Below are 227,127 nucleotides of genomic sequence, written 5' to 3'. Positions count from 1 at the left end.
GCAAGGCAGAAACAACGCTTGGAAACCACAGCGACCGCCTGAACGCCATCAACATCTTTCCCGTGGCCGACGGCGACACCGGCACCAACCTGTACGTGACGGTGCGCGCGGCCGCCCGGGCCCTCCAGAGCCTCGATACCTCCGCGTTGCCGCAGATTACTGCCGACTCGACAGTGCACTCATTCGGCCCGCCGGATCCGGCCCTGAACGACGTCGGTGCTGTCCTGGCCCAGGCCGGTGAGGCCGCCATGGAGCAGGCCCGCGGCAACTCCGGCACCCTGTTCGCCGTATTCCTCGGTGCCGCGGCCGAGCCCCTCGCCGGCCACCACCGGTTGACGGCGTCGCTGCTGGCCGCTGCCCTGAACCGCGCCCAGATCCGGGCCTGGTCGGCACTGAGCGATCCGGTCCCCGGCACCATGCTTTCGGTGATGGAGGCCTGTGCCCGTGCCGCCGCCGCCGTGGATTCCGCGCACGACGGCGACGACAGCAACCACACGCTGGGCCTGGCACTCGATGCCACGGTGAACGCCGCCGTCGCCGCCGTGGTCCGCACCGAAGACCAGCTGGAGGCGCTGCACGCCGCGCACGTGGTGGACGCCGGCGGCGTCGGGATGCTGCTGATCCTCGACTGCCTGCGCTCCGCCGTCCTGGGCGAGGAACTCCAGGACCAGCTCCTGGACGGCCTGCACGGCTACGACGTCCAGGACCCGCACATCCACGCCGCCATGCCGCGGGACGAGGGCGTGGAAGTAATGTGCACCATCACGCTGTCACCGCTCGACGCCGCCATGATGCGCCAGCGGCTCGACGAAATGGGCGACTCGGTCATCATGAGCCAGGTGGGCGGGGCGCCCGACGCGTCCGGCGCGTACCGCTGGCGTGTCCACGTCCACGTGCCGGAGGCCGGGCCCGCAGTGACCCTTATCCGTTCCCTCGGCGAGCCCTCGGACATCAGCGTGAGTGAGCTTGCCGCGCCGCAGACCCCGGACGGACATGGACTCTGACCTGAACCTCGGCCTGGAACGCCGGATCGGCAAGCGTTCCGCGGCCGTCATTGAAAAGCACCTGGGCATCACCACGGTGGGCGGGCTGCTGAACTACTTCCCCCGCCGGTACCTGAACCGCGGCGAACTCACCCCCATCAGCGAGGTCCCGCTGGACGAGGAAGTCACCCTGATCGCCCGGGTGGTCTCCAGCAGCACCCGGGCCATGCGCGCCCGCCGCGGTTCGCTGACCGACGTCGTGATTTCCGACGACGCCGGGACCGGGCTTCCCGGCACCCTGAAGGTGAGCTTCTTCAACGGTTTCCGGGCCAAGGCCGAGCTGCAGCCGGGCCGCCGCGCCATGTTTTCCGGAAAGGTCACCCGCTACGGCGGCTCCCTGGGGCTGACCAACCCCGACTTCCTGCTGCTGGACGAGGACCCGGACACCCCGGGCATGGACCCGGAGAAGCTCGCCGCCATGCCCATCCCGGTGTATCCGGCCACCGCCAAGCTGACCAGCTGGTCCATCCAGAAGGTCATCGCCACGCTGCTGGACACCGTGGAGCTGGAGGTCCTGCCGGACCCGCTGCCGGCGGAGATCGCGGCCCGGGAGAAGTTCCTGCCGGTCGCGGACGCCTACCGGCTCATCCACGCCCCGCAGACCGCTCCGGACTGGCAGCGCGCCCGGGACCGGTTCCGCTACCAGGAAGCCCTGGTGCTCCAGTCGGCCCTCGCCCGGCGCCGCGCCCAGCTCGCCGCCGAGGAGGCCACAGCCCGCCGGCCCGCCGCGGACGGTCTGCTGACCGCGTTCGACCGGCAGTTGCCCTTCACCCTGACCGCCGGCCAGGCCGCCGTCGGCAAGACCCTCGCCGCGGAGCTCGCGCAGGACTCGCCGATGAACCGCCTGCTTCAAGGTGAAGTCGGCTCGGGCAAGACCATTGTGGCGCTGCGCGCCATGCTGCAGGTGGTGGACGCCGGGGGACAGGCCGCGCTACTGGCCCCCACCGAGGTCCTCGCCGCGCAGCACTTCGAGTCGATCCGCCGCACGCTGGGGCCGCTGTCCCGGGACGGACTCCTCGGTGGCTTCGGCCCCGACGCCGTCCAGGTCACGCTGCTCACCGGCTCCATGCCCACCGCGGCCCGGAAACAGGCCATGCTGGATGCCGCGTCGGGAACCGCCGGGATCGTGATCGGCACCCACGCCCTGCTCAGCGACAACGTCTCCTTCTACGACCTCGGCCTGATCGTGGTGGACGAACAGCACCGCTTCGGCGTCGAACAGCGCGATGTGCTCCGGTCCAAGGCCAGCAAACCACCGCACCTGCTGGTGATGACCGCCACCCCCATTCCCCGGACCGTGGCCATGACCGTGTTCGGCGACCTGGAGACCTCCATCCTGGACGAGCTCCCGGCCGGCCGCGCCCCCATCACCACCCACGTGGTGGGGCTGGCCGAGCACCCCGCCTGGCTCGGCCGGCTCTGGAGCCGATCCCGTGAGGAGATCGACGCCGGCCACCAGGTCTACATCGTCTGTCCCAAGATCGGCACCGACGACGACGGCGACTTCAGTCCCGGCGAAGCCGAACCCTCCGCCGCGGACCTCGAGGGGGAGAACGGGGCGCGCGAACTGGCGTCGGTGACCGCCGTCGTCGAACAGCTCCGGGACGAACCGGCGCTGGCCGGCGTGCCCGTGGCGCCGCTGCACGGGCGGCAGGACCCCGTCCTGAAGTCCGAGACCATGACCTCGTTCACGGCCAACCAGACCAAGGTCCTGGTCTCCACCACGGTGATCGAGGTGGGCGTGGACGTGCACAACGCCACCCTGATGGTGATCCTGGACGCGGACCGCTTCGGCATCTCGCAGCTCCACCAGCTCCGCGGCCGGGTGGGCCGCGGCGGCCTGCCCGGCACGTGTCTGCTGGTGACCACGCTGGAGCAGGGTCACCCGAGCCGCCGCCGGCTCGAGGCAGTGGCGGCCACCACCGACGGGTTCGAGCTCTCCCAGGAGGACCTCAAACTGCGCCGGGAAGGCGACATCCTGGGGGCCTCCCAGTCCGGCGGCCGGTCCACCCTGAAGCTGCTGCGGGTCCTGGAACACGAGGATGTGATCGCCCGGGCACGGCAGGACGCCTGGCAGATCGTCGGCGCGGACCCGTCCCTGGGCGCCCACCCTGTCCTCGCCGGGGCGATCGACGAATACCTCAATCCGGAAAAGGAGGCGTTCCTTGAACGCGGCTAACAGAATCCAGGCATCCGTGCATGTGTGCCAGGGGGCACGGCCATGAGCCGCATCATTGCCGGCGCCGCGGGCGGAACCACCCTGGTCAGCGTCCCCGGATCGCTGACCCGCCCCACCACGGACCGGGTCAAGGAAGCGCTGTTCTCCCGGCTGGACGCCTTCGAGGTCATCGCGGACGCCCGCGTGCTGGACCTCTACGCCGGCTCCGGGTCGCTGGGTGTGGAAAGTGCCAGTCGCGGCGCGCAGTCCGTAGACCTGGTGGAATCCGACGGAAAGGCCAGCGAGGTCTGCCAGCGCAACGCGGACCTGGTGAACACGGTCGCGGGGCGCAAGGTGGTCTCCGTGCACCGGTCCAAGGTGGAATCGTTCCTGGAGCGGACCCAAGACGCTGTCCGCTGGGACCTCGTCTTCCTCGATCCGCCCTACCCCCTCGACGAGCCCGCGCTGGCCGGGGTGCTGGCAAAGCTGCTTCCGCACCTGGCCGAGGGCGCCGTCGTTGTTGTGGAGCGCTCGTCCCGGGCCCCGGAACCGTCCTGGCCGGAGGGCATGGAGCGGTTCGCGGAACGGAAGTACGGGGAGACGAAACTCTGGTTCGCCGAACCCGGCGTGGAGGAAGGGCCGGAAGGTGACCTGGTGGCCGACGAGGGCCTCGACGCCGGAGCAGCGGGCAACACTGACTAGTCGACGGGCGTCCCCACCGGTCACCCTGGAGAACGCGCGCTACTTAACACGGCCAGTTAGACACGGCCGGGGCGAAGACCCTCGCCGCGGGGTTTAGGAGAACACCGCGATGCCGTAGACCGCGAAGACCACGAGGTGGGCTGCGCCATGCACGGCGGTGACCTTCTTGGAGGCAAGCGTTGTCACCGAGAGCATCACAGTGACGCCGAGGAACAACAGGTTGGCCGGGGACTCGCCCAATACGACGGCCTGGCCGGTGAAGGCGCCGATGATGAGTACGGCGGGAATCGTCAGGCCGACCGTGGAAACCAGGGCGCCATGGCATAGATTGCTGACCCGCTGAATCTCACCCTGCAGGGCTGCGCGTACTGAAGTGATGGACTCGGGCAGGAAGACAATCATGGCGATCAGGATGCCGGAGAGGGCCACCGGCGCGCCGACGCGGTCAAGCCCATCGTCCAGGAGCGTGGCCATGTCATGCGAGAGCAGCACGATGGGCAAGACGGTCACGATGAGCAGTGTGATCCGCAGCAATATCTCGGGGCGGTGCTCTGCGATGACCTGGGTGACACTTCGGCGGCTCTGAACGCCGGCGTCGCTGCCGCGCGTCACTGGATCGGCGGCGAAGCGTCGATCGACTTCGCGGAAGTCGTCGGCCTGCCGGCCCAGCTGCCGGTACAGGAAGAAGGCATACAGGGCGAGCGTCAGCACGATGATGGGGATCGCCTGCCGGGGTGTGTAGGAGCCCTCACGCCCGATGAGGGCCGGCAGGGCGAAGGCCAGCGAGACGAGCACGACTATCAGGGCGAGATACGAGGAAGTGCCGGTGCGGTTGTGGCCCAGGTTGCCGTGCTTGATCGCCCCGACGAGGACAGAGAGCCCGATCACCGCGTTGAGGATGATCATTGATACGGCCATCACGGAGTCCCGTGCGATGGTGGTGTGCTCGCCAGGTCCCAGCATGACGGCGGAAATGAGCACCACCTCGATCAGCACAATCGACAGTGTGAGGACCAGGGAGCCGTAGGGATCGCCAAGCCGGTGGGCGAGATGTTCAGCCTCAAGGACCACCCCGAAGGCGCAGACCAGAACGACTCCGACGATGAGCGCGAGTGCGGCAATCAGCAGTGGGGTGGGGACTGGTGGTTCAAGCAGGGGTGCGGCAAACACCAATCCCAGAACGGCGGCCCAGCCAACCATGCCGCGCACTATGGCGGCGGGCGTGATAACGGATCGTGCAGTAGAGGAAACCACGGGTTGACCCCCATCCCACGAGGCCGTCCCCGTGCCGATCGAAACGAGCGGGCTGATCCGTCCGCAGCGCTGGTGTCACACTCTGTCGCTCATGCTACTGCAGGGCAACCAAGGCACCTGGCTGGTGCTTCGGCCGAGGCAATCAACTGGTCGATCACACGTATTCGAGCAGGAGGTCGTCGGGGTAGGTGTCATCGAGGGTCGGTGGCCAGTCCGGTTCGCCCGTTTCTGAAGCGGGTAGTGGGTGCGCGGCCGTGAATTGGTACCACTCCGGGAAGGGGTCCTGTGGCAATGCCAGCTCTTGAGTCCGGCCCGTGCAAGAATCACTGCGTGGAAGCCCCTGAACCCGAGATCGTGGACTGGCCCTCGCTCCTGTCCGCGCTGTTTATCGATTCGCTCCTAGTCTGGGGGCCGGCGGTTGCGGTGTTCCTTTCGGCGCCAGAACGCACCATCCCGATTGCCCTTGCCATGGTGCTTGCGGCATTGGTAGTCAACTGTGCGCTCTACACCCGTGGAACCACGCTGGGCACCTATCTTGCCGGCTTCCGGCTGCGGACCTGGCACGGGCAGCCACCAGGCCCGGCCCATGGGTTACTCCTTACACTTCTGAGCTTCCTGCCCGTACTGGCGATTGGGTTTCTGCTGGCCGCCAGCTTCACTCCGGGCAACAACGCTTCAGCCCCCTTGGGAAGGCCGGAGGGCTATCCCCTCATCGGAGAGCGAATCCAACGTCGGCGATTCCTACAAGCTGCGGATAAAGTACTGGGAGCGCTGGTCTGACTAGTGTCCTCGGTGCATCCGACGGATAGACGATCAAAAGGCTGTCCTGCTTATCCCTTAGAACCTGCTGCCGGGTACTCTCTGGCCGCAGCTATCGTTCGATGCGCCTTAGAGGTCGCGGATATGGAAAACAGACTTGAGGTTCAGCTGACGCCGCGGCTGGTTCTCCTTGAGGTTGTCGATTAGGACCGAGGCTCCGATCCAGGTCGCACCCATTTCTCCGACGAGTCTTTGCAGTGCCAGGAGCTGGCCGCCGGTGTCAATCAGATCATCAACGGCGAGGACCCGGTCGCCGGAGCGGATGAGGCCTTTGGGCAGCCCCAGCTCAAGGTGGCGGTCTTTGTAATCGGGTGGGCTGGTGACTGTGATCCAAGGGTCGCTGTCAAAGGACGGGGCAGCGTCTTTAGGTATTGGGCAAAAACCGACGCCCAGGCTGGCGGCGGCAAGGACCCCGGTCAGGTATCCGCTGGCGGATGGGCCAATGACAACCGTGGGGGCGGCCGCGCGAAAAGGCTCGGCGAGAAGGTTCCCTATGCCAGCTATGACGTCCGGCTCCCGCCACCATGTGAACAGATTGAAGTATCTGCTGCCGGTTTCGGGACTGGTCTTCCATTCAAAAATCTCTGCCATACGGTGGCGGACGTCTCCAGGGGTGGCAAGCATGAGCTGAATCCTAGTTCAGCACTCCAGAGATACCGGTTCGGCGGGCCCGGTAGCTGGCTCCGGACATGGGAACGTCGGCTAGTCCGAGATTTCGTCGAGGCCGACGCCGGACAGCACCTTCGCGGGGTGCGGCCCGCGGGCGGTGAGCGCCGCGGTCCACATCTCCGGCCAGGGCCGCTGCGTCCCGATGAGGATGATGTTGCCGGGATAGCGGCCGCTGAACATCCCGGCCTCGGCAAAGGCGGCGACGTCGGGCATAGCACGGCGCAGCGCGTCCACCTGGCTCCGGACCAGCGTGAGGCCCGGCTCGTCGCCCACGTTAACGATCAGCACCCCGCGGGGGCTCAGCTTCGCCGCCGCCTCGAGGTAGAACTCCGTGCACGCGATGTGCTCCGGCGCTTCGGGACCGGAAAAGATGTCCAGGATCACGACGTCGAAGCGCAGCTCCGGGGGCAGCTCCGCCAGGGCGTCCCGCGCATCGCCGATGATCGTGTGCAGCTGCGTGCCGTCGGGCAGGGGGAGTTGCTGCAGCACGAAGTCCAGCAGTTCCCGCTCCAGCTCCACCGCGTATTGCACGGAGCCCGGCCGGGTGGCCTGGATGTACCGGGCAAGGGTCAGGGCGCCTGCCCCAAGATGGAGCGCCGTGACGGGTTCGCCCCAGGGGGCCGCCAGGTCCACCACGTGGCCGATCCTGCGCAGGTACTCGTAGAAGATGTCCGAGGGGTCCGCCAGGTTGACGTGCGACTGTTCCGCCCCGCCGATGCTCAGCACATAGCCGCCCTCGGTGAACTCGTCGGGTTCGATCGCGGCGTGCTGGCCCGTGGTGCGGAGGAAGCGCGAGGCGTGAGGGGCGTCCGCCATCAGAGGAGGTCGCGGAGGGTCGCAAGCCGTCCGGCGGCTTCCTGCAGGACGTCGATCCGCTTGCAGAACGCGAACCGCAGGAGGGTCCGGGTGCGTTCGGCGCCTTCGGGGTGGCAGAACACGGGCACCGGAATGGCGGCGACGCCCACCAGCGCGGGCAGCCGGCGGGCCAGGTCCAGGGCATCGGTGATGCCCAGCGGCGCGGTGTCAACGTTCACGAAGTACGTCCCCTGCGGGGTGAAGACGTCCAGCCCGGCGGCGCGCAGACCCTCGCTGAGGATGTCGCGTTTGAGCTGGAGGGTATCGGCGATTCCGGTGTAGAACTCGTCCGGCAGCCCCAGCCCGGCCGCGATGGCGCTCTGGAACGGGGTGCCGGAGCTGTAGCTCAGGAACTGCTTGACCGTGCGGGCCGCCGAAACGAGGTGTTCCGGGCCGCAGAGCCAGCCGATCTTCCAGCCGGTGAAGGAGAAGGTCTTGCCGGCGGAGGAGATGGTCAGGGTGCGTTCCGCGGCGCCCGGCAGGGTGGCCACCGGGATGTGGCGGACACCGAAGGTGAGGTGTTCGTAGACCTCGTCGGTGATGATGACGGCGTCGTACCGGGTGGCGAGCTCGACGACGCGTTCCAGCACCTCGCGGGGGAACACGGCGCCGGTGGGGTTGTGCGGGTTGTTGATCAGCACCACCTTGGTGCGGCTGCTGAACGCCGCCTCAAGCGCGTCCAGGTCCGGCATGAAGTCCGGGGCCAGCAGCGGGGCGGTAACGTGGCGGGCACCGGAGAGGCCGATGATCGCGCCGTAGGAATCGTAGAAAGGCTCAAAGGTGAGGACCTCATCGCCGGGGCCCACCAGCGCCAGCAGCGAGGCGGCAATGGCCTCGGTGGCGCCGGTGGTGACGATGATCTCGGTCTGCGGGTCCGGCGTCAGGCCGTAGAAGCGTTCCTGGTGCAGGGAGATTGCCTCGCGGAGCTCCAGGATGCCTTTGCCGGGGGCGTACTGGTTGGCTCCGGCGGCGATGGCGGCCTGCGCGGCGGCCTTGATCTCCACCGGGCCGTCCTCGTCCGGGAAACCCTGCCCGAGGTTGATGGCGCCGGTCTGCAGGGCGAGGGTGGTCATCTCCTCGAAGATCGTCACGCCGAGCGTGCCGTCGGGGGAGAGCAGGTTGGCGCCGGTCGCGGTCCGCTGCCAGGGAAGTGGCGCCGGGGAGTTCACCGGGTGCCCGCCTTCTGGCCCCGGCCGGTGAACTTGTCCATAGTGGTGTAGATCCCGAAGACCTTCCCGCCCACAAAGTCCCAGGCCCGCACCGGCAGCAGCCCGCGCAGGACCTTGCCCAGCTGCGCCGTCGCCGGGGCGATCAGTTGCGGCTGTCCGGCGAAGGTGGCCCGCCAGGCCCGGTCCACGGCGTCCTCCGGTGTCATCAGGGGTGTCAGCAACGGCCCGCGGGCGCCGTCGAACATTCCGGTGGAGATGTAGCTGGGACAGAACGTGGTCACCTTAAGGTGGCCGAAGCCCTGCTGCTCGAGTTCCAGCCGGAGCGAGTCGCTCCAGCCGATCACCGCCCACTTGGACGCCGCGTAGACGCTCATCCGCGGGTTGGACACGGTGCCGGCCGCGGAGGCGATGTTGAGGATCCGCCGCGGCCGGGCGGCGTCGGCCATCATGGCCGGGAGGAACGCGTGGGTGACGTACATCGGCGCCAGCGCGTTGATGTCCATGGTCAGGGCGATGTCCCGTTCCGGGCTGTGGTCCCAGAAGAGCGCCCCGCGGACGATGCCGGCGTTGTTGATGAGCAGCGTCAGCGGACCTTCCGCCGCGCACTCCGCGGCGGCCTCGGCGATGGCCGTGCGGCTGGCGAGGTCCACCTGGCGGACCACGGCACGCGCCCCGAGCGCGGTCACCTCGGCAGCGGTGTTGGCCAGGCCGTCGGCGTCGACGTCCCAGAGAATCACGACGCCGGCGCCCTCGCGGGCCGCTCGCAGGGCGTACAGGCGGCCCATGCCCATGGCGGCGCCCGTCACGAGGACCACGCCTCCGGACACGGTGAAGGGAAGCTTTGATGCTGACATTCAGTCATGTTATCCCGGGCTGCGCCGCCGGTACGGTAGGTTCGGAGCATGAGACGCGCCGTATGCCCTGGCTCCTTTGATCCCATCCACAACGGACACCTGGAAGTCATTGCCAGGGCCGCCGGCCTCTTCGATGAGGTCATTGTGGGCGTCTCCACGAACTACGCCAAGAAATACCGCTTCACGCTCGAGGAACGCATTGATATGGCGCGGGAAACCCTGGCCTCCCTGCGCGGCATTGTGGTGGAGCCGGTGGGGGAGGGACTCCTCGCCGAGTACTGCCGCCAGCGGGGTGTGGACGCCATCGTCAAGGGCCTCCGTTCCTCGTCTGACTTCGACTACGAACTGCCGATGGCGACGATGAACCGGCAGCTGACCGGCGTCGAAACGGTCTTCCTGCCCGCCGAAAGCCATTACCTCCACTTGTCCTCCACCTTGATCAAGGAAGTGTTCACCCTGGGCGGCGATGTGTCCGACTTTGTGCCCCGCTCGGTGCTGAAACGGCTGCACGCGGGCGAGCCGGTCCGGGACCAGCCGCGCAGAGGGTAAGCTTGATCGGTACTCGGCGGCCTGCTGCCGGTTGCGCGGCCCTTTCCGGGGCCGGACCGCGGTGCGAACCGCCGGCGTGTCCCCGGTTTGAGTCCGTCCGGAAGATCAGGCTAAGATGGTACGTCGGTCATATGTTCAACAGGAGTTCTCATTAAACGAGATGCTAGTTCGCCCTTGGCGTTCGACGTCAAGGACCTCGGACGCAGTCCGGGAAGCATGCGGACGCTGACGGAACATGTACCCGCACCAAGTGATCTTGGTGTGGCACTCATTGGCGTGCAGGAAGGCTCGGATGTCGAGCTGGACCTGCGGCTGGAGGCCGTACACGAAGGAATTTTGGTATCAGGTACCGCGAACGTCGAAGTAACCGGCGAATGCGGCCGATGCCTGGATCCCCTTGCGTATGACCTCGAGGTCAATGTGCAAGAACTTTTCTTCTACGAGGACGCTGAGTTCTCGGATGAAGAAGACGAAGAAGAGCAACGTCGAGTCGAGCACGATCTGATCGATCTTGAGCCGGTGTTGCGGGACGCAGTTGTAACCATGCTGCCGTTCCAGCCGGTGTGCCGGGAAGACTGCCAGGGCCTTTGCTCCGAATGTGGAGTTCGCCTGGAAGACGAGCCGGGGCATCACCACGAGGTGGTAGATCCTCGCTGGGCTGCCCTAGCTGACTTGGCTAAGCCTGACCGGCAAAACTGATTTGTAAGTGTTGGACTAGAGAGAAATGAGTTAGCCGTGGCTGTCCCGAAGCGGAAAATGTCTCGCTCGAATACCCGCGCCCGCCGCTCCCAGTGGAAGGCAACCGCCCCCCACCTGGTGAAGACTGTCGAGAACGGCCAGGTCACCTACAGCCTGCCGCACCAGGCAAAGGTCGTTACCGACTCGGCTGGCACCGCGCTGTTCCTTGAATACAAGGGCCGCAAGGTCGCAGACGTCTAATCCGCCAACTGGCTGACTAAGATGTCTTCAACTGAAGAGCTTCTGAAGCGTCTCGGTGTCACTATTGACGCCGGGACGCTTCGTCTTGCGCTCACACACCGTTCCTACGCCTACGAAAACGGCGGCATCCCCACCAACGAACGCCTCGAGTTCCTGGGCGACTCCATCCTGGGGTTCTCGGTCACCGACGCGTTGTACCGTGACAACCCCACGCTGCCCGAAGGGGACCTGGCCAAGCGCCGGTCCGCCGTGGTCAGCACCCGGGCACTTGCGGGCATCGGCCGCAGCATCGGCCTGGGGGAGTACATCTACCTCGGACAGGGCGAAAAGCTCACCGAAGGCAAGAACAAAGCCTCCATCCTCGCGGACACCATGGAGGCGCTGATCGGCGCCACCTACGTCTCCAACGACATCGAGACGGCACGCCAGCTGGTGATGCGCCTGATCGGGCCGCTGCTGAAGGACGCTGCCGCACTTGGCGCCGGCACCGACTGGAAGACGAGCATCCAGGAGCTGGCGGCCAGCCGCCAGCTGGGGACGATCAACTACGCCGTGGAGGGCTCCGGCCCGGACCACGCCCGGACCTTCGAAGCGGTTCTGCGCATCGGCGGCAACGACTACGGCTCCGGCACGGGCAACTCCAAAAAGGAAGCCGAGCAGGAAGCTGCCGCGGATGCCTGGCGCAGGCTGTCGGCGCCGTCGGCTGCGGCTACGGCTGCGGCCACGGAAGCAGTAGCTGCGGAAGCTGCCGGGGAGGGCGGCCCGCCGTCCGCCGGATCAGCGTCGGCGGCAGCAGGGGCGGACGGCTCGCCGTCCACGGGATCCGCTGTGCCCGGCGCGCAGCAGCTGCACTCCCAGCCCGGCGCCTAGGCACGCCCCATGCCTGAACTGCCCGAGGTCGAAGTGGTTCGCCGCGGCCTGGTGAGCTGGGTGCGGGGCCGGACCATCACCGCTGTTGAGGTGGTGGATCCGCGCTCCATCCGCCGGCACGTACTGGGCCCGGAGGACTTCGCCGGCAACCTCGAAGGCGCCCGCGTCCTGGACGTGGTCCGGCGCGGAAAATTCCTCTGGATGCCGTTGGCAGACACCCCCGCCGGCACTGCCGCAGGCACGCCCGGAGCCACCCCTGCCGGCACGCCCGCAGGCACCCCTGTGGATGATCGCCCGGCTGATGCCCTCGGCGGGGCAGTGGAAACCGTTCCGTCCGTGGCGCTCATGGCGCACCTGGGCATGTCCGGGCAGCTCCTGATGCAGGACACCGGGGCAGCGGACGAGAAGCACCTGAAAGTGCGCCTGCGTCTCAGCCCGGCGGACGGTATGCCGGAGCAGCTCCGGTTTGTGGACCAGCGGATCTTCGGCGGTCTGTTCCTCACCTCGCTGATCCCCACGTCCGACGGCGGTCCCGGCGGACTCGCCGAAACTCCGCTGCCGCTGATTGCCGAGGAAGCCGCGCACATCGCGCGCGACCCGCTGGACCCCTACTTCTCCTTCGACGACTTTTACCGCCGACTCCGGGCCCGCAAAACCGGGCTCAAACGCGCTCTGCTGGACCAGGGGCTCGTCTCGGGGATCGGCAACATCTACGCGGACGAGGCACTCTGGAAGGCCCGGCTGCACTTCGCCCGTCCCACGGACACCCTCCGGCGGGCGGACGCCGCGCGTGTCCTTGACGCCGCCCGGGAGGTCATGACCGACGCCCTGGCGGCTGGCGGCACCAGCTTTGACTCGCTGTACGTGAACGTCAACGGCGCATCCGGGTACTTTGACCGGTCCCTGAACGCCTACGGGCGGGAGGGCAAGGAATGCACGCGCTGCGCCGAAGCGGGCCGGGTCAGCTTCCTCCGGCGGGACCAGTTCATGAACCGTTCCTCCTACACGTGCCCGGTGTGCCAGCCCCGGCCCCGGAACGGCCGCTGGTAACGCCTGTCCGCCCGCCCGACCCATCGGTTGCTCCATAACTGCCGTTTTGAGGCCGCAAAAGGGCAGTTATGGAGCAACGGATGCAGATCGTGGCCCGTGTCGACGATTTTCTGCCGAACCGCCCAAATCCGCTGAATTTCCTGTGGTGGCGGTAGATTTAGGGCAGGAACAGCCGTTTCCGCCAGCCAGGAGAACCGAAACACCTTGCACCTCAAAAGCCTGACCGTCCGGGGATTCAAATCCTTCGCCTCGGCGACGACCTTCGAATTCGAACCAGGTGTCACCGCCGTGGTGGGTCCCAATGGCTCCGGCAAGTCCAATGTGGTGGACGCCCTGTCCTGGGTGATGGGCGAGCAGGGTGCCAAAACACTCCGCGGCGGCAAGATGGAGGACGTGATCTTCGCGGGCACGTCCGGCCGCCCGCCGCTGGGCCGTGCTCACGTCTCACTCACCATCGACAACAGCGACGGCGCCCTGCCGATCGACTACAGCGAAGTCACCATTGCCCGCACCCTGTTCCGCACTGGCGGCTCGGAATACGCGATCAACGGCGCCAGCTGCCGGCTGCTGGACATCCAGGAACTCCTGTCCGACTCGGGCCTGGGCCGGGAAATGCACGTGATCGTGGGGCAGGGGCAGCTGGACAAGGTGCTGCACGCCACCCCGGAGGACCGGCGCGGGTTCATCGAAGAGGCCGCGGGCATCCTCAAGCACCGCCGCCGCAAGGAAAAAACAGTCCGCAAACTCGAAGCCATGCAGGCCAACCTCGCACGGCTCAGCGACCTCACCGGCGAAATCCGCCGGCAGCTCACACCCTTGGGCAAGCAGGCGGCAGTCGCCCGGCGGGCCCAGACCGTACAGTTCGAGGTCCGCGACGCACGCTCCCGCCTCCTCGCCGACGACCTGGTCCAGCTGCAGTCGGCCCTGGCCCAGGACGTGGCGGACGAGACCGCGCTCAAAGCCCGCCGCGGCGTCGTCGAGCAGGAACTTGAACTCGGCAGGCAGCGGCAGGCCGGACTGGAGCAGCTCGCCGCCGAGGCCACCCCGAAGCTCAGCGCCGCCCGCGACACCTGGTACCAGCTCTCCGCCGGGCGGGAACGGCTGCGCTCCCTCGGCTCGCTCGCCGAGGAGCGGCGCCGGCTGCTGGGGGCCTCCGACGCCGTTCCCGATTCCGGCCGCGACCCCGACAAACTCGACCGGCAGGCCGCCGGCGTCCGTGCGGAACAGGCCGGGCTGGAGCGCCAGATCCTGGAGCGCCGCAGCACCCTGGACGCCGCAACGGCCGCGAAGCAGGATGCCGAAAACGCCGCCGCCGCCGAGGACAGACGCCTCGCGTCCCTGCTCCGCGCCGCCGCCGACCGCCGCGAAGGCCTCGCCAAACTGGCCGGCCAGGTGGGCGCCGCGCGCTCCCGTGTGGAGTCGGCGCAAGCGGAACTCGGCCGGCTCCGTGAATCCCTCAAGGCAGGGGAGGAGCGCCGCAGGCAGGCCCAGAGCGAATTCACCGCCCTGGAATCCCAGGTGGCCGGCGTGGAGGACGGCGAGGAAACCCTCGACGCCGACTACGAGGATGCCAGCGCCGCGCTGGATGCCATACTCACGGAGATTGACGCCCTGAAGGCGGCCGAGCGCGACGGCGAGAAGGAGCGCGGCGCCCTGGTTGCCCGCCGCGACGCGCTCCAGCTCGGCCTGAACCGCAAGGACGGCTCGGACCATGTCCTCGGCTCCGGGATCCCCGGGGTCCTCGGATCCCTGGCCTCCATGATCACGGTGGAACCCGGCTTCGAGGCCGCCATCGCGGCGGCCCTCGGCGCCGCCTCCGATGCCATTGTGGTCCAGGACGGCGGGACGGCCGCCGCCGCGATCCAGCGGTTGAAGGACGACGACGCCGGCCGGGCCACCCTGCTGCTCGCGGGGTCGAATACCGCGCCGGCAGCCCCCGGTGTGGATCCCAGCGGTGAGCTCAGCGGTGAGCTCCCCGGGAACGCCCGGTGGGCCGTGCAGCTGGTCACGGCATCCGGCACGGCAGCCGGCGCAGCGCCGGGGGCAGCACCGGGCCCGGAATCCGGAGCAGAGGATGCCTCCGGCGTGCCGCTGCCTGGTCTGCCGCTGCCTGGTCTGCCGCTGTCCGGTCTGCTGGCCGGGATCGCCGTCGTCGACGGGCTGGATGAGGCGGCGCAACTGATCGCGGCGCGCCCGGACCTCACCGCCGTGACCACATCCGGGGACGTCTTTACCGCGCTGACGGTCAGCGGAGGCTCCGCGAAGGCGCCCTCGCTGATCGAGGTGCAGGCCGCCGTCGATGACGCCTCCGCACGGCTTGCCGCCGTAACCGCCGAGCTGGAACGCCAGCGGTTCGCCCTCGCCGGCGCGCAGGCCAAGCGCGCCGCGGCGCAGGAGCGCGCCGATGCCGCCCTGGAACGGCTGCACGATTCGGACGCCCGGCTGGCCGCCGTCGCCGAGCGCCTGGGCCACCTGAACTCCGTGCTCCGCAGCGCCGTCGGCGAAAGCGAGCGGCTGGCCGCCTCCCTCGCCAGGGCCGAGGCCAACATCGTCAGCGAACAGGACGCACTCGCCGCGGTAGCTGCCAGGCTGGCCGCCGCGCAGGAAGCGCCGGCCGAGGAGGAACCCTCCCCGGATCACCGTGATGCCCTGGCGCTGGCGGCGTCGCTGGCCCGCAGCTCCGAAATGGAGGCACGTCTGGCCCTGCGCAGCGCCGAGGAACAGCTCACGGCCACCCGCAACCGGGCGTCATCGCTGGAACGCGCCGCCGCCACCGAGCGCCGTGCCCGCGAGGAAGCGGCCGAACGCGCCCGCCGCCGCCGGCTGCAGGCCAAACGCGCCGCGGCTGTCTCCGCCGCCGTCGGCAGGGTGATCGGCTTCATCGACGTGTCCGTGGAGCTCGCCCGGCAGGAACGCGACAGCGCCGAGGAACGCAAGGAGCAGATGGACGCGGAGCTGGCCGCAGTGCGGAACAGCAACGATGCGCTGGCCCGCGAGCTGGCCGAACTGACGGACTCGGTGCACCGCGACGAACTGGCCCGCGCCCAGCAGCGCCTTCGGATCGAAGCCCTGGAGCTCAGGAGTGTTGAGGACCTGGGCCTGACCGCTGACCAGCTCGTGGCGGATTTTGGACCGGACCAGCCCGTTCCGGTGCCGGCCGGGGAATCGGGGGACAAGTGGGCTGCCCTCCGCGCCCCGGTGGACGAGGACGGCCGCGAGATCGTGGCCGGCAAGCCGTTTGTCCGCGAGGAACAGGAGAAGCGCCTCAAACGCGCCGAGCGGGACCTCTCCGCCCTGGGCCGCGTGAACCCCCTGGCGCTGGAGGAATTCGCGGCTCTCGAGGAACGCCACCAGTTCCTCAGCACCCAGCTGGAGGATCTCAAGTCCAGCCGCAAGGACCTGCTGGACATCATCAAGGAAGTGGACGAGCGCGTCCAGAAAGTGTTCGCCGAGGCCTTTGAGGACACCGCGGCGCAGTTCGTCCGGATCTTCGCACGGCTGTTCCCCGGCGGTGAGGGCCGGCTGGTCCTGACCGACCCCTCGGACATGCTCACCACCGGCATCGAGGTGGAGGCGCGCCCGGCCGGCAAGAAAATCAAGCGGCTCTCACTGCTTTCGGGCGGGGAACGGTCCTTGACCGCGGTGGCCCTGCTCGTCGCGATCTTCAAGGCCCGGCCCTCGCCGTTCTACGTGATGGACGAGGTGGAAGCGGCCTTGGACGACACCAACCTGGGCCGGCTCATCACCATTTTCGAGGAACTGCGCGAATCCAGCCAGCTCATCATCATCACGCACCAGAAACGCACCATGGAAGTCGCCGATGCCCTCTACGGCGTCACCATGCGCGGCGACGGCGTCTCCACCGTCATCAGCCAGCGCCTCGGCGCCCAGGTCTGAGGCACGCTCCGGACCCGCCGTCGCGCGTTTTCCCGGCTCCGCGACGGCTTTCCGGTTTGTGAGAAGCTAGGGGAGTGAACGACATCCTCCCTATTCTTCTGCCCATTCTGGCCGCCCTGGTGGTTCTCGGCGCGCTGATTCCGGTCCTCATGAAGACCCGGAAGAACATCACCAACTACCCGGAAAAGCGTGACGCGAACGATCCGGTGCAGCCACGCGCCGGCGGTACCCTCCTCGAGGACCGGCCCGCGCCGGCACCGGCGCCGGACCGCAGGGCCCCGGACACTGCCGACGTCGAGGGCCTGGAAACAATCGAGGTCCCGGACAACGTGGCCGGCCTGGAAACCGTTCCGGTGGAAACGCCGCTGCCGGTGGCCGGCCGCCTGATCCGTCTGCGCGAACGCCTGGTCAAGTCCAACAACATCCTGGGCAAGGGCCTGCTGGCGCTGCTCTCCGCGGACAAGATCGATGAGGACGTCTGGGACGAGGTGGAGGAGACCCTGCTGCTCGCCGACCTCGGCACCGAGCCCACCCTGCAGCTGGTGGACGCCCTCCGCGAACGCGTCAAGGTGCTGGGCACCCGCTCCCCGGAGCAGGTCAAGGCCCTGCTGCGCGAGGAACTCATCAAGCTGGTGGACCCCACCATGGACCGCAGCCTGCAGGTTCAGCGCCACGCGGACAAGCCCGCCGTCGTGCTGGTGGTGGGCGTCAACGGCGTCGGCAAGACCACCACGGTGGGCAAGCTCGCCCGCGTGCTGGTGGCCGAGGACAAGGATGTCCTGCTGGGCGCCGCGGACACCTTCCGCGCCGCCGCCGCCGAACAGCTCGCCACCTGGGGCCAGCGCGTGGGCGTCCCCACGGTGAAGTCCGACGTCGACGGCGCGGACCCGGCGTCCGTCGCCTACGAGGCGGTCAAGGCCGGCATCGACCAGGAAGTCGACGTGGTGATGATCGACACCGCGGGCCGCCTGCAGAACAAGACCGGACTGATGGACGAGCTCGGCAAGGTCAAGCGCGTCATCGAGAAGCTGGCCGAGGTGGACGAGGTGCTCCTGGTCCTCGACGCCACCACGGGACAGAACGGCCTGAACCAGGCACGGGTCTTCGCCGAGGTGGTCAACATCACCGGCATCGTGCTGACCAAGCTGGACGGCACGGCCAAGGGTGGCATTGTGGTGGCTATCCAGAAGTCGCTGGGTGTCCCGGTCAAACTGATCGGCCTTGGCGAGGGCGCGGATGACCTCGCCCCGTTCGACGCCGAGAACTTCGTCGACGCCATCCTGAACTGACCTCGCCTCTGCCGTCTAAAGAGTCTCAGTACCGCCTTAAACCAGACTGGCTCCCAGTTGTTGCCGAAAGGCAGCGACTGGGAGCCAGCGGTTTATGGTGCCTAGTGCTTGAAGTTCAGCACCGTCACCGTTCCGGCCGTCAGCTTGAAGGTCTGCGTCTGTGAACCGTACTTGAAACCCTCAACGGTGGCGCGGCCGGCGAGCGGAGTCGGATCCGACTTGGCGCCGTCGATCACCGTACTGTCCTGGGCCTCGTAGCTGGGCCCGGACAGCTGGGTCATGGTTCCCGTCAGCGCCGGCCCGGGCAGTTCCAGGGTGACCTGGGTCTGGGCCGCCTTCTCCGGGTCGTTCTTGTTGACGATGACAACCGTGGTGCTGCCGTCCTTGTTCTGCAACGCGTAGCTGTTGGACAGTCCGCCGCCGGTGCTGTCGAGGCCGAGGAACTTGCCCGGCTCCAGGTCGGCCACCATCGCCATTCCGAAGTAGTTCGCACGGGGTGCCATCTCGCCGTTCGGCTTGAGGTAGGCGCCGCCGCTGCAGATCACGGACATGGGCGGGCCGCCTTTGCAGGTGAGCATGGAACTGTGGAAGCCAAGCCGGGTGATGCCAAGGCGGGCGGCGTTCAACGAGTAGTCCACGGCCCACAGAGCCGTCGAATGGGTTTTGGTGGTCTGGTTGGAGCCGGGGCACGCGGACATGCCAGTCTCCGCGAGCCAGGTCTCAAGCCCGGCCGATTTTGCGGCGTTGAGGGCGTGCTTCTGGTAGTCCTCGGCGCGCTGGTGGGTTGCCTGGCCCAGCAGGTTGGGGATGGTGGGGAAGGCGTTCGACTTCGAATCCTTGCAGCTGAAGAGCGGGTAGTTGTGGAACGACAGGACCTTCTTCTGCGGCAGCTCGGCGTCGATAAACGGCTTCCACCACTTCTGGTCGTACACGCCGGGGCCGGAGATCACAACGCCGGGGGCGGCCGCGTGGATGGCTTCGGCATACGCCTTGAGCTCCACAGCGTATTCCTCGATGCCGTAGCTGGCCGGACGCAGTTTTGTGTACGCGAACCCGTTCGGTTCGTTGCCGACGGTGAAGCTCAGCAGCCTCTTGCCGAAGATCCGGGACGCGTGCTTGATCATGTCCGCGGCCCGGGCCGGGTTGTAGTGTCCCAGGTCCACGGTGAGGCTGATCTTGGCGTTGGTCGCCTCCAGGAGGGTGGCGACGCGCTCCAGGTCCTTGGGGGTGACCACCCTGGCGGGGTGGGCCTTGTCTCCCTTGTAGTTTGCTGGCATCGCTTCACCCGAGGACGTCCAGAAGAACCGGCGGTCGACGGCGTTGCCGCCGAAGCGGAGCACAGTGTCGTCGGAGTCCTTCAGGAGCGTCACCATCGAGGCATTGGCGGAGCTGAGGGTGGGATCGGCCAGGTCGGTCGCTTCCAGCGAAATTCCCACGGTGCCCTTGTTCAGGGTGGTTCCCAGAGGCTCGTTCTTGACCGTCAGCTGCAGCGGGTCCACCTTCTCCAGCGGTGAACCGGCGGGGGGCGGAGCCTGCTTGTAGTAGGTGACTGCCGGTGCCTTGGCCAGCGCCTTGGCCGGCGCAGTGGTCTGCGACGGCGTGGCCGCGGGCGTGGCGCCGGCGCCAGCGTCGCCGGAGACCGGTGTCGGGTTTCCGGACACGGTGAACAGGACGGCGATCAGCGCAACCACCGCCAGGGCCGCGATGACCCCGATCAGGCGCAGCCTGGTGGTCTTGCGGGAGGTGCGGGGTCTGGTGGAGTCGGGCTCCGTGCTGTTGGGCGGATGGTCAGTATCGGGCATGACGGATTCTCCAGCAGTTGTGGTTGGTTTGCACCCAGCCTAGCCAATGCCGGATGGTCCGCCTGCCGCGACTCAGGAGGACGGACGCTTGAATGTCTCCCGGGCGAAGAGCCAGCCGGCGGCAGCAGCCACCAGGACGCCGCCTGTGACGCCGAAAGCCCAGCCGTAGCCCAGCTGGTCCGCGAGGAGCCCGGCCAGCACGGGGCCGATGATCGCGCCGCTGTCGGCCGTCATCTGGAAGATGGCGAGCACCCGGCCGCCGGAGCGCTCGTTGCCGATCACGTCGGCCATGGCCGCCTGCTGGGCCGGCCCCAGCAGCCCCGAACCGATGCCGGCCACGGCGGTGGCCACGAGGAACCACAGCAGGTCGTGCGTGAAGCCGATGGCCGCCGTCGCGATGCCCGTCACCAGCAGGCCGGAGATCATCAGGGGTTTCCGGCCCAGGCTGTCCGCGAGTTTGCCGGAGAACGTCAGCGCCACCGCGTTGGCCGCGGCGAACACAGCCAGGGCCCAGCCCGCCGATTCCGGCCCCGCGTTCAGGGCGGCGACGGCGAAGAGCGGCACCGTGGCCATCCGCACGCCAAAGGTGGCCCAGCCGTTGGCGAAGCTGGAGAACAGCCCCGCCCGGTACGCGCTGTCCCGCAAGGCCTCGCGCAGTTCCATGGCCGGCGCCGTGCTGCCGTCCGGGCGGGAGGCCGTGGGCACGTGGCTCAGCTGGGTCTGCACTACCAGCGCGGCCAGCACCAGGGCGGCCGCGTAGACGAGGAACGGCACCCGCAGGCCGAAGCCGGCCAGCAGGCCGCCCACCACCGGCCCGCACACATTGCCGATCAGGAAGGCCGAGGCGTACGCCCCGGAAACCCGCCCGCGGCTCTCCGGCGGCGCCAGCCGGACCACCAGGGCCATCGACGCGACCGTGAACATCACTGAGCCGGCGCCGCCGAGGCCGCGGAAGATCAGCAGTTGCCAGTAGTCCTGGGCGAAGGCGCACGCCGCCGTCGACGCCGCGACAATCAGCAGGCCCGCCACGTACACCGGCCGTTCCCCGAGCTTCACGATCAGGGCACCGCCGGCGGGGGCGAACACCAGCCGCATGAACGCGAAGATGCTGACTATCACGGCGGCCGCGGTGGCGCCGACGTCGAACGTGGTGGCGAACTGGGGGAGGACCGGGGCCACCAGCCCGAAGCCGAGCGCGATCAGGAAGGCCGCGACCAACATCACCTTAATGTCGCGGGGCATCGCCGGTTTGCCGGTGTTCCGGGCAGCGGCCTGCGGCGGGGAACCCGCGGGGCGGGAGGTCTTACTCATGGTGGTGGCTTCCTGGCGATGCGGGTGTACTGGTCTGCGGATAGAGAGAGCGTGTTGGAGTGCGTGAAACATAACCGTAACAAGAAGGATTTGCACCATTTACTTCCGGGAGGTTCTTGTAACAACCCGGCAATCTAATTCCTCCACCGGTGAAACACGCCGCGGACAAACTCTTTCTTAGAACGCAAACCGCGTTGAGGCACGCGGAGAACTCCGCAAACACTTTTCGATCGCATCCAAGCAAGGGAGGACGTGCACCATGGAACTTACCGCAGGTCACGTATGGCTGATGGTGGCAGCAGCACTCGTGCTGTTCATGACACCAGGACTCGCATTTTTCTACGGCGGCATGACGCGCGCCAAGGCTGCACTGAACATGATGATGATGAGCTTCATCTCCATCGGCATGGTCGGTGTGGTCTGGGTGCTCTGGGGCGCCTCGATGAGCTCCGGCGAGGGCTTCATGCAGATGGTGGGCAACCCGTTCGCCACCTTCGGGCTGGAGGGCATCGACACTCCTGACGGACTCATCAAGGTGGGCTACGCAGCCACCTTCGCGATCATCACGGTCGCCCTGATCAGCGGCGCGATCGCTGACCGCGCCAAGTTCGGCGCCTGGTCCGTCTTCGTCCCTGTCTGGGTCACGCTGGTGTACTGCCCGCTGGCCTACATGGTCTGGGGCGGCGGGCTGTTCGGCCCGGAAGGCGCGATCGGCCAGGCCCTCGGCCCGGCGATTGACTTCGCCGGCGGCACAGTGGTCCACATCAACGCCGGCGTCGCCGCGCTGATCCTCGTGCTGATCATCGGCAACCGCAAGGGCTTCGGCAAGGACCCCAACCACCGCCCGCACAACATCCCGTTCGTGATGCTCGGTGCCGCGATCCTGTGGTTCGGCTGGTTCGGCTTCAACGGCGGCGCAGCAACGACGGCGGAACAGGGCGGCCTGATCTGGGTCAACACCCTCGCAGCCCCCGCCGCGGCCATGCTGGGCTGGCTCATCACGGAACGTATCCGCGACGGCCACCCGACCTCGCTCGGTGCCGCCTCCGGTGTGGTTGCCGGCCTGGTTGCCATCACCCCGGCCTGCGCCAACGTCAGCCCGATCGGTGCACTCGGCCTCGGCCTCGTCGCCGGTGCGGCGTCCGCGCTCGCCGTCGGCCTCAAGTTCCGCTGGGGCTTTGACGATTCGCTCGACGTCGTCGGTGTCCACCTGGTCTCCGGCATCATCGGCACCGTGGCCCTGGGCTTCATCGCCCTCCCGGTCGAGGGTGTGGGCGGCGGCCTCTTCTACGGCGGCGGACTCACCCAGATGTGGGCCCAGCTCGCAGCAGCCGGTATCGCCATCGCCTACTCCGCAATCCTGACCGCCATTATCGCCTACGCCATCCACAAGACCATGGGCTTCCGGGTCTCCCAGGAGCAGGAAGTGGTGGGCGTTGACCTCAGCCTGCACGCCGAAACCGCTTACGAGTTCGGTGTTGGCGGCCACGGCGGAAGCTTCACCCCGCTGCACGAACTCATCACCGGCAAGGCCCAGGGCGAAGCCGCGGCCACCCCGGCCGCCGAAACAGTGGACGTCTCGTCCAACGGCAAGAAGACCGCAGCAGCAGGCAAGGAAAGTGTGGAGGCATGAAACTGATCACAGCAATCGTCCGGCCGGAAAAGCTCGACACCATCCGCGAAGGGCTCGAAGCCTACGGAGTGCAGGGCCTCACGGTCAGCGCAGCCAGCGGCTACGGCCGGCAGCGGGGCTACACGGAGGTGTACCGCGGCGCCGAGTACAACGTGGACCTGCTCCCCAAGATCCGGGTAGAGGTCCTGGCCACCGACGAACAGGCCGACGACATCCTCGATGTCATCATCGCCAGCTCGAACACCGGCCGGGCCGGGGACGGCAAGGTCTGGACGATGGATGTGTTCGAGGCAGTACGGGTCCGCACCGGTGAACGCGGATCGGCTGCCATCTAACCAGCAGCAACGCACCACGCAGCTTCAAACAAGACAGCTTCAAACAACGCAGCGGACCGGGAACCTGAAAAGGTACCCGGCCCGCTGTGTGCGTGTGTGGTGCTGCCGGCGCAGCGCCGTTTGTGAACGCCGCCGGCAGGGGCGACTTCGGACGACGCCGGACGCCGACGGCGGAGGGTCAGTCCGCCTGCCAGCCTTCCGGCCCGCCGCTCCCGGCGGCGTACTCCTCCAGCGGTGCGCTGTCCCTGGCCCAGGCCTTGAGGACGGGCTCCAGGATCCGCCAGCAGTCCTCCGCGGTGTCGGCGCGGACCGAGAGCAGGGGATCGCCGGTCAGGACGCCTTCCAGGACCTCCCCGTAGGGCAGCAGCTCGGAGCCGCTCAGTTCGGCCTGGAGGGTGGCGCGGTCCAGGCTGAGGACATCGCCGGGGCCGTTCACATCGACGTCGAACTGCAGCGTGTCCGGACCGAAGCCGATCCTGAGCTGGTTGGGGGAGTCCACCCCGGTGAAGCCCCGGGGCAGGTGCGGCACCGGCCGGAACGTCACCACGGCTTCCTTGCGTTTGACGCCCAGGGCCTTGCCGGAACGCAGGATGAACGGCACGCCCTGCCAGCGCCAGTTGTCGATCTCCACCACCACTTCGGCCAGTGTCTCGGTGCCGCGGGCGGCGGCGACGCCTTCTTCCTTGGCGTAATCCGGAACCGTCCGGCCGCCGATCGAGCCCGCGGTGTACCGGGCGCGGCGGGTGTTCTTCGCGTACGGGGCTTTGATGCTGCTGGCCCGCAGCACCGTGGCCACGGCGTCGCGGAGGTCCCGTTCATCCACCGAGGCGGGCGGTTCGATCGCCATCAGGGCCATGATCTGCAGAAGGTGGCTCTGGACCATGTCGCGCAGGGCGCCGGCGCCGTCGTAGTACCGGGCGCGACCCTCCAGCGCGAGGTCCTCGTCAAAGACAATCTCGACCTTTTCGATGTGCTCCCGGTTCCACACCGGCTCCAGGAAGGTGTTGGCGAAGCGCAGCCCTAGGATGTTCAGCACCGTCGCCTTGCCCAGGAAATGGTCCACCCGGTGGATGTGGTCCTCCGGGACCAGGGCCGACAACGTTTCATTGAGCTGGCGGGCGGACGCCTCGCTGGAACCGAACGGCTTCTCCATCACCAGCCGCGTCCCGGCGGGCACCTGGTCCGGTTTCAACGCCTCGCACGCCAGCTGGCTGACGCGCGGCGGCAGCGCGAAGTAGATGGCCACGGGCCCCTCCAGCTGCGCCAGGAGACCGGCGAGCTGCCCGTCTGCCGTGACGTCCAGCTGGTGGTAGCCGGTGGTTTCCCGGATCCGTTTCAGCTCCCGCCGGCCGGGCGCGCTGGCCTGGGATTCGGAGTCGGCGAAGGACTCGTCGAGGCGATCCAGCCACTGTTCCGGTGTCCAGGCATCCGATCCGGCCCCCACCAGGGTCAGGCCGTCGGCACGTCCCCGGGACACGAGCCGGGCGAGTCCGGGCAGCAGGAGCCTGCCGGTGAGGTCGCCCGAGGCGCCCAGGATGAGCAGGGTTTTTATTGTTGTTTGGCTGGTCACCCACGACAGCATGCCATCTTGAACGCCCGTCTTGGTACCCTAGATAGTCGAGTCCCGTTGTCGAGGCGGTTCGTTCAGGCGAACTTCAGTCGCGACGCTGGCGTGCCGCACCGGCCGCCATCCGTAGATCCACTGAAAGAAGTGCACGGCGCGTGTTCAATTCACTCTCTGACCGGTTGACAGCAACCTTCAAGAATCTTCGTGGCAAGGGCCGCCTGACCGAGGCGGACGTTGACGCCACAGTCCGCGAGATCCGGCGTGCCCTCCTGGACGCCGACGTTGCCGTACCCGTGGTCCGCGAATTCACCGGACGTGTGCGCGAGCGTGCCCTCGGCGCCGAGGTGTCCGCGGCGCTGAACCCCGGCCAGCAGATCGTGAAGATCGTCAACGAGGAGCTCGTCGAGATCCTGGGCGGCGAGACCCGCCGGATCCGCCTCGCGAAGACCGGCCCCACCATCATCATGCTCGCCGGCCTGCAGGGTGCCGGTAAGACCACCCTGGCCGGCAAGCTCTCCAAGCACCTCAAGGCGCAGGGCCACAGCCCCATGCTGGTGGCCTGCGACCTGCAGCGCCCCAACGCCGTCACCCAGCTCCAGGTGGTCGGCAAGCGCGCCGGCGTGCCGGTCTTCGCCCCGCACCCGGGCGCCACCTCCACCGAACTGGAGCACCCGGCCGGCGACCCCGTCTCCGTCGCCCGCGCCGGCGTCGAGGAAGCCCGCCGCACGCTGCACGACGTCGTGATCGTTGACACCGCCGGCCGGACCGGCGTCGACGCCGAAATGATGGAACAGGCGCGCCAGATCCGCCGCGCCATCGTTCCGAACGAAGTGCTGTTCGTGGTGGACGCCATGATCGGCCAGGACGCCGTCAACACGGCCATGGCCTTCGACGAAGGCGTCAACTTCACCGGCATTGTGCTCTCCAAGCTCGACGGCGACGCCCGCGGCGGTGCCGCGCTCTCGGTTTCCTCCGTCACCGGCAAGCCCGTGATGTTCGCGTCCACCGGCGAAGGTCTGGACGACTTCGAGCTCTTCCACCCGGACCGGATGGCCTCACGCATCCTGGACCTCGGTGACGTCCTCACCCTGATCGAGCAGGCCGAACAGAACTGGGACAAGGACGAAGCCGCCCGGATGGCGAAGAAATTCGCCGACCAGGAGGACTTCACCCTGGATGACTTCCTGGCCCAGATGCAGCAGATCCGCAACATGGGCTCCATGAAGAAGATGCTCATGATGATGCCCGGAGCGCAGAACATCCGGCAGCAGCTGGAGCAGTTCGACGAGCGTGAAATCGACCGCGTCGAGGCGATCGTCCGGTCCATGACCCCGCACGAACGCGTCGCGCCCAAGATCATCAACGGCTCCCGCCGGGCCCGTATTGCCCGCGGTTCCGGTGTGCACGTCTCCGAGGTCAACGGCCTGCTGGAGCGGTTTGCCCAAGCCCAGAAGATGATGAAGAAAATGGCTGCCGGCGGCGGGATGCCCGGAATGCCGGGGATGCCCGGTATGGGCGGAGGCGGCGGTGCCCGCAAGGGCGCCAAGAGCGCACCCAAGAAGAAGGCCCGTTCCGGCAACCCGGCCAAGGCCGCGCAGGAGCTCAAGGAGGCCGAGGCGCGGCGTGCCGCGGGCGCCAAGGCCCTTCCGACCGGTGCCTCGTTCGGCCAGCAGGGCGGCGACTTCGATCCCTCCCAGCTGAACCTGCCCAAGGGCTTCGACAAGTTCCTGGGCGGCGGCAAATAGGCCCTGCCGGCCGCAATGTCGGCGGCCCCGTTGCGGGGGCCAGTGCCATAGGGTTAGACCATGTTCAAGCAGCGCGTAGTTTTCGTCCACGGGGCGGGCAGCTTCGGCGCTGCGGCATGGCCGAAACAGCACGGTATGGCGCTGAGCTACGACGCCCTGTTCCTGCGCCGCCACGGGTTTGACCCGGTCGCCGAGCCGCTGGAAACCGACTTCGCCGCCGACGCCGCCATCGTCCTGCGTGCCCTCGCCGATGACGGCCGCGGCGAGGCCGGCGGTCACGTCGTCGCGCACTCGCAAGGCGCCATCGCGGCGATGATGGCCGCCGTCGAACGTCCCGACCTGGTGCAGTCGTTGACCCTGGTGGAACCGGCGTGCCTCTCGCTCACCGCGGAGCTGCCGGCCACCGCGGCGCACCGGGCGCTGATGCAGCCGCTTTTCGAGGTCCGCCACCACCTGGGCGACGAGGATTTCCACCGCGAATTCGTCCGCCGGGTGTACGCGGCCCACACCCCCGCGCAAGCGACCCTGGGCGACCCGCAGCCGGAGGACCAGCGCGAGGCGCGCCGCCTGCGCCTGCAGGCACCGCCGTGGGAAGCCCCGCTGCAGATCGTCCCCGGCGTTCCCACCCTGGTCCTGACCGGCGGATGGGAACCGCTCTACGAAGAGATCGCCGGTTACCTGCGCGAGACCGGCGCCCTGCACCGCACCGCGCCGGGCGGGCACCGGCCCCAGGATTTAGCCGAGGGCAACCGGGTCATCCGGCGGTTCATCGCCGACGTCGGACGCCAGCAGCACGCCCACGCCTCCTAGCCGGTTGCGGGCGCTTGAGGCTGGCGGCCGCCGTCGCGCTTAGGCTTTAAGCCATGACCCGCATCATCGAATTCAGCGGCACCGTCCTCACCGGACCCCATACGGAACATCGCGGCCTGTGGTCCGTCGATGGTCTTCTGACCTTCCGCCGGCCCGCCGCCGTCCCGGACTGCATCCTGGACGGCTGGGTCATCCCCGGGCTGGTCGACGCGCACTGCCACATCGGGCTGGGCCCGGGCGGGGACGTCCCGGAGGACGTTGCGGAGCGGCAGGCCGTCACCGACCGCGACGCCGGCACCCTGCTGGTCCGCGACGCCGGCGCCGTCCACGACACCCGCTGGATCCAGCAGCGCGCGGACCTGCCGCAACTCATCCGTTCGGGGCGGCATATCGCCAGGACCCGGCGCTACCTCCGGGGGTTCGCCATCGAGGTGGAGCCGGAGGACCTGGTGGAGGCCGTGCGCAAGCAGGCCCGCGCCGGGGACGGCTGGATCAAGCTCGTGGGGGACTGGATCGACCGCGACGCCGGCGACCTCGCCGCGAGCTTCCCGCCCAGAACGCTGAAGGACGCCGTTCAGGCCGCCCACGACGAAGGCGCCCGGATCACGGCCCACTGCTTCGCTGAAGACACGCTGGATGACATGCTCGACGCGGGGATCGACTGCATCGAGCACGCCACGGGCCTGCTCCCGCGGCACCTGCCGCGGTTCGTCGACCAGGGCGTGCCGATCGTCCCGACCCTGATCAACATCGCCACGTTCCCCGATATCGCCGCCCAAGCCGAGGCCAAGTTCCCCCGCTACGCGGCGCACATGCGCGCACTCTGGGAGCGGCGGGCCGAGCGCGTGCTGGAAGCCTTCGAAGCCGGCGTCACCATCTACGCCGGAACGGACGCCGGCAGCGTCATCAAACACGGGCGCATCGTGGACGAACTCCGGGCGCTGCATGCCGCCGGACTCCCGGCCGCGGCAGCGCTCGACGCCGGTGCCTGGGCCGCGCGGGACTGGTTGCGGGCGGACGGCATCTCCGAGGGTGCCAGCGCCGACGTCCTGGTCTGTGCCGAGGACCCGCGCGGAAATCTGGCCACCCTGCAGGACCTGAAGAACGTCGTGCTGCGCGGGCACCTGGTTCGGTAGGCACCTGCCCGCTCCGGTTGGAATAAATTGAAGCTTCAAGTAATTTATATCTATGAAGGGTCATCGACGGACGGTGGCCGCCGAAGCACCGGAGCGATGAAATGACCCCAGAAGCCAGCACCCAGGACCTCCTTCCCGCCGACCTCACCATGGGCACCGTGATGCTCAAGGTCGGTGACATGAAGCTCATGACCGACTACTACCAGCGCGCCCTCGGCCTTGACATCGTGGCCGAGCAGGACGGCGGGCTCTACCTCGGACGCAAGGGCAAGCCCCTGGTGCACCTGGCGCCGGCGCCCGGACTGAACTTGCCCTCCCGCGGCGAGGCCGGCCTCTTCCACACCGCCCTGCTGTTCGAGGACCAGCCGTCGCTCGCCGCGACCGTCGCGTCTGCCGCGCAGTTCGAGCCGCAGTCCTTCACCGGCAGCGCCGACCACCTCGTCAGCGAAGCCTTCTACTTCAATGACCCCGAAGGCAACGGCATCGAGCTCTACTGGGACAGACCCCGCGACGCCTGGTCCTGGGATGGAAACAACGTCGTGATGGACAGCCTCGCCCTGCCCCCGCAGCGCTACCTCGAGCAGCACCTCACCGAAGCCTCGCTGGCCGGCCAGCGGGAGGCGGAGGCCGGAGTCGGGCATGTCCACCTCCAGGTGGGCGACGTCCAGTCCGCGCAGGACTTCTACGTCGGCACCCTCGGGTTCGAAAAGACGGCGGGCTGGCACGGGCAGGCGCTCTTTGTCTCGGCCGGCGGCTACCACCACCACATGGCCATGAACGTCTGGAACAGCCGCGGCGCAGGTCCCCGCCGCGACACCCTGGGCCTCGGCGAGGTGCTGATCGAAGTCCCGTCCAGGGACGACGTCGGATCCCTCGCCGACCGCCTCAAGACCGCCGGGGTCCAGTCCCACCACACCGGAGCCGAACTGCGCTTCGAAGACCCGTGGCGTAACCGGATCCGCGTCGCCGTCCGCTGAGTGCGCGTCCGGCACTGGTTGCGGCGCCGGCCTGCTGTGCGGGCAGTGCCGGACTTTGCTGCCCTGGCTTCAGGGACATGTCCAGCGCAGGCGGCAGCGAGTGAACATAGTGGCACTATGTCCGTTGGCCGCGACCAAGGGAGGGTATGTCCAGCGGGCCGGGGTGAGCGGGGCTGAAGCAGGTCGGGTTGGCGGAGGGCATGTCCATTCTTCGCTGGCGGTACCGAGGAGCATGCCCATTGGGCGCGGCATGGAGCGGGCACAGTAACTGTATGTCCATTGGTTGCCCTCCCGGGAGGGCATGTCCAATGGCAGCGGACTCGAGTGGGCACAGTGGCCTTATGTCCGTTGGCCAGGGTCGGGGGAGAGCATGTCCCGTCCGGGCGCCGGTGCGAAGCGGCTAGGCTGAAGTGACGCCTCAAACAGCGGACCAGCGCCGCCGAACAGCTAAGGACGAGTTCTATGGGATTCACCGAAGTTTTTGTCTCCACCCATGATGAAGCCCTCAAGCGTGCCGCCGCCCTCGACGGCGGGGCCGCTGCGGCGCCCGGGGCCGTCCGGATCGCCGACATCACCGACTTCGAAATCGAGCGCCTAGGTGACCTGGCCGGCACCGCCGTCCACGCCTCCGGAGCCGACTACGAGCTCGCCATGGTGGACGTGGCCAGCGACTCCCTGCTCGGCGTCCCGCCGGCGATGGTCCGCGCCCTGGCCGAGCTGCTCACCTATGAGACCGAGGGCGAGGAGGTTGTGCTGGACGACGTCGCCGAATCCTGGGCCGCCGAGGAGGACATGCCCTTCGGTGCGGAGCAGGCCGCCCGTTACGTCCGGCAGCTCGCCGAACTGGCAACCGCCGTCGATCCCGCCAGCAAATCAGGCCTTTACGTCTGGACTTCGTGACGCACCCGGGGCGCTGACAGGCCAGGAAATGGACCGGTTGGGGGTGTCAAGTCGAAATCCCGCCGCTGATCTGGCACAATAAACAGGTACTCGATCTGCGTGGCCCCTCTCTCCGCGTCCGGATCTTGTCCTTTTAGAACCCCCTAGTATGGCCCGCCCCACGGGTGCAGAACGCCGGGCTCGACCCCGTTTCAGAAACAGGAGTGACCACAAAAGTGGCCGTAAAGATTCGCCTTAAGCGCTTTGGCAAGATGCGCGCACCGTACTACCGTATCGTCGTCATGGACGCACGCTCCAAGCGTGACGGCCGTGCCATCGAAGAGATCGGCAAGTACCACCCGACCGAAGAGCCCTCGTACATCGAGGTCGACACGGACCGTGCCCAGTACTGGCTCGGCGTCGGCGCACAGCCGTCCGAGCAGGTTGCCGCGATCCTGAAGATCACCGGTGACTGGCAGAAGTTCAAGGGTCTCCCGGGCCAGGAGGGCACCTTGAAGACCAAGGCTCCCAAGGAAGCCTTCGTCACCCCGGAAAAGGGTTCCGTGATCATCCCGGAAGCCATCACCAAGAAGGCCAAGAAGGACGACGCAGCCGAGGCTCCCGCCGACGCCGAAGCAGAGACCACCGAGGCTGAGTAAATTGCTGGCAGAAGCGCTCGAACACCTCGTCCGCGGGATCGTTGACAGTCCTGAGGATGTCAAGGTCAGTGCGAAGAACAACCGCCGCGGGGACACCCTCGAAGTGCGCGTTCATCAGGACGACCTCGGACGGGTGATCGGCCGCCAGGGCCGCACCGCACGCGCACTGCGCACTGTGGTGGCAGCACTGGCGGATGGCGAGCCGGTCAGGGTCGACGTCGTCGACACCGACCGCCGCCGGTAACGCTTTCAGCAACACTTGTCTTGAGTCCGGCCCCTTCACCAGATAATGGTGGAGGGGCCGGACTGTTTTCCCCGGATTCCACAGTTTTCCGGTTACCCGGTCCCCGGATTTCCGGTCTTTACCAGTAGACCCAGACTCACCAACCCCGAACAGAGGAACAGATGCAGCTTCAGGTGGCACGAATCGGCAAGCCCCACGGCATCCGCGGCGAAGTAACCGTCCAGGTGCTCACCGATGCGCCCGGCGACCGTTTCGTCCCGGGCACCCGGTTCGTGGTGGAGCCGGCCTCGGCCGGCCCGCTGACCGTGGAGAGCGCCCGCTGGAACAAGGACATCCTGCTGCTCGCCTTCGAGGAGATTGAGACCCGCAACGAAGCGGAGACGCTCCGCGGCGCCAAGCTGTTCATCGAAACTGAGGACCTCGACGACGAGGACGACGACGAAGGCTGGTACGAGCACGAGCTCGAAGGCCTGGAGGTCCGCGTGGGTGACCAGGTGGTGGGCAAGGTCTCCGGCCTCCACACCCTCCCGGTCCAGGACCTGCTGGTGGTGACCGCAACCGACGGCAAGGAAATCCTGATCCCCTTCGTGGAGCAGATCGTCCCCGAGGTCAACGTCGGGGAGGGCTACGTGCTGGTCACGCCTCCGCCGGGACTCTTTGAAGTCAACGCCGAGGACGAGGCCAGGTCCGAGGCCAAGTCCGGCGACGGGGAGACGTCCGCTACAGGCTCCACCGGAGACCGCACCGACGACGGAGACAACGCCTAAATGAGGATCGACGTCGTCAGTATCTTCCCCGAATATCTGGCACCGCTGGAACTTTCGCTGATCGGCAAGGCGCGCCAGGACGGCCTGCTGGAGCTCAACGTCCACGCCCTCCGGGACTTCACCACGGACCGCCACCGGACCGTGGATGACACTCCGTACGGCGGCGGCGCCGGCATGGTTATGAAGCCCGAGCCCTGGGCCCAGGCGCTGGCCACGGTAGCGGCCGCCGCTGGGGAGGCTACGGCGAAGCCGGTCCTCATTGTGCCGTCGCCGGCAGGGGAGCGGTTCACCCAGGCCACGGCCCACGAACTGGCCGGAGAAGACCGGCTGGTGTTCGCCTGCGGACGCTATGAAGGCATCGACGAGCGCGTGATGGAATGGGCCGCCGAGCACTTCACCGTACGGCCGATGAGCCTGGGCGACTACGTCCTGAATGGCGGTGAAGTGGCGGTGCTGGCCATGGTGGAAGCCATCGGGCGGCTGCTGCCCGGCGTCGTCGGAAACCCCGAGTCCCTCGTGGAGGAATCGCACTCGGACGGTCTGCTGGAGTACCCCGTCTACACCAAACCCTCCAGCTGGCGGGACCGCGACGTCCCCGCCGTGCTGCTCAGCGGCAACCACGGCAAGATCGCCCAGTGGCGCCGGCACGAGCAGTACCGCCGCACCGCCGAACGCCGGCCGGACCTGCTGGAGGAGTTCGACGCCGGCAAGCTGCCCCGCGCGGACCGGACCGCTTTCGCGGACCTGGGGTACGACGTCGTCGACGGTCACCTGAAGCGCCGCGCCGACGCCGGCGGGGATTCCGCCTGACCGGATTGGCTGGAAGGCCCCCGGTGTGGCAAAATTAGTCCTTGTGCCTGCTGGGTGCGAACCTGCCACAGGGGGAGCGTCACCAACAGCGCGGCACCCCGGCCGCCGCCAAGTCCTGGCGGGGCCGGATCGACAAAATTTCGGCGGGAATTTCCGGGCCGCATCCGCGCCCGGGCTTGGCCGCCGTGACCCAACGTGAAGGACCTGTGGCGTTCACCAGGAGTGAATCAATGCATATCCTCGATTCCGTAGACGCAGCCTCGCTGCGCACCGATGTTCCCGTCTTCCGCGCGGGTGACACCCTCAAGGTTCACGTGAACATCATCGAAGGCAAGAACTCCCGCGTCCAGGTCTTCCAGGGCTTCGTCCTGGGCCGCCACGGCGACGGCCTGCGCGAAACCTTCACCGTCCGCAAGGTCTCCTTCGGCGTCGGCGTGGAGCGTACCTTCCCGGTGCACTCCCCGATCATCGACAAGATCGAGGTCGTCTCCAAGGGTGACGTGCGCCGCGCCAAGCTGTACTACATGCGCAACCTGCGCGGCAAGGCAGCGAAGATCAAGGAAAAGCGCGACTTCCAGACCTCAAAGTAGGACTTTTCCGGCTTTCGCCGGAGTCTTCCACCGCAGGATTCCACCGCGGGTCCACGGACCGTGTCCGGCCAGCGCCGGAGCATCCGCGACAGCGCTGTTCACTTCAGAAAAGCGTTAGAAGGATACGGCTCATGGAACACACAAAACGCCAGCCCAGGAAACTCGGCTGGCGTTTTGTGTTGCTGGCTGTAGTCCTCGCCGTCCTTATCAGCGGACTGATCCGGTCACTCTGGCTCGATGTCTACTACATCCCCTCCGCCTCAATGGAGCCGCTCTTCCAGGAAGGCGACAGGATCGTTGTGTCGCGGACGGACTTCCGGGACGACCCCGTGGGCCGCGGCGACATTGTGGTCTTCGACGGGCGCGGCTCCTTCGCCCCGCTGAACAGCGGCAACGGGCCGGTGCTGGACTTTCTCGGCGGCGTCGGTCACTGGATCGGCCTTTCCGGCGGCGACACCACCTACATCAAGCGGGTCATCGGACTCCCCGGAGACCGGGTGATCTGCTGCGATGCCGGCGGCAAACTCACCATCAACGGGCAGCCGGTGGAGGAACCCTACCTCCATGAGGGCGACGCCCCGAGCGAACTGCAGTTCAGTGTGATCGTTCCCCCCGGCCGGCTGTGGCTGATGGGGGACCACCGCTCACAATCGGCCGATTCCCGCAGTCTGCTGGGCGCCCCCGGCGGAGGTATGGTGCCGCTGGACCGTGTGATCGGCAGACCCGTACAGATCATCTGGCCGCTTGATAGATTTACAACAGTAGAACGGCCCCCCGAAACCACCACGACCACAGCGAAGAACGGACAGTAAATGCCCGAGACCGGACCCCGGACTCCTGATCCGCGGGGGCAGGACCAGCCCCGGGTTACTTCCTCCCCGATCCCGGCCCCGGAGTCCCCGGCGGACGGCGGTTACGCTGTTGTCCCGGATGCCCGGCCGCACGTCACGTCCGGCCCCGGCGCTACCGGCCTCGGCGCTACTGACCTTGAGGCTTCCGACGTCGGTGCTGGCGCCGGGGCATCCGACGCCGACGGTACTGAGGCTGTCGCTTCCGAGTCCGGTGCTTCCGGCCGTGACGCCGATGTCAGGGACATCCCCGTCCTGGACGTCCCGGCCGCAGGGGGACCGGCTCATGCGGGCGCCGCGTCGAAGCGGGCCCGCCGGGCGAAGGCCCGGGAGAACCACAGCCCGATGTTCCTCTGGGCCAAGGAAGTGGCCACTGTGGTGCTCGTCGCGATCGTGCTGTCCTTCCTGATCAAGACCTTCCTTTTCCGGGCCTTTTTCATCCCGTCCGAATCCATGGTGAATACCCTGGACGTGAACGACAGGATCTTCGTCAACCTGCTGGTCCCGGAGCCTTTCGCCCTGGAACACGGCGACGTTGTGGTCTTCAGGGACACCCAAAGCTGGTTGGTTCCCGCGGCGGAGGAGGAAAAGGGCCCGTTCACGTGGGTGCAGGACGGGCTGATGTTCATCGGCCTGCTGCCGGACAACTCGGAACAGCACCTGGTCAAGCGCGTCATCGGGCTGCCGGGCGACCGCGTGGCCTGCTGCGATGCCGGCGGCCGGCTCACCATCAATGGCGTCCCGTTGGACGAGCCCTACGTCAACCCCGCCGAAGTGCCCCAGGTCCGCGAATTCGACGTCGTGGTTCCCGACGGCAAGGTCTGGGTCATGGGCGACAACCGGAACCATTCGGCCGATTCGCGCGCCCACACGGACAGCAACGGCGGCTTCGTGGACATCGCCGACATCGAAGGCAAGGCCGCCGTCATCGCCTGGCCGCTGAACCGCATCACCGCTGTCGATAACTACCCCGACGTCTTCAGCGACGTGCCCGCCCCGGCCGGAAAGTAGCGTCAGGAGCCATGTCCGAAGCCCCCACCCTCGACTACGAACGCCGCTTCCGCGGGTCCGGAGCACGGCTCCTCGCGGGCATTGACGAGGTGGGCCGCGGGGCCCTCGCCGGCCCCGTCAGTGTGGGAATCGCCGTCGTGGACCTGCACCAGCAGAAGCTGCTCGCCGACGTGCGGGACTCCAAGCTGCTCAAGGTGGCGGACCGGGAACGCCTGGTGCCGCTGGTCCGGAGCTGGAGTGTGGCCTCCGCCGTCGGACATGCTTCGGCGAAGGAGATCGACGACGTCGGCATCGTCGCCGCGCTGCGGCTCGCCGGCACCCGCGCCTGGCTCGCGGTGCTCGCCGCCGGCGTGACCCCGGACGTGGTGCTGCTCGACGGCAGCCACAACTGGCTTTCGCCCGAGACCCAGCCTTCCCTGTTCGACGACGGCCCCGCGGAGCCCGGCTGTGACGCCCCGGTGCACACGCTGGTCAAGGCGGACATGCAGTGCCTGAGCGTCGCCGCGGCCTCCATCCTGGCGAAGGTGGAGCGTGACGACATCATGCGCGGGCTGCACAGTGAATACCCGGCCTTCGGGTGGGACGAGAACAAGGGCTACGGCACGGCCACGCACAAGAATGCGCTACGGACCGCCGGGCCCACGCCCTACCATCGCGTGAGCTGGCAGCTGCTCGCGGACTGACGACGGCTCCGCGCCGGTCCTTCGGCGGTCCCGCGGGCGGTCCCCCCGGCAACGCGGGCGCTGCGGGGCGGCCCGTGGCGCGCGGGCGGCGCCCGATGGTGCAAGATGGAACCATGAGTGCCGAGGACCTTGAAAACTATGAAACCGACATGGAGCTGCAGCTCTACCGCGAATACCGCGACGTTGTCGGGCTGTTCAGCTATGTGGTCGAGACCGAACGGCGATTCTATCTGGCCAACCACGTTGACCTGCAGGCCCGCAGCGCCGACGGCGAGGTCTACTTCGACCTGACGCTGCAGGACGCCTGGGTCTGGGACGTCTACCGTTCCGCCCGCTTCGTCAAGAGCGTCCGGGTCATCACCTTCAAGGACGTCAACGTGGAAGAGCTCCCGCGGAGTGAGGAGCTCGCTTTGCCCAAGGTGGAGGGCCTCGGGAACTGACTTTCGCTTTACATTCCGGGGGAGTGCTGCCCGCGTGCCCTCCACGGCAGTCCCTCTGGGGACGTTTTCCACATAGTGGCGCGCGTCCACATAGCCGCCTGACCCTCTGGGCTGTCCGCGCGTGGCGGCGCAGGCTGGGTTCATGAGAGCTAAAGACGTGCTGGGCCGGCGCGGGGAGGAACTCGCGGCCGGATACCTTGAGGCCCTGGGCATGCGGATCGTGGACCGCAACTGGCGGTGCTCCGAGGGCGAAATCGACATTGTGGCGCTCGACGGCGACGCGCTGGTCATCGCCGAGGTGAAGACGCGCAAGTCCCTTGCCTACGGGCATCCCTTTGAGGCCGTGGGCGTGGACAAACTGGCCCGGCTGCACCGGCTGGCGTCGGCCTGGTGCCGCGACCATGAACTCCGCATGCCGCTGAGGCGGGTCGACGTAATCGCCGTGCTCGACGACGGTATCGGGACGCCCGCGGTGGAACACCTCAAGGGGGTGGGGTAGATGGCGCTCGGCCGGACGTACTCGGTGGCTCTCGTCGGGCTGAATGGCTACATCGTGGAGGTCGAGGCCGACATCGGCCAGACCCTGCCGGCGTTCATCATCCTGGGGCTGCCGGACGCGTCGCTGAACGAGGCCAAGGAACGGATCCGGTCGGCCGCCCAGAACTCCGGCATACCCCTGAGCCGCCGGAAGATCACGGCCAACCTCATCCCGGCGTCGCTGCCCAAGCGGGGCTCCGGCTTCGACCTCGCCATCGCCATGGCCGCCCTGCTGGCCTCGAACGATGTCCGGTCCACCGGCCGGACAGTGTTCATCGCCGAACTGGGCCTCGACGGCAGGCTGCGGCCGGTCCGTGGAGTCCTCCCCGCGGTTATGGCCGCGGTCCGGGCCGGATATGCCGACGTCGTCGTGGCGCAGGCGAACGCCGCCGAGGCGCAGCTGGTGCCTGGCGCGCGCGTCCAGGGCTACGCCACCCTGGCCCGTCTGGCGTTCGATTTCGGTGCGGACCCGCAGGACCTGGCCCTGGACTTCGAGCCCGCGCCCGAGCCCGGGGAACCTGAGTCCGGGGCCGGCGGGCCTTCGTGGGCGCCGCCGGACATGCGCGATGTCTCCGGGCAGGGGGACGCGCGGAGGGCGCTGGAGGTGGCCGCCGCCGGCGCGCACCACTTGCTGCTCACAGGCCCTCCGGGGGCGGGTAAAACGATGCTGGCGGAACGGCTCCCCGGGCTCCTCCCGGATCTGGGTGACGCCGAGGCCATGGAAGTGACCGCCATCCATTCGCTCTGCTCGCTGACCTCGGCCTCCCTGCAACTCGTACGCCGGCCGCCCTATGAGAACCCGCATCACACGGCCACTCCGGCGGCCATCATCGGAGGGGGCTCCGGGCTGCCGCGGCCCGGGGCCGCATCCCGGGCCCACCGCGGGGTGCTGTTCCTCGACGAGGCCCCCGAATACGAACGGCGCGTCCTCGACGCACTTCGGCAGCCGCTGGAGAGCGGGGAACTGGTCCTTCACCGGTCGGCCGGCACAGCGGCCTACCCCGCCCGCTTCCAGCTGGTTCTTGCTGCCAACCCGTGCCCCTGCGGCAAGGCCACCGGCAAGGGAGTCGACTGCATCTGCACTCCCACCATGCGCCGGCGGTATCTGGCGCGTATGTCCGGGCCGCTGCTGGACAGGGTGGACATCCAGCTGCAGGTGGAGCGGGTGTCGCTGGCGGACTTTGGCCAGCCGGCGGCGGAGGAGGACACGGCCACCATCGCGGCCCGTGTCCAGGCCGCACGGGAACGCCAGCTGCGGAGGCTGCTGCCGTTCGGCATGGAAACCAACGCCCAGGTGCCGGGGCGGGTGCTCCGGGGTGCCCTGCGGCTCGGCGCCCCCACCACCAGGATCCTGGACCACGCCCTGGAACGCGGGGTGCTGACGGCCCGCGGCTACGATCGCGTGTTGCGTCTCGCGTGGACTTTGGCGGATCTGGCCCTCCGCGAGGTTCCGGGGGCCGACGATATCGGACTGGCCCTCAACCTGCGGCAGGCCGCCGTCGCCGCCTAGCGAGGCTCTTCGCCCACGGCGGTGCCTCGAACGCTGCAGTGCCACTAGCCATCGCAGGCCCGTGAAAGGACAACACCCATGACAGAGAGCGAACGGACTGCGAGGGCGGCATTGTCCCGGCTGTTCGAACCGCAAGACGCCGCGGGTCTCGCGCTCGTGCGCATCGCCGGGGCCGAAGACGCGCTGAGGATCGCCACCGGCCAACTGACTGCCGGTGCGGAACTGGACCAGGAGCTGTTCCGGCTCCTGGACGAGAACGGCTTCGGCGGTGGCTGGACGGGCCTGGGGACCGCCCGGAAACGCTGGGCGCCGAGAATCCAGGACCTGGCACCGGCCCGGGACCTCACGACGATGCAGCGGCTCGGCGGACGCATGATCATTCCGTCGGACGGACTCTGGCCCCGGCAACTGGCCGATCTCGGATTGCAGGAACCGATCTGCCTCTGGTGGCGCGGCGTCGAGCAGGAACTGCCTCCGGCCTCAACGTCCGTTGCACTGGTCGGTTCCAGGGACAGCACTTCCTACGGCTCGTCCGTGACGGGCGACCTTGCGTATTCGCTGGTGCAGCGGGGGTTCACCATCATCTCGGGCGGCGCGTACGGGATCGATGCGCACGCCCACCGGGCTGCCCTCGCCGCCGGCACCTCCGGGAACCTGCCCACCATCGCGGTAATGGCAGGGGGAGTGGACCGCTTCTACCCCTCCGGCAACGAGGAGCTGCTGCGGGCCGTCGCCAACCAGGGCGCCGTTCTGGCCGAAGTTCCGCCGGGCTCGGCGCCCACTCGGTATCGGTTCCTGCAGCGCAACAGGTTGATCGCCGCGCTGGCTGCGGTCACGGTGGTTGTGGAAGCGCGGTGGCGGTCCGGCGCCCTGAACACGGCCCACCATGCGGAGACCCTGGGCCGGGCCGTCGGCGCGGTGCCGGGGTCGGTACACAGCGCCAACTCCGCGGGCTGCCACCGGCTGCTCCGCGAAGGAGGAGCGGTCTGCGTCACCGACGCCGGCGAAATCGCAGAACTCGCCGCGCCCAGCGGCGAATCGCTACCCGAGGCCAGGACCGGCCCGGCGGCCATCCACGACGGACTCACCCTTGAGGATCTCATCCTGCTCGATGCGCTGCCGCTGCGGACCACCAGTTCAGTCGAAAAGCTCACGGCCGTGGCGGGACTGAGCGCTGACTCGGTCCGTGCGGGACTTGGCAGGCTGGGGCTGCTGGGCCTCGCCGAGTCGCACGGCGGCGGCTGGAAACGGTCGGGCAAGGCAGGATGACCGGGGACTGGCCCGGGCGTGGCGCAGGCAGTGCAGGCAGCGGCGGCAGCGACCAGACCCGCGGCTCGCCGCCGGGCTCCTTGATCGCCCGGCGAATCCTGCGAGAGTAGGGGAGTGCCCACTCAGCAGATGCCGGCCGCACTGGCCACCGCCGCCCAGGCATTCGGCCGCTATCTGGAAGCGGAACGCGGCCGATCGGCCCACACCGTGCGCGCGTACCTCGCCGACGTCGGAAGTCTCCTGGGCTTCGCGGCCTCGGAGGGAGTGGAGGATCTTGCAGGACTGGAACTGGGAACCCTGCGCCGCTGGCTGGGCTCGCAAAGCGAGTCCGGGATGTCGCGCGCCACGCTGGCCCGCCGCTCCGCCACCGCCAGGGCGTTCACGGCCTGGGCCGTCCGCGAGGAACTGATCGACGCGGACCCTGCACTGCGGCTGAAGGCACCGAAGCGGGAGAAGTCCCTGCCTGGCGTGCTGCACCAGCAGCAGGTCCTCCGGCTCGTCGAAGGTACCGAAACAGCTGCCGCCGAGGGCGGTCCGCTGCCCCTGCGTAACCGGGCCATGGTTGAGCTGCTGTACGCCACGGGCATCCGGGTCGGCGAACTGGCGGGTCTCGACGTGGACGACCTCGATCCCGACCGCAGGACCCTCCGGGTGCTCGGCAAGGGCAACAAGGAACGCACGGTGCCTTACGGACTGCCGGCCGCGCTCGCCGTCGACGACTGGCTGCGCCGGGGCCGGCCCTCCCTCGTCGCGGAAACCTCCGGCCCGGCACTGTTCCTTGGTGCGCGCGGCAAGCGGGTGGACCAGCGGCAGGTCCGCAGCGTCGTCCACGACTTGCTGGAGGCCTTGGGGGACACCGCCGCCACGGGGCCGCACGCCCTGCGGCACTCCGCCGCCACACACCTGCTCGACGGCGGCGCCGACCTTCGCGCGGTGCAGGAAATCCTGGGCCACAGCAGCCTGGCAACAACCCAGATCTACACTCATGTTTCGGTCGAGAGGCTCCGGCAGAGCTACCAGCAGGCCCATCCGAGGGCCTGAAGCCGCCACCTCGGCCGGGCTTGCCACCCCGGACCACCCTCTCAGGGACGCCGCGCGGCGCGCCGGAAAAGACGCGCCGAATTGCACTGGCGTAATTAGGTAGGGTACGGCAGAATAAGACTCACGCCCGGCAACTTTCAAGTGTTGCTTGAAGCTCCCAAGCATCAAGTACCACCGAAAATCCGGGCAGTAACTTAATAGTCTGGCCAGGACCACCGCATCACTACGGACCCGCGCAACAGACAGACATCCAGGCAGAGGTCGTTGGGGAAGACGTACCTACAGCTATGGAGGATGGAATGTCTGTTGCACTGACCCGCGGTGTGTTGTTCGTTCACTCGGCCCCGACTGCCCTGTGCCCCCACGTTGAGTGGGCCATAGGGTCTGTTGTGGACAAGCGGACCGACCTTGAGTGGACTGCTCAGCCAGCAGCGCCCGGAATGTTCCGGGCCGAGCTGTCGTGGACCGGTAACCCGGGCACGGGAGCTCAATTGGCGTCCGCTCTTCGGGGCTGGGCGCACCTGCGCTACGAAGTCACGGAAGAACCCAGCCAGGGCGTTGATGGCGGCCGCTGGTCCCACACGCCCGAACTTGGCATCTTCCACGCCGTCACGGACGTGCACGGCAACATCATGGTCTCCGAGGACCGCATCCGCTACGCCTACGAATCCGGCGCTGGCGACCCCTCCGCGGTCTACCATGAGCTGTCCCTGGCCCTCGGCGAAGCATGGGACGAGGAACTCGAGCCTTTCCGGCACGCCGCCGAAGGCGCTCCCGTGCGCTGGCTCCACCAGGTGGGCTAAGCCTCCTCCGCAGGCCCCGACGGGCCAGACCGAAACACTCCATAGCTACGCCACACGACAGATGGCGGCAATGTTCACGAAGAACATCGCCGCCATCTGTCGTTTCGCAGAGGCCGCACTTCGTGGCCCTGTACCACTGCTCGCCGCACCATTTGTCGTAGTCTCTTCACACCGCTTCATAAGCCATGATTGGAGAGAAGATGCGAGAGCTCGTCTACTACGTCGCAGTGAGCCTGGACGGATACATCGCGGCACCGGACCATACCTTTGATGCGTTTCCCGTCACAGGCGACCACATGGAAACGATTCTGCGGGACTACACAGACGCTCTTCCCGCGCCGGCCCTGGCCGCGCTGGGACTGACGCCCACACTGTCCCGCTTCGATACCGTCCTGATGGGCTGGAACACCTACGCCGTGGGTCTGGAGCAGGGTCTCGACAACCCCTACCCGCATCTGCGGCAGCACGTGTTCTCCCGGACGCGCACGGGGGCTCCAGGGATCACCACCATCGCGGCGGAACCGGTCACGGTCGTCAGGTCACTCAAAGCCGAGACGGATGGCGCGGACATCTGGTTGTGCGGCGGAGGGCAACTGGCCTCGGCCCTGGCCGGGGAGATCGACCGGCTGGTCCTGAAGGTCAACCCGGTGATGTTCGGGGCCGGCATCCCGCTCTTCGCCGGGCGCGGCTACTTGCCCCGGGACGCGGAGCTGACCGCGAGCGAACGCTTCCAGTCCGGCGTCGTCATCAACGACTACCGCCTCAACTAAACGGTAATACTGGAACTGGTCTTGAGCCGGCGTGACTCAGCAAAAAACTGACGTGCCTGGCGGCACTGTCTTTCCGACGATTTGTCCGCCGGCTCAAGGTCCGTCAAAGGGGTGTTGAGCCAGGCGGACATGACTTCATAGGAGCCTGATTCGACCAGTCCCATTACCGTTTTGTCTGCCCACCTGGCCCGCGCCCGATCAATCAGCATTGGTCTCGACTGAGGGGCAATTTCCATCTTGGCAAACGAATCAATCCAAGTCATCGCGGGCATCGACACCCACGCCGACACACACCACGTCGCCATCATCAACGAACACGGCAGACCCCTCGCGGACAAGGAATTCCTGGCCGTGGGATCCGGATACCGGAAGATCGTAGACTTCATCACCAGCCACGGCACCGTCACCGCCATCGGTGTCGAGGGAACGGGATCCTACGGCGCCGAACTCACCAGGACCCTTCGCAGCGAAGGGCTGACCGTGCTGGAGGTGAACCGCCCGAACCGAGCAGCGCGGCGGCTCAAGGGAAAGTCCGATCCGCTGGACGCCTATCAGGCCGCTCAATCAGTACTCGACGGCCGGACCACCGCGATCCCGAAAGCCAAAGACGGCCCCGTTGAATGCCTGCGAGTCCTGCGGGCCGCCCGCACATCAGCGGTCAAGGCCCGCACCGCCGCAATCAACCAGATCAAAGGGCTCCTGGTTACGGCCCCGGACAAACTCCGCGCAAAATACCGGGCACTCGGGGCCACAGCGCTAATCACCGCCCTGCAGCGCACCAGGCCTTCGGGACATATGGGCGACCCAACCTATGTTTGCCTCCTGACACTGAAGGCCCTGGCCACGCGTTGCCAGTCCCTCTCAGCAGAGATCACCGCCACGGACGCCGCACTCAAGGAAATCATCGACACCTATGCCCCGATGCTCTGTGACCTACCCGGCGTCGGCACGGAAGTGGCCAGCCAACTGCTCGTCACCGTCGGCGACAACCCGGACCGCCTGGGAAACGAGGCACAATTCGCTTCGCTCGTCGGGGTCGCACCCATACCGGCCTCATCGGGAAAAACAACCCGCCACCGGCTCAGCAGAGGCGGAGACCGCAACGCCAACCACGCCCTCCATTCGGTCGTCCTGGTCCGCATGGCCTCGTGCCCGCGAACCAAGGACTACGTGAACAAACGCACCGCGGAGGGTAAAAGCAAACGAGAAATCATGCGATGCCTCAAACGCTACGTGGCGCGGGAAATTTACCGCCAGATCACTAACCCGCAACCAGCACCGAACAACACCGATTTGCGTCACATGCGCACCAAGCTGAGCGTCACCATCACGACCGCTGCCCGCGAACTTGGCCAGTGGCCGTCGATCCTCTCGCGCTTGGAACGCGGGCTCATCCGCAACGACGAGCTTGCAGCGATGTACCGTCAATGGTTGATGGCATGTCAGCCTGACGGGCAAGAGCGGCGTGGAAGGGCCAGCCATGGTGAGAGATCCGCAAAAGGTACGAACTGAGGGAGAAGTTAGGGCACCTGAAAATTTTCGACGGACGGACGCCCGGGGAAGGCTGCACCACTGCCCAGATCCAGCTAGCTAGCACATGTTGCAAGAGTCCGCCCTTCCCCGGAGTCACGACCGTAGCCCCGTTCACTTATTTTTGCGGTGTCAGTAGGCCTTATCTTCGCCCGGAACGTGCAGAAGTTGACGTTGCCCAAGCGGCCTCGAAAGCGTCACGATACCGAAAGGCGCGCGCAAGGAGCTATTGGACGTACACGACGTGTTGGGTACATCGTAAAGGGGTACCAAAGCCACCTTTTCATCAGTTTCCGCTACATATACTCCCTTAGAAACCGTGCAACCGCCGCCTTGGGAGTATTGGATCACGATCTCCTGACTGTCGTTCCGGAGCTCTATTAGCCTCCACGTTCCTATCGTGTTTCCCGAATCATAGGCTTCAGCTAACTGAACCGGCCCAGGCGCCGGGAAACCCTTCGGCATACCGACAGGCTTTAATGGGTCGACGGTTGCGCCCTCCCATGCGGAGGCGGGAATTCCGGATTGTGGCAACTGGCTGGAGCAAGCTGACATGCAAAGCACTGCTAAGGCCACACCGAGCCTAACTTTCACGACGCCGATTTTCATGGCACATCAACCTGGAGCTTTCCCTGCGCCGAACCGAGCCTGGATGCGAGCGTATTCCATGGCAGGTAGTAGCAAACTTGCGCTTGGGTTTCGATGGCGAACTGAGCAACAAATATGCCACGTGCCCTCAGTCCACCTGGCAGGTACCCGTCATAGACTGGAGAGCCGCTGTCGCCCAACTGGCACATGTATCCCGGGTCGTAGTGGATCGCTTCGACCAAGCCCGTCGTTCGATTACCGTTAGATAGGTCCAATGTTACGTTGGTGCGGTTTACCATGCCACGACATACTTGTCCCGTGAAGCCGCCGTCGAAGCAGACCTCATTGGTTGGCTCGCCGCTCGAATTATTCGATGAAGTAACTGGGAGGAAAGACGTTCCATTGGGCCCCCCGCTCCAGACATAGGGAGAGTAATTGCCGGTAACGAGAGCGTAGTCGGAGGGCTGACCGTAGGTATTCTCCCACTGTGAAACATAACCGAAGTAGGCTGAGCCAAAGGGCGGGGTGAAAGTGTAAGACGTGGACTGGCCGGTTCCGCTGAAACAATGACCTGCAGTCAGCATGTAACTACCGTAGCCGGGCTTGTAGACGGAAAAGCCGCTCGTGCACTCACCGCCGCTCGGAAGAGTAATGCGATCCCCTCCGTACCACGGAGAATAATCACTTTGACGCGATGCAGATGGCTGCGCCCTCGCCGCGACGTTTTGGACGTCCACCACTGGCCCATACCGGGCAACCATCTGCTGCCGGACATCTTCCACTGTCTCGGCGTTCAGAACGTCGGCTACAACGGTATCCCCATCAGTATTGATACCTGATCCGGTAACCGTAACGTTGCGTGCGGCCCAGTACTCTGTGTCACTGGTCAGGCGTTCTTGTGCAGCCTTGCTCTCGTCGAGGCTTCGCAGCACGTCCTTGGATGAAACAGTGAAGCCATCCGCCGTTGCGGACATCTCTGCGATATCAGCTTTGAACCCCTCCAAGTCACCTTCCGGCGAAGGGGGTACGAACGCAACGACGACCTTCCCTTGCGCTTCGTACCACAAGTTATTCGGGGTAACGCCACGAGCCTCCGCCTTTTCATAGACGCTGTCTATAACTTTATGGACCCCCTCCGGCGGCGCCATAGGAATGTCGGCCGGGTCCGCTGTCGGTTGGTTGTCCCCGGGCTCAGGAGGTTTAGCTGACTCGGCAGGAGCCGCAATAGCCAACGAAGCAACGAGGAGTCCTACTACTGCAATAGTTCCCCTGCCCCAAGGGCTCCTTCTCTGTTGTGTTTGGGCCTTCTTGGCCAAGGCGTCGACCCTCGACAAGGTGACGGTGGATTTAACAAGACTGGAAAAAACGGATCGACAAGCAGCCATGCTGCGCCCACAAATATGAATGCTCCCCAGCGAGCAACTTCGTGCTCCCCCTTGCGCACGAGAACATCATCGGTGGCAGCGCTCACATATAGCAATAGCCCGCAACCATCTATTTTCCAGAGTACGTATCTCGCAAACTCGCTGCAGGTAAGCTGGCCCATGCTCTCGGCCACTGACAATGCCCAGGGATGGCCAAGCTTGCCACGGACAGCACTAGATGCAACAGCCGGCAGCGAAGGTATGCCCGAAAATGGTTGAAGCGAAGAGGCACCAGCCTTTCCTGCTGAACGTCAGGTGATCAGCAATCTTTTGTCAGCGCGCTGACTTTTATGAGGAACACCCGGTAACTGCGGATTTGACGCCTATAGGAGCATCGTCGAAACGACAGATGGCGGCAATGTTCACGAAGAACATTGCCGCCATCTGTCATCTCGGTGAGCTGCGCGCCGCCCGGGCTAGATGCTCCGGACCGCGATCACGGCGTTGTGGCCGCCGAAGCCGAAGGAGTTGCTCAGCGCCGCGATGCTGCCCGACGGCAGTTCGCGGGCGCTCGTGACGACGTCGAGCGGGATCTCCGGATCCTGGTTCTCAAGGTTGATGGTCACCGGGGCCTTGCGGTCGTAGATGGCCATAACGGTCAGCACGGCTTCCACCGCACCGGAGGCGCCCAGCAGGTGCCCCATCTGCGACTTCGTGGCCGAGACGGCGACGCTGTCCAGCTGCTTACCGAGGGCGGCCTTGAGGGCCGCGTACTCGGGCTTGTCGCCAACCGGGGTGGAGGTGGCGTGCGCGTTGACGTGCACCACGTCCTCCGGCTGGATCCGGCCGTCGAACATGGCGGCCTTCAGTGCCCGGGTGGCGCCGAGGCCCTCGGGGTCCGGGGCGGTGATGTGGTACGCATCAGCTGTCACGGACGTGCCGGCCAGCTCGGCGTAAATCCGGGCGCCGCGGGCCAGCGCGTGTTCCTCGGCCTCGAGCACCAGGGCACCGGCGCCCTCGCCCATAACGAAGCCGTCGCGGCCAAGGTCGTAGGGGCGTGAGGCGTGCTCGGGATCGTCGTTGCGGCGCGAAAGCGCCTGCATGGAGGCGAACGCGGCGATCGGCATCGGGTGGATGGCGGCTTCGGCGCCGCCGCAGACGACGACGTCGGCCTTGCCGGAGCGGATCAGGTCCAGGCCCATGTGAACGGCTTCGGTGCCGGACGCGCAGGCGGAGACGGGGGTGTGGGCGCCGGCGCGGGCACCCAGGTCAAGGCTCACCGCGGCGGCCGGGCCGTTGGGCATCAGCATGGGCACGGTCATCGGCAGGACGCGGCGCGGGCCCTTTTCGCGCAGGGTGTCCCACGCGTCCAGGAGCGTCCAGACACCGCCGATGCCCGTGGCGAAGGCCACTGCCAGACGGTCGTGGTCGATTTCGGTGATGCCGGCGTCGGCCCACGCCTCGCGGGAGGCCACTACGGCGAACTGCGTGGAGGGGTCCATCCGCTTGGCCTCAACCCGGCTCAGGACCTCGGTGGCGGGGTTGGACGCGCGTGCGGCAAAGTGGACGGGGAGCTCGTACTTGGCCACCCAGTCGTCCTCAAGCGTGTGCGCGCCGGAGACGCCCTTCAGCGCGTTCTTCCACATCGTGGGGACATCGCCGCCAATGGGTGTGGTGGCACCCAGACCGGTAATGACTACTTTGCGTGCCATGGGATCACTCTCTGTCGGTGCGCCTGCTTTATCCGGAACCTGGGGCGGTGGCCGGGGCCTGCGTTTGAAAAACTCTGGGGTGGTGCAGTGGATGGTGCTGCAAATGGCGCGGTCCGGGGGTGCAGCTGCGCCCCCGGACCGGCCCGGGCCTGAATTAGGCCTGTGCGCTGGCGATGAAGCTGACGGCGTCGCCGACGGTCTTGAGGTTTTTGACCTCTTCGTCCGGGATGCGCACGCCGAACTTCTCTTCGGCGTTGACGACGATCGTCATCATCGAGATGGAGTCGATGTCCAGGTCCTCGGTGAAGGACTTGTCCATTTCGACAGCCTCGGTGGCCAGGCCGGTCTCTTCGTTGACGATTTCAGCCAGGCCGGCCAGGATCTCTTCGTTGCTAGCCATTGATGGCTCCTTTTCTGGTTGTTGCCGTGGTCTGCCGGTGTGCCGGCGGCTTCGGGCGGTAATGATTCAAACCGAGGCTTCGGCTTGCTGTGTGATTTGAAGACAGGAAGAACAGGAACGCCTAAGGAAGCACGATCACTTGGGCACCGAAGACCAGACCGGCGCCGAAGCCGATCTGCAGTGCAAGCCCGCCGCTGAGCTGCGGGTTTTCCAGCAGCAGGCGGTGGGTGGCCAGGGGGATGGATGCCGCGGAGGTGTTGCCGGCGTCGGCGATGTCCCGCGCGATGATGACGTTCTCCGGGAGTTTGAGCTTCTTGGCCATCTCGTCGATGATCCGCATGTTCGCCTGGTGCGGGATGAACGCGGCGAGGTCCTCGGCGGAGATACCGGCGGCGTCCAGCGCCTGCTGGGCCACCTTGGCCATTTCCCAGACGGCCCAGCGGAAGACCGTCTGGCCGTCCTGGCGCAGCGTCGGCCAGGAGGCCGCGTCCGTGACGGCGGCTTCCTCGGCGCTCAGCGCGCCGCCCTGCTTGCCCGCCGAGGCGAGCTCGCGGAGGTCCAGCATGGAGTGGGTCATGCCGATCGCGTCCCACTTGCTGCCGTCCGAGCCCCACACCGACGGGCCGATGCCCGGGGTGTCGGAAGGGCCGATCACCACGGCGCCCGCGCCGTCGCCGAGCAGGAAGGAGATGGTGCGTTCGGTGTTGTCGATGACGTCGGAAAGCTTTTCCGCACCGACCACGAGGACGTAGTCGGCGGTCCCGGACCGGACCAGCGCGTCGGCCTGGGCGATGCCGTAGCAGTACCCGGCGCAGGCGGCGGAGATGTCGAAGGCCGGGGCCGGCGTCGCGCCGAGGCGGTCGGCGAGGCTCGCGGCGGCGGACGGCGTCGCGTAGGGGTGGGTCACGGTGGAGACGATGACGGCGCCGAGCTGGGAGGCCTCGATCCCGGCCTTCTGCAGGGCCTCGCGGGCAGCGCCTTCGGCCATGTCGATCACGCTGACGTCGGCGGGGGCGCGGTGCCGGGTGATGATGCCGGTGCGCTGGCGGATCCACTCGTCGGAGGAGTCGATCCACTGGCAGACGTCATCGTTGGTGACGATCACGTCGGGCCGGTAGGCGCCGACTCCCATGATGCGGGTGTTCTCGTGCAGGGGCGCCTGCTTCAGGGTGGGAACGCTCATGCCTGTCCTTCCAGTTCTGCGAATAGGGCCAGGGCGGCGGACAGATCGTCCGGGGTCTTGACGGTGACGGTCTTCACGCCCGGCATGCCGCGCTTGGCGAGTCCGGCCAGCGTCCCGGCCGGGGCCAGTTCAATCACGCCGGTCACGCCGCGCTTCACGAGCGTTTCCATGCAGAGGTCCCAGCGGACCGGGCGGGAAACCTGGGCAATCAGGCTTTCGACGGCGGCGGCACCATCGGTGACCTGGGCGCCGTCGAAGTTGGAGAGCAGGGGAACCTGCGGGTTCCGCGGGTGCAGTGCGGGCCGGAGGGCCTGCAGCGCCGCGACGGCGGGCGACATGTGCGAGGTGTGGAACGCGCCGGCAACCTTCAGCGGAATGACCCGGGCCTTGGCCGGCGGGTTCTCCGCGAGGGTCTTGAGCTGGTCCAGCGTTCCGGCCGCAACGGTCTGGCCGGCGCCGTTGACGTTGGCTGCGGTGGCGCCGCAGGCCTCGATGGCGGCGAGGACCTCGGCGGGGTCGCCGCCCACGACGGCGCTCATGCCGGTGGGGGTGGCAGCGGCCGCAGCCGCCATGCCGTTGGCGCGTTCGCGGACGAAGGTCATGGCTTCGGTTTCCGTCAGCACGCCGGCCAGGGCGGAGGCCGTGATTTCACCGACGGAGTGGCCGGCGAGGATCACCGGCAGGGTGCCGAGCTCGACGTCGAACAGGGACTGCGCGGCCACCAGCCCGGCGGCGACAATCAGCGGCTGCGCGACGGCGGTGTCCTTGATGGTCTCTTCGTCCGAGGTGGTGCCGTGGGCGGTGAGATCGATGCCTGCGATTTCGCTGAGGGAGGCCAAGTGGCCTGCGACGGGGGGCAGTTCCAGCCAGGGGGCCAGAAAACCGGGGGTCTGGGAGCCCTGTCCAGGGCAGACGATTGCAAGCACGTATCCAGCTTTCCAAATTGCGGCGTGATTATCGGTGCATTCATGCACCAAGCTCACAGGGTCACTTTGTAGGAAGTCTACAACCGCTCAGGTGCTGTTGCGTGTCGGCTGACGTTCCGTGGCGGGCTTCGGCGGGGCCGAAAGCCGGCCGACCACGAGGGCCGTCTGCAGGACAAAGGCCTCCCGCGGCAGCAGCGGATCCCAGCCCGTGACGTCACAGACCCGCTTGAGCCGGTACCGCACGGTGTTGGCGTGGACGAAGAGTTCGCGGGCCGTGGCCTCCAATGAATGCCCCAGTTCGAGGTAGGTGCCGAGGGTCTCCACGAGGCCGTTGGACGCCGCGAGCAGGGGCCGGTAGATGTTCTTCACGAGGGAGCGCCGGGCGGCGTCGTCCCCGGAGATCACGCGCTCCGGCAGGAGGTCATCGGCTGCCACCGGGCGCGGCGCTGAGGGCCAGGCGCGGGCGGCGGTCAGTCCCGCGAACGCGGACTGGGCCGAGCCGCTGGCTTCCAGGAGGGAACCGGCTTCGGCGCCGTAGACGACCGGTCCGGGGGCGAAGAGTTCGGCGAGTTTCAGGTATGCGGTCTCGCGGTCGTGGACGCCGCCGAGGATCAGTATGAGCCGGTCGCCCTGGATGCCCACGAGGGCGTCTTCGGCGAAGCGCCCGGCCGTGCGGCGCAGTTCGCTGACGTAGCTGGCGCTCGGTTCGGACGGGGAATTGCCCACCATCACGGTGAAGCGCTCCTGCGCCTTCCAGCCCAGCGCGGCAATCCGCGACCGTAGGGCATCGGTGTTTTCGCCGCGGAGGATAGCGTCCACAATGAGGGCTTCCAGCCGGGTGTCCCATGAGCCGCGGGATTCGGCGGCGCGGGCATAGACGTCGGCCGCGGCGAAGGCCACCTCGCGGGAGTACCGCAGCACCGCTTCGCGCAGCGCGCCCTGGTCCGCCTCCGGTGCGATCACGGGGACCTGGTCCTCCACCACCTCGACGACGATCCGGATCAGCTGGAGGGCCTTCTGCAGGCTGATGGAGCGGGTGAGTTCGGTGGGTGCGGTGCCGAAGACGTCGGACAGTATCCAGGACGGGGAGCTGGGGCGTTCGTACCACGTGACGAAGGCGGCGATGCCGTTCTGGGCCACCATGCCCAGGGCCGAGCGTTCGTCGGAGTTCAGCCGGCTGTACCACGGCAGGGATTTCTCCAGCTGGCGGAGGGTGGTTGTGGAGAGCTGGCCGACGCTTGCCCGGAGCTTTTTGAGGGTTTCCACCTTCTCCGGGGGCATCGCCCTGGAAGCGGGCGTGCGTTTGACAGGAGTGGTGATCGGCTCGGCCATGCATTGAGCATACGGTGCGCGCCGTCCAAGCTCCATTTGTGCAAAGGCTACAACGCGCCTTGTGCTGGATCACAGTGCTGGATCACAATGGCGGATCACTGTGCTGGATCACAGTGGCGCACCGGCGTGGCGCGCGTGCCGCCATCCGAGGTTAACATCCGACGGCGGCCCCCGCCTTCCGGTGGGGACCGCCGTCGTACGTTGCGGGAAGGGCCTAGGAGTCGCCGCCCGCGTTGCCGGTGGTGCCGGCATTGACGTTGTGCAGGCGGTACTTCTCGATTGCCTGGGCCGGAGCCTGGGCATCCACCTCTCCGCGGCGGGCCAGCATCTGCAGCGAACGGACAACCACCGAGTGGACGTCGTTCTTGAAGAAGCGGCGGGCTGCGGCGCGGGTGTCCGAGAAGCCGAAACCGTCGGCACCGAGCGAGGCGAACTCGTTCGGCAGGAACTGGCGGATCTGGTCCGGGACGGCCTTCATGTAGTCGGTGACCGCCACGATCGGGCCGGTCGCCCCGGCGAGCTGTTCGGTAACGAACGGCACGCGGGCGGGCTGGCCGGGGTTGAGGAAGGCTTCCTCCTCCGCGGCCATGGCATCGCGGCGCAGTTCGCTCCAGGACGTCACGGACCACACATCGGCGGAAACGCCCCAGTCCTCGGCGAGGACCCGCTGGGCCTCGAGGGCCCAGGGCACCGAGACGCCGGAGGCCAGGATCTGCGTGCGCGGGCCGTCAATCTTGGCCGGAGCCAGCAGGTAGATGCCCTTGATGATGCCCTCGACGTCGATTTCCGCCGGCGCTGCCGGCTGGGAGATCGGCTCGTTGTAGACCGTGATGTAGTACATCACGTTCCGCGACGGGTCATTGTCCGCCGGTCCCGGGCCGTACATCCGGTTGAGACCGTCGCGCATAATGACGCCGATCTCATAGCCGTATGCGGGGTCGTAGGTGACCACTGCCGGGTTGGTTGCGGCCAGGATGGGGGAGTGGCCGTCGGCGTGCTGCAGGCCTTCACCGGTGAGGGTGGTGCGGCCGGCGGTGGCGCCGATGATGAACCCGCGGGTCATCTGGTCCGCGGCGGCCCAGAAGGAGTCTCCCGTGCGCTGGAACCCGAACATGGAGTAGAAGACGTAGATCGGGATCAGCGGCTCGCCGTGGGTGGCGTAGGACGTGCCGGCGGCGGTGAACGCGGCCACGGATCCGGCCTCGTTGATGCCGGCGTGCACGATCTGGCCGGAGATGGACTCCTTGTACGCAAGGACCAGTTCGCGGTCCACGGAGAGGTAGTTCTGCCCGTTCGGGTTGTAGATCTTCGCCGTCGGGAAGAACGCGTCCATGCCGAACGTGCGGGCCTCGTCGGGGATGATCGGGACGATCCTGTTGCCGAACTCCTTGTCCCGCATCAGGTCCTTGAGCAGGCGCACGAACGCCATGGTGGTGGCGGCCAGCTGCTTGCCGGAGCCGCGGTTGGCGGCCTCGTACGCCTTGTCATCCGGGAGGGTGACATCGGTGTGATTGGAGCGGCGTTCGGGGACGAAGCCGCCCAGGGCGCGGCGGCGTTCCATGAGGTACTGGATCTCGGGGGAGTCCATGCCGGGGTGGTAGTACGGGGGCCGGTAGAGGTCCGCTTCGAGCTGGTCGTCCGTGATGGGGATGCGGAGGTGGTCGCGGAAGGCTTTGAGGTCCGCGAGGGTGAGTTTCTTCATCTGGTGGGTCGCGTTGCGGCCCTCGAAGTGGGTGCCCAGGCCGTAGCCCTTGACCGTGTGGGCGAGGATGACGGTGGGTTTGCCCTTGAACTCGGTGGCGGCCTTGTACGCGGCGTAGACCTTGTTGTAGTCGTGGCCGCCGCGCTTGAGGTTCCAGATCTGGTCATCGGTGAGGTCCTGGACCATTTCCTTGGTCTGCGGGGTCTGTCCGAAGAAGTGCTCGCGGACGAACGCGCCGGACTCGGCCTTGTAGGTCTGGTAGTCCCCGTCGACGGTTTCGTTCATGATCTTCACGAGCGACCCGTCCCGGTCCTTGGCCAGCAGGTCATCCCATTCCCGGCCCCAGACGACCTTGATGACGTTCCAGCCCGCGCCGCGGAAGAACGCCTCGAGTTCCTGCATGATCTTGCCGTTGCCGCGCACGGGCCCGTCGAGGCGCTGGAGGTTGCAGTTGATCACGAAGTTGAGGTTGTCGAGCTTGTCGTTCGCGGCGAGCTGGAGCAGGCCGCGGGATTCGGGCTCGTCCATTTCCCCGTCGCCCAGGAACGCCCAGACCTGCTGGTCGGAGGTGTCCTTCAGGCCGCGGTTGTGCAGGTACCGGTTGGACTGGGCCTGGTAGATCGCGTTCATCGGGCCGATGCCCATCGAGACCGTGGGGAACTCCCAGAACTCCGGCATCAGCCGCGGGTGCGGGTAGGAGGACAGGGCGTGGCCTTCCTTGGACTTCTCCTGCCGGAACCCGTCCAGGTCCTCCTCGGTCAAACGGCCTTCCATAAACGCCCGGGCGTACATGCCGGGGGAGGCGTGGCCCTGGAAGAAGACCTGGTCCCCGCCGCCGGGGTGGTCCTTGCCGCGGAAGAAGTGGTTGAAGCCCACCTCGTACAGGGTCGCGGCCCCGGCATAGGTCGAGATGTGCCCGCCGACGCCGATATCGGCCCGCTGCGCCCGGTGCACCATGACCGCGGCGTTCCACCGCAGCCACGCCCGGTACTTCCGCTCGATCTCCTCGTCCCCGGGGAACTCGGCCTCCTGGTCCACCGGGATGGTGTTCACGTAATCCGTGGTGGTGACCATCGGAACACCCACGGACTGCGCGCCCGCCCGCTGGAGCAGGCTGCGCATTATGTACTGGGCACGCTCGGTGCCCTGTTCCTGAATCAGCGCATCCAGGGACTCCAGCCACTCGGCGGTCTCTTCCGGATCACGATCAGGCAGCTGGTTAGTCAACCCGCTGAGGATATGGGAGGTCTCTTCTCCTGCAGCCACGTCCAACCTCTCTTTGAGCGCATTCATCGGCGCCCTCAGCTCCGGCAGGGTTTCTGCGTGGCGTGAACGCGACGTGTGCGACGTATCGGTTACAACTGCCCGGTCATGTGCGCCGGGCTAGGTCCAATCACGACCATGCCCGCCTTCGTCAGCGGGGCATTCGCCCTCGCGGGCGTAGTCGTCATCAGCCACTCTAGCTCTGACAGCTCGGGGATGCGTAGCTGTCCCATGGGGGTGCTGTCGCATTTGACCGGCATACTGGTTGTGTGACGACGTGCCGCCGTGCGGTGCCCGGATCGCCGTGTGTGACGCAGAATATGGCGGATCGCGGGGCCAACAGCTTGAAGCGCAGGCGCAAAGGGTGTTGGCTTGGAGTAATGGAAATCACTAGAGCTGTTGAAAACACCAAGCATAGGAGCAACACGTGAGCGAGGCCGACGCCGCCACTTCGGTAAATGTGGCGGAAAAACTGGGTTTCAAAACCGGGGACCTGATTCAGGAATTCGGTTATGACGACGACGTCGACTTCGATTTGCGCGACGACATCGAGGACCTCACCGGCTCGGAACTCTTCGACGAAGACGACCACGAAGTCGTCGACGCCGTCATCTTCTGGTGGCGCTCCGGAGACGGAGACCTCGTGGACACCCTGGTCGACTCGCTGACCGCACTGACCGAGGGCGGCGTCGTCTGGGTACTGACCCCGAAGTCCGGCCGGGTCGGCTATGTCTCACCCGCAGACATCCAGGACGCCGCCCCCACGGCAGGCCTGCACTACACCACCTCTGCCGGCGTCTCCAAGGACTGGAGCGCCACCCGTCTGGTCACCCGGAAGAACAAGTGACCCCTGCGGGAGCGGTTGGCGTCCTGGGGGGCCAGCCGGTTGAAACACGGGCCGTGCCCGCCCTCGGCGAGGCCGCTCCCGACTTCGAGCTGCTGAACCAGTTCGGCGAACCCGTGAGGCTGTCGGAGCTCCGGGGCCGCAACGTCGTGGTCGTGTTCTTCCCCTTCGCCTTCTCCGGCATCTGCACGGGGGAACTCTGCGAAATCCGGGATAACCTGGCGCTGTTCGAGGATTCCGACGCCGTCGTGCTGGGGATCTCCGTGGACAGCAAGTTCGCCCAGCGGGCGTACGCGGAGAAGGAAGGCTATGCCTTCGACCTGCTGGCTGACTTCTGGCCGCACGGAGCCGTGGCCGAGCAATACGGGGTGTTTGACCCCGGCACCGGGATGGCTAAGCGTGGAACCTTCATCATCGACGCCAACGGAATCGTGCGCTACCTGGTGGTGAACCCCCGCGGCCAGGCCCGGGACTTCACCGAATACCGCACCGCCCTGGCGGGACTCGGCAGGAACTGAGACAGTGAGGACGCGGCGGCCCGGGACCGGCATGACCGGGTTTGCCAGCCTGCCCCCGGTACCCGCCGGGGAGCCCGCCCGTGACGAACTCGAGGTCCTGCAGGACATCCACGCCATTCTGGCGGGGGAACGCTTCGCGCTGCTGACCGGGGCCGGCCTGAGCACGGATTCCGGCATCCCGGACTACCGCGGACCGGGCGCCGCGCCGCGGGCCCCCATGACCTACCAGGAATTCATCGGCGCAGCGGACAACCGGCGCCGCTACTGGGCCCGCAACCATATCGGCTGGTCCCACCTGCGCCGGGCCGACCCCAACGACGGCCACACCGCCGTCGCCCGGCTGGAACGCCGCGGCCTGCTCACCGGGCTCATCACGCAGAACGTGGACCGGCTCCACCAGGACGCGGGCAGCCTCAACGTCGTGGACCTGCACGGCCGGTTTGACCAGGTGGTCTGCCTCTCCTGCCGCCGCCAGTACAGCCGCACGCTACTGGCCGGCGTTCTGGAAGAACTCAACCCGGACTTCCTGGACCGGGCGCTGGCCGCCGGTGTGGTCGAAATGGCTCCGGACGCCGATGCCACCGTGGAGGACGCGGCCCTGATCGAGAGTTTTGTCGTGGCGCACTGCCCGGCCTGCGGCGGCACGCTTAAGCCGGATTTTGTCTACTTTGGCGAGAACGTCCCCAAAGACCGGGTGGAACGTTCCTACGCCATGGTGGACGAAGCCGGAGCGTTGCTGGTGGCAGGCTCCTCGCTGACGGTCATGAGCGGCCTGCGGTTTGCCAGGCACGCGGCCAAACACGGAAAACCGGTGGTGATCATCAACCGCGGGCAGACCCGCGGGGACGACCTCGCCACCATCAAGCTCGACGCCGGCGTCAGCGAGGCGCTCACGTGGCTCGCAGCCGAGCTGCCGCCGCTGGATAAATAACCTGCGGTAGCCGTCCTCGCGCTATTTTCTGCAGCGCCGGGCTAGTCCAGCCGGATGGCATGGCATTGGCAGCATAAGATCAGTGGCGAATGTCAGGTTTTGCGGCCCGACAAAATCGAGCTGTCTGACACAATTTTGTGATGTCATTCATGCTTCGCACTGCCACGCCCGCGGATGCGCCAACCATTGCTGAGCTGCACGTGGCAACATGGCGAGAGACCTACAACCACTTGCTCCCCGAGGACTATTTTACGGAGGGGCACCTCCAAGGCCGCCACAAGATGTGGAACCACATCCTCGGGAACCCTCGCGACGAATGGCGCGTCGCGGTTGCGGAACGTGATGGGGGAATCATCGGTTTCGCATTCGCTGGCCCGGCCTTCGACCCGGAATCGCTCGATATGCCGCGTGAACTTCAGGTGTACAACCTGTATGTCTCTGCAGCCCAGCACGGAATGGGTGCAGGCCAGGCGCTTCTCGATGCCGTGATAGGTCCCCGACTGGCCATGTTGTGGGTGGCGAAGGGCAACCCGCGCGCTGTGGCGTTCTATCGACGCAACGGATTCGAGTTCGATGGCACCGAACGGCGCGATGCTGCTGCCCCGATGATCACCGACGCCAGCATGGTCCGGTAAGGCCACCGGGCCGCTGGGGGCCAATTGGCGCTCAGCCCGGTTCGTCCGGTACAGTAACTGTTCGTTGGTTGAAGCGCGAAGGTGTGGAAACAGCGGTTTGGGTCTTTAGCTCAGCTGGTAGAGCGCCACGTTTACACCGTGGATGTCATCGGTTCGATCCCGGTAGGACCCACCAAGGAAGACCCCGTCAGTGCAGGCCGCGGAGCCGCACGGCGGGGTTTTTTGTGTGCCCGGCAGGCCTTCCCCGGGGAGGGGACGCTGCCCCGGGCAATAACGTCAGACCCCCGCCCTACCGTGGCTGGCATGGAACACGTCATGGTGAAATCTGATCCGCAGGGTAGGCCCCGGGCGGTGGTGCGCGGCGGCCGCGAATGGCTGGTCGGCGCGGAGCCGGTCCGCTGGTTCGAGCGGGTGAGCTGGTGGGAAGCGGAGCGTCGGATGCCCAAGGGACTGAGCCGCGTCGACGTCGAGGTCTGGCAGATCCAGGCGAGGCTGGGCCGCAACCCGGGTTCCGCCCTCACAACGATGGAAATTATCCGTGACGGACTGGGTGGCGGCTGGCGGCTCCGGGAGGCCATCGCGGACGCGGCGTAGGGGCGGGAGCGCGGGCGGCACGGACCGTAGGCGCCGCAGAAATGGAAAAGCCTTCCACCGCGACTATTGGGGGATGCCGCGGTGGAAGGCTTGGTATGAATATACCGTGAATATTTGGAAAATGCGAAACACGCGGCAGCGATCCTGGCGTGCAAAAATGCCTATTCGATGGCGTAACTGACGGCCATTCGACGGCTTAGACTCGGCGCCTTTGTCAAGACAGACGGGCTCCAGAGAGGAAGGGTCCGGGCCGGACACATGCCGCATCCGCCGGGGCCGCGGTCTAGGTGTTCCGTGAGTAAGACAGCTAGGGCCGCGCGACCGGGACGAAGACCCGCGGCTGGTCTTTCCACTCTGGTTCCATTTCCGCGATGGTCTGCCGCATGATCCGGTCCGAGGCCTCACGGGCGTCCGCGGGCTTGCCGGCGGCAATCGCCTCGGCCACGTCCACGTGCCACTGCAGCGCCGTGTCGCGCGGGCGGTCCGGCATCAGACCATGCACGGTGCGCCCGGTCAGCGTCTCCGCCACCTGGCCTACCATGTTGGCGAACATTTCGTTCCCGGACCCGGTCAGGAGCAGGGAGTGGAAGTGGATGTCCAGCTCCAGGAACCTCGGCACGTCCCCGGCCCGGCCGGCGTCGCGCATTGCGTGGGAGACATCCACGAGCTCACGGCGTATCTCCTCCGGGGCGTTGGTCGCGGCCAGTTCAGCGGCGACGGGTTCGACGGCGGTGCGCAGTTCGGCGAGGGAGCGCAGCTGCGCGCCGCGGCCAACGCCCGCGAGGCGCCAGCGGATCACCTGGGAATCGAAGGGGTTCCAGCGGTTGGCCGGCAGTACGCGGATGCCCACGCGCTTGGTCGTTTCGACCAGACCGATCGACTGCAGGACCCGCACGGCCTCGCGCACCACCGAACGGGAAACCTGGAGTTCTTCTTCGAGGTGCTCGGCCAGCATGATGTGGCCGGCCGGGAGCTCGCCCGCGACGATGCGGGTACCGAGGTGCTCAATGGCGCGGTGGTGGAGGCTGGTTGACATAGTCGTAAGCATAGTGCGGCGGACGCCGTTCCAGCCGAGGTTTCGGCACGGACGGGCGCGGACGGCGCCGGAAATCATAGACTGTTTGTGACGCGCCATATTCCGCGACGTGGGCACTGCTTTCCCGTAGCCCGCGGAGATACATATGGTTTATTGACAGCCACTGATCCCCAAGAAGAAAGTCCCGCCTCACGCGCGGGACGAACTGCACTCGTTGCACAGAATGAATTGGAGTTTTGATGTCAGCACACATCGGTGTCACCGGCCTTGCGGTGATGGGGGCCAACCTCGCCCGCAACCTGGCCCGGAACGGCTTCACCGTTGCCCTGCACAACCGGTCCGTCGAGAAGACCGACGCCCTGCTGGCGAAACACGGCCAGGACGGCGATTTTGTCCGCACGGAGACCCTGCAGGAGCTCGTTGACTCGCTGGAGAAGCCGCGCCGCGTGCTCATCATGGTCAAGGCCGGCAAGCCGGTGGACTCCGTGATCGAGCAGCTCGAGCCGCTCCTGGAGCCGGGCGACATCATCATCGACGCCGGCAACTCCCACTATGAGGACACCCGCCGCCGCGAAGCGGCCCTGGCCAAGAAGGACCTGCACTTCGTCGGCATCGGCGTCTCCGGCGGCGAGGAAGGTGCCCTCAACGGCCCCTCGATCATGCCCGGCGGCTCCAAGGAGTCCTACGACGCCCTCGGCCCGCTGCTGGAAAAGATCGCCGCCCACGTCGACGGCAAGCCCTGCTGCGCGTGGATCGGCACCGACGGCGCCGGCCACTTCGTCAAGATGGTCCACAACGGCATCGAATACGCCGACATGCAGGTCATCGGTGAAGCGTTCGACCTGCTGCGCTCCGGCGCGGGCATCGAACCGGCCGACCAGGCCAAGATCTTCCAAGAGTGGAACAAGGGAGACCTTGCCTCCTTCCTGATCGAAATCTCCGCCGAGGTCCTCGGCCACGTGGACGCGAAGACCGGCAAGCCGTTCGTCGACGTCGTGGTGGACGCCGCCGGCCAGAAGGGCACCGGCCGCTGGACGGTCATCTCCGCGCTGGAACTGGGCTCCCCGACGTCGGGCATCGCCGAATCGGTCTTCGCCCGCGCGCTGTCCTCCCAGACCGAGCAGCGCAAGCTGGGCCAGGAACTGCTGGCCGGCGCGGAAGCCGCCGTCGAGGTTCCCGAAAGCTTCGTCGAGGACGTCCGCCAGGCGCTGTACGCCTCCAAGCTGGTCTCCTACGCGCAGGGGCTGGACATGCTCACCTCCGCGGCGAAGGAATACGGCTGGGACCTGAAGCTAGACGAGATCGCCTCGCTGTGGCGCGGCGGCTGCATCATCCGGGCCGAGCTGCTGAAGGAGATCACCAAGGCCTACGCCGCGGAGGAGAAGCCGGCCAACCTGCTCTTCGCCCCGGCCTTCACCAAGGCGATCGCCGACGTCCTCCCGGCCTGGCGGCGGGTGGTCTCGACCGCCGTGCAGCTGGGCATCCCGGTGCCGGTGTTCTCCTCCTCGCTGGCGTACTACGATGGCCTGCGCCGCAAGCGCCTCCCGGCTGCCGTGATCCAGGGACAGCGCGATCTCTTCGGCGCGCACACCTACGGCCGTGTCGACGCCGAAGGAACCTTCCACACCCTCTGGGGCGAGGACAAGTCTGAAATCGAGGCGGTGGACACCCACTAGTTCCGCCCCTGACGCCACGGCCGGTGCTCCCGTTACTCTGGGAGCACCGGCCGTTCGTGTTTCCCCGGAAATCCGGCCCCGTCCCCGTCCCAGGAGTGCAGCAGATGACCCAGCCCGTAGCGTTTGTCACCGGTGCCTCCACCGGCATCGGTTTTGAGACCGCGTGGAAGCTCGCAGCCCGGGGATTCACCGTGTATGCCGGGGCGCGACGCGTCGAGAAAATGGAGCCCCTCAAGGCCCACGGCGTGACGGTCATGGCATTGGACGTCACCAGCGAGGAATCCATGGCCGCCGCCGTCGAGCAGGTCATCGCCACCCACGGCCGGGTGGACGTCCTGGTGAACAACGCAGGGTACGGCTCCTACGGATCGCTGGAGGAAGTGGACATCGCCGAGGGGCGCCGGCAGTTCGACGTCAACCTCTTCGGGCTCGCGCGGATGACCCAGCTGGTGCTCCCCGGCATGCGGACCGCCGGGCGGGGCAGGATCATCAACGTGTCCTCGATCGGCGGCAAAATGTACGAGCCGCTGGGTGCCTGGTACCACGCCACAAAGTTCGCCGTCGAAGGCCTGAGCGATTCGCTGCGGATCGAGCTCAAACCCCATGGCATCGACGTGTCCATCATCGAGCCGTCGGGAACCGAATCGGAGTGGGGCGCCATCTCCGGCGACAGCCTGCTGGCCACGTCCGGCCACGGACCCTACATGGACCAGGCGAAGGTGGTGGCGGCGGCTCTGGCTTCCACCGTGGGTTCCACCATGTCCACACCGCCGGACGTCATTGCCGACGCCATCGTCCACGCCGCGACGTCGCCACGGCCCAAGACCCGCTACCCGGTGGGCAAGGGCGCGCGTGCCATCCTGCTGTTGCGGCGGTTGCTGCCGGACCGGGCGTTCGACGTCGTCATCTGGAAGATCTACCAGCGGTTCCCCGCGTAGCACTGACAGATTCCGGCGGTGACGCGGTGACGCGGGGACGCGTCAGTTAGATCCGGTACTCGATCAGGTATTCGGCGGGGTCGACGGCGGGTTTGGTCTCGCGCTGCGCGTCCCGGTGCCGCCAGGTGGCCGGCACGCCGGTAAGGATCGATTCGGCCGGGGCGTCCTTGACCACCACGGCGTTGGCGCCCACGGCGCTGTCCCGGCCGATGGTGATGGGGCCCAGGATCTTGGCTCCTGCGCCGATCACGACGCGGTCCTCGATGGTGGGGTGCCGCTTGATCTTGGCCAGGGAGCGGCCGCCGAGGGTCACGCCGTGGTAGATCATGACGTCCTCGCCGATTTCGGCGGTCTCGCCGATGACGACGCCCATTCCGTGGTCGATGAAGAACCGGCGGCCGATCGTGGCGCCGGGGTGGATCTCAATTCCGGTGAGGAACCTGGCCAGCTGCGAGATCAGCCGTGCCGGGAAGCGCAGCGCCGGATTCTGCCAGAGCCGGTGCGTCACGCGGTGGAACCAGATCGCGTGCAGGCCGGAGTAGGCGAAGAAGTTCTCAAAAGAACCTCGAGCCGCCGGGTCGTGGGACCGGGCGGCGTCGAGGTCTTCCTTCAGTCTTGCGAAGAAGCTCACAAAGACCTTTCTACGAAATCTTGGTTCAGGGCCGGACTTAGCCGCGGATGTCGTCGTACAGCACGGTGGAGATGTAGCGCTCACCGAAGTCGCAGACAACAGCAACAATAAGCTTACCGGCGTTCTCGGGGCGCTTGGCCAGTTCCAGGGCCGCCCAGACAATCGCGCCGGAGGAGATGCCTCCCAGGATGCCTTCCTGGACGCCGAGTTCGCGGGCCACGCGGACGGAGTCCTCCAAGGTGGCGTCCAGGACCTCGTCGTAGACGTTGGTGTCCAGGATTTCCGGGACGAAGTTGGCGCCGATGCCCTGGATCTTGTGCGGGCCCGGGGCGCCGCCGTTGAGGATGGCGGAGTCCTTCGGCTCGACGGCGATGATCTGCACGTCGGGCTTGCGCTCCTTGAGCACCTGTCCGACGCCGGTGACGGTTCCGCCGGTGCCGACGCCGGCGACGAAGATGTCCACCTTGCCGTCGGTGTCGGCCCAGATTTCCTCGGCCGTGGTCTGGCGGTGCACCTCGGGGTTGGCCTCGTTGGCGAACTGCTGGGCCCAGATGGAGTTTTCCGTGTTGGCGACGATCTCCTGGGCCTTCTCCACGGCGCCGCGCATGCCCTCGGAACCGGGCGTGAGCACAATTTCGGCGCCGTAGGCGCGGAGCATGACCCGGCGTTCGGTGGACATGGTTTCCGGCATGGTGAGGATGACCTTGTAACCGCGGGCCGCGCCCACCATGGCCAGGGCGATACCGGTGTTGCCGGACGTGCCTTCGACGATGGTGCCGCCGGGCCGGAGGGCACCGGACTTCTCCGCGGCGTCGACGATCGCGACCCCGATCCGGTCCTTGACGCTGTTGGCCGGGTTGTAGAACTCCAGCTTGACCGCCACCGTGGCGTCAAGTCCTTCGGTCAGCCGGTTGAGCCGGACCAGCGGGGTGCCGCCGATCAGCTTCGTAACATCGTCATAGATCCGTGCCATGGGTGTCTGCGCCTGTCTGTTGAAGAGGGGGAATACTAAGGTCAGCCTAACGAGGGCCTGCAGGGCCTAGCTAAGCATTAAGCCATGCTGAGTAATATTTCCTGGCCTTGGCCAGCTTCGGATTGATGATCACCTGACAGTAACCCTGCTCCGGGAACTTGGCGAAGTAGTCCTGGTGGATTTCCTCCGCCCGGTGGAAGACGGGCAGCCGGCTGACTTCCGTCACGATCGGATGCGCCCAGAGCTGCTGGTTCCGGTCGATGGCTTCCTCGAAAAGGATCTTCTCCTCCGTTGTCTCGTAGAACATCGAAGAGCGGTACTGGGTCCCGACGTCGTAGCCCTGACGGTTGAGCGTTGTGGGGTCGTGGAGTGCAAAGAACATGTCCAGGATGACGTCCGCCGGAATGATCCCCTCATCGAACGTTACGGCCACGACTTCGGCGTGGCCGGTGGTTCCGGAGCAGACGGCGTAATAGTCGGGGTTGCGGTCGTGGCCTCCGGTGTAGCCCGAAACGACGGCGCTGACACCCTTGGTTTTCTGGTAGACGGCGTCGAGGCACCAGAAGCAGCCTCCGCCGAGGACAAAAGTTCTCATGCTCTGTTCAATGGTTCAAAGGCTCCGATGATTCCCGGCGTCTGCGGGGCCGGCCGGCCGATAGGGTAAAAATGTGGGTATGGAACCTGAAAACACCGACGTTTCAGCCGGCCCCGCCGACGCAAGCGCTGCTGCCGGCAACGGATCCGGGGAAACGCCCGGGGCGCCCACCCTTGGCACGGTCCTGCTGGCCGTGGAAGAGCTCTGGCCCGAGTCCCTCGCGGAGGACTGGGACGAGGTGGGTCTCGTGGCCGGCCACCCCTCCGCCGGGGTCAACAGGATCCTCTTCGCCGTCGATCCCACCCTTGAGGTGATCGAGGAGGCCATCGAATTTGGCGCCGAGCTGCTCATCACCCACCATCCGCTGCTGCTCAAGGGCGTCACGTCGGTTGCGGCCACCACCGCCAAAGGCCGTGCCGTGCACCGCTTGATCGAGTCGGGGACCGGGCTGCTGACGGTGCACACCAACGGTGATTCCGCCGTCGGCGGCGTCTCGGATGTCCTGGCCGACGCTCTGGGGCTGCAGAACGTGGCCCCGCTGACCCCGGCGGCCAACGGCCTGCCGGAGGAAGGCATCGGGCGCGTCGGGGACCTTGAGGAAGTCCTGACGCTGGGCGACTTCGCCGCCCGCGTCTTCGGCATCCTGCCCGCGGTGGCCGGGGGAGTGCGGGTCTCCGGGGACCGAGACGGCCTGGTCCGCCGCGTGGCGGTGTGCGGCGGCGCCGGGGATTCCCTCTTCGGCGAGGTCCGGGCGAGCAACGCCGACGTGTACCTGACCGCCGATCTTAGGCACCATCCGGCGTCGGAAGCCCGTGAGGCGGCCATCAATGACAGGCCGTACCTGATCGACGTTTCCCACTTCGCCAGCGAGTGGCTGTGGCTGCCGGCCGCGGCGGAGGCGCTGGGCAACGTGCTGAGCGACCAAGGCCACGACGTCGAGATACGGGTCAGCAGCACCAACAGCGATCCGTGGGACTTCATTCTGACTCCGGGCGGGGGCTAGAGTCTAGGGAGCGCCGATTAGGTGCCCGGCTCCGGCCGGAAGGGAACAAGCGGAGGTAAATAGTGGCCAAGGCAGCACCGGCGGAACAGTTGAAGTTGCTCGAACTGCAGGGACTTGATGCGAAGCTCAAATCCCTGTTCAACCGCCGCCGAAGCCTTGAAAGCGACTCCCGGATCACCGATCTTGAAGCAGCCCTCAGCGTGGCCAACGGTGAATTGGGGGCCGCGAAGGTGGCCGTGCACGACGCCGAACTCGAGCTCAAGCGGGCCGAGGCGGACGTGGAGCAGGTGGCCTCCCGGATCGAACGCGACGAGGCGAAGCTGAACAGCGGCACCGGCCTGTCCAAGGACCTTGTGGCCCTGCAGCGTGACCTCGTGTCCCTGAACAAGCGCCGCTCCGACCTGGAGGACGTGGAGCTGGAGGTCCTGGAGCGGCTGGATTCCCTGCGCCTGCGCCAGGCCGCCCAGCAGCAGATCGTTGACGACATCCAGGGCTCCTTCGGCTCCATCCGCGCCGAGCTGGACGAACAGCTCGCCGAGGTCGCCGCCGAGGCCACGGTGGTGCGCGGCAAGCGCGCCGAATTCGCCGAAGGGCTCGACGCCGGCATGCTCGCCGTCTACGAGAAGACCCTGGCCAAGCGCGGCGTCGGTGCTGCGCGGCTGTTCCACGGCACGTCCGAAGGATCCGGCATGCAGCTCAGCCCGGGCGACCTCGCCGAAATCAAGGCCGCGGCCGAGGACGACATTGTCTTTTGCCCGGACTCCGGCTGCATCCTGGTCCGCTCCTCCGAGTGGGCCTAGCCACCCGACTGACCAGCAGTTAAGGCCGTTTGGGGGCTCAAAGCGGCCCCTGCTGCGAGCTAGTTCGGCAGGATGATGTTCAGGGCGTGCGGCTTCCGGGCCGTGCCCCCAACCAGCTCCGCGGTCCACTTTTCGGCCGCCGCCTTTTGCAGCTGCGCCGGTGTCTGCGGCGCCCTGCCCCGCCGGGTCAGCAGGTGCCGGGCGAGTTCGCCCCGGGTGTGTTTCGCGAAGTGGCTGACCACTTTCCGCACGCCGCCCACCTCGGTGAAGACGTTCACGGCCACGGTCTGCGCAGGCGGGGGAGCCCATGCCGCGGCGTAGGTGCTGGAGCGGCAGTCCACCAGCAGTTCACCGTCCGCGACCCCGGCGAGGGCCGCAGTGAGCTGCGGTTTCCAGAACGATGCCAGCCGTCCGACGTCGGGCAGTGCGGTGGACATCGACAGCCGGTAGGCGGGCACGCTGTCGCCGAAGCGGATGGCCCCCCAGAGCGCGGAAATGACCATGACTGATTCATCCGCCCTGCGCTTCTGCGCGGCCGTCAGCGAGTCATAGCCCAGCGCGTCGTACAGCACCCCGGAGTAGACCTGGTGGGCGGGCGCTGCCGGCTCGGCGTGCAGCCGGGTGTTGCGTTCGACGTCGGCGCGCAGCGAGGCGCCGACGCCTAGGAGCGCCAAGGCGTCTTCGTGGGCGCTGACCGTTCCGAGACCGTCCAGCACTTTGGCGCGGTAGGTGTTCAGTTCGGGGAAGCTCAGGGAGGTCCAGTCGACGGCGTTGCCGACCGTCGCGGGGGTCTTGCCTTCGGAGGGCGGCAGCAGAATCAGCACCGGCCAATCTTAGCCGTCCGTTCCCGGGCCGGGGGTTCAGGCCAGGTTGCGGCCCAGGAAGGACAAGACGTCGGGCAAGACGGACCGCCAGTAGTCGTCGTCGTGGCCGCCGGGCTGGAAGCCGCCTTCGACGGCGCCCGGCAGTCCGGCGCGGTAGTCACGAACCGTGGCGGCAAGGTCGTCCCCGGTGCCGCAATCGATCCGTTTGGGCAGGGCCGCGAGACCGGGCCGGAGCGCGAACACGTCGTGGGCCGCGAAGTCGGCCGGGCCGTCGAAGGCGCTGTCCAAACGCGGATCGTACGCTTCCCAGACCGCCGGACTCAGGGCCGCGACGGCCCGGACGCCGGGCAGCCTGCCCTGGGAGGCGAGCAGAAGAGCGCCGAAGCCTCCCATCGAAAGGCCGAAGAGGCCGATCCTTCCGAGGTCGTAGCCCCGCCGGCCGAGGAACGGCGCAAATTCCCTCACCAGCATCGACTGGGTGTCGGTGCCGTTCGCGCGGGGGTGCCACCAGTTGTCCCCGCCGTCCACCGCCGCGATCGCGAACGGTGCGCCGCCGGCGTCGAGGTGCCGTTGCAGGGCCTCGTCGGCGGCCAGGTTCTCCAGCAGGACGGAGTGGTCGCCGCCGAGCCCGTGCAGGAAGATCGCCACGGGAAGTTCGGGCTGTGGGTTGCCGGGCGGCATGTCAGGCGCGGCCAGGGACCAGTGCGTGGCGACCCCGGGCCGGTAGGCGGAGTTGAAAGACCCGGCGCTGGTCCGGACGGACAGCGGGGCCGGCGGCTCGGTAGCGACGGGCGGGGACGTCTCGACGGGTACGAGACCTTCCGTGCACGCTGTGAGCGCGGACGCACCAAAGCTGATTACTGCCAGCTCAAGCAGCCTGCGCCGGGTCAGGGCGGACTGGTCCATGCACGGATCATAGGCCCGGCCGCAGGCTACGCGGCCCTAAATGGTGGCGCCGGCGAATCCGCCGGTGGCGCGGTTAACTCCGCGGGTGGCTCCGCCGGTGGCGTGGCCGACATTCCTGCAATCCCTGTCTTGGCTGCGTGGTCCTCGCGTGCCAGAAAGGCGGCCAGTTCAGCGATGGTGCTCATCAAGGGCGCGGGGAAGACGACGGTTGAGTTTTTGTCCACCCCGATCTCCACGAGGGACTGAAGATTCCGCAACTGCAGGGCGACGGGGTGGGCCATCATCGTGTCTGATGCCGCGCCAAGCGCCACGGCGGCGATCGCCTCCCCTTCGGCCGCGATGATCTTGGCCCGCTTCTCCCGCTCGGCCTCCGCCTGCCGGGCCATCGCCCGCTTCATGCTGTCCGGGAGCTGGATGTCCTTGAGTTCAACGAGCGTCACTTCGACGCCCCATTCCAGCGTGAGGGCGTCCAGGATTTCCCGGATGTCGCTGTTGATCCGCTCGGTCTCGGACAGCGTCTGGTCCAGGCTGTGCCGGCCCACCACCTTCCGCAGGGTGGTCTGGGCGATCTGGTTGATGGCCGCCGCGACGTCTTCGATCGCAACGACGGACTTCACGGCATTGACCACCCGGTAATAGGCCACTGCCGAGATGTCGACGCTGACGTTGTCCTGGGTGATGATCCCTTGTGACTGGATCGGCATTGTCACGATCCGCAGGCTCACCAGCTGAAGCCGGTCCACCACCGGGATGATAAACCGCAGGCCGGGCATCCGGACCGCGACCACCCGGCCCAGCCGGAACAGGACGCCTTGTTCATACTGGCGGACAATCTTGATCGACATCTTGGCGAGAACGAGTACCAGGATGATGGCGAGGGCCCAGATGATGATGGCTGTCCAGTTCATTTAAATCGTTTCCTTGAATAGCAGGAATACTTCTCCAATTCTCCCACCGGCCGCCCCAAAATACGCGGTGGGAGGGCTCCGCCGGGGGAGACCGTAGAATGGACGGCGGATGGGTTGACCAGGCGGCCGCGCGTCACGTAAGTGGCTCGAGGAACGTCCGGGCTCCGCAGGGCAGGGTGGTGGGTAACGCCCACTCGGGGTAACCCGCAGGCCAGTGCCACAGAGAACAGACCGCCTGCATGCGGCGTGTGCTTGCACGGGCCGCAGGGCAGGTAAGGGTGAAACGGTGGTGTAAGAGACCACCAGCTTCCCGGGTGACCGGGAAGGCTAGGTAAACCCCACCCGGAGCAAGGCCAGACAGGACACGTTTGAGGGCTGCCCGCCCGAGTGTCCGGGTAGGCTGCTGGAGGGCGTCGGCAACGGCGTTCGTAGATGGATGGCCGCTACTCCTGTGCTGGTAACGGCACGGGAACACAGAACCCGGCGTATCGGTCAACCCATCCACCCACACCGCCGCGACTCTGCGTCCCCCGGTGCCCCAATCCCGGGCGGCCGGGGCCCATGTGAGTCATTTCACGCGTCACCGGGCATTCGACCCCGCCGGGCCGCCCGTAGAATGAATGGTGAACGTAGAAGTTCTGCCGCCGGGTCTGCGTTCGCAGTCGGCGGCTTTTCTTTGCTCGACAGGCGCCCGGGGTGGACCGAATCCCCGGCGCCGAGGTGCCGGAGAACCTCCGGCCGCCGACTTCCGCATACGACGTCGTATGTGGTGGATTCTAGGAAGGTATTTCTGTGAGCCAGACGTCAGATTCTTGTCTTGATACGTGGATGGGCCGGGAGGCGCTCGCCGAGGCCATGATTCCGGTGATCGGCCGGCTGTACCGGGAAAACAACGTGGTCACCTCCATCCACGGCCGCAGCCTGATCAACAAGTCCACCATGAACATCCTCAAGGCGCACCGCTTCGCCCGCCGGATGAGCAAGGAAGAACTGCGCCTCGAAGAGACCGCCCCGCTACTGGATGCCCTGACCAAGCTGGAGCTCGGCGCCGCGGCCATCGACATTGCGCGCCTCACCGAGAAGTACCGCGCCGAAGGCAACGGTGCCACCCTGGATGAGTTCCTCCGGGCCGAACTCGCCGACGTCGTGGGCAAGCGCGGCGGCGACGACCGCACCAGCACCGACGTTGTCCTTTACGGCTTCGGCCGCATCGGCCGGCTCCTGGCCCGCCTCCTGATCGAAAAGGCCGGTGGCGGCCATGGCCTGCGCCTGCGCGCCATCGTGGTGCGCCGCGGTTCGGACAACGACCTCGCCAAGCGGGCCAGCCTGCTGCGCCGCGACTCGGTTCACGGCTCCTTCGAGGGCACCATCAAGGTGGACCTCGACAACGACACCATCACCGCCAACGGCGTGCAGATCCAGGTCATCTACTCGGACAACCCCGCCACGGTGGACTACACCGCATACGGCATCCACGACGCCCTGGTGGTTGACAACACGGGACGCTGGCGCGACGCCGAGGGCCTGTCCCAGCATCTGCAGAGCAAGGGCGTATCCCGGGTCCTGCTCACGGCTCCGGGCAAGGGTGAGCTGAAGAACATCGTGCACGGCATCAACCACGGCACCATCACCGACTCGGACACGATTGTTTCGGCAGCCTCCTGCACCACCAACGCCATCACCCCCGTGCTCAAGGCCATCAACGACCGGTACGGCGTGGTGCACGGCCACGTGGAGACGGTCCACTCGTTCACCAACGACCAGAACCTGATCGACAACTTCCACAAGGGCGACCGCCGCGGACGCTCCGCCGCGCTGAACATGGTCATCACCGAGACCGGCGCCGCCAAGGCCGTCGCCAAGGCGCTGCCCGAACTGCTGGGCAAGCTCACCGGCAGCTCCATCCGCGTCCCCACCCCGGACGTGTCGCTGGCCATCCTGAACCTGAGCCTGGAAAACGGCACCACCAAGGACGAGGTCAACGACTACCTGCGGGAAATGTCGCTGCACTCGGACCTCCGCAAGCAGGTCGACTACATCGATTCGCCCGAGGTGGTTTCCACCGACTTCGTCGGCTCGCGCCGCGCCGGCATCGTCGACGGGCTCGCCACGATCTCCAACGACAAGAACCTGGTTCTCTACGTCTGGTACGACAACGAGTTCGGCTACAGCTGCCAGGTGGTCCGCGTGATGGAGGAAATGGCCGGCGTGAACCCGCCGTCGTTCCCCGCCAAAGACGCTGCCGCCACCCTGGAAGCGGCCGGCCTTCCCGTCAAGGTGGACGCCTGAGATCCCACGACTGAATTCTGTTCCGTTCTGTCTTTCCCGGCCGACGCCTCTGGAATCGGCCGGGAAAGGGCTCCACAATGGTGCAATGGAACAGAACTCGGCAGTGGAGCACGAAACCACCCTGGAACATGCGCTGGACGTCGCGCGCCGGAACGCCAAGGAAGCCAAACGGCTCCTCGACGACGCCCGCGCCAAGTACGCGGCTGGTGACGTGGACGAGGCGCGGGTCCAGCAGCTTGAATCGCTGTTGGCCCTCGCCAACGAAGACCTGATGCGGGTGACCAAGGAGAACTGACAAGGCACCCGTCCTCCACACTGTGGACAACCCCCGGGGTGCCGGGGGAGCGGCCTAGGCTTCGGGGGTGGAGAGAATTCGCCCCGCCCCGGGCCCGGGATGACGCTCACCTGGGCGGAGTACCGGAAGGAACGACGCCGGTCCCGCCAGGCGTGGGCCCTGCTGGCCGCCGCGGCCCTCGCCGTCGTCGTGGGTCTGGGCTGGTTCTTCACCGCCGGGCAGTTTGCCGCCGTCGGGCCGCCGGCGGACGGTCCCAGCGAGGTTTCCGTGCTGGCGGCCGGCTGGATGAACGCGGTCCCTTCCGTGCGTCCCGTTCCGCGGGGCCCCGCAGCGGCGCTGCTGGAGACGATCCCCGTCAAAGGCCGCGCAGCCAAGGACAATTACGACCGGAGCGCATACGGCGAGGCCTGGCTGGACGTGGACCGCAACGGCTGCGATACCCGCAACGACATCCTCCGCCGGGACCTTTCCGGCGCCGAATTCACCGAGGAATCCCGCTGCCGGGTGGACGCCGGCACGTTCCGGGAACCCTACACCGGCCGCCAGCTCACCTTCCGCCGGGGATCCGCGAGCAGCAAGGCAGTGCAGATCGATCACGTCGTGGCCCTGGGCGATGCCTGGCAAAAAGGCGCCCAGCAACTGACGCCGGCGCAGCGCGAGCACCTGGCGAACGATCCGCTGAACCTGATCGCCGTCGACGGCCCCGCCAACCAGGACAAAAGCGCGTCCGACGCCGCCACCTGGCTGCCGCCCAACAAAAACTTCCGCTGCCACTACGTTGCCCGGCAGATCTCTGTCAAGGCCGCCTACCGGCTGTGGGTCACTCCGGCAGAGAAGGACGCGATGAAACGGATCCTCGCCGGCTGCCCCGCGCAGCAGACGGTTGTTCCCGAGGCTCAGTAGGCTGCCCGGCCGCGAGCCCCGCCTCCAGCCGCTCCACGTCCTCGCGGTGGCAGAGTTCGGTGGCAGCGGTGGTGACGGTGGCACTTCCGGCGGCGACGGCGGCCCGGAGCGCCTCCGCGAGGGTGCGGCCCTGGGCCAGGCGGAGGACAAAAGCGGCCAGGAAGCTGTCGCCCGCCCCGACGGTGCTGCGCACCTCCACGTCCGGGACGGCCAGCCGGAGGATCCCGGACTTCGAGGCCAGAATGGCACCCTCCCCGCCCAGGGTCAGGGCGACGTGCTCCGCGGACCCGTCCGCGACCAGCCCGGCGGCCGCCTCAACCTGGCTCTCGCCGCTTTCCAGCGTTGTGCCGAAGTGCAGCCCCAGCTCCCGCCGGCTCGGCTTCACCAGGAAAACCCCCTCAGCGAGGGCTTCGGCCAGGGCCGGGCCGGAGGCGTCCACAATGCAGCGGGCGTCATGCCGGCGCGCCAGCCGGGCCACCCGGGCGTAGAAATCGTCCGGGACCCCCGGCGGCAGGCTGCCGCTGGCCACAACGTATCCGCCCACGGGCAGCGAATCCGCCACCAGCGCCAGGCACAGGCGCCACTCGGGCTCACTCAACTCGGGACCCTGCAGCACAAAGCGGAACTGCTTGCCGGTCGTGGTCTCGTCCACCGTGAAGTCCTCGCGCGTACTGCCCTGGATGGGCACCGCCAGGGTGGGGATGCGTTCGGCCTCGATGAGGCGGCGGTACGCCTCTCCGGTGGGCCCGCCGGCGGTGTAGACCGCCAGTGTCCGCCCGCCGAGGCGCTGCACCACCCGGGACACGTTTACGCCCCCGCCGCCCGGGTCAAGGCGGCTGGCGCCGCAGCGCAGTTTGTGGCCGCTGAAAACACGCTCCGTTGCGGTGCTCACGTCCAGCGCGGGGTTGACGGTGAGCGTGAGTATGGGCTGCATCATGCTCCTTCCGGGGCTTCCATGGCCCCAGCATAGGAGCACGGGGCCGCAGCTGTCCCGGGTCCGCCGTCCCCTTGTGGGCAATCAACCGCTCGGCGAGAATGAGCGCGGCAGGACCGGCGGCAGAAAGCCCGCCACGCCGCAAGGAACGGGACGGGAACCATGGCACATGAAAAAGGCGGCTCCGGCAACGCAGGTTCGGGCAAGGGCAAGGGCAAGGGCAAGGGCAAGGGCCGGGGGCGCAAGTCCTCGCGGCTGCCCCTTGGCCTCTATGAGGCGGAACTCTTCCGGCTCCAGGCCGAGCTCGTCGCGCTGCAGGAATGGGTCCGCAGTTCGGGCGCGCGGGTGCTGGTGATCTTCGAAGGGCGTGACGCCGCCGGCAAGGGCAGCGCGATCAAGCGGGTCACCGAGTACCTGAATCCGCGCGCGGCCCGCATCGTGGCGCTGCCCGCCCCGACGGATCGGCAGCGGGGCGAATGGTATTTCCAGCGCTATGTGGCGCATCTTCCGGCCGCGGGCGAGATCGTCCTGATGGACCGCTCCTGGTACAACCGGGCCGGCGTCGAACATGTCATGGGATTCTGCACCCCTGCCGAACACAAGCGCTTTATGGCCCAATGCCCCGTCTTTGAGCGGCTGCTGATCCAGGACGGCATCCTGCTCTTCAAATACTGGTTCTCCATCAGCCACGCGGAACAGGAGAGGCGGTTCAAATCGCGGCTGGATGATCCCATGCGGCAATGGAAGCTCTCCCCGATGGACCGGGACGCGATTCTCCGCTGGGAAGACTACTCGCGGGCCAAGGACGACATGTTCATGCAGACCGACACCGCCGAATCGCCCTGGTACGTGGTGGAGGCCGAGGACAAACGCCGGGCCCGGATCAACATGATCGCCCATCTGCTCTCCAGCATCGACTACACCGAAGTGCGGACGGAACCGGTGACGTTGCCGGAACGGCCCAAGGCCGTCAACTACACGCGCCCGCCCCGGGAGCTGTTCCGGTACGTCCCGGACCACGCCGCGAAGCTCGAGAAGCCGGACGAGGGATAACGGGAGCAGCCAGGAAATCCACTGGCCGGCATTTCCCCGCTCCGGTGCCGTTTCGTCGGACCGGGAAGGTAGGGTACCGGCATGGACATCATCCTGGTACCCGGTTTCTGGTTGGACGCCTCATCGTGGGAGGAGGTGACCCCGCCGCTGGTCGCGGCCGGACATCAGGTCCACCCGCTGACCCTGCCCGGGCTGGAATCGGCCGACCCGCCGCGGGCCGGCATCGGCCTGCGCACCCACATCGACGCCGTGGTGGCGAAGATCGACGCGTTCGATGACCCCGTGGTCCTGGTGGGCCACTCGGGCGGCGGCGCCATCATCCACGGCGCAGTGGACGCCCGCCCGGAGCGGGTGGTCCGTGCCATCTACGTGGACAGCGGACCGCTGGGAGACGGCGGTGTCATCAACGACGACCTGCCGGACGACGGGGACGCGGTGCCGCTTCCGCCGTGGGAGCTGTTCGAGGACGAAGACCTCACCGACCTCGACGAGGAGCTGCGGTCCATGTTCCGGGCCCGTGCCATCCCGCAGCCCAAAGGCGTGGCCCAGGACCAGCAGCGGCTGAACGACGAGCGCCGTTACGACGTCCCGGCGACCATTATCGCCTGCGAGTTCCCGTCGTCAATGCTCACCGAAATGATCGCCGGCGGCCATCCGTACGTGGCGGAACTCGGGCGCGTCCGCGACGTCGACTACGTGGACCTTCCCACCGGGCACTGGCCGCAGTTCACCAAGCCGGCGGAGCTGGGCGCGGCGATCCTGGCCGCTGTGGACCGGGAGGGGTGAACCGGGACCCACGTGAGGAACCTGGTGGCGGACCCGGGTGAAGGGCCCTAGTGGCCGAACGGGTCAGGGTCCACGCCCGGCATCCAGGTCAGCCCCGGGACGCCCCAGCCGCTCTTCTTGGCCAGTTTCATGGCCTTGCGGGCGTAACGGTCGAGGAGGCGGTTGACGTAGAGCTTGCCGTCGAGGTGGTCATATTCGTGCTGGATGACCCGGGCGAACCAGCCGGTCGCCTCGAAATCGACCGGGCTGCCGTCCCCGTCGAAGCCCTGCACGCGGGCCCACTCCGCGCGTTTGAGCGGGAACTGCCCGCCCGGGAAGGACAGGCAGCCCTCTTCTTCCTCATCCGGATCCGGCAGCGCGCCGGAGACCTTGGAAAGCGTCAGCACCGGGTTGACGACGACGCCGGACGGCGGGGCGCCGTCGTCGTTGTCGAACTTATAGACGAAGAGCCGTTTGCCGACCCCCACCTGCGGCGCGGCGAGACCGACGCCGTTGGCGGCGTCGTTGGTCTCGAACATGTCGGCGATCAGGGTCCGGAGCTCGTCGTCGAAGACTTCAACGTCGGCGGCCCGGCGGTGCAGCACGGGTTCGCCCCAGATCGTGATGGGCAGGACGGTCATGTCAGGAAGTTCCTCTGTTGCTGTTGCTGTTGCCGGGCGGGTCAGTCGGCGATGGTGCGGCCGACGACGTCGCGCATGATTTCGTTGGTGCCGCCGAAGATGGTCAGCAGCCGTGCGGCCAGGAAGGCCTGCGCCACGGGGTATTCCAGGATGTAGCCGTACCCGCCGTGCAACTGGAGGCAGCGATCGGTGACGGACTTGGCGCGTTCGGACGCCCACAGCTTCGCGCGGGCAGCGGAGGCGGCGTCGAGCTCTCCGGCGTTGAACGCCCGGATCGCCTGGTCCACGTACGTTTCGGTGACCTCGACCTCGGTGAGCATGTCCGCCAGTTCGAAGCGGGTGTTCTGGAAGTCGATGACCCGCTCACCGAAGGCGTTCCGGTCCTTCGTGTAGCGCACCGTTGCCTCGTAGATGGCACGGACGACGGCGGAGCTTGCCACCGCGATCGCGAGCCGGCCCTGGGGGAGCTGCTCTGCGGCGTACTGCAGGCCCTTGCCCTCTTCGCCCACGAGGTCCGCGTGCGGGACCCGGACGTTGTCGAAGAACAGCTCGGCCGTATCGGAGGCCTTGAGTCCCATCTTGTCCAGCTGCTTGCCCGTGTTGTAGCCCTCGCCCTTGCCGACCATAAACAGGGAGAACGAGTCATGCTTTCCACGGCCGGTGCTGCCGTCGGTGCGCGCCAGGACCAGGGACGCGTTCCCGGAGATGCCGTTGCCGATGAACGTCTTCTGGCCGCTGATCAGCCAGTCGTCGCCGTCGCGCACCGCCTTGGTGCGGACGCCGCGGAGGTCCGAACCCGCGCCGGGCTCGGTCCACGCGATGGAGGTGACGTTCCCGCCGGAGACCATGCCGGGCAGCCAGCGGCTCTTGAGATCCTCGGAGCCGTAGGCCAGCAGGTGGGGGAGGACCATGTCATCGTGCAGGTGGAAGGCCAGGCCTACGGCGAGGTGGTTGCTCCTGGCGAACTCCTCATCCAGCACGGCGCGGAAGCGGTAGTCAACCATGCCCATGCCGCCGAACTCCTCCGGAACGGCCAGGCCCAGCAGTCCCTGCTCGCCGGCGGACGTCCACAGCTCCCGGGACATCATGTGGTCCTCGTCCCACCGGGCGTAGTGCGGGGCGACGGCACGTGTGTTGAACTCGGCGGCCATCTCACGGAACATCTCGTGATCTTCTTCAAACAGCGTGCGCTTCAAGGCGTTTTGTTCCCTTCACGGTTCCACGGACAGACAACAAAGGCCGCACCGGATATCCGGTACGGCCTTCGTCTAAGGTCGAACAATCACTGCCGTCCTTCATGAGGGTGAGCGACGGGGGTTGAACCCGCGACCTCCTGGACCACAACCAGGCGCTCTGCCAACTGAGCTACGCCCACCATGTGCCGCGCCTGCCCTCCGGTGAACCGGCGGGCTGAAAAGGCAACGACAAATAGCTTACCTGCTCTTCGGGGCTGCTTTTGCCACTTTCCGGGTTTTCGCCAAAGTTTTCCGCAAAACGTGGCGGAGATTACATCCGGAGGTGAGCCGCGAAGTCGCAGGCGCTACGGCGCCGGTGTCCCGGAGGACGCCTGGATCGGCGCCGTTTCGTCCGCAGTGCCCATAACCTTTTTGGCGATCCGCTGGGCGGTGGCACTGTCCGGCCCCGGGGCCGGGACGAAGACGGCCTCCCGGTAATACCGCAGCTCGTCAATGGAATCCTGGATGTCGCCGAGGGCCCGGTGGCCGCCGAGCTTGGCGGGGGACTGGAAATAAGCCCGGGCGTACCAGCGCCGGGAAAGTTCCTTGATGGTGCTCACGTCAATGACCCGGTAGTGCAGGTGCTCCACCAGTTCGGGCATGTCACGGACCAGGAAAACTCGGTCGGTGCCCACGGAGTTGCCGCCCAGCGGCGCCTTCTTGGGATCCGGGACCCACTTCTTGATGTAGTCCAGGACGATGGCCTGGGCCTCCGCCATGGTTTTTCCGTGCGGAAGCTCCGCCAACAGCCCGGACCGGGTGTGCATGTCGCGGACGAAGTCGTTCATCTGCGCCAGGGCCGCGTCGTCGGGCTTGATGACGACGTCGACGCCCTCACCGAGGATATTGAGCTCCGAATCCGTCACCAGCGCGGCCACCTCGATCAGGGCGTCGTTGATGGTGTCCAGGCCGGTCATTTCGCAGTCGATCCAGACGATGCGTTCATTAGAAATAGGCACCCGCCCAGCCTACCGTTTCGTCGCCCCCGGGCGGTCCGATGCTAGGATTCCCGGTACGCGGGTCGTGAAATTTTTCGCCCCCGCGGCGTGCCCCGGGCCTCTATTTTCGGCCGGCTGAGGGCAGAGATGAGCCCCACAACAGATTGGACGATCCTGAGATGACGGCGCCTGTGCCTGCGGCAGGGAAAACGGCTGCCGGCACGTCCCCGGACGCGGCAGTTGCGGACGTGGACAACGCCCGTTCACCGCTGCTGGCCGGATTCGTCGGCTCGCTCTTTATGGCGATCGGTTCACTGGGCGTCGGCTGGCTTGCCCCGGCCTCCGAGCTCCGCCGGGTTCCCCTGTTCATCTGGATGCGCACGGAAGCGGTCGGCGTCGGCCTGTGTATTGTTCTGCTCGCCGTCGGCGGGATGCTCCTGGTCCGGGCCTGGCTGAGGCTCGGCCAGCGCGTGCGGGTCTGGGGAGCGGAGGCCCGCAAGGCCACGCTGCAGGCAGTTGTCCTCTGGGGGCTGCCCCTGATGTTCTCGGTCCCGCTGTTCAGCCGTGACGTCTACGCCTATATCGGGCAGGGCAGGCTGATGGTGGAGGGTTTCAACCCCTACGAAAACGGCATTTCGGCGCTGTCGAACTACTTCCAGCTCGGGGCAGACAAGATGTGGACCGAGGCACCCGTGCCGTACGGCCAGCTGTTCCTCTGGATCGAGCAGTTTGTGGTCTGGTCCACCAACGTGCACCCGGAAGCCAGCATCATGCTGTTCCGCCTCGCCGCGCTGGTCGGGATTGTGCTGTGCATCATCTACGTGCCCAAGCTCGCCGAACTGCACGGGGTCAACCCGCACCGCGCCCTGTGGCTCACCGCCGCCAACCCGCTGTTCCTCACGAACTTCATCGCCAGCGTCCACAACGACGCCCTGATGATCGGCCTGGCCCTGGCCGGGCTGTACTACTGCGCCACCCGGCGGGTCATCCTCGGCCTGGTCCTGGTAACCCTGTCCATCTCGGTCAAGCCCATCACCATCGTCTTCCTGCCGTTCATCGGCCTGCTGTGGGCGGGGAAGGGCGCCAGCTGGCCGCGGAAGTTTGTTTTCTGGGGGCTCACTGCCGGTTTCAGCCTGGGCATGCTGTACGCCATGAGCATGGTCAACGGCTTCGGTTTCGGCTGGATCAACGGGCTCTCCGCCCCGGGCAGCATCTGGATCTGGTACGCGCCGGTGGGCCTGCTGGGGCTGGTGGTCGCGTCCATCTTCAACGCTTTCGGACTCGACGGGTGGGGGCTGGCCAAGTGGGTCTACGACGCCGGCAAGCTGCTGGCGGTCGGTATCATCGCATTCCTGATTTTCCGCGGCGACTACGATCGGCTGATCCGCCGCCTCACGCTGGCGTTCGCCGCCGTCGTGGTCCTCGCCCCGATGATCCAGTCCTGGTACGTCGTCTGGCTCATTCCGCTCTTCGCCGTCACGGGCATCCGGGACGACTGGCAGGTCAAGGCGCTGTACTTCATCGTGTCGTTCTTTATGGTCTACGCGATCTCGGATCAGCTGGAAGTCTTCCCCTACCTGCAGACCGCGGACCTGGGACTCGCCCTGGCGCTGGCCCGCAACGCAGCGGCGGTCATCGCCCTGCTGTTCGCCCTGTACCTGATCTTCCTCGACCCAAAAACCAAGATGCTCTTCAGCAAGTCCGAGGAACCGGTCACCACCCGCCCGGTCATCTGAGGCCCACTTATCTGAGTTCCTGCTCATCCGAACGTTCCGCCCTCACGTGATTTTGCGCAGGGCCTCCCGGCGGGACAGCGGGCTCAGCGCCCCGCCGTGCCGTGCCACGAAGTCCCGGACCCACTCCGGGTCCGTGCCGCCGAAGTCACGCAGGGCCCAGCCGATCGCCTTCCTGATGAAGAACTCCGGATCGGCCAGGTTAGGTTCGACGACGGCCTCGAGCAGGGCGGGATCCGTCTCCGATTTGGCTCCCAGCTGCGCCGTGATGGCGGCCCGCCGGATCCATAGATCCGGGTCCGTGCTCCAGCGGCGAAGCACAATGGACATGTCCTCCCGATGGGTCTGCAGCAGCTCGCAAAGCCGGTGCGAGACGCCGTCCACCAGATCCCACCAGGCGCCGCTGCGGATGATTTCCTCGTAGACCGGCAGCATGCTCCACTCACCGGCCGCCAGCCGCAGGCCTGTGAGGTCGATGGCCGCATAGCGTTCCTCCCGCCAGCCGGCTTCCCGCCACAGCGCCAGCACGGTGGACCGCAATTCCGGGAGTGAAGCGGGTGGCAGTTCCCGGGATGCTGCCCTGACGATCCGCCGGACGTCCGGCACCCGGACGCCCAGCGAGGGCATCTCGGATTTCAGGTAAGCCTGCGCACCTGCCGCCCGGTCCGGGTCGGCGGCACGGTGCAGCCGCGTTCGGATCGCGGACATCAGTGCAGCGTTGGCCATGGGGCAACTTTAGCGACGCGACGGCGGGCCCTAGAGTTGGACGCATGTCGATGATCAAGAGCCCGGCCGAGATTGCCCTGATGCGCGAGGCCGGCAGGGTGGTGGCGAACACGCTGGAACGCGTCCGGGAGGCGGCCGCCGTCGGCGTATCCCTCTCGGAACTGGACCAGCTGGCTGCCGCGACCATTGCCGATGCCGGGGCCACACCGGCCTTCCTGAACTACAAACCGCGGTGGGCCTCAGTGCCCTTCCCCGGAGTGATCTGCACGTCGGTCAACGACGCCGTAGTGCACGGCATCCCCAACGACTACCGGCTACAGGACGGTGACCTGCTCAGCGTCGACTGCGGCGCGTTTCTTGAGGGCTGGTGCGGGGACGCGGCGATCAGCTTCATCGTGGGTGCAGCGGACCCGGTGGACCACGCCCTGATCGATGCCACCGAGGGCGCCTTGGCCCGCGGCGTCGAGGCGGCCCGGATCGGGAACAAGATGGGGGACCTGGGCTACGCGATCGGCGGGGCCTCGCGCCGCGCCGGCTACGGGCTGCTGGCGGACCACGGCGGGCACGGAATCGGCAAGACCATGCACGCAGAGCCCCACGTCCCCAACGACGGCCGGCCCGGCCGCGGCATCAAGCTGACCGAAGGCCTGGTCATCGCGATCGAGCCGATGCTGATCCTGGGCGGCAAGGACGACTACGTCCACGACGACGACGAATGGACCCTCCGCTCGGCCAACGGCCGCCGGGCCGCCCACAGCGAGCACACCGTGGCCATCACGAAGGACGGGCCGGTCATCCTGACCCTGCCCTGAGGCGCCGGAATCGGTCGGCCCTAAGGTTGCCCGTGCTTCGGCAGGGTCAGGATCTCGGCTCCGTCGCTGGTGATGGCGATTGTGTGCTCAGTGTGGGCGGTCCGGCAGCCTGTCGCACTTCGGAGCGTCCACCCGTCGGCGTCGGTGATCAGTTCGGCGGTGTCGGCCATGACCCACGGTTCCAGTGCGAGCAGCAGCCCGGGGCGCAGTTTGTATCCACGGCCGGGCCGTCCGGTGTTTGGGACATGGGGATCCTGGTGCATCGTTGATCCAATGCCATGACCTCCGAACTCGGTGTTGATCGGATACCCGGCCGCGCTGAGGACCAGGCCGATTGCATGGGAGATGTCTCCGATTCGGGCTCCGGGCACGGCAGCTGCTATGCCGGCGCTCAAGGCGCGTTCGGTCGCGCTGATCATCGCGACGCTCTCCGGAGGCTGCGAGCCGCCCACGATGAAGCTGATGGCGGCGTCGGCAGCGACTCCGCCTTTGGAGACGGCGAGGTCGAGTGTCAGCAGGTCGCCGTCGGCTAGCGTGTAGTCGTGGGGCAGTCCGTGGAGGACGGCGTCGTTGACGGCCGTGCAGATGTAGTGTCCGAACGGCCCGCGTCCGAACGATGGCTCATAGTCGACGTAGCAGGACAGTGCTCCGGCCTCGGTGATCATGGCCTGGGCCCAGCGGCCGATGTCCAGGAGGTTCGTGCCCACCTCGCTGCGGCTCTTCAGCGTCTGCAGGATGTGAGCGACCAGGGCACCAGCCTCTCTTGCACGGGCCAGTTCCGTGGCGTTCAGGATCTCGATCATGCGGTGCCTTTCTCATGAAACCAATAACTATCCCGGCCATATTATCCCGGTACTAGAATCGGAGCCATGGTCAGATTGCCACTCACACCCGAAGAGGTCGAGCGCGGACAGCGCCTCGGCGCCCTGCTGCGTCGCGCCAGGGGAGAGCGCTCGATGCTCGAGACCGCGCTCGAGGCGCATGTCTCACCGGAGACCCTCCGGAAAATCGAGACGGGCCGGGTAGCGACCCCTGCCTTCCCGACCATCGCGGCGATCGCCGATGTCCTCGGTCTCTCACTCGACGCGGTATGGGCAGAGATCAACCCGCCCGGACGCGGGAGCACACCTGTCAGCTCCGGCCACGGCACACGGGAGCGGTTGGCCTCGTAGGTCTTATCCCCGCAGCAAAGGGGAACGCCGCGGCTAGTTGGGTGGCCGCTTACGCGGCCGGTCCGGGCGCCGCCAACCGGACAACTGCGCGCCCTGGCACCGCTTCGCTTGCCACGTCGAACCCTGCCGACAGGAAGAGGCCCAGGGTGCCGTGATAAAGGTCGGCCGGGCCGGCCTTGGGCCGTTGTCCGCGATCGACGGGATAACCCTCCACCACTTCGGCGCCGTGGGCGAAGGCGTGCCCGACGGCGGCCGCCAGCAGCGCCTGCGCCACGCCAGTGCGGCGGTGGCCGGGGGAGACCACGAAGCACGTGACCGACCACACTTGGCTCCCATGGTCGCGGGCCACCTCCGGGTCCGCCGCTGCCAGAACTTTCGAGCGCAGGATCCGAGGGGAGCAACCGCGGGGTTCCACCGCGCACCAGCCCACGGGGTTCCCGTCGCGGAAAGCCAGCACGCCCGGGGCCGGTGCGCCGCCGTCGAACTTGTCCCGTAGCTGGATCTTCCGCTGTTCCGGGGTGGAAGCCGCCCACTCCGGTCCGGTGAGGGCGAAGAAACGGCACCAGCAGCGCGACGGCTCGCCCCGGACGCCGAAGAGACGCTCGACGTCGGGCCAGTCGGCTGCCGCGGTGGTGACAGCGGGTGGCCGGGTAGGTTCTGCGTTCATGGGAACAGGCCAGCGCCGGCAGGTGTCAGCGTGCGGGTGTTCCCTGGCTTGCCTGTCGGCTTACGCGCGCTCGGTGCGCCGCGCGCCGGAGTTGGATGATGCGGGCGGCTCCGGCGATGGCAACCAGGACGCCGCCCCCGACCGCTGCGATGAACAGCGCAATCCCGAGCGGGACCGAGCCTTCCAGTCCGAAGAACTTCACCAGCACGTATTCCTGGTTCTGCAGGATGAACGCGATGAGCAGGATCAGCACCACTAGTGCGCTGGCCACCGCGGCCCAGACCATTCCAGCGCGGGTCACCTGGCGCGGTTCCGGGGCCTGGGCGGGCGTCTCTGTCCGCGGAGCTTCTTCGCGCGGCGTCTCGGCGCCTGCGGCAGGAGTCGCGGCACCGGTGGCCCCGGACACCAGATCGGTTCCGCCGGCCGGGCGCTCGGCGAGCTGCCCCGCCCCAGCGGACCCTTGCCGGGCGTCAGCCTGCTCCGGATACGGGGCGGTCAAGTCGTGGTTGGGATCTTGGGGATCGAATTCGCGGGGAGTCTGGGTCATGGCGGCCGTACCTTTCGCTTGCGGGCAGGGCGCACAGGGTTCCCTGCTGTCCTGCCAGTCAACTCAATACTAAGCGTGCTGACCGCTAACGGAGGGAGGAAAGGCGAGTGGGCGCTGGAGCGCCGCGCGGGTCCCGCTGAGGGTGCCACCGAATTGTGCGGGGTTTGGGAGTTCGAGGGCTGTTGGCCTGGCAGACGCGAAGGGCCTCGCGGCCCAAGGATGCCTGGCGACGGGCCGGCCAGCATTGCCGGCAACGCGCCGTAACCCGAGCATGGCGCGCCGTGCGTGGCGGGTAGCTGATGGCGGATGGATCGTGCGTTCGCCGCCGGGCGAGCTTTCACCCGGCCGAGTTCGCGGCTCTGGCCTGCGGGAGGTTCCGGCAGGCCAGAGCCGCACTCTGGTGCCCCAGGAGGGAATCGAACCCCCGACCGGCGGATTAGAAGGCCGCTGCTCTATCCCCTGAGCTACTGGGGCATACCGGCGTATCGCCCGGCTGCTGCCGGGGACGCCTCAAAAAGCTTACCGTGCCCTGTGCCCGTCCGCTGTCAGGTGTGCCCGGAGGGCCTGCTGGCTGTGGCGGGGCCGCCTGGTTATCCACATGGCGTCCCCGGGCTCTCGCGGAGTTCTGTCCCCGGCGCGAAGCTGAAGGAGCCTGCTTAGGCACTACATTTCGAGACAGGACATGAGAATGAGTGACAACATCACGGTCCGTGGCTTCGTTGCCACGGAGATCAAAAGTTCGACGACGCCGGGCGGGGTGGCGACGGCGTCGTTCCGGCTGGGCTCAACGGACCGGCGCTACGATCGCGCCACGGGCACCTGGATCGACGGGAACACGAACTGGTTCACCGTCCAGGGCTATCGTCAGTTGGCCGGAAACATCGGTTGCAGCATCAAGAAGGGCCAGCGCGTCATCGTCATGGGACGGCTCAAGATGAGGAGCTGGGAGAATGACGGCCGGATTTACCACGTGGCCGAAATCGCCGCCGAATCGGTTGGCCACGACCTCATGTGGGGCTCTGCCAACTTCATCCGCACGGCTGCCAACGGTCCCCAGGACGCTGCCGGACAGTCCGTTTCGTCCGCGGCCTTCCAGGACGGCAGCCGTGAGGGGACCGATGGGGATGACCAGGCGCGCGCGGGGCACAGCGACGACACCGACGATGACCCCGACGACAACGACACCGACGGGTCAGGACCGCACACCATCTTCATCAATGACGCCAGCGGCGAGGCGGAAGAACTCGACCAGGAGACGGGCGAACTGAAAGGGGCCGCCGCCTGAGCCGGCACGAAGCAGTGGCAGAATTGCCGGGTGAAACGAGACCGGACCATAGGCCACAGGGCGGCGCCGGCCCCAGCCAAATTCGGGGTCCTCGCGCTGGCTCTGCTGCTCACGGTGGCGTGCTCGGCGCCGGCCAGCTCCGGCGCCCGGGTTGAGGCTTCACCCGGCGCTGCCGCCCACGCAATATCCCCCGCGTCGCGTGGCGCCTCCCCGGCTGCGGCCACCTCCGACGCGAAAGCCCGGGTTGAGGCCGCACTCAACAACGTGACCGCCGCGAACCGAAAGCCGGCTAGCGAGCAGCTCCGCTCAGCCCTGATAGACGCCGGGTTCCCCACGGACAGCGTGGAGGTCACCGCCAGCCGGACGCCCACGGGCCTGGACGCGGACGCCGTCGAAGTGGCTGTCACCGCTGGACGGACCTGCATCGTTGCGCAGCTTCGCAACGGCCGCGTTACGTCCTCACTCCTTCCGCCGCTCGCCGACGGCCGCTGCCTCGTTGGTGCGGCCGGCTGAGTCCAGTGTCGCCGGGGCGGGCACCAGGACCGTAGGAATGTGAGTTATCCCGGCTGAACCACTAGATTTGTAGGCATGGCGGAATTTATCTACACAATGACCAAGGCCCGTAAGGCCGTTGGCGAAAAACTGATCCTCGATGACGTAAGCATGTCCTTCTTCCCGGGGGCCAAGATTGGCGTCGTCGGACCGAATGGTGCAGGTAAGTCCACCATTCTCAAGATCATGGCCGGACTGGACACGCCCTCAAACGGCGAGGCCCGGCTCAGCCCCGGCTACACGGTGGGAATCCTGCTGCAGGAACCGCCGCTGAACGAGGACAAGACCGTCCTGGGCAACGTCCAGGAAGGCGTCGGCGAGATCTTCGGCAAGATCCAGCGCTTCAACGAGATCTCCGAAGAGATGGCCAGCCCCGACGCTGACTACGATGCCCTCCTTGAGGAGATGGGCCAGCTGCAGGAAGCGATCGACGCCGCTGATGCCTGGGACCTTGATTCCCAGCTGGAGCAGGCCATGGACGCACTCCGCTGCCCGCCGCCGGAAGCCGACGTCACCCTGCTCTCCGGTGGTGAGCGCCGCCGCGTCGCCCTCTGCAAGCTCCTGCTCCAGAAGCCGGACCTGCTGCTCCTCGACGAGCCCACCAACCACCTCGACGCCGAGAGTGTTCTCTGGCTCGAACAGCACCTCTCCAGCTACCCGGGCGCCGTCCTCGCCGTCACCCACGACCGGTACTTCCTGGACCACGTGGCCGAATGGATCGCCGAAGTGGACCGCGGCCACCTGTACCCGTACGAAGGCAACTACTCCACGTACCTGGAGAAGAAGCGCGCCCGCCTGGAAGTCCAGGGTAAGAAGGACGCCAAGCAGGCCAAGCGGCTCACCGAAGAACTCGAGTGGGTCCGCTCCAACGCCAAGGGACGCCAGACCAAGTCCAAGGCCCGCCTGGCCCGCTACGAGGAAATGGCTGCCGAAGCCGACCGCACCCGCAAGCTGGACTTCGAAGAGATCCAGATCCCGCCGGGACCGCGCCTGGGCGGACTCGTCCTGGAGGCGAAGAACCTCCAGAAGGGCTTTGAGGACCGCACACTGATCGACGGGCTGTCCTTCAGCCTGCCGCGCAACGGCATCGTCGGTGTCATCGGCCCCAACGGTGTCGGCAAGTCCACCCTGTTCAAGACGATCGTCGGACTCGAACCCCTCGACGGCGGCGAGCTGAAAATCGGCGATTCGGTCAAGATCTCCTACGCGGACCAGAGCCGCGGCGGCATCGACCCGAACAAGACCCTGTGGGAGGTCGTCTCCGACGGCCTCGACTACATCCAGGTCGGCAACGTCGAAATGCCGTCCCGAGCCTACGTCGCCGCCTTCGGCTTCAAGGGCCCGGACCAGCAGAAGAAGGCCGGGGTGCTCTCCGGTGGTGAGCGCAACCGCCTGAACCTGGCCCTGACTCTCAAACAGGGCGGAAACCTGTTGCTCCTCGACGAACCGACCAACGACCTCGACGTCGAAACCCTCAGCAGCCTCGAAAACGCCCTGCTCGAATTCCCGGGCTGCGCCGTCGTCGTTTCGCACGACCGGTGGTTCCTGGACCGGGTGGCCACTCACATCCTGGCCTACGAAGGCGACGAGGAGAACCCCTCCAAGTGGTACTGGTTCGAGGGCAACTTCGAATCCTACGAGGAGAACAAGATCGAGCGCCTGGGCCCGGATGCGGCCAAGCCGCACCGCGTGACCCACCGCCGCCTCACCCGCGACTAACCCCGCGGCGCACCGAGCGCACAACGAAGGCTGGCTCCCCACCAGGGGAGCCAGCCTTTCGCATGCCACCGTTATTTTCCGCCGGCCGGCACGCCGTTCAGCCGCGGCCGGCCTTGCGCATCTGGTGCTGCAGGACCTTGGACTGGACCGCGCCCTTGACCTTGTTCTTGAGGTCCGTGGGAATCCGGATCATGCCTTCCTGCGCCACGGTGGCAACGTGCAGGCCGTCGCGGCTGAAGATCTTGCCGGTGGCCAGGCCGCGGGCTCCCTGGGCGCTGGGGGACTCCTGCACGTAGAGCAGCCATTCGTCCACGCGGAGGGGACGGTGCCACCACATGGCATGGTCCAGGCTGGCCACCGACATGCCCGGGGTAATCCAGCTCATCCCGTGCTTGCGGAGGATGGACTCCAGGATCGTGTAGTCGCTCGCGTAGGCCAGGGCCGCGCGGTGCAGCTCCGGATCATCCGGCATCGGCCCGAACGTCTTCATCCAGACAGCGTTGCGCGGTTCCTTGTCTCCCTTGGCCGAGACATACAGGGCCGGGTCAACGTGCCGGATATCGAACGGCCGCTCATAGGCCCAGTGGCGGGCCACCGGGTGATCGTACTTGCCCAGGAGGTCAGCCGTGCTGGGCAGCGACTCCGGCCCGGGGATGCCCTCCGGCATCTCGGTCTGGTGCTCGATCCCCTCGTCCTCTTCCTGGAACGAGGCGATCATGGACAGGATTGGCATGCCCTCCTGGTACGCGTGCACGCGCCGCGCCGAGAACGAGCGGCCGTCCCGGAGCCGCTGGACGCCGAAGGTGATGGGCTTGTTGGCGTCCCCCGGACGCAGGAAGTAGCCGTGCATGGAGTGCACGCCGCGCCCCTCGGGAACGGTCCGGCTCCCGGCAATCAGCGATTGCGCCAGCACCTGGCCGCCGAACACGCGGTGCCGGGGCTGCTGCTGGGAAGGACCCATGAAGATGTCCTCGTCCGTCCGGGCACCCTCCAGCTCACCGAGGTTCAGCAATTGGAGGAGCGAGGAGGTGGGGTCCTGGGTCGGCGGACCCTGCAATCCGGCTTCGGCTTCAGTCATGGTTCGACTCTAGACGTCACTCCGGCGCCGTCCCAAAGAGGCACAGCCGGTAGAGTCGATATTGTGTCTGATGTCCTCACCCAGCCCCTCCGGTTCACCGACCCCCGTGACCTCGCCGACCTGCGCACTTTCGCCACCCGCGCCAAATCGATCGACGACGGCGCGATCCGCCTCCAGGCGTCCGGCCCGGTGCTCGCCGCCTACGTATGTGTGCTGCGGCCGCGGCTGCTGGGGGAGTCGACGCCGACCATCCTCGGGCTGCGGACCATGGCCCTGGCGCAGCCGGCGGACACCGATGTCACCGTCCCGATCTCGGCGGTGCTTGACCGGCTGGCACGTGCGGGGGAGGGCGACGTCGAGCTGCCGCTGCCCCCGGTAACCGTCACCGAATCGTGGGCTGGCGTCGGAGCGCCCCGCACCGGCTGGGAAGCGGTCGGCACTTTGCAGGATTCCGCGCTGCGCCAGTCGGCCGAGGCCGGCATCACCGAGATCGCCGCCATCATCCCGGACAAACCCGGTGCCTTGATCGTCAACAACGCCCGGGCCTCAGTCTGGGGCCGGGAACTCCCCGGCGCCGCCGGGCTTCCGCTGGGTGCCGCGTTCGCGGCCCTCACGCTCGGCTTCCTGGCCGACGGCGAACAGCAGCTTTTCCGGGCGGGACGGTGGTTCCGGCTCAGCGGACCCCGCGGGCACGTCCTGGCCCGCACCGGTTCAGGACTCCAGCTCCAGCTGTAGGGACGTGCGGCGCTGACCGCGCAAAGCGCTTACCGCGCAGGCACTTGCCGTCCAATACCCGGCTGGGTATTCTTTAACGCAGAAAGACCCCGGAGGCATCCCCCCAAGTGCCTCCGGGGTCTTTCCATGTCTGCCCTCAGGCCCCGGAGGGACTGTTCACCATGGACAGGGCCGCCCGTTCCATGTAGTCCCAGAGTGTCCCTTCATACAGGGGCGGGAGGTCCAGGGAATCCACGGCCGTGCGCATGTGGAGCAGCCACCGGTCCTTCGCTTCGGGGGTGACCCGGAACGGCATGTGGCGCATCCTGAGCCGCGGGTGTCCACGCTCCTCGCCGTACGTCGTCGGGCCGCCCCAGTACTGCTCGAGGAACATCAGGAAGCGCCTCTTCGCGGGTCCCAGGTCCTCCTCCGGATACATCGGCCGCAGCAGCGGATCCGTGGCCACACCGTCGTAAAAAACGTCGATGAGCTTCACGAAGGTCTCGTGCCCGCCCACGGCGTCGTAGAAGTTGTCCGTGTAGCCGGGCTGGCTGAAGGGATCGTTCTGCAGCAGCTGCTTGGGCTGGCGGGGTTCGCCGGCGCTGGGTATCGTCATGGCCCTATTCTCCGGCTTTCTGCTGGGGAGCGTGGTCCGCCCCGTCTTCGGGCGGTGTGACGGGCGGGACGTAGTTGCCCTGGGAGCGGTTGCCCACCCTGAGGATTTCGCCATTGCGCAGGTACCAGATGGTGCCGTCCTCGGACCGGACGCGGGTGATCCGCAGGTTCATGGCCTCCACCGTGCCCACCACCTCGGACGTCTCTATGATGTCGCCAATGCCGTACTGGTCTTCGATGGTGATGAAGACGCCGGCGAGGAAGTCGCGGATGAGCTGCTGGGCGCCGAAGCCGATGGCGATACCGAGGATTCCGACGCTGGTCAGGATGGGGGCGACGTCCACGTTCAGGTTTTTGAGCACGTACACGCTGGTGAGGACTGAGATGAGGACACCCACGACGCTCCGGAGCAGCGCCCCGATGGTGTGGGCCCGCTGGACGCGGCGTTCGTGCTCCAGCGCGCGGAGCGCGGGCGCCGCCCAGCGGAAGTACGGCTTCTTGAAGAAGGTGGACCCCGCGGCGATGCGCTTGGTGATGACGGAGATCATGAAGGACGCCACCAGCCACACGGTGATGCCGACCCCCAGGCTGATAAGGACACCCGCCACGTTGATCTCGGACATGGCCGACATGTCCGGCGGGGTGATGGGTTCGGTGGTCATGCTGAACATCGGCGGGGGTACTCCTAGTAGCTGTGTTTCTGCTGCCGGCCGGTAGCGCCGGGCTTCATGTCCTGAGGGGCGGCCGGCGTTCGCCGGGCGCATAACGCTCTGGTCTCATTCAACATTAGCGCCGTACCGTGGCCGCATGCGCATCCTGGTTCTTGGGGGCACGGCCTTCCTCTCCGCAGAAACAGCCCGGCCCTAACCCACCGGGCGGCCCCACCGTTCAGCCGGTTCAGCCCGGCTGGCCCGCCACCACGGCGCTCGGCTCGTGCAGCACCGGGAAGTTGACGCTCCGGGCGATGAAGCAGACCCGGTTGGCCCCGGCGTGCAGTTCCTCCAGGAGTTCCTCCGTCGCCGGAGCCGCGAGGGTCACCCGGGGCTTGAGCGTCACCGATTCGAACTGTCCGCTCCCGTCCCGGTTGGTCCGCATCAGTCCCTCGGCCCGGTCCTCGTACGCCGTCACCACCACCCCGTGCTTCACGGCGACGTGCAGGAAGGACAGCATGTGGCACTGCGACAGGGCCGCAAGCAGCAGCTGTTCCGGGTTGTAGCGGGTCCGGTCGCCGTGGAAGGTGGGGTCCGCGGAACCGTGCAGCACGGGCAGTCCGGGGATCTCGACGTCGTGGTCGCGGGAATAGCCGCGGTACGACGCCGTCCCCTCGCCCAGGTTCCCGGTCCAGCGGACGGTCAGGGCGTAGCGGTGTTCATCGAGGCTCATGCGTCCAGCCTAGGACACGTCCCCGCCCGACTGACTGGCAGCAGGGGCCGTTTCGAGCGTCCAAAACGGCCTTAGCTGCGAGCTGGTCGGGCGGGGCGGTGGCTTGCTGCCTAGTCGGCGTCGGCCTGGCGGGCGCGCAGGGCGCGCGCCACGGCGTCGCGGTTCTCCAGCATCATCCGCCGCAGCGCCGCGCTGTCCTCCGGCAGCGCGGCAAGGAACTCATCGGTCCGGTCGATGGTGGCCTGCGTGGTCAGCTGCGCCGGGTAGAGCCCGACGACGATCTGCTGCGCCAGCGCGTGCGTGCGCTCCTTGACGATGCCCGGAACGGCGTCGAAGTACTTCCCGGCGTACGGCACCAGCAGGGACGTGTCGAGCACCCGGGTGAAGCCGCTGACGGCCGAGCCCTGAAGCGCGTTGGACAGCTCGCCCTTGACCACAATCGAGTCCCAGGCCGCAGCCTTGGCCTCGGGCGTGGGAATGGCCGCCTTGGCGAGGGCTGCCGCGTTCTGCCCGGTGGCGGTGTTGTCGTGCTCGAGTTCGGCGTCGATCGTGTCCTGCCCGGCTCGGCCGCCGACAACGAGCGAGGTGATCAGTTCCCAGCGCAGGTCCTGGTCCACGGTGAGGCCCTCCAGCGTCAGGCTGCCTTCGAGCAGTCCGGACACGGTGTCCAGCTGGGACGCGCTGCGGGCCAGCAGGGCATAGGACTTGACGAACTGCAGCTGCGCGTCGGAGCCGGCCGGGACGCCGGAGGCGAGTTCCCAGAGCCGGTCGGCGGCCGCAACCGTGGTGGCGTCCTTGTGGTCCGCGGCCACATAGAAGTTCAGTGCGGTGGCCAGCTGGCGCAGCTGGACCAGGATCACCGAGGAGTCGGATTCCTCGGCGATGTTGGCCAGGATCAGTTCCACGTAGCCGCGGGCGGGTGTTTCGCCGTCGCGGGCCGCATCCCAGGCCGAGCCCCACACGAGGGTGCGGGGCAGGCTCTGGCTGAAGTCCTTGAGGTGCGCCGTGGCGGTGGCCAGCGACTTCGGGTCGAGGCGGACCTTGGCGTAGGCGAGATCGTCGTCGTTGAGTAGGATCAGGTCCGGCTGTGCCAGTCCGGCCAGCGCCGGCACGTCGGTGCGCCCGCCGTCGACGTCGAGTTCCTCGCGGTGGACGCGTTCCAGCTTCCCGGCGCCGTTGAGGTTGTAGAAGCCGACGGCGAGCCGGTGCGGGCGGAGGGTGGGCTGGGCCTCGGTGGCGGACTGCAGGATCGCGAAGGAGGAGATGGTGCCGTCCCCGCCGACGGACAGCTCGGGCTTGAGCGTGTTGACCCCGGCGGTCTCCAGCCAGAGCCGGCCCCACTGGTCCAGGTCGCGGCCGCTGGACTTCTCGAGTTCGGCCATGAGGTCGCTGAGCTCGGTGTTCTGCCAGGCATGCTTGCTGAAGTACTCGCGGACGCCGGCCATAAACTCCTCCGGACCCACCCAGGCGACCAGCTGGCGGAGCACTGAGGCGCCCTTCGCGTAGGTGATGCCGTCGAAGTTCACCTCGACGTCCTCCAGATCATTGATCTCAGCGAAGATCGGGTGCGTTGTGGGGAGCTGGTCCTGCCGGTAGGCCCAGGACTTCTCCACCGAGGCGAAGGTGGTCCAGGCGTGGTCGAACCGGGTGTTTTCGACGGCGGCCAGGTGGGACATGTACTCGGCGAAGGACTCATTGAGCCAGAGGTCGTTCCACCAGCGCATCGTGACAAGGTCCCCGAACCACATGTGGGCGAGTTCGTGGAGCACGGTGATGGCGCGGCGTTCCACCTGGGCGTCGGTGACCTTGCTGCGGAAGACGTAGCCTTCCAGGATGGTCACGGCGCCGGCGTTCTCCATGGCCCCGGCGTTGAACTCCGGGACGAAGAGCTGGTCGTACTTCTCGAACGGGTACGGGCAGCCGAACTGTGCCTCGAAGAACTCGAAGCCCTGGCGGGTGAGCTCGAAGATGTTGTCCGCGTCCAGGTACTGCATCAGCGATTTGCGGGCGAAGACGCCCAGCGGCGTGACCTTGCCGTCAGCGGAGACCACTTCGCTGCGGACGGACTGGTACGGCCCGGCGATCAGGGCCGTGACGTAGGAGGAGAGCCGAGGGGTGGGGGCGAATTCCCAGACGGAGCGGGCGCCGCCGTCCGTGCCGGGGATGGTCTCGACCGGTGCCGGGGTGGGGGAGTTGGAGATGACATCCCAGTGCGAGGGGGCGATGACCGTGAACGTGAAGCTGGCCTTGAGGTCGGGCTGTTCAAACACGGCAAACATCCGGCGGGAATCCGGAACCTCAAACTGGGTGTAGAGATACACCTCGTGGTCCACCGGGTCCACGAAGCGGTGCAGCCCTTCGCCCGTGTTCATGTACGGGGCTTCGGCGACCACCAGCAGCTCGTTGTCCGCCGCGAGATCCGGCAGCTGGATGCGGACGCCGTCGGACACCTCGGCCGGGTCGAGCTCGCGCCCGTTCAGGGTCACACTCTGCACTGCAGCGGTGACCGCGTCGATGAAGGTCGAGGACCCTGGCTTGGCCGTGAACTTCACGGCGGTGGTGGTGCCGAAGACTTTCTCCCCGCGGGTCAGGTCGAGTTCGACCTCGTAGGAGTCGACGGCGATCAGTTCGGCGCGGTCGCGTGCCTCGGCGCGCGTCAGGTTCATTCCGGGCAAAGTGGGGCCTCCAGGGATGCTTAGGGTGGGAACTCGATACTGTGAAATTATTCTTTCACTTCTGCCGCGCTTGGCAAGTTGCCTGCGTCACACCCGGTTACCGGACGCCGGGCCGCCCGGTGCAGGATCCCAGAGTAGCGTTAGGGATATGGGAAAGCTTCGAGACTCCGTCGACGCCAGGGCGCTGCGTTTCGCCGTCGGGTTCCCCGTGATGCTCGCCGCCGCGTTTGTGGTGTGCGCCGTCCTCCTCCGCTCCGATCTGCCCGCGTCGCTGGCGGTGCGCTGGGTCGGGGGAGCCGCCGTGGACTTCGCGCCGTTCGGGGCCGTCGTCGGGACCGGCGCGGTGATGATCGTGCTGATCGGCTGGGCCGTGCTGGTGCAGGCCGTCCCGCTGTCCCGCCCGGCCATCATGCGCCGGATCATGATGGGTACCGGCCTGTTCGTGAGCCTCTTCCTCGTCACAGTCCTCGCCGCCGTGCTGGTCGGGCAACTCGGACTGGAGGATGCGGGCCGGGCACAGGTGGACGTCGCCGTGCTCGCCATGGGCAGCGGCGCCGCGCTGGGCCTGGGCTTCGTGATGGGCTTCGTCTTCAAGGCCGACGAGCGCTGGTCCACGGATGACGACCGTGCCATGGAGGCGGCGCTGGCCCGCGAACTGGATCCTGACCTGTCCCGTGACTACGTGAGCCTGTGGGTCCACGCCCGCAGCTCGGTCTTTGTCATGCTCGGGATCGCCACCGTACTTCCTGCCGCCCTCCTCACCATCGCCGTGCCCTGGCTGGCCGCCCTGCTGGTGGCCCTGGCCCTGCTGGCCGCGGCGTGCCTGTTCGCCCGCATCCGGGTGGACCGGAGCGGCATGCGGGTTTTCGCCGCGGGGTTTGTTCGGGTCATGGACGTACCGGCCGCTGCCATTGAGGCAGCGACTCCGAAAGAGGTCAAAGCCGCCGACTATGGCGGCTGGGGCTACCGGAGCCGCGGCACCGCCACGGCCCTTCTAGTCAGCAGCGGGCCCGCGGTCGTCGTCGACCGTTCCGACGGGCGGACCCTGACCGTCAGCGGGGGCAGCGCCACGACGGCGGACAACGTCGCGCAGGTGCTCTCGCGGGTAGCGGCACGGGCCCGCCGGACCGGCGGCTCCGCTGAATTGTGAAGTCCGCGATACCGGCGGGCCTGTCCGCCCGCCCGGGCCCTAGTAGGCTGGGAGCAGCCCCCAACCCGCACCGGCAGCCCATGTGAGAGCACGGGCCTGCCCCACCGAACGGATACGCCGTGACCCCCTCCGACCTCCCGCGCGTGCACATCGCCACCGACCACGCCGGCATGGAACTCAGCGCCCACCTCGTCAGCCACCTCGCCGCCAAGGGGTACGAGGTGGTCGACCACGGACCCACGACCTACGACGCGCTGGATGACTACCCCTCTTTCTGCATCAACGCCGCGCTCGCGGTCGTGGCGGACCAGGAAGCCGGCGTCAGCGCCCTCGGGATCGTGCTGGGCGGCTCCGGGAACGGCGAGCAAATTGCCGCCAACAAGGTCAAGGGCGTCCGCGCCGCGCTGGCCTGGAACCTGTCCACCGCGAAGCTCGCGCGTGAACACAACGACGCCAACGTGGTAGCTGTCGGCGGCCGCCAGCACAGCGTCGGGGAAGCCACCGAGATCATCGAGGCCTTCCTGGCCGAACCCTTCAGCAACGACGAGCGCCACGTCCGCCGGATCGGGAAGATCGCCACCTACGAGCGCACCGGTGAGGTCGTCGCCTAGTGCCGGAAGGGCATTCCGTCCACCGGCTGGCCCGCCAGTTCGGGGACGTTTTTGTCGGGGAGCGGCTCGCGGTCTCCAGTCCGCAGGGCCGGTTCACCCAGGGCGCGGCGCTGCTGGACGGCCACACGCTCACCGGCTCCGTGGCGCACGGGAAACACCTCTTCCTGGAGTTCGAGCACGGGCTCATCCTGCACGTCCACCTGGGGCTCTACGGCGCCTGGGACTTCGGCGGCGACGAGCACTTCCGCGGCGCGTCCAGCATCGGAGCGCCCCGCAAGGTGGGGGAGCGGGAGCTCTACGACGACGACGGAGCGCCGGCAGCGTACGCGGGCCCGCCCGCGCCGGTCGGCGCCGTCCGGGTCCGCCTCGCCGGCACCCATGGGTGGGCCGACCTCCGCGGCGCCACCACCTGCGCGGCCATCACGGAGGCTGAGGCGGCCGCCGTGCTGGGCCGGCTCGGCCCGGACCCGTTGCGGAACCTTCCCGGCGACCGCGACGCCTTCGCCGCCAGGGTCCTGGCCAGGCGGACGCCGCTCGCTGCCCTGCTGATGGACCAGAAGGTGATAGCCGGGATCGGCAATGTCTACCGCGCCGAGCTGCTCTTCCGGCAGGGCCTGAACCCGTGGCTGCCCGGGGCCGGGCTCGCCGCGGATGCGGCGGGGCGGCTCTGGGAGGACACCGTTGGCATGATGTCCGACGGCGTCCGCGACGGCCGCATCATCACCACACCCCCGCGCTACTGGAGCGCGGGCGGCGGGGACGCGACCGGCGCCGCCTCCCCGGGTCTCCTGCCCACAGTCCTGCCCGCGCCGGAGGAGTCACACTTCGTTTACCGGCGGCACGGCCTCGACTGCCGTGACTGCGGAACTCCGGTGGCGCTGACCGAACTCGCCGCCCGGAAGCTCTACTGGTGCCCGGCCTGCCAGGCACCCTGAGCCAGCCCGTGGGCCCAACCGCACCGAGTGCTCCATAACTGCCCCTTTGACCCGCCAAAAGGGCAGTTCTGGAGCAGCCGATGGTCCGGGCATGAAAAAAGCCCCTCCGCGGAGGGGCTTTTTTCGTCATATTTCTGAGGGGACGACGGGAATCGAACCCGCGTAATCAGTTTGGAAGACTGAGGCTTTACCATTAAGCTACGTCCCCGGGAATTTACAGGAACTTTCCTGCGAAACTTCCGGGCGGCTGTTGAAGCCGGATACAACTAAACCCAATTCAGGGCCCCGCTGTCAAATGTGCAAACCGGCACAATATAACCGTAGACTGTTCTGTGCACTTACGGGGTGTAGCTCAGCTTGGCTAGAGCACCTGCTTTGGGAGCAGGAAGTCGCAGGTTCAAATCCTGTCACCCCGACTCTGCAGGTACCGCCAGACCTTGGCGGTGCAGAACCCCACCCCCTAAAACCAGGAGTACTTAGACTGTGAAGAGCGCTGTCGAGAACCTCACCCCCACGCGGGTCAAGCTCAATGTTGAGGTCCCCTTTGAGGAATTGAAGCCCAGCATCGCAGAGGCATACAAGACTGTTGCTTCGCAGATCCAGGTCCCCGGTTTCCGCAAGGGCAAGGTCCCCTCCAAGCTCATTGACCAGCGCGTTGGCCGCGGCTACGTGCTGGAGACCGCCATCAACGAAGGCCTCAACGGCTGGTACCAAGCGGCCGTCCAGGAAACCGGCATCCGCCCGCTGAGCCGTCCCGAGGTCGAAATCACCGAGGTTCCGGACCCGTCCGCCACCGACGGTGAACTCAAGTTCCACGCCGAGGTTGACGTGCGCCCCGAGATCGAGCTGCCGGACTACGCCGGCATCAAGGTCGAGGTTGCCGCCGCTGAGTCCACCGACGCCGACGTCGACAAGGCCCTGGACGAACTCCGCGGCCGCTTCGGCACGCTGAAGTCCATCGACCGCCCGGCGGCCGACAAAGACTTCATGACGATCGACATCACCGCCTCCATCGATGGCACCGAAGTTGATTCCGCCACGGGCCTGTCCTACCAGGTTGGCGCCGGCACCATGCTTGAAGGCCTCGACGAAGCCGTCACCGGCCTCAGCGCCGACGAGGACGCCATCTTCGACACCACCCTGGTCGGCGGCGAGCACGCCGGCGAAGCCGCCCAGGTCAAGGTGGTCGTCAAGTCCGTCAAGGAGCGCGAGCTCCCCGAGGCCGACGATGACTTCGCCCAGCTGGCCTCCGAGTTCGACACCCTGGCTGAACTCCGTGAGGACCTGGCCAAGCAGGCCGCAGAGTCCAAGGTTGTTGAGCAGGGCGTCGAAGCCCGCGACAAGGTCCTCGACAAGCTCGTTGAGCTCGTAGAGGTACCCGTCCCGGAATCCGTCGTCGAAGAGCAGCTTGAACAGCACTTCAACGCCGAGAACGCCCACGGCGAAGGAGAGCACGACACCGAGGAGCACCGCGCCGAGGTCAAGGCCAACACCGAGCGTGCCTTCCAGAACGAGATCATCCTTGACGCCATCGCGGAAAAGGAAGAAGTCAATGTCAGCCAGAACGAGCTGATCGACTACATCGTCACCACCGCCAGCCAGTACGGCATGGACCCGAACCAGTTCGCGCAGATCATCGATCAGAGCGGCCAGGTCCCCATGATGGTTTCCGAGGTCCGCCGCCGCAAGGCACTCGCCGTGGTCCTGGGCCAGGCCGAGGTCACCGACTCCGAGGGCAACACCGTTGACCTCAGCGACTTCGTCCGCCCCGGCGGCGAGGAAGCTCCCGCTGAGGCAGACGTCGAGGAAGCCGCATCCGAGGAAGCCACTTCCGAAGAGGCCACCGAGACCGCAAAGAACGATGACCCGGCAGCAGTGAAGTTCTAACACTTCGGCGTTCTCGCGGTTCCTGCCCGCACCCCCGGATCGATGATCCGGGGGTGCGGCTTTTTAAGCCCGCAATGAACCCCTCCGGGCAATCGTGCGCCGTCAGCGAACAGCCCCACGCCTGAGCACAAAGCAGGCGGGAAAACCGTTAGTGTCCATGTAGGAAAGTTCAGTGATGTCGTCCAGTGGCGTCACCGTCGCCAGCGAGAGGTAAGTACATATGTCACAGCAAGCAGGGGCACCCCGGATGGCTACTGTCGATCCGGCCGCCCAGGATAACTACATTTACAACCGCCTGCTGAAAGAGCGCATCATCTGGCTCGGCTCCGAGGTCCGCGACGAGAACGCCAACGCGATCTGCTCGCAGCTGCTGCTGCTCTCGGCCGAAAACCCCGAGAAGGATATCTACCTCTACATCAACTCACCGGGCGGCTCCGTCACCGCCGGCATGGCCATCTACGACACCATGCAGTTCATCCCGAACGACGTCGTCACCGTCGCCACCGGCCTCGCCGCCTCGATGGGACAGTTCCTGCTCTCCTCCGGCACCAAGGGCAAGCGCTACGCCACCCCGAACGCCCGCATCCTGATGCACCAGCCCTCCGGCGGCATCGGCGGCACGGCCTCGGACATCAAGATCCAGGCCGAGCTCATCCTGCACATGAAGAAGGTCATGGCCGAACTGACGGCCGACCAGACCGGGCAGACGGTGGAGACCATCCTCAAGGACAACGACCGCGACAAGTGGTTCACGGCCAAGGACGCCCTCGAATACGGCTTCTTCGACAAGATCGCGGCCCACGCCGGATCGGTCGCCGGCGGCGGCGGAACCAACGCCAACGGCGATAACGCAGCCACCGAGAACTGACCGGCACAGCAATGAATTCAGGAGCAATGAACATGAACTACAACTTCGGTTCGACTGCCGGCAACCTGCCGAGCAGCCGCTACGTGCTGCCGCAGTTCGAGGAGCGCACCCCTTACGGCTTCAAGCGCCAGGACCCGTACACCAAGCTCTTCGAGGACCGCATCATCTTCCTCGGTGTCCAGGTGGACGACGCCTCGGCCGACGACGTCATGGCCCAGCTGCTGGTGCTCGAGTCCACCGACCCGGACCGCGACATCACGCTCTACATCAACTCCCCGGGCGGCTCCTTCACCGCCATGACGGCGATCTACGACACCATGACGTACATCCGCCCGGAGATCCAGACCGTCTGCCTCGGCCAGGCCGCCAGCGCTGCCGCCGTTCTCCTCGCGGCCGGCACGCCCGGTAAGCGCCTGGCCCTGCCGAACGCCCGCGTGCTGATCCACCAGCCCTCCCTGTCCGGCGGCCAGGGCGGACAGGCCTCGGACCTGGAGATCCAGGCCGCCGAGGTCATGCGGATGCGCTCATGGCTCGAAGACACGCTGGCCAAGCACTCCGGCCGGACGCCGGAGCAGGTCAACAACGACATCGAGCGCGACAAGATCCTCACCGCGGCCGAGGCCATGCAGTACGGCCTGATCGACCAGGTGCTGGATTCCCGCAAGATCAAGCCGCAGGCCATTGCCAAGTAGCGCAATAAGTACGTAACAAGAAGTTCCCGACGCCGGTGCGGCCCGCTTTAAGTGGCCGCACCGGTGTCGGCTTTCCACCCAACCCGCCTAAAGTGACCTAGAGTGGAACATGTCACAGGCCGCAGCAAGATACTAAAGGGGTTCACATATGGCTCGGATTGGCGAGAGCACGGATCTGCTGAAGTGTTCTTTCTGCGGAAAGAGCCAGAAGCAGGTTCGGAAGCTCATTGCCGGGCCCGGCGTCTACATCTGCGACGAGTGCATTGAACTCTGCAACGAGATCATTGAAGAAGAACTCGCGGAAGTCGCTGACCTGGGCAGTTTCGAACTGCCCAAGCCCCGCGAGATCTTTGACTTCCTGCAGGAATACGTCATCGGCCAGGAGCCGGCTAAACGCTCGCTCGCCGTCGCCGTTTACAACCACTACAAGCGCATCCAGGCCGGCCACGCCCCCAAGAGCGGCAGCCTGGCCGAAGGTGTGCACCACGACGACGTCGAGATCGCCAAGTCCAACATCCTGCTGATCGGACCCACCGGCTGCGGCAAGACCTACCTCGCGCAGACCCTGGCCCGCCGCCTCAACGTCCCCTTCGCCGTCGCCGACGCCACCGCACTGACCGAAGCCGGCTACGTCGGCGAGGACGTCGAGAACATCCTGCTCAAGCTCATCCAGGCCGCGGACTACGACGTCAAAAAGGCCGAACAGGGCATCATCTACATCGACGAGATCGACAAGATCTCGCGCAAGAGCGAGAACCCCTCCATTACCCGGGATGTCTCGGGCGAGGGTGTGCAGCAGGCCCTGCTGAAAATCCTCGAGGGCACGGTCGCCTCGGTGCCGCCGCAGGGCGGCCGCAAGCACCCGCATCAGGAATTCATCCAGATCGACACCACCAACGTGCTCTTCATCGTGGCCGGAGCCTTTGCCGGGCTTGAGGAAATCATTGGTTCGCGGTCCGGGCGCAAGGGCATCGGGTTCGGCGCCCCGCTCAACGAGGTCAAAAACAACGCGGACTCCTACGGTGAGGTCATGCCCGAGGACCTGCTGAAGTTCGGGCTTATCCCCGAATTCATCGGCCGCCTCCCGGTCATCACCACCGTCTCCAACCTGGACCGGGCTGCGCTGATCCAGATCCTCTCCACGCCCAAGAACGCCCTCGTGAAGCAGTACCAGAAGATGTTCCAGCTCGACGGCGTTGAGCTCGTCTTCGAGGACGAGGCGCTGAACACCATCGCCGACCAGGCGCTCGAACGCGGCACCGGCGCCCGCGGGCTCCGCGCCATCATGGAGGAAGTGCTCCTCCCCGTGATGTTCGACCTGCCCAGCCGGGACGACATCGCCACGGTGGTCATCACCGAAGACGTCGTCGCGAACAAGGCGGCGCCCACGATGATCCCCCACGACGTCAAACGCCGCAAGTCAGCCTGAACCGGAATAAACGGGCCGCACCGGCCGCTGAAACCTGTGGCGCGCCCGGTCATTGACCCGGCGGTGCACCTGTCCCCCCGCAGACTTCCCCTAGGAGATCACCTGTGCCTGAATCCCTGAACACTCCAGCAACAAGCAACAGAGCCGACTTCTGGTTTGATCCGATGTGCCCCTTTGCCTGGGTGACCTCGCGGTGGATCAACGAGGTGGAGGACGTCCGCGACATCAGCATCGACTGGCACGTCATGAGCCTCTCGGTGCTGAATGAGGGCCGCGATGAACTCCCGGAGGAGTACCGGGAGTTCATGAAGAAGGCGTGGGCTCCGGTCCGCGTCATCACTGCCGCCGCTGAACAGCACGGTGCGCAGTACATCAAACCGCTCTATGACTCCATGGGCACCAAGATCCACAACGAAGGCAACACGGACATCGACGAGGTCATCGCCAAATCGCTCGCCGAGGCGGGACTGCCGGCCGGGCTTGCGGCAGCCGGGCAGAGCGACGACTTCGACGCGCAGCTCCGCACCAGCCACGAGGCAGGCATCTCCCTGGTGGGCCAGGAAGTCGGCACGCCGGTGGTCGCTTTCAACGGCACGGCCTTCTTTGGCCCGGTCCTGACCCGCATCCCGCGTGGCGAGGAAGCCGGACAGATCTGGGACGCCACCGTGACCCTCGCGTCGTTCCCCTACTTCTTCGAAATCAAGCGCAGCCGTACCGAAAGTCCCGTCTTCAACTAGGCCCGTAGAAACCGCGTCGATCACCTGCCCGGCCTGCAAAGAGCCCCGAAAGAATTACTCTGATGTAGTTCTTCCGGGGCTCTTGTGCATCCCAAAAACGGGGATCACAATTGAACTTACCCACTTCGAAAGAAGCGGGACGCAGAAACCAAAGATTCAGTGACACTCATCCGACGCAGCCTTCGGCAAAGTCAGATGATGGCTACCAGTGACGAGGTAGGAAGACCTGAAAATCCGAGGATTCTGCCAGATTGTCTAAGACGTCACGTGACAATCGAAAAGTCGAAGCCCCACCAACGGCAAAACGCTGATGGGGCTTCCCCTTTGCCCGAAAACAGGTGGGCCGGATCCCGCCGGCTACGCCTCCGCCGGCGCCAGGACGACGTCGCTCACGGTCAGCTCGCCCTCGCCGCCCACCAGCGCCAGCTCGCGCGCGTTCGCCGCGGCCTTGAGGTCGGCCAGGCCGGCCTTCAGCTGCGTGATGAGTGACTCCGAGGCCGTGATGGTCGCGGACAGCACCTCGGTGCGCTGTTTGACCTTGGCCTCGGACTTGGCCTTGCGGATCCCGCTGAGGGCGGTGCCCACGGTGGCCAGCAGGGTGGTGTCGCCGTCGATCTCGATAGCGGACGGCCAGGCCGCACGGTGCACCGAACCGGTGCGCCACCAGCTCCAGACCTCCTCCGTGGCGAAGGGCAGGAACGGCGCGAAGAGGCGCAGCAGCGTGTCCAGGCTGGTCGCCAGCGCCGCGAGGACGGACGCCTGCTCGGCGTCGCCCGCCGCACCGTAGGCGCGGTCCTTGATGAGCTCCACGTAGTCATCGGTGAAGTGCCAGAAGAAGCTCTCCGTGATCTGCAGGGCCCGGGCGTAGTCGTAGTTCTCGAACGCCTTCGTGGCCTGCTGGACCACGTCGGCGAGCTGGGCCAGCACGGCGCGGTCCAGGGGATTGCCGAGCACCGAGAGGTCACCGGACACAACGGAGTCCTCGGTGGCGCCCAGGTTCAACACGAACTTGGAGGCGTTGAGCAGCTTGATGGCCAGGCGCCGGCCGATCTTCATCTGTGCGATCTCGTAAGCCGTGTCCGCACCGAGCTTGGCCGAGGCCGCCCAGTAGCGGACGGCGTCCGAGCCGTATTCCTCGAGCACGTCGGTGGGGACGATCACATTGCCCTTGGACTTGGACATCTTCTTGCGGTCCGGGTCCAGGATCCAGCCGGAGATGGCCGCGTGCTTCCACGGCGCGGAGCCCTGCAGGGAATCGGCGCGCACCGCGGAGGAGAACAGCCAGGTCCGGATGATGTCGTGGCCCTGCGGGCGCACGTCGAAGGGGTAGACCTTGGCGAAGAGGGCCTCGTCGGTGCTCCAGCCGCCCACGATCTGCGGGGTCAGCGAGGATGTAGCCCAGGTGTCCAACACATCGGCGTCGCCGGTGAAGCCGCCCGGAACATCGCGCTGGGCTTCCTCATACCCGGGGGCGGCGTCTGCGGCGGGGTCCACCGGCAGCTGCGCGTCCGAGGGAACAATCGGAGCCGCGAAGTCCGGGTTGCCGTCGGCGTCCAGCGGGTACCAGACAGGCACCGGCACGCCGAAGAAGCGCTGGCGCGAAACGAGCCAGTCGCCGTTCAGCCCGGAGATCCAGTTCTCGTAGCGTGAGCGCATGAACGCGGGGTGGAAATCGATCTCATGGCCGCGGGCAATGAGCCGTTCGCGGCGTTCCGCGTCCCGGCCGCCGTTGCGGATGTACCACTGGCGCGAGGTCACCACCTCGAGGGGCTTGTCGCCCTTTTCGAAGAAGTTGACCGGGTGCATGATTTTCTTCGGCTCGCCGTCGAGGAGCTCCGCGGCGGCCAGGAGCTCCACCACGGCTTCCTTGGCGCTGAAAACCGTTTTGCCCGCGATGGAGGCGAAGGCCTCACGGCCTTCGGCGGTGGTGACCCACTCCGGGGTCTCGCCGATGATGCGGCCGTCGCGGCCCACAATCGCGCGGGTGGGGAGCTGCAGTTCGCGCCACCAGGTGACGTCGGTGAGGTCACCGAAGGTGCAGACCATGGCGATGCCGGAGCCCTTGTCCGCCTTCGCGAGCGGGTGGGCCTTAACCTCCACCTCGACGCCGAACAGGGGAGAGGTGACCTTCTTGCCGAACAGCGGCTGGTACCGTTCGTCGTCGGGATTCGCCACGAGGGCGGCGCAGGCGGCCAGCAGTTCCGGGCGGGTGGTTTCGATGAAGATCTTTTCGCCGTCTTCGGTGAAGAACGGGTAGCGGTAGTAGGCGCCCGCGACCTCCCGGTCCTCGAGTTCTGCCTGGGCCACCGCGGTGCGGAAGGTGACATCCCACAGGGTGGGCGCCTCGGCCATGTACGCGTCGCCGGCGGCGAGGTTGGCCAGGAAGGCGCGCTGGGAGATGGCGCGGGACTTGTCATCGATGGTGCGGTAGGTCAGGTCCCAGTCCACGGACAGGCCGAGGGTCTGGAACAGGTTTTCGAAGACCTTCTCGTCTTCAACGGCGAGTTCCTCGCACAGTTCGATGAAGTTCCGGCGCGAGACGACGTCGAAGTCGCGCTGGTTCTTGGCGGGCTCCGCCGGGGGTCGGTAGCCGGCGTCGTACGCGGTGGTGGGGTCGCAGCGCACACCGTAGTAGTTCTGCACACGGCGCTCGGTGGGGAGGCCGTTGTCGTCCCAGCCCATCGGGTAGAACACGTTCTTGCCGGTCATGCGCTGGTAGCGGGCAAGGACGTCCGTCTGCGTGTAGGAGAACATGTGCCCCACGTGCAGCGAACCCGACGCCGTGGGCGGGGGAGTATCGATCGAGTAGACCTGCGCCCGGGTGGTGTCCGGGTTGAACTTGTAGGTCCCTTCGTCAAGCCAACGCCGGGTGAGGGCGTCTTCCAGCCCCTCCAGGGCGGGCTTGTCCGGAACGTTGATGGGGGCGGTGGTGGGCGTGTCTGTACCCTGCGTGTCTTCAGCCATGGAGCAATTCTTTCACGGTCCGCCGCGGGCAGGCGCAGTGGCCCGCTGCAGAGCCGTTAGGGTGGTGCCATGACTGAGGGAATCCAGAACAAAGCAGCAGTTGTCACCGGCGCCAGCACCGGAATCGGCGAGGCCACCGTGCGTGCGCTCCGGACCGAGGGCTGGACCGTGTACGCGGTCGCCCGCCGTGCGGACCGGCTGGAGGCGCTCGCCGCGGAAACCGGCGCCGTCGCGCTGCCCGCAGACGTGACGGACGACGCCGACGTCGCCCGGCTGGTCGACGAGGTGACCCGTGCCGGCGGCATCGACACACTCATCAACGTCGCCGGCGGCGCCCGCGGCGCGGACAAGGTGGCCGAGGCCCGGACCGAGGACTGGGAATGGATGTTCGAGGTCAACGTCCTGGGCACCATGAAACTCATCCGGGCGTTCCTGCCCATGCTGCGCGCCTGCGGTGAAGGCACCGTCCTGAACCTGACCTCGACGGCGGGACTGTCCGCCTATGAGGGCGGCGGCGGCTACAACGCGGCGAAGTTCGCCCAGCACGCGCTCACCGGGGCGCTGCGGCTTGAAGAGGCCGAGCACAACCTCCGCGTGATCGAGGTGGCCCCCGGCCTGGTCCAGACGGAGGAGTTCGCGCTGAACCGGCTCGGCGGCAACTCCGACGCCGCCGCGAAGGTGTACGCCGGCGTCGAGAAGCCCCTGACCGCCGCAGACGTCGCCGACGTCGTCCGGTACGCCGTCACAGCCCCGCACCACGTCAACCTCGACCAGATCGTGATCCGGCCGGTGGCGCAGGCCGCCAACTACAAGCTCATCCGCAAGGGCTGACGGGACCGGCGTGTCGCGGGGACGCAGCGCAGGCGCTGCGTCCCCGCGACAGTTGTTAGACTTCTCGTAGCAGCTTTGACCCGGCCATCACCGGTGAGCTTCCGGAAGAACGCCCCGGCGCAACGTCAGCACGCGCCAGGGCCGGTAGAACCGGACGGGTAAGCCCGTCACAGCAGTGAATGAGCGGCCGACGCCGGTGCTCCCTCGTTTCAGGGGATACGGCGACGGTAAGTGAGGTGGTACCGCGGTGCCGGTGGTGTCGAAAGACACCGCAGGAGCCGTCCTCGCATCCTGAATGAATCCATTTGTTCACCAGCTCAACCCAGGATGTCGAGATGACTTATTACCCGAAGGCCTCCGCCGCACCGTCCGGCGCCGGCGCCACCGCCTCTGCTTCCCACACGGCTTCCAACACGGCTTCCAACACCTCCGGTGTGTCGGCCTCCGTGAAGTTCCCGGAGATCGAAGAGCGCATCCTCAAGTACTGGGATGAGGACGGCACGTTCCAGGCCAGCATTGACCAGCGTGATGCTGGCAAGGATGGGTCCAACGAATTCGTCTTCTACGACGGCCCGCCCTTCGCCAACGGCCTGCCGCACTATGGCCACCTGCTGACCGGCTACGCCAAGGACCTTGTGGGCCGTTACCAGACCCAGCGGGGGCGCCGGGTGGAGCGCCGCTTCGGCTGGGACACCCACGGCCTGCCCGCCGAGCTGGAAGCCATGAAGCAGCTGGGCATGACGGACAAAACCCAGATCGAGGCCATGGGCATCGACAAGTTCAACGACGCCTGCCGCGCGTCGGTGATGAAGTACGCCGACGAATGGAAGAGCTACGTCACCCGCCAGGCGCGCTGGGTCGACTTCGAGAACGACTACAAAACGCTCAACGTCGAGTACATGGAGTCCGTGCTGTGGGCCTTCAAGCAGCTGCACGAAAAGGGCCTGACCTACAACGGGTACCGCGTGCTGCCGTACTGCTGGAAGGACGAGACGCCGCTGTCCAACCATGAACTGCGTATGGACGACGACGTCTACAAGAACCGCCAGGACCAGACCGTCACGGTGACGTTCCCGATCACGGCGGGGGAGTCGGAGCTGTCCCGGCAGCTGGCCGGCGTGCAGGCGCTCGCCTGGACCACCACGCCCTGGACGCTGCCCACCAACCTGGCGCTCGCCGTTGGGCCCGCCATCAACTACGTCGTCCTGCCGGCCGGCCCGCACGGGATCAAGACCGCGGCGGCCGAGGCACCCGTCTCCGGCAGCTTCCTGCTGGCGGCCGAGCTGCTGGGCGCTTACGCCAAGGACCTTGGCTACGGCGACGGTGCCGAGGGCGTTGCCGCCGCCGAGGCCGCCGTCACGTCCCGCCACACCGGCGCAGAGCTCGACGGCCTGAGCTACGAGCCGCTGTGGGACTACTTCCACGACGCCGAGAAGTACGGCACCGAGAACGCCTGGCGCTTCCTCAAGGCCGATTACGTCACCACCACCGACGGCACCGGCATCGTCCACCAGGCTCCGGCCTACGGCGAAGACGACCAGAAAATCTGTGAAGAGGCCGGCATCCCCGTGGTCCTCTCCGTGGACGAGGGCGCAAAGTTCCTGCCGCTCTTCGGCCACGGCGACCTCGCCGAAATCGCCGGACTCCAGGTGTTCGAGGCCAACAAGCCCATCACCCAGGTGCTCCGCGCCCAGGGCCGCCTGGTCCGCCAGGCCAGCTACGAGCACAGCTACCCGCACTGCTGGCGCTGCCGGAACCCGCTGATCTACCGGGCCGTGTCCTCCTGGTACGTCGAGGTGACCAAGTTCAAGGACCGTATGTCCGAGCTCAACCAGGACATCAACTGGATCCCGGGCAACGTCAAGGACGGCCAGTTCGGCAAATGGCTCGCCAACGCCCGCGACTGGTCCATCAGCCGCAACCGCTACTGGGGCAGCCCCATCCCGGTGTGGCAGTCCAGCGACCCGGACTACCCGCGCACCGACGTCTACGGCTCGCTCGCGGAGATCGAGGCCGACTTTGGCCGGCTGCCGCTGAACAAGGACGGCCAGGTGGACCTGCACCGGCCGTTCATCGACGAGCTCACGCGCCCGAACCCGGACGACCCGCGCACCCCGGAGGAAGGCCAGTCCGTGATGCGCCGCGTTGAGGACGTCCTGGACGTCTGGTTCGACTCCGGTTCCATGCCCTACGGCCAGGTCCACTACCCGTTCCAGAACGAGGAATGGTTCGACACCCACAACCCGGCGGACTTCATCGTCGAGTACATCGGCCAGACCCGCGGCTGGTTCTACATGCTGCACATCCTCTCCACCGCGCTGTTCGACCGGCCGGCCTTCCGCAACGTCATCAGCCACGGCATCGTCCTGGGCTCGGACGGGCAGAAGATGTCCAAGAGCCTGCGCAACTACCCGGACGTCTCCGAGGTCCTGGACCGCGACGGGTCCGACGCTATGCGCTGGTTCCTGATGTCCAGCCCAATCCTGCGCGGTGGGAACCTCGTGGTCACCGAACAGGGCATCCGCGACGGCGTCCGCCAGGTCATCCTGCCGCTGTGGAACGTGTACAGCTTCTTCACGCTGTACACCAACGCCGCTGACGGCGGCAATGGCTATGACGCGAAGCTCCGCTACGACGGCTACGCGGACACCCTGGACCAGTACCTGATGGCCAACACCGGGGACCTGGTCCGGAACATGACGGCACAGCTGGACAGCTACGACATCTCCGGGGCGTGCGACGAGCTGCGCAGCTACCTGGACATGCTCACCAACTGGTACGTCCGCCGCAGCCGCCAGCGCTTCTTCGACGAAAACGTTGACGCCTTCGACGCGCTCTACACCGCCCTGGAAACGGTCTGCCGGGTCTCCGCGTCCCTGCTGCCGCTGATCTCCGAGGAGATCTGGCGCGGCCTCACCGGCGGGCGCTCCGTGCACCTGGCCGACTGGCCGGACGCGGACCTGTTCCCCGCCAACCCGGAACTGGTCGAGGCCATGGACCGGATCCAGCAGATCTGCTCCACCGGCTCCTCGCTGCGCAAGGCCGCCAACCTGCGCGTACGCCTGCCGCTGCAGGAACTTACTGTCGTGGCCCCCGGTGCGGACGCGCTGGACGGCTTCGCCGCCGTCGTCCGCGACGAACTGAACCTGCGCTCCGTCCGCCTGCTCGACGCCGACAACGCCTCCCCGGAGGAGTTCGGCATCGAACAGAAGCTCGTGGTGAACGCCCGGGCCGCGGGTCCGCGCCTGGGCAAGAACGTCCAGCAGGCCATCAAGGGCTCCAAGTCCGGCGACTGGTCCGTCAGCGAAGCCGGCGTGGTAACCGCCGGCGGGCTCGAGCTCGAACCGCAGGAGTACACCCTGGAAACCGTCGTGGCCGAAGCCGCGGAGGGTGCCGGCTCACGCGCCGCAGCGGTGCTGCCCGGCGGCGGCTTCGTGGTCCTCAACACCGAGGTCACTCCCGAACTGGAAGCCGAAGGTGCCGCCCGCGACATGGTCCGCGCCATCCAACAGGCCCGCAAGGACGCCGGACTCAACGTCAGCGACCGGATCCACACCACCGTCACCGCACGGCAGGACGTTGTGGATGCCCTGCTGGCCAACGCCGGGCTGGTCCAGACCGAAACCCTGACCGTCCGGCTGGACACGGTCGCGGCCGACGTCAAGGACCCACAGGTCAGCGTCGTCAAGACCGCCGCAGAAAAAGTAGAGGCCTAATCCATGACCGACGAATTCTCCGTAGAAAGCGTCTACGCCGAACTGCTGGGCCGGGCGCCGGAAAACAAGATGGAGCCCCGGCTGGCCCCGCTGCACCGGGCGATGGACATCCTGGGGGAGCCAAACAAGGCGTTCCCGATCATCCACGTCACCGGCACCAACGGTAAAACCTCCACCGCACGGATGATCGAGGCCGGGCTGCGCGCCCACGGGCTGAGCACGGGCCGGTACACCAGCCCGCACCTGTCCAAGGTCACCGAGCGGATCAGCATCGACGGCGAACCGGTCCCGGACGAGACCTTCGTCCGGATCTGGGACGAGATCCGCCCGTACCTGGCCATCGTCGACAGCGAACTCGAGGCCGAAGGCCAGCCCCGGTTGACCTACTTCGAGTGCCTCACCATCCTGGGCTTCGCCATCTTCGCGGATCAGCCGGTCAACGTCGCCGTCATCGAGGTGGGCCTGGGCGGCATCACCGACGCGACCAACGTCGGCGATGGCCAGGTCTTTGTGGTCACGCCCATCTCGCTGGACCACACGGACCTCCTTGGGGACACCACGGAGGACATCGCGTACGAAAAGGCCGGCATCATCAAGCCCGGCGGCTTCCTGGTCAGCGCCGCGCAGCCCCGCGACGCGGCCCAGGTGCTGCTGGAAAAGGCCAAGGAAACGAACGTCCCGTTCCGCTTCGAGGGCGTCGAGTTCGGCGTCGAATCCCGCACCGTCGCCGTCGGCGGGCAGATGGTCACCATCCAAGGCATCGCCGGCCGCTACGAGGACCTCCTCGTGCCGCTGCACGGCGCCCACCAGGCCGAGAACGCCGCCGTCGCGATCGCAGCGCTGGAAGCTTTCTTCGGCGCCGAAAAGGCGCTCGACGCCGAGGTGGTCCAGGAGGCCTTCGCCTCCGTCACCTCGCCCGGCCGGCTCGAGGTGGTGCGCACGGCGCCGACCATCATCGTGGACGCCGCGCACAACCCCGAAGGCATCCGGGTGTCCGCCGAGGCCATCCACGAGGCGTTCAGCTTCACCAAACTGGTGGTGGTGGTCGGCGTCCTGCGGGAGAAGGACGCCGAGGAGATCCTCCGCCAGCTCAAGGAATCCCTGGGCGACCTGGCCGCCGAATACTGCTTCACCCAGTCCAACTCGCCCCGCGCCGTGCCGGCCGAGGACCTCGCGGAACTGGCCGTGGAGCTGGGCTTCGGCGAGGACAACATCCACGTGGCCGAGAAGCTCGACGACGCCCTCGAATGGGCGGTGGAGCGTGCCGAATCCAATGACGACCTCGCCGGCGGCGTCCTCGTCACGGGGTCCATCACGCTCGTCGCGGACGCCCGGATCCTGCTCGGAAAGGCGGATGCCTAAGCCATGGCGAAACTCACCAAGGCCCAGCGCGAATGGCGCCCGGGCATGCCCAAGAAGCGCCGCTCCACCAAGGTCATGTTCGCCTCGACGGTGCTGCTGCTGGAGGCCTTTGTGGTGCTTTTTGGCACCCTGACCGTCTTCGGACTGCGGCGGGACGAGTTCCCGCCGGTCCTGATCTTCTCGGTCGGGATCGGGCTGGCCCTCGTCTACGTCTTCACGTGTGCGGTACTCACCAAACCGTGGGGCGTGGCGCTGGGCTGGATCCTGCAGATCGTGCTGATCCTGACCGGCTTCCTGGAACCGGCCATGTTCCTGGTGGGCGGCCTCTTCGCGGTGGCCTGGTGGTACGGAATCCGCACCGGCATCCGGATCGACCGGGAGGCCGCGCAGCGCGAACGCGAGCAGGCCGCCTGGGACGCCGCGCACCCCGAAGACCTGAGCAACTAGACTTATTTCCGAATCCCACCCCCAACACATTGGAGCAGTTGTGAGCATTGAGCGCACCCTCGTCCTGATCAAGCCCGACGGCGTCACCCGCAACCTGACCGGCAGCATCATCGCCCGCATCGAAGCCAAGGGCTACACCCTGGCCGAGCTCAAGAAGGTCGACGCGAGCCGCGAACTGCTGGAGCAGCACTACGAGGAGCACGTAGGCAAGCCGTTCTACGAGCCGCTGGTGGAGTTCATGCTCAGCGGCCCGGTCGTCGCCGCGATCTTCGAGGGCCACCGCGTCATCGAGGGCTTCCGCTCCCTCGCCGGCACCACGGACCCGACGACGGCGGCGCCCGGCACCATCCGCGGCGACTTCGGCCGCGACTGGGGCCTGAAGGTCCAGCAGAACCTGGTCCACGGCTCGGACTCCGTGGACTCCGCGGAACGCGAGATCAAGATCTGGTTCCAGGACTAACTCCCGGACCCACCCTCCCGCCGAGGTGACAGTTAAGGCCCATGTTCAACGTGAACATGGGCCTTAACTGTCACCTCGCGGCGGTTAACCGGGGGCTGTCTCCTCAGTAGCCGGAGGTCCCGATGAAGACCTGGATGAAGGCGAAGAAGATCGTGGCGATGACGGCGACGTAGAGCAGCGCCGTGATGATCCAGCCGGAGTCGCCCAGGATCCTCGTGGGGCCCTCGGGCAGCCGGATCACACCGTGGCTCACATTGCGGACCGTGACCCAGACGAACAACGGAATCATCGCGACCCATACCACCATGCAGAACGGGCACAGGATGTGGATGGAGTACAGCGCCTGCGACCAGAGCCACACTACAAACGCGAAGCCCAGGGTCACGCCGGTCTGCAGGCCCAGCCAGTACCAGTGGGCGAATCTGGCGCCCGCGAGCATCCCCATCGCCGTGGTGATAATGACGGCAAAGGCCACAATGCCCATGAACATGTTGGGGAACCCGAATACCGAGCCCTGCCAGGTCTGCATCACCTGGCCGCAGGAGATCCAGGGGTTCACATCGCACACGGTCACATGGCTGGGATCCTTGAGAACCTCAAGCTTTTCCAGCACGAGGGCTCCCGAAGCGAGCCAGCCGACGACGCCGGTGATGAGCAGGAGCCACGCGAATGGCCGGTCGCGGGTCATCGGGGGCAGCGGCCGTTCCGCAGCGGACGGGCTGGTGTCTTCGCGCTGCGGGGCTGCCTCGCCGGTGGTGCTGGAGATGCTGGGCATGAAAGTCCTTCGGGTCGGTGCAACTGATCCGATTCTATCGCCGGTGACTGGACGAAGCCGGGGAAGGCTGGTGCCTTCCCCGGGGATTCGTTGCCACAGTGCGGTCCGGATGCCTTGCTTACGCCTGCTTTGACGGCTCCTGTGAGACAATGATCGTGGCTGGAACCCGATCCACATCCGGGTCCCGGTCCGGCGACTTTGTTCCCAAGACCGCCAATGATGAGCAGGGAGCTACGGATCCTCTGATCCAGGCTGTCCCGCAATGCCATTGGACGGCACCTGGTTGTGGCGTGTAGATCAACGGGTTTCAGAACAATTCCGCCGGCCCTCCAGGGCTGCCGCACCCCACTGCCGGTGCGAACCTGAGGGTATCCAATTGACTTCTGTCAATGCCTGCGGGTGCTGACAAATATTTGCCCCAACGGGTGCCGGATGTGGCGGCACGCCAGGGGCAGGAGCATCGCCACATATGGATAATGACCAGGTTGTCACGGGTAACGGAGATTCTCTTGTTGCCGACGAAGCAGTAGCAACGGCAGAGGCGGCTGTGGCCCTACCGCCGAAGCGGCCGGTCCGGACCCGCCGCAAGGCCCTGCCTAAGAAGGACGCCGCAGCAGAGGCCGCGCCGGACGCAGTCGACGAGCCGGATGCAGCAGCCGCCGCAGAGGCGCCCGCCCCCGAAGCCAAAGCCAAGGCCCCCGCACGCCGCACCCGGGCCCGCAAGGTAGCAGAACCGGCCGAACTCCTGCCGGCCTTCGCTGATGACACCGCAGCTGCCGCCGTCGAGGCGCCGGCAGCTGAGGCACCCGTAGTTGAGGCGCCCGTAGTTGAGGCGCCGGCAGCAGAGGCCGCCGAAGCTCCCGTTGAGAAGCCGGTCCGCCGCCGCGCGAGCCGCGCCAAGGCCGCCGCCCCTGCCGCTGAGGTCCCTGTCGCTGAAGCCGCTGACGTCGCTGCCGCTGAAGCCGCTGCCGCTGAAGTCCCCGCTGCCGAAACCCCGAACGTGGCCCCGGCCGCGGACGCCGCCGCGCAGACACCGGAAGCAACAGAAACCGCTGCACCTGCAGCAACAGAAGCCACAGCATCGCCGGCCGAAGCGCCTTCCGCCGCCGCCTCGCTGTTCCTGGAGCCCGGAGCGGTCACGTCGATGATCTTCCAGGCGCCCGACCTGAACGCCGTCGTGCGCCCGGCACCGGCCGCCGCCGTCGCAGAGGCTGAGGAAGAAGAGGGCGAGGAAGGTGACGGCGAGGACGCCGGAAGCCGCCGTCGTCGTCGCAGCCGCGGACGCCGCGGACGCAGCAGCCGCGGGTCCGACGGCGAATCCGGTGCCGACAGCGATTCCGCCGAAGGCAGCGGAGACGAAGCGGATGAAGCGGATGAACGCTCCGAGGGGACGCTTGAGGACGGCGTGACCTCGCGCCGCCGTCGCCGCCGCCGCCGCGGCGACCAGGACCTCGAACTAACCGGCGGGGAAGACAACGATCCGCCCAACACCGTGACCCGTGTCCGCGCGCCCCGTGCGGCCGCCGAGGCCCCGGTCAACAACCGCGTCACGTCCCTCAAGGGTTCCACCCGACTGGAGGCGAAGAAGCAGCGCCGCCGCGAATCCCGCGATACCGGCCGCCGCCGCACCGTCATCACCGAGGCTGAGTTCCTCGCCCGGCGCGAATCCGTGGACCGCCAGATGATCGTCCGCCAGCGCGACGACAGAATCCAGATCGGCGTCCTCGAGGACGGCGTCCTGGCCGAGCACTTCGTCTCGAAGACCCAGCAGGATTCCCTGATCGGCAACGTGTACCTGGGCAAGGTCCAGAACGTGCTGCCGTCGATGGAAGCCGCCTTCGTCGACATCGGACGCGGCCGCAACGCCGTGCTCTACGCCGGTGAAGTCAACTGGGAATCCGTGAACCTCGAGGGCAAGCAGCGCCGGATCGAAAACGCGCTGAAGTCCGGCGACTCCGTGCTGGTCCAGGTCACCAAGGACCCGGTCGGCCACAAGGGCGCCCGCCTCACCAGCCAGATCTCCCTGCCCGGCCGGTACCTCGTGTACGTTCCCGGCGGTTCCATGACCGGAATCTCCCGCAAGCTGCCCGACGTCGAACGCAACCGCCTGAAGCGGATCCTCAAGGACCGCCTGCCGGAAGATGCTGGCGTCATTGTCCGCACCGCCGCCGAGGGTGCGTCCGAGGAAGAGCTCACGCATGACATCAACCGCCTCCGCGCCCAGTGGGAAGGCATCGAGGGACAGTCGACCTCGACGAAGATCCTCGCCCCCGAGCTGCTCTACGGCGAACCCGATCTGACCATCAAGGTGGTCCGTGACGTCTTCAATGAGGACTTCTCCAAGCTGATCGTCTCCGGCGAGGAAGCCTGGGACACCATCGAGGCCTACGTCACCTACGTGGCCCCCGACCTCGTGGGCCGGCTGGAAAAGTGGACCAAGGACACGGACATCTTCGCTGCCTGGCGCATCGACGAGCAGATCCACAAGGCCCTGGACCGCAAGGTCTTCCTGCCCTCCGGCGGCTCCCTCGTGATCGACCGCACCGAAGCCATGACCGTGGTGGACGTCAACACCGGCAAGTTCACCGGCAGCGGCGGCAACCTTGAGGAAACCGTCACCAAGAACAACCTGGAAGCTGCCGAGGAAGTCGTCCGGCAACTGCGCCTGCGCGATATCGGCGGCATTATCGTCATCGACTTCATCGACATGGTGCTCGAGTCCAACCGTGACCTGGTGCTGCGCCGCATGGTGGAGTGCCTGGGCCGGGACCGGACCAAGCATCAGGTGGCGGAGGTGACCTCGCTGGGCCTCGTGCAGATGACGCGCAAGCGGATGGGCACCGGACTGCTGGAAGTCTTCGGCGAACAGTGCGAAACCTGCGCCGGCCGCGGCATCGTCACCCACGACGAGCCGGTGGAACACCGCCGCGCCAACGTAGTGGCCGCCGAGCACCACGTCCCGCGGACCGAGCAGCAGCCGGCCGCGCGGACCGAACGCAAGAGCCGCCGCCGCGGCAGGGGAGGCCAGGGCACGGACGTGCAGTCCGCCCCGGCAGCCGTGCACGCCGAGCCCACCGAAGCTGAGCGCCACGCCAAGGCCGAGGCAACCCGCGCCGCGCTGGCGAACATCGCAGCAGCGGCGCACGCCGCCCACCTGCACGACGAAGAAGCCGGTACCGCTGCCGACGCCGAAGCCCGCGAGGCAGCCGTTGAAGCCGCTGTCGAGGCAGCTGTGGACCTGGCCGCGTCCGAGGAAGCAGCCGGACGCCCCGCCGCCGTGCTGACGTTCGGCGGCGAGCAGGTCGCCCTGCCCTTCGTGGAGCACGCGGACGAGGCCAGTTCGCCTGCGCTGACGCTGGACCTGCTGACCGAGGCCTTCGCGAACCTGGGTGAAACCGAGGAAGCCAAGGCCCCGGCTACACGCGAACAGGCAACACGTGAACCGGCAACACGCGAACCGGGTACACGTGAACAGGCGGGCCGGGCGGCGACGGCCGCTCCGGCGCGCACCGGTGGAACCGGACCGGGACGTGCCGCCCAGGCGCCGGGTTCACAGACCGAGGCCGAATCCGTGGCAGGTACCTCCCGTGCCCGCCGCGGCCGCCGCAACCGGAGCGCCAGCCGCGCCCAGGGTGCAGCGAATGAGACCTCCGTGGAACAGCGCCAGGAATCGCCGCAGGCCGCAGCCGTTTCAGTGCACGAGGCCAAGGTCCCGGCCGCAACGACGCCCGCGGCCAAACCGGCCGCCAGTGAACCGATCATCCTCGGTGTCGGCGTTCCGGCCTCGGAACTCTAGCAACGGAGCTCCAGCAGCGGAAAACTTCAGCAAGGCCGCGGGTGCGGTCCGGCCGGCGTAGCATTACGCCCGGTTCGGGCCGTGCCCGCGACTTCGTTAAGGCATCCGGCTAGGGTGGATCCCAGACACGGGGTGCCGCGCATCGGGCCGGCTGAGATCCAGACCCGTTGAACCTGTCCGGCTAGCACCGGCGAAGGGATGTCTCTCTTGACCACCGCCTCATCGTTTCTTCCGCCTGTCCCTGCCCTGCTGGCGCCCCGGATCCCGCGGGTGCTGGCCATCGCCGGCTCCGACCCCTCCGGCGGCGCGGGGATCCAGGCCGACCTCAAAAGCATCGCCGCACACGGCGGCTACGGCATGGCGGCCATCACCGCCCTGACCGCCCAAAACACCCGCGGCGTCCGCGCCGTCCACGTCCCGCCCGCGGCCTTCCTGACCGCCCAGCTGGAAGCCCTCAGCCAGGACATCACCATCGACGCCGTCAAAATCGGGATGCTGGGGGACGCATCCGTGATCGACGCGGTCCGCAGCTGGCTGGCGAAGTCCCGCCCCGGCGTCGTGGTCCTGGATCCCGTGATGGTGGCGACGAGCGGCGACCGGCTGCTGCAGGAAGCGGATGAGGCGGCGCTGCATGCGCTGCTGCCGCTCGCGGACCTGATCACGCCCAACCTCGCCGAACTCGCGGTCCTGCTGGGAGAACCGGCCGCCGTGGACTGGGCCGGGGCGCTGGACCAGGGCAAGAGGCTCGCCGCCCGGACCGGCACCACGGTCCTCGTGAAGGGCGGCCACCTCGACGGCGGCAGCGGCGCCGGCGCCAACGCTGGTGACGGGTGCCCCGATGCGCTGGTCAACACTGTAGGGCTCCTGGCGCGGGACGTCATCGTGGTGCCGGGGGAGCGGGTGCGTACCCGTAACAGCCATGGCACCGGGTGCTCGCTGTCCTCGGCGATCGCCACCGTGCAGGCCAGAAATACCCTGCAGGCTAACGCGGGGTACGGGGACTGGGAGGCCGCGCTCCGCGAGGTCAAGCCCTGGCTGCGGGAGGCGCTGCGCGCCTCTGGGGCGCTCGACGTCGGAACCGGCAACGGCCCGGTCCATCACTTCCACCACGTCCAGCAGCACACCCAGGCCCATGGCACCATCGCGAGGGAACCGGCCGAAGGTGAGTTCGCCGTCGCGCTCCGGGAAGCCGCCGCCGCTGACCTTGAAGCGATCTACGGACTGGACTTCATCAGGGGCCTCGCCGACGGATCCCTGCCGGAGAAGGAATTCGCCTACTACCTCAGCCAGGACGCCCTCTACCTCAACGGCTATTCCCGGGTGCTGGCCCGTGCCGCTGCCATCGCACCCACCGAGGCCGAGCAGCTCTTCTGGGCCCGCTCCGCGCAGAACTGCCTCGAGGTGGAGTCGGAGCTGCACCGGACCTGGCTGAGCACCCGTCCGGCCCCGGTGACCACCGGACCCGTCACCAAATCGTATGTGGACCACCTGGTGGCCGCCTCGGTCTCCGGCAGCTACGGGGTGCTGGTGGCCGCCGTGCTCCCGTGCTTTTGGCTCTACGCCGAGGTCGGGGAGTCCCTGCACGCGCGGTTCCTCGCCGCGGGAGCCCCGGAGGCGCATCCCTACGCCGTGTGGCTGGCCACCTACGCGGACGAGGACTTCGCCGCCGCCACGCGGCAGGCCATTGCGTACACCGACGCCGCGGCGCGGGCGGCCTCGGCGGGGGAGCGGGACGCCATGACCCTGGCTTTCCGGCAGTCCGCCCGCTACGAGGTGGACTTCTTCGACGCGCCGCGGCTGCACGCCTGACCCTGGCTTTCCGGCAGTCCGCCCGCTACGAGGTGGACTTTTTCGACGCGCCGCGGCTGCACGCCTGACCCTGGCGGCCGGGGGGAGCCTGTACGATAGGTGGGCACGGTTCCGGAACTCGTTGCGGCAGGCTCTGTCCATACAGAGTGGCGCCTATCACGTACCTCACTCCGGAACCAGCCTCATTTGCGGCCGAAGGCAAAATTAGCGTAGTCTAGACCTTCGGTGCTTACGCCAACACTTGGGTTATGACCTTGAGGACTCTCCGCCCGATTTCGGGTGCGATTGTCCACGGGATAGCTCATGGGTTCCCCCGGGGAATCCACCGGCGTAGAGGCACAGCGTGAGCCGGACCAAACACATTGGACCCAGGTTCCGCACGCAAATCTAGTAATAAACGTCGAGAGAAGTGAGTTCCCCAGTGGTGTACGCGATTGTCCGCGCAGGCGGCCGCCAAGAGAAGGTTTCCGTTGGAGACTTCGTTACCCTGAACCGCGTCCCCGGTGGAGCCGGCAGCACCTTTGAGTTGCCCGCACTGCTCCTGGTAGACGGTGACAAGGTCACGTCTGCAGCTTCGGACCTGGCCAAGGTAAAGGTTACGGCTGAGATCCTTGAGGACCTCCGTGGTCCCAAGATCGTCATCCAGAAGTTCAAGAACAAGACCGGCTACAAGAAGCGCCAGGGTCACCGTCAGGAATTGACCAAGGTCAAGATCACCGGTATCAAGTAACTAATCGTTACTGTTCAGGTTTTCAGCAGATTCCCCAGAATTTTAAGGCAGGCATTTCCAAATGGCACATAAAAAAGGCGCGAGCTCCACTCGCAACGGTCGTGACTCGAACGCCCAGTACCTCGGCGTCAAGCGCTTCGGCGGCCAGGTAGTTTCCGCAGGCGAGATCATCGTCCGCCAGCGTGGCACCCACTTCCACCCGGGCGCCGGCGTAGGCCGCGGCGGCGACGACACCCTGTTCGCCCTGACCCCCGGCGCTGTCGAATTCGGCACCCGCCGCGGTCGTCGCGTTGTGAACATTGTGGCTGCTGCAGCTGCAGAGTAACAACAAGTCTTAAATCGGTGGGGCGGGCCATTAGGTCCGCTCCACCGGTGTTTTAACCGCATTACAATCATCTTGGGCGTCTTAGGACCCCGGGGAAGAGCACTGAGGAGATCCACGTGGCTAGCTTTGTAGACCGGGTAGTACTGCACGTATCCGGCGGTACCGGCGGCCACGGTTGTGTCTCCGTCCACCGCGAGAAGTTCAAGCCGCTCGGCGGCCCCGACGGCGGCAACGGCGGCAACGGCGGCGACGTCATCTTGCGCGTGGACCCGCAGACCACCACCCTGCTTGACTACCACCACGCCCCGCACCGCCACGCCACCAACGGCGGCCCCGGAATGGGCGACTGGCGCGCCGGCAAGCATGGCGAAACACTGATCCTTCCGGTCCCGATTGGCACCGTGGTCAAGTCCAAATCCGGCGAAGTCCTCGCGGACCTCGTGAGCGAAGGCGCGGAATACGTTGCTGCAGCCGGCGGTATCGGCGGCCTCGGCAACGCCTCGCTGTCCTCGCAGAAGCGCCGCGCCCCCGGCTTCGCGCTGCTCGGCATCGAAGGCGAATCCAGTGATGTTGTCCTGGAACTCAAGTCCATCGCCGACATCGCCCTGGTGGGCTTCCCGTCCGCCGGCAAGTCCAGCCTGATCGCGGCCATGTCCGCCGCGCGGCCCAAGATCGCCGACTACCCGTTCACCACCCTGATCCCGAACCTGGGCGTCGTCCAGGCCGGCGACGTCCGCTTCACCATCGCCGACGTCCCGGGACTCATCGAAGGTGCCAGCGAAGGCAAGGGCCTCGGCCACCACTTCCTGCGCCATGTCGAGCGCTGCGCCGCCCTGGTGCACGTCCTGGACTGCGGCACGCTCGAATCTGACCGCGATCCGCTCTCCGACCTTGCCGTCATCGAGGCCGAGCTGGAGAAGTACGCCGTGGACATGAGCTATGCGGGCTCCGACGGCGAAGTGGTTCCCCTGAACCACCGCCCCCGCCTGGTCGCCCTGAACAAGGTGGACCTGCCGGACGGCAAGGACATGGCCGAATTCGTCCGCCCCGAGCTCGAATCCCGCGGCTACAGGGTCTTCGAAATCTCGGCGACCAGCCACGAAGGCCTCCGCCAGCTCGGCTTCGCCATGGCCGAAATCGTGCAGGCCGCCCGCGACGCCGTCGCCACAGCCCCGCCGAAGGTGCAGGCCCCGGTCCTCAAGCCGCGCGCCGTCAACGAATCCGGCTTCAAGATCCGCCGCGAAGAGAAGAACCTGGAGCCGCTGTTCCGCGTCCTGGGGGAGAAGCCCGTGCGCTGGGTCAAGCAGACCGACTTCACCAACGAGGAAGCCATCGGCTACCTCGCGGACCGCCTGGCCAAGCTCGGCGTCGAAAACGAACTCTTCAAGCAGGGCGCCAAGCCCGGCGACATGGTGGTCATCGGCGAGGATGACGGCGTCGTCTTCGACTGGGAGCCCACCATGATGGCCGGCGCCGAACTGCTGGCCGCGCCGCGCGGCACCGACGTACGCTTCGCGGACATCGGCGACCGCCCCACCCGCGGACAGAAGCGCGACGAGCAGATCGAACGCCGCGAGGCCAAGGCCGCCGCCCGCGCCGAGCTCGAAGCCGAGCGCAAGGCCGGCATCTGGACCGAATCCGTCAGCGGACGCCGGGCCGCCAAGCCGCTCAAGGAGAGTGGACTGGGCGCAACCGATGACGAGTAAAGCCGTCACTGACCGCGTCGGGGCGGTCACCCCGCACCCGGCGTCGGACCCTGCACCGGGCGCAACCGCGCCGGACCGCTCCGTGCTGTCCGGGGCGCGCCGGATCGTGGTCAAAGTCGGCTCCTCTTCACTGACGTCCATCAGGGGCGGCATTTCAGAGGAGGCCCTGACCGAGCTCGCCGACGCCCTGGCGCACAAACGTAACGCCGGCACCGAGATCATATTGGTGTCCTCCGGCGCGATCGCCGCCGGGCTGGCCCCGCTCGGACTCGCGAAGCGCCCCCGCGACCTCGCTACCCAGCAGGCCGCCGCGAGTGTGGGACAGGGCCTGCTGATGGCCCGGTACACGCACGCTTTCGGCGCCCACGGGGTCACCGTCAGCCAGGTGCTGCTCACCGCCGAAGACTTCATGCGCCGCCGCCAGCACACCAACGCCCTGCGCGCCCTCGACCGCCTGCTCAACCTCGGCGTCGTGCCGGTGGTCAACGAAAACGACACCGTCGCCACCCACGAGATCAGGTTCGGCGACAACGACCGGCTGGCGGCCCTCGTGGCCCACCTGGTCCGCGCCGACGCACTCGTGCTGCTCTCCGACGTCGACTCCCTCTACGACGGCCCGCCCGCGCACGGCGCACAACGCATCCCGCACGTGGCGGGTCCGCAGGACCTCGACGGCGTGACCATCGGGCGCACCGGCAAAGCCGGGACCGGCACCGGCGGAATGGTCACCAAGGTCGAGGCGGCCACCATCGCCGCCGGGTCGGGCATCCCCGCCCTGGTCACCTCCACGGGCAATGCCGCCGCCGCGCTGGCGGGCAAGGACGTGGGAACCTGGTTCTCCGTCAACGGCTCCCGGAAACCCGTCCGCCTGCTCTGGCTGGCGCACCTCGCGTCCGTGGAAGGCACCCTGGTGCTCGACGACGGCGCCGTCCGGGCCGTGCGCGACCGCCGCACCTCGCTGCTGCCGGCCGGTATTTCCGCCGTGCACGGACACTTCGAGGCCGGCGACGCCGTCGAGATGGTCTCACCCGACGGCACGGTGATCGCCCGCGGCCTGGTGAACTACGGCGCCGCCGAACTCCCGCAGATGCTGGGCCGCTCCACGAAGGAGCTCGGCAGCAGCCTGGGCCGCGGATATGACCGGGTTGTTGTTCATGTTGACGATCTGGTGCTGGTCTAAGCCTCCTGCTCGCCTAAACTGGAACCATGACTGAGGCCCTGACCCCCCGCTCTGCCGTGCTCGCCGAGAAGCTGTTCGCCGAAGGTCTGCTCCCTGCGGACGGACCGGCGGAAGGCAGCCTGGAGTCCGGCCCGGCAGTGTCTCCGGACGTCCCCGGCGCAAACGATGTCGAGGCAGCCGTCCACGCCATCGCCGACCGCTCACGCCAAGCCGCCCGCCGGATGGCCCGCGCCAACCGGGCCTGGAAGGACCGCGGACTCCGCGCCATCGCCGCCGCCCTGCTGGAACGGAAATCCGGAATCCTCGCCGCCAACGCCAAGGACGTCGCGGCCGGCAAAGCCAACGGCACGTCGGCGGCGATGCTGGACCGCCTCACCCTCACGGACGCCCGCATCCAGGGCCTCGCCGCCGCGCTGGAAAACCTCGCCAACCTCCCGGATCCCGTGGGCAACGTGGTCCGCGGCCAGACCCTGCCCAACGGGCTGCGCCTGCGCCAGGTCAACGTGCCCATGGGCGTTGTTGCCGCCATTTACGAGGCGCGGCCCAACGTCACCGTGGATATCGCCGGGCTGGGGCTCAAGAGCGGCAACGCCGTCGTCCTCCGCGGCGGCACCGCCGCCGCTGCCACCAACGCCGCCCTGGTCACGGTGCTACGGGACGCCCTCGATTCGGTGGGCCTTCCCGCCGACGCCGTGCAGAGTGTGGACCAGTACGGCCGCGAAGGCGCCAACGCCCTGATGCGTGCCCGCGGACGGGTGGACGTCCTGATTCCCCGGGGCGGCCGCGAACTGATCCAGTCCGTCGTGACAAACGCCAAGGTTCCCGTGATCGAGACCGGCGAAGGCAACGTGCACATCTTCCTCGACGCCTCGGCGGACCAGGAGATGGCCGTGGAGATCCTGCTGAACGCCAAGACCCAGCGGCCCAGTGTCTGCAACACTGTGGAAACCCTGCTGGTCCACTCCGCCTCGACCGTGCTGCCGGCCGTCGCCGCAGCCCTGCGCGCAAAGGGCGTCACGCTTCACACAGACGAACGGATCCGGGCCGCACTGCCGGCTTCAGTCGATTCCGTCCCCGCTACCGATGAGGACTGGGCCACCGAATACATGGACCTGGACCTCGCCGTGGCGATGGTGGACAGCCTGGATGACGCCGTCAAGCACATCCGCACGTGGTCCACCGGGCACACCGAAGCGATCCTCACCAATGACCTCGGCAACGCTGAGCGCTTCATCGCCGAGGTGGATTCCGCCGCGGTGATCGTGAACGCCTCCACCCGTTTCACCGACGGCGGCGAGCTGGGACTGGGTGCCGAGGTGGGCATTTCCACCCAGAAGCTGCACGCCCGCGGCCCGATGGGGCTGACGGAACTGACCACCACCAAGTGGATCGTCCAGGGCGAGGGCCAGATCAGGGCCTAGTAACGCTGTAACATGGAACAGAAGTCCGGAACGGCGGGAGTACCCGCCGTCGTCACATCTTAAATTCACTAGGGGAGAACATGCTGTCGCAGCAGATCGCCACCATCGTCGCCGCCGCCGGCGAATCAGGCCACGAGGAACTGGCGCCGCTTATCGCCCCGCCGTTCGTGATCGGCGGCATCATGTTCGCCATCCTGATGATCATGCTGTTCATCACGCTGTCCTACTCCAACCTGGGCAAGCGCCACGAAGTTGTCGAGGAGCACGCGGACCCGCACCGCCAGCACCCGAACAAGCACGATCACGGCCAAGGGCACTAATATTTCCGCCACCGGGAAGCAGCGCGGCGCCAAGCGCCGCCTGCGTCTGGGTGTGATGGGTGGCACGTTTGATCCCATCCATCACGGCCACCTTGTCGCGGCCAGCGAGGTCGCGGCCAAGTTCGACTTGGACGAAGTGGTCTTCGTGCCTACCGGGCAGCCGTGGCAGAAGATGAGCAAAAAGGTCAGTGAGGCCGAGCACCGGTACCTCATGACCGTGATCGCAACGGCCTCGAACCCCCGTTTCACTGTCAGCAGGGTTGACGTGGACCGGCCGGGGCCGACGTACACGATCGATACCCTCCGGGACCTGCACACACTGCGCCCCGATGCGGACCTGTTCTTCATCACCGGAGCCGACGCCCTGGCCCAGATCCTGTCATGGAAAGACATCGACGAACTGTGGTCACTCGCGCACTTCGTCGGCGTCACCCGGCCGGGCCACGTGCTGGACGGGATGGGCCGCAAGGATGTCAGCCTCCTCGAGGTTCCCGCCATGGCGATCTCCTCGACGGACTGCCGCACCAGGGTGGCCGCGGGGAACCCCGTCTGGTACCTCGTGCCGGACGGTGTGGTCCAGTACATCGCCAAATACGGACTGTACGGGGGAGATCCGGAGACCGGAGACACCTCCGCCGGCAACGGCGCCGCACGCTATGACCGAAGAACCGAGATAGCCCAACCCGCCAGCACCGAATGAGTTTGCAATGAGTCAGGAACAGCCACCAATCCGCAGCCGCCGCGAATTGCGACAGGCCAGAGATGAACGCCTGGAGGCGGACCAGGACGCCGGCACCCCGGGTGCCGGCGCGGTTCCCCCTGCCTCAAACGTTCCGGCCTCGAAGGATCCTGCCCCGAAGAATCCCGGCTCCGGAAATGCGCGGCCGGCCGACGTAGTGGACCCCGGCGAGCCCACCGAGGCCGAGATCACCGGCCGCCGCCGCATTCCGGGCCCCGCCGACGCCGTGCGCAGCACCACCGGTTCCGAACGGTCCTCCCAGGTTCGCGCCCGTGACCGGGCCACGCTGCGCACCATCAAGGAACTGGCCGAAAAAGAGGGCAACCTCGCCGGCGGCGGACCGCCCACCCGGCGCCAGCTCCGGCTGATGCAGCTGGCGGCCGAAACAGCCCCGGCCACTGCCGCAAACATGATTGTGCCTGCGTCGCCACGCACGCGGGCCACACCGGTTGTGTCCCAGCCCGGGGGAGCCCGGCCCGGTGTCGAGTCCGCTCCCGCCGACGGCACCTCGCGCCAGAAGTCAGAGGACGGCCAGAAGTCAAAGGACGGCCAGCAGTCCGACGGCGGCGTCAGGGCTCCGGGCGGTCAGGGTCCCGAGGGAATGACCGTGGAGCAGGCTTTGGCCGCACGCGAACTCCTGGCCCAGCAGGCCCAAAACCAGCTGGCCAAGATGGAACACATCAACGCCACGGATCCCGACGCCGTCGATCCGGCCGTTCTGGCGGAACAGATCGCCCTCGCCGAACGGGCCGCCGTGCTGAACCGCCGCGCCGCCGCCAAACAGAAGCTGGCCGAGCAGAACAGCAAGCCGGAGCCCGTGCGGAACGATCCCACCACGGTCAACAACCTGGCCATGGTCACACCCCTGGAGTTTGTCCAGGTCCCCGGCGTGGAGCGGCCCGTCATGAAGCGCCCTGCCACGACCCACGTACCGGTCGCCACCAACCCGGGCCCCCGGGTTGAACAGCCCCGGAAGTCCGGCACCCGCCGTCCGGCGCCGTCCCGCCAGCGGAATGCGGCATCCTCAGACGGACGCGGCGGGGTGCTGGCCCGTGCCGAGGCTGCTGCCAAGGCCGCCTCCGCACCCCAGGCCACGTCAGCTTCGGTGGCGGCGAACCCCTCGGCCCAGCCGGAGGAGGACTTCACCGGCAGGATGCCCGTCGCCGCGAATGCCGCCAACGGGCTCGAGCCCTTGGATGCCGCCACCGCCGGACTCGGCCGGGCTCGCCGGTTGCGCCTCGTGCAACTGGTGGTGCTCATCCTCGGCGTGATGGCGCTGATCGCCGGCATCACCCTCATTGTTACCGGCCTTTCCGGCTAGGCAAGCATCGTTCCCGGCCCTGCTGTCCTGGCAGTTGGCCGCTCCACGCATTTTCAACACCACAAGCTTTTCACCCAACAACTTTTCACTTAATAAGGAGTCCCGTGACTGCAACAGAATCATCCATCGCCACAGCCCGCCACGCCGCCCGCGCCGCCGCGGAGAAACTGGCCGAGGACATCATCGCCATGGACGTCAGCGAACGGTTGGCCCTGGCCGACATCTTCCTGATTGCCTCGGCGCCGTCCGAGCGCCAGGTTAACGCCATCGTGGACGGCATCGAAGACGAACTTTCCAAGTTCGACCTCAAGCCGATCCGCCGCGAAGGACGCTCCGGGGGCCGCTGGGTCCTGCTGGACTACGGCGACATCGTCATCCACGTCCAGCACGAGGAAGACCGCGTGTTCTACGCCCTGGAACGCCTCTGGAAGGACTGCCCCGTCGTGGACCTGCAGCTCGGGGACGACGCGTCCGCGAAGGCAGCAGCAACCTCCGAATCGGAGTAGCGGCCAGGCGGGAAAAACGGAATATGCCCGATTTGGAATTTTCCGAAAGGCTGTTCTAAGATATTTGAGTTGCTTCGGAGAGATCCAGACAAAGAGCCGGAGCCGAAAGCGCAAGCTGACGGAGTCGGAGCAACGAAAATTCGGGGCTGTGGCGCAGCTGGTAGCGCACCTGCATGGCATGCAGGGGGTCAGGGGTTCGAGTCCCCTCAGCTCCACCGGATAATCCGCCGGAATCGAAAGATTCCGGCGGATTTTTTTGTGCGGATTTCTGGCCGCAACCGAGATTTTGGCCGGCAAACAGGTCGCCCGCGCAGGTTTTCTCCGGCATGTGCCACGCGTGGGTATATTAGGGCGGATCGGCGTCGCGCATTCGCCCTGATCTGCCCACGTGGTGAGGGTGTCGGCGCGCTGGGGTGTCCGCCTGGGCAGCTGCGGTCCGGGGGCACTTTGACACGGACACGCCGGGATTAGCGGACCCAAGGGCCGGAATCGGGTCCAAAGGCGCCCCGGACGGCGAACGAGGGGTGTCCGGCGTTCCCGCTCCCGACCCGGTGTTGCCTCGGCCCGGAAAATGTCCACCTACCGGAGCTTTTGCCAGGTGTGGGCGTGCCGATTCGCGTCAACCGGAAATGTAGATTAAGATAATCAGGTTGCTTCAGGGAAAACGGTCCTTCACAGGAAAGATTCCCAGGCAAAGTTCGGGGCTGTGGCGCAGCTGGTAGCGCACCTGCATGGCATGCAGGGGGTCAGGGGTTCGAGTCCCCTCAGCTCCACCGAAGAGGTCCTGCTCATTGAGCAGGGCCTCCTTTGTTTTGGCGGCCTTTGTCTGGCCGCCAACCCGACTTTCCGGTGCCCGTGTGGTGTCAGTGCCAGTCGGACGCGCGGCCCGCGAACCTGGTCAATTGCCGGATCGGCGGGCTCTCCGGGACTGCCGCCACTCCCGCCAGGCGCCCGTGGACCATAGAGCCCACACCACCAGGACGGGCTGGAAGAGCAGGCGGATCCCGCGGCTCTGGTCCGAGTTAAGGCCGAACGAGTCGGTGCCCGTGGCGAACTGCGAGATGTTGCCCGGGAAGATTGCCACGAAGAACGCAGCAACAACCCAGCCGAGCGCCGGCCGCCGCCTGAGCAGCAGCAAACCCAGCCCCAGGCCGATTTCAACCAGCCCGGAGGCAACCACCACGAAGTTCACGTCCAGCGGCAGCCAGGGCGGCACCTGGGCGTAAAACGCCTCACGGCTCCACGTCAGGTGGCTGACACCGGCCAGGATGAGGAACCCGCCCAGCAGCAGCCGGCCCGCGGTCCGAAATCCCGAGCGCAGCCGGGACTCCGCGGCTAGGGACGGCACCGGCTGGTGGGGTGGATGAGGGTGCGATGGAAGGCCGTGGGACGGCACCGGGCCCGGCTCCGCACCGGGGGACTGGACTGGGCTGTCGGCCATAAGGCACCGCCTTCGCTCGGGGAACCCAGCTTAGCAATCGGGCCCGACCATCCCTTCGTGCGTCCGCTCGACTAAAGTTGGGGACGTGAATGAGACGCTGCCCCCGTGCCCCGAATGCTCCAGCGAGTACACGTACCAGATGGGGGCGCTCCTGGTCTGCCCGGAGTGCGCGCATGAGTGGTCGGCCGCCGTCGGGCAGGAGTCCGGTGAGCAGGAAGCGAAGCCGATCAAGGACGCCGTCGGGAACATCCTCGCCGACGGGGACACCGTCACGGTGGTCAAAGACCTCAAGATCAAGGGCAGCTCCACTGTCATCAAGGTGGGCACCAAGGTCCGCGGGATCCGGCTGGTGAGCGGCGTCGGCGACCACGACATCGACTGCAAGGTGGACGGAGTCGGTCCCATGCAGCTCAAATCCAGCGTGGTCAAGAAGATCTGACCAGCATGTCCGCAGGGATGGACGGCCGGGCCCGGTCCGCCGACGTCGTGGTGATCGGTGCGGGCCAGGCCGGACTCTCCGCCGCCTACCACCTGCAGCGCCGGGGCTTTGTCCCGGCAGGGACCCCGGCGGAGGGCCGGAATTCTTCCGGGCCGGTCAGGAAATACATCGTCCTCGACGCCGAGGACGGACCTGGCGGGGCGTGGCGCCACCGCTGGAAGAGCCTCCTCATGGCCACCGTGAACGGCATCAGCGACCTGCCCGGTATCCCACAGCCGGCGGTCGACCCGGAAGAAGCCAGCTCAAGCTTCCTGGCCCGCTACTTCGGCGGCTACGAACAGGAACTGGGGCTGGCCATCGAACGGCCGGTCAAAGTCCGGTGCGTCTCGGCGGAGGACCACGACGCCGGCGGGCGGCTCCGGATCGCCACGTCAGGAGGCGACTGGTCGGCCCGCGCTGTCATCAACGCTACCGGCACCTGGACCAGGCCGTTTTGGCCGATCTACCCGGGCCGGGCGTCCTTCCGCGGACGGCAGCTGCATGTTGCCGACTACGTCTCGGCGGAGGAGTTCCGCGGCCGGCACGTAGTGGTGGTGGGCGGTGGTATCTCCGCCGTCGGGCTGCTGGACGAGATTTCCCGGGTCACCACCACCAGCTGGTTCACCCGCCGGGAACCGGTCTGGCGGGACGCCGCGTTCGACCGGCAGGCCGGGCACGACGCCGTTGCCCTCGTCGAGGAGCGCGTGCGGCAGGGCCTGCCGCCGCAAAGCGTCGTCGCTGTGACGGGCCTGATCTGGACTCCTGCCCTGCGCGCGGCCGCTGCCCGGGGTGTGCTGGAGCGCCACCCCATGTTCACCGGCATCGAACCCGGGGGAGTGCGGATGGCGGACGGGAGTTTCCTGCCCGCCGATGTGATCCTCTGGGCCACGGGATTCCGGGCCGAGCTTGAACACCTTGCCCCGCTGCACCTGCGCGGCCCCGGCGGCGGGATCGCCATGGACGGCACCCAGGTGGCGGCCGAGCCGCGGGTCCATCTGGTCGGTTATGGGCCGTCCTCGTCCACGATCGGCGCCAACCGGGCCGGGCGGGCGGCGGTGGCGGGCATCCTGCGTTTATTCGGGGAGCAGGATAAGTTTGCAGGGAAACCCAATTTCCGGGCCTGAACACCCCGGCTCACACCTGACTCACAAAAGGCGGCAGCTCGCGCGTGGCGGACAACACTCTTGATTCCCTCTTCTCCCGGCTGGGCAGGTTCCCGGACGTGGAGGCGGCCAACCTGCAGGCCTGGGACGCCACGGACAAACTCCTCCTGGACACCGCCGCGGACTTGCTCGCTGCCGGATCCCTCCACCCCGGCAGCCGTCTCGCCGTCGTGGGGGACCGGTACGGTGCGCTGACCCTCGGCGCCCTTGCGCTCGGTGGCTTCAACCCCGACGCCAACACCGACGCCGATGCCGCCCCCAACCCTAACGCCAACAGCGACGCCCCCGGCAGCGGGACCCGTCCGGTGCGCGTGCATCAGGACCTCATCACCGGTGAGCGGGCGCTCCGCCACAACGCCGCGACGCTGGGAATCACCGGCGGCTTTGAACAGCACCCACTGGGACCGGGGCTCCTGTCGGGGGCCACCATCGTGCTCCTCCAGCTGCCCAAGTCCCTCGCGGAACTGGACGAGATCGCCGACGCCGTCGCCCGCCACGCCGACCCCGGCGTCGTACTCCTGGCCGGCGGCCGGGTCAAACACATGAGCCTGGGCATGAACGCCGTGCTGGAGCGCCACTTCCGCGAGGTCCAGCCCCAGCACGCCCGGCAGAAATCCCGTGTCCTGCTGGCCCGCGGACCTCAGCCCGCCACGGGCGCCCCGCCGTTCCCCGTCACCGCACTCAACGCCGAGCTGGACCTGACCGTCGTCGCGCGGGGCGCCGTGTTCGCCGGCACCGGGCTGGATATCGGCACCCGGTTCCTGCTGGAGTTCCTGCCCCGGATGCCGCAGGCACGGCACGCCATCGACTTGGGCTGCGGCACCGGGATCCTTGCGGCCATGTACGCCCGCGCGAACCCCGGCTCCCGGGTCACGGCCACCGACCAGTCCGCCGCCGCCGTCGACTCGGCCAGGGCAACGGCGGCGGCCAACGGCCTCGCCGGTCAGGTCGTGGCACTCCAGGACGACGCCATGGGCTCGCTGCCGGATGCCAGCGCCGATTTGATCCTGCTCAACCCGCCGTTCCACGTTGGAGCGACGGTTCATGCCGGCGCCGGCGTCAAGCTGATCGAGGCGGCCGGGCGGGTCCTCGCACCGGGCGGGGAGCTTTGGACGGTCTTCAACAGCCATCTCCACTACCAGCCCGCACTGCAGCGGCTGGTCGGTCCCACCCGGGAAGTCGGCCGGAACCCGAAATTCACGGTGACCGCCAGCACCCGAAAATCTTCCGATGTGTGAAGCGGGCGTGTGGGCGGTCACACCCGCGTAACGTACGATTCAGAAATAAGCAGCGCGTGGCCAAAGACGTTTAGGGGTTACCAGTGACTGAGATCCGCCAGCCCTCACCGAGGCGCGGAACCAACTTGCCCCGCATGGGGGACTTCAACCTCACGGTAATCCTCGATGCCATCCGGCGCTCCCCGGCCGGCCTCAGTCGCGTGGAGCTGGCCCAGATCGTTGGGCTGTCCCCGCAGACGATTTCCAATATCTCCCGCCGGCTGCTGGACCAGGACCTGATCTACGAGGCCGGTAAGGAAGGCACCGGACCGGGCAAGCCCCGGACCATGCTCAGGCTCAAGGCATCCGGCATGTACGCCGTGGGGGTCCATCTGGACCCGGCAGTGACCACGTTCGTGGTGCTGGACCTGGTGGGCGCCGTGGTCAAGCATTCGCGGATCAAGACCCCCGGCGGCAACCACCCCGGGGCCGTCATTGACACCATCGCCGCCGAAATCAAGCTGCTCATCGCGGATTCGGGCGTTGACCCGTCCAAGATCGCCGGCCTGGGGATCGCCTCGCCCGGTCCGATCGACCTCGAGGAGGGCACGGTAGTGGACCCTCCGCTACTGCTCGGCTGGGACCGGGTGCCGCTCCGCGACGCCCTGTCCGCGGCCACCGGGCTGTCCACCATCGTGGACAAGGACGTAACCAGTGCAGCCGTGGCGGAGACCTGGGCGGGCGGCCCCAGCGGCGCCGGCAGCTTCGTTTTTATGTACATGGGCACCGGAATCGGCTGCGGGATCGTACTGAATGACGAGGTAGTGCGCGGCACGTCGGGCAACGCGGGGGAGATCGGCCACATCATCGTTGATCCCGACGGCGACCCCTGCGACTGCGGCCTGCGCGGCTGCGTCAAGTCCACCAGCATTCCCCAGGTGCTGGTGGCCCGCGCCGTCGAAGCCGGCGTCCTGGACGGCCCCCTCGAGGCCGTGACCGGGCCCGCCATCCAGGAGAGCTTCGCCGCGCTGTGCGCCGCCGCCGCGGCCGGCGACCCCAAGGCAGCGGAGATCATCGACCACTCCGCCGTCCTGGTGGCCCGTGCAGTCTCCACCATCACCAATGCATTGGACGTGGACCGTGTGGTGTTCGGCGGGCCCTTCTGGACCTGCCTCTCGCAGCGCTATCTGGAACGGGTCCCGGCGCTGGTCCGGGAAGGCAGCGCCACCCGGAAGATCCACGAAATCGAGGTGGTCGGCACCGGCGTCGGCGAGGACGTCGGCGCGATCGGCGCCGCCTGCCTCGTGCTGGAGCACACGCTGGCACCCCGCTCGCAGCGCCTCCTGCTGGAGGGTTAGGGCCCGACGGCGGGCCGCCGGAGGCCAGCGCCGGCCGGGGCCGGGGACACTGGCGTCAGTCGATGTCCTCGACGACGGTCCCGAAGGGGATCGACTCGTCTATGTGCGCCTGGTGGCCGGTGGGGCCGTGGTTGTAGGACACCTTGACACCGTGCGCTTTGTCCGCCGCAGACTGCATGAGGATGGGCCGGACCGTGTTAATGAAACTCTCGCTCTTACCGGCGAGATACTCCTGGTAACTGGCTGGAAGCTGGATCATGGCAAAAGAATAGTCCCGCGCGGGCACAAAGGGGAGGGCTCCCCGTACCCGGAATACCGGGCTCCAAAGCGGGCACTCTCCGGACGCGGAACCGGCCCTGCGGCGAACAATATTCTGTCCCGACCCGAAATATGCCGTAAAGGCGCGTCTTAATTCGGACCCGGACTTGATCCGCCTCCCGGACGGCCCGTAGAGTCTTATCCAAGTTACCTCAGTAACGTGTCAGCGATCCTCCGCTCACGGTCAGCCCCACGGCGGCCCAGGAGGGTGTGGGTGCCCCCATGTGGGCCTGACATTTGCTCACGGACAACTTCGTATCAGGCGTAACAGTCGCGGCTGCGTCCTGCCGGAGTGTGCTCCGTGTTCCCCAAACTCAACTCACCGTCGGCACCCGTTTCCGGGCAAAGCCGTCAGTGCTCACAGCCAAGGACGCAAATGTCTCCACCAAGCCTTATTGACACCCACCCAAATCTTGCCGGCACGGCCCCCGTCGCGCTGTCCTATGAGCTCTTCCCGCCGCGGTCGCCCGCTGCAGCGGAATCGCTCTGGACCACCATCGGCGAACTGGAAAGCACGGACCCGGACTACGTCTCCGTCACCTACGGCGCCAGCGGCTCCAACCGGGACACCGCCGTCGAGCTCATCAACCGCCTCGTCCAGGAAACCACCCTGCGGCCGCTGGCACACCTGACTTGCGTGGGGAACTCGCCGCAGGAGCTCGCCGAGATCATCGGCGAACTGCTCGACGTCGGCGTGCGCGGCATCCTGGCCCTGCGCGGTGACCAGCCCAAGGACGGCGGCGTCCCGCCCGAGGGTTCACTGCGCTACGCCCAGGACCTGATCGAGCTCATCCGCCGCGTAGAACAGCGCCGCTCCGCGCTGCTGTGCGCCGGCAAGGTGGCCGTCGGCGTCGCCGCGTACCCCACGCGGCACCCGGAGTCCCCGAATGAGGCGCACGACGTCGAGGTGCTGCTGGCCAAGCAGCGCTCCGGCGCCGACTTCGCCATCACCCAGGTCTTCTTCCACACCGAGCAGTACGCGGACCTCCTGACCCGGGCACGCCGGGCCGGCGTCACCATCCCGATCATCCCCGGCGTCATGCCGCTGACCAGCATCCGCCGGCTCACCCGCCTCGGCGAGCTGACCGGCGTCGAACCGGACCCGGAACTCATCGACCGGCTCGCCGCCGCCGATTCCGACGCCGAACGCACCCGGATCGGGGTCGGCGCCACCGTGGATTTGGCCAACGCGGCCCTGGATGCCGGCGCCCCCGGACTGCACCTCTACACCTTCAACGAACACACGGCCGCCCTGGACGTGCTGGACAAACTCGCCCTGGCCCGCCCTCAACGAGGCAATCGGAACAGTGGCAACCGGCACAGCGGCAACCGGCACAGCAGCAGCAGGCCCGCAGCCGGCCGCCGCCAGCTCGCCAGCTGACCTCCCCACCAACACTTAGGACTTCCCATGACTGAACAGAACACGCTCACCCCCACCCCGTTCCCGGCCGCCTCGATCCTGGGCTACCCGCGCATCGGCCGCCGCCGCGAACTCAAGAAGGCCGTGGAGGCCTACTGGGCCGGCAAGATCGACGCCGCCGCCCTGGACGCCGCCGCCAAGGAGATCCAGCTCGGCACCGCCAAGCGCCTCCAGGGCCTGGGCCTCACCGAGGCCGCCGCCGTTCCCGGCACGTTCTCCTACTACGACCAGGTCCTCGACGCCGCCGCCCACCTCGGCGCCGTACCGGCCCGCTTCGGCAACCTCCTGGACGCCGACGGCCAGCTCGACATCGACGGCTACTTCACCCTGGCCCGCGGCAACAAGGACCAGCAGCCACTGGAAATGACCAAGTGGTTCGACACCAACTACCACTACCTCGTCCCGGAAATCGGACCGGAGAGCAGCTTCACGCTGACCTCCAACCGCATCGTCGAGGAGTTCGAATACGCCCTCGCCAAGGGCATTGAGACCCGCCCGTACATCGTCGGCCCGGTCACCTTCCTGCTGCTGAGCAAGGCCTCCGACGGCGCCCCTGCAGGCTTCAGCCCGCTGTCCCGCCTCGAGGACGTCCTCCCCGTCTACACGGCGCTCCTGGAGAAGCTGGCCGCCGCCGGCGCCGGCTGGGTCCAGCTGGACGAGCCCGCCCTCGTGGTGGACCAGGACACCCCCGCCGGCGAAATCCAGGCCGCTGTCGCCCGCTCCTACGAGGTGCTCTCCGCTGCCGCCGCGCGTCCGCAGCTGTTCGTCTCCACCCCCTACGGCGCCCTCAACGGTCAGCTGGGAACCCTCGCCGCAACCGGCATCGACGCCCTGCACCTGGACGTCTTCAAGGGCGAGGTTCCCTCCGCCGCGGCCCTGGCCGCACTGGGCAACACGACCCTGGTTGCCGGCGTCGTGGACGGCCACAACATCTGGCGCAACGATCTTGCCGTCTCCGCGGCCAAGATCGCCGAGCTGCAGAAGTCCGTCGCCAGGCTGGCCGTCAGCACCTCCACCTCCACCCAGCACGTCCCGCACGACGTCGAGGAGGAGGTCCAGCTCTCCGCGCAGCTGCGCAGCTGGCTCGCGTTCGCGGACCAGAAGGCCACCGAGGTTGTCACCCTCGCCGGCCTGCTTACGGACCCGGCAACTGGTGTTCAATCAAGGGATGTGCAGCCGGCCATCGATGAAGCCACCCGCGTCATCGCCTCCCGCGCCGCCGCCGACGGCGTCCGCCGCGCCGAGGTCCGGAACCGCACCGCCGCCCTGACCGGGGCCGACTTCAGCCGCTCCGACTACGCGCTCCGCGAGGCCGCACAGACCGAAGCCCTGCACCTGCCGCCGCTGCCCACCACCACCATCGGGTCCTTCCCGCAGACCGGCGAAATCCGTACCGCCCGGGCCCGCGCCAACAAGGGCGAACTCAGCACCGAGCAGTACCAGCAGCTCATGAAGGACGAGATCAAGCGGGTCGTGGCGCTGCAGGAAGAGCTGGGCTTCGACGTCCTGGTCCATGGCGAGCCCGAGCGCAACGACATGGTCCAGTACTTCGCCGAGAACCTCGAAGGCTTCGACGTCACGGTGCACGGCTGGGTCCAGTCCTACGGCTCCCGCTGCACCCGCCCGTCGATCCTGTGGGGCGACGTCACCCGCAGCGCCCCCATCACGGTGGAGTGGGCCCGGTACGCGCAGTCCCTGACCAGCAAGCCGATGAAGGGCATGCTCACCGGTCCGGTCACGATCCTCGCCTGGTCTTTCGTCCGCGACGACCAGCCGCTCGGCGAGACCGCCAACCAGGTTGCCCTGGCCCTCCGCGACGAAATCGCCGACCTGGAAGCCGCCGGCATCAAGGTCATCCAGGTGGACGAGCCCGCCCTGCGCGAGCTCCTGCCGCTGCGCAAGGCCGATCAGGCCGCGTACCTGGACTGGTCCGTGAAGTCGTTCCGGCTCGCCACCGCCGGCGCCGCGGACGCCACCCAGGTCCACACGCACCTGTGCTACTCGGAGTTCGGCGCCATCATCGACGCAATCGACGGCCTCGACGCCGACGTCACCTCGATCGAGGCCGCCCGCTCCCGCATGGAAGTGGTCCACGACCTCGAATCCCACGGCTTCGGCCGCGGCGTCGGCCCGGGCGTTTACGACATCCACTCGCCGCGTGTCCCGGGTGAGCAGGAAGTCACCGAACTGCTCAACACCGCCGTCAAGCACGTCCCGTCCCGCCAGCTCTGGGTCAACCCGGACTGCGGCTTGAAGACCCGCGGTTACGCCGAGACCGAAGAGTCCCTGCGCAACCTAGTCACGGCCACCCGGACGGTCCGCGCCGGACTTTTGGAAGCCGCCAAGTAGCCGGCACCCGAACCGACGACGGCGGCCGGCCACCCCTGAAGGGTGACCGGCCGCCGTCGTACGTTCTCATCATCGATTGCTGAGTAAGCGCCGTTTTGAGGGTTAAAAGGGCGGCTGCGGAGCAATGGATTCAGGAGACCCAGAGGATCTCGTCATCCACCACTCCGTCCTCGTCCGCGGACGCCACCAGCACCTCGTCAGTGAAGTGCGAACCGAGGGTGAAGTCCAGGACGAAATAGCGTTCCGGCTGGCCGGGGAAGATGCCCACGTGGCCCAGCTTCAGGGCCTTGAGGAACACAGCGTCGGTGAGCTGGCTCTTGTCCTCGACGCCGAACACTGTCCGCAGGTGCTCATCCTTGATGGCGTTGCAGTGGAAGTGCCGGTACTCCTGGGGGCTGGTGCCGTCCTGCTCCAGTTCCTCGGCGATCATTTCCCGGACCTGGTCCACGAGTTCGGGCAGGAAGCGCAGCCGGTAGTCAACCTTGTGCATCGCCGCTTCGTCGAAGTGGTCATGCGCATTGACATTCAGGTCAAGCTCCACGATCTGGCCCGCCAGCTCATGCTTTGCGGTGAGATTGTGATCCCTCCCGTGGTTGAGCTCGACCTCTCCGAAGTGCTTGCTCGCTACCTTGTTCATATCTTCAACATAGTCCTCAAAACCGGCCCGTTCCAGCATTCCGTTGTCCTTTGTCTGGCGGACTCACCATCTGCTGGGTGTGGCGTCGCCTCGATCAGGTACGTCCTGAACGTCCTGGGACGCCCGGGGGTCATGGTCCACGACGTCGTCCACATCGGCGATGAGCACTCCGTCCGCCTCGGCGTTTTCAACCTGCAGGGCCAGTTGGGAGGCGTGCCGCGGATGCGGCGCGCTGGCCATGAGGGTGTCCACCGCGGCGGTCGAGGGTTCCGGGCTGGGCAGGATCTCCTCGGGGACCGCCGCCCCCGCGGGCGCGCCGCGGCGCCGCAGCATCTGCATCCAGCGTGGGGTGCCTCCGAGGATGCCGTTTTCGGCGAGTTCCTCCACTTCGAGCCCGTAGAAATCACCGATGTGGTCGACCAATTGCGCACGGCGGGCTTTTTCGTACGCCCGGCGCTCACGGCTGAACGCGATGTAGGTGGACCAGCAGATGAGCAGCATAACGACGCTGAACGGCAGGGCGATGATGATCGCCGCGGTCTGCAGCGCCACGAGGCCGCCGGAGAGCAGTAGCGAAATGGCCAGGATGGCTGTGATGAAAACAAAGAAGGTGCGGATGCGCTTCTTCGGATTCACCTGGCCGCCGGTGGCGATCATGCCCATCACCAGGGCGCCGGAGTCGGAGGAGGTGATAAAGAAAATAGCGATCAGCAGAATCACACCGACTGTCAGGACCGGGGTGCCGGGGATGAAGTTGAGCATGTTGAACAGGGCGCTGGAGACGTCGACGCTGCCGTCTGCCTCCAGCAGCGTCCCGGTGCCGCTGAGTTCGATGGCGAGGGCTGTACCGCCGAGCACACTGAACCACAGGATGCCGATGAGCGTAGGCACCAGGATTACGCCGGCCACAAACTGTCGAACGGTCCGGCCCCGGGAGATGCGCGCAATGAAAATGCCGACGAACGGGGCCCACGAGATCCACCAACCCCAGTAGAACGAGGTCCAGGACGCCTGCCATGACGCACCGGCCTCCCCGGAGAACGCGTTGACGTTGAAGGACAGGGACACGAAGTTCTGGATGTATGCGCCCATCGATTGCACGAACTCACGCAGCAGGAAGGTCGACGGGCCAAAGACGAGCAAATAAACGACCAGCAGTCCGGCCAGGACCAGATTGATGGAGGAAAGCCACTTCATGCCCTTGGTCAGTCCGGAGAGGACGGACAACAGGACGAAGAAGGAAATGATGAGGATGATGGCGATTTCCGAACCGCGGCTTGCCTGGACCAGGTTGATGCTTTCCAGCCCGGCGCTGATCTGCAGGACGCCAAGTCCCAGCGAGGTGGCTACGCCGAAGAGGGTGCCGACCAAGGCGACGACGTCGATGGCGTTGCCCCAGGAGCCTTGGACGCGCTTGCCGAGAAGCGGCTCAAGCGCCCACCGGATGGAGACCGGCCGCTTGCGGCGGTGGATCGCGTAGGCGAGGGCCAGCCCGATCACCACATAGATGGACCAGGCGTGCACCCCCCAATGCAGATAAGTCTGGCTGAGCGCCTGCTGGGCCAGTTCCGGAGGTGTGCCGCTGACTCCGGGGCGGGGGCTCGCGAAGTGGCTCAGCGGCTCGCTGACACCGTAGAAGACCAGGCCGATGCCCATGCCGGCAGCGAACAGCAGCGCAAACCATGCCAGGAGGGAAAACTCGGGTTCGTCGTCGTCATGGCCGAGCTTGATATCACCAAAACGGCTGAAGCCCAGGAAAAGGCTGAAGACAACAAAGAACGCTGTAATGAGGACGTAGTACCAGTTGAAGGAGTTCACGATATTCGCCTGGACGGTGCTGAACATCGCCTCGGCGGTCTTGGGAGCCAGCAGTGCGAACAATGCGAAGATGGTCACAAGCACGGCGGCCGGCCAGAAGACCCACCGTTCGACTATCCGGGGTCTAGTAATTTCAGCCATCTCTTCAGCGTACCGGCCGGACTCTGGCTGGAATACGGGTTGGATCCGGGAAACGGTGCGGGGGTGCACACCGCCCCGGTACATTGAGTTCATGCAACCTGCTTCTGACGCCGTCGACCGCGCCCGTGAACTCTATGACAGCGGAGTGACCCGCCCCCTGGCCTGGCGGCTGGAGCAGCTTGGCAGCCTGCGCCGGATGCTGGCCGAGCGCCGCACAGAGTTCGCCGAAGCACTGCGCGCCGACCTGGGCAAGCACGCCACCGAGTCCCTGCTGACGGAAATCGGCTTTGTCACGGCCGAAGCCGCGCACCTGGAAAAGAACCTCGAGGCCTGGCTGCGGCCGCGTCCGGTCGCTGTGCCGCTCGCTGTCCAGCCGGCCAAAGCGTGGACCGAACTGACCCCGCTGGGGGTCGTGCTGGTGATCGGCCCGTGGAACTATCCTCTGCAGCTGCTGCTCGCCCCGCTGGCCGGTGCGCTCGCGGCCGGCAACACTGTGGTACTCAAGCCGAGCGAACACGCCCCCGCCACCTCGGCGGCAATGGCGCGCTGGATTCCGGAGTATCTGGCAGGCGCGGCCGAGGTGGTCCAGGGCGGCATCCCGGAAACCGCGGCCCTGCTGGGCCAGCGCTTTGACCACATCTTCTTCACCGGTGGGGAAACCGCGGCCAAGGCGGTGCTGCGCGCGGCGGCAGAGAACCTGACGCCGGTCACCCTGGAACTGGGCGGCAAATCACCGGCCTACGTGGACTCGTCCACAGACCTGGCCAGGGCAGCCAAACGGCTCGCGTGGGGCCGGTTCATGAACGCCGGCCAGACCTGCGTGGCGCCCGACTACATCCTGGCCACCGAGGACGTGCTGGTGCCGCTGGAGCGCGAGCTGGTCAAAGCGATCGGCGCGCTCTTCGGTCCGGACTCGGCCCGCAGCGGCTCCTACGGCAGGATCGTCAACGACCGCCACTTCCAACGGATTGCCGCCCTCGCCGACGGCAGCACCGTGGTCCACGGCGGCGAACGGGACGCCGCGAGCCGCCACTTCGCCCCGACCCTGCTCCGGCCCGCCACCGGGGACACTGTCATGGGGGAGGAGATCTTCGGGCCGCTGCTCCCGCTGGTCCCGGTGGCCGGCCGGGATGAGGCCATCCGGATGATCAACGACGGCGCCAAGCCGCTGGCGCTGTACGTGTTCAGTAACGACGCCGGCACGCGCCGGGCGTTCGCGGAACGCACCTCGTCGGGAGCGCTCTGCTTCGACGTCCCGGCCGCGCACCTGATGGTCCCGGGCCTGCCGTTCGGAGGGGTCGGCGGCAGCGGCATGGGCGCCTACCACGGTGAGCACTCGCTCCGGACGTTCTCCCATGAACGGTCCACCCTGGCCAAGCCCCAGCGGCCGGACACCCTGGAACTGATCTACCCGCCCTACAGCCCAGCCAAACACCGGATCATCAGCGCGCTCGCCGGGATGGGCACGGGACTCCGCCGGCGGCTGCGCCGCCGCTGATTCGGCGCTGATTGCCCTTAGCGGGCGACGCCCTGTTTCGGGGTGGAGGAGTTGAAGGTGTCGGCCAGGAGTTCGACGAAAAGCTGGACCTGCGCCGTCTGTTTTTCATTGATCAGCAAGGCAAAGACGTTGCGTGCCAGCCGGATCTCGGGGACATCCAGCACCACCACGCCGGCCGGTCGGTGCAGCAGCGCCAGCTCGGGAACCAGGGCCGCGCCCAGTCCCGCCGCCGCCATCTCGAGGCTGGCATGGAAGTCATCGCTGTAGGCGACCACCCGCGGGTGCAGGTTGCAGCTGGCAAAGAGCCGCTCGATCACGGTGGCGTCCGAGGTGCCGGGGTGGTGCACAATCCACGGCATGTCGGAGAGGTGGTCCGCCGCCACCTTTGAATCCGTGCCGATGCCCCAGGCCGCCGGCAGCACCACCCGGAAGTCGTCGTCGCCGATCCACTGCCGGTTGACGGTGTGCGGCCATGCGAGGCCCGATTGCCCCACCTGGTACACGAGGGCGACGTCAAGCTCGCCGCCGGTGCGCAGGCCCTGGATGGTCTGGGCCGGTTCCGCCACGGAAACCCGCAGGTCGATGCCGAGTTTCTTCCACGCCGGGTTCCCCAAAAGCCGCGGCAGCACATAGGTGGCCAGGCTGGGGAAGATGCCCAGCCGGAGTTCCTGCCGCGCGGGATCCCCGGTGCGGGAGGCCGCCGCCATCAGCGCCTCGATGTCCGTGAGGACCTTGGCCGCGTGCCGGGTCATCACCAACGCCGCTTCGGTGGGCTGGATGCTGCGGGCCGATCGCTGGAACAGTTCGACGCCGGTGTCCCGCTCCAGCGCCGCCATCTGCTGGGAGACCGCCGACGCCGTGTAGCCGAGCCGCGTGGCGGCCGCCGCGAAAGAGCCGAGCCTGGTCACTTCGACAAGGGTCCGCAGATGAACGGGGTTGATCAAAGGTTTGCCCTTCGCGTGTTCCGGTGAGGCGGGACCGCAATCCCGCTTCATTCTGGCACATTGGAGAAAAGCGAATTGCTGAAAAGTCGCACACATCCGTCAGCCCCGCGGCGACGAATTGCCCATAAGACGATTCACCAGGACGATTCCGGCAGAGCCAACAGGAGCAGACCAGTGTCAGATGCAGCAGGATTTCCCCCGGGCCGGCGAGTAGCTGTGATCGGCAGCGGCGTGGCGGGCCTGACCGCCGCGTACGTGCTGAACCGGCAGGACACTGTGACCCTCTTCGAAGCGGACGCACGGCTGGGCGGCCACGCCCACACCCACGACGTCAGGCAGGCCGGCGGTCCCATGCTGGGGATCGACACTGGCTTCATCGTCCACAACGAACGGACGTACCCCACGCTCCTGCGGCTCTTCGCCGAACTGGGCATTGAGACGCAGGACTCCGAAATGAGCATGTCCGTCCGATGCGACGGCTGCGGGCTGGAGTACGCCGGGGCCCGGGCCAAGGGCCGCGGCATCCTTCCGCGGCCCTCCACCGTGCTGCGCGGACGCTACCTGCTGATGCTCCTCGAGGTGATGCGCTTCTACCGCAGGGCCCGCGCCTTGCTTGCCGAGGAAGCGAAAGCCGGGGCGCCGGAGCTCACATTGGGGGAGTTCCTGGCCCGGGAGAAGTTCAGCAGCTACTTCATCTCGCACTTCATGACCCCCGTGGTGAGCGCGGTCTGGTCCTGCGATCCCACCACGGCGCTGGCTTACCCGGCACGCTACCTCTTCACCTTCCTGGGACACCACGGGCTGCTCGGGGTCTCCGGTTCACCGCAGTGGCGCACCGTCACCGGCGGCTCGCGCACCTATGTGGACAGGGTCGCCGCCACCCTGCCGGATATCCGACTGTCCAGCCCGGTCACCGGAGTGCGCCGCCACAAGCACGGTGTGGAGCTGACCACGACCACCCGTACGGGAACAGTGTCCACCGAAAACTTCGATGCCGTGGTCATCGCCACCCACCCGGCCCAGGCCCTGGACATGCTCACCGACGCCTCGCCGGCCGAGCGCGAGGCCCTGGCCGGCATGCCGTACTCGGTCAACCACACGGTCTTCCACCGCGATGCCGCCGTTCTGCCGTCCAGCGACAACGCCAAGGCGTCCTGGAACTACCGGCTGCCGTCCTGCGACGCCCGGCCGGACAAGGTCCTGGTCAGCTACGACATGACCCGGCTGCAGCGGCTGGCCCCCGTGGACCTGGGGCGCTACATTGTCAGCCTGGGCGAATCCGAGCTGATTGGGGACGACACCGTGATTGAGCGCATGGTCTACGAGCACCCGCAGTACACCCCGGATTCCCTGAAGGCCCAGCAGAGGATCCTGACGCTCGGCGATGACCGGCTGGCCTTCGCCGGCGCCTACCACGGCTGGGGGTTCCACGAGGACGGCGCCCTGTCCGGCGTCAAGGCAGCGGAGCGGCTCGGTCGCACGTGGGATGACCCCGCCGTCGTGCTCAACGAGGAGTACCGCGCCGTCGCCGTCGATCCCGACCTGCAGTCCGTGCCCGCGGAGGGCTCATGAACACATCGGCTGCCATCTACCGCACGTCCATCGCGCATGTGCGCCGCACCCCGTTGCACAACGCCTTCACCTACCGCAGCTACAGCTGGTACGTCGACGTCGATGCCCTCCCCAGCCTCCCGCGCTGGCTGGCCCCGCTGGCCGGCTTCTCCGTGGCGGACCACCTGGGCGACCCGGACGGGACACTGCGCGGCAACGTCGAGCGCTACCTTGCCACCCAGGGCATCACGCTCGACGGCGGCCGGATCACCATGCTGGCCAGCGCCCGGGTCTTCGGACATGTCTTCAACCCGCTGAGCCTGTTCTGGTGCCACGACCCCGCGGGCGGGCTGCGCTGCGTCATCGCAGAGGTCCACAACACCTATGGGGAGCGGCACTGCTACCTCCTGGAGACCGACGACGCCGGCCGGGCCACCGTCCCGAAGGCGTTCTACGTCTCCCCGTTCAACGACGTCGAAGGCCGGTACCGGATGAAGCTTCCGGAACCCGCAGAGCGGCTCGCCGTCTCGATCGTCCTGGAGCGGGAGGGGCAGAAGCCCTTCGTCGCAACTGTGGACGGCGTCCGCCGCGAAGCCACCGTGCCGAACATCCTGGCGGCGGCGCTCGCCGTCCCGCTGGCGCCGCTGCGTGTCGCAGCGCAGATCCGCTGGCAGGGAATCAAACTCTGGGCACGTAAGTTGCCCGTCGTCAAAAGACCACACCACCCCTCACAGGAGGCAGTCCAGTGACCATGACCGAAGCGACCGGACCCCACACGGCGCAGACGAACCCGGCCCAGACGAACCCGGCCCAGACGATTGCCCAGGCGAACCCGGGTGTGCCCTACACGGTGCCGCAGCCGCCCGCAGCCATCGACGCCGCCGTCTGGCCCAGCGTTGCCACCGTGCCTTCGAGCTTCAAGGCCCGGTTGGCAGGCCGGGCCGCGGATGCCATCTTCCGCGCCGCCGTGCGCCGCCTTCCGCTGGAGGTGCGCTACCCCGACGGCACAGTTCTGGGCAGGGCCGCGTCCGGCCAGGCCGAACCGGGCCAGGTTTTCCCGGTCATGACCATGAACCGTCCGGAGGCTTTCGCCGCCCGGCTCGGCGACGGCGGGCTGATCGGCCTGGGGGAGTCCTACATGGCCGGGGACTGGGACGCCGATGACCTCACGGCGGTGATGGAAGTCTTCGCCGCACGGGTGGGGACCCTGGTGCCGGAGCCGCTGCAGAAACTGCGCGGTCTCTACCTTCCGCGCACCCCGCGCACGGAACGGAACACGGAGCAGAACACCCGCTCCAACATCTCCCGGCACTACGACCTGTCCAACGAACTCTTCGCGACGTTCCTTGACAACACCATGACGTATTCCAGCGCCCTCTTCCCGGAGAGCGGCGATGCGCTGCGGAACGTTGCCTGGGACGGCCTGGCTGCCGCGCAGCAGGCGAAGATCGACCGGCTGCTGGACAGGGCCGGCGTCACTGAGGGGACGCGCGTACTTGAAATCGGCACCGGCTGGGGCGAGCTGGCCCTCCGCGCCGCGGCCCGCGGGGCGACTGTCTACTCCGTGACGCTGTCCAGCGAGCAGCAGGAACTGGCCCGGCAGCGCGTAGCCGAGGCCGGCTACGCCGACGCCGTCACGATCGAACTCAAGGACTACCGCGCCGTGGAGGGCGAGTTCGACGCCGTTGTCTCGGTCGAGATGATCGAGGCGGTCGGCTACGAGTACTGGGCCACGTACTTCCAGACAATCGAGCGGGTCCTGGCCCCCGGCGGCAAGGTGGCCATCCAGGCCATCACCATCGGCCACGACCGGCTGATCGCCACCCGGACCAGCTACACCTGGGTGCACAAGTACATCTTCCCCGGCGGCGTCATCCCATCGGTCCGGGCCATCGAGGAGATCACCGAGAAGCAGACCGGGCTCCGGGTCCGTGAACGCCTCGCCATGGGCGAGCATTACGCCCAGACACTGCGGCTCTGGGAGGAGCGTTTTATGGGCCGCGCCGACGATGTCAGGGCCCTCGGTTTTGACGAGGTCTTCCAGCGGATGTGGCTGTTCTACCTTTGCTACTCCCGCGCCGGGTTCGAGACCGGCTACCTTGATGTGCAGCAGATCGTGCTGGACAAGGCCGCAAGCAGGTAGACAGCCAGGTAGAAAGGCAGGCGGCAGGTAGCCGGCCCGGGCAGCGGCTTAGCCGGCAAAGGTTTTGCCGAGCACTTTGGCGAACATCCCGGGCTCTTGCGCCACTCCGCTGCAGCTGCTGGACGCGTTGCTGCCCGGTTCGCGCGGGCTCGAGGAAGTGCACGCAGTATCCCTGTTGGAGGACCACATGGACATCCGCCCGATCCCGCGTTCCACGGCGAAGCTGTTCAGGCCCTCCGCGTCCGCGAGGGTGAACACCTGGCCCTTCACGTCGTTCTCGCCGATCATGGGCGTGAGCCCCATCCTGTTCCAGAGGGCCGCGGCCTCGAGAGGTTTACCGGCATTCCGATACAGCGCCTCAAGTTGCTGATGGGTGGCCTCGGCCGCGCTCTTGGCCGCGTCGAGCATTGTCTGGCCCGGCGCCAGCGGTCCGAAGTTCATCACCATGATGTTGATGCCGGCGAGTTCCACTCCGGCATCGAGCATGGCGGTGACGGACGTTTCGCCGTCCGGGGTGAGTCCGTCCGTCGACACCGGAAGGGTCAGCCACACCTTCAGCGGATCGCCTGCCGGACGGTCTCCCTGAATGCGCGCGACGGCTTCGGCGCGCCTCGCCGATGCGGAGTGATCCGACAGGCCGTCGCCTTCGACGTCGAAATCCAAAGTATCGAGGCGATACTTTGTGATGACCGCCGTGTAAGCCTGAGCCAGCGCTTTGACGTCGGTGCAGGCTACGGCCAGCTCCGTGGCGAGCTGACCCCCAAAAGCTATCGCGACGTCATTGCCGGCCCCGCGGAAGGATCTCACCTGCCCCTCGAGGGCCAGGCCGGCATCGTCCTGGTCAAGAGTGTAGTAGCCGTCCCAGGATGGTCGGCAGGGCTGCTGCGGATGGGCCCCGATGAATGACAGGACGGCAGTGACGGTACCCTGCGCGGGCAGGTCCTGGAGCCGAAGGTTCGGGGTCAAGGTCACGTCAAGGTAGCCGCCGAACCACTGCTGGGGCGCCGGGCTCTTGCTCATTGCATCCTCCCGGCCGTAGTTCCCCGGAGCCGCGGGAGCGCAGGTCGCCACGGCCATCACGACGGCGGCGGCCGCCAGTAACCTGCTCCAACTGCGGGACACTGGCGACTGTCGTGAACGCATGCATGCTCTCCAATGTTCACCAGCCGGCAGGGTCGCCAGCACTCTGGCGGTTTCCCGGCCGGAAGGCCTGTGGTCACGAAGCGGCCAAACGATCGGAGGTCGCCGGGGCCAGGGGGCCCAGCTTCCCGAGGCCAGCCGGCATCAGGACGCTGTTGGTCCGTTCGGGCCTGTACCAGCCGACCGCGGTGCCCCGTAGTGCCAGGATCATGGAGCCGAACAACACATAGGCGCGGAGGGGTTCGTAAATGAGCCTGTAGATGGGCACCACCAGGAGGTGCGTGGGGCTCTCACCGACCATCACTATCGCCACAATCGAAATGAGCATGTGGGTTGCAATGACGAACAGCGAGAACAGCGCGACGGCCTGCCATTCCCCACGGGCGAGGCTGGTCACCGCGACGACGACCGTTAGGGGCATAAAAACCAGCGGGACAAGTACTGAGATCAGTGCGTACGGCATGGTCAGCAAGCCGAGTGCGCCGAACCGGGGATTGAAGAGCATGTGCCGGTGCTTGTACAGGGTCTGGATATTGCCAAAGGTCCAGCGGAGCCGCTGCTTGAACAATCCCCGGACAGTCATGGGAGCCTCCGTCCATGCGACGGCTGAGTTCTCCTGGACGATGCTGTAACCGAGTTGCTGCAGTGAGAGGGTCAGGTCGGCGTCCTCTGCGAGCGTGTCATGGGAGTAGCCGCCCGCTTTGACGAGTGCGTCCCTCCGCCATGCCGCGCAGGCGCCGGGAACAATCGAGATTGCTCCCATGAGGCCCTCCGCCATTCGGGTGACACAGATGCCGGAGAGATATTCCAGGCCCTGCCAGGCCGTCAGGATATTGCGGCGGTTTCCGACTTTCACCAGTCCGGCAACCGCGCCGACGATCTTCCCGTTCCGTGGTTCCAGGAAATGCCGGGCGAACATCTTGATCGTCTGCGGTTCAAACAGCGTGTCACCGTCGAGGGTGATCACGATGTCGCCGCGGGATTGTTTTATTCCGTGATTACTTGCGGCCGATTTTCCGCCGTTCGCTTGGTCGATGACGCGCAGTTGCGGCCATGTCCGGGCGTAATCGGAAAGAACCGCCAGCGTGCCGTCGGTGGAGCCGTCGTTGATGGCGACGACCTCCATGCGCGGGTAGTCGCTGGCCCTGAGAGCGTCGAGGGTTTTGGCGACAACGAGTTCTTCGTTGAAGACCGGCAGAACGACGCTGACGAAAGGCCACTCCTCGTCTTTGATGTCGGGCCAGAGGCGCTTTTTCTGCCGGCGATTGTTGATCAGTGCCAGGACCACATAAAGGAATGTCAGGATGGTCAGCGAGCCGATGCCGAACCAGAACAACCAGCTGAGCAAAACGTTCGGAGTGACCAAATACGTGGTCATCGCGGCCAACGTCGCATTGTCCTCCACTGCGCCCTTGACGTCGCTTTGGGGTACGAATTCGGTCGGCAGTATGGGTGCGACGGTGGTAAAGGTGTAGCCCTGCGCCTTGGCCATCGGAATAAAGGTCTTGAGCATTTCGATGGTTGCGCTGCGGTCCCCGCCGCCATCGTGCACCAGAACTATATGCCCCTGGCCGTCCAATTTCTCGGGTGTGATCGGAACTCCGGGCGCGTACGCCCAGTCACGCGTATCAAAATCCATATTGATGTGGAGGAACCCCAGCTGCTGCGATTGCAGAAGGGCCAGGGAGTTGTTCCCCGGGTCGCCGGTCGGAATCCGGAACAACCGGGTTGCATAGCTGTCCGAGGCACGCATTACGCGGTCCGCCCCGATGATCTGCTGGCGGTTGAACAGGTCGTCATGGGCCCAGAAATCGATGTGGGACATCGTGTGGTTCCCCACCATATGACCTTCCTGCGTTATGCGGCGGAAGATATCCGGGTACTTGACGACGTTGTCGCCTACCGTGAAGAACGTCGCCGGCACACCCTCACGGGACAGCAAATCCAGGATTTCTGGCGTGTTCCTGGGGTCCGGCCCATCGTCGAACGTCAACATCAACGTGCGGTCTGCCGGTTTCCCAAAAGTTTCCATGGCATACGGGCTATCGCCGATCAGCTCAATCTCATCCGCCGTGGCTTCCCGCCAGATGGTACTGCTGAAGGGATCCTTGAGCAGGACCTTTCCGTCGGCCCGCTCAACGAGCGCGATCCGGTCGAAAGCGAAGCCCCCTTCAGGGCCGATCCGGGGAATATTCTTTAGGTCCGCGGTGGACAACAGCTGGCGCGGATACTCCGCGGACTGGTTTTCCTGACCTTTCCATAAGGGTGCACTGGCGGCAGGGAGAATCCAGACGACAGTGAGGATTACCAACGTCACGCTGGCCACCAGGGCGACAAGAATTCTCCGCCAACGTTTTCCGCTGGGGTCAAAGAAAACCGGGGGTTTCAGGGAAAGAGGGGCTGATTTCGTCATGAATGGGCCTCGCCAGGGAATCGTTTTTCTGAAGTCCTGACCTGAATCAGGGAGTGGGCGCCAACGCTGGTTCCCGGCGTCTAAGGCCGGCAGCGGCGTTCAATTTGCAGGAGGAGAAATCGGCGCTCATCTGATCTCTCTCCTTAGGCCGCACGAGCCGCCCGTGGACCGGCGTACTCCTTATGTCTCCGAGGTTAGGAGCGCCGGATAGGGTCACACACGGGTAAGAAACACCTGCCTTTTTCGGGCGGTTCTACTTGTTTCGCGGACGGACTACGGCGCCCGATGACTTTCGATGCGAGTAAGGGCGGAAGGTACCGGTCCTTTTGGCGGCACCACCGGATGGCTGGGGACACGCGGCGTTCAGCTGCCATACGGAGGGCGATGCGCCATGCGAAAAGGGGCGCCCGTGCCGCGCTTCTGTGCGTTCTTTATCAGGGCGTGGAGAGGCGCGAATGTCACGTTTTCAGGGCGCATTTCGGTCGTGCTTTTTGCCTGGGGCAGGGGATCTGTAGGACGTCCTACTTGCGGCTACCGCGAAAGCCGGGGAGCAAGGTAGCGTTCGACGTACTTGGCAGGTTTTGTGGAGGCGGAGGCAGAATGCGCAGAGGTGTCGGAGTGGCCGCAGGCTTGCTGTCGGTTGTCCTGACCGCCGCCGCATGCCAAGGCTCGCCGTCGCCGTCGCCGTCGCCGTCGCCTTCGCCTGCTCCGTCACAGTCGCCGACTCCCTCGCTGTCGCCGACTCCGTCCTCGACTCCGTCGACGGCGGTACAGACCGCCGATCCCGACACGTTCATCACGGCCTACACGTGGTACGACAACACCCCGCCAGGCTCCCCGAACATCAGTCACCCGGTGCTGCACAAGAAGGCCGGCGGGACCGGAACCTACGCGGATCCGGTGACTATCGCCGTCGGGCATTCCCTGGAGACGGGGAAGGACGTCCTTGATTTCCCCGCCGGTACGCGGATTTACCTTCCCGACGTGCGGCGCTATTTCATCGTCGAGGACACATGCGGGGACGGCCCCGCTCCGGAGGAAGGGCCGTGCCACGCCGGCGCGGACGAACACGGCGATGCGTCCACCTGGCTCGATATGTGGATTGGCGGCGAAGGGGAAAGCGAGTCGTTTGCCAGTGGCTGCACAAAGCAGGTAACCGGCGTGCATGCCGCAGTCTTCGACCCCCCGGACAACTACGTCGTGGCCTCCGGCGAGGGCGTGATCCATGACGGCATGTGCGACAGCGGCTACGGCAACCAACTGGTCACCACGACGCCGGTCCCGTAGTTGCGGGATGAGGTCCGGCAGCCCCGAATTCACCCGCTGGAGAGGTGGCACGACGTCGATTAGCCTCTCCGCGGGCTCCGGGGTAACGTTTAGGTCACCGGTCGGCATACACGCCCAACTGGAGCGTCCTGAACGCTGTTGCGTGTGATAAGTCCCCAGGCGGGAGCGCCTTGCGTTCCGCAGACCGTTACCAACTCCGGGCAGGACATCCCTCTACGGGTCTGCCCTTTTCCGCACTCGCACGAAGAGGCTTTATTTTCCATGCGCAGAAATAGTCTGCTGTCCGCCGGCCTGCTCTCGGTCCTACTCGCCACGTCCGCATGTGGCGCCGCAACCGGCACGCAAAACTCATCCGCACAGTCTTCAGCGTCAGCAGGTGCCGTTGAAGCCAACGCCAGCACCGGGCCGGGCAACGCATCCGGCGAGGTCGGCACTTCCCAGCGGGCCGCGGCTGAGAAGGCCAAGCTTGCCGCAGCAGCTGCCAAGAAGGCCAAGACTGACGAAATCGCCAAGGCTGCCGCCGCGAAGAAGAAGGCCGACGCCGCCAAAAAGGCGGAGGCCGCCGCTGCCGCAGCAGCAGCCCGGAAGGACGCCGCAACGCCGTCGGCATCCCCCGAGGCTCCGGCTCCTGACGCCGTGCCTGTCGCAGTTCCTGCGGATCCGAAGCCCGCGCCGGCACCAGCCGTCCCGTCGTCGTCCTCCGAGCGGGTTGTCACCACCGCGTTCACCTCGGCTTACACCTGGTACGACAACACACCGGCGGGCTCGGCCGCCATCAGCCACCCGATCCTGCACAAAACTGCGGGCGGCACGGGTACCTACAACGACCCCATCACCATCGCCGTGGGCCATTCCCTCGCCACCGGCAAGGACGTACTGGACTTCCCGGCCGGCACACGGATCTACCTTCCGGACGTGCGCCGCTACTTCATCGTTGAGGACACCTGCGGCGACGGCGACGAACCCCAGGGCGGCCCCTGCCACCAGGGCGTCAACGTGTTCGGCACCAACTCGACCATCTGGATCGACATGTGGATCGGCGGACAGAGCCTGAGCTCCCAGGCCGCCGACAACTGCGCCAGCAAGGTGACGGATGTCCACACTGCCGTCTTCAACCCGGCCAGCAACTACGTCGTGGCACCGGGCGCAGGTGTCGTCCATGACGGCAAGTGCGACGCCGGGTATGGCAACACCCTCGTAAAGCAGTAGGCAGAGGGGACTGGCTTCCGGCTGCTGCCGGAGGCCCTGCGGGGGCCGGCGGAACTTCGCCGGCCCCCGTCTTCGTGTTCGGGAGCCGGCGGAGGCCCAAAGACCCTGTTCACCGGGGGCCGTCACGGCAGAATTGAGCGGAGTAGCCGCACGCAGGGGGAGGGTGCCATGTTCCGGTCCGGAAGAGCAGTTTCCGCAGCGTTCTGCGCCGCCGCCCTGCTCGTGGCCTGCACGCCGTCCAGCAGCCCGAATTCCGGGAATGCCTCGCCCGGCTCCTCGCCCAGCGCCTCGCCCAGTGCCTCGGAGCCTGCCCTCAGTCCGTCGGCGGGGGCGTCGCCGGCGGAGCCTGAATGGAAAACCTTCACGACGCCGGACGGCGGGCTGATGTTCGACTATCCGCCGGACTGGACCGTCCAGGACCGGGCTCGTGAGGCGGCGCCCGGCGGAATCTTTGTGGACGTCCTCGACGCGGCCGGGAAATCAATGGCAACGTTGCGGACCAACATCGCGGCCAAAGCAGAATGCACCCAGAAGTATCCCTATGCCTTGATGGACTCGGAAGCGTTGCCGGCCCTGGCGCAGAAAGGCGCGGCGCCAGTCTTTGTGTTCGAGGGCCGCGACGATCACGGATCCCATCCCTCGAAGCCGGCACCGCTGTCCTACGGGATCACTTCCGCGCCGCTGCCCTCCGGGCGCAGCGCCTGCCCCATTTTCCAGTTCTTCGAGTGGCCGCCCGGTGTGGCGGCGTTCAGCGGTGTCTACCACGCCGTCGCCACGGCGCCGGGTGTCACGCCTGATGCGAACACCCCGGAGGCCTACACCGCCACCGAAGAGTACGACGCCATACGGCAGACCATCACTTCGCTCCGCCCCGCGGACTGACAGAGCGGCGCGCCGGACAGAACTGAACACGGACGCCGGACCGGTTCCAATCCTGTGCCTTCGACCACTACATGTAGTGCTCAGTGCCACTGCGGCACCGCGCAGCAGCGGACCGCGACACGCCGTCCAGCGTGCGACACGCGGGGCCGTTAATTGTGGCTAACTACTCCACAGGGTGTGGATTTCGTCCGTGAAAAGGGCTGAAACCCGGACATTTTGAAGCCCCCGGGCTGTGGATTAAAAGTGGGCGGAATGACATACTTGTAATACATCATCTTGGGGTCCGCGCGGGACTCTTGCACTACATGTAGTATCGACATACAGTTCGAGCGGAGCGTTAGCAGACCGCCAGGCGAGGCCAGTAACGGATAAGAATTCCTGTTCCGGGCGGGCCCACCGGACACGAACCAAAGACTTCAACAAAGGGGACAGGGACATGACCGTTACGGTTTACACGAAGCCGGCTTGCGTGCAGTGCAACGCGACCTACCGCGCACTGGACAAGAAGGGCATCACCTACCAGAGCGTCGACATCTCGCAGGACGCGGATGCCCTCGAACGCCTGAAGGCCCTGGGCTACATGCAGGCCCCGGTGGTCGTCACGGACCAGGACCACTGGTCCGGATTCCGTCCCGACAAGATCGAAGAACTGGCGCAGGCTTCCGCCGTCGCCGTGGCCTGAACCGCTTCGACAAAAAACGCACGTCAGATGAGGTGACTTCCATGGCACCGGCAACCGCCGTTACGACGCCGACCGGCGCCCGGTCGGTGGCGGGGGACGACGCCAGGACCACCGGCAGCCACCTCATCTACTTCTCCTCAACCTCCGAGAACACCGCACGCTTCATCAGGAAGCTGGGCATCGACGCCGCCCGGATACCCCTCCACGCGAAGGAACCCGCGCTCGTGGCAACCGAACCCTACGTGCTGGTGCTTCCCACGTACGGAGGTACCGGGGGAGAGGGATCCGTTCCGAAGCAGGTCATCCGCTTCCTGAACGATCCGCGCAACCGGCAGCAGCTCCGGGGAGTGATCGGGGCGGGCAATACGAACTTTGGGGACAACTACTGCATGGCCGGCGACATCATCGCCGCGAAATGCCAGGTCCCGCACCTATATCGATTCGAACTCATGGGGACGCCGGAAGACGTCAGCCGAGTACAACAAGGATTGGAACAATTTTGGACACGACTGTCGCAGACACCGAAGTGACCGGGAGCACCCGTATGGCCAGCCACACCGCCGTCGAGAAGCACACCGTCCCCGGAGAGAAGCCGGCCATGCCGGCCGCCTACCAGGGCCTGGGCTACCACGAGCTCAACGCCATGCTGAACCTTTACGGCCCCAACGGCGAGATCCAGTTCGAGGCCGACCGCGAGGCCGCGCACCAGTACTTCCTGCAGCACGTGAACAACAACACTGTGTTCTTCCACGACCTCGAGGAAAAGCTCGACTACCTCGTCAAGAACGAGTACTACGAGCGTGAGACCCTCGACCAGTACACGATGAACTTCATCCGCGAGCTCTACAACCGCGCCTACAAGAAGAAGTTCCGCTTCGAGACGTTCCTCGGCGCGTTCAAGTTCTACACCTCCTACACGCTGAAGACGTTCGACGGAAAGCGCTTCCTGGAGCGCTACGAGGACCGCGTCTGCATGGTGGCCCTGCACCTGGCCCGCGGCGACGAGAAGCTCGCCACGCAGATGGTCGACGAAATCATCGAGGGCCGCTTCCAGCCGGCCACCCCGACGTTCCTGAACGCCGGCAAGCGCCAGCGCGGCGAGCTGGTCTCCTGCTTCCTGCTCCGCATCGAAGACAACATGGAGTCGATCGGCCGGTCCATCAACTCCGCCCTGCAGCTGTCCAAGCGCGGCGGCGGCGTGGCCTTCGCCCTGACCAACATCCGCGAGGTCGGCGCGCCGATCAAGCAGATCGAGAACCAGTCCTCCGGCGTGATCCCCGTGATGAAGCTCCTCGAGGACAGCTTCTCCTACGCCAACCAGCTCGGTGCCCGCCAGGGTGCCGGAGCTGTGTACCTGCACGCGCACCACCCGGACATCTACCGCTTCCTGGACACCAAGCGCGAGAACGCGGACGAGAAGATCCGCATCAAGACCCTCTCGCTGGGCGTTGTCATCCCGGACATCACGTTCGAGCTGGCCAAGAAGGACGAGGACATGTACCTGTTCTCGCCGTACGACGTCGAAAAGGTCTACGGCATGCCGTTCTCCGACGTCTCGGTCACCGAGAAGTACTACGAGATGGTGGACGATTCCCGGATCAAGAAGACCAAGATCAAGGCGCGCGAGTTCTTCCAGACCCTCGCCGAGATCCAGTTCGAATCCGGCTACCCGTACATCATGTTCGAGGACACGGTGAACCGGGAAAACCCGATCGACGGCAAGATCATCATGTCCAACCTGTGCTCCGAGATCCTCCAGGTCTCCCAGCCCACGACGTACCACGATGACCTGTCCTACGACCAGACCGGCAAGGACATCTCCTGCAACCTGGGTTCGCTGAACATCGCCAAGACCATGGACTCGCCGGACTTCGGCCTGACCATCGAGACGGCCATCCGGTCCCTCTCGGCTGTCTCGGACATGTCCAACATCACCTCGGTGCCTTCGATCGCCCGCGGCAACGACCAGAGCCACGCGATCGGCCTGGGCCAGATGAACCTGCACGGCTACCTGGCCCGCGAGCGGGTGCACTACGGCTCCGAAGAGGGCCTGGACTTCACCAACATCTACTTCTACTCGGTGGTGTTCCACGCGGTCCGCGCTTCCAACCTGCTGGCCATCCAGACCGGCCAGACGTTCGGCGGCTTCGAGAAGTCCAAGTACGCCTCCGGCGAGTTCTTCGACAAGTACACGGGCCGGGAATGGGTCCCGCAGACCGCCAAGGTCGCGGAGCTGTTCAAGAACATCCACATCCCCACGCAGGATGACTGGCGCGAGCTGAAGGCTTCGGTCATGGAGCACGGCATCTACAACCAGAACCTGCAGGCTGTCCCGCCCACCGGCTCGATCTCCTACATCAACAACTCCACCTCCTCGATCCACCCGGTGGCATCCAAGATCGAGATCCGCAAGGAAGGCAAGCTGGGCCGCGTGTACTACCCGGCGCCGTACCTGACGAACGACAACCTGGAGTACTACCAGGACGCGTACGAGATCGGCTACGAGAAGGTCATCGACACCTACGCCGCGGCCACGCAGCACGTGGACCAGGGCCTGTCCCTGACGCTGTTCTTCAAGGACACCGCCACCACGCGCGACATCAACAAGGCCCAGATCTACGCCTGGAAGAAGGGCATCAAAACCATCTACTACATCCGTCTCCGCCAGCTCGCGCTGGAAGGGACCGAGGTGGAAAATTGCGTCTCGTGCATGTTGTGATCAACTGAAATCGGTTGAGTAGGTGAAATGATGGAAACGACGACAGCGACGGGCGGCTTGGTCTACGGCATCCGGCTTCGGCGGGAGGTCGACTACCGCTATGTCGGTATCACCACCAAGACGGCCAGTCGTCGTTTCCATCAGCATCTGCGAGTGGCCGCTGAGGGTCGCAAGACGCCCTTCTACGATTGGCTCCGTAAGCACGATCCGGCAGATCTCATCGCGGACGAGCTGGACTGGATCGAAGGCCTGCCCGAGCTTGGGCAAGCCGAGATCGAGTGGATCAGCTACCTGCGACGCGAAGGGGATCGTCTGCTGAACATTGCGGAGGGCGGTCTGGGGCCGACCGGCGTCGTGTGGACGGAGGAGCAGCGCGAAGCCGCTCGCATCAGGAGCACCGGTCGCAAAGGGCTCAGCAGGCCAGGAGCCGAGAACCCGTTCTACGGCGGGAAACACAGCCTGGAGCAGCGCAGGAAGTGGGCGGAAGCTCGCAAGGGAACTCACGCAGGACTGGAGAACCCGAACTTCGGAAAGTTCGGTGCAGACCACCCAGGGTTCGGCCACTCGATGACCGACGAAGCCCGGACGGCGCTCTCCGAAGCAAGGAAGGGCGCCGGCAACCCGAACTTCGGGAAGAAGGCCAGTGCCGAAACCCGTGCGAAAATGTCAGCAGTACGGAAGGGCCGTCCGATGCCTTCCAGCCAGCGAAACGCCCACACCAGACATCACACCAACAAAGGCATAGAGAAAGCCGACTGCAAGTACTGCGTCGAGGACTCAGCCAAACCAAGTCTCTCTTCAGAAAGCGAGTCGGAGTCATGACAGAAAAAGTAAAGCTTCTAAGCCACGTTGAAGCCATTAACTGGAACCGCATCCAGGATGAGAAGGACGTGGATGTCTGGAACCGCCTGGTTAACAACTTCTGGCTGCCGGAGAAGGTGCCGCTGTCCAACGACGTGCAGTCGTGGGCGACGCTGACCCCGGACGAGCAGCAGCTCACCATGCGCGTGTTCACGGGCCTGACCCTGCTGGACACCATCCAGGGCACCGTCGGAGCCGTTTCGCTGATTCCGGACGCGCTCACCCCGCATGAAGAGGCTGTCTACACGAACATCGCGTTCATGGAGTCCGTGCACGCCAAGAGCTACTCCTCCATCTTCTCCACGCTGGCCTCCACCAAGGAGATCGACGAGGCGTTCCGCTGGTCCACCGAGAACGAGAACCTTCAGAAGAAGGCCCAGATCGTCATGGACTACTACCAGGGCGACGACCCCCTGAAGCGCAAGGTGGCCTCCACGCTGCTGGAGAGCTTCCTGTTCTACTCAGGCTTCTACCTGCCGATGTACTGGTCCTCGCGGGCCAAGCTGACGAACACGGCCGACCTCATCCGCCTCATCATCCGCGACGAGGCAGTCCACGGCTACTACATCGGATACAAGTTCCAGAAGGGCCTGGAGGGCCTGTCCGAGGAGCGCAAGCAGGAAATCAAGGACTACACCTTCGAGCTGCTCTTCGAGCTGTACGAAAACGAAGTCCAATACACGCACGACCTCTACGACTCCGTCGGCCTGGCCGAGGACGTCAAGAAGTTCCTGCACTACAACGCCAACAAGGCGCTGATGAACCTGGGCTACGAGGCCATGTTCCCGGCTTCCGTCACCGACGTGAACCCCGCCATCCTGTCTGCCCTGTCGCCGAACGCTGACGAGAACCACGACTTCTTCTCGGGCTCGGGTTCGTCTTACGTGATTGGCAAGGCTGTTAACACCGAGGATGACGACTGGGACTTCTAATCCCTCTGCTGATTGCCAACCAACTTGGTCCTTTTGACAACCTAGTTGGTCCGGTCGCAACCTTGCTAGGCCGTCGGGTCAATAGGCGGGCCCCGCACGTTCGCGCGTGCGGGGCCCGCCAATTTTCCGTACGTACCCATCCCGGGCCGGGCGGCATGACTCAATTTTGGCGACATAGCTAGCGGCGAGACTTGGATAGAAGTTTCCGGGAACCGAGAATGCGCGGATGGCGACTCATGCCCAGTCGGCGAGATTGTCCGTTTACCGGCATGCCAACGTCGCTGACTGTCAAATGGTCACCGCCACCCACTGACCGATGTACGCGCAGCGGTTCTTCGGCGGCATCCACGTCTCCGGGCCACTGGCCTGCTTTGAAGAGTTGAGAGCGGACGTCTGGGCGCTCAGGCTGCGGCTGTCCCCGAGGTCGTTGTAGAAAGCCACCCGCCGTGCCTGGGACCAGTACCTTGCCCCGGATCCCCAGGCTTCATGAACAGGGACCAGATGGTCAATCTGCACGGTCGACGCGGACGTGTGGACGCGGTTATCCCACGACGTCACCCAGCGTCCCGTGCTGGCGTGCAGCCCCGGCTGGTATAGGACACGGCAGTCCTGGACTCCTGGACTAGGACTTCCTCCTGCGTGTTCTGGCAATCCCCGGTTGGTATCACGCCAGACGCCGGAATAGCGGTCCCGGTCATAGCCCGCGCTGACCTCCGCCGCGATGACGAGTCCGCGCACGGCAGTCCGCAGCGGCGCCTTGGACACGGTTGCCGCTTCGGCCGGAACGGCGGCCTTGAAGGTCTTGTTCTCCAGCTTCAGGAACTTGCCCAGATCGGCCGCCTTGAAGTCGTTTTCGATAATGGCTTCCTGGATCTGTCCGCGAAAGTCAGCCGGGCTTGATGTTCTGGTTGAGAGTGAAGAAGTTCGTCGGGTCGTACTTGCGCTTGAGTGCCTTGAGCCGGTCGTACTTACCGGCCCCGTACGCCTGCCTGACCCGCTCCTCACCCTCTTCCATAAGGAAGTTCACGTAGACGCTGGTGTGGTGGGGCGCGAGGGCGGACCAATAGTCGCGAGCCCATTGGCGCTCAGCGTCGAAGCCATCGGCGGTCTTGCTGTTGCCGTTGATGTTGAAGGTGAACCCTGCCTGGCGGCCATTGAACGCGGTGGCGCCGTCGTCGATCCGCCCCACCGCTCCGCCCATCTGCCACAGGGCAACGCTGGTGACCGGCGAGGTGATGCGCCTGCCGTGTTGGACGACGATGTCGATGACGTCGTCGTCGAGGGCTGCGACGTCACAGGACCGGACGTAGTAGGACCAGCCGTGGGGGAACGACGGATCAAACATCCTCTGATGCTCCAGAAAAGGCTTCGGCCGGCAAAGATCCAGCACAGGCGAACCGAATTCCTTGAGCGGCCGCACGACTCGTTCACCGTCCTCGACCGGTCCCGCGTAGCAGGCGACGACCGCCACGACCAGCTTGCCGACCAGGTCGGGCGGGACGATCGGCAGGGCCGGAGCCCTCCGCTGCACGGCGATCGTCATGAGCTCGTCGGGGCAGTCTGCGATCCAATCGCGGTAAAACCGCAGGACTTCCGGGGCATCCTCCATGGGCCAGAAGACCGGACCTGCCATAACGTACGGGCCCACAGGGTTGAGCTTGAACTCGAATTCGGTGACGATGCCGAAGTTGCCCCCGCCGCCGCGAACTCCCCAGAAGAGGTCGGCGTTCTGATCCTCGCTGGCCCTGACCAGCTCGCCGTTGGCGGTGACCACGTCCACGGACAGCAATTGATCGATGGTGAGCCCGTACTTGCGCATGACCCAACCTATTCCGCCGCCGAGCGTGAGGCCGGCCAGCCCGGTATGGGTGACGATTCCCGAAGGAACGGCGAGGCCGAACTCCTGCGTCTCGCGATCGAGCTCGCCGAGCAGCACTCCGGCCTGAACACGTGCCGTGCGCCCCTCCGGGTCCACTCGGATCCCTTTCATCAGCCCGAGGTCGATGAGCATGCCGTCGTCGCACACTGAAAGCCCAGGGAAGCTGTGACCGCCGCCACGCACGGCGACCAGCAGGTCCTGCGAGCGGGCGAGCCGGACGGCAGCGCGTATGTCTGCGACGCCGGTACATCGGGCTATGAGCGCGGGACGGCGATCAATCGAACCGTTCCACACCTTGCGATGCTCGTCGTAACCGGCATCATCCGGACGGACGAGTTCACCCCGAAAGGATGTCTGTAGTTCATCGACAGCACCGCCGTCGATCACCGTGCCCTGTGCCATTGGACTCACGGACCTCTCTCTACTTCAAGCAGATTCCCACACGTTCGGAGGAAGTCACAAGAGGGTGGAGGTTGCGGGAATTGGGCGCCTATCCGCCGCCGGGGGCGGTGAACACTGTCAGTCTCCCTAGGCCCAGTAGCTGAGCAAACAAACCCTGGTCTGCTCCTTCGAGAGCTGACGAGACCGGCTGCTGATTAACGGCGATCAAAACGACCGTTTCTGACCCGCCCATGGCAAGCCTCCGAAAACGACCCGAATGTGATTCGCAGCGATATGTGGCGGTGTTTTTGCAGCGCTAAACGGCACCCTTGGTGCCCTTTAGCCAATGCTTCACCGGGCAGCTCCGTTGAAACGCGGACCGGAGGCTATGGCATCCAGATCATGGGCAGTTACGGTGGCTCCATGAGGGACAGGATGCTGCTGATCATGTGCGGGACGACAGAGTTCAATGACGCCCTCGATCACTACGAGACGGAAGGCTGGCGCCGTGCGGAAACTGGTCTACGGCATGAATCTGACCCTGGACGGCTACATCGCCGCGGCCGGCGACGACATCGGCTGGGGCGGGCCGAGCGACGAACTGTTCCAGTGGTGGCTCGACCAGGAGCGGGCTAGCAGCCTGTCGCTGTACGGGCGCAAGCTGTGGGAGACAATGAGCTCCTACTGGCCGACCGGCGACCAGCAGCCCAACGCCACCCCGGCGGAGATCGAATTCGCGCGGAACTGGCGGGACACGCCGAAGGTGGTGTTCTCCTCGACGATCGACAAGGTCGACTGGAACACCCGCCTGGTCACCGGCGACGCGATCGCCGAGATCACCCGGCTCAAGGCCGGGGACGGCGGCCTGATGAGCGTCGGCGGCGCAACGCTCGCCGGGGCGGCCATGCGGGCCGGGCTGATCGACGAATACGCGCTAGCCACCCATCCGGTCCTGGTGGGCGGCGGCACTCCGTTCTTCACCTCGCTGGACAGCTGGGTGAACCTGAACCTGGTGGAGACGCGGACGTTTCCCGGCGGCGTGGTCCTGACCAGGTACGAGACGAGGCGATGACCGCAATTGCTCCGCGTGGTCGGGGAAGTACTCCACGGCAGCGAGGACATGGGCCGGATCTACTACGAGCCGGACGGTGATCGTGTCCTTGTCAGCGTTCACGTCAAGCAGGACGACATGGAACAGCGCCGCCACATAGAACGACTTCGTTCGACCTGAGGGCGGAACTGCCGGCCGGCCGTTCAAAAAGCGGTGGCGGACAACAGGATACGGAATAGCGAGGGGAGTACAAAGGACCAACTAATTTGTCCATTTCCCGGACCGAGCGGGCTACCGCCTCGGCGGAACTACGCGGGGGAGCGACGGTTCTTTGGGCCAAGAAGCCTGTCCATCTACAATCGTCGTTTCGTCACTGAGGAGTGATTGACCCGGAACGGCCCCGCACGAATGTAGGCGGGGCCGTTTTGTCTCTCATCCCGCCAGGATTTTGCCTACGAATGCAGCCCTCGGAAAGCCGATAGCGGGGGCGGCGCGCCCGATAGGATTCCGGCGGCCGAGAACAATGGATCCCAGTGCGAATCGTCTCGCGTGACTGCTCCATGGCGAATTACAAGAAACGTCACTTGATTGAGGCGCGGCAACCCAACGTCCTTATCCTTCAAGAAGTCGCAAAGAGAGACAATTCCTCAGCTGCCCACCCGTTTGCGGCTTGGACGGGCAGTAACCGAAACAAAGGTCTCGGCTTTTGGGTATCGCCAGCCTTCGTTACAGCCTTACGGAGTTCGCAGCCCCAATCTGCCCTGGCACCTGCCGTATTCGGTGGACGGAATTCACATCCTCGCCCTTTGGGCCCATCAGCTGAATCGCGAGCTCAGGTACGTCCGGGTCACCCACCAGATAGTGGATCGGCGCGCTGGATTCCTTTCGGGCGAATCGGCGCTGGATGTGAATTCGTTAGTCCGGTGGGCGACTTCTAGGGCACACCGGCTGCGGCCTCGGCTGCCGTCAGCGCCTCGCCGAACACCGCCACTGCGGACTGGTAGTTCGCCGTGTTGCCTTCTGACTTCGCCTGCTCGGCCTTGCGCCTAGCCCTGATCATGGCCGCGGTAGCGGGGAAAGCTGCATCGGACATCGCCGGAAAATCGAACTGCAGTTTCGGGTCAACCTCGTAGGCAAGCCACCGACTCTCAAGACGTTCATGCATTCGAACAGCGGAGCCAAATGCCTGAGCATCAAACAGCGACAGCCCGGTTAGGCTTCCAGCGACCAGGCCAGCGGCCTCCTCCGCTTTCCGGCTTGCCTCTTGCTGGCGCTGCAGCGATTGTGCGGCCCCCAGTCCTCCGGGGCCCTTGAGTCGGTGCTTCAGAACCATGTTGTTCTCGTATACCCGGATTTCCTCTGGACTCATAGTGTCGAGCTCCGTAGCGCTCTTACTGACCACATCGGCAGGGCCTCTCCGACTAGCGATACTGCTGACCGGTATCGGGAACAGGTATTTGCCCCCTAGGAATCCTCCGAGCAAAACACCCAAGACAGCCCAATCCGGTAAGCCGATTGAGCCTGTCGACCCCGCAGCAAAAAAGGCGCCCACGTTGGTTAGGGCCTGGCCGGTGGTGAATGTCAGGCGGGTCTTTCCGAGGCGCCTCACTCTGCGGTGCGTGGTGAGCTGCTGGTAGTGAAATGTACGGGCCTCTGCGATCCAATCGCGTGCTCGGTTCACCAGTTGCGGTCTTTCAGTCATGACCCCGAGGTTACCGGGCAACACTGACACTCGAGGGATGTCGTCCCTTGGCCGGTCCGCAGTCCTTCCTGTGAGCACTTTGAAAACCGGTTCGACCCCGCACGCCGAGAGCGTGCGGGGTCCTATCGTTCGGCCAGGACTACGGAAGCAGACCGGAACGATGTCGACTGGCTCTATACGGGTCAGCTGGCCTTGGTTGGTCTGTTCGACTCGATGCCGGCCGGTGGCTCAGGTACTCATGGCTGTCAGGGCGTTCAGTATGGCTGTGCACCTGTCGATTGACCCTGTCCCGGTGTCAGGACCAGATCTATAGTCGTGGCATGAAATTGCGGCGGCGGGCGTTGACTGGCGACCGGGGGATCAGCGCGGCCCGGGTGTGGTGGGACGCCTTCCAGGCCCACCGGAAGGGTCCTGACGAGATCCGGCGCCGACAGAAGGCGCGTCTGACCGAGCTCGTCGCCTACGCGCGCACCCATTCTGTCTATTACCGGGAGCTGTACAGGGGGCTGCCCGAGCACATCGTGGACGTCACCCTGCTGCCGGTGACAAACAAGAACGAGCTGATGGCCCACTTCGACGACGTCGCCACGGATCCGGCAGTGACCCTGGCCGGGGTCCAGGAGTTTGTGGCGGACCCGGTGCGGATCGGGCGCCGGTTTGCCGGGAAGTATCTGGTGGCTACCACCGCCGGCACCACCGGAACTCGGGGCATCTTCGTGCTCGATGACCGGTACTGGGCGGTGACCTCAGGCCTGATGGGTATCCTGACCGCCAAATGGTTGTCCTGGCGGGACATAGTCCGGATGATCCGCCGCGGGGCGCGGTTCGCCGGCGTGGTTGCCACCGGCGGGCACTTTCTCTCCGTTGCCGCCAGCACCCGGGAGAAACAGGAGAAGCCGCGCCGGCACCGCAAACTGGGAGTGTTCTCGGTCCACACGCCCCTGCCCCGGCTGGTGGCTCAGCTGAACAGTTTCGGCCCGGCCCTGCTCGGGGGTTACGCCAGCGCCTTGCGGCTGCTGGCTACAGAGCAACAGGCGGGCCGGCTGCGGGTGCACCCCGTACTGGTTCTCAGCACGGCCGAGGGGTTGCCCCCGGATGAGCGGGACCGCCTGGAAGAGGCTTTCGGCGCTGTCGTGCGGGAGGTGTACGGGTGCACCGAGGCCGGATACTCGGCCTATGGCTGCGGCCAGGGCTGGCTGCATCTGCTCCAGGACTGGGTGATCGTCGAACCGGTCGACGCCGACTACCGGCCCGTGCCGCCGGGGACCGTCTCGCACACGGCACTGATCACGAACCTTGCCAATCGCGTTCAGCCCATCATCCGCTACGACGTCGGCGACCGCGTCCTGGTCAGGCCTGATCCCTGCCCCTGCAGGGACCCGGCGCCGGCGATCCGGGTGCAGGGGAGGGCCTCGGACGTGCTCACCTTCCCTGCCGCGGACGGCCACGGCGTGGTGAAGGTGCCACCGCTCGCTCTGGCGACAGTTGTCGACCGGACCCCGGGGGTGGCGCTGTTCCAGATCGTCCAGACCGCACCCGCCAGCCTGTCGGTGAGGCTGCGCCCGGACCCGGCCGCAGACGGCGAACGCGTCCGGGGAACGGTACGGGAGGGCATCACCGCCCTGCTTGCCGACCTTGGCTTGGCCCATGTCACCGTGGAAGATGCTCCGGAGCCGCCGGAACAGACCACCGGCGGAAAGTACCGCACGCTTGTTCCCTTGCCGGCCGGACCACCTTCGTCGTAACCGCCGGCCGCCGGCCTGCCTTGAGTGTGAAGCTGGACTTGCTCGCGAAACCGGCTCGACCGGCTGCCATCTGCGGCGCTACCGTTGAAGTGGTGTCTGGGATGGACGAGCTTGACGGGTTGCTGGCCACGGCGCGGGCGGCGTACGCCCGCGGCGACTGGCATGCTGCTTACCGGCAGCTCAGCCAGGCCCGCGCGTTGTCGGAACTGGGGCCGGGGGACTTGAGTCTTCTGGGCAGGGCCGCGTGGTGGCTTGGGCAGGTCAAGGAATCGTTTGAGGTGTCCGAGGACGTCTACCACCGCTTCCAGGACGACGGCGACGCAGCAGATGCGGCCATGAAGGCCCTGCACCTGGGGCTGCTGTGGTTCATCCGCGGCGATGTGGTCATCGCTTCCGGCTGGGTGAGCCGTGCCCGGGGACTACTGCAGGGTCTTCCGGAAGGACCGGAGCACGGCTATCTGCTTTACCTGGATGCCTGCCTCGCGCTGAGTCTCGGGGACCTGCGCCCGGCGAGGGAGACAGCGGTCAAGTTGCAGGACTTGGGACGGGACCTGCGCGATCCCGCACTCACCTCCTTCGGTTTGGTGCTCGGCGGCCTCGCTGATCTGCGCAGCGGCAGCACCGCATCAGGCTTTGCCCGGCTGGACGAGGCGATGCTGCCGGTACTCGCCGGCCGGCTGCCGCCGGAATGGGCCGGCGAAATCTACTGCACGGTGATCCACGCGTGCCACGAACTGGCCGACCTGCACCGGATGCGGGCCTGGACTGACGCCACTGAGCAGTGGGGCCAGCAGTTTGTGGGAGACGCGGTGTATGCCGGCATCTGCCGCATCCACCGGCTGCAGCTGCTGAGCATCGAAGGTGGCTGGGACGCGGCGGAGCCGGCGATCGAGCACAGCGGGGCGGAGCTCGTGGGCCGGAACAACTGGGTGGCGGGCGAGGCCTACTACCAGCTGGGCGAAATACGCCGGCTTCGCGGGGACATCAGCGGTGCTGGGAACGCGTACGCCCGGGCCCGGGAGTTGGGGACCGATCCGCAGCCGGGGGAGTCTTTGCTCCAGCATGCCGCCGGGAAGAACGATGCGGCGTGGGCCGGACTGTGCGCGGCCTTGGCCGGGAGGGACCGGCTGGCATGTGCACGGCTGCTGTTGTCCGGCGTCGAAATCGCCCTGGCTCTGGGACACGTTGATGAGGCCGAGCGGCTCTGCGCCCGGCTGGAGGAAACCGCAGCCGTCTTCGCCACCGCAGGTTTCCGTGCCTGGGCCGGGCACGCCCGCGCCGCCATGCTGATCGCGCAGTCGCAGTACGCGGAGGCGTTGCCTGTGCTCCAGGCCGTGGTCCACGAGTACCGGACCCTGCACGCCCGCTACGACACAGCGAGAGTCTACGAACTACTCGCCCAGGCGCACCGTGGGCTGGGACAGCCCAGTGTTGCCGCCGCCGATTCGGCGACCGCGCTTGCGATCTACCACGAACTCGGTGCCCTGCCGGATGTGCGCAGGCTCGACGGCGGCAGGCTTCCCGGCGGGCTGACCGAGCGCGAGGCGGACGTGCTGTCGTTCACCGCCTCGGGTGCCAGCAACAAGCAAACCGCCGAGGCATTGTTCATCAGCCAGAAGACGGTGGGCAGGCACCTGGCGAACATCTATGCCAAGATCGGCGTCTCCTCGCGTACGGCCGCCGCAGCCTGGGCCCACGAACACGGCCTGCAGCCGCGCCGCTAGTTCCCGTTGCCTTATGGGGCGAGCCGGGCGGCACCTGGCGGACCGGGCGTCTGCATGATTCGCCCCATGGGCTCCGAACAGAACGCATCGTTCGCCCGATGCTGGCGGCACCCGGCAATTCCTACGCTGGAATCAATCAGGCACAGACGCCTGTGGCAAAGAGAGGAACACCAATGACCATCGAGTTGGAAACATCACTGTCGGAGTTCGACGCCGAGGCCTCCAGGGCCTTCGCCGGACGCTTCGTGGGCATCCTGAACGATGCTGCGACCGCACTGCTGACCAGCGTCGGGCACCAGACCGGCCTGTTCGAGACACTGGCAGGCCTGCCTGCCGCCACCAGCGACCAGATCGCCGACGCCAGCGACCTCAACGAACGCTATGTGCGCGAATGGCTGGGCGGAATGACCGCGGCGCGCGTGGTCCAGTACGACCCGGCGGCCGGGACGTACTGGCTGCCCCGCGAGCATGCTGCCGTCCTGACCAGCGCCGCGGGCCCTGACAACATGGCCATTTTGATGCAGCACATTTCCATGATGGGCGAAGTTGAACAGAAGATCATCGAGCGTTTCCGGCACGGCAGCGGGCTGTCCTACGAGGACTACCCCCACTTCCACCGGAACATGGCCCAGACCAGCGCGGCCGTGCACGACGCGGCACTCCTGGAGGTGATCCTGCCGCTGGTACCCGGGCTGCCTGAGCGGCTGAGGGCCGGGATCGACGTCGCCGACATCGGCTGCGGCAGCGGCCACGCCATCAACCTCATGGCCCAGGCTTTCCCCGCCAGTAAGTTCACCGGCTACGACTTCTCCGTGGGGGCCATCCGCGCCGCCCGCGGCGAGGCGGAACGGATGGGACTGGCGAACGCCAGCTTCGAGGTGGTTGACGTGGCCGGCCTGGACGTCGAGGCCTGCTTCGACGTGGTGACGGCCTTCGACGCCATCCACGACCAGGCGCATCCTGCGTCGGTGCTGCGCAACGTCCGCCGGGCGCTGCGGCAGGACGGGACCTTCCTGATGGTGGACATCAAGGCATCCAGCAAGGTGGAGGAGAACGTTGAGCTTCCCTTGGGCAGCTACCTGTACGCGATCTCGACCTTCCACTGCATGAGCGTTTCGCTCGGACTCGACGGCGACGGGCTGGGCACAGTCTGGGGCGAACAGCTCGCACAGTCGATGCTCGCCGACGCCGGCTTCGCGAACGTGGAGTCCAAGGACATCGAGTCGGATCCGTTCAACGCCTACTTCATCGCCAGAAAGTAAAACGCTAAGGCTACCCGATGCCGAAGGGCCCGCCCGCTAGTAGACGACGGTGCCGGTGGACTGCACCACGGTTCCGGTGCTTTGGGTTCGTCCGCTGACGTCTATCTGTAGCCCGCTGCGCTGCAGGGGCACCTCCAGGGCGTTGGCGAGCTCCGGCAGGGTGGATGTCTGGATGCGATGGATAACCTCCTGGACATCTGCCCTGTCATTGACTGTCACCTTCAGGGTCAGGTCAGGGGCCCTGGCTGTTCCCCGCAGCAGGGCCGCGGAAGTGATGACACCGGGCAGCGTGTTGATTTGTTTTTCGACGGCGGTGGAGAGGACCGACGGGTCGCAGAGGGTGAATCCCTGGCTGGCGTCGTCATGGAGGCGGTAGTCGCCCGCCGGGTTTTTCCTCGGGATCTGGGCGATGACCCACAGCAGCCCCAGAACCCCGATGATGACTCCGATGATCAGCATGGTGGCCGCCACCCAGGGCTGCGCGAAGAACGCGTGCAGATCACCGGTGACGACGGACGTCCTTGGGCGGGCGGTGTCGAGAAGAGTATGCAGTGTCCCGTTGGCCTGCAGGAGCAGGGCGGCGCCGACGGCCACGACAAGGACGCCGAGAATTGTCAGCCAGGTCCGGTTCAGTGTCCCTGCTGTCTGTCTCATCGGAAACCGTCCTTCAAAGAGTCTCGGTGGGCAAAATAGTTGCGGTGGGCGGGTGCGCGAATGGTCCTAATCTCTCGACCGGACCGTCGCGGTAACCTCCGGAACGGGCGAGAGCCCGGTCTCTTCCAGACGGGCCCGCACAGCGTCGGTGATCCTGGCGCGCAGGTCCCCTGGCTCGTGCAGGAAGGTCGTCACGTTCACGTGTACGCGCCCGGTGGTGGCTGTCGCCGAGGCTGTGCGGACGCCGTCGATCTGCCCGCACCGGGCTTTGGCCAGGTGGGCGACGGCGCGGCAAGTCATCACTGTTTCCTGCTCCTGCACCGGTGGCGCCTCATCTCCAACGCCGGAAGCTTCGATGGCGATGGCGTTGTATCCGCCGGGAATGAGGGCGCACAACAACAGGATCACCCCTACCACGACGGCTGCTGTCCCGATCTGCCACGTTGCGGGGTCGTTCCACGTCAAAGCGGCGAGCCAGTCCCGTGGTCCCTCGAGCAGGCTGGGCCACGAGCCGTTGACCAGCCGGGTAATGCTCAGCCAGACCAGGGCGACGCCGGCGGCCAGGAGCAATAGTCCGACGATCAGCGCCGGGACGGCGCGGCTGGGCCGGTGCCGCAGGCGCGTGGACCGTTGACCGTGCCTGCTCATAGCAGCTTCCTTCGTCCGTTGGACTTGGTTCCGGTGGTCAGCCAGGAGATCCTGATGTCCACCTGCCGGACGTCAACTCCGGTCAGCTCTGTCACCCTGGTCGCGATACGGCGGCGCAGTTCCTCGGTGGCCTGGCGCAGCGGCGCCGGATAGAGCATCCCCACCTCGACCCTTAGAGTCGCGATGTTCCCGGCCAGTTCCACGGACGCCTTAGGCCGGGCCGAGAGATCAGCACTCGCGCCGATGCCCAGAAACCCGCCCGAGGCACCGCCGGCGGACGATTCGTCGCTGGCGACCTGGCCGGCGATTTTCTCGATCACCTTGGCCGCCAGCACGGTCTGCCCGCGTGTGCCCGTCTCACCGAGGTCCGCGCCGGCGTAGCCGTCCCCGGACACGGTCAACGCGTGGGTTCCTTGCGGGTTCATCGGCTCGATGCTCTACCGAACAGGGCCTGCACATCGAGTTTTCCTTCCGCGACCCGGCCGACCAGCAGGCCGATGAATCCCAGGATCACCGCGGCCAGCAGCGCCAGCCAGCCGCCGAAGCCCAAAACAATTCCCAGTACCAGACCTATGGTCAGGCACCAACGTGTAGTAGACATAGCCTTCCTTTTCCTCATCGTCCTGTTCCCCTTGGCGGGGGATATTGTGACAGGCGGTTACTGAAGTTCGGTCTTCTGCTCCTGCGGGACGTCATGCTCCTCTTCGGGCAGGTGGACATCAGTGACATTGATGTTCACTTCCAGCACTTCCAGTCCTGTGGCGCGCTCAACGGACTGGATGATGTTGCGGCGGATCGCCTGGCTGACCTCCACCACGGAGAACCCGTAGTCAATGACGATGGAGACATCGATGGCTGTCTGGCGTTCGCCCTTTTCCACGCTGACGCCGCCGCTGACGTTGGTCTGGGAACCCGGAATGCGTTCGGTGAGGGCGCTGAACGCCCGCCGGCCCGCACTACCCATGGCGAACACGCCAGGGACCTCGCGGGTGGCTATGCCGGCCAACTTCTGCACCACGGTTTCCTCGATCGTCGTGGCACCGCGATCGGTGTGCAGTGCGTCCCTGGCCTTCGATTCTTCCAGCGAGCTGCCGTGCGTCTGTCCGGGGGTGGCCATGACGCCGCTGTTGGTTCCGGGGGTCCTGGGTGTCTCTGTCATGGGAAAACATCTCCTCGTGGGACTGGGTGTGGTACGTACACCTGTAAGGACGAAGCCCGGCAGGAATCGTCACGTTGTACGGCGGATTATTTTTCCCAGGCGAGGACAAGCGCCGCGGAACGGTTTCCGGCGTCGGCCGGCTGTGGCATATTGGGGCCAAGGGTCCGGTGAGCATCACGACGGGATGGGCAGTGCATGGACGATCATGGCCCCGGCTTGGAACCGGACCTGGACGAGGGGAGTATTGTCGCCCGCGCCCAGGACGGCGATCTGGCAGCATTCGAACACCTGGTGCTTACCTATCAGTCCCGCCTCTTCAGGCTGGCGTACCGTATGCTGAACGACCGCGGCGACGCCGAGGACATCGTGCAGGAGACTCTGACAACGAGCTGGCGGGCTCTTCCCATGCTGGCTGACGTTGATGCTTTTGGAGGCTGGATCTACCGGCTGGCGACGAACAAAAGCCTGGACCTGCTGCGCAAGCGGTCAGCCCATGCCGAGGACATCATCGACTCGGACGACATGGACACCATGCCAGGGGCCCGCGCGTGCGCGGTCTCGGCCCGGTGGGATCCGGCCCATGAGGCCGAATGGTCGGCCGAACAGAATGGTCTGACCGCCCTCCTGAGCACGCTCCCTCCGGCACAACGGGCCTGCTGGCTATTACGGGAAATGCACGGACGCAGCTATGCCGAGATTGGTGTCACACTGAAGATCAGCCCGACAGCAGTCCGTGGCACACTCGCCCGGGCACGGCACCAGATAGCAGAAGGGATGAGCCAGTGGCGATAGATGACATCCCGCGGCTCGGCTGCGGCCGGAGCATCGACCGCATCTGGGCGACCATTGACCGGCCACCCACCGCACACGAAGAAAAGTGCGGACAATGCCAAACTGCCAGAACCCAACTGCGGGGACTCAGCGAAGCAACCCGTTCACTGCGCGAAAGCGACCTCCACAATCCCGCGCTGAAACCCCGTCCCGGGGTCAAGAACGCCATCATGGACGTGGCCCGTGCGGAAGTCCGCCAGGGCAGCAGAATCCTCCTGCGCAGCGCAGACACCGGCATCACGGAGATCAGTGAACAGGCGCTGAGCTCCCTCATCCGGTCCGCGGCAGCAGCGATTCCCGGGGTCCACCCTCGACGCTGCCGCATCGAAATACGCGCAGCCGCGGCCAGCCTCGCCGGTGAAGACCACCCGGCCGGAACCACCGTTATGGCCACCGACGCCGGTCCGCGCCTCATCGTCAATTTGCGGGTTGCCGCCGCCCCGGGCATCGTCATCCCCCTGGCGGCGGAAGCGCTTCGCCACGAGATCAGCAGCGCGATTCCGGCCGGCGTCGGTATTGGGGCCGGAACCGTCAACATCATCGTGGAGGACCTTTACGATGTCTGACGAACCCCTCCAAGGATCCATCATTACCAGCCAGCTCATCGCCTCCCTTGCCTCCCGCACCACACTGGAAACACCCGGGGTTCTCAGACTGGAACCCACCATCCAAGGCTTCCTGGCCCGGCTGGGTCCCTCCCTGCAACACCTCCGGAATCCCGGCAGTCAGGACAGCACCTTCCGGCACGACGGCGTCACCGCAACAATCAGTGGCGCTACCGCGCGCGTCCACCTAGATATTGCCACCGACATCGCCTATACCGCCCTCGACGTCGCCGAAGCAGTCCAACGGCGCGTGCAGGAAAGCATCAGCCACACCGGCCTTACCCCAGGGGCGGTCGACGTCACCATCCTCGCCATAGAACACCGCCGAGGCACAGCAAACATGTAGCCCTGAGCGACTTACTCAAGGACATCCTGCGCCGAACGTCGTCCGGGCTATCATCGGTAAAATTCATCGTTCCGGAGAGTGGAGCAACAAAATGCAACTCGGCGCCTTTTCGATCAGCCTGGCCGTTAAAGACATCGCGGCTTCCGCGGCTTTCTACAAAAATCTTGGATTTACGGACCACGGCGGCGACATCACCCAGAACTGGCTCATCCTAAAGAACGGCGAGACGGTCATCGGCCTCTTCCAAGGGATGTTTGAGAAGAACATGCTCACGTTCAACCCGGGCTGGAATCAGAACGCGGAGGCGCTCGACTCATTCACCGATGTGCGCGAACTCCAGCGCGAACTGAAGGCCAAAGGCACAGAGTTTCTTTCGGAGGCGGACGAGGGAACCACCGGGCCGTCGAGCTTCATGGTCATGGACCCCGACGGCAACCCCGTTCTGGTAGACCAGCACGTCTGACTCAGCATGCCCAAAGCGGGCATCTAATTGCGTCAACGCAATATGCTGTGACGGCAACTGTCGCGAGCACGACGAAATACACGACGAATTACCAGGGGGACCCATGTCAGCAAGCCAGTACGGAGCACAATTCGCCTATCAGCACCCGGATCAGCAACCAGTGACGATGGGGCAGTTGCGGTGGTACCTGGAGGGCATGCGGCACGCCCGGCTGGCCACATTGTTCGGTATCCTGGCGATTTTCACTCTGGGCGCCTTGTTTGGTCCGTTGGCGATAGTCCAGTCGAAGAAGGCTGAGGCTTTCGGTGTGCCGGCGCCCGAGGGGCGGGTGCTTGGCTGGGTGGGGATTGCCTTGTTCATCCTCTGGGTGGTGTTCTTCATCCTTTACATGGCCCTGATTTTCACCCTCATCGGGAGCCTCCCGGAACCAGGCAGAACGGACGCATAGCTGCCAGGGCAGGGCAGAAACTGAGCGCACTTTTCCTGCTCCATTCGAATACTCTCGAACCCCCGCGATGGACACCGCGCTTATCGGCGGCCACGGCCTGCCGCCGCGCTTGCATCCGTGGAAGAATGAGAGCCTGGTCACGTCCGCACGGCCGGAACCGGCCCGGAGCGGAGCGGCGGTACCCGAAGATGCCCGTATTGAGTCTCGCGTCGCCGCGTAGTAGCGTGACAGAATCTGTCAACACGAATCACACGAATTCGGGAGCGACCATGGCACACGTGACACGTCGACTGGTTGCCGTCACGGCGGCACTGGCAATCAGCGTGACGGGCGGCGCCGTCGCGACCCCCGCATTCGCCGATCCGAGGGAAACCGTTAAGGCTGCGACGGCCACCGGGTACGGCGGTGCCGTGAGCACCGTGGACCCTGAAGCCTCCGCCGCGGCGATCGAAGTCCTCCGCAAAGGGGGCAACGCGGCGGACGCAGCCGTCGCCGCAGCCGCCACCCTCGGTGTGACCGAGCCGTACAGCGCCGGGATCGGCGGTGGCGGCTACTTCGTGTTTTACGACGCCGAGACCGGGGACGTCAGCACCATCGACGGCCGCGAGACGGCGCCGGACGCCATGCCGAAGGACGCGTTTATTGACAAAGCCACCGGGCAGCCCTACCGCTTCACCCCCGAACTGGTCACGAGCGGCGTCTCCGTCGGCGTCCCGGGAACACCGGCCACGTGGGAGCGGGCCCTCGACCGGTGGGGCTCGATGCGCCTTGGCGATGCCCTGAAGCCGGCAATCAAGGTGGCCACCCGCGGCTTTGTGGTCGACAAGACGTTCCGCCAGCAGACCCTCGACAACAAACTCCGCTTCGCGGCGTTCACCTCCACCAGCAGCCTCTTCCTGCCCGGCGGCGACGCCCCCGCCGTCGGGAGTGTCTTCAAGAACCATGACCTGGCCGAGACGTACCGGCTCCTCGCGAGGAAGGGCACGGACGGTTTCTACTACGGCCCGCTCGCGGCTGAGATCGCGGCCACGGTCCAGGCTCCGCCCAAGACGGCCCGGACAAAGCTGCCAGTCCCGGCCGGGCACCTGACCACCGCTGATCTGGCCGCCTACAGCGCCCTGGACCAGGAGCCCACAAAGGTGGACTACCGCGGCCTGGAGGTCTACGGCATGGCGCCCTCCAGCAGCGGCGGCACCACCACCGGCGAGGCATTGAACATCCTGGACACGTTCGACCTCTCCGGGATGTCCACGGCCGGCGCCCTGCACCACTACCTCGAAGCGAGCGCGCTGGCCTTCGCCGACCGCGGCAAATACGTCGGCGACCCGGCGTTCGTAGACGTTCCGGCCGCCGCGCTCACGGACCCGCTGTTCGGCAAGGAACGCGCCTGCCGGATCGAGCCGCTGGAGGCAGCCAAGAAGCCCGTCGCGCCGGGGGACGTGGCAGCGTACGACGGCGTGTGCCCGGCCTCCGTTGCGGCGCCGGCCGACGAGAAGGACACCGAGAACATCTCAACGACCAACCTGACCGTCGCGGACCGGTGGGGGAACGTGGTCAACTACACGCTCACGATCGAGCAGACCGGCGGGTCCGGCATTGTGGTTCCCGGCCGCGGCTTCTTGCTCAACAATGAGCTGACGGACTTCTCCACCGTGTACAACGAGGCCGACCCGAACCGGATCGAGCCGGGGAAGCGCCCCCGCTCGTCCATGGCGCCGACCATCATCCTCAAGGACGGCGAGCCGTTCCTCGCCCTGGGCTCGCCCGGCGGATCAACCATCATCACCACCGTCCTGCAGACCATCCTGAACCGGGTGGACCTTGGCATGGGCATCGCGGATGCGGTCGCCGCACCGCGGGCCTCGCAACGGAACACGGCCAGCGTCACTGCCGAGCCGGCGTTCATCGACGCCTACGGACAGCAGCTGAAAGGGTACGGCCACACGCTCACACCGTCGGGCGACGCGTTCACCTCGGCCGCGGAGATCGGCGCGGCGACTGCCATCGAATTCCTCCCGGACGGCCGTATGATCGCCGCGGCGGAGCCGGAGCGGCGCGGGGGTGGCTCCGCGATGGTGCTCAGGCCGTCGCCTTAGGCCCAGTCAGCTGCACGTCGGCTTAGGAAGAGTTGCCGGTCCCGGTGGCGGGTCCGGCGCCGACCGCGGCGGCAACCAATCGATCGAAACTGTCGGTCCCGCTCTCCGGGGGGACCACAGTGATGACCGCAAGCCACTTTTCGGGGACGACCTTCTCCGGCGTCGCGATCCGCTCCACATGCAGGTGGAGTCCGGGCACCCCGTCGACGAGGAGCGGGCGCTGCTCGCCGCTCTTGACCATGCGCTCAAATTCCTTGACAGACAGCCGGTCACCCGGGGTGTTGGTCACCTCGGCGACCGTGTCATTCAACCTTTTGGTCAGCCCGCACATGAAGTCCCTCCGGCGCTGAACCGCGGGAACCGTGAAGAGCGTCGCGAAGAAGGCAGTGAACAGCGCAAGAGCGCCGAAACTTCTGAAGCCGGGCAGGATTGTCATCAGGAGCAGGCACAGGATCAAACCGAAGACGCTGAACTTGAAGAACCTGCCCGCCGGGCTCTCGCCTGGTTTCTTGGACCACCGCACCACAGCGACGGCGTCCTTGCGGGGCTGATCGACCAGTGAATCTCCCATGACTAGTACCCCTTCAATTCCATCAGCGCTTCGGCCAGGATGATCGCTTCGCTTGCTTCCCTGAGATCGCCCAGCAGGCCCGTATCCGGCAGGGCCGAGACCGCAACGGTGGACCCGGCGAGGGATGAAAAGATGGTGCTCAGCTTTTCGCGGTCCTGTGACAGCATTCGGGACGCCTGCAGCTTCTTCCGGCTGAGCTCCAGCTCCAGCAATGACCTGCGGATGGCCCCGCGCCGGTCCTGCATCACCGCGAGCTTGTCCCGGACGTGCTGGACGCGGCCGCGAAGCATCGATTCCATCTTCACGGCCACATCGTGGAGTTCACTCAACGCGGTGTAAGACTGGTGTGACCCCGCGTGCCCGGCGAGCTGCCCGCTGACGTAATGGCGCCGTTCTTCCCAATCCCGGACACCGGATTCGTAGGGTCCCAACAGCAGCGACACGGCTGCAAGCCCCCGGTCCAACGCCGCGGCCCGGGCGGTCAGGCTGGTCGTGGCGGCATCCAACCTCGACAGGAATGCATCGTAGTTGTCAGGTGGCTGGACGCTCATGGCACGAGAATAGAGGTTCCGCACCCCAGGGCATAGGGCGCGGACCGGAATCCGGCCGTCAGCATCCGGCGGGGCATGGCTGCCGGGTCATCCATCCGGGCGGTTGGGGGAACGGCTGCCGGGGGATCCATCCAGGCGGCGAGGGTACTTGCTGCCTGGTCATCGACGCGGGCGGCGCGGGGAAGGGGGCGGCGGGGTAGCTCCCTGCGGCCTGCAGCATGTAATTCGCCCACTGCGGGCCGGCGAGCATATAACCGTCGATGCCTTTGTAGAACTGGCCATTGATCGTAACGTTCTGGCCGGGCCGCTTCTGCCCTTCCAAGGCGTCGCCGAAGAAAGACGCGGTGGCGATGCCGGACGTGTAGCCGACCACCCACGTGGCGCCGTTGTTGTTGGAGGTTCCCGTCTTCGCGGCCACCGGGAACTGGGTGTGGACCTTGGGCTTGATCCAGACTCCGGACCCGCGTTTCAGCACGTCCTGGAGGACAGAGTTCACGCCGCGCGCCACCTCGGCCTTGACGGCGCCGCGGCAGTCCGTGGTCTCGGCCGGAAACGACTGTCCCGTCGTGTCGGTCACTTTGGTAATGGCCACCGGGGTGCAGTACGTGCCGTCGTTGGCGAACGTGGCATAAGCATTGGCCAGGTGGAGCGGCGCGACCCCAATGGCACCGAGCAAATTGCCCAGCTGGTGCATGTTGATCGGGGCGTTATCCAAACCGCTGTGGAGCCCTACGGCGTCCACCATCTTCTGGATATTGCAGAAATCCAGTTGGGCGGCTGTCGCGAAGGTTGCCGTGTTGATGGAGTTGTAGAGCCCGTAGTCAATGGCCATGGGCCGGTAGTATCCCGCGTCGTTGTTTTGGAGGTCGTCCGTGGCGTCGAGACCGGCTCTCCTCTGTGCCGTGCTGTAGGCACCGAGTACCTTCCCGCAGCTGGATTTCCAGCGGAAACCGAGCGGATATGAGCGCCGGGATGCGTCCACCCGGGCGGTCAGGGGTTTGCCGGCGTTGAGCCATTCCGCGAACGTGAACGGTTTCATGGTGGATCCGGGCTGGAACCCGCCGGCACCGTTCAGGTCATTGCCGTCAGCGTCCTTGGAATCGACGTTGAAATTGAGCTGTGTATCGAATTTCCCGGGCTGGGGGAGAAAGACGGTGTTCTGCGCCATCGCCAGGATCTTGCCCGACCCGGGCGCCACGGAGACCAGCGACGCACCCCACTTGTCCGGGTTGGCCCCGGCCGTGGCGTCCACCTGGACCTGGGCTACCTTTTGCAGCCTGCTGTCCAGGGTGGTGGTGATGGTCAGGCCGCCGCGGTACAGCTTCTTCTGGCGGCTGGCCAGGTCGACGCCGTAGGCCGGATTGTTGAGGATGAGGTGTGATACGTAGTCGCAGAAGTAGGGTGCCATGGTTGCTCCGGCGCACCCCTGGTTCCCCGGCGTAATCTTCAGGTCCACTCCGGTAGCGACGGCGGCGTTGTATTCAGCCTGCATGATCTTCCCTTGGCTGAGCATTCTGGCCAGGACCTCATCACGGCGCTGGAGGGCGTTTTCCGGATGGACGGCGGGGTCATAGAAACTGGGGCTGTTCACCACGCCGGCCAGCAGGGCCGCCTGGGGCAAGGTGAGGTCCTTGGCGGTGGTGCTGAAGAAGTAGCGGGAAGCTGCCTCAATGCCGTAGGCGTCCCGGTTGAAGAACACGATGTTGAGGTAGCCCTCCAGGATCTGGTCCTTGGTGTATTTCTTCTCGAGTTCGATGGCCAGCTTCATCTCCCTCAGCTTGTCTCCGACAGTTTTCTGCCCGCTGCGGATGACCTCATCGCCCCGGTCAGAGGACACGAGGGACTCAGTGACAACATTGGCGACATACTGCTGGGTCAGCGTGGAAGCTCCCTGCCGGCCGCCGCCACTCAGGTTGCTCGACAGCGCCCGCAGGATTCCCTGTGGGTCCACACCGGCGTGCTCGTAAAAGCGCCGGTCCTCGACGGCCACGATGGCGTCCTTGATGTAGGGCGACATCTGGTCCAGGCCGACTTTCACACGGTTTTCCGCGTAGAAAGTGGCGACCAGTTTCCCGTCCGCGGTCAGCACTTTGGTGGACTGCGACGGCGGATCCACCGTCAGCGCCGAAGGGAGCTGATTGAAGAAGGTGATCGAATTACGGCCGGCAACGCCGGCAGCAGCTATGCCGGGAACCACCAGGCCAGCGACCAGGACGCCGCAGACGACGCTGACGGTAACGTATCCGAGAAGCCCAAGGAACGCCGTGCCAAGACCGGAGCCGGTTCGTTTGCCCGGCGCTAGTCTTCCCTGGGTTAGCCTTCTCTGCCTTGGTCTTCCCTGCGCCATTTCCCCCACCAGTCCCGCCAGACAATATTCAAGATCCCGCAAACCTCCGGTGACGGCCCCACCGCCTCGACTCACCGCCGTCGACGGCTTTGTTGTCAGCCCGGTCCTTCCGAACGGTCCGGCTCAGCTCCCGAAACGTCCTCCAGAACGAAAGTGTCTCTGAGGTGGAGTGCCTTGCCGTTGACCTTGTAGGCGCGCTGGCCCTGCCCGTTTTCAATCCAAAAGTCATCCCCGATCGACATCAGTTTTTCGCGCATCACAAAACGCTCACCTGCGGGTTCTTTGTCCCCGTGTCGTAGTAGTCCCATACCCCAAACCTAGGACCGCCTTCCCGGCTGGCGACTCACCCAAAACGGATGAGCCCCGGGCCGCGAAGGCCCTAAAACCTGCGGGCTCCGTGATGACTCCTTGACACTGGGTTTACAGCGCGCAGAAACTGAAAAGTCCAGGCTGCTCAGCGAAGCTAGGGAATGGAAAGACAAATGACCAGTACAGGCTCTTTGGTGATTGTGGTTGGCTTTGACGGTTCCGGAAATTCCCGCAATGCACTGACGTGGGCCCTCGAGGAGGCCAAACTGCGCGGCGGCCAGATTCGGCTGATCACGGCCTGGAGCAAACCGCCGCTCTCATGGTTTCCGGCGGTACTGGAAACGGCCGCGGGAGAAATCGTGGCGGAGGATTCCCCCGAGCAACAGGCACAGACACTGCAGGCTGATGCCCTGAAGACCGCTGAAGACGAGGGAGTGGCAGCCACCGGCAAGGTGGTGCACAGCGATTCGCCGGCGTCAGCACTCGTGGATGCTGCGAAGGACGCGGATCTGGTGGTGGTTGGCTCGCGCGGGCACGGCGGATTTCCCGGTCTGCACGTGGGCTCGGTGGCCACCCAGGTCATCACACACGCCCCTTGCCCCGTCCTGATTGTCCGGCCGAAGCCCGCCTAGGGTGTGGATTGCCCGGCGGGCGTCACGGCCTCTACTCGCTATTTGCCCGGGGGCTCTCCGGCGGGCGTCGATGGCTCTCCAGCAAGCGTTGTAAGCGCGGGAGCGTGGGCCTAATATGTGCCCACAACCCCATTGCGGGGACCAACTCCGGGACCTTCCCTCCAAAGAGCCTTGTTCATACCTGCGGAAGCCCGAGTCCTGGACATCACGGGACAGGAAGAACCATGGCCAAGTATTTGTTCGAAGCGAACTACGTGGGCGAGGGCATCAAAGGCCTTATGCGTGAAGGAGGGACGAAGCGCCGGGATGCGCTGGTCGAAGCCCTCAAATCCGTGGGAGGATCCCTCGAGTCCTTCTACTACGCTTTTGGTGAGACCGACGTGCTGGGAGTCTTCGAGGTCCCGGAGCCGGCCGACGCCGCAGCCCTTTCCCTCATGATCAATTCGACGGGCACCGTGAATGTGCACCTGTTACCGCTCATGACGCCGGAAGATCTTGACGCCGCAGCAAAAAAGACACCGTCCTACCGGGCCCCCGGGCAGTAGGGGGCGGGACACCGCGGACATGCCTCACTTCCGCCGCGGGTTCAGGCTGCCAAGGCTCTGCCGGGACGCTCACGTTTGACGGTCTATCAGTGATGCAGGAGCTCGCGGCGCTCGCGGTAGCGGAGCTGGCTTCCCTTTATGCGGGAGAATGGCCGCATGAGCGAAGCCGGCGAATTCATCGACCGTGCGCTCCAGCGCGAGTCGTCGTGGAGGCGCGCGGAGGAATCCGAGGCGAGGCACGGCGGTGGGCACCGCTTTTACGGCGCGTCCGTCGGGGCCGTGCGCGGCACCGTGCGTGACGCGTTGCGCCGCCATCCGGACCTGGCCCACGATGACATCACCGCCCTCAGCACCGAATTGTGGGACGTGCCGGTCTTCGAACGCCGCCTCGCCGCCGTCGTCCTTCTGCAGTCCAGCGTCCGCCTGCTGACCAACACGGACCTGACCCGGATCGAGGGCTTCGTGCGGAGCTCACGGATGGCCGCCCTGGTGGACCCGCTCGCCGTCGACGTCGTCGGCCCCCTGATAGCCGGACTGGACACAATCGGCAGGGTGCGCGCTGACAGCGTCCTGGACCGCTGGGTGCGGGATCCCGACGGCTGGGTCCGCCGCGCCGCCCTGTTGTCCCCGTTGGGCGAGCTCCGCGCCGGCGCAGGGGACTGGCCCCGGTCCGTGCGCCACGCCAAGTCGGTGCTGGGGGAGCCGCGCCAGCCGGACCTGCCGGAGGACGACGACGGCGCGGTCGCCGCGGCGGCGGTCCGCCTCCTGCTCACGCAAGTGGCCAAGCACCGGCCCGAGCTGGAGCTGCCCTTTTAGGTTCCTGGACGGCGTTCCACCACGGCGTAGGCCTTCTCGTCGAAGAACTCCCAATCTGTGATCACCATAAAACCGAGGGCGTCCACCCGGTCGTTCAGGACGTGGACGTCGAAGCCGCCGTCGCGGGGCTCGGCGTCCCACGTGGAGACGTGGACCTCCCCGTTTTCCAGTACCAGCAGTTCCGTATTGACGTTGAAGTCCTCCTGCGGCTCACCACTGAGCTGGCAGATGGCGACACAGTGCCTGGCGACATCGGGGCTGTTCATTTTGGGCCTCCGCTTTGGGGAACGGTGATGCCATCATCCTATTCCTGAATCCGCGTCCGACGTGGGGAAAGACCAGGGAGGACCGTGGCCGCAATCCCGCTTGCCGTTACCCCAATGTGACATGCCGTGATCATTCCGTTACCGTTGTTATGTGCCTGTTGTTTCCGAGACGGGCTCTCCCCAGCCGATTGCCTAACTCTGCCGCGGCCCGGGGATAACTAGAAGCAACGTCCGGCAGAGACGGGGAAACCACATTTGACCCGCTGTTCTCCAGGGGTCTTGGGGTGAAGCCGCACGGCCCGCCATGATCGGGCCCGAGTGCGGCCGGGTGCCTCCCATCCGAATCCGACAGCTCACCTCGCAGGCATTGGGAGAGGCTCTTTTAATGACTTTTAGCAATACCCGTGCGCCCAAGCGCGCCGATCTTCGCAGCAAACGCCGTACCGCCGGAACCATCGGCCGTCAGGCAGCAGTCCTCGTCGCCGCATCCGGAATGGTGCTCAGCGGCGCCATGGCCGCCAACGCAGCCGACGCTCCGGCGGAGCGCGATTCCGCCCCCGCGTCGTCCGTTGACGTCAAGGGCAAGGTCGCCGCACCGGTTATGGCCGACTCCGCCGTGAAGATCACCTTCGAGCGCCCCGCCGTTGAGACGGCGCCGGCCCCCGTGGTCGAGGCACCCAAGCCCGCGGCCGCTCCGAAGGCCAAAGCTGCACCCGCCCCGGCTCCGGCACCCGCCCCGGCTCCGGCCGCGGCTCCCGCTCCCGCCGCCAAGGCGACGGTTAAGGTCCAGTCGGCTCCCGCCCCCGCCGCTGCCGCCCCGGCCGCCGGCGGAGTCAACGCCACCCTGCTGTCCATGGCTTACGGCCAGGTCGGTATCACGCAGGACTGCACCGCCATGGTTGAGAAGGCCCTGAACGCTGCCGGCATTCCGGTGGGAGACATCGGACCGACGGCCTTCCTGAAGTACGGCAAGGTTGTCTCCACCCCGCAGCCCGGCGACATTATCGTCCAGTCCGGTCACGTTGCCATCTACGCCGGCAACGGCCAGGCCATCAGCGGCGGCATGAACGGCGTCAACGCCACCATGGCGCACCCGCTGTCCTGGCTCACCGCCACCGGTCCCGTGACGTTCGTCCGCGCCGGCTAACAGCGGCACCAGAAGTAGCAGTACGCAGAAAGCCGGTCGATCGGTTGCCTTGGGGGCAACGGATCACCGGCTTTCCGCGTACCCGCGGGCAGTCTCCGGCGCGTACCGCAGCAGCACCACGCCGTTGCCGAAGGTGCGGCTCCCCAGCAGCCGGAGCGGCGTCATGGCGTCCGTCTCCTGGAACAGCGGCTTGCCTTGTCCGATCACTACCGGGTGGACATAGATCCGGTACTCGTCGATCAAGCCGAGCCGCCTGAAGGCCGCCGAGAGATCGGCCCCGCCAACCGCGAGGTCACCGCCGGGCTGTTCCTTCAGCTTCATGATGTCTTCGACCACGACGTCGCGCACCACCTCGGTATTCCATCCGGCCTCCGCGAGGGTCCGGGAGTAGACGATCTTGGGCATGTCCCGCCAGATCCGGGCGAACTCGATCTCCGGCGCCGTGCTTGAGGGGTCCTGGTCCGCCGTCGGCCAGTAATCGGCCATGAGCTCATACGTAACGCGGCCGTCCAGGAAAGCCCCCATGGTCCGGAGCTCTTCGTTGAAGTGGCTGTGCAGTTCCTCATCGACCCGGTGCCAGCTCAAGTCCCGGTCCGGGCCCTCGATGAATCCGTCCAGAGATACCTGCATCATCAGAATGATCTTGCGCATTGCGGCTCCTATACTGGCCTGAGGGGCTGGGCTCCAGCGTACGCCGCTACCGGCGGCCGGGACAGGGCCGTGGGGGCCCGACGCCGGGCGGCGCAGGGCCCGCTGGACCGGTATTTTCTTGCGGACCGGACTCTTGCGCTCCGGCCGGACGCGGGGCACAATGCAGGGAATTTGAAGCCGCGCCGCGGTTCGTTACGAAGAAGGACGAGTATGCCTGTGAACCCGCGTGTGGCGTCAGCTGAGGTTGCGCTCCCGCCGAAGTGCAGGGGCTGAGTCCGGTGGAGACTTCCGAACCAGGCCGGCACTCCGGCGGCGGCCGACATGCGCGGGAGCCGGCCCAGGAGGCCGGAAGAATCCGGCGCTTTGGCAGGATCCGCCCGCAGTTCCTGATCGTGCTGGTGACTGTCCTGGGCCTGATCTCGGCCGCCGGCGTTTATGCCACCATCCAGGCCGGCTCCCCGGTCGACGCCGGTGCTACGCCGGTAGCGTCCGTTTCCGCGTCTGCGCGTCCCGCAGGTGCGGCGCCGGCGGTATCGCCGTCAGGCACCACGCTGCCGCCGACGCCTACGGCAACTCCAACGCCGACGCCGACCCCAACCCCAACGCCAACCGTCGTACCTCCCAGCATCGGACCGGCCCTGGACGCGCAAATCAACGCGGTCATCAAGGCCAACAGTGCCTACGGGTTTGGTGTGGCCCTCATCGATATGACTGACGGAAAGGTGCACACGTACGGGGCGAAGACCAAGTTTGTGGCCGCCAGTACCGGAAAGATCCTCGCCGCAGCGGCCTACTACCATATGGTGGAAACCGGCAGGGCCTCGCTGGCGGCACCGATGGGGGCGTCCACCGCCGGCCAGCAGATCCGGCAGATGGTCCAGCAGAGCAACAACGACTCGTGGGCTTTGATTCTGGCTGCCATCGGCCACCAGGGACTCACCGACTATGCCGCGTCGCTCGGCATCCCCTATGACCGGACCGTGAACGCCCTGACCCCGGCAGAGATGGCGACAACGCTGTCCGAGCTGTACAGCGGCCGGCTGCTCAATGCCGCACACACGGCTCAGTTGCTGTCCTACATGCAGAACACCAACTACGAAGTGCTGATCCCGGCGGCGGTCCCTCCCGGGGTCTCCGTCTTCCACAAGTACGGTCTGCTTTTCGGCAATCTTCACGACGCCAGCATTCTGGTCAAGGGGAAGCGGGCGTTCGTGTTTGTGGTCTACACCCTGGGCCAGGACATGTCGGACATGGCTGCACGGACCCGCGTTATCCACCAGCTCACCGGCACTGTCACCGCCGGACTCTTTTAGCCGAGCCGTTTTTGCCGGGCCGGTTTTGTTGGGCCCGGTTCCGCAACAGGTCACACACTCGTAGGCTGGATAAAGGGAGGTGAATGCCATGAAAGCATCACAGGGAGACCGGATCATCATCCGTGGCACCACGGTCGAGTCTTCGGACCGGCACGGGGAAATCCTGGAGGTCAAGGGGGCTGACGGCGCCCCGCCGTATCACGTCCGGTTCGACGACGGCCACGAGACTATCCTGTTCCCCGGCGGCGACTTCGTCGTCGAACGCGGCAAGGCTGACTGACGCTCCTAGAAACTCGACGAACTGCCGGAGCCGGAGAAGCTGCCGCCGGTGCCGCCGTAACCGGTGGTGCTGCCGCCTCCGCCCCGGGCGCTGCTGACGCTGTGGACGCCGGTGGTGAACCCCGAGTTGAAGGTGGGCACGGAGAGAAAGTAGTACGCGGGGTATACGGTCCCCAGGATGCTGGGTTCGTAGGTCCGCCCGTACTTCACCTTGCTTCCGGCCTGAGCGCTCTCCATCTCCCTGCGCATCAGCGCGGCTTCCTTCTCATTCTTGGCGAAACCATCGATAACGGTGTCGGCGTGGTTCTTGAGCAACTCTGACAACTGCGTGCGCGCGTCGCGCAACCGGTCCAAGGCAGTCTCCGGGGTGATCGCGCCGTCGGCGAGTTCCGCGGTCCATCGTTCGATGTCCCGGTGGCTTTGGTCCCGGAAGGAACGCAGGGCTGCCGCCGTGGCGGAGCCGCCCTCGGCATGGTGCTTGCTGAGCATCTGTTCGATCGCGGCCAGGTCTGCGCGGTAAGGCGCCAGTTGCCGGTCCCAGGCGGGAGCCCAGGCGGAGCCCCGGTTGAGCAGGGCGTTGGTGTCCGCGATAACGTCGTCGAGGGCGTCCAGCTCGGCAGCGGCGTCCGCGTAGCTCCGGACCAGCTTCAGGTTCTGCCGCCTGCTGAGGGCCCGGGGCGTGAGGGCATGGACCTGGTTGGCCAGGCCGGTGGCGGTGTTGTACTTCGCCATGAAGGTCCGGTGCTTCTCCAGCACGGTGCTGCCGTAGCGGGAGGCTTCCGGGATGGTTCCTGCGTTGAGCTCGGTGACCTGGAGATCCATGCTGACGTTGGAGTAGCTGGCATCGCCGCGGGCCAGTTCCTTGCGGCTGCTGACCCGGGTCCGCCAACGCACGATCAGCCAGGTGGCGGTGCCCGCGACGGCGGCTGCCACCGCGGTCCACGCGGCGACGAGGAAGGCCGTGGACCGGTACCAGGGCTGGTTGATCAGCTCCGCGCCGCGCTGGATTCCGGCGATGGTGCCCTCCGTCCACTGGGCATCGCGCAGCAGTTCCTTGGACGCGTTCTGGATGTCCTCGCGCTGTTCGAGTGAGACCTTCCGGTTCTCGCCCATGTAGGTCCCCACCTGCCGGCCCACCGGGTCCAGGGCGAAGATAAAGAGCCCGTTCGCCCACTTCTGCCCGTCCTCGCTGATCCACTCCGGATGCTCGGCCCGGGCAGACCGCAGGACCTCCTCATTCAGGTTGGCCGAGGCCGAGCCGTTGTACGTATATACGGCTACCTTGGTGGGCTGATAGAACTCGATCGCCTGCACGGCCGGCACCAGAGTGTTTTCGTCCAGCACTCCAGCACGGTCCTCTACGACGATGTCGACCGGTGTGACGGCCACGGCCGCCGGCGACGTGCCCGCCAGGCCGATCACAACCAGCAGGAGGACACCGAGGACTTTCCGCACGATTCCCATTTCCTGAGCGTAGTGCCTGCCGCGGGCGCCGTCGACGCCGCTGCCGCAGCGGCCACCGTATGACCCGGGCCCGCATGGCAGCAGCAGGGTTGCGGCGGCCTCACCGCTCCCCGGGGCGTAGGACGGCGGCGAAAGAGCAGGTCAGGACGGAATGGGGCCAAAAGGCACAGTGACCGCCGACGCTCTCTGCCTCATACTGACGGCATGAGTCCCGTGGCGAACGAACCCGAGCCCAACCAGCCGCAGCAGGACGGTCCAGCACCGAACGAACCAGCGCCAAAACAGCCCGCGCCAAAACAGCCTGCGCCGAACCAGCCGGGACCGAACCAGCCAGCGGCCACGGTGGAGCCGCCCGCGGAACGTCACCGGCCGGACCGGACCCTGCTCGCGATTCTCGCCGCGATCGCCGTGCTGGTAGTCGTGGCCCTGATCGTGGTGTTCACCCGGGGGGAGCCCGCGCCTGTGGATGAGGCCACACCTGCCGGCGTGGTCCAGCGATACTCCGCCGCCGTGATCGCCGGGGACGAGGCCGCCGCGGCCGCCTACCTCACCGACGCCGCCAAGAGCCGCTGCAACAACCTGGAACCGGCCGCCGCAGACAATCTCCGCGTCACCCTCGTCTCAACCACCGAACGCCCCGCGTCCGCGGACGTCAAGGTGCTGATCACCGTCTCCGAGGCCGGCGGGCCGTTCGGGAGCGCCGAGTACCAGATGGAGGACGTCTTTGACCTGGTCAAGACAGGGGACAAGTGGCTGATCGACAGCGCCCCCTGGCAGCTGACGGTGTGCCCGAATCCGGCGGTGAAGCGATGACCGCTGAATCCGTCGTGGGCTCGGCCCAGCGGACCGTCCGCCGCCTCATCACCTACCTGCTGCTCTTCGCCCTCGTGGTGATCGCCGCCGTCGGACTCAGCGGGCTGCTGGGCCGGCTCCTGGCCGGGGGCACCGAGCTGGCCACCGGGGATGTGGCCGGGCTGGCGCGCTCGTTGGCGTTCGCCCTGATCGGAGGACCGCTCGCAGCGCTGCTCTGGTGGGTGGTCTGGCGGCGCCTGGACGACGAAACAGAACGCGCGTCCATCGGCTGGGGCCTGTATGTGGCGGGGATGTACGTGCTGGCCCTGGTGCTGGCGACGAGCAACCTGCTGAGTACGGTGGCCACGTTGATCGGCGGCCAGTCGCTGCAATGGCGCCTGTCCCTGGCCACCGGCGTGGTCTGGGCCGCCGTCTGGGCCTGGCACCGCTGGATGTGGCGGCATCCCCGCAGGCGGCCGCTGGACCTGTTGGACGTCCCTACGGTGCTGGGCAGCTACATCGGGCTGGTGATAGGGGTCAGCGGGGCCGTGACCGCCCTGTCGACCCTGCTCGACGCCGCCCTCCGGGGGGCGCTGGCCGCCGCGACGGTGGGGAAGCCCTGGTGGGTGTCCACTTTGCAGTCCCTCGCCTGGGCTGTGGGCGGCGGGCTGGTCTGGTGGTGGCACTGGAAGCACGACGGCGGGCGGCGGCTGCGCGGCGATCTCGCCAGCGTGGGCCTCATCGCCGTCGGGGTCCTGGGCGCCGGCGTGCTGACCCTTGGCGGGGCGGGTGTTACCTTGTTCGTCCTGCTGCGTCTCGCCTTCGACCGCACTGAACCGATGGACCAACTGCTGGAGCCGCTGGCGCCGGCGATCGCCGCCGCAGCGATCGGGTCCCTGGTCTGGGTGTACCACCGCGGGCTGGCCCGCGACAGTTCCGAAGCCATCCGGCAGGGGAGCCGGCTGGTGACGTCCGGCGTCGCGCTGGTGGCCGCTGCCTCCGGGATCGGCGTGATCGTGAACGCGGCCCTCGCCATGATGGCCTCCCCGCTTGCGGGCTCCGGAGCGCGTACCCTCCTGCTCGGCGGCATCAGCTCGCTCCTGGTGGGCGGAGTGGTCTGGTGGCTCACGTGGAAACCCCTGGAGAAGAGTCCCGCGGGGGCGTCCGGTCCTGCCGGCGGTTCCGGGAACTGGCAGAATGCGCGGCGGATCTACCTGATTGTGGTGTTCGGTCTCAGCGCCGTGGTCGCCGTAATCACCCTGCTGGTCATCGGCTACCGGATGTTCGAGTACTTCCTGGGCGACGTCTCGGGCGGCAGCGTGGTGGACAGGATCCGGGCCCCGCTCGGGTTGCTGGTCGCCACCGGCCTCGTCGCCGGATACCACTTCGCGGTGTGGCGCCACGAGCGTGCCGTCACCACGGCCGCCCAGCCCGTCCGGAGGCCGACCGTCGGCCACGTCGTCCTGGTCACCGGCGCCGATCCGGCACCGCTGCACCGGGTCATCGAGGACACCACCGGTGCCAGTGTGACGGTGTGGCGGCGCGCCGACGTCGGGCCGGGCGCGGGTGCCGACGCCGGCAGGCTGGCCGCGGAACTCGCCGGGAAGCTGGAGGGCGTGACCGGGCGGCAGGTGCTGGTGACCGTCGGGCCCGACGGCAGGATCGACGTGATTCCGCTCCGGGGCTGAGGGGCCGGAACCGCGCCCTAGTCCAGGTCGAAGGTCCTTTTGAAGCTCCGCACCGCATTGGTGACAGTGGGGAAGAAGTGGTCCGGGCCAAACCTGCTGCTGACGCCGAACCGGATCAGGCGGTCCTTGATGGGCCCCTTCATCTCGGCGAACACCAGGCTGATCCCGCGCTTCGCCAGCTCATCATCGAGGGCCACCAGGTCATCCAGCGCAGTGGTGTCCAGGCCGGTAATCGCCTCGGACGCCACGATTACCCACCGCACCGGTTCCGGGGCGCCGGCCACGAGCGAGCGGATGTGTTCGGTGAAGACGGCCCCGTTGGCAAAGAAGAGCGGGGCATCGAACCGTGCGATCACGAGTCCGGGGACGCGCTGCCCCTCGGGGTGCCGGCCCAGGTCGTGGTAGCCGGGGACGTCGCCGACGCTGCCCAGCTCGGTGCGGTACGGGTCCAGTGCGCGGAGCACAAAGGCAATCAGTGACAGGCCGATAGCAACCACGATGCCTTCGAGCACACCCACAAACGCGACGCCCAGGAACGTGGCCACCAGCAGGGCGGCCTCGGTCCGGCTCATCCTGAGGAGCCGGCGGAGCGTCTTCACATCGAGGATCGACGCCGCGGCAACCATGACGACGCCGGCCAGGACACTGGAAGGCAGGAAGGTGGTGACGCCGGGCGCCGCAACCATAAACAGCACCACCAGGGCAGCGGCAATAGCTCCGCTCAGGGGGCTCTTGGCACCCGCCTCGAGGGCGATCGGGGTCCGCGAGGTGCTGCCGGAAATCGGAAAGCCGCCAAAGAAGCCGCTGGCCACGTTCGCCACGCCGAGGGCACCCATTTCCTGGTTCCCGTCCACCTGGACGCCGCTCCGGGCAGCGAAGCTCTTGGAGAGGACCGACGTGTCCGCAAAGGCAATCAGGGCGATGCCGGCAGCCGGGCCCAGCAGCGCGACGACGTCGTCCACGCTGATTCCGCCGAGGGCGGGCGCGGGCAGGCCGGAGGGCAGGGCACCCACGGTGGGGAGCGCCGTCGTCAGGTTCAGGACGAACGTCACCGCCGAGGCCCCGACGACGGCGATCAGCACGCCCGGGAGCTTCCACGGCAGGAAACGGCACACAACGATCACGGCGATGGTGCCGGCGCCAAACAGTAAAGCGAGGGGATTGATGGCACCCTGGACGACAGCCTGCGCGGTGCCGGCAGCGCTGTTGACCAGTGAGCCGGCGGGGGTCGGAATGCCGAGCAACTTAGGCAACTGGCTCACCATAATGACCAGCGCGATCCCGTTGAGGTAGCCCACCCGGATGGGCTTGGACAACAGCCCGGTGACGAAGCCCAATTTGAAGACCCTGCCGGCCAGGAGCAGGGCGCCGATGATCAGCGCCAGCACGCCGGCGAGGGCCACCGCGCGGTCCGGATTCATGGCGGCAAGAGGCAGGATGGCGGCCGCGATCATGGGCGCGAGGCTGGAGTCAGGGCCGATGATCAGGACACGGGAGGGGCCGAACACTGCGTACGCGAGCAGGGGGATAACCGAGGCGTAGAGTCCCGTGACCGCCGGAAGCCCCGCTGCCTCGGCATACGCCATGCCCGCCGGAATGAGGAACGCGCTGAGGGCCGCCCCGGAGGCAAGATCGGATTTCAGCCATGGACGCTCATAGTCCCGCACCATCCTCAGGCCCGGCGGGAGGGTTGGTGTCCAGGCTCGGCGCACGGTGGCTCTTGGCTACGCGGCTGGGGATTCAGCGTCGGCCGCGGGAGCGTCCTGGCCGTACTCCGCCGAAATGAGGATGGGCAGATGGTCCGATGCCCCGCGCGGCAGGGTCTCCACGCTCTCGATGTTGAGGCCCTGAGACGTGGCGAAGTCAAAGTGGCCCTTGAACACCTTGTACCGCGTATAGGTACGCCGGTCGCTGAGCGTCAGGTCGTAGCCGGCGTCCTTCATTTGGGCCGTGAGGTTCTTGGTGAAGAACGGGTAGTTGAAATCGCCCACCATCAGCGACATCAGGCCGCCGCCCATGCTCATCAGTTCCGCATGCGCGGCGTGGATCTGGTTCCGCCGGAGCGAGTTGGACGCCGTGAGCGGGGCCGCGTGGAATGACGCGATGACGAGGTCATGGTCCGTCTCGTTATCGATCACCCGGGTGCCGATGAGCCGCTCGTGGGCGGGGGACAGGACCCGGTCATGCAGCGACTTCTTCAAGGCGAAGGTTTTCGTTTCGAACGCCCTGAACCGGTCCATCCGGTAATAGATCGCCAGCCCCAGCCGGTTGCCCTTGGTCGCGTCTGCAAGGTGCAGATCGCCAATCGTGTCCGGCAGGTCGTTGGTGTCGCACTCCTGCAGACACAAGGCATCAATCTCAAAATCGCGGGCCAGATCAACCAGCTCACCGCTGGCATGGTGCTTACGCAGGTTGTAGCTGATGACTCGAATCAGGGGAGCACCTCTTCGGTGGATAGTTGCGGACAGTCTGATTCCGAGTCTACCCAGTCCGGCCGAACGCGTGGGAACAAACGCCGCTGGTCCGGGTGGCACCCCATGTTGGCGGGAGCTGCGCCGGGACCACGGCTGGAATATGAGGCGCGGCTATCGCAACCCGGCCCGTGGCGGGCGCGCAGGCGATAGTGTGTTCTGGGATTAACAGCCACGCGAAAGGGCAGACATTGACGACTGCGGAACTACCGGTGCTAGCCGACGGCGATTTCTACTACGAGGTGCTGGGCGGCGGGCGTTTCCGCTCCACGATCCACGCCCAGGGGGCCTGGAACGAGCACGAACAGCACATGGCCCCTGCCTCCGGCATCATGGCGGAGTGCCTGGAGCGGCACGAACCGCGGGATGACATGCGGATGGCACGCCTGAGCTACGAGATCCTCGGGCTGATCCCCGGCGGCGAGTTCGAGGTGGTCACCGCAACGCTCCGCCCGGGCCGGACCATCGAGCTGGTGCAGGCCGAACTGGTCGCGCAGGGGCGCGTCGCCATCCGCGCCACTGCCTGGCGGATGATCATGTCCGACACGGCCGCCATCGCGGCGTTCGAGGACCCGCGGATTCCCGCGCCGCAGGACTGCGAACCGTATGACGGCGCGAGCATCTGGCCGGGCGGCTACATCGCTTCGCTGGAAATGCGGATTGCCGACGGGCACCGCGCGGGTTCAGGGACGGTCTGGCTGCACACGGAACACCCGCTGACGGACCGGAAGGACAGCAGCGACCTGTCCCGTCTGGTCGGGCTGGTGGACACCGCCAACGGGATCGCCGCCCGGGTTCCGCCCGGCAAGGGCAGCTACGCCTTCCCCAACCTGGACCTTCAAGTGCACATGTACCGTCGCCCCGAAGGCGAATGGCTGGGGCTGGACAACGAGGTCTCCTTCGGCACGGACGGAATCGGCCTGACATCGACGGTGCTGCATGACCTCCAGGGCCCGTTCGGCCGCGCCGAGCAGATCCTGACGCTCCGGAAGTCCTAGGGCAGGACGCTTAAATGAAGTGCGCATGACCCCCGGGGGGGTCATGCGCACTTGAGGGTGCCAGGATCCGGCACCGAATATCCGTCGCGGCGGTCAGCCGCATTGGTCAGTCGCGACGGTCGCGGCGGTCGTCCCGCCGGTCGCCGCGGTCGTCCCGCCGGTCCTCCCGGCGGTCGCCACGACGGTTAATCCCATGGGCGACGACTATTGCTCCGCCAACGGCGGCGGCGGTCCGGCGCCTGCGTCGTGCTGCAAGTGGCATGTCAGCTTCCTTCCTTCAGTGCTTCGGGCTCGGCTTCGGCGTCCGCCTCGAAGGCGGCGATGACGGCCTGGGTCGGGATCCGGCCGCTGGCCACGAGCTGGCCCCCGGCCTTGCGGATGGCCGAACCGAACGGGGCCGCCCACAGGTTCTCCCAGACGAGCACTGCGGCCGAGTGGCCGGGCTCAATGGTGGCGGCCAGGTCCATGACGTCCTGCTCCGAGAGCACCATGGCCAGTTCGGCCTCGGCCATGCGCACTTCGCCGAGCTGGCCCTCTTCGAGGTCGGAGATCTCTGCCGTCTCCAGCGTGCCGTCCTCGGTCTTCCTCAGGAACACCATGTCGAGCACCCTGACGAGCTCACGCTTAACCAGGTCGTCCAGGAACGGTGCGATCTGGCCGTCGCCGAAATTCGGCCCTGGGAACTCCACGACGATCCAGTCCACGGGCCCTAGTTCATCCAATGTCTCAGCCATGCTGAAGCCTCCGTTCTTGTTGGGTACAAGGCGATCCGATGGACCGCAGCAGCTCCAGTCTGTGCCTCCGGTGGGGTGCGGCGCCTCATCCGCACCGGGTGACCTCACCTGCTGTTAGTGGAAGACGAGCCAGCCCACCACGGTTGACAGGCCCGTCAGCACGGCGCCCCAGGCGATGTCCGCCACCACAATGATGAGCGGCCAGTTCTTCAGGGTGGCCGCATTGGTGAGGTCGTAGGTGGCGTAGGCGAAGGTGCCCAGTGCGGCACCGTAACCGAGCGCCGTGAGCCAGCTGCCGCCGTCGAGCGCGGGCTGGAGGGCGAAGAAGACGATTCCTGCGATGTACAGGACGTAGAAGGCGACGGCGTACCCTAGATTGGGCTTGTCCGCCATGAGGTGCCCCAGATGGTTCCGGTAGAACTTGCTCATCGACTTGAGCCAGACGGAATCGATGACGGCGAACGCGGCGGCTACGACGAGGAATTCCAAGATGACCATAAGGGAGCATAACAACATGCCGGAGGCCGCGGTGGCACCACGGACGCTGACCATTTTCCGGCAGGAGGCCTCCCTGGGCGCGGCAGAGGACCTGGACCTTGCCCTGGAACTCCTGCGGAAGGTCAAAACCGGCGAAGTGGGGCCGATGCTCCGGTTCTACCGGCCGGCACCCACCGTGGCGTTCGGCCAGCGGGACACGCACCTGCCGGGCTTCGACGCCGCGGCGCAGGCCTGCCGCGAACTTGGCTTCGAACCGCTGGTCCGCAAGGCCGGCGGCCGCGCTGCCGCGTACCACGAAGGGACCCTGGTGATCGATCACCTGGAACCGGACCGGGACGCGATCGCCGGGGCCAAGGGGCGCTTCTCCTTCTTCGGTGAGCTGCTGGCCCACGCCCTCCGGAGCGCCGGCGTGGACGCCGCGGTGGGGGAGATCCCCGGTGAGTACTGCCCCGGCGAATTCAGCGTCCACGGCCAGGACCCGGCGGTTCCGCAGCACCAGCTCAAGCTGATCGGCACGGCCCAGCGGGTGGTGGCCGGCGGCTGGCTCTTCAGCTCCGTCATCGTGGTGGAGAACTCGGCCCCGATCCGCGCGGTGCTTGAGGCCAGCTACGCCGCGCTGGGCCTGGACTGGGATCCGGCGACGGCGGGCGCCGTCAACGACCTCGTCCCGCGCCTTGACGTGGACGCCATTGAGGCCGCCGTGACCGGCACCTACGCCCGCTACGCCGCCTTGGAGTACGGCGACTTCGGCAGCCTGCTCGGCTAAGCCGGCGATGAATAAGGCCGGGCACACGAGGTGCCCGGCCTTGCCCATTGGCCCGGTGGTAACCGCGGAAGCCTAGTGGCCCCGGGCGATCCATTCCTCCAGGTGCGGCGCCTCGGCGCCGATCGTCGTCGGGTCGCCGTGACCGGTCCGCACCACGGTGTCCCCCGGGAGCGTCAGCAGCCGGCTTCTGATGGACTCGATGATGGTGGGGAAGTCGCTGTAGGACCGGCCCGTGGCGCCGGGGCCGCCCTGGAACAGGGTGTCGCCGCTGAAGACGGTGCCCTCGGTGGCCAGGGAGAAGCACATGGAGCCGGGGGAGTGCCCCGGTGTGTGCAGCGCCTGGAGCCGGGCACCGGCGACGTCGAACGTGTCGCCGTCCTCGATCGCGTGGTCCGGTTCGGTTCCCGGGAACACGCGTTCCCAGAGCATCCAGTCCTCGCGGTTGAGGTACACCGGAGCGTTGACGCGCTTGCGGAAATCACCGACGGCGGCGATGTGGTCATCGTGGCCGTGGGTCAGCAGGATGGCGGTGACGGTCCGTCCGGCAACGGCTGCCTCGATGGCGCCGGCGTCGTGGGCCGGGTCAATCACGAGGCATTCCGCGTCGTTGCCCACGATCCAGACATTGTTGTCGACATCCCAGGTGCCGCCGTCGAGCGAGAACGTGCCCGAGGTGACCAGCCGGTCGATCCGGAGCCCGTCCACGCGGACGCTCACAGTTCCACCACCGAGCGGAGCACCGAGCCGGAGTGCATTTTGTCGAAGGCTTCCTCGATCTGGTCGATCGTGATCCGCTCCGTGACAAACGCGTCCAGGTCCAGCTTGCCCTGCCGGTAGAGGTCGATCAGCATGGGGAAGTCGCGCGAGGGGAGGCAGTCGCCGTACCAGGAGGACTTGAGCGCACCTCCCCGGCCGAAGACATCCAGCAGCGGCAGGTCCAGGGTCATCTCGGGGCTGGGGACACCGACCAGAACCACCGTGCCGGCGAGGTCGCGGGCGTAGAACGCCTGCTTGTACGTCTCGGGACGGCCGACGGCGTCGATCACCACGTCCGCGCCGAAGCCGCCGGTCAGTTCGCGGATCGCCTCCACGGGGTCGACGGCGGAGGAGTCCACGGTGTGCGTGGCGCCGAGGTCCTTGGCGCGGTCGAGCTTCTTCGGGTCGATATCGACGGCGATCACGGTGGTGGCCCCCGCGAGCGCTGCGCCGGCGACGGCCGCCACGCCCACGCCGCCGCAGCCGATGACGGCGACGGAATCGCCACGCTTGACGTTTCCGGTGTTGATGGCCGCGCCGATGCCGGCCATCACGCCGCAGCCGAGCAGGCCGACGGCGGCCGGGTCAGCCTCGGGGTCCACCTTGGTGCACTGACCTGCGGCGACGAGGGTCTTTTCGGCGAAGGCGCCGATGCCGAGCGCCGCGCTGAGTTCAGTGCCGTCCTCGAGCGTCATCTTCTGGGTGGCGTTGTGGGTGTTGAAGCAGTACTGCGGCTGTCCCTTGGCGCAGGCACGGCATTCCCCGCAGACAGCGCGCCAGTTCAGCACGACGCGGTCGCCGGGGGCCACCTCAGTGACGTCCGGGCCCACGGCGCTGACCACACCCGTGGCCTCGTGGCCGAGCAGGAACGGGAAGTCGTCATTGATGGCGCCCTGCTTGTAATGCAGGTCGGTGTGGCAGACACCGCAGGTGATGATGTCCACCAGCGCCTCGCCCGGTCCGGGGTCCGGCACCAGGATGGTCTCCAGCGTGACATCGGCATTCTTGGCGCGGACTACAGCGCCTTTGACTTTATGGACCATGGGAAAGAGCTCCTCTGCTTAGATCACGGGTATCCCCACAACATGCTTGCACAACGGACGACGGCGCGGCCCCTCAGGTGGGCCGCGCCGTCGTCGTTGTCGGTTCATAAAATGGCCTTAGGCCGCGAGGCGGCTCTTGACCTCTGCCGCGGAGGGGTTGGTGGCCGCGGTGCCGTCCGGGAACAGCACGGTGGGCACGGTGCGGTTGCCGCCGTTGAGCTTCTCCACGAGATCTGCGGTGCCCTCAACTTCTTCGATGTTGATCTCGGTGTACCCGATGCCCTGGGCGTCCAGCTGCTTCTTCAGGCGGTTGCAGTAGCCGCACCAGGTGGTCGAAAACATGGTGATGGTGCCGGATTCGGGGGTGAAGTCCACGAAGTTCTCCTTTAACTGATAGGCGGCGCGCGCTGCCTGCGCCGTTGCCGGCAAAAGCAGCCGGCACAATTCATACGTCACTCTCAATAACCGTAACCCGCGGGCCGCTATTCCCGCACAGCCATCCCTGCAGAGCAGGCGGTCGGGAATAGCGCTCCGGAACTCCCGGTTCTTGCCTGTATGAAAGCCATAACGTACAGCGAATACGGCAGTCCCGACGTGCTGGAAGTCACGGAGCAGCCGCTGCCCAAGGTCGGCCCGGGCATGGTCCTTGTGAAAGTCAAGGCGGCCGCGGTGAACCCGGTCGACTGGAAAATCATGGCCGGCTATCTGGATCAGGTCATGGACCTGCAGTTCCCGGCAATCCCCGGGTGGGATGTGGCCGGCCTGGTCGAATCGGTCGGGATAGACGCGCCGCAGTTCAGGCCCGGCGACGAGGTCATCGCCTACGGACGGAAGGACTACGTCCACGGCGGAAGCTTTGCAGAATACATTGCGCTGCCGGAGCGGCTGCTGGCCCGGAAACCCGCTTCCCTTGGATGGGACGAATCAGCCGGCCTTCCCCTGGCCGGGCTGACGGCCTACCAGGTGCTCACCCGTCTGGGCCTGGCGCCGGGTGAGACCGTGCTGATCCATGGTGGCGCCGGCGGTGTGGGCTCCCTGGGGATCCAAATCGCCACGGCGCTCGGTGCCCGGGTAATTGCGACCGCCTCGGAAAAGAACCACGACTTCCTGCGCTCGCTCGGCGCCGAGCCGGTCAGTTATGGCGAAGGGCTCGCGGAGCGGGTGCGCGACCTTCGCCCCGGCGGCGTCGAAGTTGTGGCGGACTTCGCGGGCGGGAACCTCGAAGCCACCCTGGCTGTCCTGGCCGCGGACGGCAGGCACGCGTCCATTGCCGACAGCGAGGTGGAGGAGCATGGGGGCACCTGGATGTGGGTGAACCCCGTCGGCGCCGACCTGCGGGCGCTCGCCGGGCTGGTCGATGAGCACAACATCCGGGTCGAGATCGCCCGGACCTTCCCGCTGGAGCAGGCTGCGGAGGCCTTCCGGCTCAACATGGACGGTCACACCCGCGGCAAGATCGTGGTTTCGCTCGACGGCGCATGATCCGCAGCGGCGGCCGGAGTACGGCCGCCGCTGGCCCGCGGGTGAACCGGGTGGCATGCTGGTGCCATGTGTGGACGCTACGTGATGGCCCGGGCCGTCGGGGACCTGCTGGCAGAATTCGACGCCGGGCTCGAGGAGGAGATCGCGATCCCGCCGTCGTGGAATGTGGCCCCGACGGCGGACGTGCCGATCCTGCTGGAACGGCTGGTGGAGGGGGAACCGGTCCGGCAGCTGCATATCGCGCGCTGGGGACTGGTGCCGTCCTGGGCCAAGGACCCGGGGATCGGCTCGAAGATGATCAACGCCCGCAGCGAGAGTGTGCTGGAGAAGCCGGCCTTTCGGAAGGCCACCCGCGCCCGTCGCTGTGCCGTCCCCGCCGACGGCTACTACGAATGGAAGGGCGAAGGGCGCGGCAAGCAGCCGTATTACGTGCACCCGCGGGACGGGCACCCGATTGTCTTCGCGGGGCTCTATGAATGGTGGAAGGACCCGTCCAAAGCCGAGGACGACCCGGCGCGCTGGCTGCTTTCGACGTCGATCATGACCACCGACTCGCCGCCGGAGGGCTACGCCGGCGGAATGCTGGCCGAACTCACCGCCCTGCACGACCGGGTGCCGCTGCCGATGGACCGGGAGACGATGCAGGCGTGGTTGGACCCGCAGGCCGACGATGCCGCCGGACTCGTGGACCTGGTCCGGGCCGGCGCGCACGACGTCGCGGAGGGCTGGACGATCGACGCGGTCGGCACCGCCGTCGGGAACGTCAAGAACGACTCCCCGGAACTGATCGAGCCGGTGGGGAGCCTCTTCTAGCGGGGTTGGCGCGGCGATAGCTTGTGGGGCTGGTGCCGGGACAGGGCTGTGGCGGTGCAAAACTGTGGAGAGCTGCAGAGCACATCCGTGCTTCACAGCTCTCCGCACACCGGCTCGAATAGCGTGCCGCCGTGTACTCCAAGTCACGTTAGCGTCGCCGGCAAACACCTCAACAGGGCCTTTGTGCCCTTGGCCACGCGGTGCAGTCCGCATATTTGCTGTGATAGATCCGACCCGAATCAACCGGGAAGTGGAATCCTGACTTGGTGACTATTGATTTTTCGATCCGCGAAGCCGTCCCCGGCGACGCCCGGGACTTTGCCTCCTCCCAGGTTCTGGCCTGGCGTGCGGCCTACGCGGGCGTTCTTGACGAGGGTTACCTCGCCGGCCTGAATGTCGAACAGCTTACGCGGGGTTGGACCAGGATTCTGGGGGCTCCCGATGTGGATGTTCGCCGTCTTGCGCTGACCGCCAGCGGGTCGACAGTGGGCTGGTCCGGATTCGGGGTGCCGCGTGATGACGTTCCCGAGGGCACCGGGGAACTCCACGCATTGAATCTGCATCCGGACTATTGGTCCCGGGGCTTGGGGTCTGCGCTGTTCCTGGCGTCCGTGGAGGGGCTTCGCTCCATGGGGTATCACCGCGCGTATCTCTGGGTCGCGGACGGCAATAGCCGCGCCATCCGTTTCTACGAAAGGCATGGCTGGTGCCAGGACGGCACCACCAAAGAGGATGCCCGCTTTGACCCGCCGTTGTTTGAGCGCAGGTTGTCTGTGTCCCTTGGTTAGGAACGTCAGAGCGTCACTTTCCCGCCGCCGTCGACCGTCCAGCTGGGGTTGAAGGCAACCTCCCAGCGGTAGCCGTCCGGGTCGGCGAAATATCCGGTGTAGCCGCCCCAGGGCTGGGTCTTCGGCGCTGCGATGATGGCCGCGCCGGCCGACTCGGCTTCCGCCATCACCCAGTCGACCTCAGCCGTGCTGCCGAGGTTGTGGCTCAGCGTGATGGTGGGAACGCCGGCCGGGGGATCGGTGGCGGCTTCGGCCTGCATATGCCCGGCGTCCCAGAGCGAGAGGAGCAGGCCGTGATTGGCCTGGATGAACAGGACCTCGCCCCGGACTTCCCGGTGAACGGGCCAGCCCAGGCCATCTACATAGAAACTGCGGGAGGCGTCAACACTGCGGACACCCAGTGAAATTAAATCGACTCGTGGCTGCATCATTCGATACTGTCATGCACATGTCCACAAATCACCAGGATGAAAAAGCTGCCAAGGCCGACCGGGAGCAGCTCGCCGCTGTGCGGGTGGCCGTGGACGAGGTGGATGAGCAGATCGTGTCGCTGATCGGCCGCCGCGAGCGCCTGATCCGGATCGCCGGAACCCTCAAGGCCGATAGCGCCGAGGTCCGCGCCCCCGGGCGCGTGGAACGGGTCATCGAACACGTCCGCGCCACGGCGGAACAGAAGGACATCGACGTCGAGCTCATTGAGAAGACCTACCGGGCCATGATCGACGCGTTCATCACGCTCGAGCTGGAAGTCTACAAAGCCAGCTCCTAGGGCTCGGCGGCCTAGAGGGCTTCCTCCACCGGGACATTCGCCTGGTACTCGCGGCCGTCGCAGTCGCTGAAGGCCGTCATGAGGTGCCCCTTGGTCAGGCCCATGATGGTGCTGATGGGAAAGTACCCGGTGATGGTGCTGCCTGAGTGCTCCACACCCTTGAGATCAAAGTTCTCCTCCGTGCCGTCATGGCTGAAGCAGTAGAAGGACACGGCCTCCCCGTTCATGAACTCGATTCCCATTCGCCGTTGGTGGGAATGATCCGGGGTTGCTGCGACGAGCCCCACCACGTAGGCGCCCTGGCCGGGGATGTTTCCGTCTATATCGAACTTCGCCACCAAGGACGTGTCCTCGGCGGCGATGCTGACGTTCTTCAGAAGTGCGTTATGGGAGCTCATGGATCAATCCTGCTACCTGTGCCTGCGTCCGTCCACCCCTGATCTAGGTTTTGCACCGGCACCGTCGTAGACTGGAACTATTCGAATACATGTTCGAATAGTTCCTGGCCTTTTAGGCCAGATGGTTCTTACACACGGTGTGGTCCGGGAGGCGCGATGGGCATGTTCAGCGAGTCGGTGGACGTCGTGTGCGCACCCTCAGGCCAGCCCCTCAACCTTGACTGGGCGGGCCGCCACTACACCATCTGCGCCGAACCGGTCCGCTGGTATGAGCGGCGGCAATGGTGGGCGGAGGAGCGAAGGGCTCCGCTGGGGAGCGGCCCCGGCCTCGTGGACCATGAGATCTGGCGTGTCCAGGTGCAGGTTCAGGAGCACAGGGCAGATTCGCCCGGCCCGGAAAGCCTCACCCTGGACCTCACCCGACATGTCGGCAGCGGACGCTGGCGCCTGCTGCGGATCCATGACGCCCTGCTGCCGTCCCGGAAGTCCGAATCGGCATGAGCTTCACGCATCTCCATGTCTCCACGGCCTTCAGCGCCCATTACGGGGTCTCCTGGCCGGAGGAACTGGCCGCCGCTGCCGCCGCGGACGGGGCCACAGCGCTCGCATGCACGGACCGCGACGGCCTCTATGGAACGGTCAAGCACCTGAAGGCCTGCATGGCGGCCGGGCTGGACCCGGTTGTCGGAGTGGACCTGGCGGTCTTTGACGACGACGGCGATCACCGCACCCAGGTGGGGGGACGCGTCGTTGTGCTGGCCCACGGGCACAACAACGGCGCCGGCTACCGTGCGCTGTGCCGGCTGATCTCTGATGCGCATGCCCGCACCACGGGAAAGGCCGGGGGAGCGGTGCCCGTCGCCGTCACCCGGGCCGAGCTGGCCTCCCGTACCGTGCACCCGGAAACCCTCAAGCCGGTGCTGACCGTGCTGATCGGACCGGACTCCGACGTCGGACGTGCCATGGGAGGGCGGCGCTACCTGCGCCCCCGCACCCTGTTCAAAAGCTGGCTCGACGCCATGCCGGCAGGGACCGTCGCCGCCGAGGTGGTCAGCCAGCTCAGCCCGCCCGGGGAGCCGCTCAGCACCGCCCATGCCGTGCGGATGCTCAAGCTCGCCGCCGAGCACGGGGTTCCGGCCGTGCTGAGCAACGCCGTGCGGTATGTGGCCGAGGACGGAGCGGCCACCGCGGATGTACTGGATTCCGCCCGGACCCTGAAATCCCTGCCCGAACTTTCCGCAGCCCCTCTGCTGCAGCCCAATGGGCAGGCCTGGCTCAAATCCGCGGCGCAGATGCTTCAGCTCGGCAAGGAGATCATGCACGCCGCAGGGTACGGCGCCGCTGACCTGAAAAACCTGATGGCACAGACCGGGGCGCTCGCGGACCGCTGCCGGATGGACCCGGTGACGGACATGGGCTGGAAGCAGCCCGTGGTGCCGGAAGCCTCGGTGATCGGCATCGCCGGGGACGCGCTCGCGGAACTCACCCAGCGCTGCGAGGCGGGCATCAGCCGGCGGTTCCCGGGGATCACCGGCAAACCCGCCGAGGAGCTACGCTCACGGCTGGACCACGAATTGAGGATTATCGACAGCCTAGGCTTCGCCGCGTACTTCCTCACCGTGGCCGAGGTTTCCCGGATGATCCAGGCCATGGGAGTCCGGGCGGCGGCCCGCGGTTCGGGGGCATCCAGCCTGGTCAACTACCTGATCGACGTCAGCCAGGTGAACCCGCTGCAGCACGACCTCATCTTCGAGCGCTTCCTCTCCCGGGACCGCGCCACCCTGCCGGACATCGACATCGACGTCGAAAGCGCCGAACGGCACAACGTGTACCGGAAGATTTTTGAGCGCTTCGGCTCCGAGCGCGTCACGCTGATGAGTATGCAGAACGGCTACCGCGCTCGCGGTGCCGTGCGCGACGCCGGCCTCGCCTTGGGCATGGAGGAGGGGGAGATCGGTGACATCGCCAAACAGCTGTGGCGGTTCTCGGCCCGGAACTTCCGCGAAGCCCTTGAGGAGAAACCCGAGCTGAAGGAATTCGCCGGCCGGGTGGGGCAGCGCGACTTCAGCGGGAACCAGCAGCTGGACCTGCTGGTGGACCTCACCGAACGGCTGGACCGGCTGCCGCGCCATATCTCCATGCACCCCTGCGGGGTCATCCTGGGGGACGCCACGCTCCTGGACCGTACGCCCGTGCAGCCCAGCGGACTGGGCCTGCCCATGAGCCAGTTCGACAAACACGACATGGATCCCATGGGCATGCTGAAACTCGATGTCCTGGGCGTCCGGATGCAAAGTGCCATGGCCTTCGCCGTCCGGGAGGTTATCCGCCTGCATCCTTCCAAAGCCGAGGTGGTGGCCGCAGGCGCCCACCCGGTGGGGCCGGACGGAACAGGCCCGGACTACATCGCCGAGGACGGCAGCATCGACCTCAATGCCGTCCCGCTCGACGACGAACCCACCTATGAGCTGATCCGCAGCACCCACACCCTGGGCTGCTTCCAGATCGAATCCCCCGGGCAGCGGGAGCTCATCGGAAAACTCGCGCCCCGGGAGTTCAACGACCTCATCATCGACATCTCGCTGTTCCGCCCGGGGCCGATGAAATCGGACATGGTCCGGCCCTTCCTGGAGCACCGCCACGGCTTCGCCCCCGAGCTCTATCCGCACCCGGACCTCAAACCCGTCCTCAAGGAGACGCACGGCGTCACGGTGTTCCATGAACAGATCCTGAAGACTTTCGACGTTATGACCAGCTGCGGGCTGGCGCGGGCGGACGAATTCCGCCGTGCTCTCGGCAACGACGCGCTGGAGGGCCGGGTGGAGGAGTTTTTCCGGAAGGAGGCCCGTACCCGGGGGTACAGCCCCGAAGTGGTGGACAAGGTCTGGGGGACGCTCAAGGCCTTCGGCAGCTTCGGGTTCTGCAAAGCCCACGGCGCCGCTTTTGCCGTGCCCACCTACCAGTCGGCCTGGCTCAAGACCCACCACCCGGAGGCATTCCTCGCCGGGCTGTGGGAACACGATCCGGGCATGTATCCCAAGCGGCTCCTCGTCGCCGAGGCGCGGCGGCTGGGAATCCCCATCCTGCCCCTGGACATCAACCGGAGCCAGGCCGAGTACCGGGTGGAACGCGTGGCCGCCGGGCCGGACCGCGGCAAGCTGGGCATCCGGCTGAGCCTGAACGGCATCTACGGGCTCTCGGGGGCGGAGCTGAAAAGGATTGTGGCAGGGCAGCCCTACGACTCGCTCGCGGACCTGCGTGCCAGGTCCCGGCTGAGCAAACCCAGCATCCAGCGGCTGGCCCAGCTGGGGGCGTTTGACTCCCTGCACCGGGCATCCGGAGGGGCCGCCAATCGAGCGGACTTGGTCCACCACCTGCAGACCCTGCAAAGCCGGCCACACCGGAAAGGCATCGACGTGATCGACGGGCAGCTGTCGCTGCCGCTGGGAGACGTCGAGCTGAAGAACCTCAAGGCTGTGCTGCCCGCACCCACCCTGGTGGATACCGTCCGGGCCGAGCTGGACCTCATGGCCGTGGACGTCAGCGATCACCTGATGGCCAGCCACCGGCCGCTGCTGGACCGTCTTGGCGTAACCACCGCGGACAAGCTGTTGGCGTTGCGCAACGGCACTGAGGTGCTGGTGGCCGGGGTCCGCGTTGCCACCCAGACCCCGCCCATGCGGGGCGGCCGCCGCGTGGTGTTCATCAGCATCGACGACGGCACGGGCTGCGTGGACTCCGTCTTCTTCCATGAAGCCCAGGAGCAGGCAGGCCCGCTGCTGTTCGGCACCCGGCTGCTGCTGATCCGGGGGACCACCCGGCGGACCGGGCCGCGGGGGATCAGCATCAGCGCCAGCATGGCCTGGGACCTGAGCCGCACCGAGACCCTGCCGTTCCCGGTCCCGGCCTCCGGCATCCCGGATTCCCCGGAACTCCAGCCGCCGGGACCCCTTGACGGCATCAGCCGCAACCTCGCCATCACCGGGCTGGGAGGCTGAGCGGCGCGTTGGTTGGCCTCTTCAGAAACCGATAGCATGGACGAGGCTGGCTGTGGTCCCCGTACGCCACAAGCTACGAAGCCTTAACTTTGAATAGGAGACACCCGTGTCAGATGCCCAGCAGATCACCCTTCTCGTCGATGGCGAAGAGACCAAGGTGACTACCGGGACCACCGGCGCGGAACTCTTTTTTGAGCGCCGCGACGTCGTTGTGGCCCGCATCAACGGCGAGCTGAAGGACTTGGACCAGCCGCTGCCGGAGGACGCCACGGTTGAGGGCGTCACCATCGATTCCCCGGACGGACTCAACGTCCTGCGCCACTCCACGGCCCACGTCATGGCCCAGGCCGTGCAGCAGCTGCGGCCGGACGCCAAACTTGGCATCGGCCCGTACATCACCGACGGCTTCTACTTCGACTTCGACGTCGAGGAACCGTTTACGCCGGAGGACCTGAAGACCCTGGAAAAGATGATGCAGAAGATCATCAACCAGAACCAGAAGTTCGTCCGCCGCGTGGTCACCGAGGACGAGGCCCGCGAGGCGATGAAGAACGAGCCCTACAAGCTCGAACTCCTCGGCAAAAAGAACGAGGCAGCCGACGCCGGCGAAGGCGTCAACGTCGAGGTCGGCGCCGGCGACATCACCATCTACGACAACGTGGACCGCAAGAGCGGGGACAGCATCTGGTGCGACCTCTGCCGCGGCCCGCACCTGCCCAACACTAAGCTGATCTCCAACGCCTTCGCCCTGACCCGGTCTTCTGCCGCCTACTGGCTGGGCAACCAGAACAACCAGCAGCTGCAGCGCATCTACGGCACCGCCTGGCCCACCAAGGATGCCCTCAAGGCCTACCAGGAGCGCATCGCCGAGGCCGAACGCCGCGACCACCGCAAACTCGGCGCGGAACTGGACCTGTTCTCCTTCCCGGATGAACTGGGCTCCGGCCTGCCGGTGTTCCACCCCAAGGGCGGCATCATCCGTAAGGCCATGGAGGACTACTCCCGCCAGCGCCACGTGGACGCCGGCTACGAGTTCGTCTACACACCGCACATCACCAAGGGCCACCTCTACGAGGTCTCCGGCCACCTGGACTGGTACAAAGAGGGCATGTTCCCGGCGATGCACATCGACGCGGAACTCAACGACGACGGCACCGTCCGCAAGCCCGGCCAGGATTACTACCTGAAGCCGATGAACTGCCCCATGCACAACCTCATCTTCCGCTCCCGCGGCCGGTCCTACCGCGAACTCCCGCTGCGATTGTTCGAATTCGGCTCCGTCTACCGCTACGAGAAGTCCGGCGTGGTGCACGGCCTCACCCGGGTGCGCGGCATGACCCAGGACGACGCCCACATCTACTGCACCCGCGAGCAGATGAAGGACGAGCTCACCGGCACGCTGAACTTCGTGCTGGGCCTGCTCAAGGACTACGGCCTGGACGACTTCTACCTGGAACTCTCCACCAAGAACCCGGACAAGTTCGTCGGCGACGACGCCGCCTGGGACGAAGCCACCCGCACCCTCGCCGAAGTGGCCGAAGCCTCCGGACTGGAACTCATCCCGGATCCGGGCGGAGCCGCGTTCTACGGCCCTAAGATCTCCGTCCAGGCAAAAGACGCCCTCGGCCGCACCTGGCAGATGTCCACCATCCAGCTGGACTTCAACCTGCCCGAGCGCTTCGAACTCGAGTTTCAGGCCGCGGACGGCACCCGCCAGCGGCCCGTTATGATCCACCGCGCACTGTTCGGTTCCGTGGAACGGTTCATGGGCGTGCTCACGGAGCACTACGCCGGCGCGTTCCCGGCGTGGCTGGCACCCGTACAGGTGGTCGGCATCCCGGTGGCCGAGGCGTTCAACGACTACATGTTCGACGTCGTGGGCCAGCTTAAGGCCGCGGGCATCCGCGCCGAAGTGGACATTTCCTCGGACCGATTCCCGAAGAAGATCCGCACCGCCAGCAAAGACAAGATCCCGTTCGTGCTGATCGCAGGCGGAGACGACGCCGACGCCGGCGCGGTGTCCTTCCGCTTCCGTGACGGCAGCCAGGACAACGGCGTGCCGGTGGCCGAGGCCGTGCAGCGGATCGTCGACGCCGTCCGCAACCGGACCAGCTAGCGGACAGGGAAGAACCAGCATGCAGGACACCGCAGGGGCCGCTCCGGAGTATCCGGGGGACGACGGCGTGACCGACGACTTTGGCCTGGCCGGAGTGCCGGACGCGTTCCAGCGCCTGTGGACTCCGCACCGGATGGCGTACATCAAGGGCGGGCAGCACCAGTTCAAGAACGTGGACGACTGCCCGTTCTGCGTGGCGCCGGAACGCGAGGATGACGATTCATTGATCGTCTACCGCGGACGGACCAGCTACGTTGTGCTCAACCTCTTCCCGTACAACCCGGGCCACCTGCTGGTCTGCCCCTACCGGCACATCCCCGACTACACGGACCTGACCGTGGAGGAAACGGCGGAATTCGCCGAGCTGACGCAGACGGCCATGCGCGTGCTGCGCAAGGTCGCCAACCCCACCGGTTTCAACCTGGGCATGAACCAGGGCGTCACCGGCGGCGCGGGGATCGCCGGGCACCTGCACCAGCATGTGGTGCCGCGCTGGGGCGGGGACGGGAACTTCTTCCCGATCATCGCCCAGACCAAGGCCATCACGCAGACCCTGGGCGAGGTCCGCCAGCAGGTCGCGGAAGCCTGGCCGCAGGTGAACGGCGCGGGTCCGGCGGGCGGCGGGGCAACGGATGCTCAATAGGCATGCGCGCGGTTTCTTCACCGCGCTGTTCTCCCCGCTTGCCCGCTGGCTGCTGCGGATCGGCGTGTCCCCGGACGCGGTGACCATCGTCGGAACGCTCGGCGTGGTGGTGGGCGCACTGGTGTTCTATCCGCTCGGCCAGCTCTGGTGGGGCACGATCTTTATTACCGCGTTCATCTTTTCCGACGTCATCGACGGAATCATGGCCCGGATGCAAAAAAGCGGCGGACGCTGGGGCAACTTCCTGGATTCCACCCTGGACCGGGTGGCCGACGGGGCGCTGTTCGCCGGCGTCGCGGTCTGGTTCTTCACCGGGGGCGACGACGCCGCGATCGCGATTGCCGCCGTCGTCTGCCTGGTGCTGGGCATGGTGGTGTCCTACGCCCGCGCCAAAGCCGAGGCGCTGGGCTTCCAGGCCAACGTGGGCATCGCCGAACGCGCCGAGCGGCTGGTGTCCGTCCTGGTGGTCACCGGCTTGACCGGCCTGGGACTGCCAACCGTTGTCCTGTTCGCGACGCTTTGCCTCCTGGCCGCGGCGAGCCTGGTGACGGTCATTCAAAGGATCATCACGGTGCGCCGGCAGTCGCTCGACGAGACCGAGGGCACGGAAACCGGACAAGCCGCCTGAGCGCCCGCGTCAAGGCGCTCCGCGGGGTGTAACCGGAATTCAGGCCGGTGGCGCGGGGGACTAGTATTAGCATTACCGGCCAATGGATCCGGTAATCCGGTGTGTGCGAAGCGGCATTTGTGTGCCGTCCGCGCTCCGGCGAGGTCATCTATCTACCCATAGGGGTTTTTGTGTCTACACCTGATGTAAGCAGCGAAGCCGGCGCGTCCGCGAAGAGCGTTACGGGCAGCAACCGCGTCAAGCGCGGCATGGCGGAGATGCTCAAGGGCGGCGTCATCATGGACGTCGTCAACGTCGAGCAGGCCCGCATCGCTGAGGATGCCGGAGCCGTCGCAGTCATGGCGCTGGAACGCGTTCCCGCCGATATCCGCGCCCAGGGCGGCGTGTCCCGCATGTCCGATCCGGACATGATCGAAGCGATCATCGGCGCCGTGTCCATCCCGGTCATGGCGAAGGTCCGGATCGGCCACTTCGTCGAAGCCCAGGTCATCCAGACCCTCGGCGTCGACTACATCGACGAGTCCGAGGTCCTGACCCCGGCCGACTACGCAAACCACATCGACAAGTGGAACTTCACAGTTCCCTTCGTCTGCGGCGCCACCAACCTGGGGGAGGCCCTGCGCCGGATCAACGAAGGCGCGGCCATGATCCGCTCCAAGGGGGAGGCCGGCACCGGCGACGTCTCCAACGCCACCACCCACATGCGCCAGATCCGCGCCGAGATCAAGAAGCTCGCCGCCCTGCCCGAGGACGAGCTCTACGTCGCCGCCAAGGAACTGCAGGCCCCGTACGAACTGGTCAAGGAAGTTGCCACCACCGGCAAGCTCCCGGTGGTGCTCTTCACCGCCGGCGGCATCGCCACCCCGGCCGACGCCGCCATGATGATGCAGCTCGGCGCCGACGGCGTCTTCGTTGGCTCCGGCATCTTCAAGTCCGGCAACCCGGCCCAGCGCGCCGCCGCCGTCGTGAAGGCAACCACCTTCTTCGACGACCCGGAAGAGATCGCCAAGGCCTCCCGCGGCCTGGGCGAGGCCATGGTCGGCATCAACGTGGATGAGATCCCGCAGCCGCACCGCCTGGCCGAGCGCGGCTGGTAACTAACCTAAAGCACTAACGACGACGGCGGCCGGTCACCTTTTAGGTGGCCGGCCGCCGTCGTTGTTTCCCGTCGATTGCTCCGTAGCTGCCCTTATGAGGCTCCAAAAGGGCGGCTACGGAGCAACGGATGCGGGTTAGTCGAGGCCGCGGCGCTTCAGCAGCGGTTCGAGTTCGGCGTCGCGGCCGCGGAAGGCGCGGAAGGAATCCAGCGGATCGCGGCTGTTGCCCCGGGAGAGGAGCTCGGCGCGGAAGAAGTCGCCGTTGGCCCGGGTGAGGCCGCCGTTGTCCTTGAACCACTCGACCGTCTCGGCGTCCAGCACTTCGCTCCAGATGTAGGAGTAGTACCCTGCGGCGTATCCGGCGCCGGCAAAGATGTGCTGAAAGTATCCGGTGCGGTAGCGCGGCGGTATCAGGTGGTGCGCAACGCCGGCCGCAGCGAGTGCCTTCGCCTCGAATTCCAGGGCATCGTCCGGTACTTCGCTACCATCCAACACATGCCAGGCGAGGTCCAGCAGCGCCGCGCCCAGGTATTCGGTGGTGCCAAAGCCTTCGCCCCACAGCTGCGCGGCGTCGAGCTTGTCCACCACCTCCTGCGGCAGCGCCTCTCCGGTGGCGTGGTGGCGCGCGTAGTTGGCCAGGACTTCCGGCCACATGATCCACATCTCGTTCACCTGCGAGGGGTACTCCACAAAGTCCCGCGGCACCGAAGTGCCGGAGAAACGCGGGTAGGTGACCGAGGAGAACAGGCCGTGCAGGGCGTGGCCGAACTCGTGGAACGTGGTGCGGAGCTCGTCGAGGGTCAGGAGCGTGGGTTCGCCGGCGGGTGGCTTGGAGATGTTGAGGTTGTTGATCACCACGGGCCGGGTGTTGAGCAGCCCGGACTGTTCCACCAGCGAGTTCATCCAGGCGCCGCCCCGCTTGGATTCGCGGGTGTAGTAATCACCCAGGAACAGGCCCAGCTCGGTGCCGTCCGAGTTGCGGACCTCCCAGACGCGGACGTCCGGGTGGTAGCCGGCGAGGTCGCCGCGCTCGTGGAACGTGATGCCGTAGAGCGCGTTGGCGGCGAAGAACACCCCGTCGTTCAGGACGCGGTCCAGCTCGAAATAGGGGCGCAGGGCCTGCTCGTCCACGGCGTACCGTTCGCGCTTGACCTTCGCAGAGTAGTACGCCCAGTCCCAGGCCTCGAGGGGGTGGCCCGCAACCTCGGCCAGCGCCTCGGCCTCGGCATCGGCATTGCGGACCGCGGCCGGTGCCAGCCGGTTCATCATGGTCTGCACCGCGGCGAAGTCCGGGGCCGTCTGCTGGTCCACAACGAGCTCGGCGTAGTTGGCGAAGCCCAACAGTGTGGCCTTCTCGGCACGGAGCCGGACCGTGTCCTTGACGAGGTCCAGGACATCGAGGGAGCTGCCGTCGCTGCCGCGCCCGATGGAGGCCTCGTACAGGCGGCGGCGGACGTCCCGGTTCTCCAGGGCGGCGAGGGCGGGCTGGTTGCTGGGCTGGATGAGGGTGAGCAGGAACTTCCCCTCGTGCCCGGCGGTCCGGGCAGCTTCCGCGGCGCTGGCGACATCGTCGGCGGGTAGCCCGGCGAGGTCCGCGGCGTCGTCGAGCAGCAGGGCGGCGGACTTCATCGCCTCCTTGACCCGCTGGCCGAACTCCGTGCCGAGCCGGGAGAGTTCGGAATTGATGGCCTTGAGCCGCTCTTGGCCGGCGTCGTCGAGCTGGATGCCGGACTGGCGGAACTCCTTGAGGTACTCATCCACCAGGCGGGAGGATTCAGCATCGAGCTGGTCCGTGTTGACGGTGGCGAACCGTTCGAACAGCCGCCGGTTGAGGTAGACGGCGTCCTGGTGGGCCGAGAACTGCGGGGACAGGGTGGTCTCGAGTTCGCGGATGGCATCCGAGGCGTCGGCGGACACGAGGGTGAAGAAGGACGCCGCCGCGCGCTGCAGGAGCTGTCCGGACCGCTCCATGGCCAGCACGGTGTTTTCAAAAGAAGCAGGCTCCGGTGTGTCCACGATGGCCTGGATTTCAGCGAGGTGTTCGGCGAGGCCGGCCTCCACGGCTTCGGCGTAGTGCTCGGTGGTGATGTCCGCGAACGGCGGGAGGCCGAACGGCAGCGGGCTGGGGCTCATCAGGGGATTGGTCATGAAATAACTCTTTCATGTAACGGGGGTGTTCTCAACGGTCTGCTAAGCGTGTTGTGACGGCTGCCACCGTAGGATTGGCGCCATGAGTACCATCACCCCCCGGCGGCGCGCACGCCTCCTCGCCGCCGCCGCAGCGCTTTCCCTGGCCGCTTCCGTGGCTTCCTGCGGTACCGGGTCCGGCCCGGAATCCCCTGCGGCCGACTCCTCGGCTGCCGCCGGGAGCGCCGGCGGGAGCACTGCCGGGCAGGCGGCACCGCAGGGGACGGAATCGACGACGGCGGAATCGTCGCCGTCGGGCACCACGACCCCGACGCCGACCCCAACACCGACGCCGACGCCGGGGAAGGGACCGGCCTGCGAGGCCGTCCGCTGCACCTCGGTGCTGGTGTCCGGGGACATGCTGGTCCACGACGAGCTGTGGGAGCAGGGCCGCGCGGACGCCCTGGCCCAGGGCACGAAGGGGCTGGACTTCGGGCCGATGCTTGAGGGGCAGCGCAAGTACATCGAGCAGAGTGACCTCGCGATCTGCCATCTGGAAACCCCGGTGGCCGGACCCGCCGGGCCGTTCTCCTCATACCCCTCGTTCAACGTTCCGCCGCAGATCATCACGGCCGCCCAGCAGATGGGCTACCAGGCCTGCACCACCGCGAGCAACCACACGGTTGACCGCGGCACAGCAGGGCTGGTCCGCACCCTGGATGCCCTGGACGCCGCCGGGCTGCACCACACCGGCTCCTACCGGACCGAGGCCGACTCCCGGGACATCATGATCGTGCAGACAGCGGCTGCAAAGATCGCCGTCATCGATGCGACGTACGGTCTGAACGGACTTGTCCCGGAGGCGGCCTGGCAAGTGGACATGCTCGACGCCGACGTCATGATCGCGAAGGCGAAGAAAGCCCGGGAGCTGGGCGCCGACATCGTGCTCGGCGCCATGCATGCGGGCGATGAGTACTCGAGCGTGCCCAACGCCGAGCAGACGGGCGTCGCCCATGCCCTTGCGGACAGCGGCCAGTTCACCATGATCTACGGCCACCACACGCACTCGGTGCAGCCGATCGAGAAGTACAAGGGCACCTGGATTGTGTACAGCCTGGGCAACGCGATCACCGAACTCTCGCCAAACTATGTGGTGAACAATGAGGGCCTGCTGGTCCGGGCGCAGTTCAGCCAGGGCACGAACGGCAAATGGACCGCCTCCGACCTGGCCTGGGCGCCGTCGGTGATGGTCCGCGGGCCCTACCGCTGGTGCTCCGCTGCCTCCGACACCCCGCAGGGTCCCTGCGCCGGTGCCGCGGCTGACGCAGCCACCCGCCAGCGCACCAAGACCGTAGTCGAGTCGATGGGCGCCGCGGCTGCGGGCGCCCGCGAACTGCTCATCACCAAGGAACGGTAGGGCTTGGAGGAACGACGGCGGCCGGCGCCCGGGCAGCCGACCGTCCACCTGCTGTGCGGTCTTCCCGGTGCCGGGAAGAGTACCGTGGCGAGGGAACTGGAAACCGGCCTGCCGGCCGTACGGTTCAGCCTGGACGAGTGGATGCTGCGCCTGTATCCGGACCTCCACTTCGCGTCCGGGGACTACGCGGAGCTCGCTGAAGACTGCAAGTCCCTGATCTGGGACACAGCACTGCAGATCCTGTCGGCCGGCACCGATGTCGTGCTCGACTGGAACCAGTGGAGCCGCGAGCGGCGTGCCGTTTGGGCAGGCAAGGCACAGGCCGCCGGTGCCGCCGTCGCCGTTCACTATGTCCGGACACCGTTGCAGACGTCGATCGAACGGGCGGTCGCACGCGCCTGCCGGCGCGAGGCGGGCTCGCACCGGCTTGAAGAGGCAGACGTCCGGCACCTGGCCGGGATTTTCCAGGCACCGGAACCGTCGGAGGGCCTGCCGATCTTGTCCTGATACCGGACGGCTAATACGGTGGTGGTGACGCGGGGGACTTCACGGTCGGCTCCTGTCGCGACTGGACGGGAGGCTTTGTGGGCAAAGTATCGACGGCGGACCGGCAGCCCCGGAACGGGACCTTCGCCAACGGCATGGAATATCTGGGCTGGGGTCAGGGCCCCAAGACGCTCCTCTTCATCCCGGGCGGGCCCGGCAGCACGGTTCCCAAGGGGATGCTGCGCAGGATGTTCCGGAGGCAGTTTGATGAGTTTCTCCGCGCCGGATACGCCGTCTGGGTTGTCACCCGGCGCCGGGGGATGCCCCCGGAACACACCATCGCCGACATGGCGGACGACTACGCGCAGCTGATCGCCGAGCAGTTCGGCGGGCGGGTCGACGTCGTCGTCGCGGAGTCGTTCGGCGGGATGGCAGGCCAGTATCTGGCCGCCCGGCATCCCGAATCCTTCGGCCATATGGCCATGGTGGTCACCGCGGCGGAGTTGAGCGACTGGGGCAAGGACGTCGATTCCCGCTTGGCCACGGCCCTCGGCGGCGGGGACACAAGCGGCGCCGGGACGGTCTTCGCCGAGTATCTGCTGCCGGGCCGGCGGGTGAAGTGGTTACGGCGGCTGATCGGACCCCTGATCGGCCGCCGGATGCTGAGCGGTGCCGATTTCCCGGCCCAGGACGTCCTCACCGAGGTGCAGGGCGAAAGGACCTTCAATTCCCGCGCTGTGCTCCCGCTGATCCGGCGGCCCGTGCTGCTCATCTGCGGAGGCGACGACCGATTCTTCCCCCGCGAAGTCGCGCAGGAAACGGCCGGACTGATCCCGGACTGCACCCTCGTCTGGTACGAGGGGAAGGGCCATCTCCGGGCAGCCTCCAGCGGACGCATCGCCCGCGACGTGCTGGAGTATGCCGGCCGCAGTTGAGGCTCGGCCGGGCCCCAGTTGAGCCTGGGCCGATATGGTGGCCGCGGTGGCCGGGTCCTACGGGCGGATCGGGTCCAGGGCCAGGGTCATGTAGACGCTGTTCGGGTCCTCCCCGTAGTCGCCAAAGGGCGGGCAGATGCTGAACCCGTGCCGCTGGTACAGCCGCCGTGCCGGAGCAAAGAACTCCTGGCTTCCGGTCTCAAGGTAGAGCCGGCCGTAACCGCTACGCCGGGCCTCGGCCACGATGTGCTTCAGCAGGAGGGTGCCAACGCCGCGGCCGCGGGCGTGGGCCGCGGTGCGCATCGACTTAATTTCGCCCTGCCTGATCCCTGCCCCGCCGGGCGCAAGCAGTTTCAGCGCCCCGCAGCCGAGCACCTCGGAGTCCTCGCGCGCGGTCCAGAAGGTGATGGCCGGGCCCGAGAGGGCGTCGGAATCGAGGGCGTGCACACTCTCCGCGGGCGACGTGGCGAACATATCCGCGAGGTGCTCGTTCAGCAGCTCCTGGACGTCGGCCCGGCCCGGGTTGTCACGGTCAATCCGGATCATCGTGAACGGCTCCTCCCCGGAATCTGTTCAGACTCAGCGCGGGCGGCGGGCGGCGTGTTCGCGGGCGAGGACGGCGTAGGAGTCGTCCGGGGTGCCGGGGGAGAAGCTGCCGTACTTGCGTTCGACGGCGGTCCGGATGAGGAAGTCCGCCAGCGCCGGGTTCTTGGGCAGCAGGGATCCGTGCAGGTAGCTCGCCACGATGTTCCGGTAGCGGGCACCTTCCTGGCCGTCGTCGCTGTTGTTGCCGGTGCCCTTGGCCGTGGTCCCCAACGGTGAGACGCCCGGACCCAGGGTGGTCTGGCCGCTGTGGTTCTCGTACCCCAGCACGGTACCGAACTCGGGGGAGGACACGGACACGTTGCCGATCAGCCGCTGGTCGGTGCCGTGGGTTTCGACATCCAGGACGCCGATCCCCGGGATGACGGAACCCGTCCGGGTCTTGAAGAACTTCCCGAACAGCTGGTACAGGCCGCAGATCACCAGCATGGGGGTGCCGTCCTCGGCCAGGGCCTTCAGCACTGACTCCCGGGACAGCAGGTCATCCTGGATAACAAGCTGGCCGCTGTCCTGCCCGCCGCCGCCCACGATCAGGTCGACGTCCGCCGGGAACTCGTCGCCGACGTTGTACTCGAGCAGTTCAGGGGTGTAGCCGTGCCAGCGCAGCCGCTGGGCCAGCACCAGGGCGTTGCCCCAGTCGCCGTAGATGTTCATGTCCCGCGGGTACAGCTGCAGGACCCGGATGGTCCCCTTGCCGGGCGCCGGGGATTCCTCCGGCGGAAGCTCATGCCCGAAGGAGAGGCTGGAGTCGGGCTGCGGGGTCATGAGACCACCTCTACTGTGGTGATTTTGGACAGCTCGCGGCGGATGGCCAGCATGGCTGTGTACGTGCAGAAGATCCGCTTCGGCTTGTCCCTGGCGCCGCTGATGAAAGCCGCCAGCGCGGGGGCAATCTCGGTGTCCACGGCCCCGATAGCGACGTCGTCGTACTGCAGGCGGAGCGCCATGTCGTAGGCGCGGGAGCCGCTCAACTGGTCCACGCCGCCCTCCCGGAGGGTGTCGAATTCGACGTCCCAGAGCCAGGACATGTCCCGCCCGTCAGCGTAGTTGTCGTTGATGGCGATCATCGTGGCGTAACCGGCGGCCGGGAACGACTTCAGCCCGAGGCGGAAGCCGCTGGGGTTTTTCACCAGGACCAGATCCAGGGGCAGGCCGTCGACCACGAGGCTCTCGCCGCGGCCGAACGCCGGCGCCACCTGGGACAGGGCCGTCAGCAGCCCGTCGTTGTCCGCAACTGCGCCGTCCCTGACCGCAATGGCCCGGGCCAGGGTCAGCGCGGCCGCAGCGTTGAAGATGTTGTAGACGCCGCGGAGCTTCATCGCGGTGGTCACCGTGACGCCGTCGCACTCAAAGTCCGCGTCCGCCGCACCCACCCGGCGCAGCACGACGTCGGCGTGCGGCTTGGGCGGAGCCGGCGGCACGGGGCTGCCGGGGGCGGCCCGCAGCTCGTCGTCGTTCGGGAAGGTGCTCAGCAGGGAGTCATCCAGGCCGAAGTACAGGACGTCGGGGCCCTTCTCTATGCCTGCCCCGTGGGTGCCCGCGGTAAGCGTTTCCGCGATCCGGGCGACGCGCGGGTCCTCCCGGTTCAGCACCACCGTTCCCGTGGTCTTCGACGCGATGTGCTGCAGCAGCTGTGCGGTCTTGTCGATTTCGCCGAAACGGTCCAGCTGGTCGCGCAGGACGTTGAGCAGGAGGCTGTAGCGCGGCGGCACTTGGTTGACGAAGTGCACGGCGTGGGCCTCGTCGAGTTCCAGCACGGCGACGTCGGCGTCCAGCCGTCCGCGCCAGTCCACCTCGCCGAGCAGGGCCGCGGCTACGCCGCGGGTGAAGTTGCTGCCGGTGCGGTTGGTAAAGACTTTCAGGCCCTGGCTCTCGAGCAGTTCCACCACCATCTTGGTGGTGGTCGTCTTGCCGTTCGTGCCGCTGACGACGGCGACGCCGTGCGGCAGCGTGGACAGCGTCCTGCGCATGAAGCCGGGATCGATTTTTTCGACCACGAGCCCGGGAAGGGCAGAGCCTCCGCCCCTGAGCCGGGAGACCCGGCGAACGAACTTGCCGAGCGGAATGCTGAAGTAAAACATGCTTTGTAATATATCCCAGTAGCGGCATGGAAGCCCGCCGGAGGGCGGCACGGCATGCCCGGGCGAAGGGCCGCGGGCACTATGCTGTTCGGATGACCAACCCCACTTCCGTGCCTCCTTCCCGCGTGGGAACAGGGCTGCGGATCGGCGTCCTGGCCCTCCAGGGCGACTTCCGCGAACACCTGCACGCGGTGGAAGATGCCGGTGCCACGGGCATCGGCGTCCGCCGCCCGGCCGAACTCGACGGCCTCGACGGCCTCATCATTCCCGGCGGCGAATCAACCACCATCGACAAACTGTCCCGCGCATTCGGGCTCCGCGATCCGTTGCGCAAGCGCATCCACGAAGGATTGCCGGTCTATGGCTCCTGCGCCGGCATGATCCTTCTGGCGGAGGACATTACCGACCCCGCGAAGGACCTGGCCGGCAACCCGCAGCAGACGTTCGGCGGACTCGATATCACGGTGCGCCGGAACGCCTTCGGCCGGCAGCGGGAATCCTTCGAGACGGACCTCGACTTCAAGGGCCTTGACTTCAGCGCCACGGAAAACGGCGTGGCTCCGGTCCACGCGGTCTTCATCCGCGGACCATGGGTGGAACGCGTCGGCGATGGCGTGGAGGTTCTCGCCGTCGTGGAACCCTCCAGGGCGTCCCACCCCGAGGCGCTGGCGGGGACGGCTAGAATTGTTGCTGTGCGTTCCGGCAAGCTGCTGGCCACCTCCTTCCACCCGGAAGTGACGGGGGAGAAGCGCGTGCACGAATTGTTTATTCGAATGATCAGAGGAGAAGCGTAAAGCATGTCAGGCCACTCCAAATGGGCGACGACCAAGCATAAGAAGGCCATCCTCGATAGCCGCCGGGCCAAGTCGTTCGCCAAGCTGATCAAGAACATCGAAGTCGCCGCACGCATGGGCGGGCCGGACCTCGCCGGCAACCCGAGCCTGGAACTCGCCGTCACGAAGGCCAAGAAGACCTCGGTCCCCGCCGACAACATCGACCGCGCCATCAAGCGCGGGGCCGGCCTCACCGGCGAAGTGGTGGACTACACCGAGATCATGTACGAGTGCCGCGGACCGCAGGGCTCGGCACTGCTCATCGAATGCCTTACGGACAACAAGAACCGTGCCGCCTCCGAAGTTCGCCTCGCCATCTCCCGCAACGGCGGAACCATCGCCGATCCCGGTTCGGTCAGCTACCTCTTCTCCCGCAAGGGTGTGGTCTCGCTGCAGAAGAACGGCCTGAGCGAGGACGACGTCCTGATGGCCGTCCTCGACGCCGGGGCCGAAGAAGTCAAAGACAACGGCGAGACCTTCGAGATCCACTCCGAGCCGACCGACCTGCAGGCCATCCGCGATGCGCTGAAGGAAGCCGGAATCGACTACGACACCGACGAGGCCGAGTTTGTCCCGTCCATGCAAGTGCCGCTGGACATCGACGCCGCCAAGAAGTTCATGAAGCTTGTTGACGCCCTCGAGGAACTCGACGACGTCCAGAACGTCTACAGCAACGCCGACCTTAGCGACGAAGTGCAGGCCGCACTGGAAGCGGAGTGACCCTTCGCGTCCTCGGCGTCGATCCGGGCCTCACCCGTTGCGGGATCGGCGTCGTGGACGTTGAGAAGAACCGCCGCGCCACGATGGTGGCGTTCGGCGTCGTCGGGACGTCCCCGGAGGAAAGCCTGGACCAGCGCCTGCTGGTTATCGCCACCTCCATCGACGACTGGCTGGACCGGTACGAACCGCACGTCCTCGCCGTCGAACGTGTCTTTTCGCAGCTCAACGTCAGCACCGTGATGGGCGTGGCCCAGGCGTCCGGCGTAGTGATCGCCGCCGCCGCGCGCCGCGGCATTCCTGTGGCGCTGCATACCCCTTCAGAGGTGAAGGCCGCCGTCACCGGCAGCGGAACATCCAACAAGGACGCCGTCACCAAGCTGGTCACCAAGATCCTCCGGCTCGATGCCCCGCCGCGGCCTGCCGACGCCGCCGATGCCCTGGCCCTTGCCATCACCCACGCCTGGCGGTCAGGCAGCGGCACTTCCAACAAGGGTGCAGTCACCACCGGCCCCGGCAGCCAGTCACTGACTCCGGCCCAGCGGGCGTGGGCCGACGCGGAGGCCAAAGCGCGCCGCACACGCTGAATATCCGGCTGTGCAGCGGCACAGCTTGGTAGGGTATTCGTAGATATGTTCGGATAGCCGGGTCTCCCCGGCTGAATTGAGCTGTAACCCCAGGAGCCCGGCTTTGATCAGTTTTCTTCGCGGAACCGTAGCGCACGTCGGACTGTCCTCCGCCGTGATCGACCTCAACGGCGCCGGCATGAGCGTGAACGCTACACCGCAGACCCTCAGCAGCCTCCGCGTCGGGGAGGAGGGGAAGCTCTTCACCTCCCTGATCGTGCGGGAGGACTCGCTCACCCTGTTCGGGTTCGGCAGCGACGACGAACGGGAGGTCTTTGACGTCCTGCTGAGTGTCAGCGGCGTCGGACCCCGCCTTGCGCTGGCGGTCCTGGCCGTGCACGAGCCCGAAGCCATCCGCGTCGCCGCGCACTCGGGCGACGGCAAAGCTTTCACCAAGGTCCCCGGCATCGGTCCCAAGGTCGCGGGCCGGATTGTGCTGGAACTGGCCGGCAAACTGGTGCCGCACGGCACGGCTGCCGGGACTGCTGCTCCGGCCGCGTCCGCCGAAACGGTCTGGAAGCCGCAGGTCGTGGCGGCCATGACCAGCCTGGGCTGGTCCGAGAAGGACGCCACGTCCAGCATTGACAAGTCGCTGGCGGATTCACCCGAGCTGGCCGAGAAGGGCAACGTGGCTGAGATCCTGCGCGCCACCCTCCGCTGGCTGGGGCAGGACGGTGCCCGCGCCGGGAACAGGATAGGCGCCCGTGGCTGAGCCGTCCCTGGTCGGCGGGGGAGAGGAGCCGGAGGAGCGCGTTATAGAAGCCGCCCTGCGGCCAAAGAACCTGCACGATTTCGTGGGCCAGCACCGGGTCCGCAAACAGCTTTCCCTCGTCCTGGAGGCCTCCCGCATGCGCGGCCGCAGCGCCGACCACGTCCTGCTCTCCGGCCCGCCCGGGCTGGGAAAGACCACGCTGTCCATGATCATTGCCGCGGAGATGAACGCCCCGCTGCGGATCAGCAGCGGACCCGCCATCCAGCACGCCGGGGATCTGGCCGCCATCCTGTCCTCGCTCTCCGAGGGTGAAGTTCTCTTCCTCGACGAGATCCACCGGATGTCCCGGCCGGCCGAGGAAATGCTCTACATGGCGATGGAAGACTTCCGGGTCGACATCGTCGTCGGGAAGGGCGCCGGGGCCACGGCCATCCCGCTGGAGCTGCCGCCCTTCACGCTGGTGGGCGCCACGACGCGTGCCGGCCTGCTGCCCGGTCCGCTGCGGGACCGTTTCGGCTTCACTGGCCACCTGGAGTTCTATTCGGTGGCCGAACTGGAACTCGTCCTGCGGCGCTCCGCGGGCCTCCTGGACCTCAAGGTCAACTCGGCCGGGTTCAGCGAAATCGCGGGGCGGTCCCGGGGCACACCCCGCATCGCCAACCGGCTCCTGCGCCGAGTCCGCGACTGGGCCCTGGTGCACGGAATCGAGCAGATCGATGCCCGGGCAGCCTCCGCGGCGCTGGACATGTATGAGGTGGACAAGCGCGGACTCGACCGGCTGGACCGTGCCGTCCTGGAGGCCCTTATCACCAAATTCGGCGGCGGACCCGTGGGGCTGTCCACCCTGGCGATCGCCGTCGGCGAAGAGACCGAAACCGTGGAAACCGTCGCCGAGCCATACCTCGTGAGGGAGGGACTGCTGGGGCGCACGCCGCGGGGCCGGATCGCCCTGGCCCCGGCCTGGACGCACCTCGGCTTTGCGGTGCCGCCCGGAGTGTTCGCGCAGGACCCGCTGGAGCTCTTCCAGGCAGGGGAAGAGGGCCCCGATGCGGACGGCGTGCTGGGCCGGGAGGCGGATCCGGAATGGATCCGTAATGGTCAATAGCACCGCTCCGTGACGTTTCCCTTTAGACTGGTATGACGCTCGGCACGTTCGGGTCTTTGTTTCTGTGCGCGGCCGGCATCCGGCCGCCGTCGGCGCGGCATGATTGCCTGCCAGCCCGAAGCGAAGCGGACGTTGCTGTATAACCAGCTACGCAAGTACAGAACGGAACTATCCCTGTGTTCGGACTTATTTCTGCCCAGACCCAGCCGCAGGCCGGCGGCGGCATCGACATCATGACCATCCTGCTGTTCGCCATGCTCGGCGTCTTCGTCTTTATGATGTTCCGCCGCAACAAGAAGACCCAGCAGCAGCAGGCACAGCTCCAGTCGAAGTTTGCCCCGGGTGTCGAGGTCATGACCAGCTTTGGCCTGTTCGGCCGGATCGTCGAGATCAACGACGACGAGAACAAGGTCCTCCTGGAGCTGTCCCCGGGCAACACCGCTACCGTGCACCGCCAGGCCGTCACCAAGATCGTCGAGCCGGTTGTCGCCGCCGAGGAGCCCACCGTGGTCCCCAACGACGCATCCTCCTTGATCGCCGACAAGTCCGGCACCGCCGAAAACGCCGTCCCGGTCACCGATGCGCCGCGCGACGAGACGCCGGAAGAAACCCTGCGCCGCCTCAACGACGAAGGCAAGAAAGACAGCTAGTCTGCCTGTTTGAGCTATCCCGCGAAGTAATGGTTGCGGGCAACCGCCGGAGCGGCCCCGTGGGGCCGCATCGGCGGTTCCTCCGTAAATAATAGAAAGATCGACAATGGCACGAACTGGCCCCAAAAACTCAGCCCTCAGGGTGCTGGTCTGGCTCGGCGTTATCCTTGCCGTCATGACCGCCGTCCTGGCAGGTGGCACCATGGCCGGCCAGGCGAGCTGGGCTCCCAAGCTTGCCCTGGACCTTGAAGGCGGCACCCAGATGATCCTGGCGCCCAAGGTCGAGGGCGGTTCGGACATCAACGAAGAACAGCTCAACCAGGCCGTGGCGATCATCCGCCAGCGCGTGGATGGCTCCGGCGTCGCGGAAGCTGAGATCAGCACGCAGTCCGGACGCAACGTTGTGGTCAGCCTGCCCGGCACCCCGTCAAGGGAAACCCGCGCGCTGATCCAGGCGTCCGCCGACATGAACTTCCGGCCCGTGCTGCAGGCCGGTCCGGGCGCGGCGGTCCCGGCGGAGTCCCGGACTCCCGAGGACCAGCTGCCCAAGCCCACCGCGGAGCCCGCCAACGGCAGCGATGTCAACTGGATCACCCCCGAGGTCTACAAGAAGTTCGAGGCGCTCGACTGTGACAACCCGTCCCAGGACCAGCAGGAACGCTCCGACCCGGCCAAGCCGCTGGTCACCTGCGAACCCGCGTCCGAGGGCCGGCCAGCGATCAAGTACATCCTCGGCCCGGTGGAGGTCAAGGGTTCGAACATCAAGAACTCCTCCTTCCAGCTGCAGCGCGGCGCCCAGGGTGCCGTCACCAATGAGTGGGCCGTGGACATCCAGTTCGACGACGAAGGCACCACCAAGTTCAAGACCGTCACCGAGCGGCTGAACAAGTTCTACGTTGAGGCCGGCGGCGAAACCGGTTCGGATCCGAAGTCACAGTTCGCCATTGTCCTGGACGACCAGGTCATTTCCGCCCCGCGGTCCCAGGCTGTTATTACCGACGGCCGGCCGCAGATCACTGGCGGATTCACAGAGGAATCGGCGAAGGCCCTCTCCGACCAGCTCCGCTTCGGTGCCCTCCCGATCAGCTTCGAGATCCAGAGCGAACAGCAGATCTCCGCCACCCTCGGCGGTGAGCAGCTCCGCATGGGCCTGCTTGCCGGCCTGATCGGCCTGCTGCTGGTGGTGGTGTACTCCCTGGTCCAGTACCGGGCACTGGGCCTGGTCACCGTCGCCTCCCTTGTGATGGCCGGCGCTTTGACGTTCCTGGCCATCGACATCCTCGGCTGGACCGAGAACTACCGGCTCTCCCTCGCCGGCGTCGCGGGCATCATCGTGGCCATCGGCCAGACCGCGGACTCGTTCATCGTCTACTTCGAACGAATCCGTGATGAGCTCCGAGAAGGCCGTGGCCTTGTCTCGGCAGTGGAGAACGGCTGGAAGCGCGCAAAGCGCACGGTCCTGGCGTCCAAGGCCGTCAACCTGCTGGCCGCCGTCGTGCTGTACTTCGTGGCGGTGGGCAACGTCCGCGGCTTCGCGTTCACCCTCGGCCTGACGGCCATTGCCGACCTGATCGTGGTCTTTATGTTCACGCATCCGACCCTGCAGCTGCTGGCCCGCACCAAGTTCTTCGGTGAAGGCCACCCGCTCTCCGGGCTGGACCCGAAGAGCCTCGGCGCCGTCCCCCTGTACCGGGGTGCGGGCCGGTTCCGCACTCCTGCGGACAAGCCGGCCCAGGTGGCCGCGCTCCGCGCCAAGAACCAGGGCGCCACGGCTGAGGCCGAACGCCGGATGACCATTGCAGAACGACGCCTCGCGGAACGGCAGGAACAACTTGCCGGGTCCTCCAAGAGCGCGTCCAAGGAGGGCAACTAAATGGCCACCAGCTTCGCTAATTTCGGCAACGAGCTCTACACGGGCAAGCGCTCGTACGACTTCGTCGGCTCCAAGAAGATCTGGTTCCTGATCGCTGCCGTCCTGGTTGCGCTCTCGATCCTGCTGCCCGTCGCCAAGGGCGGCTTCAACCTGGGCATCGAATTCCGGGGCGGCTCGGAATTCACCGTCTCCAACGTCCAGTCCACGGACGCCGCCCTCGGTGAGAAGGCCGTCGAGGATGTTGTCGCCGGCAGCGTCCCGCGGGTGGCCAACGTTGCCGGGAACACGATGCGGATCCAGACGGACAAGCTCACGGAAGATGAGACGCTCCAGATCAAGGAGGGGCTCACCACGGCCTACGGCGTGACGGACAACGAGGTGACGTCCACCTTCATCGGCCCCACCTGGGGTGCCGACGTCACGAAGCAGGCCCTGCTGGGCCTGGCGATCTTCGTCGGACTCGCCGCCGTGCTGATGGCCCTGTACTTCCGGACCTGGAAGATGTCGCTCTCGGCGATCGTCGGCATGCTGGTGACGATGTTCATCACCGCCGGTGTCTACGCCCTCAGCGATTTTGAAGTCACGCCGTCGGCGATCATCGGCTTCCTGACCGTGTTGAGTTACTCGCTGTATGACACCGTGGTGGTCTTCGACAAGATCCGCGAGAACACGGCGGACCTGCAGGCCTCTACCCGCAGGACGTTCGGTGAGGAAGTCAACCTGGCTGTCAACCAGACCCTGGTCCGGTCCATCAACACCATGATGGTCGCCATCCTCCCGGTTGGTGCCATCCTGTTCATCGGCGCGGGCCTGCTGGGCGCGGGAACCCTGCGGGACCTTTCGCTGGCACTCTTCGTCGGCATCCTGATCGGAACGGCGGCCACGATCTTCATCGCTGCCCCGCTCTACGCCTGGCTGCGCCAAGGCGAACCGGAACTGGTCAAGCAGGCCGAACGCGTGCACCAGCGCCGCGCCCAGGCCGAAGCCAAGACCGATTCCCCGGCGGAGCCGGCCACGGCCTAGCCGAGGGATCCTGCCGCAGCCGGAGTGCTGTCCGGGGGTTTGGACGGGCCGGAGAACGTCATTTGTGACGGTCTCCGGCCCGTCGCCGTATCGCCGCCGGTTATCGAAGTATCCTGCTGCGGGAATACACTGGAAGAATTAACGGGTTCGGAGAGGTGCACCATTGGAAGAACGTTCGACGCCGGTGCCATCAGCGCCGGTGGATAAGGCTCCAGGCCAGGGTACGCAGACTGGTGTGGTGGCTCCCGGACGCGCCGATCCGCCGGTACCCGTGGACAGTTCAGGTGCCCGCACCACATTCCCCGGCCGGCGTGAACGCACCCGTTCCCGGCTGGCCCGCCTGACGGGCCGCGGCGCCCCCGCGTATTCCCCCATCCTCGAACCACTGCTGCGCACCGTCCGGGCCAACAACCCGAAAGAGGACTTCGACCTCATCCAGCGTGCCTTCGTGGTGGCGGAGCGCTGCCACCGTGGCCAGAAGCGCAAGAGCGGTGACCCGTACATCACCCACCCGGTGGCGGTCGCCACCATCCTGGCGGAACTGGGGCTCAGCGGCACCACCCTGGCCGCTGCGCTCCTGCACGACACCGTCGAAGACACCTCCTACACCCTGGATGACCTGAAGGCCGAGTTCGGGCCGGAAGTCGCCATGCTGGTGGACGGTGTCACCAAGCTGGACAAGGTCAGTTTTGGTGAGGCCGCACAGTCTGAAACGGTCCGCAAGATGGTTGTGGCCATGGCCAAGGACATCAGGGTCCTGATGATCAAGCTCGCCGACCGGCTGCACAACGCCCGGACCTGGCGCTTCGTCTCGGCCGAATCCTCGGCGCGCAAGGCCCGCGAAACCCTGGAAATCTTCGCCCCGCTGGCCCACCGGCTCGGCATGAACACGATCAAATGGGAACTGGAAGACCTTTCCTTCGCGGCGCTGTATCCCAAGGTCTACGAGGAAATTGTGCGCATGGTGGGGGACCGGACCCCCGAACGCGAAAAGAGCCTCGCCGTGATCCGCAACCAGATCACCGAGGACCTGCGCGACGCCAAGATCAAAGCCACCATCACCGGCCGGCCGAAGCACTACTACTCGATCTACCAAAAGATGATCGTCCGCGACAAGGACTTCGACGACATCAACGACCTGATGGGCGTCCGGGTCCTGGTCGATTCCGTCCGGGACTGCTACGCGGCCCTGGGCGCCATGCATTCGCGCTGGAACCCCCTCCCGGGGCGGTTCAAGGACTACATCGCGATGCCCAAGTTCAACATGTACCAGTCGCTGCACACCACGGTGATTGGCCCGGGCGGCAAACCCGTGGAGATCCAGATCCGCACCCATGAGATGCACCGCCGCGCCGAATACGGCGTCGCCGCGCACTGGAAGTACAAGGACCAGCCGAACCGCACGGCCGCCGGACCGGGAAGCCCGCGCGACGGCGACATGGGCTGGCTCCGGTCCCTGGTGGACTGGCAGCAGGAAACCTCCGACCCCGGGGAGTTCCTGGATTCCCTGCGCTTTGAAATCAACGCCCGGGAAGTGTTCGTCTTCACGCCCAAGGGCGAGGTCATGGCCCTGCCCGCCGGTTCCACGCCCGTGGACTTCGCCTACGCGGTCCACACCGAGGTGGGCCACCGGACCATCGGTGCCCGCGTCAACGGAAAGCTGGTTCCGCTCAACAGCGAACTCAACCACGGCGACTGGGTGGAGATCTTCACCTCCAAGGCCGAAGGTGCCGGACCCAGCCAGGACTGGCAGCATTTCGTCAAGAGCGCCCGCGCCCGCAACAAGATCCGGCAGTGGTTCAGCAAGGAGCGTCGCGAGGAATCAATTGACCGCGGCAAGGATCTGCTGACCAAGGCCATGCGGAAGCAGAACCTCCCGCTGCAGCGGCTGATGACGCACGACGCCCTCGCCGCGATCGCCGAGGACTTCAAATACGTCGACATCTCCGGTCTCTACGCCGGCGTGGGCGACGGGCACACCTCCGCACAGTCCGTGATGGAGCGGCTTGTGGAGAGCCTCGGTGGCAACGATACGCCCGAGGACGACCTCACCGAGGTCTCCATCCCGACCCAGGTCACCAAGGCCCGGTATTCCGATTCCGGTGTTGTGGTGCGCGGCGTTGATGACGTCTGGGTGAAACTTGCCCGCTGCTGTACCCCGGTCCCGCCCGACCCGATTCTGGGCTTCGTTACCCGCGGTTCCGGTGTCTCCGTGCACCGGACGGACTGCACCAACGTCAGTGGCCTGCTGGAGCAGCCGGACCGGATCGTCGAAGTCGAGTGGGCACCCACGCAGTCGAGCGTCTTCCTGGTCGAGATCCAGGTCGAAGCACTGGACCGCAAGTCACTGCTCTCGGATGTGACGCGGATCCTGTCCGAGAACCACGTCAACATCCTGGCGGCCAGCGTGCACACATCCACCGACCGGGTGGCGATCTCCAAGTTCGCGTTCGAGATGGGCGACCCCAAGTACCTGAACCACGTGCTCAGCGCCGTCCGCCGCATCGACGGCGTCTTCGACGTCTACCGCACCACCGGCAACCGGCGGCGCGGCTAAGCACGTCATGGGGGCCCGACGCCCGGGGCCGCCGGCACCTAGGGGGCCGGTCCGGCCTGAAGGTGCTCCAGCTTCGCCAGGGCCGCTCTCTTGTGCGGCATCCTCGGGGTGGCCTCGACCGCCAGGCGGAGCAGCCGCAACTGCAGGCCGAGCTCGGGCTTGCCCAGGAGCGCCCGCAGGGCGGGGACGGCCCGTCCCGCTTCCACGTGTACGGCGATGTCCACGGCGGTGCGCAGCGGAGTGGAGACCATCAACCCGCCCAGGCTCACGACGTCGTACGGACCCAACCGCACCTCATGGAAGGTGCAGCCCCGGGTGGACCTGAGGCTGGAAATCCGCCGGTTGGCGTCCACGAGCAGGGCGAGACGGTCCGGTTCTGCGGCGCAGCCGAAGATCCAGGCAGCCGTCATCCTCCCTGCGACGACCCTTTGCCGGATGGCCGGACGAATGAGGACGGCTGCGGCGCGGGCCCGGAGCTGCGGGGTGACCCGGGTGCCCGGCGGGAGATAGCCCCGCTGGTAGAGCTGGACCAGCACGCCGTCGGACGCCATGGCCTGAAGCTCGGGCCAGGTGAACAGCGCCCCGGGGGAGTACAGCTCAGCCGGGGTCGGGGCGGGCGGGCCGTCAACTATGACCATCCAGCCATCCTGTCCCCATCAGGGCACAGCAAACAGGCCCCGTCCCGGTCATGTGGATAACCGGTGCGGGGCCTGCGTCAGGCGGCCTGGTGCTTGGGGGCTAGGAGAGCTCGCTCGCTGACTTCTCGAGCTGTTCCAGCCAGGCCTCGCGGGCCTCGAGGGCTTCCTTGGCGGCCTTGATCTTACGTTCGTCGCCGGCTTTCTCGGCCTTGGCCAGGTCATCGCGGAGTCCGGCGATGGCCGATTCCAGCTGCGTCAGCGCGCTGTTGGTGCGTGCCTTCGTCTCCGGGTTCGAGCGCTTCCAGTTCTCGTCCTCGGCGTGGCGTACGGCGTCTTCGACCTTCCGCAGCCCGGCTTCGACGCGTCCCATGTCGGCGCGGGGAACCTTGCCGGCTTCTTCCCAGCGGTCGCGGATGGACTGGAGCGCCTTCTTGGCGGCCGCGAGGTCCTTGATGGGAAGCAGCTCGTTGGCTTCCGCCAGCAGGGCCTCCTTGACCACCAGGTTGGCGCCGTATTCCTGGTCAATCTCGTCGTTGGCGGCCTGGCGGTTGGTGAAGAAGACATCCTGCGCCGCGCGGAAGCGGGCCCAGAGGGCATCGTCGTCCTTGCGGCTGGCGCGCGGTGAGGCCTTCCACTGGTCCATCAGGCGGCGGTACTCGCCCGCGGCAAAGCCCCAGTCGGTGGACGTCGAGAGTGCTTCCGCCTCGGCGATCAGCTTTTCCTTGGCGGCCTTGGCTGCCGAGTTGTTGCTGTCCAGCTGGGAGAAGTACGCGCGGCGGTGCCGGTCAAAGACCGTACGGGCGGCACGGAAGCGCTTCCAGAGCGCGTCCTCGTTGCTGCGACCCAGCCGGACGCCGCTCTTCTGCGCGGTCTTCCAGCTTTCGAACAGTTCGTTCATCCGGGCGCTGGAGGTCTTCCACTGGATCTGAGCGGGGTCGTGGCCCGCAATCTCCTCAGCCTCGGCGACGATCGCTTCACGGGCGGCAAGTTCGGCTGCCCGGACGGCGTCGTGTTCGGCTTTCTCGGCCTTTTCAAGCGCCGTGATCTGCTGGGAGAGCGTGTCCAGGCGTGCCTCGGCGGAGCGGAGATCGCCCACCATGTTGCGTTCCGCCAGCTGCTCGCGCAGGTGGGTGACGGTCTTCTGCATATCCGTGGTGGGCGCCTTGGAACTCACGCGCTGTTCCAGCAGCACAATCTGCGCGACGACGTCGTCGTACTTCCGCGCAAAGTAGCCAAGGGCTTCGTCATCGCTGACGCCGGGATACTGGCCGACGGGGTGCTCCTCGCCGTCCACGGTCAGGAACACGTGGCCGTCGCCTTCAACGCGGCCCCAGCGTGCCGCTTCAGCCAGCGACGCGGCGGAGGACACCGCAGCCGGCGCGGCGGCGGGGGCAGCCGGTGAAGGCTTGGCTTTCGGCCGTGCAGCGAACGCTGCCGGTGACGGCGCGGGCCGGGATGCGGCAGGGGCGGCCGGAGCCGGGTCATTGCCAGGAGCCTCGGGAGCTGCGTCCTCAGCCGGGGCGGCCGGAGCTGCGTCCTCGGCGGGGGCTGCTTCCTCGGCCGGGGCGGCGGGAGCTGCGTCCTCGGCCGGAGCAGCATCGTCGGCCGGAGCCGCCGGTGCGGCGTCAGCCTCGGGAGCTTCCTCCTCGGCGTCGGCCACAGGGGCCTCCGCGGCCGGCTCGGTTGCCGATTCCGGCGCCGTGCTCGTGGGAGTGTCGGTCGCCTGAGCCGTGCCCTGGTCCGTGCTCTCGGCCGCGCCCTGTTCTGTGCTCTGTTCTGCGAACACAGCCTCGGCTTCGGTCTCGTTGGCAGCTGCTGCTGACACTGTTTCGTCGGATTTCTGACTGTCTGTCACCGCTAGAAGTCTTTCGCTTGGAGGGAAATACCGGGGCCGTGGCCACAAGGGCAACGGCTGGTTACTTCAGAGAGAACGAGTCTATCGTGACTGGTTCCGCCGGTGCGCCGTCTGCGGGGTTGTCACCCGGTTTTAGTCCGGCCGCCGCAATCTTGGTCACCACGTCCAGGCCGGAGGTCACTTTGCCCACCACGGTGTACCCGCCGGCGGCGTCGGCCGGAATGACGGTGTCCTTGTACACGATGAAGAACTGTGTGCCGTTGCCGTAGGCGTTGCCGCCGCTCCTGGCCACGGCGATGGTTCCGGCCGGGTAGCTGTTGTCCTCCGGTGTGTTCTCCAGTGGACCCCAGGAGTAGCTCGGGTCGCTGCTG

At 66.7% G+C, this 227,127-nt stretch carries 215 protein-coding genes, 7 tRNA genes, 1 other RNA gene and 2 riboswitches (2 of these 225 running past the window's edge); of the genes, 145 read left to right on the top strand and 78 right to left on the bottom strand.

Annotated features, from left to right (window positions below; genetic code table 11):
- The 3 genes in view from FS787_RS02930 to rsmD are tightly spaced (at most 42 nt apart) and all read left to right on the top strand, a layout consistent with a single transcriptional unit that may run on beyond the window.
- On the top strand, nucleotides 1-1,004 hold the 3' portion of the coding sequence (locus tag FS787_RS02930) for a DAK2 domain-containing protein (RefSeq protein WP_144671889.1). The gene continues 16 nt to the left of window position 1, outside the view; only the last 1,004 of its 1,020 coding nucleotides appear in the window; its start codon lies off the left edge, out of view; it ends in the stop codon at nucleotides 1,002-1,004.
- Complete coding sequence (locus FS787_RS02925) at nucleotides 994-3,222, top strand: ATP-dependent DNA helicase RecG (protein WP_144670821.1); 2,229 nt, start codon at nucleotides 994-996, stop codon at nucleotides 3,220-3,222. Before FS787_RS02930 ends, FS787_RS02925 begins: the two co-directional genes overlap by 11 nt.
- Before the next feature lie 42 nt (nucleotides 3,223-3,264).
- On the top strand, nucleotides 3,265-3,903 hold the full coding sequence (gene rsmD / locus FS787_RS02920; RefSeq protein WP_144670820.1) for a 16S rRNA (guanine(966)-N(2))-methyltransferase RsmD: 639 nt from the start codon (nucleotides 3,265-3,267) through the stop codon (nucleotides 3,901-3,903).
- 93 nt (nucleotides 3,904-3,996) lie between these two features.
- On the opposite strand, the gene FS787_RS02915 is transcribed toward rsmD, so the two are convergent.
- Nucleotides 3,997-5,103, bottom strand: coding sequence for a calcium:proton antiporter (locus FS787_RS02915; RefSeq protein WP_144670819.1), 1,107 nt, complete (start codon nucleotides 5,101-5,103; stop codon nucleotides 3,997-3,999).
- Between the two features lie 384 nt (nucleotides 5,104-5,487).
- On the opposite strand from FS787_RS02915, the gene FS787_RS02910 reads away from it, so the two are divergent.
- On the top strand, nucleotides 5,488-5,937 hold the full coding sequence (locus FS787_RS02910) for a hypothetical protein (protein WP_144670818.1): 450 nt from the start codon (nucleotides 5,488-5,490) through the stop codon (nucleotides 5,935-5,937).
- A 108-nt stretch (nucleotides 5,938-6,045) separates the two neighbouring features.
- Here the strand turns inward: FS787_RS02910 and FS787_RS02905 are convergent, their stop codons facing one another.
- The 4 genes from FS787_RS02905 to FS787_RS02890 form a co-directional block, all read right to left on the bottom strand.
- Nucleotides 6,046-6,600 (bottom strand): phosphoribosyltransferase family protein, encoded by a 555-nt coding sequence (locus tag FS787_RS02905; protein ID WP_144670817.1) that lies wholly within the window; start codon nucleotides 6,598-6,600, stop codon nucleotides 6,046-6,048.
- Nucleotides 6,601-6,678: 78 nt separating this feature from the next.
- The gene (locus FS787_RS02900; RefSeq protein WP_186329076.1) at nucleotides 6,679-7,461 is read right to left on the bottom strand and encodes a spermidine synthase; all 783 of its coding nucleotides are present in this window, start codon (nucleotides 7,459-7,461) and stop codon (nucleotides 6,679-6,681) included.
- A complete protein-coding gene (locus FS787_RS02895) occupies nucleotides 7,461-8,669 on the bottom strand; it encodes an aminotransferase class I/II-fold pyridoxal phosphate-dependent enzyme (RefSeq protein ID WP_144670816.1) in 1,209 nt (402 codons plus the stop codon). Before FS787_RS02895 ends, FS787_RS02900 begins: the two co-directional genes overlap by 1 nt.
- Entirely contained in the window at nucleotides 8,666-9,523 is an 858-nt protein-coding gene (locus tag FS787_RS02890; RefSeq protein ID WP_144670815.1) for an SDR family NAD(P)-dependent oxidoreductase, read from the bottom strand. The genes FS787_RS02895 and FS787_RS02890 overlap by 4 nt, the downstream gene beginning before the upstream one ends.
- Before the next feature lie 48 nt (nucleotides 9,524-9,571).
- Between FS787_RS02890 and coaD the strand changes: the two genes are divergently transcribed.
- From coaD to ftsY, 7 genes are all read left to right on the top strand, one after another.
- Nucleotides 9,572-10,072 (top strand): pantetheine-phosphate adenylyltransferase, encoded by a 501-nt coding sequence (coaD, locus tag FS787_RS02885; protein ID WP_056426798.1) that lies wholly within the window; start codon nucleotides 9,572-9,574, stop codon nucleotides 10,070-10,072.
- A gap of 174 nt (nucleotides 10,073-10,246) precedes the next feature.
- The gene (locus FS787_RS02880) at nucleotides 10,247-10,771 is read left to right on the top strand and encodes a DUF177 domain-containing protein (RefSeq protein WP_082492579.1); all 525 of its coding nucleotides are present in this window, start codon (nucleotides 10,247-10,249) and stop codon (nucleotides 10,769-10,771) included.
- 36 nt (nucleotides 10,772-10,807) lie between these two features.
- Nucleotides 10,808-11,011 (top strand): 50S ribosomal protein L32, encoded by a 204-nt coding sequence (rpmF, locus tag FS787_RS02875; protein WP_009356569.1) that lies wholly within the window; start codon nucleotides 10,808-10,810, stop codon nucleotides 11,009-11,011.
- Nucleotides 11,012-11,032: 21 nt separating this feature from the next.
- Nucleotides 11,033-11,881 (top strand): ribonuclease III, encoded by an 849-nt coding sequence (gene rnc / locus FS787_RS02870; protein ID WP_144670814.1) that lies wholly within the window; start codon nucleotides 11,033-11,035, stop codon nucleotides 11,879-11,881.
- Between the two features lie 9 nt (nucleotides 11,882-11,890).
- On the top strand, nucleotides 11,891-12,931 hold the full coding sequence (gene mutM, locus FS787_RS02865) for a bifunctional DNA-formamidopyrimidine glycosylase/DNA-(apurinic or apyrimidinic site) lyase (protein WP_144670813.1): 1,041 nt from the start codon (nucleotides 11,891-11,893) through the stop codon (nucleotides 12,929-12,931).
- Between the two features lie 204 nt (nucleotides 12,932-13,135).
- Entirely contained in the window at nucleotides 13,136-16,828 is a 3,693-nt protein-coding gene (locus FS787_RS02860) for a chromosome segregation SMC family protein (RefSeq protein WP_186329075.1), read from the top strand.
- A 74-nt stretch (nucleotides 16,829-16,902) separates the two neighbouring features.
- Nucleotides 16,903-18,117 (top strand): signal recognition particle-docking protein FtsY, encoded by a 1,215-nt coding sequence (ftsY, locus tag FS787_RS02855; protein ID WP_144670812.1) that lies wholly within the window; start codon nucleotides 16,903-16,905, stop codon nucleotides 18,115-18,117.
- A gap of 101 nt (nucleotides 18,118-18,218) precedes the next feature.
- Here the strand turns inward: ftsY and FS787_RS02850 are convergent, their stop codons facing one another.
- The gene (locus tag FS787_RS02850; RefSeq protein ID WP_144670811.1) at nucleotides 18,219-19,919 is read right to left on the bottom strand and encodes a hypothetical protein; all 1,701 of its coding nucleotides are present in this window, start codon (nucleotides 19,917-19,919) and stop codon (nucleotides 18,219-18,221) included.
- Nucleotides 19,920-19,991: 72 nt separating this feature from the next.
- Complete coding sequence (locus FS787_RS02845; RefSeq protein WP_144670810.1) at nucleotides 19,992-21,230, bottom strand: MFS transporter; 1,239 nt, start codon at nucleotides 21,228-21,230, stop codon at nucleotides 19,992-19,994.
- A gap of 259 nt (nucleotides 21,231-21,489) precedes the next feature.
- Here FS787_RS02845 and FS787_RS02840 point away from each other — a divergent pair, with 259 nt between their 5' ends.
- A complete protein-coding gene (locus FS787_RS02840; protein ID WP_144670809.1) occupies nucleotides 21,490-22,863 on the top strand; it encodes an ammonium transporter in 1,374 nt (457 codons plus the stop codon).
- The gene (locus FS787_RS02835; RefSeq protein ID WP_024366371.1) at nucleotides 22,860-23,198 is read left to right on the top strand and encodes a P-II family nitrogen regulator; all 339 of its coding nucleotides are present in this window, start codon (nucleotides 22,860-22,862) and stop codon (nucleotides 23,196-23,198) included. Before FS787_RS02840 ends, FS787_RS02835 begins: the two co-directional genes overlap by 4 nt.
- A 178-nt stretch (nucleotides 23,199-23,376) precedes the next feature.
- Here the strand turns inward: FS787_RS02835 and FS787_RS02830 are convergent, their stop codons facing one another.
- Nucleotides 23,377-24,768 carry a glucose-6-phosphate dehydrogenase gene (locus FS787_RS02830; protein ID WP_144670808.1) on the bottom strand — a complete coding sequence of 464 codons (1,392 nt, stop codon included), beginning with the start codon at nucleotides 24,766-24,768 and terminating at the stop codon, nucleotides 23,377-23,379.
- Between the two features lie 152 nt (nucleotides 24,769-24,920).
- On the opposite strand from FS787_RS02830, the gene ffh reads away from it, so the two are divergent.
- The 21 genes from ffh (at nucleotide 24,921) to FS787_RS02725 (ending at nucleotide 43,806) form a co-directional block, all read left to right on the top strand.
- Entirely contained in the window at nucleotides 24,921-26,510 is a 1,590-nt protein-coding gene (gene ffh / locus FS787_RS02825; RefSeq protein ID WP_144670807.1) for a signal recognition particle protein, read from the top strand.
- 60 nt (nucleotides 26,511-26,570) lie between these two features.
- Nucleotides 26,571-27,320, top strand: a complete 750-nt coding sequence (locus tag FS787_RS02820; RefSeq protein WP_144670806.1) for an alpha/beta fold hydrolase — start codon at nucleotides 26,571-26,573, stop codon at nucleotides 27,318-27,320.
- Between the two features lie 53 nt (nucleotides 27,321-27,373).
- Nucleotides 27,374-28,456: an amidohydrolase family protein gene (locus FS787_RS02815; RefSeq protein ID WP_144670805.1), complete on the top strand. Its 1,083-nt coding sequence runs from the start codon at nucleotides 27,374-27,376 to the stop codon at nucleotides 28,454-28,456.
- A gap of 101 nt (nucleotides 28,457-28,557) precedes the next feature.
- Nucleotides 28,558-29,433 (top strand): VOC family protein, encoded by an 876-nt coding sequence (locus FS787_RS02810; RefSeq protein WP_144670804.1) that lies wholly within the window; start codon nucleotides 28,558-28,560, stop codon nucleotides 29,431-29,433.
- A gap of 462 nt (nucleotides 29,434-29,895) precedes the next feature.
- On the top strand, nucleotides 29,896-30,333 hold the full coding sequence (locus FS787_RS02805; RefSeq protein WP_144670803.1) for a hypothetical protein: 438 nt from the start codon (nucleotides 29,896-29,898) through the stop codon (nucleotides 30,331-30,333).
- A gap of 215 nt (nucleotides 30,334-30,548) precedes the next feature.
- The gene (rpsP, locus tag FS787_RS02800; RefSeq protein ID WP_138769023.1) at nucleotides 30,549-30,971 is read left to right on the top strand and encodes a 30S ribosomal protein S16; all 423 of its coding nucleotides are present in this window, start codon (nucleotides 30,549-30,551) and stop codon (nucleotides 30,969-30,971) included.
- Nucleotide 30,972: 1 nt separating this feature from the next.
- Nucleotides 30,973-31,215, top strand: a complete 243-nt coding sequence (locus FS787_RS02795) for an RNA-binding protein (RefSeq protein ID WP_056426755.1) — start codon at nucleotides 30,973-30,975, stop codon at nucleotides 31,213-31,215.
- Nucleotides 31,216-31,376: 161 nt separating this feature from the next.
- Nucleotides 31,377-31,982: a ribosome maturation factor RimM gene (rimM, locus tag FS787_RS02790; protein ID WP_144670802.1), complete on the top strand. Its 606-nt coding sequence runs from the start codon at nucleotides 31,377-31,379 to the stop codon at nucleotides 31,980-31,982.
- Entirely contained in the window at nucleotides 31,983-32,792 is an 810-nt protein-coding gene (gene trmD, locus FS787_RS02785) for a tRNA (guanosine(37)-N1)-methyltransferase TrmD (protein ID WP_144670801.1), read from the top strand.
- 230 nt (nucleotides 32,793-33,022) lie between these two features.
- Entirely contained in the window at nucleotides 33,023-33,382 is a 360-nt protein-coding gene (gene rplS, locus FS787_RS02780) for a 50S ribosomal protein L19 (protein WP_144670800.1), read from the top strand.
- Nucleotides 33,383-33,513: 131 nt separating this feature from the next.
- Complete coding sequence (gene lepB / locus FS787_RS02775; RefSeq protein ID WP_144670799.1) at nucleotides 33,514-34,194, top strand: signal peptidase I; 681 nt, start codon at nucleotides 33,514-33,516, stop codon at nucleotides 34,192-34,194.
- Nucleotides 34,195-35,241, top strand: coding sequence for a signal peptidase I (gene lepB, locus FS787_RS02770; protein WP_313959634.1), 1,047 nt, complete (start codon nucleotides 34,195-34,197; stop codon nucleotides 35,239-35,241).
- An 11-nt stretch (nucleotides 35,242-35,252) separates the two neighbouring features.
- Nucleotides 35,253-35,924: a ribonuclease HII gene (locus FS787_RS02765; RefSeq protein ID WP_144670798.1), complete on the top strand. Its 672-nt coding sequence runs from the start codon at nucleotides 35,253-35,255 to the stop codon at nucleotides 35,922-35,924.
- 113 nt (nucleotides 35,925-36,037) lie between these two features.
- Nucleotides 36,038-36,364 (top strand): DUF2469 domain-containing protein, encoded by a 327-nt coding sequence (locus FS787_RS02760; RefSeq protein WP_056426737.1) that lies wholly within the window; start codon nucleotides 36,038-36,040, stop codon nucleotides 36,362-36,364.
- A gap of 142 nt (nucleotides 36,365-36,506) precedes the next feature.
- Nucleotides 36,507-36,863: a YraN family protein gene (locus FS787_RS02755; RefSeq protein WP_144670797.1), complete on the top strand. Its 357-nt coding sequence runs from the start codon at nucleotides 36,507-36,509 to the stop codon at nucleotides 36,861-36,863.
- Entirely contained in the window at nucleotides 36,864-38,411 is a 1,548-nt protein-coding gene (locus FS787_RS02750) for a YifB family Mg chelatase-like AAA ATPase (protein WP_144670796.1), read from the top strand. It abuts the gene before it with no gap.
- A gap of 78 nt (nucleotides 38,412-38,489) precedes the next feature.
- Nucleotides 38,490-39,680 (top strand): DNA-processing protein DprA, encoded by a 1,191-nt coding sequence (gene dprA / locus FS787_RS02745; RefSeq protein WP_144670795.1) that lies wholly within the window; start codon nucleotides 38,490-38,492, stop codon nucleotides 39,678-39,680.
- A 129-nt stretch (nucleotides 39,681-39,809) separates the two neighbouring features.
- Complete coding sequence (locus FS787_RS02740; protein ID WP_144671879.1) at nucleotides 39,810-40,721, top strand: tyrosine recombinase XerC; 912 nt, start codon at nucleotides 39,810-39,812, stop codon at nucleotides 40,719-40,721.
- A 299-nt stretch (nucleotides 40,722-41,020) separates the two neighbouring features.
- Nucleotides 41,021-41,524: a DUF3145 domain-containing protein gene (locus tag FS787_RS02735; RefSeq protein ID WP_056426723.1), complete on the top strand. Its 504-nt coding sequence runs from the start codon at nucleotides 41,021-41,023 to the stop codon at nucleotides 41,522-41,524.
- A 200-nt stretch (nucleotides 41,525-41,724) separates the two neighbouring features.
- Nucleotides 41,725-42,294 (top strand): dihydrofolate reductase family protein, encoded by a 570-nt coding sequence (locus tag FS787_RS02730; RefSeq protein WP_144670794.1) that lies wholly within the window; start codon nucleotides 41,725-41,727, stop codon nucleotides 42,292-42,294.
- 237 nt (nucleotides 42,295-42,531) lie between these two features.
- Nucleotides 42,532-43,806: an IS110 family transposase gene (locus FS787_RS02725; protein ID WP_144670793.1), complete on the top strand. Its 1,275-nt coding sequence runs from the start codon at nucleotides 42,532-42,534 to the stop codon at nucleotides 43,804-43,806.
- A 623-nt stretch (nucleotides 43,807-44,429) separates the two neighbouring features.
- On the opposite strand, the gene FS787_RS02720 is transcribed toward FS787_RS02725, so the two are convergent.
- The 7 genes from FS787_RS02720 to aceE all read right to left on the bottom strand — a co-directional run bounded on the left by FS787_RS02720 (nucleotide 44,430) and on the right by aceE (nucleotide 54,324).
- Nucleotides 44,430-45,416, bottom strand: a complete 987-nt coding sequence (locus FS787_RS02720; RefSeq protein ID WP_144670792.1) for a hypothetical protein — start codon at nucleotides 45,414-45,416, stop codon at nucleotides 44,430-44,432.
- Nucleotides 45,417-46,252: 836 nt separating this feature from the next.
- Nucleotides 46,253-47,488, bottom strand: a complete 1,236-nt coding sequence (fabF, locus tag FS787_RS02715; RefSeq protein WP_144670791.1) for a beta-ketoacyl-ACP synthase II — start codon at nucleotides 47,486-47,488, stop codon at nucleotides 46,253-46,255.
- A gap of 154 nt (nucleotides 47,489-47,642) precedes the next feature.
- Nucleotides 47,643-47,888 (bottom strand): acyl carrier protein, encoded by a 246-nt coding sequence (locus tag FS787_RS02710; protein WP_056426718.1) that lies wholly within the window; start codon nucleotides 47,886-47,888, stop codon nucleotides 47,643-47,645.
- Nucleotides 47,889-48,009: 121 nt separating this feature from the next.
- On the bottom strand, nucleotides 48,010-49,071 hold the full coding sequence (locus FS787_RS02705) for a beta-ketoacyl-ACP synthase III (protein WP_144670790.1): 1,062 nt from the start codon (nucleotides 49,069-49,071) through the stop codon (nucleotides 48,010-48,012).
- Nucleotides 49,068-49,997 (bottom strand): ACP S-malonyltransferase, encoded by a 930-nt coding sequence (locus tag FS787_RS02700; protein WP_144670789.1) that lies wholly within the window; start codon nucleotides 49,995-49,997, stop codon nucleotides 49,068-49,070. The genes FS787_RS02705 and FS787_RS02700 overlap by 4 nt, the downstream gene beginning before the upstream one ends.
- A gap of 87 nt (nucleotides 49,998-50,084) precedes the next feature.
- Complete coding sequence (locus FS787_RS02695; RefSeq protein ID WP_144670788.1) at nucleotides 50,085-51,329, bottom strand: CdaR family transcriptional regulator; 1,245 nt, start codon at nucleotides 51,327-51,329, stop codon at nucleotides 50,085-50,087.
- Nucleotides 51,330-51,543: 214 nt separating this feature from the next.
- The gene (gene aceE, locus FS787_RS02690; RefSeq protein ID WP_186329074.1) at nucleotides 51,544-54,324 is read right to left on the bottom strand and encodes a pyruvate dehydrogenase (acetyl-transferring), homodimeric type; all 2,781 of its coding nucleotides are present in this window, start codon (nucleotides 54,322-54,324) and stop codon (nucleotides 51,544-51,546) included.
- Between the two features lie 397 nt (nucleotides 54,325-54,721).
- Between aceE and FS787_RS02685 the strand changes: the two genes are divergently transcribed.
- The 6 genes from FS787_RS02685 (at nucleotide 54,722) to FS787_RS02660 (ending at nucleotide 57,816) form a co-directional block, all read left to right on the top strand.
- On the top strand, nucleotides 54,722-55,141 hold the full coding sequence (locus tag FS787_RS02685) for a DUF3052 domain-containing protein (protein ID WP_144670786.1): 420 nt from the start codon (nucleotides 54,722-54,724) through the stop codon (nucleotides 55,139-55,141).
- Between the two features lie 53 nt (nucleotides 55,142-55,194).
- Nucleotides 55,195-55,656: a peroxiredoxin gene (locus FS787_RS02680; protein WP_260982363.1), complete on the top strand. Its 462-nt coding sequence runs from the start codon at nucleotides 55,195-55,197 to the stop codon at nucleotides 55,654-55,656.
- A 31-nt stretch (nucleotides 55,657-55,687) separates the two neighbouring features.
- Entirely contained in the window at nucleotides 55,688-56,587 is a 900-nt protein-coding gene (locus tag FS787_RS02675) for an NAD-dependent protein deacetylase (RefSeq protein ID WP_395940306.1), read from the top strand.
- A gap of 140 nt (nucleotides 56,588-56,727) precedes the next feature.
- Nucleotides 56,728-57,222 (top strand): GNAT family N-acetyltransferase, encoded by a 495-nt coding sequence (locus tag FS787_RS02670; RefSeq protein ID WP_144670784.1) that lies wholly within the window; start codon nucleotides 56,728-56,730, stop codon nucleotides 57,220-57,222.
- Nucleotides 57,223-57,321: 99 nt separating this feature from the next.
- Nucleotides 57,322-57,397: transfer RNA gene (locus FS787_RS02665), tRNA-Val, on the top strand.
- Between the two features lie 140 nt (nucleotides 57,398-57,537).
- Nucleotides 57,538-57,816, top strand: a complete 279-nt coding sequence (locus FS787_RS02660) for a hypothetical protein (protein ID WP_144670783.1) — start codon at nucleotides 57,538-57,540, stop codon at nucleotides 57,814-57,816.
- Nucleotides 57,817-58,123: 307 nt separating this feature from the next.
- On the opposite strand, the gene FS787_RS02655 is transcribed toward FS787_RS02660, so the two are convergent.
- Nucleotides 58,124-58,852 carry a FadR/GntR family transcriptional regulator gene (locus FS787_RS02655; protein ID WP_144670782.1) on the bottom strand — a complete coding sequence of 243 codons (729 nt, stop codon included), beginning with the start codon at nucleotides 58,850-58,852 and terminating at the stop codon, nucleotides 58,124-58,126.
- Nucleotides 58,853-59,091: 239 nt separating this feature from the next.
- On the opposite strand from FS787_RS02655, the gene gndA reads away from it, so the two are divergent.
- Both gndA and FS787_RS02645 read left to right on the top strand, forming a co-directional pair.
- Nucleotides 59,092-60,528, top strand: coding sequence for an NADP-dependent phosphogluconate dehydrogenase (gene gndA, locus FS787_RS02650; RefSeq protein WP_144670781.1), 1,437 nt, complete (start codon nucleotides 59,092-59,094; stop codon nucleotides 60,526-60,528).
- Nucleotides 60,529-60,632: 104 nt separating this feature from the next.
- The gene (locus tag FS787_RS02645; RefSeq protein WP_144670780.1) at nucleotides 60,633-61,466 is read left to right on the top strand and encodes an oxidoreductase; all 834 of its coding nucleotides are present in this window, start codon (nucleotides 60,633-60,635) and stop codon (nucleotides 61,464-61,466) included.
- Between the two features lie 46 nt (nucleotides 61,467-61,512).
- On the opposite strand, the gene epsC is transcribed toward FS787_RS02645, so the two are convergent.
- The 3 genes from epsC to msrA form a co-directional block, all read right to left on the bottom strand.
- Nucleotides 61,513-62,097: a serine O-acetyltransferase EpsC gene (gene epsC, locus FS787_RS02640; RefSeq protein WP_144670779.1), complete on the bottom strand. Its 585-nt coding sequence runs from the start codon at nucleotides 62,095-62,097 to the stop codon at nucleotides 61,513-61,515.
- 37 nt (nucleotides 62,098-62,134) lie between these two features.
- On the bottom strand, nucleotides 62,135-63,070 hold the full coding sequence (gene cysK, locus FS787_RS02635; protein ID WP_144670778.1) for a cysteine synthase A: 936 nt from the start codon (nucleotides 63,068-63,070) through the stop codon (nucleotides 62,135-62,137).
- Between the two features lie 70 nt (nucleotides 63,071-63,140).
- Nucleotides 63,141-63,665, bottom strand: coding sequence for a peptide-methionine (S)-S-oxide reductase MsrA (gene msrA / locus FS787_RS02630; RefSeq protein WP_144670777.1), 525 nt, complete (start codon nucleotides 63,663-63,665; stop codon nucleotides 63,141-63,143).
- Between the two features lie 79 nt (nucleotides 63,666-63,744).
- On the opposite strand from msrA, the gene FS787_RS02625 reads away from it, so the two are divergent.
- The gene (locus tag FS787_RS02625; protein WP_144670776.1) at nucleotides 63,745-64,668 is read left to right on the top strand and encodes a Nif3-like dinuclear metal center hexameric protein; all 924 of its coding nucleotides are present in this window, start codon (nucleotides 63,745-63,747) and stop codon (nucleotides 64,666-64,668) included.
- A 62-nt stretch (nucleotides 64,669-64,730) separates the two neighbouring features.
- Nucleotides 64,731-65,468, top strand: coding sequence for a zinc ribbon domain-containing protein (locus FS787_RS02620; protein ID WP_144670775.1), 738 nt, complete (start codon nucleotides 64,731-64,733; stop codon nucleotides 65,466-65,468).
- Nucleotides 65,469-65,527: 59 nt separating this feature from the next.
- Here the strand turns inward: FS787_RS02620 and FS787_RS02615 are convergent, their stop codons facing one another.
- The 3 genes from FS787_RS02615 to FS787_RS02605 are packed head-to-tail and all read right to left on the bottom strand — an operon-like array spanning nucleotide 65,528 to nucleotide 68,106.
- Nucleotides 65,528-66,292: a YaaA family protein gene (locus FS787_RS02615; RefSeq protein WP_144670774.1), complete on the bottom strand. Its 765-nt coding sequence runs from the start codon at nucleotides 66,290-66,292 to the stop codon at nucleotides 65,528-65,530.
- Between the two features lie 36 nt (nucleotides 66,293-66,328).
- Nucleotides 66,329-67,198, bottom strand: coding sequence for an alpha/beta hydrolase family protein (locus FS787_RS02610; protein ID WP_144670773.1), 870 nt, complete (start codon nucleotides 67,196-67,198; stop codon nucleotides 66,329-66,331).
- Between the two features lie 26 nt (nucleotides 67,199-67,224).
- On the bottom strand, nucleotides 67,225-68,106 hold the full coding sequence (locus FS787_RS02605) for an SPFH domain-containing protein (RefSeq protein ID WP_144670772.1): 882 nt from the start codon (nucleotides 68,104-68,106) through the stop codon (nucleotides 67,225-67,227).
- 110 nt (nucleotides 68,107-68,216) lie between these two features.
- Between FS787_RS02605 and rnpB the strand changes: the two genes are divergently transcribed.
- The 4 genes from rnpB to FS787_RS02585 all read left to right on the top strand — a co-directional run bounded on the left by rnpB (nucleotide 68,217) and on the right by FS787_RS02585 (nucleotide 71,593).
- An RNA gene (gene rnpB, locus FS787_RS02600) (RNase P RNA component class A) lies at nucleotides 68,217-68,610 on the top strand.
- Between the two features lie 288 nt (nucleotides 68,611-68,898).
- Nucleotides 68,899-70,395 carry a glyceraldehyde-3-phosphate dehydrogenase gene (locus FS787_RS02595; RefSeq protein WP_144670771.1) on the top strand — a complete coding sequence of 499 codons (1,497 nt, stop codon included), beginning with the start codon at nucleotides 68,899-68,901 and terminating at the stop codon, nucleotides 70,393-70,395.
- Nucleotides 70,396-70,480: 85 nt separating this feature from the next.
- The gene (locus tag FS787_RS02590; RefSeq protein ID WP_144670770.1) at nucleotides 70,481-70,690 is read left to right on the top strand and encodes a TolC family protein; all 210 of its coding nucleotides are present in this window, start codon (nucleotides 70,481-70,483) and stop codon (nucleotides 70,688-70,690) included.
- Nucleotides 70,691-70,789: 99 nt separating this feature from the next.
- The gene (locus FS787_RS02585; RefSeq protein WP_144670769.1) at nucleotides 70,790-71,593 is read left to right on the top strand and encodes an HNH endonuclease family protein; all 804 of its coding nucleotides are present in this window, start codon (nucleotides 70,790-70,792) and stop codon (nucleotides 71,591-71,593) included.
- Here FS787_RS02585 and FS787_RS02580 read toward each other — a convergent pair.
- Complete coding sequence (locus FS787_RS02580) at nucleotides 71,511-72,530, bottom strand: 1-phosphofructokinase family hexose kinase (RefSeq protein WP_222124037.1); 1,020 nt, start codon at nucleotides 72,528-72,530, stop codon at nucleotides 71,511-71,513. The two genes, FS787_RS02585 and FS787_RS02580, sit on opposite strands and share 83 nt — an antisense overlap.
- Nucleotides 72,531-72,689: 159 nt before the next feature.
- Between FS787_RS02580 and ppk2 the strand changes: the two genes are divergently transcribed.
- Together ppk2 and FS787_RS02570 are read left to right on the top strand one after the other, a co-directional pair.
- Nucleotides 72,690-73,580, top strand: coding sequence for a polyphosphate kinase 2 (ppk2, locus tag FS787_RS02575; protein WP_260982362.1), 891 nt, complete (start codon nucleotides 72,690-72,692; stop codon nucleotides 73,578-73,580).
- An 81-nt stretch (nucleotides 73,581-73,661) separates the two neighbouring features.
- Nucleotides 73,662-74,366: an alpha/beta fold hydrolase gene (locus FS787_RS02570; RefSeq protein WP_144670768.1), complete on the top strand. Its 705-nt coding sequence runs from the start codon at nucleotides 73,662-73,664 to the stop codon at nucleotides 74,364-74,366.
- 47 nt (nucleotides 74,367-74,413) lie between these two features.
- Here the strand turns inward: FS787_RS02570 and def are convergent, their stop codons facing one another.
- The 4 genes from def to orn all read right to left on the bottom strand — a co-directional run bounded on the left by def (nucleotide 74,414) and on the right by orn (nucleotide 77,180).
- The gene (gene def, locus FS787_RS02565) at nucleotides 74,414-74,986 is read right to left on the bottom strand and encodes a peptide deformylase (RefSeq protein WP_144670766.1); all 573 of its coding nucleotides are present in this window, start codon (nucleotides 74,984-74,986) and stop codon (nucleotides 74,414-74,416) included.
- Between the two features lie 41 nt (nucleotides 74,987-75,027).
- The gene (locus tag FS787_RS02560; RefSeq protein ID WP_186329073.1) at nucleotides 75,028-76,182 is read right to left on the bottom strand and encodes an acyl-CoA dehydrogenase family protein; all 1,155 of its coding nucleotides are present in this window, start codon (nucleotides 76,180-76,182) and stop codon (nucleotides 75,028-75,030) included.
- A gap of 106 nt (nucleotides 76,183-76,288) precedes the next feature.
- A tRNA-His gene (locus FS787_RS02555) sits at nucleotides 76,289-76,361 on the bottom strand.
- A 165-nt stretch (nucleotides 76,362-76,526) separates the two neighbouring features.
- Nucleotides 76,527-77,180, bottom strand: a complete 654-nt coding sequence (gene orn, locus FS787_RS02550) for an oligoribonuclease (protein WP_144670764.1) — start codon at nucleotides 77,178-77,180, stop codon at nucleotides 76,527-76,529.
- Nucleotides 77,181-77,338: 158 nt separating this feature from the next.
- Here orn and mptB point away from each other — a divergent pair, with 158 nt between their 5' ends.
- Nucleotides 77,339-78,895 (top strand): polyprenol phosphomannose-dependent alpha 1,6 mannosyltransferase MptB, encoded by a 1,557-nt coding sequence (gene mptB / locus FS787_RS02545; RefSeq protein ID WP_186329072.1) that lies wholly within the window; start codon nucleotides 77,339-77,341, stop codon nucleotides 78,893-78,895.
- Nucleotides 78,896-78,937: 42 nt separating this feature from the next.
- Here mptB and FS787_RS02540 read toward each other — a convergent pair whose 3' ends face one another.
- Entirely contained in the window at nucleotides 78,938-79,618 is a 681-nt protein-coding gene (locus tag FS787_RS02540) for a DNA alkylation repair protein (RefSeq protein WP_144670760.1), read from the bottom strand.
- A 44-nt stretch (nucleotides 79,619-79,662) separates the two neighbouring features.
- Between FS787_RS02540 and map (FS787_RS02535) the strand changes: the two genes are divergently transcribed.
- A complete protein-coding gene (gene map / locus FS787_RS02535) occupies nucleotides 79,663-80,430 on the top strand; it encodes a type I methionyl aminopeptidase (RefSeq protein WP_144670758.1) in 768 nt (255 codons plus the stop codon).
- Between the two features lie 20 nt (nucleotides 80,431-80,450).
- Here the strand turns inward: map (FS787_RS02535) and map (FS787_RS02530) are convergent, their stop codons facing one another.
- Nucleotides 80,451-81,233, bottom strand: a complete 783-nt coding sequence (map, locus tag FS787_RS02530) for a type I methionyl aminopeptidase (protein ID WP_144670756.1) — start codon at nucleotides 81,231-81,233, stop codon at nucleotides 80,451-80,453.
- A 66-nt stretch (nucleotides 81,234-81,299) separates the two neighbouring features.
- Between map (FS787_RS02530) and FS787_RS02525 the strand changes: the two genes are divergently transcribed.
- Entirely contained in the window at nucleotides 81,300-81,602 is a 303-nt protein-coding gene (locus tag FS787_RS02525; protein ID WP_144670754.1) for a helix-turn-helix domain-containing protein, read from the top strand.
- A 49-nt stretch (nucleotides 81,603-81,651) separates the two neighbouring features.
- Here FS787_RS02525 and FS787_RS02520 read toward each other — a convergent pair whose 3' ends face one another.
- The 3 genes from FS787_RS02520 to FS787_RS02510 form a co-directional block, all read right to left on the bottom strand.
- Nucleotides 81,652-82,269 (bottom strand): GNAT family N-acetyltransferase, encoded by a 618-nt coding sequence (locus FS787_RS02520; protein ID WP_144670752.1) that lies wholly within the window; start codon nucleotides 82,267-82,269, stop codon nucleotides 81,652-81,654.
- A 25-nt stretch (nucleotides 82,270-82,294) separates the two neighbouring features.
- The gene (locus tag FS787_RS02515; protein WP_144670750.1) at nucleotides 82,295-82,816 is read right to left on the bottom strand and encodes a lipopolysaccharide assembly LapA domain-containing protein; all 522 of its coding nucleotides are present in this window, start codon (nucleotides 82,814-82,816) and stop codon (nucleotides 82,295-82,297) included.
- A 398-nt stretch (nucleotides 82,817-83,214) separates the two neighbouring features.
- A tRNA-Arg gene (locus FS787_RS02510) sits at nucleotides 83,215-83,290 on the bottom strand.
- 214 nt (nucleotides 83,291-83,504) lie between these two features.
- On the opposite strand from FS787_RS02510, the gene FS787_RS02505 reads away from it, so the two are divergent.
- The 3 genes from FS787_RS02505 to ettA all read left to right on the top strand — a co-directional run bounded on the left by FS787_RS02505 (nucleotide 83,505) and on the right by ettA (nucleotide 86,372).
- On the top strand, nucleotides 83,505-84,101 hold the full coding sequence (locus tag FS787_RS02505; RefSeq protein ID WP_144670748.1) for a single-stranded DNA-binding protein: 597 nt from the start codon (nucleotides 83,505-83,507) through the stop codon (nucleotides 84,099-84,101).
- Between the two features lie 30 nt (nucleotides 84,102-84,131).
- A complete protein-coding gene (locus FS787_RS02500; protein WP_260982361.1) occupies nucleotides 84,132-84,614 on the top strand; it encodes a DUF6993 domain-containing protein in 483 nt (160 codons plus the stop codon).
- A gap of 75 nt (nucleotides 84,615-84,689) precedes the next feature.
- On the top strand, nucleotides 84,690-86,372 hold the full coding sequence (gene ettA / locus FS787_RS02495) for an energy-dependent translational throttle protein EttA (RefSeq protein WP_144670746.1): 1,683 nt from the start codon (nucleotides 84,690-84,692) through the stop codon (nucleotides 86,370-86,372).
- Between the two features lie 97 nt (nucleotides 86,373-86,469).
- Here ettA and FS787_RS02490 read toward each other — a convergent pair whose 3' ends face one another.
- Complete coding sequence (locus tag FS787_RS02490; protein WP_144670743.1) at nucleotides 86,470-87,450, bottom strand: acyl-CoA thioesterase II; 981 nt, start codon at nucleotides 87,448-87,450, stop codon at nucleotides 86,470-86,472.
- Between the two features lie 63 nt (nucleotides 87,451-87,513).
- Here FS787_RS02490 and FS787_RS02485 point away from each other — a divergent pair, with 63 nt between their 5' ends.
- On the top strand, nucleotides 87,514-88,185 hold the full coding sequence (locus FS787_RS02485; RefSeq protein WP_144670741.1) for a hypothetical protein: 672 nt from the start codon (nucleotides 87,514-87,516) through the stop codon (nucleotides 88,183-88,185).
- 136 nt (nucleotides 88,186-88,321) lie between these two features.
- Here the strand turns inward: FS787_RS02485 and FS787_RS02480 are convergent, their stop codons facing one another.
- The 4 genes from FS787_RS02480 to pepN form a co-directional block, all read right to left on the bottom strand.
- Complete coding sequence (locus FS787_RS02480) at nucleotides 88,322-88,780, bottom strand: globin (RefSeq protein ID WP_144670739.1); 459 nt, start codon at nucleotides 88,778-88,780, stop codon at nucleotides 88,322-88,324.
- 4 nt (nucleotides 88,781-88,784) lie between these two features.
- Nucleotides 88,785-89,450: a mechanosensitive ion channel family protein gene (locus tag FS787_RS02475; protein WP_144670737.1), complete on the bottom strand. Its 666-nt coding sequence runs from the start codon at nucleotides 89,448-89,450 to the stop codon at nucleotides 88,785-88,787.
- Between the two features lie 226 nt (nucleotides 89,451-89,676).
- Nucleotides 89,677-90,162 carry an OsmC family protein gene (locus FS787_RS02470; protein WP_144670735.1) on the bottom strand — a complete coding sequence of 162 codons (486 nt, stop codon included), beginning with the start codon at nucleotides 90,160-90,162 and terminating at the stop codon, nucleotides 89,677-89,679.
- A gap of 110 nt (nucleotides 90,163-90,272) precedes the next feature.
- The gene (gene pepN / locus FS787_RS02465) at nucleotides 90,273-92,828 is read right to left on the bottom strand and encodes an aminopeptidase N (RefSeq protein WP_144670733.1); all 2,556 of its coding nucleotides are present in this window, start codon (nucleotides 92,826-92,828) and stop codon (nucleotides 90,273-90,275) included.
- Nucleotides 92,829-92,985: 157 nt separating this feature from the next.
- On the opposite strand from pepN, the gene FS787_RS02460 reads away from it, so the two are divergent.
- The 3 genes from FS787_RS02460 to FS787_RS02450 all read left to right on the top strand — a co-directional run bounded on the left by FS787_RS02460 (nucleotide 92,986) and on the right by FS787_RS02450 (nucleotide 95,533).
- Entirely contained in the window at nucleotides 92,986-93,987 is a 1,002-nt protein-coding gene (locus tag FS787_RS02460; RefSeq protein WP_144670730.1) for a hypothetical protein, read from the top strand.
- Between the two features lie 119 nt (nucleotides 93,988-94,106).
- Entirely contained in the window at nucleotides 94,107-94,598 is a 492-nt protein-coding gene (locus tag FS787_RS02455; protein WP_144670728.1) for a ribose-5-phosphate isomerase, read from the top strand.
- A complete protein-coding gene (locus tag FS787_RS02450; protein WP_144670726.1) occupies nucleotides 94,598-95,533 on the top strand; it encodes an Fpg/Nei family DNA glycosylase in 936 nt (311 codons plus the stop codon). Before FS787_RS02455 ends, FS787_RS02450 begins: the two co-directional genes overlap by 1 nt.
- Before the next feature lie 137 nt (nucleotides 95,534-95,670).
- Here FS787_RS02450 and FS787_RS02445 read toward each other — a convergent pair.
- Nucleotides 95,671-95,741, bottom strand: a tRNA-Gly gene (locus FS787_RS02445).
- Between the two features lie 133 nt (nucleotides 95,742-95,874).
- Between FS787_RS02445 and FS787_RS02440 the strand changes: the two genes are divergently transcribed.
- From FS787_RS02440 to FS787_RS02415, 6 genes are all read left to right on the top strand, one after another.
- A tRNA-Pro gene (locus FS787_RS02440) sits at nucleotides 95,875-95,949 on the top strand.
- 67 nt (nucleotides 95,950-96,016) lie between these two features.
- A complete protein-coding gene (gene tig / locus FS787_RS02435) occupies nucleotides 96,017-97,420 on the top strand; it encodes a trigger factor (RefSeq protein ID WP_144670724.1) in 1,404 nt (467 codons plus the stop codon).
- Between the two features lie 247 nt (nucleotides 97,421-97,667).
- Complete coding sequence (locus tag FS787_RS02430) at nucleotides 97,668-98,288, top strand: ATP-dependent Clp protease proteolytic subunit (RefSeq protein ID WP_144671868.1); 621 nt, start codon at nucleotides 97,668-97,670, stop codon at nucleotides 98,286-98,288.
- A gap of 32 nt (nucleotides 98,289-98,320) precedes the next feature.
- Nucleotides 98,321-98,980, top strand: a complete 660-nt coding sequence (locus FS787_RS02425; RefSeq protein ID WP_056430069.1) for an ATP-dependent Clp protease proteolytic subunit — start codon at nucleotides 98,321-98,323, stop codon at nucleotides 98,978-98,980.
- A gap of 148 nt (nucleotides 98,981-99,128) precedes the next feature.
- Nucleotides 99,129-100,409 (top strand): ATP-dependent Clp protease ATP-binding subunit ClpX, encoded by a 1,281-nt coding sequence (gene clpX / locus FS787_RS02420; RefSeq protein WP_144670722.1) that lies wholly within the window; start codon nucleotides 99,129-99,131, stop codon nucleotides 100,407-100,409.
- A gap of 104 nt (nucleotides 100,410-100,513) precedes the next feature.
- Nucleotides 100,514-101,146: a DsbA family protein gene (locus FS787_RS02415; RefSeq protein WP_313959632.1), complete on the top strand. Its 633-nt coding sequence runs from the start codon at nucleotides 100,514-100,516 to the stop codon at nucleotides 101,144-101,146.
- Between the two features lie 357 nt (nucleotides 101,147-101,503).
- Here FS787_RS02415 and valS read toward each other — a convergent pair whose 3' ends face one another.
- Nucleotides 101,504-104,110 carry a valine--tRNA ligase gene (gene valS / locus FS787_RS02410; RefSeq protein WP_144670720.1) on the bottom strand — a complete coding sequence of 869 codons (2,607 nt, stop codon included), beginning with the start codon at nucleotides 104,108-104,110 and terminating at the stop codon, nucleotides 101,504-101,506.
- Between the two features lie 69 nt (nucleotides 104,111-104,179).
- Here valS and FS787_RS02405 point away from each other — a divergent pair, with 69 nt between their 5' ends.
- The 5 genes from FS787_RS02405 (at nucleotide 104,180) to ndk (ending at nucleotide 110,926) form a co-directional block, all read left to right on the top strand.
- Nucleotides 104,180-104,941, top strand: a complete 762-nt coding sequence (locus FS787_RS02405) for an SDR family oxidoreductase (RefSeq protein ID WP_144670718.1) — start codon at nucleotides 104,180-104,182, stop codon at nucleotides 104,939-104,941.
- A gap of 335 nt (nucleotides 104,942-105,276) precedes the next feature.
- On the top strand, nucleotides 105,277-108,657 hold the full coding sequence (gene ileS, locus FS787_RS02395; RefSeq protein WP_144670714.1) for an isoleucine--tRNA ligase: 3,381 nt from the start codon (nucleotides 105,277-105,279) through the stop codon (nucleotides 108,655-108,657).
- Nucleotides 108,658-108,660: 3 nt separating this feature from the next.
- A complete protein-coding gene (locus tag FS787_RS02390; protein WP_144670712.1) occupies nucleotides 108,661-110,019 on the top strand; it encodes a folylpolyglutamate synthase/dihydrofolate synthase family protein in 1,359 nt (452 codons plus the stop codon).
- Nucleotides 110,020-110,022: 3 nt separating this feature from the next.
- A complete protein-coding gene (locus FS787_RS02385) occupies nucleotides 110,023-110,466 on the top strand; it encodes a DUF4233 domain-containing protein (protein ID WP_144670710.1) in 444 nt (147 codons plus the stop codon).
- A 40-nt stretch (nucleotides 110,467-110,506) separates the two neighbouring features.
- Nucleotides 110,507-110,926: a nucleoside-diphosphate kinase gene (gene ndk / locus FS787_RS02380; protein ID WP_144670708.1), complete on the top strand. Its 420-nt coding sequence runs from the start codon at nucleotides 110,507-110,509 to the stop codon at nucleotides 110,924-110,926.
- Between the two features lie 103 nt (nucleotides 110,927-111,029).
- Here the strand turns inward: ndk and FS787_RS02375 are convergent, their stop codons facing one another.
- The gene (locus FS787_RS02375) at nucleotides 111,030-111,701 is read right to left on the bottom strand and encodes a vitamin K epoxide reductase family protein (protein ID WP_144670706.1); all 672 of its coding nucleotides are present in this window, start codon (nucleotides 111,699-111,701) and stop codon (nucleotides 111,030-111,032) included.
- Nucleotides 111,702-112,170: 469 nt separating this feature from the next.
- Between FS787_RS02375 and FS787_RS02370 the strand changes: the two genes are divergently transcribed.
- The 13 genes from FS787_RS02370 (at nucleotide 112,171) to FS787_RS02310 (ending at nucleotide 126,327) form a co-directional block, all read left to right on the top strand.
- Nucleotides 112,171-115,497: an Rne/Rng family ribonuclease gene (locus tag FS787_RS02370; RefSeq protein WP_144670704.1), complete on the top strand. Its 3,327-nt coding sequence runs from the start codon at nucleotides 112,171-112,173 to the stop codon at nucleotides 115,495-115,497.
- A gap of 118 nt (nucleotides 115,498-115,615) precedes the next feature.
- Nucleotides 115,616-115,713, top strand: a riboswitch (TPP riboswitch).
- A complete protein-coding gene (locus FS787_RS02365; protein WP_186329071.1) occupies nucleotides 115,696-117,306 on the top strand; it encodes a bifunctional hydroxymethylpyrimidine kinase/phosphomethylpyrimidine kinase in 1,611 nt (536 codons plus the stop codon). (Overlaps the previous riboswitch by 18 nt.)
- A 421-nt stretch (nucleotides 117,307-117,727) precedes the next feature.
- Nucleotides 117,728-118,036, top strand: coding sequence for a 50S ribosomal protein L21 (gene rplU / locus FS787_RS02360; protein ID WP_024368343.1), 309 nt, complete (start codon nucleotides 117,728-117,730; stop codon nucleotides 118,034-118,036).
- Nucleotides 118,037-118,097: 61 nt separating this feature from the next.
- Complete coding sequence (rpmA, locus tag FS787_RS02355) at nucleotides 118,098-118,361, top strand: 50S ribosomal protein L27 (protein WP_009372867.1); 264 nt, start codon at nucleotides 118,098-118,100, stop codon at nucleotides 118,359-118,361.
- Between the two features lie 116 nt (nucleotides 118,362-118,477).
- The gene (obgE, locus tag FS787_RS02350) at nucleotides 118,478-120,067 is read left to right on the top strand and encodes a GTPase ObgE (RefSeq protein ID WP_144670700.1); all 1,590 of its coding nucleotides are present in this window, start codon (nucleotides 118,478-118,480) and stop codon (nucleotides 120,065-120,067) included.
- On the top strand, nucleotides 120,057-121,247 hold the full coding sequence (proB, locus tag FS787_RS02345; protein ID WP_144670698.1) for a glutamate 5-kinase: 1,191 nt from the start codon (nucleotides 120,057-120,059) through the stop codon (nucleotides 121,245-121,247). The genes obgE and proB overlap by 11 nt, the downstream gene beginning before the upstream one ends.
- Nucleotides 121,248-121,273: 26 nt before the next feature.
- A complete protein-coding gene (locus FS787_RS02340) occupies nucleotides 121,274-122,668 on the top strand; it encodes a glutamate-5-semialdehyde dehydrogenase (protein ID WP_144670696.1) in 1,395 nt (464 codons plus the stop codon).
- Between the two features lie 80 nt (nucleotides 122,669-122,748).
- Nucleotides 122,749-122,988 carry a hypothetical protein gene (locus tag FS787_RS02335; protein WP_144670694.1) on the top strand — a complete coding sequence of 80 codons (240 nt, stop codon included), beginning with the start codon at nucleotides 122,749-122,751 and terminating at the stop codon, nucleotides 122,986-122,988.
- A gap of 55 nt (nucleotides 122,989-123,043) precedes the next feature.
- Nucleotides 123,044-123,688 (top strand): nicotinate-nucleotide adenylyltransferase, encoded by a 645-nt coding sequence (gene nadD / locus FS787_RS02330; RefSeq protein WP_260982360.1) that lies wholly within the window; start codon nucleotides 123,044-123,046, stop codon nucleotides 123,686-123,688.
- 7 nt (nucleotides 123,689-123,695) lie between these two features.
- Entirely contained in the window at nucleotides 123,696-125,048 is a 1,353-nt protein-coding gene (locus tag FS787_RS02325; RefSeq protein ID WP_144670690.1) for a hypothetical protein, read from the top strand.
- Nucleotides 125,049-125,152: 104 nt separating this feature from the next.
- A complete protein-coding gene (gene rsfS, locus FS787_RS02320) occupies nucleotides 125,153-125,554 on the top strand; it encodes a ribosome silencing factor (RefSeq protein ID WP_144670688.1) in 402 nt (133 codons plus the stop codon).
- A gap of 142 nt (nucleotides 125,555-125,696) precedes the next feature.
- Nucleotides 125,697-125,769 (top strand) — tRNA-Ala (locus tag FS787_RS02315).
- Between the two features lie 485 nt (nucleotides 125,770-126,254).
- Nucleotides 126,255-126,327, top strand: a tRNA-Ala gene (locus FS787_RS02310).
- A 125-nt stretch (nucleotides 126,328-126,452) separates the two neighbouring features.
- Here the strand turns inward: FS787_RS02310 and FS787_RS02305 are convergent.
- Nucleotides 126,453-126,902 (bottom strand): DoxX family membrane protein, encoded by a 450-nt coding sequence (locus tag FS787_RS02305; protein ID WP_260982359.1) that lies wholly within the window; start codon nucleotides 126,900-126,902, stop codon nucleotides 126,453-126,455.
- A 178-nt stretch (nucleotides 126,903-127,080) separates the two neighbouring features.
- On the opposite strand from FS787_RS02305, the gene FS787_RS02300 reads away from it, so the two are divergent.
- From FS787_RS02300 to FS787_RS02285, 4 genes are all read left to right on the top strand, one after another.
- Nucleotides 127,081-127,434, top strand: a complete 354-nt coding sequence (locus tag FS787_RS02300; RefSeq protein WP_144670684.1) for a zinc ribbon domain-containing protein YjdM — start codon at nucleotides 127,081-127,083, stop codon at nucleotides 127,432-127,434.
- Between the two features lie 5 nt (nucleotides 127,435-127,439).
- On the top strand, nucleotides 127,440-128,597 hold the full coding sequence (locus FS787_RS02295; protein ID WP_260982358.1) for an NAD(P)-binding domain-containing protein: 1,158 nt from the start codon (nucleotides 127,440-127,442) through the stop codon (nucleotides 128,595-128,597).
- Between the two features lie 44 nt (nucleotides 128,598-128,641).
- Nucleotides 128,642-129,874: a class I SAM-dependent methyltransferase gene (locus FS787_RS02290; RefSeq protein ID WP_144670682.1), complete on the top strand. Its 1,233-nt coding sequence runs from the start codon at nucleotides 128,642-128,644 to the stop codon at nucleotides 129,872-129,874.
- Between the two features lie 83 nt (nucleotides 129,875-129,957).
- A complete protein-coding gene (locus FS787_RS02285) occupies nucleotides 129,958-131,211 on the top strand; it encodes an ROK family transcriptional regulator (protein WP_260982357.1) in 1,254 nt (417 codons plus the stop codon).
- Nucleotides 131,212-131,266: 55 nt separating this feature from the next.
- On the opposite strand, the gene FS787_RS02280 is transcribed toward FS787_RS02285, so the two are convergent.
- Nucleotides 131,267-131,470, bottom strand: a complete 204-nt coding sequence (locus tag FS787_RS02280) for a hypothetical protein (RefSeq protein ID WP_144670680.1) — start codon at nucleotides 131,468-131,470, stop codon at nucleotides 131,267-131,269.
- A 435-nt stretch (nucleotides 131,471-131,905) separates the two neighbouring features.
- Between FS787_RS02280 and FS787_RS02275 the strand changes: the two genes are divergently transcribed.
- Together FS787_RS02275 and metE are read left to right on the top strand one after the other, a co-directional pair.
- Nucleotides 131,906-132,910: a methylenetetrahydrofolate reductase gene (locus FS787_RS02275; RefSeq protein ID WP_144670678.1), complete on the top strand. Its 1,005-nt coding sequence runs from the start codon at nucleotides 131,906-131,908 to the stop codon at nucleotides 132,908-132,910.
- Nucleotides 132,911-132,937: 27 nt separating this feature from the next.
- Complete coding sequence (gene metE, locus FS787_RS02270) at nucleotides 132,938-135,298, top strand: 5-methyltetrahydropteroyltriglutamate--homocysteine S-methyltransferase (protein WP_144670676.1); 2,361 nt, start codon at nucleotides 132,938-132,940, stop codon at nucleotides 135,296-135,298.
- A 130-nt stretch (nucleotides 135,299-135,428) separates the two neighbouring features.
- Here metE and FS787_RS02265 read toward each other — a convergent pair whose 3' ends face one another.
- Both FS787_RS02265 and FS787_RS02260 read right to left on the bottom strand, forming a co-directional pair.
- Nucleotides 135,429-135,935 (bottom strand): DUF2004 domain-containing protein, encoded by a 507-nt coding sequence (locus FS787_RS02265; protein ID WP_144671860.1) that lies wholly within the window; start codon nucleotides 135,933-135,935, stop codon nucleotides 135,429-135,431.
- 63 nt (nucleotides 135,936-135,998) lie between these two features.
- Nucleotides 135,999-137,894 (bottom strand): BCCT family transporter, encoded by a 1,896-nt coding sequence (locus FS787_RS02260; RefSeq protein ID WP_144670674.1) that lies wholly within the window; start codon nucleotides 137,892-137,894, stop codon nucleotides 135,999-136,001.
- Between the two features lie 91 nt (nucleotides 137,895-137,985).
- Between FS787_RS02260 and FS787_RS02255 the strand changes: the two genes are divergently transcribed.
- The gene (locus FS787_RS02255; RefSeq protein WP_144670672.1) at nucleotides 137,986-139,392 is read left to right on the top strand and encodes an aldehyde dehydrogenase family protein; all 1,407 of its coding nucleotides are present in this window, start codon (nucleotides 137,986-137,988) and stop codon (nucleotides 139,390-139,392) included.
- A 17-nt stretch (nucleotides 139,393-139,409) separates the two neighbouring features.
- On the opposite strand, the gene FS787_RS02250 is transcribed toward FS787_RS02255, so the two are convergent.
- Nucleotides 139,410-140,336, bottom strand: a complete 927-nt coding sequence (locus tag FS787_RS02250) for a LysR family transcriptional regulator (RefSeq protein WP_144670670.1) — start codon at nucleotides 140,334-140,336, stop codon at nucleotides 139,410-139,412.
- Between the two features lie 174 nt (nucleotides 140,337-140,510).
- Here FS787_RS02250 and FS787_RS02245 point away from each other — a divergent pair, with 174 nt between their 5' ends.
- Genes FS787_RS02245 through FS787_RS02235 form a run of 3 tightly spaced genes read left to right on the top strand, consistent with a single transcriptional unit; the run spans nucleotide 140,511 to nucleotide 144,030 of the window.
- Nucleotides 140,511-141,908, top strand: coding sequence for an NAD(P)/FAD-dependent oxidoreductase (locus FS787_RS02245; protein ID WP_144670668.1), 1,398 nt, complete (start codon nucleotides 140,511-140,513; stop codon nucleotides 141,906-141,908).
- The gene (locus FS787_RS02240) at nucleotides 141,905-142,636 is read left to right on the top strand and encodes a DUF1365 domain-containing protein (RefSeq protein ID WP_144670666.1); all 732 of its coding nucleotides are present in this window, start codon (nucleotides 141,905-141,907) and stop codon (nucleotides 142,634-142,636) included. Before FS787_RS02245 ends, FS787_RS02240 begins: the two co-directional genes overlap by 4 nt.
- Entirely contained in the window at nucleotides 142,633-144,030 is a 1,398-nt protein-coding gene (locus FS787_RS02235) for a class I SAM-dependent methyltransferase (protein ID WP_260982356.1), read from the top strand. Before FS787_RS02240 ends, FS787_RS02235 begins: the two co-directional genes overlap by 4 nt.
- A gap of 48 nt (nucleotides 144,031-144,078) precedes the next feature.
- Here FS787_RS02235 and FS787_RS02230 read toward each other — a convergent pair whose 3' ends face one another.
- Together FS787_RS02230 and FS787_RS02225 are read right to left on the bottom strand one after the other, a co-directional pair.
- Nucleotides 144,079-145,050 (bottom strand): chitinase, encoded by a 972-nt coding sequence (locus FS787_RS02230; RefSeq protein ID WP_144670663.1) that lies wholly within the window; start codon nucleotides 145,048-145,050, stop codon nucleotides 144,079-144,081.
- Nucleotides 145,051-145,246: 196 nt separating this feature from the next.
- Complete coding sequence (locus FS787_RS02225) at nucleotides 145,247-147,583, bottom strand: bifunctional polysaccharide deacetylase/glycosyltransferase family 2 protein (protein ID WP_144670661.1); 2,337 nt, start codon at nucleotides 147,581-147,583, stop codon at nucleotides 145,247-145,249.
- A gap of 618 nt (nucleotides 147,584-148,201) precedes the next feature.
- On the opposite strand from FS787_RS02225, the gene FS787_RS17940 reads away from it, so the two are divergent.
- From FS787_RS17940 to nrdF, 8 genes are all read left to right on the top strand, one after another.
- Complete coding sequence (locus tag FS787_RS17940; RefSeq protein ID WP_186329070.1) at nucleotides 148,202-148,870, top strand: hypothetical protein; 669 nt, start codon at nucleotides 148,202-148,204, stop codon at nucleotides 148,868-148,870.
- A 261-nt stretch (nucleotides 148,871-149,131) separates the two neighbouring features.
- Complete coding sequence (locus tag FS787_RS02215; protein ID WP_144670659.1) at nucleotides 149,132-150,079, top strand: hypothetical protein; 948 nt, start codon at nucleotides 149,132-149,134, stop codon at nucleotides 150,077-150,079.
- A gap of 168 nt (nucleotides 150,080-150,247) precedes the next feature.
- Nucleotides 150,248-150,961, top strand: a complete 714-nt coding sequence (locus FS787_RS02210; protein WP_144670657.1) for a hypothetical protein — start codon at nucleotides 150,248-150,250, stop codon at nucleotides 150,959-150,961.
- A 436-nt stretch (nucleotides 150,962-151,397) separates the two neighbouring features.
- The gene (nrdH, locus tag FS787_RS02205; protein ID WP_056429759.1) at nucleotides 151,398-151,643 is read left to right on the top strand and encodes a glutaredoxin-like protein NrdH; all 246 of its coding nucleotides are present in this window, start codon (nucleotides 151,398-151,400) and stop codon (nucleotides 151,641-151,643) included.
- Nucleotides 151,644-151,684: 41 nt separating this feature from the next.
- Nucleotides 151,685-152,173 (top strand): class Ib ribonucleoside-diphosphate reductase assembly flavoprotein NrdI, encoded by a 489-nt coding sequence (gene nrdI / locus FS787_RS02200; protein WP_144670655.1) that lies wholly within the window; start codon nucleotides 151,685-151,687, stop codon nucleotides 152,171-152,173.
- A gap of 68 nt (nucleotides 152,174-152,241) precedes the next feature.
- A complete protein-coding gene (gene nrdE, locus FS787_RS02195; protein ID WP_144671856.1) occupies nucleotides 152,242-154,362 on the top strand; it encodes a class 1b ribonucleoside-diphosphate reductase subunit alpha in 2,121 nt (706 codons plus the stop codon).
- Between the two features lie 27 nt (nucleotides 154,363-154,389).
- Entirely contained in the window at nucleotides 154,390-155,184 is a 795-nt protein-coding gene (locus FS787_RS02190) for an NUMOD3 domain-containing DNA-binding protein (protein ID WP_260982355.1), read from the top strand.
- Entirely contained in the window at nucleotides 155,181-156,155 is a 975-nt protein-coding gene (gene nrdF / locus FS787_RS02185) for a class 1b ribonucleoside-diphosphate reductase subunit beta (RefSeq protein WP_056429756.1), read from the top strand. Before FS787_RS02190 ends, nrdF begins: the two co-directional genes overlap by 4 nt.
- A 288-nt stretch (nucleotides 156,156-156,443) precedes the next feature.
- Here the strand turns inward: nrdF and FS787_RS18070 are convergent, their stop codons facing one another.
- On the bottom strand, nucleotides 156,444-156,596 hold the full coding sequence (locus tag FS787_RS18070; RefSeq protein WP_260982354.1) for a hypothetical protein: 153 nt from the start codon (nucleotides 156,594-156,596) through the stop codon (nucleotides 156,444-156,446).
- Between the two features lie 445 nt (nucleotides 156,597-157,041).
- Nucleotides 157,042-158,436 carry an FAD-binding oxidoreductase gene (locus FS787_RS02175; RefSeq protein ID WP_144671852.1) on the bottom strand — a complete coding sequence of 465 codons (1,395 nt, stop codon included), beginning with the start codon at nucleotides 158,434-158,436 and terminating at the stop codon, nucleotides 157,042-157,044.
- Between the two features lie 487 nt (nucleotides 158,437-158,923).
- On the opposite strand from FS787_RS02175, the gene FS787_RS02170 reads away from it, so the two are divergent.
- Both FS787_RS02170 and FS787_RS17935 read left to right on the top strand, forming a co-directional pair.
- Nucleotides 158,924-159,487, top strand: coding sequence for a dihydrofolate reductase family protein (locus FS787_RS02170; protein ID WP_144670653.1), 564 nt, complete (start codon nucleotides 158,924-158,926; stop codon nucleotides 159,485-159,487).
- 15 nt (nucleotides 159,488-159,502) lie between these two features.
- Entirely contained in the window at nucleotides 159,503-159,646 is a 144-nt protein-coding gene (locus FS787_RS17935) for a hypothetical protein (RefSeq protein ID WP_186329069.1), read from the top strand.
- Between the two features lie 754 nt (nucleotides 159,647-160,400).
- On the opposite strand, the gene FS787_RS02165 is transcribed toward FS787_RS17935, so the two are convergent.
- Nucleotides 160,401-161,168, bottom strand: coding sequence for a hypothetical protein (locus FS787_RS02165; RefSeq protein WP_144670651.1), 768 nt, complete (start codon nucleotides 161,166-161,168; stop codon nucleotides 160,401-160,403).
- A 320-nt stretch (nucleotides 161,169-161,488) separates the two neighbouring features.
- Between FS787_RS02165 and FS787_RS02160 the strand changes: the two genes are divergently transcribed.
- The 3 genes from FS787_RS02160 (at nucleotide 161,489) to FS787_RS02150 (ending at nucleotide 165,899) form a co-directional block, all read left to right on the top strand.
- Entirely contained in the window at nucleotides 161,489-162,913 is a 1,425-nt protein-coding gene (locus FS787_RS02160) for a phenylacetate--CoA ligase family protein (protein WP_260982353.1), read from the top strand.
- A gap of 101 nt (nucleotides 162,914-163,014) precedes the next feature.
- Nucleotides 163,015-164,637 (top strand): response regulator transcription factor, encoded by a 1,623-nt coding sequence (locus FS787_RS02155; protein WP_144670649.1) that lies wholly within the window; start codon nucleotides 163,015-163,017, stop codon nucleotides 164,635-164,637.
- Between the two features lie 173 nt (nucleotides 164,638-164,810).
- Nucleotides 164,811-165,899 (top strand): class I SAM-dependent methyltransferase, encoded by a 1,089-nt coding sequence (locus FS787_RS02150; protein WP_144670647.1) that lies wholly within the window; start codon nucleotides 164,811-164,813, stop codon nucleotides 165,897-165,899.
- A 36-nt stretch (nucleotides 165,900-165,935) separates the two neighbouring features.
- On the opposite strand, the gene FS787_RS02145 is transcribed toward FS787_RS02150, so the two are convergent.
- From FS787_RS02145 to FS787_RS02125, 5 genes are all read right to left on the bottom strand, one after another.
- Entirely contained in the window at nucleotides 165,936-166,553 is a 618-nt protein-coding gene (locus FS787_RS02145) for a hypothetical protein (RefSeq protein ID WP_144670644.1), read from the bottom strand.
- A 66-nt stretch (nucleotides 166,554-166,619) separates the two neighbouring features.
- On the bottom strand, nucleotides 166,620-167,201 hold the full coding sequence (locus FS787_RS02140) for a DUF6286 domain-containing protein (protein ID WP_144670642.1): 582 nt from the start codon (nucleotides 167,199-167,201) through the stop codon (nucleotides 166,620-166,622).
- On the bottom strand, nucleotides 167,198-167,626 hold the full coding sequence (locus tag FS787_RS02135; RefSeq protein WP_144670640.1) for an Asp23/Gls24 family envelope stress response protein: 429 nt from the start codon (nucleotides 167,624-167,626) through the stop codon (nucleotides 167,198-167,200). Before FS787_RS02135 ends, FS787_RS02140 begins: the two co-directional genes overlap by 4 nt.
- Nucleotides 167,623-167,802 carry a hypothetical protein gene (locus FS787_RS02130; RefSeq protein WP_144670638.1) on the bottom strand — a complete coding sequence of 60 codons (180 nt, stop codon included), beginning with the start codon at nucleotides 167,800-167,802 and terminating at the stop codon, nucleotides 167,623-167,625. Before FS787_RS02130 ends, FS787_RS02135 begins: the two co-directional genes overlap by 4 nt.
- A 57-nt stretch (nucleotides 167,803-167,859) precedes the next feature.
- Nucleotides 167,860-168,318: an Asp23/Gls24 family envelope stress response protein gene (locus FS787_RS02125; RefSeq protein ID WP_222124054.1), complete on the bottom strand. Its 459-nt coding sequence runs from the start codon at nucleotides 168,316-168,318 to the stop codon at nucleotides 167,860-167,862.
- A 237-nt stretch (nucleotides 168,319-168,555) separates the two neighbouring features.
- On the opposite strand from FS787_RS02125, the gene FS787_RS02120 reads away from it, so the two are divergent.
- The 6 genes from FS787_RS02120 to ggt all read left to right on the top strand — a co-directional run bounded on the left by FS787_RS02120 (nucleotide 168,556) and on the right by ggt (nucleotide 173,149).
- Complete coding sequence (locus FS787_RS02120; RefSeq protein ID WP_144670633.1) at nucleotides 168,556-169,152, top strand: RNA polymerase sigma factor; 597 nt, start codon at nucleotides 168,556-168,558, stop codon at nucleotides 169,150-169,152.
- Nucleotides 169,143-169,757: an Asp23/Gls24 family envelope stress response protein gene (locus FS787_RS02115; RefSeq protein WP_144670631.1), complete on the top strand. Its 615-nt coding sequence runs from the start codon at nucleotides 169,143-169,145 to the stop codon at nucleotides 169,755-169,757. The genes FS787_RS02120 and FS787_RS02115 overlap by 10 nt, the downstream gene beginning before the upstream one ends.
- On the top strand, nucleotides 169,750-170,142 hold the full coding sequence (locus tag FS787_RS02110) for an Asp23/Gls24 family envelope stress response protein (RefSeq protein WP_144670629.1): 393 nt from the start codon (nucleotides 169,750-169,752) through the stop codon (nucleotides 170,140-170,142). The genes FS787_RS02115 and FS787_RS02110 overlap by 8 nt, the downstream gene beginning before the upstream one ends.
- Nucleotides 170,143-170,233: 91 nt before the next feature.
- The gene (locus FS787_RS02105) at nucleotides 170,234-170,605 is read left to right on the top strand and encodes a VOC family protein (protein ID WP_144670627.1); all 372 of its coding nucleotides are present in this window, start codon (nucleotides 170,234-170,236) and stop codon (nucleotides 170,603-170,605) included.
- 103 nt (nucleotides 170,606-170,708) lie between these two features.
- Complete coding sequence (locus FS787_RS02100; protein WP_144670625.1) at nucleotides 170,709-171,053, top strand: hypothetical protein; 345 nt, start codon at nucleotides 170,709-170,711, stop codon at nucleotides 171,051-171,053.
- A 269-nt stretch (nucleotides 171,054-171,322) separates the two neighbouring features.
- Nucleotides 171,323-173,149 (top strand): gamma-glutamyltransferase, encoded by a 1,827-nt coding sequence (gene ggt, locus FS787_RS02095; RefSeq protein ID WP_144670623.1) that lies wholly within the window; start codon nucleotides 171,323-171,325, stop codon nucleotides 173,147-173,149.
- 22 nt (nucleotides 173,150-173,171) lie between these two features.
- On the opposite strand, the gene FS787_RS02090 is transcribed toward ggt, so the two are convergent.
- The 4 genes from FS787_RS02090 to FS787_RS02075 all read right to left on the bottom strand — a co-directional run bounded on the left by FS787_RS02090 (nucleotide 173,172) and on the right by FS787_RS02075 (nucleotide 176,926).
- Nucleotides 173,172-173,720: a hypothetical protein gene (locus FS787_RS02090; protein WP_144670621.1), complete on the bottom strand. Its 549-nt coding sequence runs from the start codon at nucleotides 173,718-173,720 to the stop codon at nucleotides 173,172-173,174.
- A gap of 2 nt (nucleotides 173,721-173,722) precedes the next feature.
- The gene (locus tag FS787_RS02085; RefSeq protein ID WP_144670619.1) at nucleotides 173,723-174,271 is read right to left on the bottom strand and encodes a hypothetical protein; all 549 of its coding nucleotides are present in this window, start codon (nucleotides 174,269-174,271) and stop codon (nucleotides 173,723-173,725) included.
- 58 nt (nucleotides 174,272-174,329) lie between these two features.
- Nucleotides 174,330-176,618 (bottom strand): transglycosylase domain-containing protein, encoded by a 2,289-nt coding sequence (locus tag FS787_RS02080; RefSeq protein WP_144670617.1) that lies wholly within the window; start codon nucleotides 176,616-176,618, stop codon nucleotides 174,330-174,332.
- Between the two features lie 95 nt (nucleotides 176,619-176,713).
- A complete protein-coding gene (locus tag FS787_RS02075; protein WP_144670615.1) occupies nucleotides 176,714-176,926 on the bottom strand; it encodes an LURP-one-related family protein in 213 nt (70 codons plus the stop codon).
- 174 nt (nucleotides 176,927-177,100) lie between these two features.
- Here FS787_RS02075 and FS787_RS02070 point away from each other — a divergent pair, with 174 nt between their 5' ends.
- From FS787_RS02070 to FS787_RS02060, 3 genes are all read left to right on the top strand, one after another.
- Entirely contained in the window at nucleotides 177,101-177,559 is a 459-nt protein-coding gene (locus FS787_RS02070) for a universal stress protein (protein ID WP_144670613.1), read from the top strand.
- A 224-nt stretch (nucleotides 177,560-177,783) separates the two neighbouring features.
- Complete coding sequence (locus tag FS787_RS02065; RefSeq protein WP_144670611.1) at nucleotides 177,784-178,104, top strand: GYD domain-containing protein; 321 nt, start codon at nucleotides 177,784-177,786, stop codon at nucleotides 178,102-178,104.
- Nucleotides 178,105-178,260: 156 nt separating this feature from the next.
- On the top strand, nucleotides 178,261-178,920 hold the full coding sequence (locus tag FS787_RS02060; RefSeq protein ID WP_144670609.1) for a DNA alkylation repair protein: 660 nt from the start codon (nucleotides 178,261-178,263) through the stop codon (nucleotides 178,918-178,920).
- On the opposite strand, the gene FS787_RS02055 is transcribed toward FS787_RS02060, so the two are convergent.
- A complete protein-coding gene (locus tag FS787_RS02055; protein ID WP_144670607.1) occupies nucleotides 178,917-179,186 on the bottom strand; it encodes a hypothetical protein in 270 nt (89 codons plus the stop codon). The genes FS787_RS02060 and FS787_RS02055 overlap by 4 nt on opposite strands.
- A gap of 180 nt (nucleotides 179,187-179,366) precedes the next feature.
- Nucleotides 179,367-179,567, top strand: a riboswitch (cyclic di-AMP (ydaO/yuaA leader).
- Nucleotides 179,568-179,571: 4 nt separating this feature from the next.
- Here FS787_RS02055 and FS787_RS02050 point away from each other — a divergent pair.
- A complete protein-coding gene (locus FS787_RS02050; protein ID WP_144670605.1) occupies nucleotides 179,572-180,333 on the top strand; it encodes an NlpC/P60 family protein in 762 nt (253 codons plus the stop codon).
- Between the two features lie 63 nt (nucleotides 180,334-180,396).
- On the opposite strand, the gene FS787_RS02045 is transcribed toward FS787_RS02050, so the two are convergent.
- Nucleotides 180,397-180,984: a dihydrofolate reductase family protein gene (locus FS787_RS02045; RefSeq protein WP_144670603.1), complete on the bottom strand. Its 588-nt coding sequence runs from the start codon at nucleotides 180,982-180,984 to the stop codon at nucleotides 180,397-180,399.
- Between the two features lie 278 nt (nucleotides 180,985-181,262).
- On the opposite strand from FS787_RS02045, the gene FS787_RS02040 reads away from it, so the two are divergent.
- On the top strand, nucleotides 181,263-182,297 hold the full coding sequence (locus FS787_RS02040) for a class A beta-lactamase-related serine hydrolase (RefSeq protein WP_260982351.1): 1,035 nt from the start codon (nucleotides 181,263-181,265) through the stop codon (nucleotides 182,295-182,297).
- Between the two features lie 88 nt (nucleotides 182,298-182,385).
- On the top strand, nucleotides 182,386-182,577 hold the full coding sequence (locus FS787_RS02035) for a DUF1918 domain-containing protein (RefSeq protein WP_144670601.1): 192 nt from the start codon (nucleotides 182,386-182,388) through the stop codon (nucleotides 182,575-182,577).
- A gap of 5 nt (nucleotides 182,578-182,582) precedes the next feature.
- Here the strand turns inward: FS787_RS02035 and FS787_RS02030 are convergent, their stop codons facing one another.
- Complete coding sequence (locus FS787_RS02030) at nucleotides 182,583-184,040, bottom strand: DUF5129 domain-containing protein (protein ID WP_144670599.1); 1,458 nt, start codon at nucleotides 184,038-184,040, stop codon at nucleotides 182,583-182,585.
- Nucleotides 184,041-184,244: 204 nt separating this feature from the next.
- On the opposite strand from FS787_RS02030, the gene FS787_RS02025 reads away from it, so the two are divergent.
- Together FS787_RS02025 and FS787_RS02020 are read left to right on the top strand one after the other, a co-directional pair.
- Nucleotides 184,245-184,853, top strand: coding sequence for a hypothetical protein (locus tag FS787_RS02025; protein WP_313959630.1), 609 nt, complete (start codon nucleotides 184,245-184,247; stop codon nucleotides 184,851-184,853).
- Nucleotides 184,850-186,520 carry a DUF5671 domain-containing protein gene (locus FS787_RS02020; protein ID WP_144670597.1) on the top strand — a complete coding sequence of 557 codons (1,671 nt, stop codon included), beginning with the start codon at nucleotides 184,850-184,852 and terminating at the stop codon, nucleotides 186,518-186,520. Before FS787_RS02025 ends, FS787_RS02020 begins: the two co-directional genes overlap by 4 nt.
- A gap of 17 nt (nucleotides 186,521-186,537) precedes the next feature.
- Here the strand turns inward: FS787_RS02020 and FS787_RS02015 are convergent, their stop codons facing one another.
- Nucleotides 186,538-188,232 carry a SulP family inorganic anion transporter gene (locus tag FS787_RS02015; RefSeq protein WP_260982350.1) on the bottom strand — a complete coding sequence of 565 codons (1,695 nt, stop codon included), beginning with the start codon at nucleotides 188,230-188,232 and terminating at the stop codon, nucleotides 186,538-186,540.
- Between the two features lie 12 nt (nucleotides 188,233-188,244).
- Nucleotides 188,245-188,952: an endonuclease/exonuclease/phosphatase family protein gene (locus FS787_RS02010; RefSeq protein WP_144671842.1), complete on the bottom strand. Its 708-nt coding sequence runs from the start codon at nucleotides 188,950-188,952 to the stop codon at nucleotides 188,245-188,247.
- Nucleotides 188,953-189,182: 230 nt separating this feature from the next.
- Here FS787_RS02010 and FS787_RS02005 point away from each other — a divergent pair, with 230 nt between their 5' ends.
- The gene (locus tag FS787_RS02005) at nucleotides 189,183-189,989 is read left to right on the top strand and encodes a thioesterase family protein (RefSeq protein WP_144670595.1); all 807 of its coding nucleotides are present in this window, start codon (nucleotides 189,183-189,185) and stop codon (nucleotides 189,987-189,989) included.
- 263 nt (nucleotides 189,990-190,252) lie between these two features.
- Here the strand turns inward: FS787_RS02005 and FS787_RS02000 are convergent, their stop codons facing one another.
- Nucleotides 190,253-190,723 carry a DUF6325 family protein gene (locus tag FS787_RS02000; protein ID WP_144670593.1) on the bottom strand — a complete coding sequence of 157 codons (471 nt, stop codon included), beginning with the start codon at nucleotides 190,721-190,723 and terminating at the stop codon, nucleotides 190,253-190,255.
- Between the two features lie 114 nt (nucleotides 190,724-190,837).
- A complete protein-coding gene (locus FS787_RS01995; RefSeq protein WP_144670591.1) occupies nucleotides 190,838-191,221 on the bottom strand; it encodes a DUF2177 family protein in 384 nt (127 codons plus the stop codon).
- Between FS787_RS01995 and FS787_RS01990 the strand changes: the two genes are divergently transcribed.
- On the top strand, nucleotides 191,214-191,987 hold the full coding sequence (locus FS787_RS01990) for a biotin/lipoate A/B protein ligase family protein (protein ID WP_395940305.1): 774 nt from the start codon (nucleotides 191,214-191,216) through the stop codon (nucleotides 191,985-191,987). The two genes, FS787_RS01995 and FS787_RS01990, sit on opposite strands and share 8 nt — an antisense overlap.
- Nucleotides 191,988-192,059: 72 nt before the next feature.
- On the opposite strand, the gene FS787_RS01985 is transcribed toward FS787_RS01990, so the two are convergent.
- From FS787_RS01985 to FS787_RS01975, 3 genes are all read right to left on the bottom strand, one after another.
- Nucleotides 192,060-192,704 carry an MBL fold metallo-hydrolase gene (locus FS787_RS01985; protein WP_260982349.1) on the bottom strand — a complete coding sequence of 215 codons (645 nt, stop codon included), beginning with the start codon at nucleotides 192,702-192,704 and terminating at the stop codon, nucleotides 192,060-192,062.
- Nucleotides 192,701-193,786, bottom strand: a complete 1,086-nt coding sequence (locus tag FS787_RS01980) for an S-(hydroxymethyl)mycothiol dehydrogenase (RefSeq protein ID WP_144670589.1) — start codon at nucleotides 193,784-193,786, stop codon at nucleotides 192,701-192,703. Before FS787_RS01980 ends, FS787_RS01985 begins: the two co-directional genes overlap by 4 nt.
- Before the next feature lie 117 nt (nucleotides 193,787-193,903).
- The gene (locus tag FS787_RS01975) at nucleotides 193,904-194,161 is read right to left on the bottom strand and encodes a mycoredoxin (RefSeq protein ID WP_024367105.1); all 258 of its coding nucleotides are present in this window, start codon (nucleotides 194,159-194,161) and stop codon (nucleotides 193,904-193,906) included.
- A gap of 180 nt (nucleotides 194,162-194,341) precedes the next feature.
- Between FS787_RS01975 and FS787_RS01970 the strand changes: the two genes are divergently transcribed.
- The 3 genes from FS787_RS01970 (at nucleotide 194,342) to FS787_RS01960 (ending at nucleotide 196,869) form a co-directional block, all read left to right on the top strand.
- A complete protein-coding gene (locus FS787_RS01970) occupies nucleotides 194,342-195,268 on the top strand; it encodes an NADP-dependent oxidoreductase (protein WP_144670587.1) in 927 nt (308 codons plus the stop codon).
- A 66-nt stretch (nucleotides 195,269-195,334) separates the two neighbouring features.
- Nucleotides 195,335-196,081, top strand: coding sequence for an SOS response-associated peptidase (locus FS787_RS01965; protein ID WP_144670585.1), 747 nt, complete (start codon nucleotides 195,335-195,337; stop codon nucleotides 196,079-196,081).
- A gap of 266 nt (nucleotides 196,082-196,347) precedes the next feature.
- Nucleotides 196,348-196,869, top strand: a complete 522-nt coding sequence (locus tag FS787_RS01960; protein WP_186329068.1) for a GNAT family N-acetyltransferase — start codon at nucleotides 196,348-196,350, stop codon at nucleotides 196,867-196,869.
- A 5-nt stretch (nucleotides 196,870-196,874) separates the two neighbouring features.
- Here the strand turns inward: FS787_RS01960 and FS787_RS01955 are convergent, their stop codons facing one another.
- On the bottom strand, nucleotides 196,875-197,297 hold the full coding sequence (locus FS787_RS01955; protein ID WP_144671836.1) for a VOC family protein: 423 nt from the start codon (nucleotides 197,295-197,297) through the stop codon (nucleotides 196,875-196,877).
- 14 nt (nucleotides 197,298-197,311) lie between these two features.
- Between FS787_RS01955 and FS787_RS01950 the strand changes: the two genes are divergently transcribed.
- Nucleotides 197,312-197,638 (top strand): chorismate mutase, encoded by a 327-nt coding sequence (locus FS787_RS01950; protein ID WP_144671834.1) that lies wholly within the window; start codon nucleotides 197,312-197,314, stop codon nucleotides 197,636-197,638.
- Nucleotides 197,639-197,649: 11 nt separating this feature from the next.
- Here FS787_RS01950 and FS787_RS01945 read toward each other — a convergent pair whose 3' ends face one another.
- Nucleotides 197,650-198,036, bottom strand: coding sequence for a hypothetical protein (locus FS787_RS01945; protein WP_056429686.1), 387 nt, complete (start codon nucleotides 198,034-198,036; stop codon nucleotides 197,650-197,652).
- 156 nt (nucleotides 198,037-198,192) lie between these two features.
- On the opposite strand from FS787_RS01945, the gene FS787_RS01940 reads away from it, so the two are divergent.
- From FS787_RS01940 to pdxS, 6 genes are all read left to right on the top strand, one after another.
- On the top strand, nucleotides 198,193-198,537 hold the full coding sequence (locus FS787_RS01940; RefSeq protein WP_144670581.1) for a DUF6504 family protein: 345 nt from the start codon (nucleotides 198,193-198,195) through the stop codon (nucleotides 198,535-198,537).
- Nucleotides 198,534-202,034, top strand: coding sequence for a DNA polymerase III subunit alpha (locus tag FS787_RS01935; RefSeq protein ID WP_144670579.1), 3,501 nt, complete (start codon nucleotides 198,534-198,536; stop codon nucleotides 202,032-202,034). The genes FS787_RS01940 and FS787_RS01935 overlap by 4 nt, the downstream gene beginning before the upstream one ends.
- Nucleotides 202,035-202,140: 106 nt before the next feature.
- Nucleotides 202,141-204,150: a threonine--tRNA ligase gene (gene thrS / locus FS787_RS01930; protein WP_144670577.1), complete on the top strand. Its 2,010-nt coding sequence runs from the start codon at nucleotides 202,141-202,143 to the stop codon at nucleotides 204,148-204,150.
- 19 nt (nucleotides 204,151-204,169) lie between these two features.
- Nucleotides 204,170-204,793: an HIT domain-containing protein gene (locus FS787_RS01925; RefSeq protein ID WP_144670575.1), complete on the top strand. Its 624-nt coding sequence runs from the start codon at nucleotides 204,170-204,172 to the stop codon at nucleotides 204,791-204,793.
- Nucleotides 204,783-205,421, top strand: a complete 639-nt coding sequence (pgsA, locus tag FS787_RS01920) for a phosphatidylinositol phosphate synthase (RefSeq protein WP_144670573.1) — start codon at nucleotides 204,783-204,785, stop codon at nucleotides 205,419-205,421. Before FS787_RS01925 ends, pgsA begins: the two co-directional genes overlap by 11 nt.
- Nucleotides 205,422-205,591: 170 nt before the next feature.
- Nucleotides 205,592-206,518 carry a pyridoxal 5'-phosphate synthase lyase subunit PdxS gene (gene pdxS, locus FS787_RS01915; protein WP_144670571.1) on the top strand — a complete coding sequence of 309 codons (927 nt, stop codon included), beginning with the start codon at nucleotides 205,592-205,594 and terminating at the stop codon, nucleotides 206,516-206,518.
- 135 nt (nucleotides 206,519-206,653) lie between these two features.
- Here the strand turns inward: pdxS and FS787_RS01910 are convergent, their stop codons facing one another.
- A complete protein-coding gene (locus tag FS787_RS01910; protein ID WP_144670568.1) occupies nucleotides 206,654-208,666 on the bottom strand; it encodes a M3 family metallopeptidase in 2,013 nt (670 codons plus the stop codon).
- An 82-nt stretch (nucleotides 208,667-208,748) separates the two neighbouring features.
- Here FS787_RS01910 and FS787_RS01905 point away from each other — a divergent pair, with 82 nt between their 5' ends.
- The 3 genes from FS787_RS01905 (at nucleotide 208,749) to FS787_RS01895 (ending at nucleotide 211,483) form a co-directional block, all read left to right on the top strand.
- Nucleotides 208,749-210,062, top strand: coding sequence for a CapA family protein (locus FS787_RS01905; RefSeq protein WP_144670566.1), 1,314 nt, complete (start codon nucleotides 208,749-208,751; stop codon nucleotides 210,060-210,062).
- Between the two features lie 3 nt (nucleotides 210,063-210,065).
- Nucleotides 210,066-210,569: an ATP-binding protein gene (locus FS787_RS01900; protein ID WP_144670564.1), complete on the top strand. Its 504-nt coding sequence runs from the start codon at nucleotides 210,066-210,068 to the stop codon at nucleotides 210,567-210,569.
- A gap of 77 nt (nucleotides 210,570-210,646) precedes the next feature.
- Nucleotides 210,647-211,483 (top strand): alpha/beta fold hydrolase, encoded by an 837-nt coding sequence (locus tag FS787_RS01895; RefSeq protein ID WP_144670561.1) that lies wholly within the window; start codon nucleotides 210,647-210,649, stop codon nucleotides 211,481-211,483.
- Nucleotides 211,484-211,540: 57 nt separating this feature from the next.
- Here the strand turns inward: FS787_RS01895 and FS787_RS01890 are convergent, their stop codons facing one another.
- From FS787_RS01890 to FS787_RS01880, 3 genes are read right to left on the bottom strand one after another with little or no spacing between them, the layout of a single operon-like run.
- A complete protein-coding gene (locus FS787_RS01890; RefSeq protein WP_144670559.1) occupies nucleotides 211,541-212,029 on the bottom strand; it encodes a GNAT family N-acetyltransferase in 489 nt (162 codons plus the stop codon).
- A gap of 33 nt (nucleotides 212,030-212,062) precedes the next feature.
- The gene (locus FS787_RS01885) at nucleotides 212,063-212,851 is read right to left on the bottom strand and encodes a type 1 glutamine amidotransferase (protein ID WP_260982348.1); all 789 of its coding nucleotides are present in this window, start codon (nucleotides 212,849-212,851) and stop codon (nucleotides 212,063-212,065) included.
- Nucleotides 212,848-214,167: a Mur ligase family protein gene (locus FS787_RS01880; protein WP_144670557.1), complete on the bottom strand. Its 1,320-nt coding sequence runs from the start codon at nucleotides 214,165-214,167 to the stop codon at nucleotides 212,848-212,850. The genes FS787_RS01885 and FS787_RS01880 overlap by 4 nt, the downstream gene beginning before the upstream one ends.
- A gap of 92 nt (nucleotides 214,168-214,259) precedes the next feature.
- On the opposite strand from FS787_RS01880, the gene pdxT reads away from it, so the two are divergent.
- The 9 genes from pdxT (at nucleotide 214,260) to FS787_RS01835 (ending at nucleotide 224,263) form a co-directional block, all read left to right on the top strand.
- A complete protein-coding gene (pdxT, locus tag FS787_RS01875; RefSeq protein WP_144670555.1) occupies nucleotides 214,260-214,961 on the top strand; it encodes a pyridoxal 5'-phosphate synthase glutaminase subunit PdxT in 702 nt (233 codons plus the stop codon).
- A gap of 3 nt (nucleotides 214,962-214,964) precedes the next feature.
- A complete protein-coding gene (locus FS787_RS01870; protein WP_144670553.1) occupies nucleotides 214,965-215,720 on the top strand; it encodes a YebC/PmpR family DNA-binding transcriptional regulator in 756 nt (251 codons plus the stop codon).
- Entirely contained in the window at nucleotides 215,717-216,304 is a 588-nt protein-coding gene (ruvC, locus tag FS787_RS01865) for a crossover junction endodeoxyribonuclease RuvC (RefSeq protein WP_144670551.1), read from the top strand. Before FS787_RS01870 ends, ruvC begins: the two co-directional genes overlap by 4 nt.
- Before the next feature lie 103 nt (nucleotides 216,305-216,407).
- Nucleotides 216,408-217,055, top strand: a complete 648-nt coding sequence (ruvA, locus tag FS787_RS01860) for a Holliday junction branch migration protein RuvA (RefSeq protein ID WP_144670549.1) — start codon at nucleotides 216,408-216,410, stop codon at nucleotides 217,053-217,055.
- Nucleotides 217,048-218,160 (top strand): Holliday junction branch migration DNA helicase RuvB, encoded by a 1,113-nt coding sequence (gene ruvB, locus FS787_RS01855; protein ID WP_144670547.1) that lies wholly within the window; start codon nucleotides 217,048-217,050, stop codon nucleotides 218,158-218,160. The genes ruvA and ruvB overlap by 8 nt, the downstream gene beginning before the upstream one ends.
- 233 nt (nucleotides 218,161-218,393) lie before the next feature.
- Nucleotides 218,394-218,810 carry a preprotein translocase subunit YajC gene (gene yajC, locus FS787_RS01850; RefSeq protein ID WP_144671830.1) on the top strand — a complete coding sequence of 139 codons (417 nt, stop codon included), beginning with the start codon at nucleotides 218,394-218,396 and terminating at the stop codon, nucleotides 218,808-218,810.
- Nucleotides 218,811-218,916: 106 nt separating this feature from the next.
- Nucleotides 218,917-220,683 carry a protein translocase subunit SecD gene (gene secD, locus FS787_RS01845; protein ID WP_144670545.1) on the top strand — a complete coding sequence of 589 codons (1,767 nt, stop codon included), beginning with the start codon at nucleotides 218,917-218,919 and terminating at the stop codon, nucleotides 220,681-220,683.
- A complete protein-coding gene (secF, locus tag FS787_RS01840) occupies nucleotides 220,684-221,706 on the top strand; it encodes a protein translocase subunit SecF (RefSeq protein WP_144670543.1) in 1,023 nt (340 codons plus the stop codon).
- 163 nt (nucleotides 221,707-221,869) lie between these two features.
- Nucleotides 221,870-224,263 carry a RelA/SpoT family protein gene (locus FS787_RS01835; RefSeq protein ID WP_395940304.1) on the top strand — a complete coding sequence of 798 codons (2,394 nt, stop codon included), beginning with the start codon at nucleotides 221,870-221,872 and terminating at the stop codon, nucleotides 224,261-224,263.
- A gap of 38 nt (nucleotides 224,264-224,301) precedes the next feature.
- Here FS787_RS01835 and FS787_RS01830 read toward each other — a convergent pair whose 3' ends face one another.
- From FS787_RS01830 to FS787_RS01820, 3 genes are all read right to left on the bottom strand, one after another.
- Entirely contained in the window at nucleotides 224,302-224,901 is a 600-nt protein-coding gene (locus FS787_RS01830; protein ID WP_144670539.1) for a hypothetical protein, read from the bottom strand.
- Nucleotides 224,902-225,001: 100 nt separating this feature from the next.
- A complete protein-coding gene (locus FS787_RS01825) occupies nucleotides 225,002-226,756 on the bottom strand; it encodes a DUF349 domain-containing protein (protein ID WP_260982347.1) in 1,755 nt (584 codons plus the stop codon).
- Between the two features lie 61 nt (nucleotides 226,757-226,817).
- Nucleotides 226,818-227,127, bottom strand: the 3' portion of a protein-coding gene (locus tag FS787_RS01820) for a peptidylprolyl isomerase (RefSeq protein ID WP_144670537.1). Its footprint extends 494 nt past the window's final position; the window shows 310 of its 804 coding nt (coding positions 495-804); its start codon lies off the right edge, out of view; it ends in the stop codon at nucleotides 226,818-226,820.

It is taken from the genome of Arthrobacter sp. U41, assembly GCF_007679325.1.
Taxonomy (GTDB): Bacteria; Actinomycetota; Actinomycetes; order Actinomycetales; family Micrococcaceae; genus Arthrobacter.
Note: the sequence above shows the minus strand (reverse complement) of the source record. Positions and strands in the feature narration are given on the sequence as shown.

Bases quoted from the DNA above. Each gene is read 5' to 3' on its own strand.
- FS787_RS02925 (WP_144670821.1), top strand. From the start codon at position 994: ATGGACTCTGACCTGAACCTCGGCCTGGAACGCCGGATCGGCAAGCGT.
- rsmD (WP_144670820.1), top strand. From the start codon at position 3,265: ATGAGCCGCATCATTGCCGGCGCCGCGGGCGGAACCACCCTGGTCAGC.
- FS787_RS02915 (WP_144670819.1), bottom strand. From the start codon at position 5,103: ATGGTTGGCTGGGCCGCCGTTCTGGGATTGGTGTTTGCCGCACCCCTG.
- FS787_RS02905 (WP_144670817.1), bottom strand. From the start codon at position 6,600: ATGCTTGCCACCCCTGGAGACGTCCGCCACCGTATGGCAGAGATTTTT.
- FS787_RS02900 (WP_186329076.1), bottom strand. From the start codon at position 7,461: ATGGCGGACGCCCCTCACGCCTCGCGCTTCCTCCGCACCACGGGCCAG.
- FS787_RS02890 (WP_144670815.1), bottom strand. From the start codon at position 9,523: ATGTCAGCATCAAAGCTTCCCTTCACCGTGTCCGGAGGCGTGGTCCTC.
- coaD (WP_056426798.1), top strand. From the start codon at position 9,572: ATGAGACGCGCCGTATGCCCTGGCTCCTTTGATCCCATCCACAACGGA.
- rnc (WP_144670814.1), top strand. From the start codon at position 11,033: ATGTCTTCAACTGAAGAGCTTCTGAAGCGTCTCGGTGTCACTATTGAC.
- mutM (WP_144670813.1), top strand. From the start codon at position 11,891: ATGCCTGAACTGCCCGAGGTCGAAGTGGTTCGCCGCGGCCTGGTGAGC.
- FS787_RS02850 (WP_144670811.1), bottom strand. From the start codon at position 19,919: ATGCCCGATACTGACCATCCGCCCAACAGCACGGAGCCCGACTCCACC.
- FS787_RS02845 (WP_144670810.1), bottom strand. From the start codon at position 21,230: ATGAGTAAGACCTCCCGCCCCGCGGGTTCCCCGCCGCAGGCCGCTGCC.
- FS787_RS02840 (WP_144670809.1), top strand. From the start codon at position 21,490: ATGGAACTTACCGCAGGTCACGTATGGCTGATGGTGGCAGCAGCACTC.
- FS787_RS02835 (WP_024366371.1), top strand. From the start codon at position 22,860: ATGAAACTGATCACAGCAATCGTCCGGCCGGAAAAGCTCGACACCATC.
- FS787_RS02820 (WP_144670806.1), top strand. From the start codon at position 26,571: ATGTTCAAGCAGCGCGTAGTTTTCGTCCACGGGGCGGGCAGCTTCGGC.
- FS787_RS02815 (WP_144670805.1), top strand. From the start codon at position 27,374: ATGACCCGCATCATCGAATTCAGCGGCACCGTCCTCACCGGACCCCAT.
- FS787_RS02810 (WP_144670804.1), top strand. From the start codon at position 28,558: ATGACCCCAGAAGCCAGCACCCAGGACCTCCTTCCCGCCGACCTCACC.
- FS787_RS02805 (WP_144670803.1), top strand. From the start codon at position 29,896: ATGGGATTCACCGAAGTTTTTGTCTCCACCCATGATGAAGCCCTCAAG.
- rimM (WP_144670802.1), top strand. From the start codon at position 31,377: ATGCAGCTTCAGGTGGCACGAATCGGCAAGCCCCACGGCATCCGCGGC.
- trmD (WP_144670801.1), top strand. From the start codon at position 31,983: ATGAGGATCGACGTCGTCAGTATCTTCCCCGAATATCTGGCACCGCTG.
- rplS (WP_144670800.1), top strand. From the start codon at position 33,023: ATGCATATCCTCGATTCCGTAGACGCAGCCTCGCTGCGCACCGATGTT.
- lepB (WP_144670799.1), top strand. From the start codon at position 33,514: ATGGAACACACAAAACGCCAGCCCAGGAAACTCGGCTGGCGTTTTGTG.
- lepB (WP_313959634.1), top strand. From the start codon at position 34,195: ATGCCCGAGACCGGACCCCGGACTCCTGATCCGCGGGGGCAGGACCAG.
- FS787_RS02765 (WP_144670798.1), top strand. From the start codon at position 35,253: ATGTCCGAAGCCCCCACCCTCGACTACGAACGCCGCTTCCGCGGGTCC.
- FS787_RS02760 (WP_056426737.1), top strand. From the start codon at position 36,038: ATGAGTGCCGAGGACCTTGAAAACTATGAAACCGACATGGAGCTGCAG.
- FS787_RS02755 (WP_144670797.1), top strand. From the start codon at position 36,507: ATGAGAGCTAAAGACGTGCTGGGCCGGCGCGGGGAGGAACTCGCGGCC.
- FS787_RS02750 (WP_144670796.1), top strand. From the start codon at position 36,864: ATGGCGCTCGGCCGGACGTACTCGGTGGCTCTCGTCGGGCTGAATGGC.
- dprA (WP_144670795.1), top strand. From the start codon at position 38,490: ATGACAGAGAGCGAACGGACTGCGAGGGCGGCATTGTCCCGGCTGTTC.
- FS787_RS02740 (WP_144671879.1), top strand. From the start codon at position 39,810: ATGCCGGCCGCACTGGCCACCGCCGCCCAGGCATTCGGCCGCTATCTG.
- FS787_RS02735 (WP_056426723.1), top strand. From the start codon at position 41,021: ATGTCTGTTGCACTGACCCGCGGTGTGTTGTTCGTTCACTCGGCCCCG.
- FS787_RS02730 (WP_144670794.1), top strand. From the start codon at position 41,725: ATGCGAGAGCTCGTCTACTACGTCGCAGTGAGCCTGGACGGATACATC.
- fabF (WP_144670791.1), bottom strand. From the start codon at position 47,488: ATGGCACGCAAAGTAGTCATTACCGGTCTGGGTGCCACCACACCCATT.
- FS787_RS02710 (WP_056426718.1), bottom strand. From the start codon at position 47,888: ATGGCTAGCAACGAAGAGATCCTGGCCGGCCTGGCTGAAATCGTCAAC.
- FS787_RS02705 (WP_144670790.1), bottom strand. From the start codon at position 49,071: ATGAGCGTTCCCACCCTGAAGCAGGCGCCCCTGCACGAGAACACCCGC.
- FS787_RS02695 (WP_144670788.1), bottom strand. From the start codon at position 51,329: ATGGCCGAGCCGATCACCACTCCTGTCAAACGCACGCCCGCTTCCAGG.
- aceE (WP_186329074.1), bottom strand. From the start codon at position 54,324: ATGAATGCGCTCAAAGAGAGGTTGGACGTGGCTGCAGGAGAAGAGACC.
- FS787_RS02675 (WP_395940306.1), top strand. From the start codon at position 55,688: ATGACCGGGTTTGCCAGCCTGCCCCCGGTACCCGCCGGGGAGCCCGCC.
- FS787_RS02670 (WP_144670784.1), top strand. From the start codon at position 56,728: ATGTCATTCATGCTTCGCACTGCCACGCCCGCGGATGCGCCAACCATT.
- FS787_RS02660 (WP_144670783.1), top strand. From the start codon at position 57,538: ATGGTGAAATCTGATCCGCAGGGTAGGCCCCGGGCGGTGGTGCGCGGC.
- FS787_RS02655 (WP_144670782.1), bottom strand. From the start codon at position 58,852: ATGTCAACCAGCCTCCACCACCGCGCCATTGAGCACCTCGGTACCCGC.
- gndA (WP_144670781.1), top strand. From the start codon at position 59,092: ATGTCAGCACACATCGGTGTCACCGGCCTTGCGGTGATGGGGGCCAAC.
- FS787_RS02645 (WP_144670780.1), top strand. From the start codon at position 60,633: ATGACCCAGCCCGTAGCGTTTGTCACCGGTGCCTCCACCGGCATCGGT.
- cysK (WP_144670778.1), bottom strand. From the start codon at position 63,070: ATGGCACGGATCTATGACGATGTTACGAAGCTGATCGGCGGCACCCCG.
- msrA (WP_144670777.1), bottom strand. From the start codon at position 63,665: ATGAGAACTTTTGTCCTCGGCGGAGGCTGCTTCTGGTGCCTCGACGCC.
- FS787_RS02625 (WP_144670776.1), top strand. From the start codon at position 63,745: ATGGAACCTGAAAACACCGACGTTTCAGCCGGCCCCGCCGACGCAAGC.
- FS787_RS02610 (WP_144670773.1), bottom strand. From the start codon at position 67,198: ATGGACCAGTCCGCCCTGACCCGGCGCAGGCTGCTTGAGCTGGCAGTA.
- FS787_RS02605 (WP_144670772.1), bottom strand. From the start codon at position 68,106: ATGAACTGGACAGCCATCATCATCTGGGCCCTCGCCATCATCCTGGTA.
- FS787_RS02590 (WP_144670770.1), top strand. From the start codon at position 70,481: ATGGAACAGAACTCGGCAGTGGAGCACGAAACCACCCTGGAACATGCG.
- FS787_RS02585 (WP_144670769.1), top strand. From the start codon at position 70,790: ATGACGCTCACCTGGGCGGAGTACCGGAAGGAACGACGCCGGTCCCGC.
- FS787_RS02580 (WP_222124037.1), bottom strand. From the start codon at position 72,530: ATGATGCAGCCCATACTCACGCTCACCGTCAACCCCGCGCTGGACGTG.
- ppk2 (WP_260982362.1), top strand. From the start codon at position 72,690: ATGGCACATGAAAAAGGCGGCTCCGGCAACGCAGGTTCGGGCAAGGGC.
- FS787_RS02570 (WP_144670768.1), top strand. From the start codon at position 73,662: ATGGACATCATCCTGGTACCCGGTTTCTGGTTGGACGCCTCATCGTGG.
- def (WP_144670766.1), bottom strand. From the start codon at position 74,986: ATGACCGTCCTGCCCATCACGATCTGGGGCGAACCCGTGCTGCACCGC.
- mptB (WP_186329072.1), top strand. From the start codon at position 77,339: ATGACGGCGCCTGTGCCTGCGGCAGGGAAAACGGCTGCCGGCACGTCC.
- FS787_RS02540 (WP_144670760.1), bottom strand. From the start codon at position 79,618: ATGGCCAACGCTGCACTGATGTCCGCGATCCGAACGCGGCTGCACCGT.
- map (WP_144670758.1), top strand. From the start codon at position 79,663: ATGTCGATGATCAAGAGCCCGGCCGAGATTGCCCTGATGCGCGAGGCC.
- map (WP_144670756.1), bottom strand. From the start codon at position 81,233: ATGATCGAGATCCTGAACGCCACGGAACTGGCCCGTGCAAGAGAGGCT.
- FS787_RS02525 (WP_144670754.1), top strand. From the start codon at position 81,300: ATGGTCAGATTGCCACTCACACCCGAAGAGGTCGAGCGCGGACAGCGC.
- FS787_RS02520 (WP_144670752.1), bottom strand. From the start codon at position 82,269: ATGAACGCAGAACCTACCCGGCCACCCGCTGTCACCACCGCGGCAGCC.
- FS787_RS02515 (WP_144670750.1), bottom strand. From the start codon at position 82,816: ATGACCCAGACTCCCCGCGAATTCGATCCCCAAGATCCCAACCACGAC.
- FS787_RS02505 (WP_144670748.1), top strand. From the start codon at position 83,505: ATGAGTGACAACATCACGGTCCGTGGCTTCGTTGCCACGGAGATCAAA.
- ettA (WP_144670746.1), top strand. From the start codon at position 84,690: ATGGCGGAATTTATCTACACAATGACCAAGGCCCGTAAGGCCGTTGGC.
- FS787_RS02490 (WP_144670743.1), bottom strand. From the start codon at position 87,450: ATGACTGAAGCCGAAGCCGGATTGCAGGGTCCGCCGACCCAGGACCCC.
- FS787_RS02480 (WP_144670739.1), bottom strand. From the start codon at position 88,780: ATGACGATACCCAGCGCCGGCGAACCCCGCCAGCCCAAGCAGCTGCTG.
- FS787_RS02475 (WP_144670737.1), bottom strand. From the start codon at position 89,450: ATGTTCAGCATGACCACCGAACCCATCACCCCGCCGGACATGTCGGCC.
- FS787_RS02470 (WP_144670735.1), bottom strand. From the start codon at position 90,162: ATGAGCCTCGATGAACACCGCTACGCCCTGACCGTCCGCTGGACCGGG.
- pepN (WP_144670733.1), bottom strand. From the start codon at position 92,828: ATGAACCTGACGCGCGCCGAGGCACGCGACCGCGCCGAACTGATCGCC.
- FS787_RS02460 (WP_144670730.1), top strand. From the start codon at position 92,986: ATGGGAAAGCTTCGAGACTCCGTCGACGCCAGGGCGCTGCGTTTCGCC.
- FS787_RS02430 (WP_144671868.1), top strand. From the start codon at position 97,668: ATGGCTACTGTCGATCCGGCCGCCCAGGATAACTACATTTACAACCGC.
- FS787_RS02425 (WP_056430069.1), top strand. From the start codon at position 98,321: ATGAACTACAACTTCGGTTCGACTGCCGGCAACCTGCCGAGCAGCCGC.
- clpX (WP_144670722.1), top strand. From the start codon at position 99,129: ATGGCTCGGATTGGCGAGAGCACGGATCTGCTGAAGTGTTCTTTCTGC.
- valS (WP_144670720.1), bottom strand. From the start codon at position 104,110: ATGGCTGAAGACACGCAGGGTACAGACACGCCCACCACCGCCCCCATC.
- FS787_RS02405 (WP_144670718.1), top strand. From the start codon at position 104,180: ATGACTGAGGGAATCCAGAACAAAGCAGCAGTTGTCACCGGCGCCAGC.
- ileS (WP_144670714.1), top strand. From the start codon at position 105,277: ATGACTTATTACCCGAAGGCCTCCGCCGCACCGTCCGGCGCCGGCGCC.
- FS787_RS02390 (WP_144670712.1), top strand. From the start codon at position 108,661: ATGACCGACGAATTCTCCGTAGAAAGCGTCTACGCCGAACTGCTGGGC.
- FS787_RS02385 (WP_144670710.1), top strand. From the start codon at position 110,023: ATGGCGAAACTCACCAAGGCCCAGCGCGAATGGCGCCCGGGCATGCCC.
- FS787_RS02375 (WP_144670706.1), bottom strand. From the start codon at position 111,701: ATGCCCAGCATCTCCAGCACCACCGGCGAGGCAGCCCCGCAGCGCGAA.
- FS787_RS02370 (WP_144670704.1), top strand. From the start codon at position 112,171: ATGGATAATGACCAGGTTGTCACGGGTAACGGAGATTCTCTTGTTGCC.
- FS787_RS02365 (WP_186329071.1), top strand. From the start codon at position 115,696: ATGTCTCTCTTGACCACCGCCTCATCGTTTCTTCCGCCTGTCCCTGCC.
- rpmA (WP_009372867.1), top strand. From the start codon at position 118,098: ATGGCACATAAAAAAGGCGCGAGCTCCACTCGCAACGGTCGTGACTCG.
- proB (WP_144670698.1), top strand. From the start codon at position 120,057: ATGACGAGTAAAGCCGTCACTGACCGCGTCGGGGCGGTCACCCCGCAC.
- FS787_RS02340 (WP_144670696.1), top strand. From the start codon at position 121,274: ATGACTGAGGCCCTGACCCCCCGCTCTGCCGTGCTCGCCGAGAAGCTG.
- FS787_RS02335 (WP_144670694.1), top strand. From the start codon at position 122,749: ATGCTGTCGCAGCAGATCGCCACCATCGTCGCCGCCGCCGGCGAATCA.
- nadD (WP_260982360.1), top strand. From the start codon at position 123,044: ATGGGTGGCACGTTTGATCCCATCCATCACGGCCACCTTGTCGCGGCC.
- FS787_RS02325 (WP_144670690.1), top strand. From the start codon at position 123,696: ATGAGTCAGGAACAGCCACCAATCCGCAGCCGCCGCGAATTGCGACAG.
- FS787_RS02295 (WP_260982358.1), top strand. From the start codon at position 127,440: ATGTCCGCAGGGATGGACGGCCGGGCCCGGTCCGCCGACGTCGTGGTG.
- FS787_RS02280 (WP_144670680.1), bottom strand. From the start codon at position 131,470: ATGATCCAGCTTCCAGCCAGTTACCAGGAGTATCTCGCCGGTAAGAGC.
- FS787_RS02275 (WP_144670678.1), top strand. From the start codon at position 131,906: ATGTCTCCACCAAGCCTTATTGACACCCACCCAAATCTTGCCGGCACG.
- metE (WP_144670676.1), top strand. From the start codon at position 132,938: ATGACTGAACAGAACACGCTCACCCCCACCCCGTTCCCGGCCGCCTCG.
- FS787_RS02265 (WP_144671860.1), bottom strand. From the start codon at position 135,935: ATGAACAAGGTAGCGAGCAAGCACTTCGGAGAGGTCGAGCTCAACCAC.
- FS787_RS02260 (WP_144670674.1), bottom strand. From the start codon at position 137,894: ATGGCTGAAATTACTAGACCCCGGATAGTCGAACGGTGGGTCTTCTGG.
- FS787_RS02255 (WP_144670672.1), top strand. From the start codon at position 137,986: ATGCAACCTGCTTCTGACGCCGTCGACCGCGCCCGTGAACTCTATGAC.
- FS787_RS02240 (WP_144670666.1), top strand. From the start codon at position 141,905: ATGAACACATCGGCTGCCATCTACCGCACGTCCATCGCGCATGTGCGC.
- FS787_RS02230 (WP_144670663.1), bottom strand. From the start codon at position 145,050: ATGAGCAAGAGCCCGGCGCCCCAGCAGTGGTTCGGCGGCTACCTTGAC.
- FS787_RS02225 (WP_144670661.1), bottom strand. From the start codon at position 147,583: ATGACGAAATCAGCCCCTCTTTCCCTGAAACCCCCGGTTTTCTTTGAC.
- FS787_RS02215 (WP_144670659.1), top strand. From the start codon at position 149,132: ATGCGCAGAAATAGTCTGCTGTCCGCCGGCCTGCTCTCGGTCCTACTC.
- FS787_RS02210 (WP_144670657.1), top strand. From the start codon at position 150,248: ATGTTCCGGTCCGGAAGAGCAGTTTCCGCAGCGTTCTGCGCCGCCGCC.
- nrdH (WP_056429759.1), top strand. From the start codon at position 151,398: ATGACCGTTACGGTTTACACGAAGCCGGCTTGCGTGCAGTGCAACGCG.
- nrdI (WP_144670655.1), top strand. From the start codon at position 151,685: ATGGCACCGGCAACCGCCGTTACGACGCCGACCGGCGCCCGGTCGGTG.
- nrdE (WP_144671856.1), top strand. From the start codon at position 152,242: ATGCCGGCCGCCTACCAGGGCCTGGGCTACCACGAGCTCAACGCCATG.
- FS787_RS02190 (WP_260982355.1), top strand. From the start codon at position 154,390: ATGATGGAAACGACGACAGCGACGGGCGGCTTGGTCTACGGCATCCGG.
- nrdF (WP_056429756.1), top strand. From the start codon at position 155,181: ATGACAGAAAAAGTAAAGCTTCTAAGCCACGTTGAAGCCATTAACTGG.
- FS787_RS02175 (WP_144671852.1), bottom strand. From the start codon at position 158,436: ATGGCACAGGGCACGGTGATCGACGGCGGTGCTGTCGATGAACTACAG.
- FS787_RS02165 (WP_144670651.1), bottom strand. From the start codon at position 161,168: ATGACTGAAAGACCGCAACTGGTGAACCGAGCACGCGATTGGATCGCA.
- FS787_RS02160 (WP_260982353.1), top strand. From the start codon at position 161,489: ATGAAATTGCGGCGGCGGGCGTTGACTGGCGACCGGGGGATCAGCGCG.
- FS787_RS02155 (WP_144670649.1), top strand. From the start codon at position 163,015: ATGGACGAGCTTGACGGGTTGCTGGCCACGGCGCGGGCGGCGTACGCC.
- FS787_RS02150 (WP_144670647.1), top strand. From the start codon at position 164,811: ATGACCATCGAGTTGGAAACATCACTGTCGGAGTTCGACGCCGAGGCC.
- FS787_RS02145 (WP_144670644.1), bottom strand. From the start codon at position 166,553: ATGAGACAGACAGCAGGGACACTGAACCGGACCTGGCTGACAATTCTC.
- FS787_RS02140 (WP_144670642.1), bottom strand. From the start codon at position 167,201: ATGAGCAGGCACGGTCAACGGTCCACGCGCCTGCGGCACCGGCCCAGC.
- FS787_RS02135 (WP_144670640.1), bottom strand. From the start codon at position 167,626: ATGAACCCGCAAGGAACCCACGCGTTGACCGTGTCCGGGGACGGCTAC.
- FS787_RS02130 (WP_144670638.1), bottom strand. From the start codon at position 167,802: ATGTCTACTACACGTTGGTGCCTGACCATAGGTCTGGTACTGGGAATT.
- FS787_RS02125 (WP_222124054.1), bottom strand. From the start codon at position 168,318: ATGGCCACCCCCGGACAGACGCACGGCAGCTCGCTGGAAGAATCGAAG.
- FS787_RS02120 (WP_144670633.1), top strand. From the start codon at position 168,556: ATGGACGATCATGGCCCCGGCTTGGAACCGGACCTGGACGAGGGGAGT.
- FS787_RS02110 (WP_144670629.1), top strand. From the start codon at position 169,750: ATGTCTGACGAACCCCTCCAAGGATCCATCATTACCAGCCAGCTCATC.
- FS787_RS02105 (WP_144670627.1), top strand. From the start codon at position 170,234: ATGCAACTCGGCGCCTTTTCGATCAGCCTGGCCGTTAAAGACATCGCG.
- FS787_RS02100 (WP_144670625.1), top strand. From the start codon at position 170,709: ATGTCAGCAAGCCAGTACGGAGCACAATTCGCCTATCAGCACCCGGAT.
- ggt (WP_144670623.1), top strand. From the start codon at position 171,323: ATGGCACACGTGACACGTCGACTGGTTGCCGTCACGGCGGCACTGGCA.
- FS787_RS02090 (WP_144670621.1), bottom strand. From the start codon at position 173,720: ATGGGAGATTCACTGGTCGATCAGCCCCGCAAGGACGCCGTCGCTGTG.
- FS787_RS02085 (WP_144670619.1), bottom strand. From the start codon at position 174,271: ATGAGCGTCCAGCCACCTGACAACTACGATGCATTCCTGTCGAGGTTG.
- FS787_RS02080 (WP_144670617.1), bottom strand. From the start codon at position 176,618: ATGGCGCAGGGAAGACCAAGGCAGAGAAGGCTAACCCAGGGAAGACTA.
- FS787_RS02075 (WP_144670615.1), bottom strand. From the start codon at position 176,926: ATGGGACTACTACGACACGGGGACAAAGAACCCGCAGGTGAGCGTTTT.
- FS787_RS02070 (WP_144670613.1), top strand. From the start codon at position 177,101: ATGACCAGTACAGGCTCTTTGGTGATTGTGGTTGGCTTTGACGGTTCC.
- FS787_RS02065 (WP_144670611.1), top strand. From the start codon at position 177,784: ATGGCCAAGTATTTGTTCGAAGCGAACTACGTGGGCGAGGGCATCAAA.
- FS787_RS02060 (WP_144670609.1), top strand. From the start codon at position 178,261: ATGAGCGAAGCCGGCGAATTCATCGACCGTGCGCTCCAGCGCGAGTCG.
- FS787_RS02055 (WP_144670607.1), bottom strand. From the start codon at position 179,186: ATGAACAGCCCCGATGTCGCCAGGCACTGTGTCGCCATCTGCCAGCTC.
- FS787_RS02050 (WP_144670605.1), top strand. From the start codon at position 179,572: ATGACTTTTAGCAATACCCGTGCGCCCAAGCGCGCCGATCTTCGCAGC.
- FS787_RS02045 (WP_144670603.1), bottom strand. From the start codon at position 180,984: ATGCGCAAGATCATTCTGATGATGCAGGTATCTCTGGACGGATTCATC.
- FS787_RS02035 (WP_144670601.1), top strand. From the start codon at position 182,386: ATGAAAGCATCACAGGGAGACCGGATCATCATCCGTGGCACCACGGTC.
- FS787_RS02030 (WP_144670599.1), bottom strand. From the start codon at position 184,040: ATGGGAATCGTGCGGAAAGTCCTCGGTGTCCTCCTGCTGGTTGTGATC.
- FS787_RS02025 (WP_313959630.1), top strand. From the start codon at position 184,245: ATGAGTCCCGTGGCGAACGAACCCGAGCCCAACCAGCCGCAGCAGGAC.
- FS787_RS02020 (WP_144670597.1), top strand. From the start codon at position 184,850: ATGACCGCTGAATCCGTCGTGGGCTCGGCCCAGCGGACCGTCCGCCGC.
- FS787_RS02000 (WP_144670593.1), bottom strand. From the start codon at position 190,723: ATGGCTGAGACATTGGATGAACTAGGGCCCGTGGACTGGATCGTCGTG.
- FS787_RS01990 (WP_395940305.1), top strand. From the start codon at position 191,214: ATGACCATAAGGGAGCATAACAACATGCCGGAGGCCGCGGTGGCACCA.
- FS787_RS01995 (WP_144670591.1), bottom strand. From the start codon at position 191,221: ATGGTCATCTTGGAATTCCTCGTCGTAGCCGCCGCGTTCGCCGTCATC.
- FS787_RS01980 (WP_144670589.1), bottom strand. From the start codon at position 193,786: ATGGTCCATAAAGTCAAAGGCGCTGTAGTCCGCGCCAAGAATGCCGAT.
- FS787_RS01970 (WP_144670587.1), top strand. From the start codon at position 194,342: ATGAAAGCCATAACGTACAGCGAATACGGCAGTCCCGACGTGCTGGAA.
- FS787_RS01965 (WP_144670585.1), top strand. From the start codon at position 195,335: ATGTGTGGACGCTACGTGATGGCCCGGGCCGTCGGGGACCTGCTGGCA.
- FS787_RS01955 (WP_144671836.1), bottom strand. From the start codon at position 197,297: ATGCAGCCACGAGTCGATTTAATTTCACTGGGTGTCCGCAGTGTTGAC.
- FS787_RS01950 (WP_144671834.1), top strand. From the start codon at position 197,312: ATGCACATGTCCACAAATCACCAGGATGAAAAAGCTGCCAAGGCCGAC.
- FS787_RS01945 (WP_056429686.1), bottom strand. From the start codon at position 198,036: ATGAGCTCCCATAACGCACTTCTGAAGAACGTCAGCATCGCCGCCGAG.
- FS787_RS01940 (WP_144670581.1), top strand. From the start codon at position 198,193: ATGGGCATGTTCAGCGAGTCGGTGGACGTCGTGTGCGCACCCTCAGGC.
- FS787_RS01935 (WP_144670579.1), top strand. From the start codon at position 198,534: ATGAGCTTCACGCATCTCCATGTCTCCACGGCCTTCAGCGCCCATTAC.
- FS787_RS01925 (WP_144670575.1), top strand. From the start codon at position 204,170: ATGCAGGACACCGCAGGGGCCGCTCCGGAGTATCCGGGGGACGACGGC.
- pgsA (WP_144670573.1), top strand. From the start codon at position 204,783: ATGCTCAATAGGCATGCGCGCGGTTTCTTCACCGCGCTGTTCTCCCCG.
- FS787_RS01910 (WP_144670568.1), bottom strand. From the start codon at position 208,666: ATGACCAATCCCCTGATGAGCCCCAGCCCGCTGCCGTTCGGCCTCCCG.
- FS787_RS01905 (WP_144670566.1), top strand. From the start codon at position 208,749: ATGAGTACCATCACCCCCCGGCGGCGCGCACGCCTCCTCGCCGCCGCC.
- FS787_RS01890 (WP_144670559.1), bottom strand. From the start codon at position 212,029: ATGATCCGGATTGACCGTGACAACCCGGGCCGGGCCGACGTCCAGGAG.
- FS787_RS01885 (WP_260982348.1), bottom strand. From the start codon at position 212,851: ATGACCCCGCAGCCCGACTCCAGCCTCTCCTTCGGGCATGAGCTTCCG.
- FS787_RS01880 (WP_144670557.1), bottom strand. From the start codon at position 214,167: ATGTTTTACTTCAGCATTCCGCTCGGCAAGTTCGTTCGCCGGGTCTCC.
- pdxT (WP_144670555.1), top strand. From the start codon at position 214,260: ATGACCAACCCCACTTCCGTGCCTCCTTCCCGCGTGGGAACAGGGCTG.
- FS787_RS01870 (WP_144670553.1), top strand. From the start codon at position 214,965: ATGTCAGGCCACTCCAAATGGGCGACGACCAAGCATAAGAAGGCCATC.
- yajC (WP_144671830.1), top strand. From the start codon at position 218,394: ATGACCATCCTGCTGTTCGCCATGCTCGGCGTCTTCGTCTTTATGATG.
- secD (WP_144670545.1), top strand. From the start codon at position 218,917: ATGGCACGAACTGGCCCCAAAAACTCAGCCCTCAGGGTGCTGGTCTGG.
- secF (WP_144670543.1), top strand. From the start codon at position 220,684: ATGGCCACCAGCTTCGCTAATTTCGGCAACGAGCTCTACACGGGCAAG.
- FS787_RS01830 (WP_144670539.1), bottom strand. From the start codon at position 224,901: ATGGTCATAGTTGACGGCCCGCCCGCCCCGACCCCGGCTGAGCTGTAC.